This is a genomic window from Primorskyibacter flagellatus, from assembly GCF_014638275.1.
GTDB lineage: Bacteria > Pseudomonadota > Alphaproteobacteria > Rhodobacterales > Rhodobacteraceae > Pseudooceanicola > Pseudooceanicola flagellatus_A.
The window spans coordinates 1-224,037 of sequence record NZ_BMFJ01000001.1; the positions used below are offsets into that span (position 1 = coordinate 1).

Consider the following 224,037-nt stretch of genomic DNA (forward strand, 5'->3'; position numbering starts at 1 on the left):
TTTGTGACAATCTCTTCCGGCTTGTGCCGCTTCGTAGCCATTCTGATCCTCCGTTTTCCTAAACATAACGTCGGACCACTTCAGTGGGGGAGGATCAGGAAGCCAAGCAAGCGGGCGACACGGCCGATGCGGAACGCCGCTATGAGGCGGCGCGGCGTCTGGCCAAGTCCCGGGGCTTCCGGTTCCTTGCCGCTGATCGGGTGGCAGAGCTGCCCCGCGAAGAGCTTCTGGCGCGTGTCGAGGCGGTGCCCGCGCCCGCTGGCGAGCCGGATGCTATCGAGGCGGCGGCCGTGCTGGGTGGAGCGCAGGAGCCGCCCATTATCGTCACGCGGGCCTTGGAGCTGTATTGGACGCTGGCGGCGGACAAGAAGCGGGGCAAGAGCCCGGACCAGCTCCGCCGCTGGGAAAACCCGCGCAAGAAAGCGGTGAAGAATTTCGTGGAAGTCGTGGGCGACAAGGCCCTGCCGGAGATTACGCCGGACGATATGCTGGACTTCCGGGGCTGGTGGATGGAACGGCTGGAGTCCCACAACCTCACCCCGAACAGCGCCAACAAGGACTTGATCCACTTGGGCGAGGTGCTGAAAACCGTGAACCGCATGAAGCGGCTGGGGCTGGTGCTGCCTTTGACCGATCTCAGCTTCAAGGAAGACGAAGCGAAGACCCGGCCGCCCTTCTCCGAAAGCTGGATACGCGAAAAGCTCTTGGCCCCCGGTGCGCTGAACGGGCTCAACACGGATGCGCGGTGCATCCTCTTGGGCATGGTCAACACGGGCTACCGGCCCAGCGAGGGCGCGGCCCTGACGGCCGCCACGATCCGGCTGGACTCCAACGTGCCGCATATCTCGATTGAGCCGGACGGCCGCCAGCTCAAGAGCGCCTACGCCCGGCGGGTCATCCCGCTCACTGGCGTCAGCCTTGAAGCCTTCCGGGAATGCCCGCGCGGCTTCGAGCGATACCGGGAAAGCTCCGCCAGCCTGTCCGCGACGGTCAACAAATACCTGCGGGGCAACGGACTCTTGGAGACGCCCGGCCATAGCCTTTACAGCCTGCGCCATGCCTTTGAAGACAGGATGCTGGCGGCGGGCATTGATGACCGCATCCGGCGCGATCTCTTCGGGCACCGGCTTGACCGGGAACGGTATGGGAAAGGGGCCAGCTTGGAGCATCTGCACGGCCTGTTTCAGCGCGTGGCCATCTGACGGGCAATCGCCCGCGCACGCGCCAGAGCGTCGCCATGGGTGGCGGCCTCGGCCAGTGCGATCTCCTCTTCGATCCGCTGGAAGATCGGGGAATAGACGGGATCGGCCAAGACCAGTTTGGCCAGCTTGTCCCGGGCGGCGTAGAGCCGCTGAAGGTCGTCTTGGGTCGCCACCTTGCCAGCACCAGAGAGCCCCCGCCGCGTGGGCGGCGGAGGCGCTTGGCGCGTGGCATGGGTGACGGCGGGCACGATCTTACCCGTTGAGCCGCACGTTGACGGTGCCGCTGGGGTTGCCTGCGGCGGTCACGGCCAGCCCGATCTCGGGATTGCTGCCGGTGTCGTCGTCGGTCGTGACCAGCCCGACCGAGTCGTGCCAATAGACGGGTGCGCCGACGGTGAAGGCGTCGGTGCTGACCTTGGACATGGTGAAGACGCCCGTGGTGGCGATCACCAGCGTGTCGCCGGATTCAGCGTCCCCGAAGGCAATGCCGAAGAGCGAGCCGACCAGAACGCCATCCCCGGCGGCGGTGGTTGCGGCGGCCGTCACGTTGATGCGGTCGCCCGGTTGGGCACAGTTTTTCATGGGTTAAGTCCCCTTGGATGTGGTGAAGTGAAGGGTGTGCGGCCGGGCCTTCGAGGTGGCCGCGATCTCGGCATCAAGCGCGGCCAGCGCCCGGGCCATCTCGGAGTCGGAGCGGTACTCCACCTCCTCCCCCGACGAGTCCCGGAAGCGCCGGACGCCAGCAGCCCGCGCCGTCATGAGCCCGTCACGGGCTGCCGTGAGCTGATCCAGCGACAGGGCCATTAGGCGCTGCCCGGATCGTAATAGGCCGCCCGCCAGTCGAGCCAGCCCGCGCCGAAGTCGAGCCAAGCCCGGAATTTCAGCCCCAGCGTGGACCATGCTTCGGCCCGCTGAATCTGGACGCCCTGAGCGGAGCTGAGGTAGCCATACTGAAGCGCGGCGATGCGGGCCGGATCGGCGAAGACAAACCAGTCCTCCCCGGTCATGCGCGGTTCCACCAGCAGGCTCAGCTTGGAGCCGAAGACGTTCACGTCATCGGTCGTGGCCGGGTAGATCGAGGCCAGCAGACGCTCAGCGTGCGACTCCAGCTCCGGCCCCACCAACAGATACTTGGGCTGCACGTTGATGAGCGTCTTGCCGTCCAGCCCCTTGTAGCCGCGCATGGCCTTCCGTGCCGCTTCCAGCGCCGCCATGTCGGTGGATGCGCCAAGGCTGGTGCCGGTGCCCGCCACGTTGCCCCGGGCCGCATCGAAGACCGGCGTGCCGTCGCTCATGTCGGGGTTGCCCGTCACCAGCGCCAGAAGGATGTCGGCTTCGGTCTGCGCCGCCGCTTCGCCAACCCGTGTTCAATCTCGAAAAACTGGAAGCTGCCCGGCTTAGAGCCCGGGAAATGCTTGGCGAAGGCATCTCTGTTGAATTCCCGCTGTGGTATACGCACCACGCGATTTCGCTGCTCATGAAGAAGCGGGGCTTTGACGTGCCCGAAGACGTGCTGGCCTTCGCCTCTGAAGGTCGCCTGAGCGACTCATGGGTGCGCGACTGGAATGACCCCTGTGGGAATATTTCCGAAGTTCAGGTCATGGTTGGGATGATGTCCCAGACGCAAAATGCCCGGCAAAGTCGTTGAACAGAAAACCTCTCGACGTTAGCGTGGGCAGGGTCTAGTCGGAGGCATTTTATGGAATGGATTGTCGGATTTTTTGTCGGTTTCGTCGCAGACCTTTTTCGTTCAGTTTTTATGCCAGCCACCACCGAATGGCTGAACAGGCTGATACCCTCAGCTCGTCGCAGAAATAATGTAAAAGATAACGTTCTGACATTCGAAGTGATGGAGCGCCTCAAATCTCTGGGCAAAGACCCAAATTTGGCCAAATTCGCACGAGATGATGCGTCTCAGTTCATGAATGTCCTTACCAGCCAGCAGCAGGCTTTTATCGACAACGCCATCGAGATCATAGATAGCACTCACATGTCTCAGGTTGAGATGAACCTTGAGGCTCAGCGACGCGCAGATGTGGCAAGCCAACAGTTGGAACGAGCTGTTATTGCGCTAGAAAAAAGCGGATGGTTGTCAAACTCACAAATCGCAGCGTTGCACGATAGTCAAGAGAAGTGGCTGGCTTACGCGAAAGCTCATGCGGAATTTTCGGCACTTGAGTTTGAAGGTGGAACCATCAGACCGCTTGTGTATAGCAGCGAAATGGAAACTTCGGCGGTAAGTCGAACGGGTGAACTCCGCAGAGCCTACGAGGATATGCAGGGTCGCTACGATTAGTCGAGATCAAAACCCTGCGGGCATGCCAAGGTTCGCTACGTACAGTTCACTTTCAAATTCGCCGCCGGATATCGTTTCTAAGTTAATTCTGAAGGCATAGTAGTAATCTACAGGCCGCTCGAGGCTTTCAGCCGAAGAGATACTAAACGCCACAGAATAGGCGTCCGACAGCTCGCCCTTGTCGTTCAAAAAAAGTGGGTCACTCCCATCAATAACCTTGGAATCATCGCGCCATGGGTTCTGCGCATAGTCTATGCCGTAGTGCTCCAACAAATAGGCCAGAAAGCGCACTGGGTCAGCATCTGGCGCGGCTTTCCGAAATTTTGAAAGGACCAGCGCCATTTGGTCAAATGGACGAAAATTCATTGTGGCGCTTAAAACTCGCGCCTCCCCCGGTGGGATAGTTAGGGGAAAGGAATCAATGCCCCCGAAAGCGCATGAAGTGCTGTAGCTATCACCCGGGAGGTTCACGAACATTGAGCAATACGCCTCCTTGATTGTAACGCTCTTGTCGGAAAGGTTGGACACCAAATAATTTTGATCGAGAGATATTCCAAAATCGAAGCGCAAATCACCGATAGAGACCTGACTAATCTTTATATTCTCCCTTTGAGCTTTCCAGCTCCCATATGAGTTGAAAGCCGAAATCCCGAGGCTAAACAGAGATATCAGCAAGGGGATGGCGAATTTATAATCTTTAAACATGTTAGGCGTCATCTACCGTTCCAACCAAGCAGACTTAATCACTCTCGGGGCCGGTTTGGGAAGGGTCTTTGCCTTCACTTCCTCCTCCCGCCGTTCCACCTTGGCCCCCACCAGATTGCGCACGGCAACGGCGTAGACCACGCAGTCGAGGCTTTCCGCCCGCCGCCCGGGGATGCGTTCCCACTGGCGCACGGGGGCTCCCTTCGCGTAGCGCATGACCAGCCGTTCACTGGCCAGCTCCTCATAGAAGCGCCCTTCCAGCCCGTCGCTGAAGCGGACAGAGCGGCCCCGGGTCAGGCGGCTTGCGAGCTGGCCCTTGAACATCGCGGAGCACGCTGGCAAATTAATCCACAATTCGATTCTTGATGGGAAGAGACAGGGCGTTCAAACGGCATCCGGAATCCTGTACCAAGTCACACTTGCCGGACGGGAACACGGGATCAGCGGCGCGCGGGACAAAGACACGGTCCGCAAAAGTTGGGGTGCATACCGCGGCATAGTCCATCTCGGGATGGCTATGAATTTCTTTGAAGATTTCTTTGAAGATAAGCCGTTTCAACCTGGAGAGGTCCTTTTCGCGGCAGAACGTATACGTCGTGTCCTCTCAGAAACCTGTCCGAAAGGTACCTCTGAGCCCTATGTCCCGCCAGAGGAGCAAATTTCTTTTGTTTATCAATCAGACACTTGGGGTCCCCGATTTCGAGATCGGGGACTGCCGTTCTCCGTAGGAGATTGAGCATCTTCCGCTGCAATTCAATTCAGCGGAAGGTATCCAATGTTGCCCCAACTCTTCGAAAACGATCGCAACTACCTGCTCGGCGATCCCGAGCTCGAGATCATTGGCGATCGCGAGAAACTCGCCCAGTGGCGTCATAAGATGAAAGGCCCGGCGTTCTACCGGCTGGGCCGCAAGATCATCTATCGCGGTTCCGACCTGAACGACTGGGTTGCGGCGAACCGTGTCGATCCGTCGAAGAATGCGTAGGGTCGAACGATGTCGAAAAAGGCGCGCGAGCCCCACGAGGCCCTCGACCTGTTCTCAGTGGCGGAACTGCCAGAGCACACCCTGCCCGAGGTCGGCAACCTGAAACATGCGAGGTCGGCAGTGAGACCCGCCCCCACACCCCAGAAGGTAACCAATCCTACAACCCTTGCGGAGGGGGCGTCGAACGAACGCTGCCTGCGGGACACGGCGGTGGCTCAGCGCTACGGTGTGTGCCGCCAGACGGTGTGGCGCTGGGTGGCGCAGGAGAGCCTGCCGGAGCCAATCAGGCTCTCGGAAGGTGTCACTCGCTGGCGCTTGTCCGACCTGCTCGCCCACGAGGCTTCACTGCCGAAGGGCGCGAAGGCAAAGGTGGTTCGCTCACGCCCTATTCAGACCGCCAAGGCAGGGGGGCTGCAGTGAGCCGATCCTACCGTAATGTCCGGACGCACGACACGATGGTCTATTCGGTCGACGACGTTCAGGCGCTTTTCGGCGTTCATCGCAATACTGTCTCGAACTGGGTAGTCTCCGGCCTGAAGCCCTCGGATGACTCTCTGCCGCAGCGCTTCCGGGGGGCCGAGCTCAAGCGCTTCCATGCTGATCGGGCGGAGCGCGCCCGTCGCAACCTGCGGCTGGGCGAGTTCAAATGCATTGCGTGCGGCAACGCCGTGTTCCCTGAACTCGGCACGCTCTCGCTCACGCGCAAGGAAGGTCATGTTTCGCTGGCTAGTGCGACGTGTTGCGACTGCGGCGCAAGCCTGTTCAAGCTACTAGGCGCGACTGAGTGCGACTACCTTCAGGAATGCCTTGATACAAACACGTCAAGCGTTCCTCGGAGGTGAACAGACACAGCCCGATCTTCGGCTCTTTCAGAGGGCGTTGATAAAAGATCTTCTCAAAAACCAGATCGCGCAGATCGTCAGTCAGGTCCGGGTAAAACCTGGCCTGCGCGGCCCAGAGAGTGTGAAATTCCTGCTCCAGATGCCGCCGTTCGGGGTAGAAATCGTACCCCGCTTCCTCCTTGGCATCCGGCCCCCCGCGTGAGGCCACCGACAGCCGGGTTCGCACGGTTGGGACATGCCTCGGATCGGTGGCCGTTTGACGTCGCACATGCAGGAATTCGCCATAGGTCCGCGCCTTGGCGTGGTGCATTGCCCAATCGAGCCGCTGGGTTGCATCCTTGATCTTACCGCTCTCATTGTCGCCACGATCCGCCTTGCGGTTTGACTTGAAACCGCGGCGCTGGTTGAGATGCAACAGCGCACGTCCGAAATGCGTCAGCGGTAAGCTTTCATCCAAACCTTTGGCGCGCAATTTGTAGGGATCGAGCACTTCCAAAGCCTTGGCCTCCCTCGGATCGGACGGCATTAGCCCCGTTTTCGCCAGTACCTTCATCAGTGTCGCGCGCCGCCGCAAATAGCGGTCCCGGCGCCGCCGCATTGCGCGCGCGGCACGGCGATCTACCGCCAGAGAAGCCTTGGATTTCGGATCGCGACCGTCCGAGAAAATCCGAACCCCACCATCAATGACACCGATAATGCGCGATGAAGTGCCATCTCCGTCCGTCTCATAGAGCCACCATCCAATCGACGTGGATCCAATATCCAAACCAAGTCTCATCATCCTGTCCCAATACACCAATCAACGCCGGACTATTTTTAGACTAAACTCTGGTTTTGCAACTTGCTTTTTGCTTTGTCACGTGAAACGATCAATACGTTCAGAATTCGCGGTCGAGCCGTTAACAAGCTCGAAGTAGCACCACATTGAAGCGCGTCCCACGGGGCGCGTTTTCCCTTTCTAGGGGCGGTGTGATGGGCAACGCCTTCTGTTTTGTGGTGAGGTTTCCCGGATGCGGACACTGAGAGCTGCGTTTGGCAAGGACCGCTAAGGGCCGGAAGTCACGTGGCCTTTCAGCTTCTGAAGTAGCCGGCCTACGATACCGTATGCCGTCACCGGCTCCTGGACACGCACTTTCACTTCGGTAGCAGATGCGAATTCGGCGCCCGGAAAGCTCCGCTACAAACGACGTAACCAGATCGAGATAATGTTCGGTTTGCTCGAGGACTGGCGTCGCGTTGTCAGCCGATATGACGGGTGTCCAAAAGTCTTTCTTTCGGTTGTCGCCCTCGCTGCGACCGCCATGTTCTGGCCATGCCGCGACAACGAGTCTTGCCCCAAGGCAAGGATCGCCGACCACCTGGCCCGGATTTCGTGTCTCAGCATTGGCGCATCCGATGCTAACCATTGATGCTTCATGTGCTGATCCGTCGGCAAGGACCTGCATATTCGGAGAAGAGGTAAGCAAAAAGCTGACCTTCGTCCCGCGCCAATCGTCGGGCCAAGCCGTTACGAGGCCCACACCCGTCATCGGGAAATCGGGGCCCAAGGTCATATTTTCCTAGCAGCCGAGGACACCGGTTATGCCAGAGCCGTCTCCCGCCTTTGATTTCGACGCAGACTGGAACCGCATCGCCAAGCTGATCGTGCAACAGTCCCTGAAGACCGAACCGGGCGAGCGGGTGATCCTGCATGCCGACCCGACCTACTTCCCTGAGCTGACGGAACAGGTGCGGATCGAAATTCTGCGGGCCGGTGCAGTCGAGGTCGCCTGTGCCATGCGCGACAGTCCCGGTTTGCACGCCGCCCGCACAGCACTTCGCCGTCAGGAGGAGCCGGAGCTGCGCGAGATGGAGGATGCCGCGGTCCGGGGCCTGTTCGATGCCGCCGACATCTACATCTGGCTGCCGACGTCGTGGCAGATGGCCTATCACCAGACGGAGCGGATCCTGACGACATGGCCCGGCCGGTCCGTGCATTTTCACTGGATCACGGATGTCTGGGACCCCCATGTCTTTCGCGTCTTTTCAGAGGCCTGCTACCGCGCGCTCTGGATCGACCATGCCGCGCTGGACGCCCGGCAGCGGCGGATCATGGATGCGCTGCGCGGTGCCGAGGTGCATGTCACCTGCCCGCGTGGCACCGATTTCCGGCTGAATGTCCGCCCGGATGCGCATTTCCACCACGGCAATGGCGATGCCTCGCGCGCCTTCATCGCCGATAACGCCCGCCCCGGCAGCGCCCGGGATCGCGAGGTTGAACTGCCCTGCGGTCTTGTCCGCACGGTGGATTTCGAGGGCGCTGAGGGGCGTGTAGTCGCCCCTGCAACCCATTACGCGGGGCGGTTCGTCGGCGATATGGCGCTCGATTTTGCAGAGGGTCGGATGACCCGCTTTTCGACCGAACGCCATGACGACTGGGCGCAACGGCGATGGGAGGAGGAGACCGGCGACAAGGACCTGATTTCTGAACTCAACATCGGCACCAACCCCGAACTGAAGCCGATCCCCGGCGTGGACGGCTTTCCATATTACGGCTACGGCGAGGGCATCCTACGCCTCGACATGGGCGAGAACTGGGAGTCGGGGGGCTGCCTGCATTCCTCGGTGCATCGCTGGATGAGCTTTGCCGATGCTTCCCTGACCGCAAACGGCGTGCCGGTGCTGGACGCCGGGCGCCTCGTTCTGGAGTGATCCCATGTCTGCCGAAGCCACTATCGCCCGTCTCGGGCTGGTCCTGCCTGCCTCTGCCAAGCCGATCGCGAATTACGTCGGCGCTGTGCTGATGGGGCGGACACTGATGATCTCCGGGCATATTCCGCTTGGACCCGACGGGGTGCTGATGCGGTCGGGCATCGTCGGGGCAGATGTCGGCATCGCAGAAGGGCAGGCCCTGGCCCGGCAATGCGGCATCAACCTTCTGGGGACGGCACGGTCGGTCATCGGTGATCTGGATCGGGTGGCACGGGTGGTCAAGGCGGTCGGCTTCATCCGTTCGGCCCCCGGGTTTTCTGATCAGCCGAAGGTTCTGAACGGGTTTTCCGACCTGATGGTCGAGGTCTTCGGGCCGGACATCGGCGCGCACGCCCGGTCTGCCGTGGGCGTATCGGAACTGCCGCTTGGCGCGCCGGTGGAAGTGGAGCTGGTTCTGGACATCGCAGGATGACCCGAGGGGCGGAGATCGCGGCGCGGAACCTCGGTTTCGACATGCTCTCCCTAAGTTATGCGCTGGAAGAGCCGTGGTGCGACCGGGTGAAGGCCGCCGGGATCGACGCAATGAACGTGACGTTCGGCGGAGAGGAAAGCTGGGACGCATTCCGCCGCAGCGTTGATCAGAAGATGGAGATCATCGCGAGGAGCCATCTTCTGACGCTTGCCCTGACCTCGGAGGATATCGAGGAGGCCCGGGTCGCCGGCAAGCTGGCAGTCATCATGGGGACCCAGGGCGCGCATATTCTTGATGACCGTCCTGAACGGGTGGCCGAACTGGCTGGAATGGGTCTGCGGGTCCTGGGGATCGTCGGCAGCTTTTCCAATCTCCTTTGTGATGGCAGCGCAGAGCCGCGAAATGCCGGGCTGACGCTGTTAGGGCGGGAGGTCATCAATGCGGTGAACAAGACGCCGGTTTTGATCGACATTGCCCATTGCGGACACCGGGCAAGTGCCGAGATCATCGAGGCAGGACGCGCTGTCATCTGTTCCCACGCCAACGCCTTCGCGGTTGAACCGACGGACCGGAACCGCCATGACCGTGATGTGCAGGCGATGGTAGCGAAGGGTGGGATGATCGGGCTTTGTGCCCTGCCGCGCGCGATTGCGGCAGAGGGGCCGTCGCTGGCGCATCTGCTGGATCATGCCGACCACTGGAAGCGGCTGGTCGGCGCAGAGCATGTCGGTCTCGGGCTCGATCTGATGGAGGGGTTTCGCGCGGCAAAACAGGCGAACCCGGCGCTCATTCGGCGCCGGACGCTGCGCCCGGACATCTTCGGCACGATGGAGGATTTCTGGAACGACGACCTGGCCCACGGAATCAATTCCATCGCCCAGCTGCCCGATCTTCTGGACGGGCTGTTGGCGCGTGGCTGGTCGGAGGTGGAGGTCAGGGGTGTGCTGGGCGGGAACTGGCTGCGGGTCTTCCGTGCGCTGTCAGGTTAGCCCGGCTGCTGAACCGGCGCGGTCGCGGCGAACCACGCTTCAGCTGCGAGGCGGTCGAACCATGCGGCAACCGCCGGCCGCCCCTCCCGCCAAGCCATTTCCGGGAAGCGGATGTCGAGATATCCAAGCGCGCAGGCGATGGAGATCGTTCCGAGCGTAAGCCCCTCGGGCTGCGCGGCATCCAGCGCGGTGACGGCCGAGAGTATATTGCGCGCCTGCCGGTCGATCCAGTCGGGGTCCTGCTGTGCAGGCGGGCGGTGATGTTCCACGAACTTTTCGACGGCAGCATCCATGATCCCGTCACCAAGCGCAGCCTCGCGAAAAATCTTCCAGCGGTCAGGTCCCGCGGGCGCGAGGGCCGTGCCCTCGGCCAGATATTCGCAGATGACCCGGCTGTCGTAGAGCGCGGTTCCGTCGTCCAGCTCCAGACAGGGGATCTTTCCGAGCGGGTTTGCCTGATACAGCCTGTCCGGGACGGACCAGGTATCCGACGTCACCAATTCCAGGTCGCGACCCGTCAGCGTAGCGACGCAACGGACCTTGCGGGCATAGGGCGAGGTTTCGGAATAGTGCAGTTTCACTTGCGGCTCTCCCTTGCGATCAGGCGCAGGCTGATGACGGTGATGGCCAGCGACAGGGCGGCCAGAAGGGTCGCGACGGCCAGGATCGTGGGGTCGAGGTTTTCGCGCACGCCCGCCCACATCTGCCGGGGCAGGGTGCGCAGCTCGGTCGAGCCGACGAAGAGCGTCACCACCAGATCGTCGAAGGAGGCGACAAAGGCGAAAATTGCTCCGTTGAGGATGCCGGGGCGGATCAGCGGCAGCCGTACGCGCCAGAATGTCCGCCAAGGCCCCGCGCCAAGGCTCGCTGCCGCGCGGATGAGCGTTTCGTCGAACCGGGCGAGGCTGGCACCGACGGCGATGATGACAAAGGGCGTGGCGATGATGGTGTGGGACAGGACCATGCCGGCAAAGGTTCCCGTCAGGCCGATCCGCGTGAAGGCGAAGTAGACCGAGATGGCAGTAACGATCAGCGGCAGGGCCATGGGCAGCGCCATGAAGGCTGTCAGTGCCCGCGATGCAACTGGAGGCAGGCGATGCAGGCCCAAGGCGGCGAGGGTGCCGAGCAGGACGGACACCGCCATCACCGTCAGCCCGATCACCGTCGAATTCCAGAGCGCGAGCCGCCAGTTGTCGAGCGTGAAGAAGGCCCGATACCATTGCAGCGACAGGCCAGGCATGGGGAAGGTGAAATAGGGTTCGGAGTTGAAGGACAGCGGCACGATGGCCAGCAGCGGACCGACAAGGAAGATCACGACCCAGCCACACCAGACCAGAAAGGCGATCCGGGCGGGGCGCGCGCCGTGGAAGAGAAGGTCCAGCATCAGCGCCCCCTGAGCAGCGCGCGGTAAAGCGCATAGAGCAGGCCAACCGCGACAAGCAGCAGCACCGCAAGGGCTGAGGCGAGGCCCCAGTTCAGCGCAACGCTCGTGTTGAAGGCGATGAACCAAGCGAGCATCTGATCACCGGGCCCTCCGACCAGCGCGGGCGTGATGTAATAGCCAAGCGACATGACCCCGACCAGAACCAGACCGGCCATGATGCCGGGCGCGGCCAGCGGCAGGTATATGCGGCGGAAGACGGTTATCGGTGTTCCGCCAAGTGAGAGTCCGGCGCGCACCATCTCGATCGGGATGGTCCGCAGGGCGGCATAGAGCGGAAGGATCATGTAGGGCAGCATGACGTGGGTCATGGCGATCAGCACGCCGGTCCGGTTGAACATCAGCGACAGCGGCTCTGTGATCAGGCCGAGGGAGATCAGCGCCTTGTTGACCACGCCCTGACCCTGCAAGAGCACGACCCATGCTGCGGTGCGGGCCAGCAGCGACATCCAGAAGGGCAGCAGGACGACCCCCATGAGGATCATGGTCAGCCGGGGGGAGGCTGCGGCCATCAGGAAAGCCAGCGGAAAGCCGAGGATCAGGCAGGCCGCGCAGACGGATGCACTGATGAGAAAGGTCCGGACAAGCGCGTCTAGGTGGACGCGGTAGACCGGCTCGACCCGTTCGATCCCCTCCGCCCCGACACGCCGGTCGAGGGTTGCGAGCAGGTAGTCGGGTGTGACCGGCGAAGAGAGGCGCTTGATCTCCTGCCAGATGCGCGGGTCGGCCCATTTCTGGTCGAGCGCAGGCAGGCTTTCGGCAAAGGGCGGCTCCAGCCTGTCCGCCCGCGCCCCGGTCTTGCGGATCAGGCCCAGCCAGCCGGGTTCGACAAGGTTCAGGCGACGGCCGATGAGCCCGGTGGTCCTCTCCGCATCGGCGGCGCGGAATTCGGCGATGGCGGCGGCCATTGTGGCCTCGTCCGGTAGGCCCTCGCCATCCCACTCGGCAAGGGCGGCTGCGGTGCGGGGCATCATTCCGGCGATTTCCGGGTTGTCGACGCTGCGCCAGAGCATCAGCACAACCGGCAGCACCCAGGTCAGCAGCAGAAAAACCAGCAGCGGCGCAACCAACAGGATCGCAACGCCGTGCCCGCGCAGACGCAGGGTGAGAGCGGGCCGGAAGGGTCCGGCCCGCGTCATGTTCGGGGTCTGGGTCAGGTCGCTCACTGTGTCAGCCAGGCCTGGAAACGGGCCTGAAGCGTGTCGAGGTTGTCGGCCCAGAAGGCGCTGTCGTTCTTGATCCCCTTGGCAAGGTTATCGGGGTAGTTCGGCAGCTGTTCCGCCAGCCCCTCGGGCAGCATCGCGCCCGCATCCACATGGGTCGGACCGTAGGAGATGTACTCCATCTGCTTCGCCTGTCGCTTCGGATCGGTGGCGAAGGCGATGAACTTCATCGCATCGTCCTTGTGCGGAGCGCCACGGATGACCGCGAAGAAGTCGACATCGTAGTTCTGGCCGTCCCAGATGATCTCGAAATTCTTGCCGTCCATCCGGTTGGCGGTGGTCACGCGGCCGCTCCACGAGGTGGTCATGGCGACCTCACCGTCCGAGAGCAGCTGCATGGGCTGGGAAGACGCCTCCCACCAGATCACCTGATCCTTGATGCTGTCGAGCTTGGCAAAGGCGCGGTCCAGACCTTCGGGTGTCGACAGAACCTGATAGACATCCTCCTTCGCCACGCCATCGCCGATCAGGGCGAATTCCAGCGTGGTGGCGGGCGATTTGCGCATGGCGCGCTTGCCGGGATATTTCGTGAGATCGAAGAAGTCGGCGGCGGTGGTCGGGGCGTCGCCGGTGATCTTGTCAGCATCATAGGCCATGACAGAGGACTGGACGATCGTGCCGACGCCACATTCCTGGATGGCGTCCGGGATCAGCTTGGTCTGGTCGATCAGCGACCAGTCGATCGGTTCCAGCAGGCCGGTGTCGCAGCCGAGGATGATGGTCGAGGTTTCGCCGGTGACCACGTCCCAGGTGACATTGCCAGCGTCGATCTGCGCCTTCACGGTCGGCCAGACTTCGGATGCGACCTCTTCCTGAACGGGGATGCCCATCTCGGACTCGAAGGGCTTGTAGTAGGCCTCCCGCTGGCTCTCGGTATAGCTGCCGCCATAGGTGGTCACGGTCAGCTTTCCCTCGGCCAGCGCGGGCGTTGCCGCCAGAAGGGCGGCGGCCACAATGGGGGTGACGTGTTTCTTCATTTTCTTTCCTCACTGTTGATTTTGTTTGATGAATTGCGCCGGGCCAGAGACCGCCCCGGCGGTGGTCTCAGGCATTCGTTAACCCGGCTTTGCGCATGGCGAGCCCTGCGCAGAGATACATGATGACGTAGACCAGCACCCGATAGATGGCCGGAGAGCCGGGCGGGATGCAGATGAAGCTGAGCGCGGCGATGCCGCGCTTGCCACATTCATGGGCGAGGCGGATCACCTCGTAATCCGACATGCCAAAGGGTTCGGCCAGTTCGCCGAGGATGTCGCCCGGCGCAGGACCGGCACCGCCGAGCACATCCATGTCCCAGTGGCAATAGACATTCTCGGTGCCGTCCCAGGCGTGATGCAGCTGATCCACCAGCCCCTCGATCCCGAGGCCGGAGCGGATCTTCCACATCGGAAAAAAATGCGTGCCGAGGTCGAGGAAGCGCTGGACCTGTTCGCGGTCTTCCAGCATGCCGCGTTCGCCGATCTCCACCAGGTTCTTCTGATGGAAATTGTCGAGGAATTCGTAGGTCTTGTATTTCCACGCATCCGATCCGGCGATCCGCGGGTCCATCGTCAGCTTGTCGAGGGGCGCGATGTCCCAATGCGTATCCAGCGACACGCAGCCGACATTGCCCTTGGTCCGTTCGCTGACCACCTTGGCGATGGCGAAGCTGCCGCAGGGGGAGTTCTGGCCGATCACGATAGGCACTGCCCCGGCGGCCATGGCGTCGTTCACCTTCGCCTCCACCGCCGCCTGCGCGCGCAGGACATTCTCGGCTGTTGGGGCTGTCTGGCATTCGGGCGGGATGTCGGCGTCGCCATAGTCGACCACCTTCAGATGTTCGAAGACGTCGAGGTTGAAGTCCTGGATATAGCCCGAGCCATAGCGGATCGACTGCTGCCGGATGCGTTTCGGCGCCGCGCGCCATTCGTCAGCCCCGACACCCATGTATTCGCCCCATCCGGCGACGTATGGTGCGCCGATGATGACGACATCCGCGCCCACAAGATCGGCGGGGGTCGTGGCATGGGGGCGGCCCATGTAGGTCGGTTCGTCCGGGCCGATCATGGGGAAATACCACGGTGCCATGTGGCTGTAGGTATTGGTGATGGATCCCTGACGGATCTCTTCCCAGCTTGGATAAGTCATGTCTTGCCTCTCAGTGCGGTGTGTGGCCCAGCCGGTCGAGCGCGGCGATGACCCGTTCGGGGGTCATCGGCAGGTCGACCCAGCAGCCGATGGCGTTGAAGACGGCCTGGCAGATGGCCGGAACGGGGGCGGCAATCGGCGCTTCCCCCGCGCCCCGTGCGCCGTATGGCCCGACGGAGTCGTGGGAATTGCCGAAGATCACCTGCGTGCGCGCCGGGAAATCGGCGCTGCGCAGGACCTTGTAGTCGAGGAAGCCGTCATTCATCACGGCCCCGGTTTCGGGGTGGAAATGCAGCTCTTCATGCAGCGCGAAGCCCGCGCCGCAGATTGCCCCGCCGATCACCTGATTCATCAGCACATGCGGGTTCACCACGGTGCCGCTGTCCTGACAGGCGAGGTAGTCCAGCAGGCGGATTTCGCCGGTGCCGACATCCGCTTCCACCTCCACGAAATGCGCGGCGAAATGGCGGGCGAAGGTGGTGGAGGGTGGCATGGCCTCGGTCGGTCGGCCGATTACGGTAGAGAACTGGCCAAGTGCGTCGCTGCGCACGGCGTTCAGCACCTCGGCAATAGTGTAGCGCTCGTTGTCGGGGCGCGTGCGGCGGTGGACGAGGTTCTGACGGATATCCAGATCGTCCGGATCGCAGTTGAAGAGGTTCCGCGCCGCGACCTCCAGTATTTGCCGCTTGGCGTCCTTCGCCGCCGAGACAGTGGCGAAGCCCGTGCGATACATGGTGTTGGACGCGATGGAGCCATGGCTCCAGGGGCAGCTGTCGGTATCCCCCGTCTCCATCTCGATCATGTCCCAGGTGACGCCAAGCGCTTCCGCGGCGACCTGAACCTGCGTTGTCTCGGCCCCCGACCCGTGCCGCCCGACGGAGGCATGCAGCTTGACGCTGCCATCGGGGTTCACGCGGACGGTTGCCGCCGTCCCACCTTCGAGTTCTACGCCGCAGCAATGGATTCCTGTGCCGACGCCAACGGCGCGGCGGATCTCTCCGTCGCAATGATTCGGCTTGCCCCAGCCGACAAAGCGCTGGTCCCAACCAAAGGCGGCGGCACCTTCGCGCAGGATCTCCGCGGTTGAGCCGGAGGACAGCACAAACGGCTCTGGCCAGTCTGCGGGCACCTTGGCCCGGAAGGCCTTGCTGTCGGATCGGGCCTGCGCCACCTCGGGCACGTCATGGCCCATGATGTGGCGCAAGGGTTCGCCCGTGCGCAGCTGATGGGACAGGCGGAATTCGACCGGGTCGAGGCCCAGCCGTTCCGCCGCCATATCGCAGAGCCGTTCGACGCAATTGCCGAGCGTCACGTCGCCCACGCCGCGCATGCAGCCCGCGGTGACAAGGTTGGTCGAGGCCGCGCGCACCGTGCAGCGCCCGCTTTCGGCCCGGCCCCAGTTGTCGACGCAGAAGAAACCGACGTCGTTCTTGAAGCCGTAGCCGCCGTTGTCCATCACGTGGTCGATTTCGAGGAAGGTGATCCGCCCGTCTTCGGTCACGCCGATGCGGCCGGTGGACAGCTCCTTGTGGCGGCGCTTGACGGTGGCGAAACACTCGGCGTTGGAGAGTTCGATCTTCACCGGGCGGCCGATCTTGCGGGCCAGAAGCGCGGTGATCATCATGAAGTTGTTGGACCACCACTGGCCAAAGCTCGATCCGGTCGGCAAGGCCTGAACCCGGACCTTGGATTGCGGAATGTCCAGCGCCATGGCGAGGCCCGTCTTCAGTTCGGATGGTGTCTGGGACCCGGTCCAGACCGTGACCCGGTCGCCCTCCCAGTCCGCCAGGCAGGCATTGCGGCCGATGGTGGCCATCTGCTGGCTGGGATGGTCGATGACGGCGTGGAGGATGTGATCAGCCTCCGCCTCACCCGCAGCGAGGTCGCCCCATTCGGCAACGTAGGGCTCTCGCAGATTGCCTTCGTCGCGGACTGGCTCTGCGCCCGTTGCACCGGCGGCCTCGGCGGTCAGAACGGCGGGAAGCACCTCGTATTCGACGCGGATCAGGGCGGCGGCGGCGCGGGCGATCTCCGGTGTGGTGGCGGCGACGGCGGCGACCTCGTCCCCGGCAAAGCGGGCATGACCATCGAGCGCCGGGCCGCGATAGTTGAACCAGCAACCATCCCAGACGGTGCGCGGCGTATCCTCATGGGTCAGTACGCCGACCACGCCGGGCAGCGCCAGCGCCTCTGTCGCATCGACGCGCAGCACCTTCGCATGGGCATGGGGCGAGCGGACGAGCGCGCCATGCACCATCCCGGCCAGCGCCAGATCATTGGCATAGCGCAGGCGGCCCGAGACCTTCTCCCGCGCGTCGCGCACGGGCAGCGGTTTGCCGACGTGATCGTGTTCCGTTGGATCGAAGGAGATGGTCATGCCGCACCTCGCAGGCTGGCGGCGGCCTTGAGGACCGCCCGCGTAATGAAGGGATAGGCACCGCAGCGACAGATGGAGCCGGAGAGCGCTTCGCGCACCTCGTCCTCGGACGGGTCGGGGGTGCGGGCGAGGAAGGCGCGGGCTGTCAGGATGAAACCGGCGGTGCAGAAGCCGCATTGAAAGCCCTGCTCTTCGATAAACGCCTGTTGCAGGGCCGCCGTGGCCGGATCGTCGCATTCGATCGTCTCGACCGATGTGCCCTCGGCCTGTGCGGCCAGCATCAGGCAGGAGGTCACGGGCCGTCCGTCGATGAGCACGGTGCAGGACCCACATTCGCCCTCGGAGCACGAGACGCGCACGCCGGTCAGGCCCTGCGCCCGCAGCGTATCGGACAGGCGTTCAAGCGGGGCGGGGGTGAGCTCGGTCTCCCGCCGGTTCAAGGTCAGGCGCATGGCATCCTCCTGAGGTGATCGGCTGCGGTGGTGAGGGCGCGGCGGGTCAGGACCCCGGCCATCCGGCGGCGGTAGTCTGCGCTGGCCCGCAGATCGGTGATTGGCGCGCAGGCCTCTTCGGCCATCTTGGCGCAACCGGCGAAATCGAGGCCGTCGTAGGCGCGGCCTTTCAGGGCCTCGGCAATGCCCGGCACCAGCAGCGGAACCGGGGCGACGGCACAGAGGGCGACGCGGGCGTCGAGGACATGGCACTCCTCATCGAGCGTCAGAGAGGCCGCCGCACCAACCAGAGCGATATCAACGACCGTGCGGGCGATGCGGGTGTAGGCGGCAGTCTGCCGTTGGGGTGTCGGGACATGAACGGCGGTCAGGATTTCCTCTGCGCTGAGCACGGTGCGCCCCGGACCGGTGAAGAAGCCGTCGAGCGGTATCCGGCGGGTGCCGGCTGGTCCAGCAATCGAAACCTCTGCGCCAAGAGCCAGCAGCACCGGAGCGAGGTCGGCAGAGGGGGCCGCATGACAGAGGTTGCCGCCCAGAGTCGCCAGTGTCCGTGTCTGTACGGTGCACATGCTCCGGACGGTGTCGGCTACAGCGGGCAGGGGGCTGGCCTCCAGTTCCGCCAGGGTCAGAGCGGCACCGAGGGTCGTTTCGGCCCCGGTCGTCTGGATCGCCCGCAACTCTGCGATATGCGTGAGGTCGATCAGCGCCTCGGGGCGCAGCCCCTTGCGGTCGATCATCAGCCAGAGGTCGGTGCCTCCGGCCCACCAGACCGACCCGGGGCCAGAGAGCGCCAGCGCTTCGGTCAGCGTGGCCGGCCGTTGCAGCACCGGCTCAGTAGAGCGTGCGATAATCGTCATCCACGACCTCCTGCATTTCATCGAGGGTCATTCCGGTCTCCTGCTGGGCGATCATCAGGCCGGCGAGCGAGATCCATTCCTTGCGGTCGCGCCGCGCCGCATCGGTCCAGAGGCCGGAGCGGAGCATGCAGCGGGCGCAATGCACGAAGACCTCTTCAATCTCGACCGCGATCCCGACTTTTGGAACGCGTCCATTGAAAGCCATCCGCTCCATCAGCTCGGGATCAGCGATCACCTGCGCCCGGCCGTTGATCCGCATGGATTCCCCGAACCCCGGCACGAGGAAAAGCATGCCGATCTGCCCGGTCTTCATGATGTTGCGCAGGCTGTCGGCCAGCCTGTTGCCCAGCCGTTCCGGGATCACGAGACGCCGGTCATCCAGCACGAGCGCAAAGCCCGGAGCATCGCCGCGCGGCGAGACGTCGGCGCGCCCGTCCGCCCCATGGGTCGAGATCAGGCAGAAGGGCGACAGCGCCAGGAAAGCGCGTGCATGGGTGTCGAGCGCAGGCTGCTTGACGGCCTCGATCATCGGATCGGGCGGGCCGCCAAGCGCATCCTGCAACTGGGCGGGGTCTGTGATGACGTGCGACCAGCTCATGCCGCCGCCCCCGCGCCTGTGCGCGCCAGGTCCCCAAGGTGCGACTGCCGGCGCAGGCAGAAGGTCATCAGCTCTTCGGCATAGCTGGGCAGGACGGCATTCCTGACAGCCGGGCGCGCCATGACAGCACGCCGGTAGGCCGCGACCTTGGGCATTCCCTCGGTCAGGCCGAAGTCGCCGATCCGCTCGAATGTCTCGAAATAACGGAAGACCGTGGGCCAGACCGCATCCACCATGTGAAACCGATCGCCTGCGAAGTAGGGACCGTCGCCAAGCGCGGTTTCCAGCCGGGCCAGATGCCCCTGGAGAGCCTGCCGCTTTTCCTCGAACGTCGCTTCGGGTGCGGAATAGAACCCGCCGATGGCCGAGAGTGTGGCCGATCCGACCTCGATCCAGGACCGGTGCCGCGCCTTCTCCAGCGGGTCGGCGGGGTGCAGGCTGTCCTCTGTGACTTCGTCGAGATATTCGCAGATTACAGCACTTTCGAAGAGCGCCGTGCCGTCGACCTTCAGCACCGGGACCTTACCGAGGGGCGAGATCGCGGTGAACCAGTCGGGTTTATTCGCAAGGTCGATATAGGTGCGGTCGTGTTTCACGCCCTTTTCGGACAGCACGATAATGGCGCGCTGCACATAGGGGCAGAGGTTGTAGGAAACGAGCTGATAGGTCATGCCTGTGCCCCCTCTCCTGAAAGCCGGCGGGGCAGGGCGACGGAGGGCATGAGGGCGAAGCGGCCGTCGCCAAGTGCCCATTGGACGAGTGCCAGCAACGTCAGATAGGCGGGATATTCCCAGCCTCCGTTTTCATACCCAAACATCCAGCCGTTACCGGCGTGGGCCCAGGTGGCGCCTGCAAGTACGGGGGCCAGTGCAAGCGCCGTCCAGCGGGCCTGAATGCCGAGGACAAGGAGGATGCCGCCAAGGGCTTCTGCCGCGAAGATCACGTAGGCAAACCAGCCAGGCAGGCCAATCGAGATGAAGAACTGTGCGGTGCCGGGCAGCGTGAAAACGAAGAGCTTCAGGATCAGGCTGTGGGCTAGGAACATCAGACCAAGCGCAACGCGCAGGGCAGTGATGGCGTAGGGGGCGAGAGTAGACTGGGTCATGGACCGACTCCTGGTGTGAAAGAACAGAGACGGTTGTACAATCCGTATTTGCCGACTAATATTGGCTTTATCGGCTTCTTCTATTGCGAGAATGCAATGGACTGGGATGACATTAAGTTTGTGCGGGCACTGGCGGACAAGGGGTCGCTCGACCTTGCTGCGGCGGAACTGCGGGTTGCAGCATCGACGGTGTTCCGACGCCTGAAAAAGATCGAGGAAGGGCTTGGAACGTCCCTGTTCGACCGGGACCGGAACGGCTATCGCCCGACGCAGGCCGGGGAGGAGGTCGTCGCGGCGGCGGACAGCGTGGCGGAACGGATCGCGACGCTGGAGATGCGCCTGATCGGGGCGGAAACGGACCTGAGCGGTGTCGTCCGGCTGACGACCCCGGAAACCATGTGGTCCTCTCTGCTGCCGATCCTCGCCGAAGTCCGGCAGGAACATCCCCGCATCCTGGTGGAACTGGTCGTCAATGCGACCTTTCTCAACTTGTCGCGCAGGGATGCCGATCTGGCGCTGCGGCCGGTGAACGGTCCGCCGGATCAGCTTTTCGGGCGCAAGATCGGGCGCATCGGATTTTCGGTCTACGGTCCGGCCCAGGGCGCTGCCGAGGGCTGGATCGCGCTGGACGATACGCTGGCCCATCTCAACCAGCACCGCTGGTTCCGGCAGCGCGACCCTAAGGAAGACGTGGTGATGCGCTGTGACAGCTTCCTTGCGGCGCAGGCGGCGGTTGCGCAGGGCATGGGACGCGCGGTGCTGCCGGATTTCCTTGCCGTGGCCGACCCGGGGCTGGAACGGCTGGAGGCGCTGCCGGATCAATGGGGCACCGACCTCTGGCTGCTGACCCATCCGGAGCTTCGGCATTCGGAACGCATCAAGCTGCTGATGCGCCGGATCGCCGCCGGGATGCGGCAGCGGCTGAATGCCGTGGACCGAATCGACTGATGGTCGGCGGCAATTTCGGAAGAGTGGATTGCGTTTATGCAATGAAACGGGGGGGTGTCCCGTCCGGCTCGGAAACCGTGTGCTTGAATTGAAGGCGGCTGCCCGTCCAGGGGCGGGATTGAGAGGCGTTTGTGCAATATGATGGTTAATGTCCGGGCGGATCTGCCGGGTCGGGGTCCCGAAGGTCATAGACTTGTCACAGAGATACACGGAGCCCCCGCCATGACCCGTTCTGCCAGCCGACCGAGTGTTGCCCCCGACCGCCGATTCATCCGCAACCTCGACTGGAACCTGATCAAAGTTTTCCACGAGATCGCCCATAACGGCGGTGTCACAAACGCGGCCTCGGCTATCGCACGGCAGCAGCCCGCTGTGTCGAGCGCGCTGAAACGGTTCGAGGACTACGTGGGTCGGGCGCTCTGTCAGCGGGGTCCTGGCGGCTTCCTGCTGTCCGATCACGGCAGCCGGGTGGCCGAGATCGCGGGCCAGATCGACCGGCTTGTCGGCCTGATGGAGGCGGAACTTGAAGCTGTCGAGAAGGACCTGACCCTGCCTTTGCATCTGGCAACAGTGGGCGATGTCGTCTCGCCGCGGCTTGACGAAACCATCGGGCGTTTTGCACGGCGCTTTCCAAAGGCGGAACTGTTCATCCACGTTCTGCCCTATCCGGAGATCGAAGAGGCGATCCATTCCGGTGTCGCGGATGTCGGCATCTGTCCCGAACCGCGCATGTTGGCGGACCTCGATTACACCTTCCTGTGCAGTGAAACGCATCGCGTCGTCTGCGGCCGGTCGCATTCCCTGGCGGGCAAACATGTCACCGACTGGTCTCGTCTCGCCGGGGAGGCCTTTGTCGTACCCGGAACGGATGAAGCCGCCATCGTCCGGGAGTTCCGACAGCGCAATGGCTGGGGTCGGACGACGGCGGGCCAGTCTCTCGACATCGGTGAGGTGAAGCGGCTGTTGCGTGCCGGTATCGGTATCGCCCTCCTCCCGTCCGAGATGGTCGCGCGGGAAATCGAGGACGGAGAGTTCCACGCCCTGACCGATCCAATTGAAGGTCTGTCCGACGACATCTTTCTCGTCACCAATCCCGCCGGGCAGCGCCATTTCGCGGCCGAACGGTTCCTGTCCATGCTGCCCGAGGACTCGCCGGAACCCGACTGCCGCGCCGTCGCCTGAGGGGCGGTATGGTGCGCGATCAGCCACGGTAGCGCGTCAGCCGGAAGCCGATGAGGGTTGCCGCGATCGACAGCCCCATGATCGTCACCGCCACCACATTGACCGAAGGGTCGATGCCCTTGCGCAGCATGCCCCACATCAGGGTCGGCAGCGTCATTCCGCCGCCGATGGTGAAGAAGGTCACCAGGAAATCGTCCAGCGACAGCGCCATGGCGATCAGTGTGCCGCCGGTGATCGACGGGCCGATCATGGGAAGGGTGACGTGAAAGAATGACTGGATCGGAGAGGCGCCGAGATCCCGTGCGGCCTCGACCGCCGCGTGGTCGAAGCTGGCCATCCGGGCCGAGATCATCAGCATCACCAGCGGTTGCGTGAAGACGAGATGCGACAGGATCACCGCCGGAAGGCCAAGTGGCAGGCCGATCCATGTGGAATAGAAGGTCAGCAGCGCGACGCCCAGCAGCAGCGGCGGCACCATGACCGGCAGGCTCAGCGCCGCGGCGGTGGCGGTGGCCAGGCGCGGCGGCAGCTTGGCCAGAGCCAGTGCTGCCAAAGTTCCCGTCAGGGTCGATGTGACGCCGACTGCGCCGGTCACGATCATCGAGTTTCGGAACGCGTTGGTGAACTGGGGATCAGAGAACGCCTTGTCGAACCAGCGCAGGGACCAGCCTTCGATTGGAAAGGCCAGCAGCGGGCTTTCGGAGAAGCAGAAGATCACGAGGATCACCAGCGGGGACAGCATGAAGATCGCCGTCAGGGCCGCGCCGATATGAGCCATACTGCGCATCAGGTCCGGGGCCTCGTCAGGGCGCGAAGCGTCAGCGACAGCGTCAGCACAATCAGCCCGCAGCAGGCGATGGTGACAAAGGCCATGGCGGAGCCGAGGGGAGAGTTCAGACGGTTGCCGAACTGGCTCTGGATGAACAGGCCGATCATGTTTGACGACGGACCGCCGACCATGAGCGGTGTGACGTAATCCGCCGCGGTGATGACAAGGGTCAGGGCGAAGGCGGCCGTCAGCCCTCCGCGTGCCTGTGCCAGGATCAGGTCGCGGAAGATGCGGGGGCCGGATGCGCCGAGATCCCGCGCCGCCTCGATCGCAGTGTCGTCGAGCCCGCGCAACGCGCCATAAACCGGAAGGATCGCCAGCGGCAGGCAATAATGCGTCAGCGTAACGATCACTGCGAAAGGTGAGAAGAGCAGTGCCGGGATCGGCCCGGACGTCAGGCCAAGCGCCATCAATGCGGAATTGAGCGCCCCGGTGCCGCCGAGGATCGTCTTCCACATGTAGATCTTGGCGAGGTAGCCGCCGAAGAGGGTCACCAGCGACAGGAAGATCAGCCCATCCCCGAAACGCCCGGCGCGGAAGCGGCAGTAATGGGCGTAGGCAAAGGCGATGGCCGCCGTGACCGTTGCGATCAGCGTGGCGATGGCGAGTGTCCAGGCCAGCGTGCTGCCATATTCGGTGAAGACGCGGGCATATTGTTCAAGGGTCGCATCCGGGCGCAGGCGGAAGGTGCGGACCTGCCAGAAGGAGACGACGAAGAAATAGGAGAGCGGCAGCAGGAACAGCCCCGCAAGGATCGCCAGACCCGGCAGAAGCTGGAACGATGCTGTGCGCAAAGCCTGCCTCATGCCGCAATGACCTGCTGATCTGCGGTAGCCCAGCCCATGGTCACCCGGTCGCCCGGTCTCAGCGGGCCAGCTGTGCGGGAGAGGGCCAGCGCCTGTGCTCCGCTGTCAGTGCGCAGGGTTGTGCGGACTTCGGGGCCGAGGAATACGACATCCTCTACCGTGGCGAACAGGCGGGCATCACATTGGTCCGGCAGGGCAGCCGGGTCTGCCGCCAACGTCACGGCCTCGGGCCGGACGACGCAGACGATCGGACCTTCGGCGCCTGCGCCGGGGATGACCGTGCCGCAGGACAGGCGGACGCGTTCGTCTGACCCGACGCCCTCAAAGAGGTTGGCCTCTCCGATGAAACCAGCGACGAAGCGGCTGGCAGGGCGGCGGTATATGTCTTCAGGCGTGCCGTCCTGAACGATCCGTCCCGCTTCCATAACGCAGATGCGCGAGGCGAGCGACATGGCCTCGGCCTGATCATGGGTGACAAAGATGAATGTGCCGCCGACCTGGGCATGGATGCGGCGGAACTCCTCCTGCATCGCAAGCCGCAGCTTCAGATCGAGCGCCGAGAGCGGCTCGTCCAGCAGAAGCACGCGGGGCCGCATGACCAGCGCGCGGGCGAGCGCCACGCGCTGCCGTTGACCGCCGGAGAGCGCCGACACCGCCCGGTCGCCAAGATCGGCCAGACGGATAAGATCGAGGGCTTCGGCGACCCGGCGGGCCCGTTCCGTCCGCGCGACCCGCGCGATGCGCAGGCCGTAAGCGACGTTCTGGGCAACCGTCATGTGCGGGAACAGGCCATAGCCCTGAAACACCATGTTGGTCGCGCGTTTTTCAGGCGGCTTGCGGGTCACGTCCCGGCCGTCGATCAGGATCGATCCCTCGTCAGGTGTCACGAAGCCGCCGATCATCCGCAGCAGCGTGGTCTTGCCACAGCCGGAAGGGCCGAGGATGGAAACGAACTCTCCCTCACCTATCCTGAGCGACAGGGGATGAACGGCAGTCGCGCTGCCGTATCCCTTGCCCACGCCCACAAGTTCGACCAGCGGAGCCATCGCTCAGGCCGCCATGAACCGGTCCCAGGCGTCCAGCACGTCGTCAAGCGTGGCCAGATCGCCGTCCGCCTCCAGCGGCCACAGAGGCAGGGGCTGTCCGCCGGTCGCTTTTTCATAGAAGGCGGCGATGTCATCATGTGGCTGGATCTCCAGCACCTCTTCCGACAGCATCGCCACGGCGGCGGCATTGGTCACTCCGGTGGCGTTGATGTTGGCCGCGTGGGCCTGACCCTCGGGCGAGATCGCGGCGTCGAGCAGGGTGTAGGTGTCGTCCATGTTGGGCGAGCCCTTGACCATGGCCATGCAGTCGATCGGACAGAAGGCGCCTTCCTTCGGGATGGTCCAGCGGACGTCGGCGCCTTTCTCCTTGGCCCAGAGCTGCACCGGCACCCAGCCCTGCGCGATCCAGACCTCACCCGAAGCCAACAGGTCGGTGAGTTCGCCGTAGGAGGCCGCGACGGTGCGTGCCTGGGTCTTCTTCAGCTCGGTCATGAAGGCAAAGACCTCGGCCAGTTCGGCCTTGGAGATGATCGTCGCCTGTTTCTTGCCTGTCACCGCGATGGTGAAATTCGCCACCATCGAGATCATGTCGTTGGTCAGCCCGACCTTGCCTTTATATTCGGGCTTCATGACATCCATCCACGAGGTCGGCGCCTCGGGGATCGTGGCGGGCGTGTACATCAGGGGGATGATCGTCCAGGCATAGGGCACCGCGTAGGGTTTGCCGTCCATGACGATATTGTCGATTGACTTGAAATAGGGGTCGAGGCCGTCCCAGTTCGGGATGCGCGAGATGTCGAGCGGCTCAAGCATGTCAAGCTCGGCCATGACGCGGGTGTAGCCGGTATCAGGGGTCACGATATCCATTGAGCCGACGCCGCCGTTGGCGATGGCGGTCATCGCCTGTCCGTTGTCTGCTTGATAGGTGGGGGCAATAGTGATGTCCTTGGAGGCGGCAAAGCCATTGGCCGCAAAGGCTTCCTCATAACCTTGCCAGCCCATGAACTTGACCTCACCGCCCTGCGCCCGGCCCGCGCCAAGAGCGGCCGCGCCGGCCGCTCCGGCGGCAAGAGCGCCGAACTGACGGCGGGTGAGGGAGGGCCCGAAGGTGCGCAGGCGGACCATCCCGCCCTCTTCGCGCAGTAGTCCGGCCCTTTTTATCTTCTCGTAGAGCGTGGGCATAGGAGTCATCCTTTCGGCTGGCCCGGCATGGTCCGGGCGAATTCGGGAATTGGGGAAATGTCGTAAGGCAGCAGGTCGCGGCGCGGCGCCCACGACCCGTCGGCGATGCAGGCGCGGACATGATCGTTGATCGCGCCCATGGTTGTGATCCAGACGTCACCCTTAGCCTGCATATGTTCGATGAGGGCAATCATGACCTTGGCGCGCGCGGTGCGGGCCGAGAGGAAAGGATGCCAGGTCGACAGCCAGAGGCCGCCGTTCTCGTATTGCGCCTCGAACTCCTCGGTCCAGAGTTGCAGCGCCTTTGACGGCGGCTGGATCGGCATCTCGATCCCGAAATCCCAGGAGTGCATGTATTGCGGGTAGTCGTCACAGGCCATGTTCTGCGGGATTTCCAGCACCTCGCCGGGACGGGCGCGCGATGTCAGCAGATAGGGCACGTCGTCGCCCATGAGCGAGCTGTCGTATTCGATCCCGGCACCGATCAGGTGATCCAGCGTGTGGCGGGAGAATTCGTTGAGCGGAGCGCGGAACCCCTTTGGACGGAAACCGATCCGGTCATAAGTCGCCAGTGCCCGTTCGAACCAGTAAAGCTCGTCGTCTTTGGTTTGCTGGTTGTAGCTTTCGTGCAGATAGCCGTGGTGGCCGATCTCGTGTCCGGCGGCAAGGATCGCCTCAATCTGCGCCGGATAGCGTTCGACGATCCAGCCGGGGACAAAGAAGGTCTGCGTCAGCCCGTAATGCGCGTAGATCTTCAGGATGCGCGGAAGCGAGACCTCGGGTCCGTAGCGAAGATAGGAGGTGGTCGAGACATAGGTGTCCCCGTCGCGCGGACGCGCGATATGGATCAAGCTGTCGCCATCCAGATCCCAAGTGAAAGCGGCGGCACATCGCGCGCCGTTCGGCCAGGGGACAGGATTGTCGATCAGGGTGAGCATCAGGGCCTCGGTCCGGTTTCGGAGATGCTGACCCGAAGGGGGAGTGTGAAAAACGTGCGCAGCGATGATCCGGTGCATTGAGCGGGACAATGTTTCGAAGAGGGTTGGGCTGAAGCCCGACATCGCGGGCCGTCAATCCTGATATTCGCCCCGATCCACATGCAGGGTCTGTCCGGTCACGTCGCGCGCCAGATCGGAGGCCAGGAACAGATAGCCGCCGACCATATCCCTCGGCTCAAGCAGGCCGGGCAGGGATTGCAGCCGAAGCACGTCGTCGCCGACGTCGTCGAAACTGCGCCCGGTTTCCGCGGCGACCTGCCGGACGGACCGGTTGGAGAATTCGGTATTCACCCAGCCCGGACAGATCGCGTTCACCGTGATCCCCCGCGGTCCGAGGTCATGCGCGAAGCTGCGCATTAGTCCCAGAAGACCGTGCTTCGATCCGGCATATGCGGAATTTCGGGCAATCGCGTATTTGGAGTAGGTCGAGGCCGTGTAGATGATCCGTCCGCCACGGGGCATTTTGGGGGCGATCAGCCGGGTGACGGCCCAGGCTCCGGTCAGGTTCACGGCGACGATCCGGGCGAATTCCGCGTCGGCCTCGGGCCCGGCCAGCAATGGGGTCAGTCGTTCATAGCCCGCGTTCTGAACGAGGATATCGAAGGGATCGAGCGGGGTAAGCGCGTCGGTCAATTCTTCGGTGTCGGTAATATCGCAACGGATTGCCGTTACAGGGCGGCCGTCGAGCGCTTGCAGGGAGTCTCCGGCAGTGGCGATCTGCGCGGTCTCGGACAGGATCGTGACCTCGGCCCCCTGAAGGTGGAACTCGCGCGCTACTTCATAACCGATGCCTGATGACGCACCGACGATCAGGGCGCGACGGCTATCCAGCCGGAGCGAGGAAAACAAAGGATCAGGCAAGGAATTCTCCGCGGTCGATACCAATGGCCTGCCCGGTGATCGAAGCGGCGTAGGGCGAGGCGAGATAGAGGTAGAGCCCGGCGATGTCTTCGGGCTTCTGGAAGCCGGGCAGGCACTGGCTTGCCGAGACGGCGGTGAGGATGTCGGCTTCGCTCCGGTCCTGACGGGCGGCCATCTCTGTGAGCGAGCGCAGCGAGGCGGGCGTTTCGACCCATCCGGGGCAGACGGCGTTGACCCGGATTTCGCGCGGCCCCAGCTCTCGTGCCAGCGTTCGGGCAAGGCCGATCACGCCGTGTTTGGAGGCAACATAGGCTGCGAACCCCGGTTCGCCGGTCCGGCCCCAGACCGAGGCGGTCATCAGGATCACGCCGCCCGGGTTCATCTGCGGGAGCGCGGCCTGAGCCGTGTTCCATGTGCCGGTGACATTTACAGCCAGCACCTTCGAGAAGGTGTCCGAAGCTTCGTCCGAGCGATCGTCGACCGGCGTCAGGCGTTCGAGACCTGCGTTGGCGATCAACACGTCGATGTCGCCGACCTTACTCATCGCAGCGGCGATCGCGTCACGATCGGTGATGTCGCAAGCCAGGATGCTCGCCTTGTCGCCGATGCCGTCCAAGGCTTCGATCCCATCAGGCAAGGCCAGAACAGTCAGTCGCGCGCCGGTCTCGGCGAAGGCCTTTGCGAGGCCCAGTCCGATCCCGCTCGACCCGCCGGTCAGAACCACGCGGCGACCGGAAAGGCCGAACGGGTCCGTCACGTCAGGCTCGCATCAGCCAGACAAGCCCGGCACAGGCGATCACAATGACCCCGAGGACAAGCCCGGCGTCGGAGGTATGAACATGCGGTCCCGCGACATGCGCGGCGGCAGGCGTCGTGGCGAGGGGGGCAAAAAACACTGCGGCAAAAACGGATGGGCGCATCGGGGTCTCCTCTTAGAAAGCGGTCATGTCGCGGTGACCCAGCTTTCCGGCCGCGACCATGGCGGAGGTCACGTCGAGGATCACCCGGCAGGCGAGCTGTGCGGTGTTATCGTTGACGTCATAGGGGGGCGAGACCTCGACGACCTCCATCCCGCAAAGGCCTTCACCGGCGATGATGCGGATCATTTCAAAGGCCTCTCGCGGCATGAACCCGCCCGGTTCAGGGGTGCCGGTGCCGGGGGCGAAGGCCGGGTCGATGCTGTCGATGTCGAAGGACAGATAGACGGCCTTGGCATCCTTCCACGCAAGATCCAGTGCCATTTCGGCGATCTTCGCGGTCCCGTAGCGTTCCACATCCGCCATGGTCAGCACCGACGATCCGCGCTCATGCGCGACCGCCGTGCCGGGGCGGGACCCGTACCAGCCGCCTATGCCGATCTGAACCAGATTCTTCGGCGGGCAGTTGGCCAGTCCCACGTCATGCATGTGGCTGTGATCGTGATGCGGCGAATGGGTATGCGGACGTCCTGCGGCATGTGCCGCGGCATGGGCATCGGGGTGATCCGCGCCGGTCCAGTACCAGGGCGTCGTATGCATCCTTTCGTCCATATCCATCGCCTGCATGTCGATATGGCGGTCGAAATGGATGATGCCGACGTTGCCGTCGATATGCGGCGCGATGCCCCGGACGTTGGGATAGCCGAGGGAATGGTCGCCGCCGCAGATGATCGGGAAGGTGCCCGAGGTGTAGATATGTCCGATCGCGGCCGAAACCTGATCGAAGGTCTTTTCGATATTGCCGGGGATGACAAAGACGTCGCCCGCGTCGCAGAGATCGAGTTCCTCCAGCAGATCGACGCCGTAGTCGAGCGAGTAGCCGTCGTAGAGCGCCGAAATCCGGCGCAACGCCTGCGGGCCGAAACGGGTGCCGGGACGATAGGTCGTGCCGGTGTCGAAGGGCACGCCGACAAAGGCGGCCTCATAGCCGCCGACCTTGCGGATATCCTCGCAATAAGGAGCCCGCAGGAAGGTATTGATCCCGGCAAAGGCGGGTTGCGACCCGCGCGCGAAGAGGGAGATCGACCGGTCATTGATGGAGGGGGCCGCCTCAAGCCCCATCTCCAGCCCGTGGGCGATCTCTGCCTCGGCGCGTTTGCGGGGCATCCGGCCAAGATGAGCGGTCTTGCGGGTGCCGTCGAATTCAGCCGGGTCTGTCATGAGATGTGCCTTCAGGGTCGTTTGGGGCGATCCTGCTGCGGGGCGGTGCGGGGAAAAACCTCCGGGTCGCTGATGAAGCGGATTGATGGGGTCGATGTTGGGGGCGCTGCCCCCGTCGCCCTTGCGGGCGACTCCCCCGGAGTATTTCAGGCAAGATGAAGGTCAGAGGTGGAGTTTCGGGCGGGGGCGTTCGAAGCTCTGACGGCCGGATTTGAAGGCCATGAGCGGGGGTGCGATCCGCGCAATGGCGTCTTGCGGAGAGCTGGCGTCGAGAACCACCAGATCGGCCGGGTTGCCGGGGACAAGCCCGTAATCGGGAAGGCGCAGGATTTTCGCAGAGCTGCGCGTGATCATGTCCAGGCAGTCGGCCAGGGCCTGCGGATCACCGAGGTGATGGACATTGGCATAGAGGTTGGCAATGCGGGTGAGCGAGCCGTCGCCATAGGGGGTGAACGGGTTCAACATGTTATTCGTGGACAGACAGCAGGCGACTCCGTGCGCGGCCAGATGGTGAGCGGGTGCCACGCCACGCGGACACAGGTGGCTGTGATCGCGGCCGGTCAGGAATAGGTCAGTTGCCGGCAGGATCGTGGCGGCCACGCCGGACTCTGCCATCAGCCCAGCCATTTTGTCCAGTGCATCAGGCGGCAGGGCCGACAGCTTGGTGACAGGGCCCGCGGTGACACGCCCCTCCATCCCATGTTCCGTTGTCGGCCGACACACGAGCGGCAGAGCGGCATTCCCGGGATCGAGGTCGAAGTCGAGATGGAAGTCGAGATCGACGTCATGATCCCGCGCGATCTCGAACAGGCGTCTGACGTGACCTTCAGGATCGGTGTCCACATAGGGGCAACCGCCAAGGACTTTTGCCCCGCTCTCCAGAGTTTCGATGAGCAGGGCTTCCGTGCCGGGCCGGTTAAAAAGCCCTTCCTGCGGGAAGGTGCAGATTTCGACATCAATCAGATGCGCATGGGCTGCGGCAAGATCGCGAATGGCTTGGAAACCTCGCAGGCCGATGGCCGGGTCGACCTCGACATGCGTGCGCATCCGGGTTGTGCCTTGCGTGATGCAGGTGTGCAGGGCCGGCACCGGGAACGGACAGGCAGGATTTGTCGAGGTGGATATGCGTTTCCACCAGTCCCGCAGTGACCAGTGCACCGTCCAGCGCGATCCGGCGGGTATCCGCGTGGATCTCCGGCGCGATTTCCGCGATGCGGCCTTCCTTGATGGCGATATCCAAAGGGACATCGCCATGGCCGTGTAAAATACCGCCCGAGAGGATCAGATCTGCGGTCATTTGCTCTCTCCGTTCAGGCGCCGCGCGAGTCCTTGCGGGTTTGGCGCAAGGCCGAGGCAGAAGCATCCGGCCAGATCGCCCAGAGCCTCGGCGGCCTTCATGCCCGGCGCGTTGACGCTGTTCAGCCGCGCGGCCGCCGCTTCGGCTTCTGCCCGCAGTTTCGCTTCGTCCAGCGTGGTCAGGCGCCCTTCGTCCAACACCAGTCGGCCGGCGATCATCACGGAGGTCACGGCGGCACCGTTTTCGGCGAAGACAAGTTGCCTAAGCGGATGAACGAATGGCACGTAATGTGTTGTCGCGAGGTCGAGAAACACGAGATCGGCGGCCCAGCCTTCTTCGATCCGGCCTGTCTTCTCAAGTCCCAGCAATTGGGCACTGCCGGTGGTCGCGGCGGTGAACGCCTCTTCGGCAGAGAGCCACGCGGACGGGTCCCGCGCGGCCACGCGGGAGAGCGTGGCGCCAAGGCGGGCCGCTTCGAACATGTTCTGTCCGTCGGAGGTGTTGGTCGCATCGGTCCCGATGCCAAGCGTGACGCCAGCCTCCAGCATCGCGCGCACCGGGGCAACGCCGGAGCCGATGCGCAGGTTGCTCATCGGGTTATGCGAAATACCCGTGCCATACTCGGCAAGTAGAGAGAGATCATTCTCGGATAGCCAGATGCCATGCGCGGCCGAAACATTCGGTCCGAGGATTCCGAGTGCAGCGAGATGAGCGGTCAGGCTTTTACCATATTGAGCGAAAGCCAGTGTCGCCTGTGCCTCCGTCTCTGCAAGGTGTGTCTGGAAAGGCGCGTCATGATCCGCAGCCAAGCGGGCGGCGTTCTGCAAGAATGAGTCAGAGCAATGCAGCGGTATCGTCGGGGCGACACCCGGGCGCGCAATGCCTTCGGGCCATTGGGCAAAAGCGGTCTGCAATGTGTCCAGAGCGGCTGTTTCCGGAGCAGCCGACAGGTCCTGGACGCGGGCGCGCACCTCGGGCGAGAGAGCGTCCATCAGGCCGGGCAAGGCCTGCCAAAGCGTCTTCGTGGCGATCATCGGTGCGACGATGGCGCGAAGGCCGGTTTCGGAATAGGCGGCGGCAACGGCGTGAATGGCCTCGACCGACGGCACGGGGACCTCGGTGAACAGGTCGAAGCAAGCGGTGCAGCCCTTCCGGATCAGCTCGACCGCCGAGAGGCGGGCAGACAGCGCCTTGTCCTCAACCGTCCGCCCTGCGAGCACGGCGGGGGCGGATGCGAGGAAGACCTCAAGCGCGACGCGGTCGCCGACCAGACCTTTTGCCAGGGCGCCATGGGAATGTGTGTGACCATTCACCAGGCCGGGCACGATCAGGCGGTCCGGGGCGGGCCGGTGCGGACGGGTAGCGGGGTCGATCTCGCCCGGTGCCGTGAGCGCGGCGATACGGTCGTCGCGGATCAGGATGTCGCGCAGCGGCGCATCCGAGAGATTGGCAGCCAGCACGCGTGCGCCAGTTATCAGAAGTTCATTAACCATCAACCTCTCCCATCATGTTCTTGCCGATACTGGCATGGTCGGCCGTGGCGCGGGTTGCGTGATGGGTGATGGTCAAGGCGTTGCTTCACCGCTGCCGACCCGGGTTCAATGCGTCGCGCAATCCGTCGCCCAGCAAGTTGAACCCGGTCACCAGCAGGAAGATGGCTGCGCCGGGCACGGTGGCGACGTGTGGGGCCCTGTTCAGAACCGTGCGCCCTTCGCCGGTCATCAGGCCCCAATCTGGTGTCGGAGGTTGAATGCCGAGACCCAGGAAAGACAGCCCTGCGGCGGTTATGATGATCGTGCCGATGATCGTCATCGAATAGACGATGGTGGCGGCCAGCACATGTGGCAGCACCTCGCGCAGGAGGATGCGGGGCACGGGCGTGCCCAGAGCGCGGGCGGCCTCGACCCACGGGGCCTCGCGATGTGACAGCGCTTCGGTATAGGCGACGCGGGTGTTGAAGGGCAGCAGCACGAGAACCATCGCGATGATCAGGTTCGGCAGGCCGGGCCCCAGAATTGCCGCCAGCAGAATGGCGAGCAGCACCATGGGAAAGGCGAAGAGCACATCCATCATCCGCATCACCAGTGCGCCCGCCCGGTCGAACCAGGCTGCCGCCAGGCCGAGCGGCACCGCGATCGCGGCTGAGATCGCGACAGGCATGGTGCCGGTGATCAGCGAGGCCCGCGCGCCGTGAATGGTCCGCGACAGAACATCCCGTCCCTGCGTGTCGATGCCCAGCCAGTGGCCTTCGGTTCCGGGCGGCTTCAGGCGCAGCTTGATGTTGGAGGCGTTCGGATCGAACGGGGCGATGTGGTCGGCAAAGATCGCCATCAGGACAAAGCTGCCGACAAGTGCGCCACCGACCCAGGCTTGTGGGGGCAGGGCGCGGGCGAAGTGGCCGAACCTGGCGGCAAGAGGCGGGCGCAGCGCTTCAGTCACGGTGCACGTCCAGCCAGCGGATCAGGATATCCGCGAGAAGATTGCCGAGAACGAACACCAATGCGACGGCAAGCACGCATCCCTGAACCATCGGGCCGTCCCTTGCGATGATGGACGTGTAAAGTTGCTGGCCGATCCCGGGCCAGGAAAAGATCACCTCCGTGAAGATCGAGGAACCGAAGAGGTAGCCGATCTGAAGGCCGCAGATGTTCACGAAAGTCGGCAGGATCGCGCGGACGCCGTGTCCGTAAAGCAAACGGAACCCCCGGACGCCGCGCGACCGGGCGGCGGTGACATGCGATCTGGCCAGCGCCTCGACCATGGCCGCTCGGGTGACGCGGGTGACGATGGCCAGTGACGTGGCCGCCGTTGTCAGCGCGGGCAGGAACAGATGCGCAGTGAGGTCGGGCAGGCCGCCGGGGGTAATGAAATCATACATGCCCGACGCGGGCAGCCAGGGCAGGGTGATGGAGAATGCGACGATCAGCACGAGGCCGAGCCAGTAGGCCGGCATCGAGGCCAGCAGGAAGGTCAGCGTCTTGACCGTGTGATCCGTGGCCCGATCCTTTCGGACGGCGGAAAGCGGCCCGAGTAGGGCGGCGCCCACTACGGTGATCGCAAGGCCCGCGCCCATCAGGATCAGAGAGTTGCCGGTCTTCTCCAGCACAACCGCAGTCACCGGCGTCCGCATGACGTGGCTCACACCGAGGTCACCCTGAAGCGCCCGGCCAAGCCAGATGCCAAACTGTACCGAGAACGGACGATCAAGGCCCAGTTCGGCCCTCAACCGCGCGATGCTGTCTTCATTCGCGGCCAACCCCAGCAGGTTCAGCGTCACGTCGCCTGGCAGCAGGTAAAGCGACAGGAAGACAAGGAAGGTCACGCCCAGAAGCACGGGCAGGACCTGAAAGGATCGCATCAGGATGTATTTCGTCATGTTGGCCCCCTCGGGCGGCCCGGGGAGAGACCGGGCCGCCTGTCGGTTCAGTCCTTGGTCACGATGGCCATGTCGGGCCAGTGTTGCGGCGCAAGGACGAAATTGCCGATGGCGGCGGATGTCGCCACCACCCCAAGCGGCGAATGGGTGGGAATGAATGTTGCTTCCTCGCAGATAATGTCCCGGATCTCGTGGAGGTTGCCGACCATTTCCTCCTTGGTGGCCGAGGTGCGAGCCTTGACCAGCAGGTCATCCACCACAGGGTTCTCGTAGTAGCCGGAGTTGTAGCCGTTCGGCGGCAGTGCCGACGTGGCCAGCACGGCGTCCAGCCAGTTGAATGTGTTCTCGCCCCAGGAGATTTCCAGCAGGCTCGATCCCGGCTGCATCCCCTGGTTCATCATGGTGAAGAAACTGCCGATATCCATGACCTCGATCGACGCGGTGATCCCCACCTCGGCCAGGTTGCGCTGGAACCATTCGGCATCGGCAACCATGTTCACGTCGCCCGCACCGCCCGGCGTCCAGATCATCTTGATCTCAAGCCCGTCGGCATAGCCGGCCTCGGCCAGCAGCGCTCTTGCACCCTCGGGGTCGTAACCGTTGCAGGTGTAGCCTTCGTCGTACCCCGGACCGCCGACGTTCAGGATGCCATAGGCCGGGATCGCCTGCCCAAGGCGGAGGTCTTCCGCCAGCCCCTCGCGGTCGAGCGCCATGGAGATCGCCTTGCGCACCCGCGCATCCTTCATGGCCTCTTCGCGCAGGTTCAGCCAGATCACGTAGACCGTCGGCAACTGCCCGGTGACAATCTTGAACCCCTGGCTTTCCAGATAGTCGGTATTGTCGGGGGTCGGTGTGGCGGCAATGTCGATCGCGCCGGTTTCCAGCGCCTGCTCGCGGGAGGAGACGTCGACCATGGGCCGATAGATCAGCCGGTCATACTGAGGTGTCCGGGCGGGGTTCCAGTAGTCCTTGTTGGCGGCAAGCTCGATCTTTTCGCCAAACACACGCTCCACAAACTTGAACGGACCCGTGCCGACAGGGGTTGTCGCGAAATCATCGTTCGGGACGGCGGCTAGCGCCTTGGGGCTGGCCATCCAGGTCGACCCGATGCCGCCCTGTCCCATGCGCAGCAGAAATTCGGCGTTGGTGGTGTTCAGCACGATCTCGAAGGTCATGTCGTCGACGGCGCGATAGGAGGCGACGTCCTGCCGCCACCAGGTGTTCTGCTGGAACGCCTTCTCGTAGAATTGCGGCGCCTCGCGGTTCATGATCCGGTCGAAGTTGAAGACGGCGGCTGCGGCGTTCCATGGCTCTCCGTCATGGAAGGTCACGCCGCCCCGCAGCTTGAACGTGTAGGTGAGCCCGTCGTCGGAAATCGTCCAGCTTTCGGCCAGGGCCGGCACGACGTCCGGCGCCTTGGTGCCAGGTTTCGTCAGGTCCTGCATGACCAGGCCTTCATACATATTCGACACCACCCGCGCAGTGAGCCAAAGGGCCTGGGTATGGGGATCAAGGGCAAGCGGTTCGCCCTCGATTCCCATCACGATCGTCTTGTCTTGGGCAAGCGCGGGAAGCGCCGTCGATGCCGCCAGAGCGGCGGCGAGCGTGAGAGCCTTGAAAATCGGTTTCATGTGTTTTCCCTGTTGTTGTTTGTTTAGTCGGTCAGTGCATGGCATGCGGTGGTGTGGTCCGGGCCCACAGGTCGTTCGGGCGGGCGTTCGATCAGGCAAATCGGGCGCACCTTTGGGCAGCGCGCGGCAAAGCGGCATCCCCCCGGGGCGGCATCGGAGCCGGGTGTTTCCGGCACCAATTCCGGAAGGCCCCCGCCATTCAGCACACTGGCGCGGAGCGCACGCGTGTAGGGATGGCGCGGGGCGTCATAGAGCTCGTCTGCGGGGCCGGTTTCCATCAGCTGGCCGCGATAAAGAACCGCCGTCCTGTCGCAGAAGTGCCGCACCACTTCGAGGTCATGTGATACGAAGAGGAAGGTGAGGCCCGCTTCAGCCTGCACGCGGGCCAGCAGGTTCAGGATTTGCGCCTGAACGGAGACGTCGAGCGCCGAAACCGGTTCATCCAGAAACAGGAACCGAGGGCCGAGGGCGAGGGCGCGGGCAATGACGATCCGCTGGCATTGACCACCGGAGAACTGATGCGGGTAACGCGCGGCATCCGAGGGGGACAGCCCGACAGATTGCAGAAGCTCTGAAATCCGATCTGCCCGACGCTCCCGGGACCAGCCGGCATTGACCAGCGGCAGCGCGATGCTTTGTCCGATCGTGCGGCGCGGATTCAAAGCACCGAGGGCATCCTGAAAAACGATCTGCGCTTCGGTCGGGCGCAGAGGGGGCATCGGCATGTCGTCGAACGTCACGCTGCCCTCAGACGCGGCGATCAGGCCAAGAAGGATGCGCCCTAGGGTGGATTTCCCCGATCCGGATTCGCCAACCAGCCCCAGAATTTCGCCTTGCCGGATATCGAGTGTCACCGCGTCGAGCGCTGGCAGACCTGGGCCAAAGCGACGTGTAATCCCGCGCGCGCGGATCAGGACCGGGTCGGCCAATTCGCTCTTTCGCGGTGGCATATCGACGGCCGCCTCAGACATGCGCTGCCTCAGCCGGGTTGTGACAACGCAGGCGGTGCGCATTTCCGGTCTCTGCCAACTCCGTCTGGCAAATGGGCGAGGCATTGGCACAGCGCGGTGCAAAGCTGCATCCCGGCGGCCGGTCCCAGGGCGCGGGCGGTGTGCCGTCGATCTGCGGCAGCCTTCCCCGTCGATGCGCTGCCGACGGGCCGGAGGCCGTCAGGGCGACCGTGTAGGGATGGCGCGGACGTTGCAGAACACTAGAAACCGGCCCGTATTCACGCATTTCTCCCGCATAGAGGACCAGCACCTTGTCTGCCACGGCCTCCACCACCGCCAGGTCATGGGTGACAAGGATCATCGGTATCCGTTCTTCAGCCACGGTTTCGGCGAGAAGGCGAAGCACCTCGACCTGAACCGCGGCGTCGAGTGCGGTGGTCGGCTCATCGGCCAGAAGCAGGCGCGGCCGACCGGCCAACGCCATGGCGAGGGCAATTCGCTGGCACATGCCGCCCGACAACTGGTGCGGGACCCGAAGCATCAGGTTTTGCGGATCGGGCAGGCCAAGTCGGGTCAGCAGCTTCACCGCTTCGGCACGGGCCTCAACACGGCGTGTCCGGCGGTGCAGGCGCAGCACCTCGATCAACTGGCGCCCGACCGGCAGCATCGGGTGCAGCGAACCGCGCGGGTTCTGAAAGATCATGGCGACCTCGCGCCCCCGGAGATCGCGCCATTTCCGTTCCGAGAGCGTTGTCAGTTCCCGCCCGCCAAGGCGAACCGATCCAGTGACATGCGCGCCCTCCGGCAGCAGACCGGATATGGCCAGAGAGGTCAGACTTTTGCCCGACCCACTTTCCCCGACGATGGCCAACACCTCGCCCGGCGCGCAGGAGAGGGAGAGATCCCGCACGATGGCAGAGCGGCCACGAGGTCCCGGGAGGGAAATATTCAGACCCGTGACCTCGACCCCCGCCGCCGGGGCGGGGCTCTTCGTTTGAGGAGAGGGCAGGGACCGGAGAGCGCACATCGCAAAAGTCTCCGGCCGGACCGTGATCCGGGAAACCGGCGCATGCTCAATGGAAAACATTGAGAAAGCCGATGCACCGTTGCGACGGCGTGTATGCGAGGTGTTGCCAGACGTCGCTTTGGCCGAGGGCGCGTGCGGCAGAGGGAGCTTGATGGCACACGAACAAGAAACCGGCGGGTTTCAACACCAGCCCGTGACCCTGTTCCAAGGCGCGACCGTGATCGCATGGGACGGCGATCGACACTGTCGGCTCGACGATGGAGAGGTTGCGATTGCCGGCGACACCATTTGTTTCGTGGGGCGCGTGTATGACGGTCCGGTCGCCACCCGGGTCGATGCGACTGGCACCATCCTGTCACCGGGCCTTGTCAGTGCCCATTCCCATGTGGGTGTGCAATCCGCCTCACGTCTGATCCTCGATGGCGGGCGGCCGGAGTTCTCGCGGGCGCTGTTCCTGAACTATCTGCCGCCCCCGCTTGGCGCTCCCGGGTATCTCGACCGGCCGGACCATCCGGACTCGCTGCGCTACGGGATGGCCTCCCTGCTCCGGCACGGGGTTACCTGCACCGCCAATTATGCGCCGGGCGGGCCTGACGGCGGCGCAGTCATGGCGCGCAAGGCCGAGGAGTTGGGGCTGCGGCTTGTCTATGCGCCAGTCACTACGGGCGGCGCCTATCATTTCGACCCGGCCGGTCAATTGGTGACCGTGATGGACGAAGCCCGGGGCCTTGAGGAAGTTGCGACGGCCGATGAGTTCCTTGCTGGCCTGGCACCGGGCGGTTTGGTGTCGGGCATGGTCTTTCTGGACGAGCTGCTGCTCAGCACCGACCGCCTGACAGAAGCTTGTCTGGCGCTGGCGGCAAAGCACGATACCGGCGTGACGCTGCACGCTGCGGAACAGGCCTGGGAATTCCAGTATTTTCTGCGCCACTACGGGCTGACCCCCGTCGGCTATATGGACCGGGCGGGTCTTCTTGGCCCGAGGACATTGATTGCCCACGGCCTGATGACGGCCGGACATTCCGCGACCGGGCATCCGCAGGGGGACGACCTTGAAATCCTTGCGGCCAGTGGCACCCATATCGCCCACTGTCCGATGGTTCAGGCCCGGCGTGGATACGGGATGGAGAGCTTCCAGCGTTACCTAGACGCCGGTATCCGCCTTGCCATCGGCGCGGATACCTGGCCGCTGGATATGCTGGGCGAGATGCGGACAGCGGCGATCGTGGGCAAACTGGCGGACGGCCGCTTCGACGCCGCGCGCGCCGTTGATATTTTTCACGCCGCGACGGTTGGCAGTGCCGATGCTCTGGGCCGTCCGGACCTTGGACGGATTGCCGTCGGGGCCCGCGCGGACCTTGTGCTGTTCGAGACCGAGCGGTTCTCTGTCGGACCGATGCGGGATCCGGCTCAGACGCTTGTGCATCTTGCGACGCCGGGTGACATCCGTGAAGTCTGGTCGGCCGGGCTCCGACGCTTTGCGGGCGAGCCCGACTGGGAAGCCGAGACGTATCGCGCCGGAGTCAGGCAGGCCAGGGCCGAAGTGACCGCGTTCGAGGCCGATCACTGGTCCGGACAGCGGGTCGACGACATCTTTCCCGACCTTCTGCCTGTCTGGACTGCTACCCCAGTCGAGGGGGGCGATCCGCGATGATCTGCTCCATCACGAAATGACCGGTCACGCGTTCCAGATCGAAGCTGCAGATGCGAGATTGATAAATGCGGTCATATCCCTGAACGCCCCGGCAGACCGTGGCGATCAGGCAATCCCATTCCCGCCAACTCGCCAGAATTGAGTGACTTCCGGTAGCGCCTCGACATGGGTTCGGAACGCGCGGGACCAGTCATCCGCGTGATGACGGGTCCGCATCGTCAGCAGAACGTTCACGTCTAGGTCAAGCGCTGCGAGATCAATTCGGGCACAGGAGCCGTACAGAATGCCTTACGCTTGAAGCCGCGACAGCCGTCTTTCCACGACAGGCCGACAGTCTCGACATCGAAGCTCGGATTGCCGCCGGAGACGAACTTGCCCGTCCGGGGTTCATGCGGTTCAACCTCAGCGCTCTTCTGACCGAAAACGAGACTTGCCGCATTCTTGACGCGACCTGTGATCAGCCTCGATTGGCCAAAACCGAAGCCTCGGCATTTCGGGGGACGTCGCCAATGCGGTCTTACTGCCTGTCACCCCTGTCCGAAACATCATCGAGACGGCCAGTTCAGCATTGATCCAATAGCGGGACGTCTCGTCGCCGGACCAGACTAAGCTGCGCCGGAGAAGCGCCGTGCGAGACAGGGTGCGCGGCGGACAGACGGAGACTGACAATGAAGACGACCTTGATCCGAGGCTGCGATGTGATCGCAGAAGACGGGCAGGGCAGCGCCCTGCTGCGGGGCGGTGAGGTGGTGATCGAGGGTGATCGCATTGCCTTTGTTGGACGCGCGTGGTCGGGCGTGGCTAACGAAACCATTGAGGCAGCAGGCAAAGTTCTGATGCCCGGGCTGGTGTCGACCCACGCACACATCTCGGCGCAGGAGTTGCAGCGCTCTCTGGTCGACACGGGCGAACGGCAGTTCCTGAGGTCCGGTTTCCTTCACTTCACCCCGGCCCGTCGCGACGGGCGCAGCACCCCGGGCGACGCGGCGGGCAGCCGTGCCTCGATGGATTGGGCCTTTGCAGCGCTCCTGTCCCACGGGGTGACAACAGTTCTGGCATTTGGCCCGGCAGAGCCAGACGGTGGCGAGGCATTTCTTGAGTCCGCCGAACAGGCAGGTATCCGTCTGGCATGGTCTCCGACCATTTCCGGCGGCGGATACTGGCTTGAGGAAGACGGCCGCGTGACGCCCGAGATCAACGAGGCCGAGGGTCTGCGCCAGCTTGAGGCGACGGTGGAGTTCGCGGCGCGTCAAGAGGGGTCGCTGAGCGGTCGCCTGTCGCCGGTGATATCGCTCGACGAATATTATGCCTCCACACCGGAGCTAAGACGGGCCTGCAAGCAGGCCGCCCATGAGATCGGGGCGCCCTTCACGCTGCACTTTCTGGAACAGCATCGCGAGTTCTTCGAGACGATGGCGCGCACGGGACGAACGCCGGTGGAACTGCTGGCCGAGGAGGGGGTGCTTGATCCAACGACGATCCTTGGCCACTGCATCTACGTGGCCTCGCACAAGGCCATCAATTTTCCACTGGTGGATGACATCGCGATCATGGGCGCGTCCGGAGTGTCCGTCGCGCATTCTCCCGTCGCCTTTGCCCGGCGGGGTATCTGTCTGGAAAGCTTCGACCGATATCGGGATGCTGGCGTGAATATGACCATGGGCACCGACACCTATCCCTTCGACGGCTTCGCCGAGATGCGGATGACGGCCATCGGCGGCAAGACTGCCGATTTCAACTATGAAGCTGCCGGCTCACGTGCGGTTTTTGATGCCGCAACCAAGGGGGGAGCTCGAGCGCTCGGGCGGAATGATCTGGGGCGGATCGAAGTCGGTGCCAAGGCGGATCTCGTCCTCGTCGATCCGCACCAGATCGGCTTTGGTCCGAACCTCGATATTCTCAAAGGCCTTGTGCATTTGGGCGGTCAGGCTGTGGTCGAGAACGTCTGGGTCGATGGTCGCCTGCGGGTGTCGGGTGGCCGCTACCTTGGTGCGGACATCCGGTCGCTTGCTGATCGATTGGACCGTGCGGCGCGTGATCTGGATGTCCAACATGCGTCCTATGATGTCCAGGGGCGGACATTCTCGGAACGCTTCCCGAGTGCGCTGCCGGAGTGGACAGGCTAAGTACTGAAGTCATTTTATTTGACATCCCGTAGGTGACAATTGTGGCGAGACCAATGAAAGAAAAGGACTCGTTGGGACATCTGTCGTATCTGGTTGCCACACGCCTTCAGTCCTTGAACCTGCCAAACAAGATCTTGATACGGCTGCACCTTTTGTCGCGGCGCTTGTCGTACCAGACTGGCGCTTTGCGTTGCTTCTGGCCTTGGAACCAGGCGCGCATCCACTTGTCGTTCAATCCTGCTTCTCATGGGTTTGATCCGCCGATCGGAGCAAAGCTATATTTGCAAGATGACGGTGTGGTATGGAGCGTGGTATATCAGGAAAGACAAGAAGAAATATTTATGTAATTTAGGTATATAACAGATTAATAAGGCGGACTTCGTCTCCGCCACTCAGCCTACATTTCTGTTATTCCGGGTCGCTCGCGGCTGATCTGGCCACAGTTTCGCAATGTCGTCTCCACGTCAGAATGCGAGGAGCCGGGGCATCGCGACTGGTCCTTTCCCGTCTGAAGTGGTCCGCCGACATTCCTGGATCATCGCGGTGTCAGGATGGCTAAGACATGGCGCGAGCCAAAGAGGATCGCGGTAGGGACGGGTCAGGGGACGTGTCGATCAAAGCGTTTCGAAGACCGCGTTGATGAGGAGGATGGCGGCCTGGGGGAGTTGTCCGAACCGGTTCCGGATGATGAAACAGGGCGGCACCATGATCGGGTCGGCCAGTTCCAGCGCGACCACGTTCGTGCCAAGCGGACCGTGGGCGAGCATCTTGGCGACCTCTTCGGACTGCGGCGCGATCGTATCCGTCGACTCGAGCAGCGAGAGGACCACCAGCAGGGACGACGAGTTGGTGATCCGGGTCGGCGTGGCGATCCTCTTTTCGTGAAAGGCGGCTTCGACGGCCTGTCGGATCGGGGAGCCGATCTCCTGCACCACCCATTCGAACTGATTGAGATCGTTCAGATCGATCCGCTTCTCCGCCGCAAGCGGGTGCTCCGGCCGGACGAGGAGCGACACGATTTCGCTGCGTGCGGGCTGAAGCCTGAAATCCCGCGAGTCGTATTCGGGCGGAATGCGGGCGATCACGAAGTCGAAGCGGCCTTCGACAAGGCCTCGCACCAGTTCGGTCGAGGGGCCCACATCGATCGTCATCTCGATGTCCGGCGCGGATGCCTTGACGGACCGTATCGCGGGCATCAGCAGTCCGACCGCCGGTCCGGTCACGGCGCCGACCCTGACACGGCCGGATTGCCCTGACGTGATCCGGCGGGCGTCTTCGTCGAGAGCGCCGTATTCTTCAAGGATAACCTTGGCGTGCCGGATGCAGAGGTCACCGAGGGCCGTGGCCTGCATCCCCTTGGGATGACGTTCGAAGAGAGGGCCGCCCATCCTCTTTTCCATATCGGCCAGAACCCGGGAGGCAGCCGGTTGAGACATGCCCGCCATCTGGGCCGCCCGCTGGAGCTGTCCGGATTCTGCGACCTTGATCAACAGGTTGAGGTGCGTCGGTTTGAGTCGTGTAGCGAAGTCCATACCAAGGCATACCCTTTTTGATATGCAGATTGTCGAAAATTCGAATTGAGAGTTATGATCGGCACCTGTTACCGATCGTCAAGGTTCGGGAGGACCTGAATGGGAGATGAAGTGCAGGCCCGAAATGCCGGCTTCAAGTTGGAGGAACACCATGAAGTTCACGAAATTCCTGGCCTCGGCCAGTGCATTTGCCATGCTTGCGACTGCAGCTCTGGCAGACGGTACCGTAGGGATCGCCATGCCGACCAAGTCTTCGGCGCGCTGGATCTCGGACGGCAATTCGATGGTCGAACAGTTCAAGGCGGCGGGTTACGAGACCGATCTGCAGTATGCCGAGGACGATATTCCCAACCAGCTGGCCCAGATCGAGAACATGATCACCAAGGGCGTCGACGTGCTGGTGATCGCGGCGATTGACGGGACGACCCTGTCGAACGCGCTGGAAAACGCCGCTGCATCGGGCATCAAGGTCATCGCCTATGACCGCCTGATCCGTGACAGCGGAAACGTCGACTACTACGCCACCTTCGACAACTTCAAGGTCGGTGTGCAGCAGGCTACGACGCTGGTCGACGGTCTCAAGGAACGTTTCCCGGATGTGAAGCCATGGAACGTGGAGCTGTTCGGCGGGTCGCCCGACGACAACAACGCCTACTTCTTCTATGACGGCGGCATGAGTGTGCTGCAGCCGCTGATCGACGATGGTTCGATCGAAATCGTGTCGGGCCAGATGGGCATGGACACGGTCGGCACCCTGCGTTGGGACGGTGCGGTCGCACAGGCACGCATGGATAACCTGCTGTCTGCCAACTACACCGACAAGGAAGTACACGGCGTTCTGTCGCCCTATGACGGCCTGTCCATCGGGATCCTGTCGTCGCTCAAGGGCGTCGGTTATGGCTCCGGCGACATGAAGATGCCGATCGTCACCGGTCAGGACGCCGAAGTGCCGTCGGTGAAATCCATCCTCGCGGGCGAGCAGTATTCGACCATCTTCAAGGATACCCGTGCGCTGGCCGGCGTGACCGTGGGCATGGTGGATGCGTTGCTGAAGGGCAGCGAGCCGGAAATCAACGATACCTCGACCTACGACAACGGCGTGAAAGTCGTACCGTCCTATCTGCTCGAACCGCTGCCGGTTACGGAGGCGAACTGGGAAGAGCTGCTGATCGGGTCCGGCTACTACACCATGGACCAGATCAAGTAAGATCGAAGGGATCCTCCCTGACCTGTCCGGGCGCATGTCCGGGCAGGTCGATCTAAGGACGAGAGGGTGTCATGTCCGCACTTCTTGAAATGCGCTCGATCACGAAGACCTTTCCGGGCGTCAAGGCGCTGGACGAAGTCAACCTGACGGTTCGCGAAGGCGAAATCCACGCACTGGTCGGAGAAAACGGGGCCGGCAAATCCACGCTGATGAAGGTCCTTTCGGGGGTCTATCCGGCGGGGAGCTACGACGGCGAAATCCACTACGCGGGTGGTCTGGCCGAATTCCGTGACATCGCGGACAGCGAAAAACGCGGCATCATCATCATTCATCAGGAACTGGCGCTCGTGCCGCTTCTGTCGATCGCCGAGAACCTGTTCCTGGGCAATGAACAGGCCAGCCGCGGGGTCATCGACTGGCGGGGCACCTTCCGGCGGACCGAGGATCTGCTGCGCAAGGTGGGTCTGCGCGAGGCGCCGACGACGCTGGTCGACAAGCTGGGCGTCGGCAAGCAGCAGCTGGTCGAGATCGCCAAGGCCCTGTCGAAAGAGGTGCGCCTGCTGATCCTGGACGAGCCGACCGCGGCCCTGTCGGAAAGCGACAGCCAGGCGCTGCTCGATCTGCTGCTGGAACTGAAGGCGCAGGGCGTCACCAGCATCATCATCAGCCACAAGCTGAACGAGGTGCGCCGCGTGGCCGACACCGTGACCGTCATCCGGGACGGTTCGACCGTGTCGACCATGGATGCGCGAACGCAGGAGATCACAGAGGATGCCATCGTGCGGGACATGGTGGGCCGGGACATGGCGCATCGCTATCCGGCGCGGGACCGCCGGGCGGGCGACGTGCTGTTCGCGGTGAAGGACTGGAACGTCTGGCATCCCGAACATGCGGACCGGCAGGTGATCAAGTCGGCCAACTTCGAGGTCCGCGCGGGCGAGGTCGTCGGGATCGCGGGGCTCATGGGATCGGGCCGGACGGAGCTGGCGATGAGCATCTTCGGACGCTCCTACGGCCAGAACATCTCGGGCCGGGTCAGCATCAAGGGGCAGGAGGTCGACGTCAGCCGCGTGGACCGCGCCATCGACGCCGGGCTGGCCTATGTTACCGAGGACCGAAAGAGCCTTGGCCTGATCCTCGAGGAACCGATCAACCGCAACGTCTCGCTCGCGCATCTGCAGGGCGTGTCGAAGAACGGCATCCTGAACGACAATCTAGAAACCGAGGTCGCGGAGCGCTACCGCAAGGCAATGAACATCCGCACGCCCTCGGTCTTCCAGAAGGTCATGAACCTGTCGGGCGGCAACCAGCAGAAGGTCGTGCTGTCCAAATGGCTTTTTGCGGAGCCCGAGGTTCTGATCCTCGACGAGCCGACGCGCGGGATCGACGTCGGCGCGAAGTTCGAAATCTACGGGATCATCAACGAGCTGTCCGCCATGGGGAAGGGCGTGCTGATGATCTCTTCCGAAATGCCCGAACTCTTGGGCATGTGTGACCGCATCTACGTCATGAACGAAGGCGCCTTGGTCGGCGAACTGACCGCCGAAGAGGCCAGCCAGGAGCGGATCATGTCGCTCATCGTGACCGAATAAGGGGGGACAGGGCATGTCGATTGCAGAAACCACGGGGACCGAGGCCGAACCCATGGGGATTCGTGAATACCTTCTGGGCCACCTGCGCACCTACGGGCTGCTATTTGCGCTGATCGCAATCATGGTGTTCTTCCAGATCACGACCTCGGGCACGCTGCTGCGCCCGGTGAACATCACCAACCTGCTGCTGCAGAACAGTTATATCATCATCATGGCGCTCGGGATGCTGATCGTCATCGTGTCGGGCAATATCGACCTGTCGGTCGGGTCCGTCATGGGGTTCATCGGCGCGCTCGCGGCCGTGATGATCGTGCAGATGGACGTGCCCTACCTGCTGGCCATTGTCATCTGTCTGGTCGCCGGAGGCCTGATCGGGGCGGCGCAGGGCTATTGGGTCGCCTACTGGAAGATCCCCTCCTTCATCGTGACGCTGGCCGGGATGCTGGTCTTCCGCGGCCTGTCCCTGCTGCTGCTGGAAGGCCAGTCCGTGGGCCCGTTCCCGCGTGAATTCCAGGCGCTGGCGAACGGCTTCGTCTCGGACATTTTCCCGGCCGGGATCGGGCAGACCCTCGCCGCGATTTTCGGCGCGCGTCAGGTGAACGTGCTGGCCCTGGGCGTCGGCATCATCGCGGCTTTTGCCATCGTCTACAGCGGGCTGCGAGCCCGGGCGCGCAACCGCGCCTATGGCGTGGTGGACGAACCGCGCGCCTTCTTCGTCGCCCGCAACGTGATCGTCGTCGGGGCCATCGTGTTCATCATGTACAAGCTGTCGACCTTCCGGGGTCTGCCGAACGTGCTGATCACCATGGGTGTGCTGACCCTGATCTACGCCTTCCTGACCGAACGCACCGTGCTGGGCCGCCGGGTCTATGCGCTTGGCGGCAACCAGAAGGCGGCGAAGCTTTCGGGGATCAAGACCGAACGGCTGACCTTCCTCGCCTTCGTCAACATGGGTGTGCTGGCGGCTGCGGCAGGTCTCGTCTTCGCCGCCCGTCTGAACACCGCGACGCCCAAGGCCGGTTTCGCGCTGGAACTTGACGTGATCGCGGCGGTCTTCATCGGCGGGGCATCCATGTCCGGCGGCGTGGGGACCATCGTCGGAGCGGTGGTCGGGGCGTTCCTCATGGGCGTGCTGAACAACGGCATGTCAATCATGGGGATCGGCATCGACTACCAGCAGATGATCAAGGGTCTCGTGCTGCTCGCCGCCGTCATCTTCGACGTTTACAACAAATCCAAGCAGGGGTGAGCCATGACCTTCAAATCCGCACCCTGGCCGCGCAGGCTCCGCTCGCAGGAGTGGTATGCCGGGAATGGCCGCGACACGATCTACCATCGTGGCTGGATGAAGAACCAGGGCTATCCGCATGACCTGTTCGACGGGCGGCCGATCATCGGCATCCTCAACACCTGGTCAGACCTGACGCCCTGCAACGGCCACCTCCGCGAACTGGCCGAAAAGGTGAAGGCGGGAATCTGGGAGGCCGGCGGCTTTCCGGTCGAGGTCCCGGTCTTCTCGGCGTCCGAGAACACCTTCCGCCCGACTGCGATGATGTTCCGCAACCTCGCCGCCATGTCGATCGAGGAGCAGATGCGCGGCCAGCCGATCGACGGTGCGGTGCTGCTGGTCGGCTGCGACAAGACCACGCCGTCCCTGCTGATGGCGGCTGCGTCGACCGACCTGCCATCCATCGTGGTGACCGGCGGGCCGATGCTGAACGGGTATTTCCGGGGCGAACGTGTCGGGTCGGGCACGCACCTATGGAAATTCTCCGAAGCGGTGAAGGCCGGGGAGATGACGCAGGAGGAATTTCTGGAGGCCGAGGAATCGATGAGCCGGTCGTCCGGCACCTGCAACACCATGGGCACGGCGTCGACGATGGCCAGCATGGCCGAGGCACTTGGCATGGCATTGTCGGGCAATGCCGCGATCCCGGCGGTCGACTCGCGCCGCCGTGTCATGGCGCAGCTGTCCGGGCGGCGGATCGTGCAGATGGTCAAGGACGATCTGAAGCCGTCGGACATCATGACCAAGCAGGCCTTCGAAAATGCGATCCGCACCAACGGGGCCATCGGCGGGTCCACGAACGCGGTGATCCACATGCTCGCCGTCGCGGGCCGGGTCGGCGTGGATCTGACGCTCGACGACTGGGACCGCTGCGGGAGGGATGTCGCGACCATCGTGAACCTCATGCCCTCGGGCAAGTACTTGATGGAAGAATTCTTCTATGCCGGCGGTCTTCCCGTCGTGCTGAAGCGTCTCGGCGAAGGAGGGCAGCTGCACAGGGACGCGCTGACCGTGTCGGGACAGACGATCTGGGACGAGGTGAAAGATGTCCGCAACTGGAACGAGGACGTCATCCTGCCGCTTGAGAAAGCCTTGACGAAGCAGGGCGGGATTGCGGTGGTGAAGGGCAACCTCGCGCCGCAGGGGGCGGTGCTGAAACCCTCCGCCGCGACGCCGCATCTTCTCAGACACCGGGGCAGGGCGGTCGTGTTCGAGGACATCGACGACTACAAGGCGCGGATCAACGACGACGCGCTGGATATCGACGAAACCTGCGTGATGGTTCTGAAGAACTGCGGTCCCAAGGGCTATCCCGGAATGGCCGAGGTCGGTAACATGGGGCTGCCGCCCAAGGTCCTGAAGAAGGGCATCACCGACATGGTCCGTATCTCGGATGCTCGGATGTCCGGCACGGCCTACGGCACAGTCGTCCTGCATACCTCTCCCGAGGCGGCGGCGGGGGGACCGCTGGCGGTGGTGAAATCCGGCGACATGATCGAGCTGGACGTTGAGGCGCGGCGGCTGCATCTGGATATTTCCGACGAGGAACTGGCGGCCCGACTGAAGGCCTGGGCGCCAAGTCACGAGCAAGTCGACAGCGGCTACCTATGGCTGCACCAGCAGCATGTGGAGGGGGCGGATACCGGGGCCGATCTGGGGTTCCTCAAGGGATGTCGCGGGTCGCCTGTCGGGAAGGATTCGCATTGATGGAAATCGCGCTCGTCGGCATCGGAAAGATCGCAATTGACCAGCACGTGCCCGCGATCAAGGACAGTCCGGACTGGGACCTGTCGGCAACCGTGTCGCGTCATGGTTCTGTCGAGGGCGTTCCGGCCTACGACGACTTCGCGCAGATGCTGGCGGAGCGGTCGGACATCCGGGTAGTGTCGCTTTGCCTGCCACCCGTGCCGCGGTTCACCTATGCCGAGGCGGCCATCCGTACGGGCCGTCACGTGATGCTGGAAAAGCCACCGGGGGCGACCCTGTCGGAGTGCCACGCGCTCGAGGCAATGGCGCGGGCGCATCGGGTGTCTCTCTATGCGACATGGCATTCGCGGCAGGCGGACAAGGTGCCTGCGGCCAAGTCATGGCTGGCGGGGAAGACGTTGCGCAGGCTGACCGTCAGTTGGCGCGAAAACGTGCGGCAATGGCATCCGGGGCAGGACTGGATTTTCGAGGCCGGTGGTCTCGGTGTCTTCGATCCGGGCATCAACGCCCTGTCGATCCTGACGGAAATCCTGCCCGATCCGATCCACCTGACCGGGGCGGAGCTGAGCTTTCCGGAAAACCGCGACACCCCGATTGCGGCCGAATGCCGGTTCCACCATCCGGCAGGGGCGGAGGTTTCGATGGCGCTCGACTTCCTCGAACCCGGAGAGCCGACCTGGACCATCCGCGCCGAAACGGATCAGGGCGTCATGGTGCTGGAAAACGGCGGCGGCAAGCTGACCATCGACGGCCGCGCGGATGACAGCGTGCCGGGGCTTTCGGGGGAATATCCCCGCCTCTACGCGCAGATGGCCAGACTGGTTGCGAAAGGCGGGATCGACATGGACCTCGCGCCGATGCGCCATGTGGCCGATGCCTTCACGCTTGGCCACCGCGTCACGGTCGCCCCCTTCGACTGGTGATGACCGTGCTTGAGGATACCGACCGGTTTGGACTTGCTCCGGACGGCAGCGCGGTGCGTGCGGTGGAGATCTCCGGCGGGCCGGTGACGGCGCGGGTGATGACGTGGGGCGCAAGCCTCATCGACCTGCGGATGGACGGGGTGGCGCATCCACTGGTCCTCGGGTCGCGCGACTTCGCCGCCTACCTCGGACCGATGCGCCATTTCGGCGCCATCGTCGGGCCGGTGGCGAACCGGATTGCCGGGGGGCGGATGAGCGTCGAGGGGCGCGAATTCGCGCTCGACCGGAACGAACTCAAACGCACAACTCTGCACGGCGGATCGGCGGCGTTCTCCCGCCGGAACTGGACGCTCAGGGCGGCGGACATCTCATCGATCACGTTCGGACTGCACCACACTCACGGAACCGGCGGCTTTCCGGGCGAACTCGACGTCGCGGCACGCTACAGCCTTGATGTCACGGGTGCCCTGACCATCGAGATCACAGGCCGCACCGATCGCCCGGCGATGCTGGGCCCTGCCTTCCACGGATACTGGTCGCTTGACGGCGGCTCTGACCTGTCCGGTCACAGGCTCACCATCGACGCGGATGACTACCTTACCGTCGATGATGAGAAGACCCCCTCGGGCAGTCCTGTCGCCGTGGCGGGTTCCGGCTTCGACTACCGGCACCCGCGCAGACCGGACGCGGCGCTGGATCACAACTTCTGCCTGGCCCGGACGCAGGGGCAGATGCGCCGGGCCGCGACGCTAGACGCGGGCGGGCTACGGCTGACGATCGAGACGACAGAGGTCGGGCTACAGGTCTATTCCGGCGGCGGTCTGGCAACCGCACCGGCGACGGGACTGGGTGGCCGGCCCTACGGGGCGAATGCGGGTATCGCCTTTGAACCGCAGTTCTGGCCCGACAGTCCGAACCGCCCCGATTTCCCCTCCCCGGTGCTGAGGCCGGGAGACACATACAGACAGGTGTCGCGCTTTGCCGTGACCCGAAGCTGAGAGGCCAAGATGAAAACCCCACTTACCGGAATCCTCCCGGTCGCCCCGACCCCGTTTCATGCCGATGGCTCTATCGACCCGGATGGCATGCGCCGTGTGCTTGACTGCATGATCGACCAGGGCGTCGATGCGATCTGCATCCTCGCCAACTATTCCGAACAGTTTCTGCTGTCGGACGATGAACGCGCGATCCTCACCAAGGTCAGTCTGGAGCATGTCGCGGGTCGTGTGCCGGTTATCGTGACGATCAGCCATTTCGCCACGGACATCGTCGTCTATCGTGCGAAACAGGCTCAGACCCTCGGGGCGTCCATGCTGATGATGATGCCGCCGTACCATGGCGTCGGGCTGGCTCCTGCCGAACAGGGGGTCTTTGAACATTTCGCCGCCGTGTCGGATGCGGTGACGATTCCGATCATGGTGCAGGATGCGCCTCTGTCGGGTGTGGCCCTGTCGGTGCCGCTGCTGGTTCGCATGGCGAAGGAGATCGAGAATGTCTCCTACTTCAAGATGGAGACGCCCTTCGCCGCCGACAAGCTGGCCGCGCTGATCGAGATGGGCGGAGAGCACATCACCGGCCCGTTCGACGGAGAAGAGGCGGTGACGCTGCTGGCCGACCTTGACGCGGGCTGTACCGGCACGATGACCTCGGCGCTCCAGCCCGAGAAGATCCGCCCGATCGTCACAGAATATCGCGCGGGCAACACGGATGCCGCGCTTGAACAGTGGAAGCTCTGCCTGCCACTCATCAACCACGAGAACCGCCAATGCGGCCTGCGCGCCGCCAAGACGGTGATGATGGAAGGCGGCGTGATCGGATCGGACTATGTCCGCCATCCGCTGAAACCCCTGTCCCCCCGGACCAAGGACCGGCTCCTGTCGCTGTCGCGCGAACTGGACCTGATCGCGCTGAGCTGGGGCAAATAGAGAGAAATCGCATGACGTATCAACCGCACGGAAAACATCTGATCGCCGGCGAATGGGTCGGCTCGTCCTCGACATTCGCGTCTCAGCCGGTCGACGGTCTGTCGCATGACACGGCGAACGGCGGGGCAGAGGAGGTCGACCGCGCGGTGCGCGCGGCGGAGGAGGCCTTCTGGACCTATGGCTACACCACCCGGGCCGCGCGCGCGGCCTTCCTGCGCGCCATTGCCGAGGAGATAGAGGCGCGCGCCGACCAGATCACCGAGATCGGCACCCGTGAATCCGGCCTGCCCGAGGGACGGCTGCAGGGGGAACGGGGGCGCACGACCGGCCAGCTGCGGCTCTTCGCCGATCACATCGAGGCGGGTGATTACCTGGATCGACGCCATGACCCCGCGCTGCCCGACCGCCAACCCCTGCCGCGTCCCGATCTGAAGATGGTGCAGCGCCCGATCGGACCGGTCGCCGTCTTCGGGGCGTCCAACTTCCCGCTCGCCTTCTCGACCGCCGGAGGGGACACCGCCTCGGCCCTGGCCGCAGGGTGTCCCGTCGTGGTCAAGGGCCATCCGGCGCATCCTGGCACCGGAGAGATCGTGGCCGAGGCGATCCATGCCGCCATCGCCAGATGCGGCATGCCCGCCGGCACCTTCAGCCTCGTGCAGGGAAATACCAACGATCTGGGCGCCGCGCTGGTGCAGCACCCGCTGATCACCGCCGTCGGCTTTACCGGATCGCTTGGCGCCGGTCGTGCGCTTTACGACCTCTGTGCCGCGCGACCGGTGCCGATCCCGTTTTTCGGAGAGCTGGGCAGCGTGAATCCGATGTTCCTTCTGCCCGTGGCGCTATCGTCGCGCGGCGCGGATCTGGCCAAGGGCTGGGCCGGATCGCTGACCATGGGGGCGGGACAGTTCTGCACCAACCCCGGTGTGATCGTGCTGATCGACGGGCCCGATGCGGACAGCTTTACCGAAGCGGCACGATCGGCCCTGTCGGGTATCGGCGCGCAGACCATGCTGACCGAGGGGATCGCAAAGGCCTATCGCGCAGGCCGCGACCGGGTGGCCGGGACCAAGGGTGTGCAGGAAGTGCTGACGTCGGTCTGCGATCTGCGGAACGCCACACCCTACCTCTTCGCCACGACAGGGGAGGAATGGCTGGCGAACGCGGCGCTCGGGCACGAGGTGTTCGGTCCGCTCGGCGTGATCGTGCGTGTCAGCGACGCCGACCAGATGCGGGCGGTGGCCCGGTCGCTGGAGGGTCAGCTGACCTGCACGCTGATGATGGACGAGGGCGATACGGATATGGCACGGAGCCTGATGCCCATCCTCGACCGCAAGGCGGGTCGCATTCTGACCAACGGCTATCCGACCGGCGTCGAGGTCTGCGACAGCATGGTGCACGGCGGGCCTTACCCTGCCTCTACCAACTTCGGCGCGACCAGCGTCGGCACGTTGGCGATCCGCCGATTCCTGCGGCCGGTCTGCTACCAGAACATGCCGGACGCGCTGCTGCCCGACGACCTGCGCGACGCATGACCGCGCCGGACTGGATCGCGGTCGACTGGGGCACGTCCAACCTGCGGGTCTGGGCGATGACCTCGGATGGCGCGGTCCTGGCGGAGCGGGCGTCGGACAGGGGTATGGGCACTCTTGCCCCGGACCAGTTCGAAGCGGCGTTTCTGGACCTTGCGGAAGATTTCCTGCGGGCCGGCCGGATGACGGTGGTGGTCTGCGGCATGGCAGGCGCACGCGGAGGCTGGTGCGAGGCGGGTTATGTCGCGGTCCCGGCGATGCCCGGGCGGGGGGCGACGACGCGTGTCACCGCACAGGATCCCCGGCTCGACGTGACGATCCTGCCGGGGCTCTCGCAGGCAGACCCGCCGGATGTCATGCGCGGGGAAGAGACGCAGATCGCAGGGGTTCTTTCCCGGTTTCCCGATTTCGACGGCGTGATCTGCCTGCCCGGTACCCATACAAAGTGGGTGCGGGTCGCCGGGGGCAGCGTCCGGGAGTTCCGGACCTTCATGACCGGAGAGCTGTACGCCCTGCTGTCGCGGCATTCGATCCTGAGGCTGGGGATGGACGACGACTGGAACGCCGTGGCATTTGCCGGCGGCGTGACGGACGGCCTGGCGGATCCCGGCGGTCTGAGCGGGGCGCTCTTCGGTCTGCGCGCGCGCGGCTTGCTGCAGTCCCCGCGAGCCGGAGAGACGCGGGCCCGGCTGTCGGGGCTTCTCGTCGGGCTCGAACTTGCCGGGGCACGGTCGTTCTGGGACAGGGCCGGTGTGGTCGTGGTCGGCGACGAACGAACGCGCGAGCTCTATGGAAGTCTGACCGAACTCGCCGCAGATGTCCGTTTTGTCGATGCGAGAGAGATGACGCTGGCGGGGCTGACAAGCGCGCATGCCGATCTCACAGGAGGCACCGAATGACCCGAAACATCATGGCGATCCTGCGCGGCGTCGAACCGGACCACGCTGTCGCGATTGCCGCAGCACTGATCGACGCCGGGATCACGATCATCGAGGTGCCGCTGAACTCGCCCGAGCCGCTTGTCTCCATCCGGCGGATGGCTGCGACACATGGTGAACAGGCGCGGATCGGGGCGGGCACCGTGCTGACGCCCGACCAGGTGTCGGAGGTCGCCGCGGCTGGCGGGACATTCGTCGTCTCGCCCAACATGGAGCCGGAGGTGATCCGCGCGACCGGGCGACATGGGCTGACATCATATCCCGGCGTCATGACGCCAACCGAATGCTTTTCGGCACTGGCTGCCGGAGCCGACGCGCTGAAGCTCTTTCCCGGTGAGATCATCGGGCCGGCCGGGCTGAAGGCGATGCGGGCGGTCCTGCCCGGGGATGTGCCGGTCTGGGCCGTCGGCGGCGTATCCGACGGGACGCTTTCCGACTGGTTCGCAGCGGGTGCGCGTGGAGTCGGTGTCGGTAGCGCGCTTTTCAAACCCGGCGACACGGCTGAAACGGTGGCTGCGAAAGCACGGCTGTTTGTAGCGCGCTACGACGAGGTGACCGCGTGACCCCGGGGGCCAGACCATACGACGACCGCCGCTGCGAACTGGGGGAAGGGCCGCTCTGGCATCCCGAGCGCGGGCAGCTTTTCTGGTTCGATATCCTGGGGCGGCGGCTCTTGTCCCGTGTCGGCGACGTGCCGCTTGAGTGGAGGTTTGACGAATACCATTCCGCCGCCGGGTGGATCGACCGCGATACCCTGCTGATCGCGTCGGAAACCGGTCTCTGGCGGTTTGATGTCGAGACAGGTCAGCGGGAACCGGTCGCCGCGCTCGAAGCCGATGACCCGACGACGCGGTCCAATGACGGTCGGGCGGATCCGTATGGCGGGTTCTGGATCGGGACAATGGGCAAGAAGGCCGAAGCCGGGCGCGGCGCGATCTATCGGTTCTACCGGGGAGAGCTGCGGCGTCTCTTTTCCGGCATGACAATCCCGAACAGCATCTGCTTCGCGACCGACGGCACATCGGCCTATTACGCGGATACGCGTGGGGGCCGGATCATGCGGCAACCCCTGGGGAAAGACGGGTGGCCGGATGGCGCTCCGGTCCTGTTCGCGGACCCGGGCGCGGAAGGTTTCCATCCCGACGGTTCGGTGGTCGATTCGGCAGGCGCTCTCTGGAATGCGCAGTGGGGTGCGGGCCGGGTCGTTCGGTATCTTGCGGACGGAACGGTCGACCGCGTCGTTGCGTTCGACGCGGCGCAGACCTCCTGCCCGGCATTCGGCGGACCGGAGATGCAGACACTTTTCGTGACAAGTGCGTGGGAAGGAATTGCACACCCGGATCAATGGCAGGGACGGGTGTTCCAGGCGGACGCGGGCGTGCGGGGCATGGCCGAACGAGCCGTGCGGTTCTGAAGGCACCTTGGCTAATTCAGCGCACCGAGTTTCCACCCCGATACGGAATTCGCCGATGTCTCAGGCTGTGTTCAGCCGGGCGTACCGTCCCGCTGTCCGACGAAGTTCGGCATCGGTTCCCATCTCCACAATCCGGCCCCCGTCCATCACGGCAATGCGGTCGGCGTCGCGGATGGTTGCCAGGCGGTGCGCGATCACCAGCGTCGTGCGATTGCGCGACAGGTCGGTCAGGGAAGACTGGATCAGCCGTTCGGTTTCCGTATCAAGCGCCGATGTCGCCTCGTCCAGGATCAGGATCGGCGGGTTCTTGAGGAAGGCGCGTGCAATCGCCACCCGCTGTTTCTGCCCGCCCGACAACATCACGCCGCGTTCGCCCACCACGGTATCCAGACCCGCGGGCAGGTCAGCGATCATTCCGGACAGCTGGGCCCGGTCCGCGGCCTGACGGATCTCGTCCTCGGTCGCGTCAAGACGACCGTAGGCTATGTTCTCGCGCAGGGTGCCGCCGAACAGGAACACGTCCTGGCTGACGATCCCGATCTGACGGCGGAGCGACTTCAGGGTCATCGTCCGGATATCCTGCCCGTCGATCAGGATACGCCCCGCGGTCGGCTGATAGAACCGCGGCACCAGCGAAATCAGCGTCGTCTTTCCCGCGCCGGACGGGCCGACGAAGGCCATCGTCTCTCCGGGGCGGACGGTGAGCGAGACATCGTGAAGCACAGGGCGGTCGTCGCCGTAGTCGAAGCTGACCGCGTCGAATGCAACCTCTCCGCGCAGGGAGGGTGCCGGTCTGGCGTCGGGGCTGTCCGCCACGTCCGGCGCTGTCTCCATCAGTTCGAGATAGCGGCGGAAGCCCGCGATGCCGCGCGGGTAGACTTCGATCACCGCGGCGATCTTGTCGAGCGGACGGAAGAACACACCGACCAGCAGCAGGAAGGCGACAAACCCCCCGGTGCTGAGCGACCCGTTCAGCACGAAGATCGCGCCTGCGACCATCACGATCACCTGGATCAGGCGCATCCCCATGTAATTGAGTGCGGATGACGCCGCCATCACCCTGTAGGCCGCCAGTTTGGTGCTGCGGTAGGCGGCGTTGTCCTTGGCGAACAGCGCTTTTTCGTGGTCCTCATTGGCGAAGGCCTGAACCACGCGCATGCCGCCGACGTTTTCCTCGAGCCGGATGTTGAACGACGCGACGCGGGAATAGATCTCGCGCCAGGTGCGGGTCATCCGGCCGCCGTAGAACACGACGATGGCAACGCAGGCGGGCACGATGGCGGCGGTGATCAGCGCCAGTTCGACGTCGATGGTGAGCATCAGCAGGAAGGCCCCGACAAAGGTCATCACCGCGATGAACAGGTCCTCGGGCCCGTGGTGCGCGACCTCTCCGATCTCCTCGAGATCCCGGGTGACGCGGGCGACCAGCTTTCCGGTGCGGACCTTGTCGAAATAGCTGAACGACAGCCGCTGCAGGTGGTCGAAGGCGCGGCGGCGCATCTCGGTCTCTATGTTGATGCCAAGCATGTGGCCCCAGTAGATCACCACCGCCATGAGCCCCGCATTGACGAGGTAGATCACCAGCAGCCCGACCGCAGCGAGAACGGTCAGGGGCAGATCGCCCGACGGCAGCAGCCGGTCGATGAAGGCCTGCACGGCCAGCGGAAACGCCAGTTCCAGCAGGCCGGAAAGCACAGCACAGCCGAAATCCAGCCAGAACAGGGCTTTCCACGGGCGGTAGTAGTCGAAGAACTGGCGAAGCATGGCGGTCTGTTCCGTGGCGGGCTGGGGCAGAGGTCTTGTGTATCCTCCACCGGGGGCGAGCGGGCAAGGGCCGTCAGGCTTCCCAGTAATAGGCGAAATAACCTCCCTTCGGACCGACGCCGAGCGTGTCGCGGAAACGGGCCTTGGCCTTGCGGACCAGTTCCTTTTCGGCGGCGATCCAGACGTAGCTGTCCGCGCCCCCGGGCAGCGGGGCGGTCGCCAGCACATCCCAGAGCGTTTCGTTCCGGCTGCGCAGCCGCCACGTCACCTCCATTCCGGCGGGGTGGTGCAGATCACAGATGTCCTCCTCCGTGCCGACCTCCAGCACCACGCGGCCGCGCCGGTCGGCGGCAGAGCGTTCGAGGATGCGGCGGATGGCGGGCAGCGCTGTTTCGTCCCCGGCGATCAGCAGGTCCTGTCCCGGCGGGAAATCCCCGCTGCCGGGGCCCGTGATGCCGACAACCTCACCGCCCTGCACAGACCGGGCCCAGGTGGTGGTGCGCCCGCCCTCATGTTCGAACACGTCGAAGGAAAAGCGCCCCTTGCCCGGATCGAGGTCGACAAAGGTGTAGACAGCGCGGTGCAGCTGATCCGCGCCGGAGGGCATGACGGTCCGGCCGTTGTCGTCCAGCCGCGGCCAGACCGGGGCGCGCCCCTCCGGCGGCAGGAGGAGGGAGAAGTGCATCCCGCGCCCTTCGTCCAGCCGCTTCGTGTCGGCGCAGTCCAGTTCGATCCGCAGGAAGCGTGGCGCCACGCGCCAGACCCGCCGGACGCTGGCGGTCGCGAAGTTCAGCGGTGCACGGTTGCGGAGGAAATCGCCTTGCCATTCCCCCGAAAGCCCCGGCGCGACATGGTCTAGGATATGCAGCAGGTAATCCCGTATGTTCTGAAGCGACACCGCGTCGATGGCATCGACCTGCACGTTCAGGCGCGCCGCGTTGCGCTCCATCGCCACACGGGCCAGCGGCACGGTGACGGTCATGGCGGTCGCGCTTTCTTCGACCTGAAGCTCCGCCTCCCGCGCATGGGCGGCGATATGCGGGATCAGGTCGTCGGGGAGGGGGCCGCCGAAGATCGCGCTGGCATGTGCGATGTAGGTCACTCGGACGCTTCCTTCATAGCGGTTTCGTTGGCTGGGACAGGCACGAGGTGGCGGCCAAGCGGCAGCATCATCGGCTTGCCCGAGGTCGGATCGGTCATCACGTGGCAGGGCACGCCAAAGACCTGTTCGACCATGTCTTCGGTCAGGACGTCCCCGGGCGCCCCGGCGGTGTGGACCTGCCCCTGCCGGATCGCGACGAGGTGATCGGCGTATCGCGCGGCAAGGTTGAGGTCGTGCAGCACCATGACGATGGTGGTCCCCCGGCGGCGGTTGAGATCGACCAGCAGATCGAGCACCTCGATCTGGTGCGCGATGTCGAGGAAGGTCGTCGGTTCGTCGAGCAGCAGGATGTCGGTCTCCTGCGCCAGCGCCATGGCGATCCAGACCCGCTGGCGCTGCCCGCCCGAAAGCTCGTCGACCTCCCGGTCGGCCAGGTCGGCGGTCCGCGTCGCGTCCAGCGCGGCTCCAACGGCGCGGTCGTCGGCCTCGGTCCAGCGGGCGAACAGGCCCTGATGCGGGTGGCGGCCGTGGCTGACCAGATCGGCGACCGTGATCCCGTCGGGCGGAATGGGCGACTGCGGCAGCAGCCCGAGGGTGCGCGCGAGGTCGCGGGTTGGGATGTCGCGGACCGCGCGGCCGTCCAGCACGACCTGTCCCCCGCTCGGTTTCAGCAGGCGGGACAGACAGCGCAGCAGCGTGGACTTGCCGCAGGCATTCGCGCCGACAATGGCAGTGATCGCGCCCGGCGGGATGCTGAGGTCCAGCGTCGTCAGGATGGTGCGGGTGCCGTAACCGGCGCTGAGCCTTTCGGCGGTGAGTGTGGTCATGTCTCTCCCCCGGTGCGGTTGGACCGGACGATCAGGTAAATCAGGTAGGGCGCGCCGAGGGCGCCGGTCACGACGCCGACCGGGTAGCGGCCGGTCAGCAGATGCTGGCCGATGTAGTCTCCGACCAGCACCAGCAGGGCGCCGACCAGTGCCGCCGGGATCAGCGGCGACCGCCCCGGGCCGGCGATACGCGTGGCAATCGGTCCGGACAGGAAGGCGACAAAGGCGATCGGGCCGGACACGGCGGTTGCGACTGCGATCAGCCCGACGGCCGCCATGATGGCAAGCACCTTGTCCAGCGCCAGCGGAACGCCAAGCGCGGCGGCGGTATCGTCGCCCAGTCTCATTGCCTCCAGGTTGCTGCGCCGGGCCAGCAGCAGGCCGCCGAGAATGGTCAGGGAGAGCAGGACGGGCAGCGCCTCGGCCAGGGTCGCGCCGTTGACGCTGCCGGTCAGCCAGCGCATCGCCTCCTGCATTGTCCAGGCCGGGGCGCGGGAGACGACATAGGCGATCATGCTGTCCAGCATCGCGGAGAGGCCGATCCCGATCAGGATCAGCCGCGCGCCCGACACGCCGTCGCGCCAGGCCAGCAGGTAGATCAGCAGCGCGACGCCAAGGCCGGCGATGACAGCGATGACCGACACGGCCGGACCACTCCACCCGAGCACGACGATGGCAAAGACCGCGGCGGCGCTGGCCCCGGCGCTGATGCCGATGATGTCGGGACTGGCGAGGGGATTCCGCAGCAGCGTCTGGAAGATCACCCCGCCGAGGCCAAAGCTCATCCCCGTCAGGATCGACAGGGTCGCGCGCGGCAGGCGCAGGTCGAGAATGGCGAAACTGGCGCCGGGCACGGTCTCTCCGGTCAGGACACGCAGCAGGTCGGCGGGCGGGGCCATGGTCGGGCCGGTGACGAGGGTCGCGTAGACGCCGAGCGTCAGGAGCGCGATCATCCCGGCGGCCAGCCGCAGACGGCCGTTGCGCCGCGCGCGGCGCAGCGCCCCGATCCGCGCGGTCGTGGCGGTATGGTCCAGCACGCTCACAGGTCGCGGACCCGGCGCTGGCGGACGATCCAGATGAAGACCGGCGCGCCGATGAAGGCGGTGACGATGCCCACGTCCATCTCGGACGGGCGGGCGACGATGCGGCCGATCACGTCAGCGACGATCAGCAGGGTGCCCCCGGACAGCGCGGAAAACGGCAGCAGCCAGCGATGATCCACCCCGACGAGCAGGCGGCAGACATGCGGCACGACCAGTCCGACAAAGCCGATCGGCCCGCAGATCGCCGTCACCGCACCGCAGAGCAGCACCGCACCAAGCGCCGCCCCCGCCCGTGCCCAGGCGACCTTTGCGCCCAACCCCGCCGCGGCATCGTCGCCCAGGGCCAGCAGGTTCAGGCTGCGCGCGGAAAGAAGGCTCAGGACAAGCCCCGCGACAAGGAACGGCAGGCAGGGCAGGATGGCGTCATAGGTGGCCCCGCCGACACCGCCGATCTGCCATGACAGGACGCCCCCCGCGATGTCGTTGCGCGGCAGGACCACGGCGCGGGTCAGGGACATGGCGGCAATTGCCGTCGCCGCCCCCGCCAGTGCCAGCTTCAGCGGTGTAGCCCCGCCGCGTCCTAGCGACCCGATAGCATAGACGAAACAGGCCGCGACCCCCGCGCCGAGGATCGCGGTCCACAGGAAAGCGCCAAGCGTCTGCATCCCGAACCAGGCCATGCCGATGACCACGGCCATGGATGCGCCGGCATTCACCCCGAGGATCCCGGGATCGGCGAGCGGATTGCGCGTCACGCCCTGCATCACCGCACCGGCAAGGCCAAGCGCCGCCCCGGCCAGCGCCGCCAGCAGGGTGCGGGGGACTCGGACGGCGACAACGGCCTGTGACATGGTGTCGGTCCGGCCCGAGAGTCCGGCAAGGATTTCGGACAGGCTCACCTCCCGCGTGCCGAGGCTGACCGACAGCGCACAGGCGCCGGCCAGCGCCAGCAGCACGACGAGCAGCCATGCGCTGCGCCCCTGCCGGGACCGGCGGAGACCCCGCAGCGTTGCGTCACTGACGTTCGTCATCTGACCCGGCGTGCGGCGTCGGCCAGGCGGCTGACGTAGTCGTCCAGCACCCAGGGGATCGACAGCGGGGTCGGGTTGGCCGCCGTGCCGACCGGATCGTTGCCCAGAAGCACGACCGCGCCGTCTTCGACGGTTTTCATGCGCGATGTCAGCAGGTTCGACTTCACCCGGTCGAACAATGCCCGCCCGCCGTAGCTGACGACGATGTCGACGTCGGCGAAGGCGTCGATCTTCTCCGCGCTCATCTCGCCGCTGTACTTTCCGGGAACCGTCGCCTCGATCACCGCCTGAGGAGAGCGCAGGCCGAGATCCTCGAGGAACCGGACGCGCGGGTCGTTGGCGGAATAGAACCGGATGACGCTGAGGTCGCGGATATCCAGATGGGTGACGAACATCGCGCTTTTTCCGGCGACCTCGGGGTGGTTTGAGACGACTTCAGCGATCTGGCCCTCGATGCGGGCGATCAGCGCCTCTCCCTCCTCCGTCATGCCGAGACCGGCGGAATTCAGGCGGATCATCTCACGCCAGCCGGTCGACCACGGACCATCGGTATAGGGAATGACCGGGGCGATCCGGCTGAGCGTGTCGTAGTCGGACCGGGACAGTCCGGAATAGGCGGCGAGGATGATGTCGGGCTGCGCGGCGGCCACCGCCTCGAAGTCGATGCCGTCGCCTTCGTCGAACAGCGGCGGGACCTCGGCGCCCAGTTCTTCCAGCCGCTTGCCGACCCAGGGCAGCAGACCGTCGCCGTCATCGTCCCCGAAATTCGCCCGCGCGAACCCGACCGGCACGATACCAAGCGCCAGCGGGACCTCGTGATTGGCCCAGGCCACGGTCGCCACGCGCTCCGGCCTGGCCTGCACGGTCGTCTCGCCGAAGGCGTGCCGGACGGTCACAGGGAAATCGTCGGCCACGGCAACCTGCGGTGTGCCCACGCACAGCCAAGCAACGAGGACGATGAGCGTCGATTTGATGTTCGAGGGCATATGACGCAGGCCTCCAGACCGGCTCGGTTCGGGCGAAATTCCAGCCGGGCAAGCGCCCGTCAAGCCGAGCAATCACAGATGGCGCACAATTCCGAGTCTTTTTGACGGGTTTTCCGGAGAATCTGACAAAAACAGTCAAATTATTCAATACATATCGGCGGTCTGCCGCGTTAGGTGCCCTCACAAGGACCCGTCCGGCCGAATCCCGGCAGGGCGGGGCCGGCATTCGACGCCGAAGGATCGACGGGTTCCGCCCCTGGTCCCGAGGCTGCAAGCCATCCGTTCGACCGGGACGGTCAGCCAGCACGGCAGACACATCAAAGCTTGGAACACGTCATGGGGTCACCCTCTTCTCATCATACTCCCTCACACGGTCGCCCGTCCCGCCGACTGTCCCTGCTTCTGGGATGCACCGCGCTGGTCGCCATTCCGCTGACCGCCGTCGCCCAGGATACCGACGAAGCAGGGGCCTACCGCCTGTCGCCGATCATCGTGAACCTGAGCTTCGATGCGGATGACGACGCGGAATCGACCGTCGCGAAAGAGCTGTGGACCGGCGGCAAGGTGGCAACCAGCATCCTGGACACGCCCGCCTCGGTCGCGGTGGTGACCCAGAAGGAGATCACGCAGCGCGACGCGGACAAGGTCGAGGACGTGCTGGAATACACCCCCGGCATCGTCACTGACTATTACGGCACCGACGACCGGAACGATTATTACCTCGTGCGCGGGTTCCAGGCCTCCACCTACCGCGACGGCCTGACGCTTGGCTCAATGCGTGGCGTGCGTGAGGAACCCTTCGCCTTCGAGCGGCTCGAGGTGATGAAGGGCGGCAACTCCACCCTCTTCGGCACCTCCGATCCGGGCGGCACCGTCAACTTCGTCACCAAGACACCGAAGTTCTACCGGTTCGGAGAGGTCTACGGGTCTTACGGATCGCACGATCATGCGGAGATCGGGTTCGACGTCGGCGACGTCATGAACGAGGAAGGGACGGTGGCCTACCGCTTCGTCGGCAAGGTGCAAGACGCCAGCCTGGAATATCCGAATTCGCGCGACGACGAGAAGTTCCTTCTCGGCTCTGTCGCCTACCGGCCGACCGATGTGACGGAGCTGACCTTCTCCGTCGACTACCTCAAGCGCGACGGCACGCCGAACAGCGGCGGCTACCCGCTTGACCGGATCTACGACCGCGACCAGTTCTTCGGCGAGCCGTCGTTCAACTATCACGACGTGGAGCGGCTGACCGTATCCGCCGGTCTGCGCCACGAATTCGAAAACGGGCTGAAGCTGAACGCAAACCTGCGCTACAGCGACCTGACCGACAACTTCGGTTATGTCTATGTCAACGACAGCCCGACCCGCACCGGGACGATGGTGCCGCGCGACTACTTCGGGTCCGACAGCACCGCGGAAGAGCTGATCGGCAATGTCATCCTGCAGTACGACACCACCGTCGGGGCCGCCGACAGCAGCACCCTCGCGGGGTTCGAATTCCGCGATGCATCGACCACCAGCTCATCCTTCTACGGCAACCACACGCCGATCGACACGACCAACCCGGTCTACACCGGCGCGCCGACCGGCTACGCGCCCTACAGCGTGCAGGCGAACAGTTTCACCACCAAATCCGTCTTCCTGCAGCAGAACCTGTCGTTCTCGGACCGCGTGATCGTGACGGTCGGGGCGCGGCATGACTGGCTGGACATCACAAATACGGACAGGCTGGCGGGCACCACGACACAGGCGAGCTTCTCGGAAAACTCCTACCGGGCCGCGCTGACCTACAAGGTCACCGACGAAATCTCGGCCTATGCCAGCTATGTGCAGTCGGTCGCGCCGCCCTCCATCGGCACGCAGCCCGAGCGCGGGGCGCAGTACGAGGCCGGGATCAAGTACCAGCCCGAGGCCTACAACGCGCTGTTCACGGCCTCCGTCTACGACCTGACCAAGTCGAACGTGGTGGTGCCGGTGAACGTGCCGGGGGTCGGCATCGTGCGCCAGACCATCGGTGAATCCCGCGTCCGGGGGATCGAATTCGAGGCCCGCGCAGAACTGGCGGACGGCCTGACCCTGTCGGGGGGCTACAGCTACCAGGACTCCAAATATGTCCGGGGTGTCGTGCGTGGCGTGACGGTTGACGGCAACCAGTTTGCGACGGTGCCGAACCACCTCGCCTCGATCTGGCTGACCTATGACCTGCCCGACACCGGATCCTTCGGGGACGTGACCGTGGGGATCGGTGCGCGCTATATCGGGCCGTACTACTACAACGTCTACAACAACACGGGGAAGAGTCCGGCGCAGACCTATATCGACGCCTCCTTCTCCTATTCCTTCGCCGAGAACACGGAACTCACGATCAACGTGAACAACATCTTCGACCGGCAGTATGTCGTCGGTCGCGGCACGGCGGATTATTACAACAACGGTCGCACGATCACCGCCGCCCTTCGGCGCACCTGGTGAAACGGCCCGTCCCGCCCGGTCCCCTCGGCCGGGCGGGACGTCAGGTCCGTCTCATGGACGGCGCTGGCAGCGGCGCCAGCTGGCCGGGGTCTCTCCGACGATCCGGCGGAAGGCCCGGGTCAGATGCGCCTGATCCGAAAAACCAAGCCGGTCGGCGATGTCGGCCACGCTCAGATCCGACCCGGACAGAAGATCCTGCGCCTGATCGACCCGCTTGCTCAGCTGCCACTGGTGCGGCGTCATCCCGGTGGTGTTGCGGAAGACGAGGGAAAACCAGCTGACGGAGAGGTTCACCGCCTCTGCCATCTGCGCCGTGCTCAGCCGCCGCCCGCGTGATGTGTCGAGCAGCCGCAGCACCTTGCGCATCTGGGCCCCGGTCAGGCGGGCATTGGCGTCCTCCGTCGTGGCGACATTCAGGTCGAGGACGGCAGCCAGGAGGGCGTTGATGATGTTCTCCGCATAGAGGTCATGATGCCGCTTCGCGCGCAGTTCGCTGACCAGCAGGTGCGCCAGCGGTTCGATGTCCGCGATGTCGTCGCGTTCCGAAGGGGTTTCCAGCGCGCGGGTCGCGACCGTCCTCGGCAGGGTGGTCGAGAGGAACTGCACCGCCCAGGAATGGTCGATGTGAATATCGACATGCGCAAAGCTGAGCGGCTTCGAGAAGCTGGTCCGCAGCTGCATCCCGGCGGGGATGAAGATCGCCCGCGCAAGGTGCCGCGTCCTGTCTCCGGTCGTCGCGGAGATGGAGCTCATGTCGTCGAAGAAGATGCTGATGCGCGGGTTGGCGGAGATGTAGTCTCCGGTCGCCCCCCGATCGCCGACGGCCTGCCAATGGGCGACAAGGGCGTTGCCGAACTGCCGCCACTCCACCGGGGAGACGCTGCGCAGGCTGTTGGTATGTCCAGTGAAGTCGTGACTATAGCCCATGGATGACCTTCCGGATTGGCCCGAGGCGATCTGGCTGTCCGCAACGGGGAACTTCCGTGCGGCTGGCTACCGGAGCAACCTACAGGTTCTTGCCTGTCTTCTCAAGCGGATGGCCGGTCTCTGCCGCAGGTGCAGTTATGCGGTGACGCGAGGGGATATGCGCCGCGTCCTGCCGCAGTCTCAGGTTGCGGCCCCCGCGAGGATTTCCTCCGCGAAATGGCAGGCCGCGAACCGATCGGCAGTCAGAGGCTTCAGTGGCGGCTTCTCCGTGCGGCAGATGTCTTTCGCAAACGGGCAGCGCGGGTTGAAGTGACAGCCCGGCGGCGGGGCGTGGGGGGAGGGGACTTCGCCTTCGATCGGAACGAACTGCACCAGGTCGTCCGCATCCAGAACCAGCTCCGGCACGGAGGCGAGCAGGGACCGCGTGTAGGGATGCGCCGGGTCGTTGAAGACGGTTTCGGTGGCTCCTTCCTCAACGATGCGGCCAAGGTACATCACGGCCATGCGGTCGCAGACATGCCGGACCACCGACAGGTCATGCGAGATGAACACGCAGGTCAGGCCAAGGTCCCGGCGAAGGTCGAGGAAAAGGTTGATGATCTGGGCCTGGATCGACACGTCGAGAGAGGCGACGGGTTCGTCGCAGATGAGCAGGTCGGGCTGCATGGCGAGCGCGCGGGCGATGGCAATCCGCTGGCGCTGCCCGCCGGAAAACTGGTGCGGGTAGCGATCCGCCAGCGCGGGGTCCAGCCCGACACGGGCAAACCAGCCGGCAACGTAGTCGCGGGCCTTCGCGCGGGTGGTCAGTCCGTGGGCGACGGGACCCTCGGCCACCGCCTCACCGACCTTCATGCGGGGGTCGAGGCTGGCGAAGGGGTCCTGAAACACCATCTGCACGCGGGTTGTCGTCTTGTTGCCGCCGGTCATCACCGGTTTTCCGTCCAGCAGGACGGTGCCGGTCGACGGCGGAAGGATGCCCGAGATGACGCGCCCGAGGGTGGACTTACCGCAGCCGGACTCCCCGACAAGACCCAGGGTCCGCCCCCTGGGCACGGTGACGGAAACGTCGGTGACGGCCTGCACCGCACGGGTTTCCACATCGGCCCCGAGACGGGCGGCGATCTTTTCACCCAGTGTCAGATGCGGGGCGAAGTGGCGGCTGACGTGGTCGATCGTGAGATAGGTCATGCAGGCTCCGCCGGGTGGAAGCAGGCGACCGCGCGGGTTCCGTCGCGGGTCAGCACGGGTTCTGCCGCGCAGGCCGCCGTCGCGCGGGGGCAGCGGGGGGCGAAAGGACAGCCCGGCGGCAGCGACAAGAGCGAGGGCGTGGTGCCGGGGATCTGCGTCAGCGGCGCGCCGGGTTCGGCCATGGCGGGAAGCGAGGCGATCAGCCCCTGCGTGTAGGGGTGGCGCGGACGGCGCAGGATGTCGGCGGTTGGTCCCTCCTCGACCACGCGGCCCGCGTACATCACGGCGAGGCGTGTCGCGAGGGAGGACACCACGGCGAGGTCGTGGGAGATCCAGATGAGCGACGTCCCGGTCTCGGTCGCCAGCGTCCGCATGGTGGCGAGGATCTGCGCCTGGATCGACACGTCGAGCGCGGTTGTCGGTTCGTCCGCCACGATGACGGAGGGGCGGTGCAGCAGCGCGATGGCAATCGCCACCCGCTGACGCATCCCGCCCGAGAATTCGTGCGGATAGGCGCGCAGGCGCGCGCGGGGGGAGGGGATGCCGACCATGGTCAGCAGTTCCTCCGACCGGGCGGCGGCGGCCCTGCCCGAGATGGACCCGTGCGACTCGAGCGCCATCCTCATCTGCTGGCCCACGGTGAACATCGGGTTGAGCGTGGCGATCGGGTCCTGAAAGACCATGGAGATCTCGCGGCCCCGGCGCCTGCGCAGGTCCCGCTCGGACATGCCGACCAGTTCCGTCCCGTTCAGCCTGACGGAGCCTTCCACGATGCGTCCCGGCGGATCGACCAGCCCGAGCAGAGAGAAGCCGGTCACGGTCTTGCCCGACCCGGACTCTCCGACCAGGCCCATGATCTCGCCCTGCTCCAGCTTGAAGGACACGCCGTCGACAGCTTTCACCACCCCGGCGCGGGTGTGAAAATGGGTCCTCAGCCCCGTGACCTCCAGCACCGGGCTCATTTGCGGAGCCTCGGGTTGAACTGGTCGCGGATCTGGTCGCCGACGATGTTGATCGCCACGATCAGGATGATGAGCGCGATGCCGGGATAGACGGAGATCCAGTACCGCCCCGACATCATGTAGGGAAAGCCGTTGGAGATGAGCATGCCAAGCGACGGCTCCGTCACCGGCAGGCCGAGGCCGAGAAAGGACAGCGTCGCCTCGAGAGAGATGGAGTTGGCGATCTGCACCGTCGCCACGACGATCAGCGGCGGGGTGCAGTTCGGCAGCAGGTGGCGCAGGATCACCCGGCGGGTGGAGAGCGGGGTGGCCCGCGCGGCCTCGATGTAATCCTTGCGGCGTTCCGACTTGGCCGCGCCATAGGCGGTGCGGGCGAAATAGGCGTATTGCGCCGCGACAAGCGCGCCGATCAGCTGCCCCTTGCCCTGGCCGAGAAGCGCGACCAGCACCAGCGCCAGCAGGATCGCGGGGAAGGACAGCTGCAGGTCGACGATCCGCATGATCAGCGTCTCGATCCGTCCGCCCGCATAGGCCGCGAGGATGCCGAGCGCCGCGCCGATGGTCAGCGCGACGCCCCCCGCCGCCAGCCCGATCTGGATCGAGATGCGCAGCCCGTAGAGGATCGCCGACAGCAGATCCCGGCCCTGCGGATCGGTGCCAAGGACATGGGCATAGCCGCCAGAGCCGACGAACCCGGGCGGGCGGCGGGCGTCCATCAGCGACAGGCCGGTCATGTCATAGGGATCCTGCGGCGTGATCAGCGGCGCGAAGATCGCCAGCAGCACGACGAGGACGACAACGACCAGCGCGACCAGCGCGATGCGGTTCTCGCGGAATTCGGACCAGAAACGGGCGAGGGGGGTCATTCGGTTGCTCCTGCCCGGATGCGCGGGTCGATCAGGGCGAAGACGAGGTCCACCGTGAAGTTGATCAGCACGAAGAGGAAGGCGACGAGGATCAGGTAGGCGACCATCACGGGCCGGTCGAGCACACCGATGGAATCGATGATCAGCTTGCCGACGCCGGGCCAGGAAAAGATCGTCTCCGTCACCACGGCGAAGGCGAGGGTCGAGCCGAGTTCCAGTCCGAAGACGGTGATGATCGGGATGGAGATCAGCTTGAGCAGGTGACGCCGCAGGATCACCGCTTCGGAGATCCCGGCGGCGCGGGCGAACTTGATCGTGTCGGTCAGCATGATCTCGCGCGTTCCGGCGCGGGCGAGGCGGATCATCATCGCCAGCTTGAACAGCGCGAGGTTGATCGCGGGCAGGACGATATGGCTCAGCCCGTCGAGCGTGAGGAAGGAAAAGGGCACGCCCCAGACCAGCACCGTGTCGCCGCGCCCGCCCGCGGGCAGCCAGCCGAGGTTGACCGCGAAGGTGAGGATCAGGATCAGGCCGACCCAGAAGCTCGGTACCGAAAAACCCAGGACCGAAACCGCCATGATTGTCTTGGACAGCCAGCTGTCAGGCCGGTATCCGGCGTAGACGCCAAGCGAAACGCCCAGAACCGTCGCGGACAGGACGGAGATCAGGACAAGCTCCAGCGTGGCGGGAAGGCGTCCGCCGATCAGTTCCAGAACAGGGATGTTGTAGACAAAGCTGCGGCCGAAATCGCCCTGCATCAGGTTGCCGGCAAAGGTCAGGTACTGCTTCCAGAGCGGCTGGTCGAGACCGAGGCGGCGGATCGCCTCTTCCCGCAGGTCCTGCGTCGCGTCGGGCGGGATCACGATGTCGATCGGGTTGCCGATCGCATAGACGCCGCAGAACACGATCACCGACATGACGGCCATCACCATGATGGCCTGCAGCAGGCGCTGTATGACGAAGCCAAGCATGGGGGGACCTTCGGATCGGCTCCGGGCGGAGAGGGGCCGCCCGGAGCCTCAGGGCATCAGGATGCGGGCTTCATGAAGAAGGCCAGCGTGTCCTCGTCGAAGCGCGGGGTGAAGGTCAGCGCCCCCGCCTTCGCCGCCCAGACCGTCTGCAGCTGCACGATGGAGATGTAGGCCTTGTCGGCCATCGTTTTTGCCATTGCTTCCTCGTACATGCCGCGACGGGCGTCCGCGTCGAGCGTCGTCGCGCCCTCCTGCAGCAGCTTGTCCACCTCGGGGTTGGAATAGGCGATGCGGTTGAACGCGCCCATTTTCACGTCGGGGTTGTTGGTGTGCGCCAGACCGCCAAGCGTGTAGGACGCCTCGCCGGTCAGGGTGCCCCATCCGTTCATGAACATGGAATATTCCAGCCGTCCCTGCGCCGGGAAATAGACTGTCTTGGAGACCGCATTGACGTTGGTCTTGATCCCCACTGCAGAGAGCATCTGGCCCAGACCCTGGCAGATCGCGCCATCGCCCGGCAGCCGGTCTGAGGTGCAGTAGAGGTCGACCTCGAATCCGTCGGCATATCCGGCCTCTGCCAGCAGGTCCTTGGCTTTCTGCGGATCGTACTCCGGCATCGGGATGTCGTCGTTCGACCCGAAGAAGCCCGCGGGCATCATCTGGTTGGCGGGCTTGCCCAGGCCTTCCAGCACGATCTCGACCATGGTCTCGCGGTCGATGGCGGCGTCGATCGCCTCGCGCACCTTCATGTCGCGGAACGGGTTCGCGTCCAGCTTTGACCCGTCCTTGGCCCGGACCATCGGCGTGTCTTCACGCTGATCGAGCTGGAGGTTCATGATGTAGACGGAGTCGCCCTTGATCGTGTCGACCGCGCTGTCGCTTTCCAGCGCGAGGTAGTCGACGGAGGAGACGTAGTTGATGACATCGACCTGCCCGGCCTTCAGCGCGGCCAGTCGGGAGCTGTCGTTCGGCATCTCCTTGCGGGTCACCTTTTCCCAGGCACCCTCGCCGCGCCAGTAGTCGTCGAAGCGCTCGAGCACGAGGTCGCCCTTCGGTTCCCAGGACACGTACTTGTAGGGGCCGGTGCCAATGGTCGCCTTGCCGGAGTTGAACCCTTCGGCGGCGGTTTCGGGCGTGGAATAGTCCTTCGCCGCGTCGGAGGAGACGATGAACAGGCGGACGAAGTCATAGGGCAGGGTCGCCGCCGGGCCGTCGGTATGGATCAGCAGGGTAAGGGGATCGACGATCTCGACCTCCTTCACGCGGCGGACGTAGATCGTGGTGGTCGTGGGGCCCGAGACGACCGGGATGCGCTCGATGGAGAACTTGACGTCCTCGGCGTCGAAATCGCTGCCGTCGTGGAATTTCACGCCTTCGCGCAGCTTGAATTCCCAGGTGTCGTCATCGACCGGCGTCCACTCGGTCGCGAGGCCCGGCTCGATCTGCAGGTCGTCGCCGGACCAGACCAGCGTGTCGAAGATGTGCTTCGCCGCTTCGGCATGGGACCCGAGCGCGGAGAAGTGCGGATCGAGCGACTCGGGCCCGCCGCGCACGCCCATCACCAGTTCCTGAGAAAAGACCTGCGCAGGGGCGACAGCGCCCGCCATCAGACCGATCGCGACCGCAGCGGGCCGCAGAAGTGCCATATGTTTCATCTCATAACCATCCTGTTGGTTTGCGTTCCCTTATCCGGACCCGTTCAGGTTCCAATTGGAACTTGCACTCTTACGATGCGGGCGCTTAATCTCCACGTCAAGTTCAATATGGAACTTAGTTGGACCGAGCAGGAGGCCGGGGCAGGCGTGGCAAAGGATCGTGACGAAAATTCAGGCAGGACGGGCGACGCGGCCGCTCCGGGGGCGGAGATGCTGGACGCGAAGCTCGACCGCAATCCTTGCCCCTTCGCGTTCCGCATGAACTACATGGCCCTGCTCTACAACGTTCCGCTTTATGGCTGGATCAAGTCGGACTACGAACTGTCGCGCCCCGAATATGTCGTGCTCTATTCGCTGGCGATCACGCGGGGCGGGTCGTCGCGCGATATCTCCCTGACCTCGGGCTTCCCGAAGAACACCCTGTCCCGCGCGATCGCCCGGCTGGAAAAGCTTCACCTGATCGAACGCGGCGATCCGGAGCCGGGCAGCGGTCGTCTGCAACCTCTCGTCCTGACGAAAGAGGGCTGGGCCCTTTACAACGAAACGCTGCCGGCCTTCGAGGCCCATGAACGGCGCATGCTCTCCGTCCTGACGGCGGAAGAGCAGGACACGCTGTTCGGGCTGATGTCCAAAGTCGTGCGCGGATCGACCGACTGGGTCGACGCGCCGCTGCCGGAAATAGAGGCGGCAAAGGCCGCAAGACCCGCAAAAGCCGTCCGCAGGAAAGGGAAGCTCCAGACATGAAGATAGCCGATATGAACTGGCGCGACGTGGAGGCCGCCGCGGCCCGCGATCCCCGCTGCATCCTGCCGCTCGGATCGACGGAACAGCACGCGCAGCTGTCGCTCTGCGTCGACGCCATTCTGGCCGAGCGGGTGGCGGTCGAGGCGGCGGAGCCCCTGGGCGTGCCGGTCTTCCCGGTGATGCCCTTCGGCCTGGCGCCCTATTTCGCGGCCTATCCGGGGACCATGACGCTGCGGGTCGAAACGCTGCTTGCCGTCTTCCGCGACCTCGTCGCATCCGCCCGCCGGTCCGGATTCAGGCGCATCCTGATCGTCAACGGGCACGGCGGGAACAACCCGGTCGGCGCGCTGGCGCAGGAGCTGATGACGGAATACGGCGACATCTCCGTCAAGTTCCACAACTGGTGGAATGCACCCAAGACATGGGCGGTCGGTCAATCCATCGACAAGACCGGTCTGCATGCCAACTGGATGGAGAACTTCCCCTGGACGCGGCTGGATCACGCCCCCGCGCCCGAGGGCGAGAAGCCGATGGTCGATCTCGGTCTGATGAAGGCCATGCCCCCGGCCGAGGTGAAGGAACTGCTCGGCGACGGGTCCTTCGGCGCGCTCTGGCAGCGTCCGGACGAGGACATGTTGAAGATCTGGGCGACGGGGGTCGAGGAAACCCGGGCCGCGCTGGACGGTCCCTGGCCGGAGCTGCGCCCGTGACCGACGAGATCCTGATCTGGGGGGCCGGGGCCATCGGCGGCATCCTCGGCGCCTACTGGGCCCGCGCCGGCATTCCGGTAAAGATGGTCGACATCGTGGAGGAGCACGCCCGTGCCTGCTCCTCCACCGGCCTTCGCATCGAGGGCCCGGTCGAGGAATTCACCCAGGTCGTGCCCTGCGTCACGCCGGCCGAGGTCACCGGCACCTACCGCACCATCGTGCTCGCCGTGAAGGCCCACGCAACCCGCCCCGCGCTTGACGCCCTGCTGCCGCACCTGGCCCAGGACGGGGTGATCCTCTCGGCGCAGAACGGGCTGAACGAACGCACCATAGCAGAGGTCGCCGGGGCCGAACGGACCATGGGCGCCTTCGTCAACTACGGCGCGGACTGGCTTGAACCGGGGCGCATCCTTTTCGGCAACCGCGGGGCCGTGGTGGTCGGAGAGATCGACGGCACGATCCGCGACCGCACGCGTGAGATGCACCGCCTGCTCTCCGTCTTCGAACCCGACGCGGTGCTGACGACCGAGATCTGGGCCTATCTCTGGGGCAAGCTCGGCTATGGCGCACAGCTGTTCGCCACGGCCCTGACGACCGATTCCATGACCGCCAACTTCGCCCATCCCGACCGCGCGCCCGTCCTGATCGACCTCGCGCGGGAAGTCATGTCTGTCGCGGTCGCCGAGGGGATTAACCCAAAGCCGTTCAACGGCTTCGACCCGGCGGCATACCTCCCCGGCGCGCCCGAGGGTGCGGCGGAGAAAAGCATCGCCGACCTGGCGGAGTTCAACTTCAGAACCGCGAAGACCCACTCCGGCATCTACCGCGACCTGGCCGTGCGCAAGCGAAGGACAGAGGTCGATCCGCAGATCGGCGTGATCTCGGAAATCGCGGCGACGCATGGCATGACGACGCCCCTGATCGACCGCCTCGTCACCCTGATCCACGAGATCGAGGATGGCAAACGCCCGATGTCGGCCGAAACCTTCGGCGCGCTGGCAGAGGCCCGGCCATGACCCGCACGGCGCTTGTCACCGGCGTCGTGGGTGGCATCGGTGCGGCCATTGCCCGGCGGCTGGCCGATGGCGGTGCGTCCGTGGTCGTGACCGACCTGCCTGGGCCCGCGCTGGAAGACGCCGCGGACAGGCTGGGGCTTCCGGCCGTTGCCGCGGACCTTGGCGTGAAGGACCAGGTGTCGGCCATGGCGGACCGGATTCGCGCCGACCATGGTGCGCCCGGCATCCTCGTCAGTGCGGCCGGCGGCGTGCGCGGTCAGGTCGGCGGCCCGCTGGACCAGGTGACGGAGGAGGGCTGGCGCGCGATTTTCTCCGCCAATCTCGACTCTGTGCTGTTCCTGGCCCAGGCCTTCGCGCCGGGGATGCGTGATGCGGGGTGGGGCCGGATCGTGACGATCTCTTCCGGCGCGGGGCTGCGGCCCAGCCTGACGGGGATACAGGCCTACACGGCGGCGAAACACGCGCTGGTCGGGCTGACCAAGCAGCTCTCGCTCGAATTCGGGCCGCACGGGGTCACGGTAAATTCCATCGCACCGGGCTTCGTCCGTTCCAACCCCGCGACAGAACGGCAGTGGGAGGCCATGGGGCCGGACGGACAGGCGGCGCTTCTGGCCCGCATTCACACCCGCCGCCTTGGCAGCCCCGAAGATATCGCCGCCGCCGCCGCCTTCCTGACCTCGGAAGAGGCCGGTTGGATCTCTGCGCAGATCCTCTCCGTCGACGGGGGCGTGGCGTGACCGACACCGTGCTTGCCCATGCCCTCGCGAACAGGGACCGGCTGCTTGCCGACCTCGCGGACCTGGTCGCGGCGGACTCCGTCGGTGCCGATCCGGCGCGCGCATCGGGCATGGAGGCCGCCCGGTCGCTGCTGGAGACCCGGCTCAGGGATGCGGGTTGGAACAACCTGCAACGGCTTCTCCCTGATGACGGCACGGGCCAGCCCGCGCTTTACGCCGACCGGCTGGACCGTCCCGGCGCGCCGACCCTGCTGGTCTATGCCCATTACGACGTGCAGCCGCCCGAACCGCATGACAGCTGGCACTCCCCCCCGTTCGAACTGACCGCCCGCGAGGGGCGGCTTTATGGGCGGGGCGCGTCGGACGACAAGGGGCCGATGCTGATCGCGCTCGCGGCGCTGGATGCCTTCCTTGCCGTCGACGGACAGCTGCCGGTGAACGTCAAGCTGCTGCTGGAGGGGGAGGAGGAGACCGGGTCCCCGTCGCTCCCCGGCATCCTCGAAGCGCACCGCGACCTGCTGTCGGCGGATGCGGCGCTGTCGGCGGACGGGGCGCGGTGGCGAGCGGACCTCGTGTCGGTCAACACCGGGTCACGCGGGTCGGCGGGGTTCGAGATAACGGTGCGCACCGCCGGGAAGGACCTGCATTCGGGCCGCTACGGCGGCGTGGTGCCGAACGCCCTGCACGTTATGGCACAGCTGGTCGCCAGCCTGCACAATCCCGACGGCGGGATCGCGGTGCCTGCGGTGCTCGCCCCCGTAACGGAGATGACAGAGGCGGAACGCGCCGAGATGGCCGAGATTCCGTTCAACGAAGCGGCCTTCCTCGCCCCGACCGGCGCCATGGGTTTCGGAGAGCCGGGCATGGGCCTTCTGGAGCGGCTCTGGTATCGTCCGACGATCGAGCTCAACGGCATGTGGGGCGGCCATACCGGCGCCGGATCCAAGACCGTCATCCCGCACGAGGCGCATGCGAAGCTGACCCTGCGCCTTGTCCCCGGACAGGACCCGAAGGCGACGATGCTGGCGGTGCAGGACCACCTGCGCGCCCGCATTCCCGACGGCGTTGCGCTTGAATTCCACGGGGTGCGCGGCCTGTCCGCCGCCTCCGCGCTGCCCGGCGATCACCCGCTGCTTCTCGCGTCCGAAGCCGCGCTTGAGGCCACGACCGGCGTCCGCCCGGTCCGGGTGAGGATCGGCGCCACGCTGCCCCTGACCGAGATCATCCGGCGCATTCTCGGCATCGACACGGTGATGTTCTCCTTCTCCACCGCGGACGAGGATTACCACGCCCCAAACGAATTCCTGCGCGAAAGCGCCATCGACGAGGGTCTCGCGGCCTGGGTCGACATCCTGGCGCGGGTCGGCCGGCAGAGCGCGGAGGATTACCGCAGGACCGGCGGACCGGAATGACCGTCGCCGTGAACGCGGAGGTGGACAACCGGCGGGGGGCGCTGCTGCTCGTCCTCGCCGCCGTCGCCTTTACCGGAGAGGTGGTCGCCGTGCGCCTGCTCGACGACGGGGCGACCAGCGGCCAGATCGTCTTTGCCCGCGGTTTCGTGCAGCTCCTGGTCGTCGGCGCGTGGATTGCCCTGCGCCAGCCCGGTCTCGTGCGGACGTCCCGTCCCGGCCTCCACCTCGCGCGGGGGCTGACGAGCCTTGTCTGCTGGCTGCTCTACTACAGATCGTTCCAGGCGCTCGACCTCGCGCTTGCCACAACGCTGACCTTCACCAGTTCGCTCTTCGCCGTCGCGCTCGCCCCGCTGATCCTGTCCGAACGGGTCGGTCCGGCGCGGTGGCTGCTGACGCTCCTCGGCTTCGTCGGCGTCGCGCTGGCCAGCGGGCCGACCGCGGTCAGCGTCGATCCGGCGGTGCTTCTGGGGCTGGGTGCAGCCTTCGCTTCCGCCGTGCTGATCTTAATGAACCGTATCCTCGCGCGGACAGAGCAGACGGCCACCATCATGTTCTGGATCGCTGTGGTCGCCTGTATCGGCACCGCGCCGGTCGCGGCGCTGGACTGGCAGCCGCTCGACGCCGGGGCGCTGATCCTGCTGGCGCTCTCGGGTTGTGGCGGAACGCTCGGCATGATGCTGACGATCGAGGCCTACCGCGTCGGGGAGGTCTCTGCCCTCGCGCCGTTTCCCTACGTCCGGATCGTGTTCGCCATCGTCGCGGGTGTCGCCCTGTTCGGCGAAACGCTCAGCCTTGCGGGCATTGCCGGGGCGGCGATCATCGTCGGATGTGCGCTGGCGGTGCGGGTGCTGAAATAGCCGCCCCCGCGCTCACCCCCTGAAGATCCGCGATGCGCCGATCATGTTCTCCAGCGCCGCGATCCGTTCGGCGGAGGAGTCGGAGCGGCGGCTCTGGACCTCGGCCACCAGCGTTTCCACGATGAAGTTGATCGCCAGCGTGCTGTCCCAGCTCGACGGGACCTCGACCATGGCGCGGAAGACGTGGGTGGCGCATTTCTCGATCGGGGATCCCCAGGCGTCGGTGAACAGCACAATGTTGGCCCCCTGATCCACGGCGAGCCGGGCGAGCTTCTCAAGCTCCCTCTCGTAGCGCCGGATGTCGAAGACGATGAGGGTGGAGGCCGGCCCCATGTCCAGCAGCGACTGCGGCCAGACGCTTGGCGAACTGTCCATCAGCGTGACCTGCGGACGGATGATCTGGAGGTGGTTGAAGAAGTAATGCGCGTTGGACCGGGTGATGCGGCCGCCCAGAAGGTGCAGGTTGCGGTCGGGGTCCGAAAGCAGCTCTGCCACGCGGTCGAATTCGGCGAGGTCCAGCCGGTCCAGCGTGCGGTTGATGTTCTCCGACACGGCAGAGGCAAAGCGGGACACGACATGGTCGCGCGGGTCGGCGCGGGCGGTGTCCAGCTTGGCAAGGGGGCGCTTCATCCGGGCGGCGATTTCCTCCCGGATGGCGGCCTGCAGGTCCGGAAAGCCGTCAAAGCCCAGTTTGCGGGCAAGGCGAATGACCGTGGGCGTCGACACCTCGGCCAGTTCGGCAAGGCGGGTGATCGACTGGAGCCCGGCGACGAGGGAATCCTCCAGCAGCGCGGCGCTGAGCTTGCGCTCCGAGGCCGTCAGCTCTCCCTGCTTTTCCTTCAGCAGGTCGCGGACCAGTGGTGTCGTGGGCAAGAAACGATCCCTTTCGTGCGTCCCTCCGGCGGATGAGGAAAAGTCTATCGACAAAATCTTGACAGACCAGAACTTCTTGTAGTGATCATTACAGGGCGACGGACAGGGGATAAATTTCGTGCAGCAGGACTGGTCAGCGGTGAAGGTGGTGCGCCCGGAGGGGCGCGGCCCCTTCGTGCTGGTCTGCGAACATGCCGCGCGCGAGATCCCCGAGGAATTCGCGGGGCTCGGCCTGTCGGCAGAGGCGCGGGACTCGCATGCCGCCTGGGACATCGGCGCAATGGACGTGGCGGTTGCACTGTCGGACCTGCTGGATGCCCCACTGGTCGCGGGGGGCGTGTCGCGGCTGGTCTACGACCTGAACCGCCCTCTCGACGCGGTTTCGGCGATTCCGGAAAAAAGCGAAATCCATGAGGTGCCGGGGAACCGGGGGCTCGACGCGGCGGCGCGACAGGACAGGTTCGACCGGGTTCATGAACCCTTCCATGACGCCTTGTCAGGCGTGCTGGACGCGCGGACGGGGTCGGTTTCGCTGGTCACGGTCCACAGCTTCACGCCGGTCTACAACGGGGTCCGGCGCGCCGTTGAGCTTGGCTTCCTGCATCACGACGACGCCCGTCTGGCGCGGGCCTGCCTGGCGCGGGAACAGGCCGCCGGACCCTATCGTGCGGCGCTGAACGATCCTTATGGCAAGGCCGACGGCGTGACCTACACGCTGGCCAGGCATGGGGAGGCACGCGGCCTCGCCCCGCTGATGATCGAAATCCGCAACGACCTGATCGCCACCACCGACACGGCGCAGGCCATGGCGGCGCATCTGGCCGGAACCCTCACCGCCGCGCAGGCCGCGCTGGACACGGCGGAGGCGGCACGATGAGCTTCCTGCGCCGCTACGTCGCCCTTGTGGACGGCTTCAACTACCGGCTTGGCCGGGTGATGATGTACGGCATCTTCGCGCTGATGGCGGTACTGGGCTATTCGACCTTTTCCAAGGTGGCGGGGACGCCGTCGCTCTGGACGCTGGAAATGGCGCAGTTCTTCATGGTCGGCTACTACATCCTCGGCGGTCCCTATGCGATGCAGATGGGATCGAACGTCCGGATGGACCTGTTCTACGGCGACTTCACTCCGCGCCGTAAGGCGTGGTTCGACGCGATCACCGTCTTCTTCCTGCTGGTCTACCTCGGCATCCTGCTCTGGGGCGGGATCGAATCCACCATCTACGCCTTCCAGTACGGCGGAGAGCGCAGCCCCTCCGCCTGGCGTCCCTACATGTGGCCGATCAAGGTGGTGATGTGTGTCGGGATTGCGCTGATGCTGCTGCAGGCGCTGTCCGAACTGGCCAAGGACATCCTCTATCTGAAAACCGGGGAACCCGCGCGCGCGGATACCCAGGCGGAGCCCGGCGATGCCCTATGAACTGATCGCCCTGCTGATGTTCTCGACCATGATGGTCATGCTCTTCACCGGGCAGCGGGTCTTCGGCGCCATCGGCTTTGTCGCGGTGGTGGCGGCGGTGCTGCTCTGGGGCGACCGGGGCGGGTATGACATCGGGTTTTCGGCGGCGATCAAGCTGATGCGGTGGTATCCGCTGCTCACCCTGCCGATGTTCATCTTCATGGGCTACGTGATGTCGGAGTCCAAGATCGCCGACGACCTCTACCGCATGTTCCACGTCTGGATGGGCGGGCTGCCGGGCGGGCTGGCGATCGGGACGATCGGGCTGATGGTGCTGATCTCCGCGATGAACGGGCTGTCGGTGGCGGGCATGGCCATCGGGGCGACCATCGCGCTGCCGGAGCTTTTGAAACGCAACTACGACAAGCTCATGGTGACGGGGGTCATACAGGCCGGATCGTCTCTTGGCATCCTCGTGCCGCCGTCGGTGGTGCTGGTGCTCTACGCGATGATCGCGCGCCAGCCGGTCGGGCAACTCTGGCTCGCCGGGGCGGTGCCGGGGCTGATGATGGCGGCGATGTTCATCGTCTACATCATGATCCGGTGCCGCCTGAACCCCGACCTCGGCCCCGTCCTCCCGAAAGAGGAGCGCGACGCCGTGCCGCTGCGCGAGAAGCTGGCGCTGCTGCGGGCGGGCATCCTGCCGCTGGTGATCTTCGCCGTCATGATGGTGCCCTTCGTGAACGGCTGGACCTCGCTCGTCGAAAGCTCCGCCGTCGGGGCGCTCGCGGCCTTCCTCGCGGCGGTGCTCAAGGGGCGGATGACGCGGGCGGTGTTCGAAACCTGCATCCGCCAGACGCTCGGCATCACCTGCATGTTCATGTGGATCATCCTCGCCGCGCTGGCCTTCGGGGCTGTGTTCGACGGGCTCGGCGCGGTGAAAGCGATCGAGGACCTGTTCACCGAACGGCTTGGCCTGAACCCCTGGGTGATCCTGATCCTGATGCAGCTCTCGTTCCTCGTCATGGGCACGTTCCTTGACGACACCGCGATGCTGGTGATCGTCGCGCCGCTCTACGTGCCGCTGGTCGGGGAGCTCGGGTTCAACCTGATCTGGTACGGCGTGCTCTACACGATCACCTGCCAGATCGCCTACATGACCCCGCCCTTCGGCTACAACCTGTTCCTGATGCGCGCGATGGCGCCGCCGGAAATCACGCTGAAGGACATCTACCGGTCGATCATCCCCTTCGTCGGAGTCATGATCGTCGCGCTGGCCACCGTGATGCTGTTCCCGCAGATCGCGCTCTGGCTGCCGGACCTCGTCTACAACAACTGAACCAGTGCCGGGACAACCGGCCGGACCTTTCGAAACCAACAGGAGTAAGTGAAATGACCCAATCCAGACGCAGTTTCCTCAGGGGGGCCGCCATCGCGGCGCCTGCGGCGCTGGCCACCCCTGCCATCGTCAAGGCGCAGACCGCGATCAAGTGGCGCTTCCAGACCTATGCCGGCGCGGCGCTTGGCGAACACGTGACCAAGCCGATCATCGACTACATCAACACCGCGGCCAACGGCGAGCTCGAGATCGAGCTGTTCTACGCCGACCAGATCGTCCCGACCGGAGAGCTGTTCCAGGCGCTTCAGCGCGGCACCATCGACGGGGTGCATTCGGACGATGACTCCATGGCCTCGCCGACGCCCCTGCGCCAGTTCGGCGGCTATTTCCCCTTTGCGACCAAGCACATCCTGGACGTTCCGGTGCTGTTCAACCAGTACGGACTGAAGGAGATCTGGGAAGAGGAATACGCCAAGGTCGGGGTCAAGTGGCTCTCCTCCGCCGGGCAGGATCCGTGTAACTTCAACACCAAGAAAGAGATCACCTCGGTTGCCGATCTCGACGGGCTGAAGCTCTACACCTTCCCGACCGCCGGGCGCTTCCTCGCGCAATTCGGCGTCGTGCCGATGAACATTCCGTACGAGGATGCAGAGGTCGCCGTGCAGACCGGTGAGCTTGACGGCATGGCCTGGTCGGGGATCACGGAAGACTACACCGTGGGCTGGGCCAACGTGACCGACTACTTCCTGACCAACAACATCTCCGGTGCCTGGATCGGGTCTTTCTTTGCCAACGAACAGAAATGGGCGGAGCTTCCGGACCATCTGAAATCCCTGGTCATGGCCGGGATCGAGGCCGGTCACACCTACCGCAACCAGTGGTACTGGGGAGGCGAGGCAAAGCTGCGCGCCACCGGCGACAAGCTGGAACTGCGCACCGTGCCGGCCGCCGAATGGGCCGAGGTGGAAAATGCGGCGAAAGCCTTCTGGGAGGAGATTGCCCAGGAAGGTGAAATCCAGCAGAAGATCGTGAACATCTTCAAGGAATACAACTCCGTCATCAACGAAGCAGGCCCGCCGTACAACTTCGGCTGACACTTCGGAAATCTTTGCAGGGTGGCCCTTTCGGGGGCCGCCCTGACACGTGAAGGGAAGGATAGGAACATGCCCGGCAACCTGACATTCGACGCTCTCAAGGACCTCGCCGCGAAGGGAGAGGTCGACACCGTGCTCGTCGCGCTGGTGGATATGCAGGGGCGGCTCATGGGCAAGCGGTTCCACGTGTCGAACTTCCTCGACCATTCCTTCGTGGAAACCCATTGCTGCAACTATCTGCTGGCGACCGACCTCGTCATGTCGACGCCGGACGGCTACAAGTCGACCTCGTGGGAGGCCGGTTACGGCGACTACACGCTGAAGCCCGACCTTTCGACGCTGCGCCGCGTGCCCTGGCTCGAAGGCACCGTGCTGGTCATCGGCGATCTCGAGGACCACCATACCCACGCCCCGGTGCCGCACGCGCCCCGGCAGATGCTCAAGACCCAGATCGACCGCCTCTCGACCCTCGGCTACGAGGCGATGATGGCGACGGAACTTGAGTTCTTTCTGTTCGAAAAGGACTATCGGACGCTTCAGAAGGAAGGCTACCGGGAGCTTGTGCCGCTCTCGGGTCACAACGAGGATTACAATCTCTTCCAGACCACCAAGGAAGAGTCGATCATGCGCCCCCTGCGCAACCATCTGGTCGGTGCCGGCATCCCGATCGAGAATACGAAGGGCGAGGCGGAACTGGGCCAGCAGGAGCTGAACATCCGCTACGCCGGGGCCATGGACTGCGCCGACAACCACACGATCGCCAAGCATGCGACGAAGGAAATCGCCTGGATGAACGGGCGCTCGGCCTCTTTCCTGCCGAAATGGGCGGCGGACAAGGTCGGGTCGTCATCGCATGTTCACATGTCGCTGTGGAAGGGGGGCGAGGCCGCGTTTCTCGACCAGGACGCGGACTACGGCATGTCCGAAACGATGGGCCAGTTCACCGCCGGGCTCATCAAGTATGCGCGGGATTACACCTTCTTCCTTGCTCCTTATGTCAACAGTTACAAACGCTTCGCCAAGGGCACCTTCGCCCCGACCAAGACGGTCTGGTCGGTCGACAACCGCACGGCGGCCTTCCGTCTCTGCGGCGAGGGGACCAAGGGGATCCGGATGGAATGCCGCATCGGAGGGTCGGACCTGAACCCCTATCTTGCCCAGGCCGCGATGCTGGCGGCGGGCATGAAGGGGATCGAGGAGGGGCTGGAGCTTGCCGGTCCAACCAAGGGCGATGTGTACGAAAATGCAGACGTTCCAGAAATCCCTGCAACGCTGCGCGAGGCGACGGAAACGCTCAACAGTTCGGCGATGCTGCGCGCGGCCTTCGGCGATTTCGTCATCGACCATTACGTGCGCAACGCGACATGGGAGCAGGAGGAATACGACCGTGTCGTGACCGACTGGGAAATCTCGCGCGGGTTCGAACGGGCGTAACGGAACGGTTCGCCCGACGCTTCGGAATGGCCATTTCCGACGGCCTTCCGACGCGGTAGGTGAGCCGGATCAGATTCACGGAGACCGCCCTCGCCGGGCGGTCAGACTCTCGGAAACAGGACATGACCAAGACCCTGAAATGTATCTCTCCGATCGACGGATCGGTCTTTGCCGAACGCCCCGTACTGTCGCTGGATGACGCGCAGGCCGTCGCCGCCTCGGCCCGCGCCGCGCAGGCGGACTGGGCCGCGCGACCCCTGAAGGACCGCATCGACCTCGTCATGGCAGGCGTTGCCGCCGTCGGCGCGATGAACGACGAAATCGTGCCGGAACTGGCCCGCATGATGGGCCGGCCGGTGAAATTCGGCGGTGAGTTCAAGGGCTTCAACGAACGCGCCTCCTACATGGCGGGGATTGCGGAAGAGGCCCTGAAGGACATCAAGGTGGGCGAGGATGCGACCTTCACGCGCTATATCCGCCGCATTCCCTGGGGTGTCGTCCTTGTCGTCGCGCCCTGGAACTACCCCTACATGACTGCGATCAACACGGTCGCGCCCGCCCTGATCGCGGGCAACGCGGTGGTCCTGAAACACGCCACCCAGACCCTGCTGGTCGGCGAACGGATGGCGGCAGCCTTCCACTCTGCCGGGGTGCCGGAGGCGGTTTTCCAGAACGTCTTCGTCGACCACGACACGACCGATGCACTGCTGAAGGCGCGGGCGTTCGACTTCGTGAATTTCACCGGTTCGGTCGGCGGCGGTCAGGCGATGGAGCGGGCGGCGGCAGGGACCTTCGTCCCGGTCTCCACCGAACTCGGCGGCAAGGATCCGGGCTACGTGATGGAGGATGCGGATCTCGACGCGGCGGTGGACACGCTGATGGACGGGGCGATGTTCAACTCCGGCCAGTGCTGCTGCGGGATCGAACGGATCTATGTGCACGAGGCGCTGTATGACGCCTTCGTCGAAAAGGCCGTGGCATGGGCCAAGTCGTTGAAACTTGGCGATCCCATGGACCCGGCGACGACGCTCGGACCGATGGCGAACGTGCGTTTCGCGGCCGAGGTGCGCCGCCAGATCGACGCGGCGGTCGCGGCCGGTGCCGTGGCGCATCTGGCCACGGACCCGGCGGATGACGGCGGCGCCTACCTCACGCCGCAGGTGCTGACGGGCGTGACGCATGACATGGAGGTCATGCGCGAGGAAAGCTTCGGCCCCGTGGTCGGGATCATGAAGGTCAGCGGCGATGACGAGGCCGTGGCGCTCATGAACGACAGCCGCTACGGGCTGACCGCCTCGCTCTGGACTGCGGACGTCGAGAGGGCCGCGCGCATCGGTGACCGGATCGAGACGGGCACTGTGTTCATGAACCGCGCCGACTACCTCGACCCCGGTCTGTGCTGGACCGGCTGCAAGGACACGGGGCGCGGCGGCGGGCTGTCGGTTATCGGCTACCAGAACCTGACCCGTCCGAAATCCTATCATTTGAAGAAGGTGACATCATGAGTCCCAAGGCCAACTGGTCCTATCCCACGGCGATCCGCTTCGGTGCGGGGCGCATTTCAGAACTTCCTGAAGCCTGTGTCGCCGCCGGTATCTCCAATCCACTGCTGGTGACCGACAAGGGGCTGAAGTCGATGGAGATCACCACCCGCGCGCTCGACATCCTCGACGCCGCGGGCCTCGGGCGCGGGCTGTTCGCGGAGGTCGATCCGAACCCCTCCGAACTGAACCTTGAAGCGGGGCTGAAGGTCTATCGCGAGGGCGGGCATGACGGAGTCATCGCCTTTGGCGGCGGCTCGGGGCTGGACCTCGGCAAGATGGTCGCCTTCATGGCCGGGCAGTCGCGGCCCGTATGGGACTTCGAGGATGTCGGCGACTGGTGGACCCGCGCCGACCCGGCCGGGATCGCGCCGATCATCGCCGTTCCGACGACCGCCGGAACGGGGTCGGAGGTGGGACGCGCCTCTGTGATCACAAACTCCGTCACCCATGTGAAGAAGATCATCTTCCACCCGAAGGTGCTGCCGACCGTGGTGATCTCGGACCCGGAACTGACCGTCGGCATGCCGAAACACATCACCGCCGGAACCGGGCTCGACGCCTTTGCGCATTGCGTGGAGGCCTTCAGCAGCCCCTTCTACCACCCCATGTCCCAGGGCATCGCGCTTGAGGGGATGCGGCTGGTGATCGAGAACCTGCCGAAGGCCTACGAGAACGGCTCCGACCTCGAGGCGCGGGCGAACATGATGTCGGCGGCGGCCATGGGGGCGGTGGCGTTCCAGAAGGGGCTCGGCGCGATTCACGCGATGAGCCATCCGGTCGGCGCGGTCTTCAACACCCATCACGGCACGACAAACGCGGTCTGCATGCCGGCTGTGCTGGACCTGAACGCGCCGAAGATCGCGGACCGGTTCGACCGGGCGGCGGGCTACCTCGGGATCGAAGGCGGTTTCAAGGGTTTCAGAAGTTTCGTGAACGACTTCAACGACAGCTTCGCAATCCCGAAGGGGCTGGGCGCCATGGGCGTGACGGCGGACCGGATCGGCGACCTCGTCGCCATGGCGCTGGAGGATCCGTCCTGTGGCGGCAACCCGGTCGAGCTGACGACGGAGAACCTGACGGCGCTGTTCGAAAAGGCGATGTGAGGGGCCCGCCAGCTCCGCGCCCCTTCCTCCCCCTCAGGGGGGAGGGAAACGTCCGGTACGACGTCGTCCGCCAAACACCCCGCGATACGCCATCCCCTCCCCCTGCCAGGGGGAGGACCAGGCAGGCGGCCGCGCCTCTTACTTCGGCGCCATCCGGATGGATCCGTCCAGGCGGATGACCTCGCCGTTCATGTACTGGTTGCCGATCAGGAACCGCACCGCATCGGCAAATTCCGCCGGGTCGCCAAGGCGCGAGGGGTAGGGGACCTGGTGGCCGAGGCTTTCCTGCGCCTCTTCCGGCAATGAGGCCAGCAGCGGTGTCTTGAAGATCCCCGGCGCAATCGTGTTCACCCGGATGCCCGACCGCGCCAGTTCGCGCGCGACCGGCAGGGTCATGCCGACGATGCCGCCCTTGGACGCGGAATAGGCCGCCTGGCCGATCTGCCCGTCATAGGCCGCGACCGAGGCGGTGTTGACGATGGCGCCGCGGGCGTTGTCCTCAACCGGGTCATGGGCGGCGATACGGGCGGCGGCGAGCCGCATGACATTGAAGGTCCCGATCAGGTTGACGCGGATCACGGTTTCGAAGTTCGCCAGAGGCATCGGGCCATTGCGTCCGACCATCTTCTCCGGCGGTCCGATACCGGCGCAGTTGACCACGATGCGCAGCGGCTGGCCGTCGTCGGCGATGTCCACCGCCTTCTGCACGTCCGCTTCCGAGGTCACGTCGCCGGACGCCGCCCGGCCCCCCAGTTCCTGCGCCATTGCCTCTGCGGCCTTCGCGTTGCGGTCCAGCACGGTGACGATCGCACCCTCGGCGGCCAGCACCCGCGCCACGGCCTGTCCAAGGCCCGAACCCCCGCCGGTCACAATCGCGCCGCATCCTGCTATCTTCATGATCTTTCCTCCCTTTCCGGCCGGATCACATCCGGGTCGTCTCCGGCATACAGCCGGTCCACAAGTGCCGCGCGGTGCCGGAGCACGGCGCGCTGATTGAGCGAACCCTTATCCGTTACCTCGCCCTTGTCGAGGTCCAAAGGGTCATCAAGCAGCATCACCGCGGCAATCCGGTTCGAGGATCCGCCCGCCGTGCGCCCGTGCTCGGCCAGTTTGGCGGCCACCGCGGCGCGCACCTTCGGGTCGCGCAGCAGGTCGCGCGGCGGGGTGTCCGGCGCGGCCAGCTTGGCCAGACGGGCGCGGTCGGGCACCAGCAGCGCGGTGAGGAATTCGCGGTTCTCCCCGGCGATGACGGCATCGCTCGCCAGCCCCGCCATCTGGTCGACGATTCTCGCCCGCAGCGCGCCGACGGCGACCCAGGTGCCGGTCTGCAGCTTGAAATTCTCCGCGATCCGGCCGTCGAAGAAGAAGCCTTTCCAGGGATTGCCCGGTTCGGCATAGCGCAGGGCATCGCCAAGCTTGTAGAACCCCTCCTCGTCAAAGGCTTCGGCGGTCAGGCCGGGGTTGCGCCAGTAGCCGGGGGTGACGTTCGGACCCTTGATGCGGACTTCCAGCTTGTCTTCCACCGGGACCAGTTTCATCACGACGCCCTGGCTCGGAATGCCGACGTTTCCGGGGCTGCTCTGCGGGTCGGTGCAGTAAAGCGAAAAGGGCGCGGTTTCGGTCGATCCCAGCCCTGTCGACATCAGCACCTTGCAGCCGATGGTCTGCTGCGCCAGTTCCTCGATCCGGGTCCAGGTGTGCTGCGCAAGGCCGGCGCCCGCATACATCATGTGCTTGAGATTGCCGAAGAACGCCTCTCGCAGGTCGTCGTCGGTTTCCATCGCGCGCACCAGCGCGTCATAGCCGGCGGGCACGGTAAGGTGCCAGTTCGGCTTCACCTCGCGAATGTTGCGGATGGTTTCCTCCATCCCTGCGGGAGAAGGCTTTCCGCCGTCGATATAGTAGGTGCCGCCGTTGTAGAGCACCATGTTGAACACCTTGTTGCCGGCGGCGGTATGGCTCCACGGCAGCCAGTTGACCACGACGGGGGGCTCCTCCCGCAGGAAGGCGTAGCAATCGGCGACGATCTCCTGGTTGGAGGCGAGCATCCGGTTGGTCTGCGTCACCGCCTTGGGCGTGCCGGTGGTGCCGGAGGTGAAGAGGAACTTGACCACCGTATCGGGGCCCGAGGCCTCGTGCGCCCTGGCCACGGCCTCGGTCGGGTCGCGGCCGAGGGTGGCGAAGGGCAGGGTGGTGCGATCGGGGATTTCCCCGTCGGCCGCGATGACGGGGGTGTCGTCGGGCAGGGTGGCGGCGATGGCGGCAGCAAAGGGCGCGGCGGACTGGACGAAGACCGCGCCGGGGGTGATCTGGCCGACGATGCTTCGCAGTTTTCCGAAATCCGTGGAAACCAATGAATAGGCAGGGGAAATTGCTGCCGAAGGAATGCCGACATATTGCGCGGCGAGGGCGATCTGCGCGTGCTCCAGCGTATTCTCGGACAGGATCATCAGCGGGCGGTCTGTCGTGAGGTTCAGGTCCAGCAGGGCCTGCCCGATGCGCCGGACCTGCCGCGCCAGTTCAGCATAGCTGACCCGCCGCCAGCCGTCGCCGTCCCGCTCTGCCATCCAGGTGGTGTCGGGAGTCCGCCCTGCCCAGTGGTCGATGCAGTCGGTCATGCGGTCGGGATAGGGGCCGATCGCATCGCCGCGCCAGATCAGCGTGGTGCCGTCGTCGCGGATGTCCCAGTGCAGGTCGGGCGACCAGAGCCGCGCGGCGCGATAGTCGGAGGACGAAGCCGTCATGATCTGCTTGGCCTTACTCTTGCCCAGAAATTAGTTTACAAGGAAACAGTATTCTGGGAAACAATCAATCCGAAATATGAGGGCCGCATGACCGACGCCGACATTGTACAGTACGACCTTGAAGGACCCGTTGCGATCCTCACCCTCAACCGGCCGGAGAAGCGGAACGCCGTCAGCGACCGTCTGATCTCCGTGCTGGCCGAACAGGTGGCGCGGGCGCAGGCAGAGGCGAAGGCGGCGGTCATTTGCGGAAACGGCAAGCATTTCTGCGCCGGCCTGGACCTGGCGGAGCATGTGAAGCGGACGCCGATCGAGGGAGTGCATCACTCCCGTCTCTGGCACCGGGTGTTCGATCAGATCGAGGGCGGGACCATCCCCTTCTTCAGCGCGCTGCACGGCGCGGTGGTGGGCGGCGGGCTGGAGCTGGCGGCGGCGACTCACATCCGGGTGGCGGATGCGACGACCTTCTTTGCGCTGCCCGAAGGGACGCGCGGGATTTTTGTCGGCGGCGGGGCGTCGGTCCGGGTCGGGCGGCTGGCGGGCGTTGCGCGGATGACCGACATGATGCTGACCGGGCGGACCGTATCGGCGGAACAGGGGGAGGCGTGGAACCTCTGCCAGTACGTCGTGGCGGAGGGAGAGGCGCGGCAGTTTGCCATCGACCTCGCGACCAAGGCGGCGCAGAATGCGGAAATGTCGAACTACGCCATCCTCCACGCGCTGCCCCGGATCGCCGACATGGCGCGCGGGGACGGGCTGTTCATGGAAAGCTTCGTTGCCTCCATGACCCAGACCTCTCCGGAAGCGGAGGAGCGGCTGAACGCCTTTCTCAACAAGACCGCGGCGCGGCTGTCGCATCCTTCCTCATGAGCCGGATGTCGCGTGAGGACCAGCCGGTGGCGGAGGTCGTGGACCTTGGTCCGCTGGCGTCCTCGCTCGGCTTCCTGTTCCGCATGGGGCAGATCGAGGTCTTCGACATGTTCTACGACACGGTCGGGCGGCTTGGCCTGAAACCGGGGGAATTTTCGGTGCTCTGGGCGGTGCATCTGAACCCCGGCGTGCGGCAGGGCGCGGTGGCGGAGACGCTGCGCATCAAGCCCGCGCACATGACCAAGCTGATCCGCAGTTTCGAGAGCCAGGGGCTGATCGCGCGGCACATTCCGGCCGAGGACCGGCGCGGGATCGAACTGCGGCTCACCGACCTGGGAGAGGCCTTCGTGAACGACAACGCGCAGGCCTTCTTCAGCTATGCCCGGCAGGAGGCCAACCGGCTTACGCCCGAGGAGGCGGCGCAGCTGATCGCCCTGCTGCAGAAATTCACCCGTCTGGGAGGGACGCCATGAACTTTGACGATCTGATCGCCATCGACATCCACACCCATGCCGAGGAGCCCTGCTGCACGCATCGCGACGACGGCTACAACGAATTCCAGGCCGGGATGGCGAAGTATTTCAGGAACCCCGCCGGGGCGGAGGGGATGCTGCCGACGGTGCCGCAGACCGCCGAATACTTCCGCGAACGCAAGATCGGCGCGGTGATCTTTCCGGTGGATGCGGAGCGGGAGACCGGGTTCCGGCGCTACAGGAACGAAGAGGTGGCCGAGATCGCGGCGGAAAACTCCGACATCCTGATCCCGTTTGCCTCCATCGACCCGTGGAAGGGCAAGATCGGCGTGCGCGAGGCGCGGCGGCTGATCGAGGATTTCGGCATCCGCGGGTTCAAGTTCCACCCGACCATGCAGGGGTTCTATCCGAACGACCGCATGGCCTATCCCCTGTACGAGGTGATTCAGGAGGCGGGCTGCATCGCGCTGTTCCACACCGGACAGACCGGGGTCGGGTCGGGGATGCGCGGCGGCATGGGCATGCGGCTGAAGTATTCGCATCCGATGTATCTTGATGACGTGGCGGTGGATTTCCCGGACCTGAAGATCATCCTCGCGCATCCCTCCTTCCCCTGGCAGGAAGAGGCGCTGTCGGTCGCGACGCACAAGCCGAACGTCTATATCGACATGTCCGGCTGGTCGCCGAAGTATTTCCCGCCGATTCTCGTGCAGTACGCGAATTCGATCCTGAAGAAGAAGATGCTGTTCGGGTCGGACTGGCCCGCGATCACGCCCGACCGCTGGCTGGCGGATTTCGAGAAGATCGACATCAAGGACGAGGTTCGGCCGCTGATCCTGAAGGAAAACGCCATGCGGATCCTCGGCGCGGCCTGAGGGGGCGTTTCGGACGGCATGAGCGGCGGGAGATCCTCGGGTCGAGCCCGAGGATGACGGGGTGCCGTAGTTTGCGGTCATTGCGGTGATTGGTGCGGCCGCGTGGTGATCGGGAAGGTGTTCCGTTGCGTTTGGACGGGCGCTGCGCTCTCTTCGGGCGTTGGCGCTTTGGGGTGGGAGATCCTCGGATCAAGTCCGAGGATGACGGTGCGCTATTGGCGGGGGCATCGCTGACCCAAGTGGCCGGAGTGCGACGCGGCTCCCGCTCCCCCGTGGGGGAGAGGGGTGGGGTGAGGGGGCTCCGCGGTCGACCTTCGAAGGGTCAACCTGCTTTGTAAGTTGAGTCACGCAGGCTAATGTGTCATGACCTTATCCGCGGATAAGGTCATGTTAATATTCGTTAATTTCAGTACGGACAGGAGCGTCTGGAACCTCTGTCCTGTCAGTCCACGGCAAAGACAAGGCGGCCGCGCACCTTGCCGGCGATGAGGTCGGGCGCGATCTCGGCGACCTTGCGGATGTCGCCTTCGGTGGTGATCTCGGCCAGCTTGGCGCGGTCGAGGTGCTGGTCCAGCAGGTTCCAGGCCGCTTCGCGCCGCGCCTTCGGGGCCATCACCGAATCCACCCCGGCGAGGGTCACGCCGCGCAGGATGAAGGGCATCACGGTCGCGGGCAGGTCGAAGCCCTGGGCAAGACCGCAGGCCGCGACGGTACCGTCGTATTTCATTTTCGACAGAACGTTCGCCAATGTGGTCGAGCCGACGGAATCCACCGCCCCGGCATAGAGTTCCTTGTCCAGCGGGCGGCCCTTTTCGGAGAGCGTGTTGCGGTCGACGATTTCGGTCGCGCCGAGGGATTTGAGGTAGGGTTCCTCGTCCGTCCGGCCGGTGGAGGCGGCGACGGTGTAGCCGAGCGAGGCGAGAAGCGAGATCGCGAAGGAGCCGACGCCGCCGGAGGCGCCGGTGACCAGGACGGTGCCGCTGTCCGGGGTCACGCCGGCCTGTTGCAGGCGCAGGACGCAGAGCGCGGCGGTGTAGCCCGCGGTGCCGATGGCCATGCATTCGGCCCCGGTCAGCCCGTCGGGCTTCTTCAGCAGCCAGTCGGATTTCATGCGGGCATACTGCGCGTAGCCGCCCCAGTGAACTTCCCCCACGCCCCAGCCGTTCATGATGACCTCGTCCCCGACGGCGAAGTCGGGGGAGGAGGAGGCGGTGACCTCTCCGGCGATGTCGATGCCGGGGACCATGGGAAAGCGGCGGACGACGGGGCTTTTGCCGGTGATGGCGAGCGCGTCCTTGTAGTTCATCGTGGTGTGGCGGACGCGGAGGGTGACGTCGCCTTCGGGCAGGTCGTCTGCCGAGACGGTGGTCCAGCTTCCGCCCTGTTCCTTCGTGTCCTCGTTCCGGGTGATGAGATAGGCGTCGAATGTGTCGGCCATGGGGTCCTCCTGATGCTTTGGGTCTGGTTACCCCGAGGGCGGGGCCGGGTCGAGTCCGGGCGGGTGCGCTCCTATTTAACTCATGTGTGAAATAATTGCTTTGTGGCTGGCGGAGGCGGGCGTAGCCTTCCCCCCGAGTCGGGAGGGTGCCGTGATGCGGGATATCAGGTTACTGGTCGGAACCACCAAGGGGGCGTTCCTGATCGACGGGGATGCGGGCCGGTCGGGCTGGCGTGTCCGGGGGCCGTTCTGCGACGGCTGGACGATCAACCACATGGCCGGGGATGCGGAGAGCGGGACGATCTGGGCGGCGGGCGGCGGCGACTGGACCGGGGCGGGCGTCTGGCGGTCGGAGGATGACGGGGCAAGCTGGGTGCTGGCCAAGCTGTCAAGGGGGCAGATGGACGAGTGGGCGGCGCAGGACCCTGGGTTTGCCGAGATGATCGGCTGGACGGACGGGCCGGTGCCGTTCGACGACATTTCGCAGGTCTGGTCGGTGTGTGCGGCGCCGGGGGTGGTTTATGCCGGGACGAAGCCCGCGAGCCTGCTGGAGAGCCGGGACGGGGGCGTGAGCTGGGCGCGGGTGGAGGGGCTGACGGATCACCCCTCGCGCGAGAGCTGGGAGCCGGGGGGGGCGGGGCTGGTGCTGCACACCATCGTGCGGAGCCCGGAGGATCCGGGGAAGCTGTGGGTCGGGATTTCGGCGGCCGGGGTTTTCGCGACGGAGGATGGTGGCGCGACCTGGGAACGGAGAAACCGTGTTGGCAACGCCGGGGCCTGTGCGGATCACCACCACCCGGCGGGGCCGGAGGGGGGCGAGATCGGGCATTGCGTGCACAACATGGTGCGGGCTCCGGGCGGGGGCGATGTGATGTATCAGCAGAACCATCACGGGGTCTGGCGGTCCAACGACGGCGGGCGGTCGTGGGATGACGTGACGGCGGGGCTGCCGTCGACCTTCGGGTTTCCGCTGCAGGTGCATCCGCGCGATCCGCAGGTGCTCTGGACCCTGCCGCTGAACGGGGACATGGCGGGACGGTTCCCGCCGGATGCGAAGGCGGCGGTCTGGCGGTCGCGGGACGGCGGGCAGAGCTGGGAGGACCTGCGGGAGGGGCTGCCGCAGGTATCGTGCTATTTCACCGTGCTCCGGCAGGCGATGACCGGGGACCGGCAGGACCCGGCGGGGGTCTATTTCGGCACCAACAGTGGGTCGGTCTTTGCCAGCCGGGACGAGGGCGACACATGGGAGGAGATCGCGCGCCACCTGCCGACCGTGCTGTCGGTGGAGGTGCTGGAGCGGGCGTGACGCTCTGACCGCTGGCGGGAGGCGCGCCGGGATTGCTAAGCTGCGGCGGGACGATCGGAGGAGGCCCCGCCATGCAGTATCATCAGGACGGGTTCCGGCCCGGCAATCCGGACGACCATCCCGCGGCAGAGGGGCGGTCGGTCGGTGCGCCGCTGCCCGATGAGGTCGACGTGCTGATCGTGGGGTCAGGGCCGGCGGGGCTGACGCTGGCGGCCTATCTCTCGGGCTTTCCCGACATCGTGACGCGGGTGGTCGAGCGGCGCGAGGGGCCGCTGGAGAAGGGACAGGCGGACGGGATTTCCTGCCGGTCGATGGAGATGTTCGAGGCCTTCGGGTTCGCCGACACGGTGATGCGGCAGGGTTACTGGGTGAACGAGACGGTGTTCTGGCGGCCCGACCCGGCGGATCCGTCGCACATCGCGCGCAACGGACGGGTGCAGGACGTGGAGGACGGGCTGTCCGAGATGCCGCACATGATCCTGAATCAGGCGCGGGTGCATGATCTGTATCTTGACGTGATGCGGCGGTCCCCGTCCCGGCTGGTGCCGGATTACGGGCTGACGATGACGGGGCTTTCAGTGGGAGAGGGGGAGCATCCGGTCGAGGTGACGCTGGAGCGGGCGGACGGGTCCCCGGGCACGGTGCGGGCGAAGTATGTCGTCGGCTGCGACGGGGCGCGCAGCTCGGTGCGGCAGGCGATCGGGCGGAAGCTGGTCGGCGAGGCCGCGAACCATGCCTGGGGCGTGATGGACGTGCTCGCCGTCACCGATTTCCCGGACGTGCGCTTCAAGGCGCTGATCCAGTCGGCGGGGGAGGGGAATATCCTCATCATCCCGCGCGAGGGCGGGTATCTGATCCGGCTTTACATCGAGATCGACAAGCTGAAGGAGGGCGAGCGGGTCGCCGCGCGGGGCATCGACGTGTCGGACCTGATCGCGGCGGCGGGTCGGATCCTGAAGCCCTACAGCTTTGACGTCAGGCACGTGGTCTGGTGGTCGGTCTACGAGATCGGGCAGCGGCTGACGGACAAGTTCGACGATGTGACGGAGGCGGGACAGGTGCCGCGCGTCTTCATCGCCGGGGACGCCTGCCACACCCACAGTCCGAAGGCGGGGCAGGGGATGAATGTTTCCATGGGGGATGCGTTCAACCTCGGCTGGAAGCTGGTGTCCGTGCTGGGCGGGCGGATGGGCCCGGAGGTGCTGCATTCCTATTCGGAGGAACGGCGGGCGGTGGCGCAGGACCTGATCGATTTCGACCGGGAGTGGGCGCGGATCATGAGCGAGCGTCCGGCCAATGCCTCGGCGTCGGGTGACCCGGAGATGCAGCGGCATTTCATAGAACACGGGCGCTATACCGCCGGGATGTCGGTGACCTATGCGCCTTCGGTCCTGATCGCGGGGGCGGAGGGGCAGGCGCTGGCGCCGGGGTTCGACGTGGGCACGCGCTTCCATTCGGCACCGGTCGTGCGGCTGGCGGATGCGAAGCGGATGGAACTGGGGCATGTGCTCCGGGCAGATGCGCGCTGGCGGCTGTTTGCCTTTGCGCCCGAAGGGGAGGCCGGTCTGCGCCGCATCGTGGACCTGTGCCGGGCGCTGGAGGCTCCGGGCGGGCTGATCCGGCGGTATCCGGGGCCGGAGGTGGATTCGGTCTTCGATCTGCGGGCGGTTTTTCCTGCGGACCCGCATACGATGTCGCCGTCGGCGCTGCCCGGGTTGCTGCTGCCGGAGAAGGGGCGGTTCGGGCTGGTGGACTACGAGAAGGTATTCTGCGCGTTGCCGGAGCCCGAGGCCGATATCTATGCGCTGCGAGGGGTCAGCCGAATGGAGGGGGCGCTGGTTGTGGTGCGGCCGGATCAGTATGTCGCCGGGGTGATGGCGCTGGAGGACGTGGCGCGGCTGGAGGGGTTCTTTGACAAGGTGATGATCGGGGGCACTTAGTTGCCTGTGCGATCATGGGTGCCCGGTGGCCGGCCGGGCTGCGCCGACCTGCCACTTGAGGCGGCGCAGCCCTCGCTGAAGAGTATTTCAGACAGGCCCGTACAACTTTCGTCGACTTAGGGCGCGTTCGGGCTTCAGACCCGGACCCTGGCCGTTTCCTGCATCGACACCGGCATGGGCGCCCGAGACCCTTCGCGTGCCGTGGCCTTCGCGCGGCGCTTGCCGTCCTCGGCGATCCAGGCGGCGAGGCACATCAGGGCGATGCCGACCGGAGTGGGCAGCCAGAGCGGCCATGTGGCCTCGGGGAAACCGAGCATCAGGACCTGGCCGGTGAGGGCCAGCACCGTGCCGGAGGCGAAGACCAGCAGGCCCTGACGGCCGAGCAGGCGGAGCGGCTCACCCCATTTGTGCGCCGACAGGCTGCGGACGGAGGGCAGACAGGAGATCACGTAGAACAGCGCCAGAACGTGCAGCACGCGGGGCAGCCCGAGGTCGGTCTTGTTCTGGGTGAAGAAGATCGACGGCAGGCCGTGGTTGTCGAGCCACCACATCCCGTAGTTCATCATCTGCCCGAAGGGCGGGATCAGGCGCCAGGCGGCGGCAAGGACCAGCCAGCCCAGGGCGACGAAGAACAGCGTGCGGTTGACCGGGACCAGCCGTTCCCCGCGCCGCATGGCAAGGCCGCAGAGCAGGCCGATGACGAAGATCAGCTGCCAGGAGAGGGGGTTGAAGAACCAGACGCCTCCGTTCGGCCAGTTGGGCAGGTTCAGCGCGAAGGTCCCGGCGCAGAACCAGAGCGTGACGGAGCCGGCGAGCAGGACCATGGGCCTCCACAGGGCGATCAGCACGGCGGCGGGGGCGATGAGCAGCAGCAGCGAGTAGACCGGCAGGATGTTCACGTAACCGATCTGGTGGCCGAGGGTGGCGATGCCGAAGATCACCTCTTCCGGGTTGTCGTAGACGGCGCGCAGGTTGTGCATGTTCAGCAGTTCGGGATTGCCGAGCCAGTCCGCGCCGCCGGCAAAGATCGCCACGGCCCAGAGGGTGAGGAACAGGTGCACGAGGTAGAGTGTCCAGGCGCGTTTCCAGACCGGCGCGACGGCAGGCCAGAGGCCGTTCTTCGCGCGCTGTTCGGGCAGGAAGCGCCCGGCATAGGCGAGGCCGACGGCGACGCCGGAGAGGATGTAGAAGGCTTCGGCCGCGTCGGAGAAACCGAAGTTGCGGTAGGTGATCGCCTCGTAGGGATTGCCCGGCATGTGGTCGATCAGGATCATCACCAAGGCGAGGCCGCGCAGCAGGTCGATGCGCGGATCGCGGACCTTGGGCTTCGACTCGGGCTTGGCCGGGAAGGGCAGAAGTCTGGGTTCAGGCCGCGACATGGGCAGGGCTTTCGGTGCGGGAGGGCTGGTCCTCGGTCCAGCCGTCGATGACGTCGAGATACTTCCCGTAAACCTCTGGCGTGTCGTTTCGTTCCGGCACCTGGAACAGTCCGCCCCGCAATGGGCGGGAGGTCGCCGCTATCAGCAACGGGGCCGCGACCATGGGCAGGCTGACCGGCAGGATCCAGAGCACCAGTTCCGGCGAGAGCCACCAGACGGAGGTGGTGACGACGACGCCGAGCACCGTGACCCAGCCCGCCGCGCGGGCGGCGGCGGCGACGGAAAGCTGTCCTTCGCCGCGTGCGTTCGCGGGCCAGCCGCCGTCCTGGCCCGAGACGATCTGCAGGATCGCGCGGGTCTGGTAGGCCATCATCACCGGGGCGAGGAGAGAGGTGAACAGGATCTCTGTCAGCACCGACCCGGCGGCGCGCAGGGTTCCCCCGAAGGAGCGGGCGCGGCGGGTGATCGCGGCTTCCGCGATGATGGCGAATTTCGGCAGGATCAGCAGGCCGACGATGCCGAGGGCAAGGGCCGTGATTTCCCGCGTGCGGTCGTTCGGGAAGACCGGGAACAGCTGGTAGGTGTCGGGGAAGTAGTCCGGCGCGGGCGCGAAGGCGGCCGACAGGACGGAGGCGACGAGGAACACCGCCCAGAAGGCCGAGACGATGTAGGCGAGGATGCCCTGAAGGAAGACGAAGCGGCTCCACCCGCGCAGGCCGGGAGCGGTGAGCAGACGGGCGTGCTGAAGGTTGCCCTGGCACCAGCGGCGGTCGCGCTTGGCGTAGGAGAGCACGTTCTCCGGCGCTTCCTCGTAAGAGCCGCCGAGGGTCGCGTCGACCTCGACAACCCAGCCCGCGCGGGCAAGCAGGGCGGCTTCGACGTAATCGTGGCTGAGGATATGGCCACCGAAGGGCGGACGTCCGGAAAGCGCGGGCAGGCCACAGCTTTCGGCGAAGGCGCGGACGCGCACGATGGCGTTGTGGCCCCAGAAGGGGCCGGTGACGCCCTGCATCCGGGCGAGGCCGCGGGTGAAGACGGGAGAGTGGAACGCGGCGGAGAACTGCAGTGCGCGGCCGAAGAAGGAGCGGGCCGCGAGGATCTTGGGCAGGGTCTGAAGCAGGCCGAGTTCCGGGTCCGCCTGCATCCGCGCGATCATGGCGCGGATCGTCGCGCCCTCCATCAGGCTGTCGGCGTCGAGGATGACCGCGTAGTCGTAGGCGGCGCCGGAGCGGCGGATGAATTCCTCGATATTGCCGGCCTTGCGCCCGGTGTTCTGGTCGCGGCGGCGGTAGAAGATGCGGCCCTGTCCGCCGGTGGTGGACAGCAGGCGGGCAAAGGCGTCGCGTTCGCGCTGCGCGGCCATGTCGTCGCGGGTGTCGGAGAGGATGGCGATGTCCGCCTTCACCCCTGCATCGGCCATGGAGCGGTCGATGGCGGCGACACGGGCGAACGTGGTCAGCGGATCTTCGTTGCAGATCGGCATGAGCACGATGCTGCGGCCCTGTTCCGGGTCATATGCGGGGGCGGCGGTGCGCGGCAGGGGGGCGAGGCCGATGATCGCCAGCAATGCACCCCATGCGAGCCAGCCGGTGGTGACGAACATCAGCAGACCGCGCAGCAGGTCAAGCGCCTGCACACCGTCCTGCAACGTCGCCTCTATCGTCAGGCCGGCGGCGACGAAGGCGAGGGACAGGGCGGTGCAAAGGGCGACGGTCCGGGTCAGCCGGGTCTCGTATCCGGCCAGGCGCTGCTGCATCGGCGTCAGACCCGGCGGGCGGGGAAGATCAGGCGCAGCAGGGTCGAGAGCAGCGCATGGTCCGCATCCGCCTCCAGCACCTGACGGGGCATGGCCAGCGGCGCCTCGGGCGGGAGCCAGTTGGTCAAAGCGACGGCCTCGGCCAGCGCAGGATCGAAGTCGGTATTCGAAAGGTCGTTCATTCTTTTACCCACTGATATAGCCACGTCTCACTCAGCACCTGGTCGAAGCCGGTCAGGCTGGCGCGGATTTCAACGGCCGTCTTCGCTTCGGCCTCAACCTCGATCACCAGCCGCCAGATGTCGGTTCCATCGACGCGGGACAGGATGCTTTGGGTAATCCTGCCACGCACGGCGCTGACATCGGGTACAACCGGGGCGTCCTCGGGAAGTTCCGACATCCGGCCACCCTGGAAATCAATGACGAATTTCCGCCGACTGGCGTCGCCTTCCACCCCCGCAACGCCACCTTTTCCGGCGCGCGTGCGCAGAATCCGGGCACGTTGCGAAGACCCGTCGCCCGGAGGGGACATGCCCCAGTGCAGCCGGTATGCGATTTCCAGCTGGCCGCCGGCCTTCACCTCGGCCTCGGGCGTCCAGAAGGCGGCGATGTTGTCGTTGCCCTCAAGGTCCGTGGGCAGTTCCATCAGCCGGACGGAGCCCTTGCCCCAGTCGCCGAGCGGTTCGACCATAAGGCTGGGGCGGCGTTCGTAATGCGCCTGCGCGTCGAGATATTCGTCGAAGGCGCGGGTGCGCTGGACAAGGCCGAAGCTTCGCGGGCTTTCCGCGCCAAGGTAGGACCAGGCGATGCGCGCCGGGTTCTTGAGCGGGCGATAGAGCGTTTCGCCGGATCCGAAGTTCATCACCAGCGCCTCGCTGTCGTGCACGGCGGGGCGGTAGTCGTCAAAGCCGAGCCGGTCGCCACCGCCGAAGAGGAACATGGAGGTCAGCGGAGCGATGCCGAGCTGGGCGATGTCGCGGCGGAAGAACAGGCGGGCGGTGACGTCCATCACGGTGTCGACGCCGGGGGTCACGACAAAGCGGTAGGCCCCGGTGACGGAGGCGCTGTTGAGCGCGGCATAGATCGTGACGCTGTTCGCGCCCGGCGCGGGGCGTTCGAGCCAGAATTCCGAAAAGCGGGGGAATTCCTCACCATCCGGGTGGCCGGTGTTCACGGCGAGGCCGCGGGCGGAGAGGCCATAGCGGGTGTCCTTCCCGAGCACGCGGAAATAGCTGGCCCCGAGGAAGGCGAGCAGTTCGTCGTACTTGTCGGCGCGGTTGAGCGGGTTGAGCAGGCGGAACCCGGCGACGCCGGGCAGTTCGAACCCGGCGGGCACCTCGGTCTTGAGGTCGAGGTATTCGAAATCCTCGGTACTGAAGTGCATCCGTTCCGCGCGGCCGTCGCGGACCTCGTTGATCTGAACCGATTCGCGGAACAGCCATCCGGGGTGGAAGGCGTTGAGGCGGAAGGCGCCGCCATCGCTCCACCGGGCGCGGTCGCGGTTGAACCGGATGCGCTGGTAGTCGTCGTAGTCGAGTTCGGTCAGGAAGCCGCCAAGCATCTCGGCCTCGACCGGGTCGCCAAGCGCGGCGAGCCGCATCCGGTCGGAGAGGGCGTCGAAGGAGAAGGCCTCCGCCTCCTGCGCGATGAGCCGGAACGGGTGCAGGGCGGGCAGGGCGGCGGCACCTGCGGCACCGGCCAGGAAACGGCGGCGGGACGGGGTCAGCGGTGCGGGTTTGGAAGCGGGGCGGGGCAAGGTCGTGGCTCTCGGGTATCTCGGGGGGTATCTGGTAACCGGATTAGCTGTTTTCTGCGACGCAGAATTCAAGGGGCAGGCGACACGGGACGCGGGATGCCGCCGGTTGCGGCGCTGCATCGGCGGCGTCCTGCGGGCCGCGGGGAGACCCTTGTTGACATGTAGTTCGGGCCTTGCCGGGCAGCGGTGTCATCCGTGCCGGACCAGCGGGAGAGGAGGGGGCTGCGCGCCGGAAAGCGTGCGGTGGTGAGGGCGTCCAATCGGGACCTGCAAGGCATCGGGCGGGTGAGGCGATTCTGCGCCCGCGAAATGAGCTATTCTTCCATAACCTGCTTTCCTGCAAGAGAAATATCTGGCGGGCGGCAGGAGTGTTGCGAAGAAGTGATAGTTGACGTCGGGTGTGACTGCATCCGCAGCATCCGTCGTGGCCGGGGGTGCGTCCGGCGGTGCTTTGCAACGGCGCGGCAACGTCCTAGATTACCCGTCATGTCCGTGCATACGCCGCCCAAGATGTCCGAGGACTCCGCCCGGGACCTCGACTCCCTGATCGCCTGTCCCGCCTGCGACGCGCTGCTGCGCGACCGGGACGTCGCGGCGGGGGAGACCGCGACCTGTCCGCGCTGCCACAGCGTGATCGAGGCGCCTCGGCGGCTGGCGATGACGCGGATCCTGATGCTGGCGATGGCGGGACTGATCCTGATGGTCGCGGCGGTGTTCTTCCCGTTTCTCGAGGTCAGCGCCGCCGGGCTGTCGCAGCGCAGCACACTGGTGGACACGGTGCGGGCGTTCTCGGGCGGGCTGACGGTGCCGCTGACATACGCGATGGCGGCGCTGATCGTGGTGCTGCCGACGGTGCGGTTCCTGGCGCTGATCTACGTGCTGGGGCCGATGGCGCTTGGCTGGTATCCGCGCCGGTTCGCCGTGCCTGCCTTCCGCGTGGCCGAGGCGCTGCGGCCCTGGGCCATGGCCGAGGTCTTCATCGTCGGCGTGGCCGTGGCGCTGGTCAAGGTGGCGGGGCTGGCGCATGTCGCCATCGGACCGGCTTTCTGGGCCTTTGTCGGACTGGTCGTGGTGACGGTGCTGAAGGACAATTTCATGAGCAGGGTGACGGTGTGGAAGACGCTGGAAGCGAGACGTCCGGCATGAGCGCACCCGTGGTCACGGCGCGGCAGGCCGGTCTGATCGGCTGTGCGCAATGCGGCAAGGTGCATCGCGACGGCGCGGTGACCTGCCTGCGCTGCGGATCGGACCTGCGCCCGCGCTCCGCCGCGCGGCTGCAGGCGGTCTGGGCCTGGCTGGTTGCGGGGCTTGTGGTCTACGTGCCGGCGAATGTCTATCCGATGCTCAAGACCTCATCCCTTGGCCGGACGACGGAAAGCACGATCCTTGGCGGGGTGGTGGAACTGATGCATCACGGGTCCTACGGAATCGCCGGTATCGTGTTCTTCGCGTCGATCATCATCCCGATTGCCAAATTCCTGGCGATCATCTTCCTTGCGCTGTCGGTGACGCGGCAGGTGAGGATGAGCCACCACTACCGCCACAAACTGTTCCACGTCGTCGAATTCATCGGACGCTGGTCGATGATCGACGTTTTTGTGGTGGCGATCCTCGCCTCGCTGGTGCAACTCAACTTCGCGGCGAGCATCGCGCCGGGCATTGCCGCGGTCAGCTTTGCACTATCTGTCGCGTTCACTATGGTGTCGGCCCTGAGCTTCGACGAAAGACTGATATGGGACGCCGATCCGGTGCCCGCGGAATGAGGACGGCAGATGAGTGAACCGAAGGCCTCGGACATGGTGATCGAGGGACCGCGCCGGTCGTTCTGGCGCAACCTGTCCGTGGTGTGGCTGGTGCCCCTTCTGGCGCTGGCGGTCAGCCTGTTCGTGGCCTGGCGCAGCTTTGCCGAACGCGGGCAGCTCATCACCATCCGGTTCGAGAACGCTGCCGGGATCGTGGCGGAGGATACCACTCTGCGCTATCGCGACGTGGTTGTGGGCGTGGTGGAGAGCGTGGCCTTCGCGCCGGACCTGACCTCGGTGCTGGTACGGGCGCGGGTGGACCGGAACGTGACGGATTCCCTGCCGCAGGAGGCCGCCTTCTGGGTGGTACGGCCCGAGGTGTCGGCGACGCGGATCACGGGGCTGTCGACGGTGCTTTCGGGGGTCTACATCCAGATGGCGTTCGAACCGCAGCCGGGGTCTTCGGCGACGGTGTTCACCGGGCTCGACAAGACCCCGCTGGTTGAACCGGGTGAGGCCGGGACGGAGATCACCCTGCGCGCATCGACCGGCAGTTCGCTGACCGCGGGCGCGCCGATCTTTCACAAGGGGATCGAGGTCGGCCGGATCGAGGAGCCGCGGCTGCTGGCCTCCGGCGACGGGGTGATCGTGGACGCCTTTATCGACGCGCCGCATGACAAGCTGCTGACCTCTGCCACCCGGTTCTGGCAGACCTCCGGCATTTCGGTGAACATCGGCACCGGGGGCGTCAACCTGTCCATCGGGTCGCTTGCCAGCCTTGTGCGCGGCGGGCTGACCTTCGACACGGTGTTTCAGGGCGGCGCGCCGATCCGGCCCGAGGACGTGTTCGACCTGTACAAGGACGAGGATTCCGCGCGCGAGAGCGTCTTCAGCGACACCGTGGACAACGCGGTCGATCTGGCGGTGGAGTTCGAGGAGTCGGTGAACGGCCTCTCCTCCGGTGCGCAGGTGATGTACAAGGGCGTCCGGGTCGGCACCGTCTCCTCCCTCGGCGCGATCATCGAGGAAACGCCGGAGGGGCCGACGGTGAAGCTGCGGGCAACCGTGTCCATCGATCCGCAGCGGCTTGGCCTGCCGGAGGATACGGAACCCGAGGGCGTGATCGAATTTGTCGAGACCGCGGTCGAAGGCGGACTGCGCGCGCGGCTGGCCTCGCAGAGCATCTTCAGCCAGTCGCTTGTGGTCGAGCTGGCGGAGGTGCCGGACGCGGAACCGGCGGCGCTGCTGCGGCGGGGCGAGGATCTGCCGCTGATCCCGGCGGTGCCGTCCGATCTGCCGGATGTCGCCGCGCGGGCGGAAGGTTTGCTGAACCGGGTCGACAATCTGCCGATCGAAGAACTGCTGGAGCAGGGCATCGCGACGCTGGCCTCCATCGAGAACCTTGCGGGGGACGAGAAGCTGCGCGCCGCGCCAGACGCCTTCGTGTCGCTGATGGATGACGCGCGCGGGCTGATCGGCGGGGAGGAGACCCAGAAGCTGCCCGGAGAGATCAACGCGGCCATCGCCGACCTGCGGTCTGTCGTGGAACGGCTGGTGACGGCGGATGCCGTGGGCAAGCTGACGGCGGCGCTGGACGCGGCCGGAGAGGCGGCGGAGTCGGTGACCGGCGTGGCCGGGGACGTGGGCGACGCGACGGCGCAGTTGCCGCAGCTGGTCGACGATCTGCGCGCCCTGACCGCCAAGGCGAATTCGCTGGAGGTCGAGGATTTCCTGGCCGCCGCCAGTGCCTTCCTGGAAGGCGCGGACCGGCTGATCGACACGCCTGCCGCACGCGCCCTGCCGGGCAGCCTGACCGGCGCGCTGGACGAGGCCCGCAATGCCCTGGCCGAACTGCGCGCTGGCGGGGTGGTGGAGAACACCAACCAGACGCTTGCCTCGGCCCGCGACGCGGCGGCGGCGGTGCAGGAGGCGGCGGAGAGCCTGCCGGACCTGTCAGCCCGCATCCAGCGCCTTGTCGGCGAGGCGGAGCGCGTGGTCACAAGTTATGACAGCCAGTCGACCTTCAACCGCGAAACCGTGTCGGCGCTGCGCGAGGTGCGCGCGGCGGCGGAGGCGCTGTCCAAGCTGGCCCGCGCCATCGAACGCAATCCCAATTCCCTGCTATTCGGACGATAGATACATGCTGCGCTTTGCCTTTCCCGCCCTTCTGTTCCTGGCTGCCTGCGGCGGCGACGGCCCGCGCTACGCGATGGACCCGGCGCCCCTGACGGATGGGGCGGTGAAGCGGCTGCGGGTGTCGACGCTGGAGGTGCGGGACGTGTCCCTGCCGGCCTATGCGGAGGATTCGCAGATCCTGCTGGAGGGCAAGGGCGGTGCCCTGACCCCGGTGAAGAACGCGGTCTGGGCGGACGAACCCGTGCGGTCGACCACGATCCTGCTGGCGGACCGTCTGGGGCGGGCGAGCACGGCGACGGTCGCGGCGGAACCCTGGCCGCTGGAAACTCCGGCGCAGGCGGCGGTGCATGTCCGGGTGTCCGAGATGGTTGCGCGGGAGACCGGGCAGTTTTCCCTGCGCGGACAGTTTGCGGTGTCCTCCTACGACCGGGTGATCCCGGAGCGGATCCGTCGGTTCGACATCCTCGTACCGCTGGCCGATACCTCCCCCGCCGGGATTGCACGGGCATCCGGCGTGGCGCTTGGCGAACTGGCGGACACGATCCTGGCGGAGCTTGCGCGCTAGGGATCAGTCGCGGGCGGAGACGGCGAACAGCAGGGAGTCGACCCGGCGGGCCCCGCGCAGGCGCATCAGCAGCGGGCGGATCGCCTCAAGCCGCGCGCCGAGGCGGCCCTTGATCTGGCCGCGGACCCAGGAGCGGAGCGGCGGACGGGCGGTGCGCGCGGCTTCGACCCGCTGTCGGATGTGCAGGGGCTCGCGGCTAAGCGCTTCGGTCACCTTGGCCTCCATCGCGTCGATGTCGGCACGGGACAGGATGCGGGCGCGGCGTTTCATGGCGATCTCTGCGAAGCACTTGGAATAGTAGACCGCGCGATCGATCCGGTCGGCGAGGTCGGGGCGGTTGTTGCGGTCGGCGCTGAGCAGGAAGTCCTGGAAGATCGCGTTCTCGACGATGGAGGCGTCGCAGGGCACGTGGCTGAACAGGTCGGTGCTGTCGAACAGGGACAGGTAACCGCGCAGGTCGCCCATCCGGGCCTGGGTTCCGGTGCTGCCCGCAAGGCCCTGAGATACCGCGAGGCTGTCGTTGATGAACACGAACTCCGGCCGCCGCATCATGCAGTTGTAAGCAAAGATGAAGTCGGGGGTGATGACGCCAAAGACCTCTCCGTTCTGGGCGCGTATTTCGTCGATCAGGCGGCGGTCGACGCAGGAGTTGAGGCCGCGCGGGATGGTCTGCGGATAGCTCTGGGCATGGATCTGGTCGATCATCAGCTTGTCGGAGTCGATGATCGTGGTCTTGGGCCCGGTGTTGCGGCGCTTCTGCAGAAGCTGGGCGTCGCTGTGGAAGATGTCCCAGGCCCAGGCGACGATTTCGGCGCGCGCGGGGTCGGCGTCGTGCTGGGCGCGGATCTGTTCCAGAGCGTCGGAATAGAGGACGGAGCGGTCGGGCAGGACGGTCACGTAGCGCCCGGTGCATTTCAGCGACAGGGTTTCCCAGTGGCGCGGCATCGGCAGGGCCTCGGGGAACTCCAGATAGGTCACGCGCGGGTCCGAGATCAGGTCGGCGATGGCGTCGCGCACCTCGGGCTCTGCGCCGTTGTTGGAGACGATGACCTCGAAATCCGTGAAGCTCTGCGCCAGCACGCTGCCCAGGGCATCGCGGGCGAGGGCGGGGCGCTTGTACATCGGCAGGATAACGGAGAAATATGGTTCGGACATGTAAAGACCCCGGTCGTACCAACGTGCGGATCCGTTTACGGCAGGTCGGCGGAAATGAAAAGCGGGCAGGGGCAGACGGAGGCGCAGGGCATGAAGGTAGCGGTGACCGGGGCAAGCGGGGCCATGGGGCGCGCGGTGGTGTCGGACCTCGTCGGGCGTGGGGTTCCGGTGGTCGCGGTGGCGCGATCTCCGGGGGGGGCTGCAGCGGGTGTCACACCGCTGGCGCATGATCTGCTGGGCGTCGGGGACCTTACGGCGACGTTCCGGGAACAGGGCGTCACGCATCTGATCCATGCCGCCTGGATCACCGATCATGGCACCTACTGGCACGCGGCGGAAAACCGCGACTGGCAGGCGGCGACGCTACGGCTGGCCGAACAGTTCGACGCAGCCGGGGGGGAAAGCTTCTGCTTTGTCGGCAGTTGCGCGGAATATTCCTGGGACACCGGGCTGCTGGTGGAGGACGTGACGCCGGAGGAACCGGCAACGCTCTACGGTCAGTGCAAGGCGGCGACCTCGCGCGGGCTGCTGGCGGCGGGGCTGTCCTGCCGGGTCAGCGTGGGGCGGGTGTTCCATCCCTTCGGGCCTGACGAGACGGCGCACCGGGTGACCAGCCTTGTCGTCAACGCGCTGCTGGCGGGGGAGGCGTTTCACCTGCGCTCGGCGGATGTGTATCGCGATCTCTGTTCGACGCGGTCGGTGGCGCGGTGTCTGGTCGACCTGTGCCTGAGTGCGAAGGCGGAGGGCGTGGTCAACATCGGGTCGGGACGGCCCGTGCATCTGGGTCGGTTCCTGGCGCGGGAGCTTGGCGCGGAACTGGGGGGCGAGCGGCTGGTGACCTGGGATCGGCAGGATGTCGACGATCCGGCGAACCCGCGCGTGCTGATCCCGATGGTGCGGCGGCTGGAGGCGATCTGTCCGGCGGCGGAGTATACGGCAGAGGATGTCGCCGGATTCGTGGCGGCGCTGAGCGCGCGTCGTCAGGGCTGAGAGGCGGTGCTGCGCCCGATCGCCTCGATATGGGCGGCGAAGTCGGGATAGATGCGTTCGGGGTCGAACATCTCCCGGTACAGGGCCTTGGCGGTTTCGGCGCGGGCGGTGGCCTTTCCGGACTGATCGGGCAGGGTCGTGAGGGTCGCGGCGAGGCTTTCGGGATTGCCGACCTCATAGGGCAGCTGCAGGTCGTTCGGCTTGAGCAGGGCCTCGGTCAGCCCGTCCAGCCCGGTGACGATCGGCAGGCCGTAGTTCAGGTATTCGCCGATCTTGTTGACGTAGTGGTTCGAGAAATCGAAGGCCGGGGGATAGGGCAGCAGCCCGGCGGTGGATCGCTTCATCAGCGCGTCCAGTTCCACCGCGTTGCGCCATCCGGCGAAGGTGACGTGGGGGACATCGCGGGCGGTCGCCTCGAACTCCTCCAGCAGGTCGCCGCGGCCGCAGAGCACGATCTTCAGCCGGTCGGGATCGGCGCGGCCCGGCAGCAGGCGGCAGGCGGCGAGAAGCGTGTGCAGGTCAAGCCGGCGGCTGAGGGTGCCGCCGAAGCAGGCAACGGTGACATCGGGGGAGGGCGGGCCGATCAGGTCGGTCCAGTAGGCTTCGGCCTTCGCGGTCTCCTCCGGCGCGTGTTGCTTAGGCGCGGGGATGGCGAGGTGGAAGACGCAGTCGGTGTCGCGGCGGGGCCGGCCCGCGCCTTTCAGCGCCCAGTCTAGAAAGCGGTCGGTGACACCGACGATGGAGGCCGCGCCGCGCAGGGCCCGGTCCCGCTGGCGGCGGTAGCGCAGCGCGACGAGGGAGGCGGGAAGGCGCAGCGCGCCGGTCAACTGTTCAGTGATGACATCGGGCCACATGTCGCGGCAGTCGAGGATATAGGGGATCCCGCGTGGCTGCGCATAGGCCATGGCTGCGTGACAAAGCTCGATCGTCGGGAGGGCCGCGACGATGACGTCGGGCGGGGTCTCGCCGGGGGCCACGCGGGCGAATTCGCGGGCGACTTCCTCCTGATGTACGAACCGGGCGAGGGAGATGTTCTTCCGGTAGGCGCGGCCCTTCAGGTAGATCGTATCATAGCCCGCGACCGACCGGATGCGGGTGGTGTCCGCGTAGCGCGGTTCCTTGCGGTGGTGGTTGAAGGCGGCGTTCCAGAAGGTGACCTGATGACCCGCGGCGACCAGATGGTCGGCCAGCACCGCCATCCGCACGAGCCTTGGCCCGTGCGGGTCGTCGGGCATCTCCTCCCCGGTCTTGATCAGCCAGATGCGCATGTCCGGTCCCCCGCAGGGGTCACTTCGTGCGGCGCAGGTAGCCTTCCGGCGCGACGGAGATCAGCAGCTTGTTGTCGACCGCGGTGACGGTTTCGAAGCGGTCGTCTTCGGCCAGGTAGGCCTTGACGGCGGTTTTCGGGTTGTCGCCCGTGCCCCAGTTGCGGTCGGTGTGCAGGTCGTCGGGGATGTCCTCGACGATGGTGTCGAAGACAACGCAGTAGTTGCCGACGGAGGTCAGGGGGGCGTAGGCCTTCAGTTCCTCGTACACGTGCTCGTGCGTGTGGTTGGAATCGAGGATGACCATGATATTCTTGTATTTCGCGGCGGCCTCTTTCACCTGGCCGACGATGCCGGCGTCGATGCTTGATCCCTGGATCATGTCGATGCGGCGGGCGAGCGGGTGCTTTTCGATCTCGGCCCGGTTATGGGCGCGGATGTCGATGTCGATGCCGAGGATGCGGGCGTCCTTCGGGCCTCCGCAGGCGGCATTGACCTCGAGCAGGCCAGCGTACCAGATCAGCGAGCCGCCGTGCGCGATGCCGGTTTCGATGATGAAGTCGGGCTGCGTGTCCCAGATCAATTCCTGCATCGCGACCATGTCCTGCGGGTACTGGATGATCGGACGGCCGAAGGCGCGGAAGTTGTAGGAATATTTCCTGCCGAAGGACTTGGCCATCCACTGGTTGGACAGCGCGGCGAAGTCCTTGTCCCGGCCATTGTCGTCCAGGCGGTCGCGAACCTCGGCTTTGAAGTCTTCGATAGGGTCTGACATCTGATCCTCGCAAGTATGGGCGTCGCTGTCGTTTATCGGGAAACGATGCCGCCGGAAACCGCAAATGTCGGCATCGCGCGGGGGTGGCAGAACGCAGGCGGGGCCCGCCGCTGTGGCGGGCCCCGTCCGGGTTGTCCGATGGCGGTTCAGAACCGGACGCGGCGGCGGAGCAGCGCGGCCCCGGCGAGCGTCAGGCCAAGCAGCGGCAAGGTGGCCGGCAGCGGCACGGCGGGGGTGTCGGCATAGATCCTGGCGTTGACCCAGTCATAGTAGCCCGCGTCCTCGTCTTCGATGAAGAAGGTGAAGACCACCTGCGCCTGCGTTCCGAACAGCGCGGCGGCTGCGCCGGTCAGCCCGTCGAAGATCACGGTGAAAGTGTCGGCGTTCGGCGTGCCGTCAAGTTCGGGCGCGTTGTCGATCAGGGCGTAGCTGACGACGGAGGTGCTTTCCAGCAGCACGGTCGAGGGCGTTTCGCTGATGCTCAGGCTGGCGGTCAGGACGCCGCCGGAGATCATGCCCTCGGCCCAGATGTAGGGGTCGGAGGCAGGGTCGGCGTAGAAGGTCAGATAGGCGTCGTCCGGGCCGAGGGTTTCGACAAAGGCGGTGCCGTCGTTTTCGTAGATCAGCACGGGGGCGGCCAGTGCGATCCCCGGAACGAGGATCAGCAGGCTGGCGAGCAGGGTTCTGATGGTTTTCATGATGAATGTCCCTTGTTTTCAGTTGTTTCAGGAAAGGTAAAGCTGGTCCTGGATGATGTGAACGGCGTCGATGTCGGTCACGCCATAGAGGAAGATGCTGTCGCGATCCTCGGCCAGGTTGATCTGGAGGTTCGGCCCCAGCACCCGGACGGAGGCGATGGTGGCCGCGCCGATGTCCAGCGTGTCCTCCGCCGTGTCGAAGTCGAGGATGCGCAGGCTGTCGCGGCTGCCCGAAAGGTCGGTGAAGACAAAGCAGTCCGCCCCCGCGCCGCCGCTGACCAGGTCCATCGCGCCGCCGCCGCTGACGATGATCTCGTTCGCGTCGGTACCGTCGATACGGTCGTTCCCTCCGGTCCCGGAGAGCAGGATCTTGCGGTCGTCGTTCAGGTTCAGCCCGACGATCACCGGATCGTGGTCCGAGGAGCGGAGGGGGTTGGACCCGTCGAACAGGCCCTGATCTGTCGGGCGCATGGTGTTCGGGTTGGTGAAGGTGTCGTCGAGGTTGTAATCGTTCCACACCGGCGTGTCGGAGTTGATCGTCCAGGTCGTCGCGCCGGTGACCTGCGAAGTCAGGCTGGCGTTGGACAGGGCGTAGTCGAGCGTGCCGACCTGACCGCTGAAGCGGTAGGAATAGACGTCATCGCCCTCGAACGCCTGGGCGAGGTTGGTGTAGCCCGCCGCCTCGAGCGTGGTGATCGGGGTTTCCCGCGCATAGGCGTTGAGGTCGCCGAGGATCATCACGTCGCTGTCGCCAGATCCGGTCGGATCGGTGGCCAGCCATTCGGAGAGAACCCGCGCCGCTTCGGTCCGGGTGGCGTTGTTCGCCCCCGCTCCGTCGCCCTGGTCCTGATCCTCGGGCGCGCCGGAGAGCGAGCCCTTGGACTTGAAGTGGTTGACGGAGGCGGTGAAGATCCCGCCGCCCTGGATGTCCTGGAAGGACTGGGCAAGCGCCGCGCGGTTGAAGGTGTCGCCGCCGGACCCGGCACCAAGCGGGTTCTGGAATTCCTGGGTGTCGAGGATGGCGGCATTGCCGACAAGCGACGTGGTTTCCAGGTTGTAGATGAAGGCGACGGCGATGGCGTCGTCACCGACGAACTCGCGGCCCGGATCGACATAGCCCCAGGTGTTGGTGCCAAGTTCGGCGTTCATCGCTTCTACCAGCGACTTCAGGGCGAAGCTGGTGCCGGCGAAGTCGTTCTCGATCTCGATCAGGCCGACCACGTCCGCGTCGAGCCCGAGGATGCCCTGCACCAGTTTCTCGGTCTGGCGGTCCAGTTCGGTCTGGTTTTCGGCACCGCGCGGGGCGTGGCCGTTGTCGGTCAGGCCGACGGTGGTGGTGAAGTAGTTCAGCACGTTGAACGAGGCGACCTTGTAGCCGCTGCCCACGTCCGCCGGGGTGGTCGGCACCGGGTTGGTGGCTTCGTCGAGGTCGAAGTCCACATCCTGCGGCAGGCGCAGGCGGTAGGCGCCGAAGTCATAATCGAAGATCGCCGTCAGGTCGGTGATCGACTGACCCATGCGCAGACCGTCAAGCGGACCACCGGCAAGGCTGCCGTCCGGCAGTTCGATCGGATCGAAGTCGCCGCGCGCGCCGCCGTGGCCGTCCTCGATCAGGATCATGCGGTCGGCGACCATCTCCTGATACGCCGCATTGCCGGCGGCGTCAGGGGTGTTGAGCTGGGTGTACTGGTAGACCGGCCCGCCGGAGGAGAGGGTGGCTTCCTGGAAATCCTCGTAGTCGAAGCTTTCGGAGAAGGTCAGCGGCTCCTCGATGGTGACGAGCATGCTTTCCAGCGCCTCGCGGTCGTCGATGCCCGGCAGGGTCGTGGTGACGGCGAGGGTGAGGGGATCGACGGCATTGGCTTCCTCGATCCGGATCTCGGTGACCTCGATGGTGGTCTTGCCGAAGCGTTCGACCACGGTGCCAAGCACGCGGACCTTGTCGCCCGCGTTGACATCCGTCCTGAACATGCCGGAGCCTTCGTAGGCGAAGATGCCTTCGGAGGTCAGGGCGTTGCCGTCGCGGTCGGTCAGTTCCTCCATCAGGTAGAAGCCGCCGAGGTTGCGGAAGGTGTCTGCGTCGCCGTTCTGGAAGTCGCCGGTGACGATGGCCTCGACCACGACGGTCTGGCCGACCATGGCGGCGACGTCGGCGGTGCCCTGGATGGTCGAGATCAGGGTCGGTTCGTCATCGATGTCGCCGGTGCCGCCGATGGGATCGCCCAGTCCGGTGCCCGCGGTCGGCGTGTTGACGGCGGTCGAGTTGTTGAAGTTCAGGATCTTGAGGTCGGCGGCGGTGTCGGTGTCGACCCCGTCGGTGATCCGGCCCACGCCAGCGGGCAGGAAGGAGCCGTCCGGCCCGACCGCGGGTGCACCCAGCACAGGGGTGTCGCCGGAGGCGTCGAGGCTGGCGATGGCGTCGACCACCACCTCGGACCCGGTCACGGAGGTGCCGGAAAGGCTGGCGGTTTCGACCAGCGCATAGGTGGCCGAGAAGTTCTCCAGCGAGTCGTCCGCGAAGGTGATGTTGGCGGTGACGCCGTACTGCTGCTGCGCCTTGCCGTTGGCCAGCAGCAGGAAGCCGTTTTCACCCAGGACCGCGTCGTCGGCAAAGTCGAAGCGGAAGTCGATAACGCCCTTGTTCGGGCCGGTGTCGCTGTTCACGGAGATGAAGCTGAGACCCGCGAGCGAGGCGCCCGGTGTACCGTAGAGTTCGACGTATTCGCTGTCGGGGTAGCCGGTGGTGGAGGCGAGGACCTCGTTTATGACAACGGTGTCCGGGGTCGCGTCGCCGAACACGGTGTCGGTGCGGAAGTTCAGGTTCTGGATGCGGGTGTCGCCGCCGGGGCCGGTGTCGGCCTTATCGTAGGGCGTGGTGAGGTCGAGCAGGTATTCCGCAAGCGCGTCCTGTTCGGTGCCGTCCATGGCGAAGGTCGCGTCGCCGGTCGTGGTGCCGCCTGCGTACAGGTCGACGCGGTTTGCCTCGGGGCCCTGCGGGAAGGGATAGCCGTCACCCCCGGTCGCCATGAAGTTGAGCGTCACGACGCGGAAGGTCTGCGCCGGGTCGCCGGAGATCTCTCCGTCCCGCACCAGTTCGGCGATCTGGGTGCCATCCTCGGAAACGATCTCTGCGTTCAGGATACGGCTGCCCGCGGGCAGGTCGGGGTCGAAGGAGAATTCCACGCCGGAGACCTGCGGGAAGCGGCCGGCGGCATCGGGAAGACCGCCGACGCCGTGTTCCAGTACCGCCACCAGTTCGGCCCTGGTCAGGGTCAGCAGCGACAGGCCGTTGTTGAAGGCCAGCGCGGTCTGGATGTCGGTCTGGCTGATTCCGCCCTCGGGCTTGACGATGTTGCCCTCGCCGTCGACGACCTCTGCCGTTGGGACGCGGGAGGCGGTGGTGTCGCCCGGCAGCACGACGGTCTGGCCGATGGAGGCGCGGATGCCGCCGCCGTTCTTGATCGACACGACCACGGTGTCGTCCACCTCCTGCGCGGCGGCGAGGTTGGCGTCGGCGGTCAGGTTGCCGAGGTTGGTTTCCTGCGTGCGTACCCCGTCCGGATCACCGGCGGTGCCCGAGCGGTTGCCGTTGAGGAAAACGTCGGAGATGCCGAAGACGTTGCCCTCGGTCGCGATGATCTGGGCCTCGATCGCGTCGGCGATGGCCTGGATTTCGGGGTCGATCAGGCTTTCGGCGCCGAGGTCCGCCACGCCCTGCGCGTCGGTGGCATAGGCACCGGAGACGTCGGAGTCATAGCTCTCCGGGACGATATTGCCCTCGGCGTCGAAGCCGATGACAAGGCGACCGACGTATTTGTAGCTGCCGTCGGTGTTCACCACGGCGGTCTGCGTGCCGCCGGCGTTTTCGATGAAGATCGGGTATTCGCCCTGCACGCTGTCACCGGCACGGGGGCGGTCGTTTTCGTCGAACAGACGGGTGTTGGAGCCACCGGCGACGATGATGTCGACGTCTTCGAGCCGCGCGGCGAGTTCCTGTTCGATGCTGATCCGCTGCATGTGGGAGAGCAGGATGATCTTGTTCAGGCTCGGGTCGGCGGCGAGCAGGGCGTCGACTTCAAGCTGGATCTGCGCGGCGAGGGCGTCCAGCTGCGCGGGCGTCGGGGTGTCGTCGAAGTCGCCCGGCAGGATGCCGAGGCTGCCGGGGCTGGAGATTCGGTCCAGCGTCGGGGTGGTCGCGCCGACGACGCCGATCTTCTCACCGTTGGTTTCCAGCACGACGGAGGAGGTCACGGTATTGGCGAGGGGGGAGGCTCCGCCGACGACTTCCAGCGGGGCGAGGGCGGCGTCGGTGGAGAAATCGAGGTTGGTGGAAAGGTAGGGGAAGGCGGTGCCAAGGAAGTCCGCACCGAAGATGCTGCCGGGTGCGGCGCCCGAGATCAGGTCGGCGATGGTCTGGGTTCCGAAGTCGAATTCGTGGTTGCCGAAGGCGATGGCCTGGATGCCCAGTTCGTTCTGGATCTGGATGTCGGCAATCCCGGCGGTCCCGAAGACAGCGGCGGAGGCATCGTAGAAGATGCCCGGAATGATCGCGTCGCCGGAGGACAGCGTCAGCGTGTTGTCGGCCAGCCCGTCGTTGAAGAGGTCCTGCATGCGCAGCGCGTTCAGAACCGCGGACAGGTTGGGCGCGTCGATGACGGAGGCGGAACCGGCCTCCTGATCGGCGATGTGCAGCAGTTCGAGCGTGAAGACGACGGGCGCGCCGGTGCCGGGCTCCGTCCCCTCGACCACGAGGTTGTCGATGCCGAATTCGTCGCGGGAACCGGAACCGGAAACGTCATCGCCGCTCCACCGAAGGGTGAAATCGGTGCCTGCGGGCAGATCGGGCAGGGAGACGGTGACAAGCTGGGACACCACGCCGTTGGCATCGGCGGCGGCGGGGCTGACATAGGCGTCAAGTTCGATGAAGGTCACGCCGTCGAGCGAATAGGAAAGCGAGAAGGAATTGGCGCGGGCCTGATCGTTGTTCACAAGCCGGTCGAAGCGGACCTCAACACCGGTCAGGTCGGTGTCGCCGGAGTTCAGCCGAAGGTCGAGTTCGCCGGGTGTGAAATCCGACCCGCCGGGCTGGAGGTAAAGCGCGGTGCCGTTCGCATCGGCCCGGTCAAAGGCATAGACACCGCCGGTGGTGACGGAGGTGGAGGTCGTGCCGCGCGCAAGGTCGGCGGCGTCACTGAAGCCCGTCACAAGCCAGTAATCGGAATCAAGCTGGCCGGTCAGCGGGTCCGCTGCAAATCCATTGCCGAGAAAATCGTTAAAATCATTGGCGTAAATGACGTGTTTCATCGCGATGCCGATCCATTTTGTTTTCAAGCAAGACGGCAGACGGCACCGGCGGCAGGGACATGCCGCGGGTCCTCCCCACCATGTGAGGGGCACGGTAATTCGGGCGAGGTCACAGTTTGACGAAACCGGTGTTAAAGTTTCTTTAAGGTCTTGGGTCTGCGCAGCAAGTCTTTGAGAATTGACCGGAAAGTACTTCTGGCTCATGCGTCGTGCAGGTCGAATGCGGGTGTCACCGGGGTCGTCAGACCCTGTACGCGGTGCTATCTGCGCTCCGGACCACCCCATGATCCGGCCCGACCGGCGCGGCGGAGAGATGACAGAGACGGCAGAGAACGGAGCCTCCGACATCCGGCAAAGGGCCAACCGGCGGATCATCGCGCCGGTCCGGCCGCGGCTTGTGCGGGCGGGGGCGCTGATGGTGGTGTCCGGTGCGCTCTGGCCGGTGCAGGCGGCGCTGGTGGCCTGGGCGATCGCGGGCTGGGTATCGGGGGATGCGGCCATGACGCCGGGTTTGGCGGCGGCGGCAGGATTCGCCCTCCTCGGCTTCCTGCGCGCTTTGCTTGAGCGCCGGGCCGGGGGGCTGCTGTTCGACGCCGCCGACGCCACCATCGCGCGGGAACGCCGGGTGCTGATCGAGCGGGAGGCGCGGGCGGAGTCGGGGGTCGGCTCTGCCGCGCTGGCGGCGTTGACGGTGCAGAAGATTCCACTGCTGCAGCCATGGATCACCCGCTACCACGTCGCGATGATCCGCGTTGCGGTGCTGCCCGCGCTGCTGTTCGCGGTGGCGTTCTCGGTGTCCTGGGTGGTGGGGCTGATCCTTCTGGTCGCGGGGCCGCTGATCCCGGTCTTCATGGCGCTGGTCGGGCTGGCGGCAGAGCAGGTCTCGCGCCGGCAGATGCAGGAGATCGGCACGATGAACGACATGCTGATGGACCGCCTCTCGGCCATGACCGACATCCGGCTGCTTGGCGCGGCGGGCCGGGCGGCAGAGGAATTCGCGGTGAGGGCAGAGACGTTGCGGGACCGGACGATGGCGGTTCTCAGGGTCGCTTTCCTGTCCTCGGCGGTGCTGGAACTGTTCGCCGCGCTTGGCGTCGCTTTGGTGGCGGTCTTTGTCGGCTTCTCGCTGCTTGGCGAAATCCGCTTCGGGTCCTGGGCGCGCCCGCTCACGGTCGGGGAGGGGGTCTTCCTGCTGCTGATCGCGCCGGAGTTCTTCCAGCCGCTGCGCGACCTCGCCGCCGCCTGGCACGACCGCGCTGCCGGGCTTGCTGTGGTCGAGGAGCTTGAGGCGCTGGACGCCCGTCCGCGCCGCCCCATTGTGGGGAAGGGGGATCCTTCCGCACCGCTGCCGGGTGCTCTGAACCTTTGTCTTTCGGGTGCGGTCGCCGTGCTGCCAGCCGCGAAGGTGAGGTTGCCTGACTTGACGGTTGGCGCAGGGCAGTCGGTTGCGATCACCGGGCCGAGCGGGGCTGGGAAATCGACGACGCTGGCGGCAATCGCCGGGCTTGTGCCGCTGGCGGACGGGCGGATCGAGGTCTGCGGCCGGGTGCTGGCGGATGACACGGCCGATGCCTGGCGCGCGCGGCTGGCACTGGTGCCGCAGCATCCTCATTTCTCCGACGTGGCGCTTGGCGACTGGCTCGACCCTGGGGGGTGCGGCTCTGACCCCTGGGCGGCATTGCGCGCGGCGGATGCGGAGGACGTGGTCCGGCGCCTGCCCGGCGGCCTGTCGGCGAGGCTGGGCGAGACGGGCGGCGGTCTGTCGGGGGGTGAGGCGCGGCGGCTAATGCTGGCGCGGGCCGTGTTGTCGGGGGCGGAGCTGATCCTGGCGGACGAGCCGACGGCGGATCTGGACGCCGACACTGCCCGCCGGATCATCGCGGCGCTCCTTGGGCTGACAGGGGAGGGGCGCACTGTCGTGGTCGCGACCCACGACCCGGTGCTGGCCGACGCGATGGCCATGCGCGTGGAGGTCCCGGCATGAGGCCCCTGCTGCGCGTCCTCCGGCTGCTGCTGTCCGCCGCGCCGGGCGCGATGGCGCGCGGTGCGCTTCTTTCGGCGCTTGTGCTGATGATGGGCGCGGCGCTTCTGGGCTTGTCGGGATGGTTCATCACCGCAACGGGGATGGCCGGGCTGGCGGGGATCGGGATCGCCTTCGACGTGTTCCGCCCCTCGGCCGGGGTGCGGTTCCTGGCGCTTGGCCGGACCGTGGCGCGCTATGGCGAGAGGGTGTTGACGCATGATGCGACGCTGCGGGCGCTGGCGGCGCTTCGGGTGCAGCTTCTGCGGGACCACGCGCGGCGCGACGGGCAGTCTCTGGCGCGGCTGCGGGGCGAGGGGCAGCTGACGCGGATCGTCGCGGATGTGGACGCGCTGGACGGGCTGGTGCTGCGACTGATGCTGCCGCTGCTAGCGGGTGTTGCGACGCATGCGGTGGTCTTCGCGGGGCTGGCCTGGCTGGTGGACTGGCGCGTCGCACTGGCGATCCTGATGATCCATCTGGTCGGCGGGGGCGTGATCCTTACCCGGCTGACGCGGCGCAGCATGGCCCCGTCGGTTCAGGCGGAGGAGACGGCGCAGGCGCTGCGGCGCGGTCAGATCGACATGCTGCGCGACCGGGAGGCGCTGATCATGTCGGGGCGGCTTGGCGCGCAGGAGGCTCGGCTGATCGCGCTCGACGTGACCGCGCGGGAGGCGGGAGGCGCACTGGACCGGGCCGAACGCAACGCGGGCGCGCTGCTCTCCGGCGTGGTGACACTGGGCGCGGCGGTGGCGCTGGCGGGCGGGGGATGGCTGGTGGTCCGGGGCGGGGTCGATCCGGCGCGGGCGGCCATTGCGCTGCTGGTCGCGCTGGCGCTGGCCGAAGCGCTGTTGCCCCTGCGGCGGGGCGTGGCGGAGCTTGGCCGGATGCGCGTGGCCGCCGGTCGGGTGGTGCCGGAGGAGGTCGTGCCGGAACGGGGTGGGGGCGGCTTCAGCCCGGGCGGGCCGGTATTGGCGGTGGCGCGGGACGGGCTGCGGTTCGAGGTCGCGGCAGGCGAGACTGTGGCGCTGACCGGCCCTTCCGGCGCGGGCAAGAGCCGGCTGCTGATGCAGATCGCGGGGCTTGAGCCCGGCGAGGGACTCGCGGTGCTGGGCCTGCCGCCACAGGCCTGTGACGAGGACGCGCTGCGCGGGGTGGTGTCCATGCTGCCGCAGCGCTCGGCCCTGATGGCGGGTACCGTCCGTGAGGCGCTGCTGCTGTCCGGTCCGGCGGAGGATGCAGCGTTGCAGGAAGTGCTGCGCGTGGTGCGGCTGGATGGGGAGATCGCGGCGCGCGGCGGGCTCGACATGAGGCTGGGAGAGGGCGGGCGCGGGCTTTCGGGCGGGCAGGCGCGGAGGCTTTGCCTGGCGCGTGTGCTGCTGCGGCGACCGCGGCTGCTTCTGCTGGATGAACCGACGGAGGGGCTGGACCCGGAGATGGCGGCCGAGGTGCTTGCCTCTGTCCGCCGCTATCTGCCCGAGGCGGCAATCGTTGCCGCCGTCCACCGCGAGGCCGGCCATCCCGTTTTTACGCAGCGTCGACGCATTCCGATGTGACGATATGGCATGTGCGGGCTTCTTGCCTAAGTTGCCCTGCTGACCCACCTTGCCGGTGGAGGCCGTCGACTCGCCCGGACCGGCCCCGCGAGACCTGGGAGATACCGCAATGGATCTTGATATCGTCGAACTGTCCCGTTTCCAGTTTGCGATGACGGCGATGTATCACTTCCTCTTCGTGCCGCTGACGCTTGGCCTGTCGATCCTCGTCGCGATCATGGAGACGGTCTACGTCATGACCGGACGTCCGATCTGGCGGCAGATGACGAAATTCTGGGGCAACCTCTTCGGCATCAACTTCGTGCTGGGCGTGGCCACCGGGATCACCATGGAGTTCCAGTTCGGGATGAACTGGTCCTACTATTCCCACTACGTCGGCGACGTCTTCGGCGCCCCGCTGGCGATCGAGGGGCTGATGGCCTTCTTCCTGGAGGCGACCTTCGTCGGGCTGTTCTTCTTCGGCTGGGACAAGCTGTCAAAGGTCGGGCACCTGACGGCGACCTGGCTGGTGGCGATCGGGTCGAACTTTTCCGCGCTGTGGATCCTGATTGCAAACGGCTGGATGCAGAATCCGGTCGGTGCCTCTTTCAACCCCGAGACGATGCGGATGGAGCTGGACAGCTTCTTCGAGGTCCTGTTCAACGAGGTCGCGCAGGCCAAGTTCGTTCATACGGTGTCGGCCGGCTATGTCACGGCCTCCGTCTTCGTGCTGGGGGTGTCGGCCTGGTACCTGCTGAAGGACCGGCACACGGCGCTGGCCCGGCGGTCGATCACGGTGGCGGCGTCCTTCGGTCTGGCGTCGGCCCTGTCGGTGGTCGTGCTGGGTGACGAATCGGGCTATTCGGCGAGCCATACGCAGAAGATGAAGCTGGCCGCGATCGAGGGCATGTGGGAAACCCATGACGCGCCCGCGCCCTTCACTGCCATCGGCTTCCCGAGCCTCGCGGACCGCGAAACCCATTACGCCATCGAAATCCCCTGGGTCATGGGGCTGATCGGGACGCGGTCTCTGAACACGGAAATTCCCGGCATCAACGATCTGGTCGACGAGGCGGAAGAGCGCATCAAGAGCGGCATCGTCGCCTATGACGCGCTGATGACCATCCGCGAGCAGCGCGGCGACACGGCCCCCGAGGTCCGCGACACGTTCGAGGCGAATTCGGACAACCTCGGTTTCGCCTTCCTGCTGTTGCGCTACGTGGAGGACCCGCGCGACGCCACGCCGGAACAGATCGCCACCACCGCCGCGGATACCATTCCCGGCGTGCTGCCGCTGTTCTGGGCCTTCCGGGGAATGGTGGGGCTTGGCTTCCTGTTCATCGGGGTGATGGTCTATTTCTTCTGGCGTTCGTCCTTCCGGCAGCAGAGCTATCCGAGATGGGCGCTGAAAATGGCCGTGGCGATCATCCCCGCGCCCTGGATCGCCGCCGAACTCGGCTGGTTCGTCGCGGAATACGGTCGCCAGCCCTGGACCGTCGACGGGGTGCTGCCGACCGCACTCTCGGTCAGCCACCTGAGCGTGCAGGACCTGCTGCTGACCATCACCGGCTTCCTGATCTTCTATACCGTGCTCTTCGTGGTCGAGATGGGGCTGATGCTGAAGTACATCCGCAAGGGCCCATTCCAGGATGTCGAGGAGACGGAGGCCTGGGAGGCGCGGCATGAACACCGGCTGCGCACCCATGACGGCAAGGGGCCCTTTGCGCCCGCCGGTGCCAGCGCGCGTTCGTCGGCGGACGAGGCCTTTTCCGGCACCAGCCCTGCGGAGTGAGTGAGATGATCCTGTTCGAACTGGTCGAATACGATGTGCTGCGGGTGATCTGGTGGCTGCTGCTTGGCGTGCTGCTGATCGGCTTCGCGATGACCGACGGCTTCGACATGGGGGTCGGCGCGCTGCTGCCCTTCGTCGGACGCACGGATGTCGAACGGCGCGTGGTCATCAATACCGTCGGGCCGGTCTGGGAGGGCAACCAGGTCTGGTTCATCCTTGGCGGCGGCGCGATCTTTGCCGCCTGGCCGCCGCTTTACGCGGTCAGCTTCTCGGGCTTCTACCTCGCGATGTTTGCGATCCTTGCGGCGCTGATCCTGCGTCCGGTCGCGTTCAAGTACCGCTCCAAACGGGAGTCGGCGACCTGGCGGTCGGTCTGGGACTGGGCGCTGTTCGCGGGCGGGGCCGTTCCCGCGCTGATTTTCGGGGTCGCGGTCGGCAACGTCCTTCAGGGTGTGCCGTTCGAACTGACGCCGGACCTGTTTTCCCGCTACGAGGGCAGCTTTCACGCGAAGTTCCTCGGGCTGCTGAACCCCTTCGCCCTGCTGACCGGCCTGGTGTCGCTTTCCATGCTGGTCACCCATGGTGCCGCATGGCTTTCGCTGAAGACCGGGGGCTGGGTGCAGACGCGGGCGCAACGGATCGGCACGGTGACGGGGCTCGTGACCATCGCGGGCTATCTCGGAGCCGGGCTGTGGCTCGCCTACGGGATCGAAGGCTACGGGCTTGTGGCGGAAAAGGTGGCCAACGGGCCGTCCAACCCGCTCTATTCCGAGGTGGCACGCACGGCGACCTGGCTCACAGTCTATGCGGAGCGCCCCTGGATCGCGGTTGCACCGCTGCTCGGGCTGGCGGGCATGACGATGGCGGTGCGCGGGCTGCGCGGGGGGCGGGAGGTGACGACGCTGCTGTGGTCCAAGCTGGGGATCTTCGGCGCGATTTCCTCGGTCGGACTGACGATGTTCCCGTTCATCCTGCCGTCTTCGCTGGACCCGCGGTCGTCGCTGACGGTTTGGGATGCGTCCTCCTCTCACCGGACGCTGTTCACCATGCTGGTGGCGACGGTGATCTTCATGCCGCTGATCCTGGCCTACACGGCCTGGGTCTACCGGGTGCTCTGGGGCAAGGTGACCGAGGACGAGGTCGCCGAAAAATCCCACTCTCTCTACTGACAGGAGCGCGTTGACATGTGGTACTTTGCCTGGCTGCTCGGCCTTCCCCTCGCCGCGATCTTCGCGGTCATGAACGCGATGTGGCTGGAGCTTCAGCGCGACCGGGTGCTGGCCGACGAACATGACGCCCGCCCGCCGGCGGTGAAGGACTGATCCAACGTCCCGCTCGACGGGGCGGCGCGGAGCGGTGTTGCCGCCGCCGTCGCTTCCCGGCACTGTGGCGCGGGGTTCGGCGCGACCGGTCCCGCAGGCGCCGCACGGGAACGGACCTTGGACGAGATGACCGCCCTCAGGATTTTCTGCCGGGTCGTGGAGGAGGGCAGCTTTTCCGCGGCGGCCCGTGCTTTGCGGGTGTCCAATGCCTCTGTCAGCAAGAACATTGCTGAGCTTGAGGCCGCGCTTGGCACGCAGCTCATCATCCGCACCACGCGCAGCCTGCAGCTGACGGATGCGGGGGCAGAGTTCCACGCGCGGGTCGGGCATGTTCTGGATGGTCTGGAGCAGGCGAAATCCATTGCCACGGGCCGGTCCGACCATGTTTCGGGCGTGCTGCGCGTGGCGCTGCCGATGTCCTTCGGGATCGAGGCGATTGTCCCTTTGCTCGGCCCGTTCCGGGCCGCGCATCCGGACCTGAGGCTGAAGCTGACATTTGACGACGCGAAGGCGGATATCATCGGCGGGCGTTTCGACGTGGCGATCCGGGGGGCAGGCCATCTGCCCGACAGCACGCTCAGGGCGCGCCGCCTGCTGGAATTCGACCGGGTCCTCTGCGCCGCGCCGGGCTACCTTGCGGCGCGGGGCGCACCGCGGTCGGCCGGAGAGATCCGGGAACACGACTGCATCGCCTATGCCATGGGTGAGGAGACCGACGCATGGCTGGCCGAGGGGCCGGACGGGGCCGTGCCGATCGCGTTCGAGCCGGCAGTCGAGATGAACAATTCGCTCGCCATCCGCCGGGCGGTTCTGGACGGGCTGGGTATCGCGGCGCTGCCGGTCCCCTATGTCCACGAACCGCTGCATTCCGGTGCGCTGGTCCGGGTGCTGCCCGATTACCGGCTGAGGCCGCAGTCCCTGTCGGCGATCTATCCCGCCGCCCGACACCTGCCGCCCAAGACGCGGCTGTTCATCGACTACCTGGCCGGCGCGCTGGCCGGGACCGGTGCGCTCGGCAGTATCTCCAACCCAGAGTGAAAACACCTGTCACCGGGTGACGGCTAGCGGGTGGCGTCCATCGCGGGAACAGTCGCCGGATACGTCCGTTTCGGGGTCTTGCCGGGCCCTGCGGCAGGCGTGTCACCGCGATTTCAGATGTTTCAGAACAGGGAACCCGACGATGAAGACCATCCTTACCCACGCGCTCCTGCCGCTCCTCGCCCTTGCGGTCCCCGCGCTGGCCGTAGCCGAAACGATCGCCGAACCCGCACCCGGCCTTGCCACGCTCGCCTTTTCGGACAACCGCGCCCCGGTTTCGGGGCTTGAGGACATCAATGCCGTGCTGTCCCGGATCGGCGTCAGGCTGACCCGGATCGAGCCGCCCGCCGGCGCGCTGGACCTGACGAAGGCCGCGATGGCGGGCCCGCTGAGCGCGGAGCAGTCGGCAGAGTTGCTGCGGCTTTTCACGCTCGACCGAGAGACGGTGCTTGCCGCCGCGACCGGGGCGGGGCGGGTGCCGGTCATCGACGGCGGCGGCGCGCTGTCGACCGCTGAAACCGGCGTGCCGCCCTATCCCAAGGTCTACGACCTTGCCTCCATGGGGCCGGCGGATCATCTTGCCGCGAAGAACAAGTTCGGCCGCCTGCACGTGAACGCAACCGATGACATGACAGGCGTGGACGAGGTCATGACCCTGACCGCGGGCGGCCCCTGGGTCTGGTACTTCCAGCTTGAGGAGGGCGTCGCGGTCGAACTGCGCATGGGCACGGTCCTGCCGGGCGAACAGGCCTGGCGGATCAGCTATCCGGGGCTGGTCCCGCACGGCGCGGATTTCTACGCCGAGACGGGGATCTGCGTCGCCTACATCACGGGACCCGAGACGTGGCAGATGCGATACGAAGCGCCGGTGCCGCAGGGCGACTTGATGGGAACGAACCCGTTCATCCGGTTCGACGGCTGACCCTCCGGGTCCCGGCCCGAGACCCGCCCTCCGCCGATGCGGTGCGGGATTTCGGCCGGGACTCTTCCGCGCGGCTGCGCAAGACTGCCGGGGCCGGAGCCTGTGCCCCGGCCACGTTGCCCCTCACCCCGCCTGATCCGGAGTTCTCATGACAGAGACCACCAAAGCGACCGCCGATTCCCGTCTGAACGCCGAATCCGGTCGGCGCGTGCTGAAACGCGATCCCGAACCGATGCTGTTCCGGCCCGTCACCTTCCGGTCCGTCACCGGGCGGAACAGGATCATGCTGTCGCCGATGTGCCAGTATTCCGCGACCGACGGCCTGCCGAACGACTGGCATTTCGCGCATCTGGCCGCGCGGGCGACCGGCGGGACCGGATGGGTCTTCACCGAGGCGGTGCATGTGGCACCGGAGGGACGGATCACGCCGCACTGCCTTGGCCTGTGGTCCGACGCGCAGCGGGACGCGCTGGCGCGGATCGCGGGATTTGTCGGTGATCAGGGCGCGGTGCCAGGGATCCAGCTGGGACATGCGGGGCGCAAGGCCTCCGTTGGGCGGCCCTGGGACGGCACCGCGCCGATCCTGGCCGGGCAGGGCGGATGGCAGACCGTCGCGCCGTCAGCCCGTGCCTACGCGGAGGGCTGGCCGGTTCCGCAGGCACTGGACACGGACGGCATCGCCCGCCAGATCGACGCGCTGGCCGCCGCGACCCGCCGCGCGCGGGAGGCGGAGTTTCAGGCACTGGAGCTTCATGCGGCCCACGGATATCTGGTGCACGAATTTCTCTCGCCGCTCAGCAACCTGCGGGAGGACAAGTATGGCGGCGATTTCGACGGGCGGATCCGGTTCCTGCTGGAGTGCCTCGATGCGGTGCGCAGCGAGTGGCCCTCGGACCTGCCGCTGTTTCTGCGGATTTCCGCAACCGACTGGGTCGAGGGCGGGTGGAGCCTTTCCGACAGCATCGCGCTGGCGCACCGGCTGAAGGCGGGCGGTCTGGTGGACCTGATCGACTGTTCTTCGGGCGGGAACGACCCGCGTCAGCAGATCCCGATCCATCCCGGTTATCAGGTGCCATTCTCAGCACAGGTGCGCGCGGAAACCGGGATGGCCACCGGTGCGGTCGGGCTGATCCACGCGCCCGACTTCGCGGAATCGATCCTGGCGAACGGGCAGGCCGATCTGGTGATCCTCGGGCGGACGCTGCTGGCCGATCCGGCCTGGCCACTGAAGGCGGCGAAGGTGCTGCGCGCCACCCGCGCGCCCTGGCCGGTGCAGTACGAACGGTCGGACATCTTCTGATTGCCGCGAATGTGCAGGGCGCATGGCGTCGGCCGCGTGTCTGCGCGCAATGGGTGGGCGGCTGGTGCGTATTGCTCTGGTTGGGATACATTTATGCCACCGTTGTGACGAAGTGGATGCAATCTTGTCTTTCTCCGGCGGCGCCAATATCCTTGGACCAGAGGCAATCGGAGTCGGGCATGACATCCTCGAACGGCGGCGAAAAGCGGGGTGCGGGCGTTGCGCGCAGCCTCAGGACATCGCTTCTTGACGGGGTGTGGGAGCCGGGTGCGCGGCTGAACGAGGTGCAGCTTGCCGGGCAGCTTGGCGTGTCGCGCACGCCGGTGCGCACGGCGCTGCAGCAGCTCGCCGGTGAGGGGCTGGTCGAATACAAGGACAACCGGGGCTTCTTTGTCCGCCAGTTCGACGTGGCCGACATTATCGACGCCTTCGAGATGCGTGCGCTGGCCGAAGGTCTGGCGGCACGGCTGGCGGCCGAGCGCGGGCTGACGCCCGAGGACGAGATCGAGATCGAGTCGTCCCTGGCGCAGGGGGACGCGGCGCTGCTGCTTGAGGACGTGACAGAGGCGCGGCGCGGCTATTCGCAATCCAACGACCGGTTCCACCTGACGATCCACCGGGCCGCGCGGTCCCGTCTCGTGGCCGACGTGATCGGGCTGTGCAACAACATTCCGCAGACGCTGACCCAGAACGTAATGAGTTTCTCGCTCGACTCCGTGCGGTCGCGCGCGCACCAACATCACGAGATCTATGCCGCCATCCTGTCCCGCAAACCGCGCGAGGCAGAGGATCTGATGCGGGCGCATGTGCTGGACGTCCGGCGTGCAGTGGCGCGGGATTTCGCGCGCGCCCGCGGGTAGGGCAACTCACCGATTTTCACCGCGTCGGGTGACCGGGCAAGGGTACGCGTCGTCGGGGTTCGCAGCGACCCGACGGCTGGTTGTCCGCGGTGTATCCCGATCGGGCATGGTTGCGATGCCTGAAGTCTGGGCGTTCCCCCTGTCATCGGGAGCGAACGAATACACTGATTGTTGTTTTGGGCATAATTGTATGCAATTCTGATTCCGATGAGACTTTTGCTCTTTACGAGCGTGCATCCGGAAAAGAGTGCGCACCAAGGTCGTGAGGACGGCGGATATGTATTCAGCAACGGGACGCAGCGGCGCCATTGCCGCCCCACATGCCGCGGCGGCGCGCACCGGGCTTTCCGTGCTTCAGGACGGCGGGTCGGCTATCGAGGCGATGGTGGCTGCCGCCGCGACCATCGCCGTCACCTATCCGCATATGAACGGCATCGGCGGCGACGGGTTCTGGCTGGTGTCGCGCGCGGACGGGACGGTCACGGGTATCTCGGCGGCCGGCCGTGCGGCCGCGCTGGCCACCGCCGCGCGCTATGCAGAGGGCATCCCGGCGCGCGGACCGCAGGCGGCGCTGACCGTGCCGACGGCCATTGCCGGCTGGCAGGCCGCGCTGGACCTCATGCCGACCCGGATGCCGTTGTCCCGCTTGCTGCGTGACGCGATCACCTGGGCCGGAGAGGGCAGCCCTGTCACGGAGAGCCAGTCGCGGCATACCTCGGCCAAGTTGCCGGATCTGATCGGGCAGCCGGGGTTCGCGGAGATCTTCGCGCCCTCGGGCACCGCCCCGGAGGCGGGAGTGATCCTGGCCAACCCGGCGCTGGCGCAGACGCTGGACCGGATGGCGCGTCTTGGGCTGCGCGATTTCTACGACGGGGAGACGGCGGCGCAGCACGGGGCATGGCTGGCAGAGGTGGGCTCTCCGCTCCGTGCCGGTGACCTCGCCGCCGCCCGGGCCGAGGTGGTCATGCCACTGTCTGCGCAGATCCGTTCGGGGACGCTGTGGAACATGCCGCCGCCGACGCAGGGGGCGGCGTCGCTGATGATCCTCGGGGTGCTGGACCGCCTCGGCGGTGTGGTCAGCGATGGTACGGACCTGGTGCATCGGGTGGTCGAGGCGACGAAACCCGCCTTTCGCCTGCGCAACGATCTTATCGGCGACCCCGACCACATGACGGTGCGTCCCGGGGATTGGCTGACCGACGCCGCGCTTGCGGCGATGGCCGGAGGGATCGACCTGACCCGCGCCGCGCCCTGGCCGGATCCGCCGCGCGACGGGGGCACAATCTGGATGGGGGCCAGCGACCGAGACGGCACGATGGTCAGTTACATCCAGTCTGTGTTCTGGGAGTTCGGGTCGGGGATCGTCTGCCCGGCCACCGGTGTGCTGTTCCAGAACCGCGGCGCCGCGTTTTCCCTGGCAGAGGGACCCAACGTGCTGCGGCCCGGCGCGCGGCCCTTCCACACGCTGAACCCGGCGATGGCACGGCTGTCCGACGGGCGCCGGATCGCCTACGGCACCATGGGCGGGGAGGGGCAGCCGCAGACGCAGGCGGCGATCTTCGCGCGTCACGTCATGCTGGGGCAACCGCTCGGGCAGGCGATTGACGCCCCGCGCTGGCTGCTTGGCCGGACATGGGGAGAGGACAGCACAACGCTCAAGCTCGAGGCGCGGTTCGGCGGGGTGATCGACGACCTTGCCGCGCTTGGCCACGAGACGGAGGCGATTGCCGATTACTCCGATCTCACCGGACATGCGGGTGCGGTGGTCCTGCATCCGGACGGCACGGTCGAGGCGGCGCATGACCCGCGCGCGGACGGCGGCGGGATGGCGTGGTGACGGGATGGAGCTGAGCGCGCTCACCCTTCTTGGCCTGGCGTCCGGCCTGCTGGTGACCGGGGCCGTGGCCGGCACGCTGGCCGGGTTGCTTGGCGTCGGCGGGGGCATCGTCATCGTGCCGGTCCTGTCCTGGGTTCTGGCGCTGATCGCGTTCCCGCCCGACATTTCGCAGCACATGGCGGTGGCGACCTCGCTGGCCACGATCATCCCGACGGCGATCTCTTCCACCCGCGCGCATAGGGCGCGGGGGGCGGTGGACGATGCGCTTGTGCGAAGATGGGGCCCTGCCATGGTGGCCGGAGCCCTGATCGGAGGGCTTGCGGCGCGCTATGTCAGCGGCGACGTGCTGCGGCTGATCTTCGGGGCGGTGGCGCTGATCGTCGCGGTCAACATGGCCATACCGCGGACATTGGTGGTCGGGACCTCCCTGCCGGGGGGAGCGGCGGGTCAGCCGGTGCCGCTGGTGATCGGGCTGTTCTCCGCTCTCATGGGGATCGGCGGCGGCACGCTGGCGGTTCCGGTTCAGTCCGCCTTTTCGGTGCCGGTGCATCGCGCGGTCGGAACCGCCGCCGCTTTCGGGCTGCTGATCGCCATCCCCGGCACGCTCGGCTTCGTCTGGGCGGGATGGGGCCGGGCGGACCTGCCGCCGGGGTCGCTTGGCTATGTCAGCCTGCCCGCAGCCGCCGCCATCATACCGACGACCTGGGCCTTCGCGCCGCTTGGCGCGCGGCTGGCGCACGCCATCGACCAGTCGGCGCTGAAGCGCGCCTTCGCCCTGTTCCTTGCCATCACCGCCCTGCGGATGCTGGCCACCGCCTTGACCTGACGACCCTTCAGAAGACCCGGAGAGCACATGACAAAGACCCATTTCCAGACCGGACCGGTGACCATCCCGATCCACGGCAGCGATGAAACCGTCGCCGTGCGCCGCATCTACTGCGTCGGGCGCAACTATGTGGCGCATATCCGGGAAATGGCCGAGGGCGACGAAAAGGATCCGCCGTTCTTCTTCCAGAAGCCGACCGATTCCATCGTCACGGGCGGTGAGATGCCCTATCCCGCCGCCACGGCCGACCTGCAGTTCGAGGTGGAGCTTGCCGTCATCATCGGGACCGAAGGCGCGGACATCTCTCCGGGCGCGGCGTTCGACCATGTGTTCGGCTATGCCGTAGCGCTGGACATGACCCGCCGCGATCTCCAGTTCCTGGCACGGGACATGCGCCGGCCGTGGGAGATGGGCAAGAGCTTCGACCACTCGGCCCCGATCGGTGCAGTGCTGCCGCGTGCCGAGGCCGGCGACCTGACGGAGGGGACAATCCGCATCTCCGTCAACGGCGAGGTGAAGCAGGACAGCGACATCTCTCTCATGATCTGGGGGGTGGCCGATACGATTGCCCACCTTTCCGCCCAGTATCGGCTCATGCCCGGAGACGTGATCCTGACCGGCACCCCCGCCGGGGTCGGTCCGGTTGTGCCCGGAGACGTGCTGGACGCAAGCTGTGCCGGATTGCCCGGCCTGACGCTGACCGTCACGCCAGCCCTGACTGCCAAGGAGAAAGCCCATGCTGCCGACTGAACGTATCTCCTATTCCGCGATCCCGGACCGGCCGAAGCTGTCGCTGCCGGACGGCAAGCGCATGGGTGTCTGGATCATCGTGAACATCGAGGAGTGGGACCCGAGGGCGACCATGCCGCGCACGGTTCTCACCCCTCCGGCGGGCGGATCGCCGTCGCCGGACATCCCGAACTGGGCCTGGCACGAATACGGCAACCGGGTCGGGTTCTGGCGGCTGCTGAAATCGATCGATGAGATCGGCGTGAAGGCGGTCCTGGCGATCAACGGCACCGCCGTGCAGAGCTATGCGCCGATCTCCCGGGCCGCACTGGATCGGGGGTGGGAGTTCATGGGTCACGGCTTCACCCAGAAGAACATGCAGAAGGTGGAGGACGAGCGCGCCGATATCGTCGCAACCACGAAGGCCATTCAGGATTTCACCGGCAAACGCCCGCGCGGCTGGCTTGGCCCCGGTCTTACCGAGACGTGGGAGACCCCGGATATCCTTGTCGAGGAGGGGTACGAATATGTCTGCGACTGGGTTCTGGACGATCAGCCGGTGCGGCTGAAGACCCGGACCTCTCCGATCGTCAACGTGCCCTACACCCAGGAATGCAACGACGTCGCCATGATGCTGATCCAGCACCATCAGGCGGGTGAGTATTTCCAGCGGGGCTGGGACCAGTTCCAGCAGATCTACGAGGATGCGGAGGATCAGGCGCGGATCATGGCGCTCGTCGTGCATCCTTACATCATGGGCGCCCCGCACCGGGCCCGCTATTTCCGGGACCTCATCCGCCGGATCGCCGCCTTCGAGGACGTGGCCTTCATGACCGGAGAGGAGATTTTCGACTGGTACGCGGACGTCTGTCCGCTCTGACCCACCACAAAAGGGCCGGGTCGGAGGAGGACCGGCCGGACCAAAATCAACCAACAGGGAACTTCAAAAATGAAAAAACTGCTGCTGACCACCGCCCTCCTGATCCCGTCTCTCGCCCAGGCAGAGATCATCATGAAGGCGGGCTTCCTGACCCCGATCCAGTCCCCGCGCGGGCAGGGGGCGGAACTGATGGCCCAGATGATCCATGACAGCGCGAACTGCGACATTGCCGTGCAGCTGTACCCGTCCTCGCAGCTTGGCGGGACGACGGACCTGATCGAGGGGATGCAGATCGGATCGGTCGAGATGTCGATCCTGCCGGCCGCCTTCATGGTCGGGTTCCAGCCGCTGGTCGGGATCCTCGACTTCCCGTTCTATTTCCCGACGGACAAGGAGTCGTTGCTGGCCTTTTACGACAGTGCCGCGATGCGCACCCTGCTGGACACGACCGAGGAGAAGGGCGTGAAGTCGCTGGCGATGTGGCACACGGGCTACAAGACCTGGACCGCGAACAAGCCGGTTGTGACGCTGGCGGATTACAAGGGTCTCGCCGCACGAGTGATGCCGTCGGAAATCATCAAGGAACAGGACCGTCTCCTGGGCATGCAGGCCGTCGACATGCCGTTTTCCGAGACCTACACGGCGCTGGCCAACGGGGCGATCGACACGCAGGAGAACCCGATCGACACCAACTTCTTCATGAAGTTCCACGAGGTGCAGGACTATGTGACGCTGTCCTATCACGGCACGCTGGACCAGATCGTGTCGGTGTCCTCGATCTTCTGGAGCCAGCTTTCGCCCGAATGCCAGGCCGATGTGCAGGCGGCGGTCGATGCGGGCGGCAGGCTGACCGCGGAAAAGACCGATGCGGTCATCGCCAATCTCGCCCTCCCCGCGTTCAAGGCCAGCGGAACCGAGGTGGTCGAGGTGCCCGATACGGCGCGGGCCGAGATCGCGGCGGCCCTGCTGCCCGAGATCAAGGCCTATTACGTCAAGCAGAACGGAGAGGCGGGGCAGACGGTTCTGGACGCCTTCGACGCAGAAATCGCCAAGTGACGCAGCTGTCCGTGACACCGGGGGCCGGGCGGCGGGTCACGGCTGCGACGGGCCGGCTTCTGGGCCATCTCGACCGTCTTGTCGCCCTGCTCGCCGGGGCGGTCCTGATCGGGGTCACGGTGCTGCTGACGGTCAACGCCGCGGCGCGCAGCCTCGGCGTGGTGCTGTTCTCGGGCGGGCCGACACTGGCGGGGTTGCTGGTGCTCTGGCTGACCTTCGTCGGGGCCTATATCCCGGCCCGGCGTGGCGGTCACATCACCGTTGACATGATCGGTGACAGGTTGCCCGCCCCGGCGTTCCGCGCCCTCCGCGTCGCCGTTGCCCTGGTCGCGGCGGGGCTCTGCGCTGTTTCGGCCCGGATCGGGTGGGAATTCGCGGCGTTCCGCTTCGCCTCGGGCCAGATCGACCAGATGCTGTTCATCCCGACCGGCTGGTTCTACGCGCCGCTGCCCGCGGGCTTCGCGCTCTGCGCGCTGGCGTGGCTGCATGCGGCGGCTGCCGCGATCTGGGGGGACGGCTGATGCCCGTTCTCGCCCTCGCCTCCACCGCCGCGCTGCTCCTCCTGCTGACCGTCCCGGTGTTCCTTGCGCTGATCGGGGGCACGTATCTCAGCCACGCGGTCTATGGCCCGCCAGTGCCCGCGATGGTGTTTGCGCAGCAGATGGTGCAGGGGGTCAACAAGTTCGCCCTGCTGGCCGTGCCACTGTTCATCTACGCCTCTGCCATCATCTCGCGCGGGGAGATCGGCAAGCGGCTGCTGGCGCTGGTGGAAAGCTTCGTCGGCCACATCCGGGGTGGCATGGCGCTGGCGACCGTCGTCACCTGCGCGCTGTTCGGGGCTTTGTCGGGGGTGGGGCAGGCGGCCATCGTGTCGCTTGGTCCGCTGGTCTTCCCGGTGCTGCTCGCCCAGGGATATTCACGCGGGTTCGCTATGGGGCTGATCCTCACGGCCTCGACGCTCGCGATGCTGATCCCGCCGTCGGTGGCGATGATCCTGTATGCGCTTCAGGCGACATCGTCAGTCGAAAGCGGGTTCCTCGCCGGCCTTGGCGCGGGGCTGGTGCTGCTGGTCTGCCTGACGGTCTATGCCGTGGGATACGCCCGCAGGCATCGTATTCCCGGCTCCCCCCGGCAGGCATGGCGCGCGCGTCTCGGGGCATTGCGCGGGGCGGGGCTGGCGCTTGGCCTGCCGCTTATCATCTTCGGGGGCATCTACACCGGCACCTTCACCCCGACCGAGGCGGCGGCGGGCGGGTGTCTTTACGCGATCCTGGTGGAGGTGCTGATCTTCCGTTCGCTGAGCCTTCGCGATCTCTGGACCCTCACACAGGAAACGGCGGGCACGATTTCCGCCCTTCTCATCATTCTCGCGGCGGGGGCGGCGATGTCCTATCTGCTGACGCTGCAACAGGTGCCACAGCAGGTGGCGGGGCTGCTGAACGACCGATCGCGGTTCGAGATTCTGCTGATCGTAAACCTGACCTTCCTGCTGGCGGGCATGGTGCTGGACCCGAATTCGGCCATCATCGTGCTGACACCGATCGTGCTGCCGGCCGCGGTGGCCGCCGGGGTCGACCCGGTGCATTTCGGGGCCATCGTCGTGCTGAACATCGCGATCGGGATGATCACGCCGCCCTTCGGGATCAACATCTTCACCGCCATGGTGACGTTCAGGGCAAGCTACGGCGAGATCGTGGGCGCGCTGCGTCCCTTCATCCTCGTCGCGCTGACGGCACTGGCGCTGGTGACATGGGGCGAGGCGCTGGTCATGGCGCTGCCACGTCTGCTGGCGGGCTGACGGGCAGGTAGAGCGTGACGGTCCAGGCCCGCGCCTCCCCTTCCGGGCGGAGGACGGTGTAGCGCCAGGTCTCGCTCCGGTCGCCGCGCCGCAGGACCTTGGTCCAGTCCGGCGGGGGCGCAAGTTCCGACGCCTGCCAGACGGTGTTGAAGGCGGGGGCGTCTTTGCGCAACCGGCTGACGAGGCCGGTCACATCGGCGTCCCGCGCGAAGGGGGCGGTGGCGGCGCGGAACTGGGCGACGGCGCTGCGGGCGATAGCGGGCCAGTCGACGAAGAGCCGTTTCCATTCGGGGTCGAGGAACAGCCGGGCCAGGACGTTGCCCAGGACCGGGTCGCCCGGTTTGAATAGGCCGAACAGGTTCGTCGCCGGGGCGTTGCAGGCGACCACGTCGCAGACCCGGTCCATGGCATATGCCGGGTGCGGTGCCAGCCCGGCGACCAGTTGCAACAGGCTGTCGGGCATGTCGCCCGTGGCGGGCGCGCTGACGGCGCAGGGGCGGGCGAGGCTGGCGAGGTAATGCGCCTCCGTCTCGTTCAGGTCGAGCGCGCGGGTCAGGCCGCGCAGGGTCTGGTCCGAGACGCTGACATCGCGCCGCTGTTCCAGCCAGGTGTACCAGGTGACGGAGATGCCTGCGGCCGCCGCGACCTCCTCGCGCCGCAGTCCCTGCGTGCGGCGGCGCGGAGCGGGGGTCTGCGGGCGCAGGCTTTCTCGCCTGCCACGAAGGAATTGGGCGAGCGCGTCGCGCCGCGCGTCCTCTGCGGCAAGGGGGGTAGTCTGGATACCCGCATGATCCTTCATCTGGTCCGGCTCCGCAGCTGTGGCAGGTAGGAACCGTCAAGGATCAACGGGGTCACTCATGCCGAAACTCACCGGACGCGACAGCCTGACACTGGGCGGAATGGCCGCCGCCAGCCTGATCGCGTCCTCAAAATTGTATGCAGAAAGCGGAGAAAATGCAATGAATGCACTCAGCAACATCAGGGCCATCGACTACACGATCATCTTCGCCCGCGACATGGTGGCGATGCGCGCCTTCTACCAGGACGTGATGGGTTTTCCGGTCCGGGCCGAGCTTGGACCGCAGTGGGTCGAGTACACCGTCGGGTCGCAGATCCTCGCCCTGACCGAGCGCGGGATGATGTGGAACGACAGGCCCACGCCCGAGGGTCAGCTGTCCCTCCAACTGGCCTTCCGCGTCACTCCGGATCAGGTCGCGGCCTGTGCGGCAGAGCTTGAAGCGAAGGGCATCGCGCTTGCCGCACCCGTCACGGACCAGCCCTGGGGGCACCGGACGCTGTTCTTCCGCGATCCCGACGGCAACCTGCTGGAGATCTACGCGGACATCTGAACCGGGAAGGGCGTGGTCACGCCGCCGGTTTCGTCAGGCGGCGATCCGGCAACCGGAGGTGTCGAACAGGTGCAGGCGTGCGGGTGAAACGGTCAGGGCCATGTCGGTGCGCAGGACCTGACCGGCAGGGAAGGCGGCGACCACCCGTTCGCCCGCGATGTCGAAATAGCCAAGCCGCTGAGACCCCAGCTCCTCGACCGTCAGAAGCTGGGCCGCCATCGCGCCCTCCGCGTCGGGGCGGGCGATGGTCAGGTCTTCCGCCCGGATGCCGACTGTGACCGGGCCGGCCGCTCCGGTCCCGGCAAAGCGCGCGCCGCCAAGGCGCAGCGTGCCGCCGTCGATCACGCCCGGCAACAGGTTCATGGAGGGCGAGCCGATGAACTGCGCCACGAAGGTGGAGACGGGATTGCGGTAAACGTCGAGCGGCGTGCCGACCTGTTCGATGCGCCCGCCGCGCAGCACGACGAGCCGGTCGGCCATGGTCATCGCCTCGAGCTGGTCATGGGTGACGTAGACGGAGGTCGTGCCGAGCCGACGCTGCAGCGCGCGGATCTCTCCGCGCATGGTAACCCGCAGCTTGGCGTCGAGGTTGGAGAGCGGTTCGTCGAAAAGGAACGCCGCAGGTTCGCGCACGATGGCCCGCCCCATGGCGACGCGCTGGCGCTGGCCGCCGGAAAGGGCGCGCGGCCTGCGGTCGAGGTACTGGCCGATCTCGAGAATGCGGGCGGCCTCGTCGACGCGGCGGGTGATCTCAGCCCGCGCCATACGGCGGTTCTTCAGTCCGTAGGACAGGTTCTGGCGCACTGTCATGTGGGGGTAGAGCGCGTAGTTCTGGAAGACCATGGCAATGTCACGTTCGGCCGGTTCCAGCCGGTTGACCTCGCGGCCGCCGATGCGGACCGTGCCTTCGGTGATCTCCTCCAGCCCGGCGATCATCCGCAGGAGCGTGGACTTGCCGCAGCCGGATGGACCGACGAGCACGACGAATTCCCCGTCGCGGATGTCGAGGTCGATTCCGGTGACGGCGGTTGCGCCGCCCGCATAGGTCTTGCCCAGGTTCTCGATGGTGATCGCGGCCATCTATTTCTCCGTCTCCACAAGGCCCTTCACGAAGAGCCGCTGCATGGCGATCACGACCAGCACCGGCGGCATCATGGCCAGCACGGCGGTGGCCATGATGTAATTCCACAGAGGTTCGCTGTCGACGACATCGGCCATGCGCTTGATGCCCGCGACAATGGTGGTGAAGCCTTCGTCCGTCGTGACCAGGATCGGCCAGAGGTACTGGTTCCAGCCGTAGATGAAGAGGATCACGAAGAGCGCGGCGATATTGGTGCGCGACAATGGCAGCAGCACGTCGCGGAAGAAGCGGAACGGCCCGGCGCCGTCGATCCGGGCCGCCTCCATCAGTTCGTCCGGGATGGTCAGAAAGACCTGCCGGAACAGGAAGGTGGCGGTGGCGGAAGCGATCAGAGGCACCGACAGCCCGGCATAGCTGTTGAGCAGGCCAAGGTCCGCGACCACCTTGAAGGTCGGCACGATCCGCACCTCCACCGGCAGCATGAGGGTGATGAAGATCATCCAGAACGCCAGCTGGCGGAAGGGGAAGCGGAAGTAGACGATGGCATAGGCCGACAGGATCGAGATGACGATCTTTCCGAAGGCGATCAGCAGCGCGACGATCAGGCTGTTCTTCAGCATCAGCAGGATCGGCACCGACATCTGGGACTTGACCCCGCCTTCCAGCACTGCGGCGTAGGTTTCGCCCATGGCGTCGCCCGGCAGCAGCGGAATCAGGCCGGACACGAAGGCCGACGGATCGTGGGTCGAGGCGACGAAGGCCAGGTAGACGGGCAGGGCCACCACCGCCACGCCGAGGATCAGGGTGAGGTGGGCGAGTACGTCGAGCCAGCGCTGATTTTCGACCATCGGGTACCTCAGTAGGTCACGCGCCGCTCGACATAGCGGAACTGGATGACGGTGAGCACGATCACGATCCCCATGAGGATCACCGACTGCGCGGCGGAGGAACCGAGGTTCAGCCCGATGAACCCGTCGTCATAGACCTTGTAGACCAGGATGGTCGTACCCTGGGCCGGGCCGCCTCCGGTCGTGGCGTCGATGACGGGAAAGGTGTCGAACATGGTGTAGACCACGGTAACGACCAGCAGGAAGAACGTGGTCGGAGAGAGCAGTGGCAGCGTGATGGTGAAGAACCGTTTCACCGGACCCGCGCCGTCGATCGCCGCGGCCTCGCGCAGGGAGGCGGGGATGGACTGCAGCCCGGCGACGAAGAACAGGAAGTTGTAGCTGATCTGCTTCCAGCTGGCGGCGATGATGACCAGCGCCATGGCGTCGCCCTTGTTCAGCGCGTGGTTCCAGTCGTATCCCAGGCCCTCCAGCAGGTAGGGCAGGATGCCGATGGTCGGGTTGAACATGAACCACCAGAGCACGCCCGCCACCGCAGGGGCAACCGCGTAGGGCCAGACCAGCAGCGTGGTATAGAGGCGCGTGGTGCGGATCGTGCGGTCCAGGGCCAGCGCAAGCAGCAAGGCGGACAGCAGGGCCAGTGCGGCGGTGGAGACGGAGAAGACCAGCGTCACCCGCAGGGCGTTCAGGTATTCGGGGCTGTCGAACAGCCGGGTGTAGTTCGCAAGGCCGACGAAGGTGGTCTTCAGCCCGAAGGCATCCTCGCGCAGGAAGGACTGCCAGACCGCCTGACCGGCGGGCCAGAGGAAGAAGACCAGCGTCACCGCCAGCTGCGGGGCAAGCAGCAGGTAGGGCAGCCAGCGGTTGCGGAAGATCGTGCGTTTCGTCTGCATCTTGTTTGTGGCAAAGGCCCGCACCCCGGCGGGATGCGGGCCGTCTGCACTGTCAGCGGATCAGCCGTTGGCGCCCTGGAAGTCGCGGATCATGTCGTTCCCGCGCTTCACGAGGCTGTCCAGCGCGCCCTGTGCGTCGACCTCGCCCGAGAGCAGGCGCTGAAATTCCTCGTCGATGATCGCGCGGATCTGGACGTAGTTGCCAAAGCGCAGACCCTTGGAATTCGCCGTCGGTGCGTTCAGCGTGATCTGCTTGATTGCCACGTCCGACCCGGGGTTGGCCTCGTAATAGCCCTGTTCCTTGCCAAGTTCATAGGCGGCCTCGGTGATCGGCAGGTAGCCGGAGAACTGGTGCCAGTCGGCCTGCACTTCGGCGGAGGAGAGGTAGGTGAAGAAATCCGCCACGCCCTTGTAGTCTTCTTCCGGCTTGCCCTGCAGCACCCAGAGCGTCGCGCCGCCGATGATGGAGTTCTGGGGGGCGCCCTCGACATCGTCGTAGTAGGGCAGCATGCCATAGCCGACCTCGAAGTCCTTGGCATTGGCGATCACGCCCGCGCGGGAGGCGGAGGAGTTCATGTACATCGCACATTCCTGTGCGTAGAACTTCGGCGCAGAGTCGGCGCCGCCGCCGGGTCCGCCGTACTGGAAGGTGCCGTCCTTCTGCCACTTGGCCAGGTTTTCCCAGTGCTTGACCTGCGCGGGGCCGTTCACCGTGAGTTCGGTGTCCAGACCGCCGAAGCCGTTCTCCAGCGTGCCGATCGGCTGGTTGTGCCAGGCCGAAAAGTTTTCAAGCTGCACCCAGGAGATCCAGCCGGTGGTGAAACCGCAGGGCGCGGCGCCCGTTTCCATGATCTTTCTGGAGAAGGCTTCCACGTCGCCCCAGGTCTTCGGCGCGGTTTCGGCGTCGAGCCCGGCCTTCGCGAAGACGTCCTTGTTGTAGTAGAGGATCGGGGTCGAGGAGTTGAACGGCATCGACAGCATGTTGCCGTCGGTGTCGGTGTAGTATCCGACGACGGCGGGCAGGAAGCCCTCGGGATCGAAATCCTCGCCCATGTCCGCCATCAGCTGGTAGACCGGGTAGACCGCGCCCTTGGCGGCCATCATGGTGCCGGTGCCGACCTCGAACACCTGCACGATGTCCGGCTGCTCACCGGCGCGGAAGGCGGCGATCGCGGCGGTCATGGTTTCGGCGTAGGAGCCCTTGTAGGTCGGAATGACCCGGTAGTCGGACTGGCTGGCGTTGTAGGCGGCGACGATTTCGTCGAGTTTCGCGCCAAGCTCGCCACCCATGGCGTGCCACCAGTTGATGTCGGTCTGGGCCTGTGCCGCACCAAGCGTGGCGCAAAGGGCAAGAACGGAAGTGGAAAGCGTCTTGATCATCTGGGTCCCCCATGTGGTCGATCACACGCTCTTCCGGCGGGAGTGTAACAGTGGTTTGGCGGTTTCTTGAAACTTTGTGACGTTACGTCCCTCTGACCGGAAATCGGTCAGGACCGGCCGCTCAGACCGCCAGCCCGAGGTCCCGGAGATGGGCAAACCCGGCGGGAATGCGGGTGTGGTCCTTCAGTTCAAGCACCAGATGCGGGGCGGAGGGACAGTCCGCAAGAGCGGCGAAGGCTGCGGGCCATTCGATCTCTCCCTCTCCCGGCGGCCAGTGGCGGTCGGCATAGCCGTCAAGGTCCTGAATATGGACATGGGCCAGCTGCGCCCCCGCGTCCCGCAGGACATAGTCGACCGGCGGCGCTCCGGACATGCGGCGGGCCAGATGCGCGTGGCCGGTGTCGACCGACAGCGCGATGGCAGGGGAACCAAAGCTGTCCACCATCGCCCGGCGCGTCTCGGGGCGGGTGTCGTGGATGTTCTCGATCACCAGCACGATGCCCATGCCTTCGGCCGCACGCACGACCGGGCCGAGGATGTGGTGGATGCGGTCCAGCTTGGCTTCGGCGTAACCGGGGCCGGCGAGAAGGTTGTTCTGGTACCAGAGCGTGTAGGGTGAATGCAGCACCATCTGGCGTGCGCCTACGGCATCCGCCGCTTCAAGCGCGGCGAGGAAGCGGGCGGTGATGAGCGGCTGAAGTTCCGGGTCCTTGTTGTCGATGTCGAGCCCCTCGAACGGGCCGTGGATGCCGACGCGGCCGTCGTGGCCGTCCAGGGCGGCACGCACGGCGGCGATGCGGTCGTCCCGGTCGGTGGTCAGGGCGGCGTGGCTCATGAAATCCTGAATCTCGATGTCACGGGCGTCGCCGAACAGCCAGTCGCGATGCGCGGCGATCTCCCCGGCCAGCAGGCAGGCTCCGATGCGAAGCGGCGTCATGCGGGGAGCCTGACCTTCGGGGTCACGGCGGGCGCGCCATGCGGGGTGCCGCGATAGGCCATGCGCCCCGCGACCCATGTGCCGAGGATGGCGGGGGACTGTCCCGCGGGCCAGTCGACAAGCACCAGATCGGCGCGCGCGCCGACAGCGATCCGGCCCCGGTCGGGCAGGTTCATCGCCCGCGCAGGCCCGTCCGAAACCAGCGACCAGAGCCGCAGCCGGTCGGCCCGCCGTTCCGCGTCCAGCCGCGCGACCGCCGCCAGCATCGACGGGTAGAAATAGTCCGAGGCCAGCACGTCGCAGAGCCCTGCTTCCACCATGTCCCCGGCGGCGAGCGATCCGATATGGCTGCCCCCCCGCGCCGCATTGGGTGCGCCGAAGATGATCGGATCCCCGTGGTCCTTCGCCGCCTGCGCAGCTTCCATCACCATCGGGAATTCCGCCACCGTCGCGCCGATGCCGCGGAACCAGGCGCGGGTCTCGGCGCGGGTGTCATCGTGGCTGAGCATCGGCGCGCCAAGCCTCTGGCCCATCCCGGCAACCCTGCCGATGACCGCCGGAACCTCGGACCGGCGCTCCCAGATGCGGCTGAGCAGCGCGACGTAATCCTCGTCGCTCAGCCCCGAGCGCTGCGCGTGCTTGGCGGTGCGCGCCTTCATCCGGTCATCCCTGAGTGAGGCGACGGAGAAGTCGGGGGACAGTTCGAACCCCCGGTCCTGAATGGCCACGTCAAAGGCGCGCATCGTCATGGAAGTGTGGTCGTTGAAGGCGATGGAGGGGAGGAGCGGGCCGTTCAGCGCCTCCTCGATGACCGGGACGGCGTCGAAGGCGAAGGTCTCCCATCTCAGCTGCACCCGGTTCTCGACCGTCAGGCGCGGGGCGAGGCTCTGCAGCGCGCGGATCAGGTCGCGGCCCCGGTTCATGTCGCGCAGCCCCGGTTCCCAGCCCAGTGTCACGGCATGATAGGCGGTGGCGATCCCGTTCGCGGCAAGCTGGCGGTCGGTGTCGATCACCGCGGCCTCCATCGGGAAGTAGACGCCGGGGCGGGGCATCAACTGGCGTTCGAAGGCGTCGCCATGCACGTCGATCAGCGCGGGGGCGAGGATCAGGCCGCGGGCGTCGATCTCCTCTCCCTGCACGGGGCCGCCGATCTCAGCGATCCGCCCGTCATGGATGGTGACGCAGGTTTCCGCGACCTGATCGGGCAGGTAGACCGTGGCGCCGGTGAATGTCGTCTGCATCTTGTCGTTCCTTCCTGTCGGCCTTCAGCGCGTTTCGCCGATGATGCGCCTGCGCACCTGGCCGCTGACCTGTTCGATCCCGACGACCACGACCGCGATCATCAGGATCACCGTCATCGCGGTCGGATAGTCGAATAGGTCGAAGCCGACTTTCAGTTCGATCCCGATTCCCCCCGCGCCGACAAGCCCCAGTATGGTCGAGGAGCGCACCGCCTTTTCCAGAGCGTAGAGCGAGGTCGAGGTGAATGCAGGCATGGCGGCGGGCACGGTCGTGCAGGCGACCACGTCGATGCTGCGCGCCCCGGCGGCGGTCAGGCTTTCCGCCGGCCCCCGGTCCGTCGCCTCCATGTCGTCGGCAAAGAAGCGGCCGCAGAAGCCTATGGTGTCCACCACGATCGCCAGCATCCCGGCAAAGGGGCCGAGCCCGACCGCAACCACGAAGACCAGCGCCCAGGCGATGTCCGGCACCGCGCGCACGAAGCCAAGCGCCATGCGGGTGGTCTGGTTGACCCGCGGGCCGAAGATCAGCCCGCGCGCGGCCAGCAGTGCGACCGGGACCGACAGGAGTACGCCGATCACACCTCCGGCGATGGCGATCTGCAGGGTCTCCACCATCTTCCAGCCGAGGCGGGCCAGCACCTTCGGATCGAGGTTCGGCGGCAGCGCGCGGGCGGCGAAGTCCGCGAAGCGGGGCGGCGCGCTGACCATCTTTTCGAACGAGAACCCGGCACCGGCGAGGCACCAGAAGATCAGGGTCAGACCGGCTGCATAGCCGAGGAAGGCGAAGGCCGAGGGGCGTTCGAACCGGGCCGGGGCCGCGGGGGCAGGGCTGTCAGTCATAGAGTCCCCTCAGGTCGGTATCCGTCAGCGATGCGGCGGTGGCGTCCAGCCGCATCCGACCCTCGGCCAGCCCCAGCACCCGGTCGCCGTAGCGCAGGGTGTGGTCGAGGTTGTGCGAGGTGAAGACCACCGTCACGCCGTCCTGCCGGGCCAGCGACATGAACAGGTGCATCACGTCCTCACCGGCCGCGGGATCGAGAGAGGCGCAGGGTTCGTCGGCGAACAGGATCTCGGGTGCGCCGACGATGGCGCGGGCGATGGCGACCCTCTGGGACTGGCCTCCGGACAGGCGGTCGGCGCGGCGCAGGGCAAAATCGGCAAGCCCGACCTTTTCAAGTGCGGCCATGGCGGCGTCGCGCGATGCGGCGGGGGCAAGGTGATGGCTCCAGTGCCGCAGGCCGGGGTGATGGCCAAGCAGGCCGTGGATCACGTTGGACAGGACCGACAGGCGCGGCACGAGGTTGTGCTTCTGCGAGACAAGCCCGATGCGTGCCCGCAAACGTCTCAGCTCCGCGCCGGTGGTGCCGGTGGCGTCCCGGCCAAGCAGGGAGACGGTGCCGCCGGACACAGGGATCAGCCCCATGAGGCAGCGAAGCAGCGTCGATTTGCCCGCCCCGTTCGCACCGACGAGGGCGATCGCCTCTCCGCGCGCGAGGCGGAAGCTGACGCCGGAAAAGACCGGCGTGTCGCCGAAGCGCTTGGTGACATCGCGCGCCTCTATGTCGACGGCGGGGCCGGAGAGGGGGGCGGGGCCGGCAGAGGAAACCGGGGCGCGCTGCGCCCCGGCACGGTCCGGCTGCGCGGGCCGCGCGACCGGCGGTTCGAGGGTCGGATCACTCACCGATGAACGTGTCGAACTGCGGGTAACCCGCGTTGCTGTACATGGAGCGGACGTAGTCATAGGCCTTGTCGTCGATGGCGACGAGGTCCATGCCGACGTACTTGTCGTTCTCTTCATGCGCGGTGATCCCGGCGATGATGTCGGCCTTGTGGGACAGGATCGCGTCGCGCACGGTCGCGGCGGCTTCGGCGGGCACATGGGCGCCGACCATGATCATGTCGTTCGGCAGGTCGCCGGAGCGGGCGATCATCCGGAACGCGCCGTAGGGCAGGTCGGTCTGCTTGTTGCGCACGCCCATGAAGGTGCCCGCGTTCATTCCGATGGCCTGCACGTCGCCGTTCCGCAGCGCCTCGTAGGCGATGTTCTTAGAGGTGTGGGTCTTTTCGATGTCATTCACCGGATCGACGCCATAGTCCGCCAGCACCTGCATCGGGCAGAGCATGTTGGAGGTCGAGCCAATGTCGCCGAAGGCCACCTTCTTGCCCTTCAGATCGGCGGGGGCGTTCAGGCCGCTGTCGGCGCGCACGACGATGGTGCAGTGATAGTCCGGACGACCGAGCCCGATGAGCGGTGTGGCCTGTGTCAGCTTGTTGATGACGACATATTCGGCCGGGCCGGAGACGACGAAGTCGACCGTCTTGCCGCGCAGCGCCTCGGCGGCGGCGGTGCGGGAGTTCACGGGGAAGAATTCGAAGGTCTCGCCCGTGGCGGACTCGAGCGCGTCCTTGAACGGGCCCCATTCGGTCTGCAGCCGCTCCATCCCCTCGACGTCGGTGACGGCCAGTTTCCAGGTGTCGGCAGAGGCGGCAAATGCGGTCGTCGCAGCCAGTCCCAGCCCAAGCAGTGCGGTTTTGAATCTCATGTCAGCCTCCGGTGAAATACATCCGGATGAATCGCGCGGGTTCGTGACGTGCGCGCAACCGGGTCGTGAACCCTTTGTGACATTGCGCAGGGGCGGGGTTAGCGCCCGGGGCTTCCGGATCCGGCAAAGGGCTGGCACACCATGCGGGCAGAGGCGCGATTCATCCGGACGACCAAGGCCATGACACGAGACCGCTGGCGCGACATCCGCGCCCTGATCGAACAGAGCATTCAGGACGGCACGACCAAGCCGGGGGAAAAGCTGCCTACGGAACAGGAACTTGCGCGAATTTACGGCGCGGGCCGCCATTCGGTGCGGCGGGCCGTCGCGGACCTCGCGGCCTCCGGCCATCTGAGCGTGGAGCAGGGGCGGGGCACTTTCGTGCTGCCCCGGCCAATGATCGAATATACCATCAGCCGCCGCACCCGGCTCCGCCGCAACCTCGTCCCGCAGGGCATGGCGATTACCGGGGAGATCCTCTCCGCCGACCGGATCGGCGCCCCCGCGCGGGTCGCGAAGGCGCTTGGCCTGCCCGAGGGGGCGCCGGTGGTCGCCAGCGTGCGCCGGTCGCTGGCGGACGGGCTGCCGGTCTCCTGCGGGACGCTGTATCACGATGCGACCCGGTTTGGCGATTTCCCGGAACGGCGGCGCGAGGCGGAATCGACCACCGCCGTCTACCAGTCTTACGGGATTCAAGACTACCTGCGGGGGGAGACCCGGATCCGCGCCCGGCCCGCGACGGAGGAGGAGGCGCGGCTGCTGCACCAGCATCCCGACATGCCCGTCCTTGTCGTGCGGGCCACGGACCGGACACCGGACGGCACACCGATCGCGCATTCGGAGTCCGTCTGGTCGGCGGCGCGCGTCACGTTCTCGATGCGGGCGGACGAGGAGGACTGAGGCCTTCAATCAGTCAGGGTGTCGGAAGCGCTCCGTCCGGGTCGAAGGCCATGGGGCTCAGCCCGGTCTTCTGGGCCAGATGCCGGGCCTTCCGGGCATGGTCCACTGCCTCCGCATCACGCCCGGCCTTGGCGCAGAGCGCGGCGGCGATGGCGTGGATGCGCGGGACGAACCAGCTGTCGCCGTAGCTTTCGGCCTTCCGCAGGCCGTGCATCGCCGCCTCCAGCCCCGCGTCGATTTCGCCGGCGGCGAGGCATGTCTCGGCCCGGATGCCAAGCCAGTTGGCAGTCTGGATGCCTGATCCGGTGGCGTCGAAAATTCCGATCCCCTCGTCGATCAGTTCCAGCCCGCGGATCGGATCTCCTGCGCGCCCCTCGGCCCAGCCCTGCAGCACCAGCCCGGTGCCAAGCCAGAAGGGATAGCGCTGTGACCGGCTCAGTTCGACCGCGCGGTCGGCGAAGGTGCGGCAGGGCCCGACCTCTCCCACGGACATCAGGATATTTGCGCAGAGCGACAGGTGGATCGCGGTGGCAAACGGGTTGGCGAGCGCCGTGCCGAGGTCTTCGCTGCGGGCGATGTTCGCGCGCATCGCCGGAGTGTCTCCGCGAAGCGCCGCAACCCAAGCGGCGTAGGCGGCGCAATTCACGGCGGCGTTTTGCAGCGTGATCGTGTCGGGCGGGTTGGTGCCGATCAGGGCCAGCCCGGCGTCGAGATGACGACGCGCGCCGTCAAGGTCGCTCATGTGCGTCAGGACGGCGCCAATCCCGCCATGCCCCTGCAGGCGCAGTGCGTTGTCCTGCGTGCGTTCGGCGATTTCCAGCAGGGCGCGGCTGTGGAGCAGCGACTCGCCAAGCCGTCCGGCCACCCAGGTGTGAACCCAAAGGCCGAGCAGGGCGCGCATCCGCGCCTTATCCGACCCGGTCCGTTCGCTGAGATGGTGGGCGCGTCGATAGGCGCGGCCGACCTCCTCCGCGCCATAGCCGGACTGGGCCATCAGCGCCGGGGCGAGGGAGAGCTGAAGCCGCATTTCCTGTGCGGCGCTTTCGGGGCGATCGGGGTCGATCAGCGCCAGCCCCTGTCGCGCAAAGGCGATCGCGGCCCGCCCTGCGGCGCGGTAGATGGCGGCGTTGCTGGCGCGGATCCAGTAGTCCAGCGCACGCCCGGTGTCCCCTGCCTCCTGCGCGTGCAGGGCAAGGGTCTCGGGCAGCGGTTCCGGCCGGGACGGGTCGGCGCCGGTTTCAAGCAGCCGCACCACCTCTCCGTGCAGGCGCGCGCGGTCCGGCGGGGCGATCATGGCATAGGCGGTGTCGTGAAGCAGCATGTGCCGGAAGGCGACGCCGGTGTCGCCTTCGGTCAGGAACCCGGCCGCGACGAGATGTGCGATGTGGGTGCGCAGGGTCGCAGGGTCGAGCCCGAGCAGACCGGCGACCAGTGCCTGGGAAGCTGGCGGGCCGATCACCGCAATGGCGTAAAGCACCGCGCGATGTGCCGGTTCCAGCGTGGCCACCCGCGCCTCCATCACGGCCTGCACGGTGTCGGGCAGGTCCTGTCCCGGCGTCTCTCCGGCAGGGGACGCGAGGGCGAGTTCCTCAAGGAAGAACGGGTTGCCGCCGGCGCGACGGACCAGCGCCTCCGCCGCCGGATCGCTCAGTCGGGCGGTTTCGGGAAAGGAGGAGAGCAGCCTCAGGCAGTCATCCCGGCCAAGCGGCGAGAGGGTCAGGACCCGTTCGGCCAGCGGCGTGTCCCCGGTCGGGCGTGTTGTGACGATGACCAGAAGGGAGAGGCGGTCGCAGTCCCGGATCAGGTCCGAGAGGTGGGCACGGGAGTCGGGGTCGATCCAGTGTGCATCCTCAACGACGATCACCAGCGGGTCCGCTGTGCAGGCGGCGCCGACGACCTGCGTGAAAAGGGCGCTGCTGCGGTCGCGTATGGCGTGGTCGGAGAGGCCCGCCAGCACCTCTGCCGGGGGGGCGGCGGGGTCGAGCAGGCGGCGCAGAAGGGCCCGGTCGGCGGGGTCGAGCGTCTGCGGATCGGGCGCATGCTGCGCCAGTGCGGTGCAGAGGTCACTGACCGGGGCCAGCGGCGTGCTGGCAAGGCGCGGCAGGCATTGGGCTGTGGCGATGGCCATGCCCTCCGCGCCGGTGCGGGCGAGGAATTCGCGGACCAGCCGGGATTTTCCGATCCCGGCGGAGCCCGAGAGCAGCACCGCCTGACCCGCGCCCGCACGCGCCCCGCTGGCCCCGGCGGCCAGGAAGGCCAGTTCCGCCTCTCTGCCGACGAACCCGCCGGTTCCGCGCGGCGCGCGTGCGACGATGCCGGCCCGTCCGCTTGGCTCTGCCCGCAGGACATGTCCGGCCGGGGTGCATTCGACGGCTACCTCTCCCTCCAGGATGCGCCGTGTCGTGTCGCCCAGCACGATGGTTCCGGACAGGCCGGTGCGGGCCAGATCGGCGGCCTGACGTTCGATGTCGCCCGGGGGGGTCCAGTCCTCCGCCTCCGGCGTACCGCCAATGACGACCGCGCCGGTTTCGACGCCGCAGACGACTGCCCCGCCGAGCTCCGCGACAGGGGCGCTGGCCATCACGTCCCAGGCGCAGGCGACGGCGCGGCGGGCGCTGTCCTCGCCATCCTCGCCAAGGCCGAAGACGGCAGTGAACCCGTCGAGCATCATGTGCAGAAGCCGGCCGTGATCCGCGCCGATCCGGGCGCGGGCGACGTCTAGCGTCGCGCGAACCGTCTGGTCCTGTCCCGGCGCGGCACGGATCTGGATCGACAGTACCGACACCAGCCGCTGTTCAGACAGCGCCACCGGATCGCGGGTGGCGGCGGGGCCGGGGGCGTCCAGTGCGTCCAGCGAGGCGACAAAGCGGAAGCCCTGGCCGTGATACGTCTTGATTGCCGCCGCGCCGACCTCCTTGCCAAGTGCCTTGCGGATGACCCGGATCGTCGTCTGCAGCGCGGCTTCCGACACCTCCGCCGCCCAGAACGCGTCGAGCAGTTCCGCCTTCGGAACCATCCGGTCGCGGCGTTCGATCAGGTATCCCAGCACGGAGAACGGTTTCGGCGGCAGGGGAACGGCCCGGCCATCTTGGCGCAGTTCATGACGGTCTGCGTCGAACTCGAAACCCGAGAACCTGTGGATCATGCTCTGTACCAGCGGCCTTGTCCGCATGCGGGCCGACGCGTTCCGGGCCCGGTCGCGGCGGACTGCGGGGCGGCCTCAGAATTCGCTCAGCAGTTGCTCAGGATTCCCTTGCGTCAAGCTTATAACCTTCGGCGGCATAAGCACATGCATGAGAGGAGAATACCATGCCCAAGGTCAAGGAAGCCGGTCTCAGATCGGACGGAGAGCTGGTTCAGGCGGTGTCGGACGCCTTTGTTTTCACGGCGCGCGAGGCACCTGTGTCGCTGATCCTGCCCGCCGTCAGCGCGGCGCGGGAATCCGCCGGGGATCAAAAGCACGACGACTGGATCGACATCCTGACCATCAACACCGGCGAGGTCGCGGACGACACGGGGCACGGCGGCGGGTCATGGGACCTGTTCGGTTTCTGAGACCCGTCACGGGGAGGCCGGGGTCCGGCATCCGCAGACGGTATTCCTTCAAGGACTTATAGCTATGGCATTCAGATTTTTATCATTTTCCACCCTTTCCGTCATCGCCGCCGCTCCAGCGCTGTCCGCCCCGGTCAGCGCCACCAGCACGGTGGACTACTATCACAGTTTCATTCTGAATTCGGGTGCCGGGCCAGCAGGGCTGGAGTTTTCGCTCCTCGGTCTCGACGTTGACACCGGTGCCGAAGCGGAGGTCCAGACGACCCCGATCGTTCCGGACGATGTTCGGTCGACGCAGGTCTCCCACCCCTACACGGACCCGCCGCTTCCCTATTTCGACCGGCGCGTCGTCGCGGAGAGGACACAGGACCTCAGCCAGGTCGCCCGCGCAGCCCACAACGTCACCATCACGAACGAGAACGGGACCGAAAACGCCCTGAGCAACATGATCACCCGGCGTGAGGTCGACAACGACGGCAGCGCCGTTTTCATGTCCGCCGATGGTCTGGTCAGCGGCAGCGCGCGGTCGAACTATCTGATCGACCGGTTCTTCCGTTATACCAACGAGAGCGCGTCCACCGTGTCGTTCAACATCCTCGGCGAATTCTCGGCGTCCGTCGGGGCGGGGTTCAGCGGGGGCGACGGGCTTGCCCGCGCGTCGCTGTCCTACGAATTCGAAGTCGACCCGACGGCGGGCGTGTCGGTGACCTACCTGCCGCTCGCCCCCTACCTGCGGACGATCGACGATGACGATGCGGGTGTCTTCGTGTCCGAGACGCTCGTCACGGGCCCGGACGGCTTCACCTTCAGCGCCGGCGCCTCGTCTTCGGGGCCGGAGGGCGGGGACGGGTTGTTCGAAGGCGGCTTCCGTTATGCCCTGCTGTTCACGATGGAGGCGGGGTCCAGCTTTGTGCTGAACGACCGCTTCGTCCAGAACAACTCGGTGATGTACACGGCCCCCGCCACCCCGCAGGTGCCACTTCCCGCGACCCTGCCGGTGTTGCTGCTGGCCTGCGGCGGGCTGGGTGTCCTGCGGCGCAGGCGGCGGATCGAGGCGCGCTGAGCACCTCACAACTCTGTCCGCTGGACAAGCAGCGGGGCCGGACGGAGACTGGGTGCATGAGCGATGACACGTCTCCCAGGCTGCTGTACGGCGGCAACCCGCAGATCCCGAAGGGATACGGCGATGCGCCGGTTCGGGCCTATATCGCCGCGCTTCCGGGCTGGAAACAGGATGTCGCCGCGCGGATCGACGACATCGTCCCGCGTGAGGTGCCGTGCGTCGTGAGGGCGGTGAAATGGAACTCTCCGCTCTACGGGGTGGAGAAGGACCTCTGGTTCCTGAACCTGCACGCCTTCACGGCCTACATGAAGGTCACCTTCTTCCGCGGCGCGCTGCTGGACCCCGAACCGCCACAGCGGCTGAAAGCCGAAGGCGTGAGGGCCCTGCATATCCTCGAAGGCGATGACTTCGAAACGCAGCTGGCGGTGTGGGTGCGGCAGGCCAGCCAGCTGCCGGGCGAACGGCTCTGACCCGGTCCGCCTCATTTCCCGGCATGTCTTGGTTGTCAATTTTCCCATACGATCCAGACCATTCGCGGGTACTTGACTAAAATACTAAGAATCTATATCCGCCATCGGAGAGCCAGCAACGATCCCCGTGCCAGCAAGATAATCTGATGGACCGAGATCATGACACGCTCCCAGCTTCTGGCGGGCACCAGCCTTCTGGTGCCGCTTGCCCTTCCCCTTCCCGCGCTTGCCCAGGAGACCGTGCTCGACACGATCCGCGTGCAGAGCATGCGCGGCGTCTCCACCAACACCGCAACCGCCGAAACCACGCTTGACCAGGAAGAACTGGACCAGCGCCAAGCCTCGACGCTTGCCGAACTGATGGGGACCGTGCCGGGGGTGACGCTGTCGAACGCGGCCACGCCGCAGGGCTCGTCGATCAACATCCGGGGGCTGGGGGCGGACGCAGGGGTCTACGGGTCCAACACCAAGGTCAACGTGGTGATCGACGGTGTCGCCAAGGGGCAGGAGGAGATCTACCGGCAGGGCAGCCTGCTGACGTTCGAACCGGACCTCTTCAAGCAGGTCAAGGTGATCCGTGGCCCGTCCGAAGGCTTCCGCTTCTCCTCGGGCGCGATCGGCGGCACGGTTGAGGCGGTGACGAAGGATGCCGCCGACTTCCTGCAGGGCGACGACACCTTCGCGTTCCGGCAGCGGCTGGCCTATGAAAGCAACGGCACCGGGCTGCTCAGTTCGTCGATCATCGCCTGGCGGCCGGATGAGCGGCTGGACGTTCTGGCCTTCTACGGACGCCGGGAGTCCGAGGATTACAAGGACGGCAACGGGGTCGTGCAGGCGGATACCGGGTTCGAGCTTCCCGCCTATCTGGTAAAGGTCAAATACCACGCGACGCCGGACCTCAGCTTCTCGGCCTCTTATTCCAGGAACTCCATTGCGCTGCGGGATGTCAGCTATGACTTCATCGGATCGGCCTTCGCAGCGCGGGTCGATGCGGATATCACCGATGAAACCGCCTACCTGGCGGTGGAATACAATCCGCCCAACCCGCTCATCAATCTGACCGCAAAACTGGTCTATACCGACGAACTGATCGAAAACGTCTCGTCCACGACCTCCTCCACGATCTACAACGCGGACAACCGGACAGAGAAGTTGGCCTTCGTTCTGGAGAACAAGGCGGAGTTCATGACCGGCGCGGCGAACCATTCGCTGCTGACCGGGATCGAGGTCGGCAAGCGGGAGCGGAGTTCGATCAGCCACACCGGCGGCAGCGCGGACGGCACGCCGGGCGGGACCGATGAATATGTCGCAGTCTACGTGACCGACGAGATCGACATCGGCGCGCTCACGATCACGCCGCAGCTCCGCTGGGAAAAGCAGAAGATCACCTCGATCGGGAACGCCAATCCGCTCAGCCCGCGCTACGTGCCGGTCGCCGACGGGCAAAGCTGGTCCGATGCGGACGGGGCGGCGGCGGTGTCGGCGCGCTATGCGTTCACACCGCAATTCGCGGCCTTCGGGACGCTGGCCTACAATACCAGCATGCCGCTGATCGACGACATCCCGACCGCCGCGCCGGGCACCTCGACAGAGATCGTGACAACCGAAAAGGCGATCACCTACGAACTCGGCCTGTCCTATGACGCCGCTTCGGTCTTTGCCGCCGAAGACCGGCTCGCGATGAAACTGACCGGGTTCAAGACAGAGGTCTGGAACAACACGACCTATACCAACTACAACTCTGCCGCCGAGGACCGGGTGGACCTGCAGGGGGTGGAGCTTGAACTGTCCTACGCGCATCCCGCGGTCTACGTCGACCTGAACGCCTCGCGCATGCGGGCCAAGTGGGGCGATGGCAGCTGGTTCAACAACGCGCCCGCCGACTCCGTCCAGCTGACGGTCGGCAAGCGGTTCATGGACGACCAGCTCGACCTGTCGGTAGAGATGCGGCACGACTGGGCGACCAACCGGAACGTGCAGTTCGGCGGCACCGTCAACTCAAGCCCCGCCTTCACCACCTGGGCGCTGTCGGCGGCCTACAAGCCCAACTCCGGCCCGCTGGACGGGGTGGAATTCCGCGGCGGCGTCGAGAACCTCTTCGACACGCGGTACACGCCCTACCTGTCCAGCCGACCCGCGCCGGGCCGGACCTTCAAGTTCTCCGTGGTCAAGGTTTTCTGACCACCAAAGCCCGAACCGGGCGGACCGATGCGTCCGCCCGGCCAGATGCCCCGCAACCTGCCACAGGAGGGATAAGATGTCCCCGAGCCCCCAGGAAATCCGCGCAGCCAAGGCCGAGGCCACCCTGCGCGATCGTGACCTTGCCGCGAGCCTGAAAATCAGCGAGGCCCAGCTTGTCGCCGCGCATGTCAGCGTCTCCGGTCCGTTCCGCGCCACCCGGATCCGGTTCCACCCCGACGACGTCATGCCGGTGATGCCCCGCCTCGGTGAGGTCATGTCGCTGACCCGGAATGAATCCATCGTTCTGGAACGGGTGGGAACCTTCGGCGAATACCGGTCCGGCCCGCATGCGGCGATGGTGCTGGGCAAGGATATCGACACGCGCATCTTCCCGAAACACTGGGCCTACGGCTTCGCGGTCGAGGCGGACGGCGATCACGGCACCCGCCGGTCGCTGCAGTTCTTCGACACGACGGGAGAGGCTCTGCAGAAAGTCTACCTGCGCGAGACCTCGGATGCCGCCGCCTGGGCGCCGCTGGTGGAGGAACTGACGCTCGACGACCAGTCCGACGCGATCACGCCTGAGCCCGCGATGCCGACCGAAGGCCCGAAGGCGGATGCCGAAAAGCGCGACGTGCTGGTCGCGGAGTGGCAGAAGATGACCGACACGCATCAGTTCAACCGGATCTCCAGCAGGCTCGGAATGAACCGGCTTGGCGCCTACCGGCTGGCGGGGTCGCCCTATGTGCGGGCCGTCGATCCGGGCTGTGTCGAAGGCTGGATGACCGCACTCAGCGAGACCCGGCAGAAGGTCGTTTTCTTCGTCGGAAACCGCGGCCACATCCAGATCCACTGGGGCACCTTCGACGCGATCAAGGTGATGGGCCCGTGGCTGAACGTGCTGGACCCGATGCTCAACGTGCACCTGCGTGCCGACCGCGTTGCGGAGGCCTATGTCGTGGACAAGCCGACAAAGCGCGGACCGGCGATCTCACTTGAATGCTTTGATGCGGAGGGCGGGCTGATCTTCCAGTGCTATGGCCAGCGCGAAAGCGAGGAAGACACGCTGGACCAGTGGCATGGCATCCTCGACCGGCTTCCGGCGGTGCGCGAGGCCGCGGAATGACCCGTCTTCTTCTGACCCTCGTGGCGGTGCTGATGCCGCTGGCCGCGGCGGCGCAGCCCTACCCGGACGCGCAGCGCATCGTCTCCATCGGCGGCCCGGTGACCGAGCTGATCTTCCTGCTCGGCGCCGCGGACCGGGTGATTGCCCGCGATACGACCTCCTCCTATCCGGAGGAGGTCAACGACCTGCCCGACGTGGGCTACATGCGTCAGCTTTCGGCGGAGGGCGTGCTGTCGGTCGGCCCCGACCTGATCGTGACCCGCGACACGGCCGGCCCGGTCGAGGCGATGGACCAGCTGCGTGCCGCCGCCATTCCGATGGTCGAAGTGCATGACGGCTATTCCGCAGACTCGGTTGTGGCCGCCATGCGGACCGTGGGCGTGGCGCTTGGCCTGCCGGAGAGGGGCGAAGCGCTTGCCCGGCAGGCGGAGGCGGATTTCGCGGCGCTGAAGGCGAAGGCCGCGGCCGGTCCGGCGGTACGGGTCATGTTCGTCCTGTCGAACCAGGGCGGGCGCCTGAACGTTGCGGGCGCGGGCACCGGCGCGGACGGTATCCTGTCGCTGTCGGGGGCGGAAAACGTCATGGCGGCCGAGTTCCAGGGCTACAAGATCGTCTCGGACGAGGCGATCATCGCGGCCGCGCCGCAGGTCATCCTGATGATGGAGCCGACCGGCAACCCGGAGACCGACGACCTGCGCGCGGGCGTGATGGACCTGCCGGCGGTGAAACAGACCCCGGCGGGGGCGGCGGAGGCGCTGGTCCGGGTGCCTCCGGCGGCGCTTGGGTTCGGGCCGCGCACGGCGGCACTTGCCGGGGCGCTGCACGACACGCTGGCCAACGCGGTCAAGTAGGTGGTCGCGATGCCTTCCTCCGCTACCGCGGCGGCGCCGCTTGCGGGCGACCGGCGCGGGCGTGCGGCGGCGCTCCGGGTCCTGCTGCTCGCGGTGCTCGGGGTCATGGCGCTGCTGGCCCTGGGATGGGGCGCGGCGGGCGATACGCGGGTGCTGGCGGCGCTGACGGCCCGGTTCGGGGTGGGCGAGGCCTCCGTCCGCGACATGACCATCGTCTGGGACATCCGCATGCCGCGGGTGCTGACCGCGATGCTCGTCGGGGCCGGGCTGGCGGTGTCCGGCGCCGTCATGCAGGGGCTGTTCCGCAATCCGCTGGCCGATCCCGGCCTCGTCGGCGTTTCGGCGGGGGCGGGGTTCGGCGCGGTGGCGGCCATCGTTCTGGGCGGCTTCCTTCCCGCCGCCGTGCTGGGCTGGGTCGGCGGTTACCTTGTGCCGTTCGCCGCATTCCTCGGGGGCTGGGCCTCGACCCTGATCCTCTATGCAATCGCGACGCGCGGGGGGCGGACCTCGGTCGCAACGATGCTGCTGGCGGGGATCGCGCTTGGCGCGCTGACCGGGGCGCTGACCGGCTTCATCGTGTACCGCGCCACGGACGACCAGCTGCGCGACCTGACGTTCTGGGGCATGGGGTCGGTGGCCGGCGCGACATGGGCCAAGCTGCTGACCGCCGGTCCGATCATCGCCGTCGGCCTGATCGCCATGCCGGTCCTGTCGCGCCCGCTGGACGCGCTGGCGCTTGGCGAATCCGTGGCCGCGCATCTGGGGATCGACACGCAGGCGATGAAGCGCATCGCGATCCTGTCGGTGGCACTGTCGGTCGGGGCCTCGGTCGCGATCACCGGCGGAATCGGTTTCGTCGGCATCGTGGTGCCGCATATCCTGCGGCTGGTGCAGGGACCGGAACATCGCAACCTGCTGCCGAACTGTGCCGTGCTCGGCGCGATCGTGCTGCTGGCGGCGGATATGGTCAGCCGGACGGTGGTCGCCCCGGCAGAGCTTCCGATCGGTATCGTCACGGCCACCATGGGCGGGCCGTTCTTCCTTTGGATCCTGCTGAAGAACCGGCGCATTCTGGATATCTGACATGTTGTACGAAGGCCGTGGCATCACCGTCTCATACGGGACCCGCACCGTTCTGGACCGCGTCGACTTTGCCGCGAGGGCGGGGGAAGTCACGGCGATCGTCGGGCCGAACGGATCGGGCAAGACGACCCTGCTCCGGTCCCTGTCGGGCGAGGCCGCGCATGCCGGACAGGTGCACATCAACGGGCAGGACGCGGAGGCGATGTCGGCCCGCGAGAGGGCCCTGCACCGGGCGGTCCTGCCGCAGTCGGGCAGCATCGCCTTTCCGTTCAACGTGCTGGAACTGGTGCGCCTTGGCCTTGTCGCCGGCCTGGCCTCTGCCGATCCGGGAGAGGGCGACCGGATCGTGCTGGCGGCCATCGCGCGGGTCGGGCTGAAAGGCTGCGAGGCGCGGATGGTGCAGGAGCTGTCGGGTGGAGAGCGGCAGCGCGCGCAACTGGCCCGCGTGCTGGTGCAGATCTGGCAGCCGGTGCTGGCGGGGCAGCCGCGCTGGCTGATGCTGGACGAGCCGGTCTCCGCGCTCGACATCCGCCATCAGCTGACGATCATGCGGCTGTCGCAGGACTACGCGCGGGCCGGTGGCGGGGTGATTGCGGTGATGCACGACCTGAACCTGACCGCCATGTTCGCCGACCGTGTCAGCCTGCTCTACGCAGGAAAACTGCAGCGCAGCGGTGCACCGTCCGAGGTGTTCAACGACCGCGATCTCAGCGCCTGCTACAACTGCCCCGTCCGGGTCAACACACCGCCTGACAACGGCGGGCCATGGGTCCTGCCACAGTCGATGGTGTGACGCGCGCGGGGCGCAGCCCGCACCGGCGGGGACTGCGGTTGTCCTTTCGATGCGCGCGCGACGAGATGCAAAGCCGGCTGGCGGATGCGTGTCCTGCGGCGGTGCGATCACATATCTTACGGAACCTGAATTTCTTCGGGAACCAAAACCGTCCGAAGTCGTTGTGCACGAAAAGCCGCGCTCGGACGGTCGGGATTGCATGAATACTGAAAACGACAACCGCGCGACGACCGGCATCGGGGGCCTCGATGCGGTCCTGCGCGGCGGACTGACGCCGAACCGTCTGTATCTGGTCGAAGGCACCCCGGGCGCGGGGAAGACGACGATCGGGCTGCAATTCCTCCTGTCGGGGGTCGCAGCGGGGCAATCCGGCCTCTATGTCACTCTGTCCGAGACGGAGAATGAGCTCCGCTCCGTCGCCGCATCGCACGGGTGGTCCCTAGACGGGCTCGACATCTTCGAAATGGCGGACGAAGCCGATTTCGGTCTGGAACAGGAACAGTCCCTGTTGCATTCCTCCGACGTCGAACTGGGCGAAACGATCCGCGGTATTCTCGACCGTGTGGAGCAAACCGACCCGCGGCTCATCGTGCTGGACAGCCTGTCGGAGCTTCGCCTTCTGTCGCAGAGCGCGCTGCGCTATCGCAGGCAGATCATGGCGCTGAAGCACCATTTCGCCAGACGCAACTGCACGGTTCTCATGCTCGACGACCGAACCGCGGACCCCGGCGATCTGCAGCTGCATTCGCTGGCGCATGGCGTCATCAGCCTGGAACAGCTCGCCAGCGAATTCGGGGCGGAACGGCGACGGCTGCGGATCGTGAAGATGCGCGGGCTGAAGTACCATGGCGGCTACCACGATTTCACGATCGAACGCGGCGGGCTGCAGGTGTATCCGCGATTGATAGCGGCCGATCACGAGGCAAAGTTTTCCAGCGACCCCATCTCCACCGGTCTCGCCGGGCTCGACGCCCTACTGGGCGACGGTCTGGTTCCCGGGACGAACGCCCTGCTGTCTGGCCCTGCCGGTGTCGGCAAGACGACGACGGCCGTGCGGTGCATGCTCTCTGCCCTGGAGCGCGGAGAGAAGGCGGCCTATTTCCTGTTCGACGAACGGCTGCCGACGCTGATGCAGCGGTGTCGCGCGCTGGACATGGACCTGACGCCCTATGTCGACAACGGTCAGCTCATCATCCGCCAGATCGACCCTGCCGAGCTGACGCCGGGCCAGTTCGCGAACGAGGTCAGGGCGAGCGTCGAACAGCATGAGGCGACCGTGGTGGGCATCGACAGCCTGAACGCCTATCTGCACGCCATGCCAAGCGACACCTACCTGATGTTGCAGATGCACGAACTGCTCAGCTATCTCGCGCAGCGCGGCGTCGTCTCCCTGCTGATCGTGGGGCATCACGGGATTGCCGGCGAACTCAGGACGGACATCGACATCAGTTACCTTGCAGATACGGTCATGCTGCTGCGGTTCTTCGAGGCGGAGGGTCATCTGCGCAAATCCATAGCGGTCATCAAGACGAGGACATCCGACCATGAGCGGTCCATCCGCGAATTCCGCATCGACAAGAGCGGGCTGAGTGTCGGAGTACCCATCACCAATTTCAGCGGCATCCTGACCGGCAGCCCGGTCTACGGACGGCCGCGGGATGACCTCATGGACCTCCGGCCGGACGAGGCGCAATCGTGAACGTCGCGATATCGGCCGACCCCGGGGCAAAGCTTCAGACAGGCGGACCGGCCGTCGCCATCTTCGCCCCGCATGGGCGGGACGCGCAGATGGCCGCACGGCTGTTTTCGGAGCAGGGCATTCCATCGTCGATCGCCGGGGACCTCGACAGTCTTCTCAGGCAGATGACAACGGATCTTGGCGCGGTCCTGCTGACCGAGGAAACTCTGGACAGCCACAATGCCGATAGCCTGCACGAGGCACTGGCGCAGCAGCCCGCATGGTCCGACCTGCCGTTCATCGTGCTGGCCGTCGGAACGGAACGGACCCGGTCGGACACCGCGCGCAAACGCATCGACGCGCTTGGCAACGTCGTGCTCCTGACGCGGCCCATGCATGCCGAGGAACTGCTGCGCGCGGTCAAGTCGGCGCTGAAGGCGCGGCGGCGGCAATTCGAGGCCCGCGACCGGATGGAGGAACTGCTGCTGCGCGAGAAGCAGCTGCGCGAGAGCGAGGCGAAGTTCCACACCATCGCCAACTCTGTCGACCAGATGATCTGGTCGACCCTGCCGGACGGGTTCCACGACTATTACAACGCGCGATGGTACGAATACACCGGCGTGCCCGAAGGCTCCACGGATGGAGAGGCGTGGAACGGCATGTTCCACCCCGAGGATCAGGAGCGCGCCTGGTCGGTCTGGCGCCACTCCCTTGCCACTGGCGAACCCTACGAGATCGAATACCGGCTGCGTCACAGGTCGGGAGAGTATCGATGGGTTCTGGGCCGGGCGAAGGCCGTGCGCGACGACGCGGGCCGGATCATCCGCTGGTACGGGTCCTGTACCGACATCCATGACGATGTGATGGCGCGGGAAGCCGCCGTCGACGACCTGACCCGGCAGCGTGACCAGGCGTGGAATCTCAGCCTCGACCTGATGGCGGTCACATCGCGGTCGGGCTCGATGGAAATTCTCAACCAATCGTGGAACAGCCTGCTTGACTGGGATGTCGATGAGCTCAGAGGCAGGCGGTTTGCCCGGCTGGTGCATCCGGAGGACCTGCCGACAGCCAAGGCGGCCTTCCGTCATGTCATGGAGGCGCCGGTCACCGAACCGGTCGAATTCCGCATCAGGCACAGTGACGGAAGCTACCGCTGGTTCGCCTGGACGGCCTCCGGTCACGAGGACCGCATCTTCGCAACCGGGCGCGACGTGACCGAACGGCGCGAAAAGGACGCCGCGCTGGCCAATGCCGAGGCCGCGCTGCGGCAGAGCCAGAAGCTCGACATGATCGGGCAGCTGACCGGCGGCGTGGCGCACGACTTCAACAACCTGCTCGCCGCGATCCGTTCCAGCCTGGAGCTCGCCCGGCGCCGGATTCCGCCGGGTGCGGAGGTGTCGCGCTATCTCGGCAACGCCATCGCCGCCGCGGATCGTGGGGCGGGCCTGACGCAGCGGATGCTGGCCTTCGCGCGGAAACAGGAACTGCACTTCGACGCGGTCGAGATACAGCACCTGCTGCCCGATCTCCGGGACCTGCTGCAACGCTCGCTTGGTCCGCAGATAGACATGATCTTCGACATTCCCGACGATCTGCCCAGTGTTCTGGTCGATACCAACCAACTCGAGATGGCGATCCTGAACCTTTCGGTGAACGGTCGCGATGCGATGGACGGGTCCGGGCGGCTGACGTTCTCGGCCCGGCAGGTCGCGGATTCCGGCGGCTCCGATCTCGAGGCCGGGGACTACGTGGTTCTCTCGATCGCGGATACCGGGTGCGGGATGGATGCCAACACCCTCGAGCGCGCCTTCGAGCCGTTCTTCACGACCAAGGGCGTGGGCAAGGGAACCGGCCTCGGCCTGTCGATGGTGCATGGTCTCGCGGCGCAGTCCGGCGGCGCATTCCGGATGGAGAGCACGCTCGGCAAGGGAACGACGGCTCACCTCTACCTCCCCATCATCGAGCAGAGCGCCGACACAGCCGCGCCCGATGCCCGCAACCCGGGTCCGGCCCATGCGCGCGGCAACGACCGGAAACTGACGATACTTACCGTCGACGACGATCTCCTCGTCTCTATGGGGACGGTCGGGATGCTGGAGGATATGGGCCATGACGTTCTGGAGGCGAGCTCCGGCGCGCAGGCGCTGGACATCTTCGCACAGCGGGACGACATCGACCTCGTTATCACCGACCAGGCCATGCCCCGGATGACGGGGGTCGAACTGGCCCGGACGCTGCGCGAGAAACGGCCCGACCTGCCGATCATTCTGGCGACCGGTTATGCTGATCTGCCGGAGGGTGCGTCCGGTGAGGTCACGGCCAAGCTGGACAAGCCGTTCTCGGAAGACGGTCTGAAATCCGTCATCCGTTCGGTCACCGAGACCCTGGCAGTCCCGGGCGCCTGACCACTTTCCGAAGGGTATCCAAGGCTGGTACCCTGTCTGGGCGTCCGTATCGGAGAATTGGTCCCCCGGGGGACTCGCGTGGACCGGTTCGGGGGTACCAATACCCGTGGGTGTAACAGTTGGGTCCCATGATCGGACAGCCGGCTGCGCACGACGCGTGGCGAAAAACGCCGCGGCCGGGCGGTCCGCAAGACCCGCGTCGGATGGTCTGACATCACACATATCGTGGAAAGTGGCTGGGGTGGTAGGATTCGAACCTACGGTACACGGTACCAAAAACCGCTGCCTTACCGCTTGGCTACACCCCAACAGTGACGCGCTGATTACTCTGACCCTTACCGGGGTTCAAGCCCTTTCGCGGGAAAAATGGCCGCTTCCCCTGCGGCGGCCCAGGCGGAGGGGCGGGTCATTCCGTCGGGGCATCGTGGGTGAGGAGATCTTCGCTCCGCTTGTCGCGGCGTTCTTCCTCCACGATGGCCTCCAGCGCGTGTTCGGCATGGGCCTGCACGTCCAGCGCCGGCGTGGCGACGGGGGGCACGGGGCGGGTGGCGGCTGGCGCGGGTTCGGGCGGTGTGTCCTCTGCCGATGCGAGGACGGGCAGGCCGGTCAGGCGATAGGTCGGTTCCGGCATGTCGATCCCGGCATCGGTCAGGGCGGCCATGGCGATGCGTATGGCCTCTCCGCGGGCCGCGTTGAGGGAGGTGGTGCGCTGGTCGATCCAGCCGATCAGCCGCAGCGTCACCGTGCTGTCGCCGATGCCGTCGATCCAGGCGTCGGGGGCGGGGGTCTGCAGCGTAAAGGGCAGGGCGGCCAACGTGTCCTTCGCGATCTGCACGGCGCGGGCCATGTCGGCATCCGGGGCGATGCCGATATCGAAGAGGAACCGGCGTTCGTCGTTCATGGAATAGTTCACGATCCGGCTCTTGAACACGGTCGCATTGGGGATGCGGACATGGTTGCCGTCCCAGCTGAGCAGGATCGTCGCGCGGGAGGTCAGGCGGATCACCTTGCCCTCGTCGCCGTTGATCTCGACCGCGTCGTTGGGGCGGAAGGGCTGGCGGATCGACAGCATGATGGAGGCGATGAAATTCTCGACCGTGTCGCGCACCGCGAAACCGATGGCGAGGCCGATGATCCCGGCGGCACCGAGGATGGTCGACAGCAGCGCGGTGGCGTTCAGGATGTCGAGCGCGACGACGATCCCGGCGATCACGAAGGCCAGCCGGATAATCTGGCGGTAGATGTCGGCGATGAAGGCATTCGGGGCCAGCCGGTCCCAGGGCTGGCGCATCCGGGCCAGCAGCAGGCCGAGGCCGAGTACGATCAGGAAGGCGGCCAGCGCGATGGCGAGCAGCGGCAGCCAGGCGACGATGTCGCGCATCCGCTTCTCGAACCTCTCCAGCGCCGGGTTCAGGCGGCGGGCGACATCGGTGGTCTCGGCCACCTGGTTGCGGATGGCGACGACGCCCTCGACCCGGCCGGCAAGATCGTTCAGCGCCCCGGCCTCGGCGGCGGAGAGCGTGGTGCCGCGCAGGGTGACGATGCCGGAGGAAACCGTGACGGTGACGTCCTCGTAACCCTCCAGTTCGTGCAGGATGTTGCGGATGCGGGTGGCGATGGCGGCGTCCTGCTGTGCGCTGTCGCTCACCGTGATGGTGCCGGTCGGCTGGTCAGCGGTCTGGGACAGGGCGGGCAGGGCGGACAGACAGAGAAAGGCGGTCAGAAGGATCCGGAACATGCGCGGCCTGAATTTGCGTCGGGACAATGCGCCGATCCTAGCGGCAGGGGCCCCGCGATCAATCCCGGATTTCGGCCGCGTCCACGCCCCAGAGCGCATCCTTCGGCGCCCAGCCCCGGTAGCCCGCGACCGACAGGCGGCACCAGTCCGGGGTGCACTGGTCCAGCCGGGCGACCACGCCCAGTTCCAGCTGCGCGTTCACCGGGCTCCGGTCGTTCGGGCGGGAGTGGAGGTCCAGCATGTCCCGCTGGACCAGAACCGTGCGCACGCCGGAGATCAGGGAATGGTGGATCCAGCCGCCCACGCCCTCCTGGTCGACCACGCGGCGCCAGTGGCCGAATTCGGCGGTGACCTGCAGCGGCATGTTGCGGCGCATGAAGACCCAGTCGATGCGGTGCGTGACGCTCGGCCCGCGGCGGACGTTGGCCTTGGACGCCTTCATGGAGACATAACGCGGCATCGGCAGGCGCGTCACCGGGCCAAGCGCGGCGGGTTCGGGCGCGGGCTGCGCGGCGGCGGCGGGCACGATCTCTGCCGCGGGCAGAAGCGCAGCCGACTCGTCGCGGGCAAGCACAGGAACCACCCCGGCCAGGAGTGTGAGCGCCAGCGCGCCGAACCAGATATGCCTCATGGTATGCCCCAAACTGCCCGTCTCTTGCGTGGCGGTTCTTGTGCCGCCCGTCGCTTTGGGCCACTTTGCCCCTGAACCGACCACCTGGGAAGCCGGAGGATCTTCTGAATGCCAACTCAGCGTCTGAGTGTTGTCGTTACGCGACGGTTGCCCGAACGGGTCGAGGCGCGGATGGCAGAACTTTTCGACGTCACCCTCGGGCCGCGCGACCGCGCGATGACCCGCGGAGAGCTGGTGGAGGCGATGCGCACGGCCGACGTGCTGGTGCCGAACCTGCGTGACCGGATCGACAACACGCTCGTCGCCCAGGCCGGTCCGAACCTGCGGCTGATCGCGAACTACGGGGCGGGGGTGGACCATATCGACGTCGCGACCTGCCGCCAGCGGGGGATCCTCGTGTCCAACACGCCCGACGTGGTGACGGAGGATACGGCGGACATGACCATGGCGCTGATCCTCGCCGTGACCCGGCGCATCCCCGAGGGGCTGGCGCGGATGCAGAGCGCGGACTGGGAGGGGTGGAGCCCGAACGCGCTGCTCGGCGGGCGGATCGCGGGGCGGCGGCTCGGCATCCTGGGCATGGGGCGGATCGGGCAGGCAGTGGCCCGGCGGGCCAATGCCTTCGGGATGCAGGTGCACTACCACAACCGCAAGCGCCTGCGGGAGGAGACCGAGAGCGCGCTGGCGGCGACCTACTGGGACAGCATCGACCAGATGGTGTCCCGCGTCGACGTGCTGTCCATCAACTGCCCGCACACGCCCTCGACCTTCCACCTGCTGAACGCGCGACGGCTGAAGCTGATGAAACCCGAGGCGGTGATCGTCAACACCTCACGCGGGGAGGTGATCGACGAACCCGCGCTGGCGCGGATGCTGAAGGCCGGGGAACTGGCCGGGGCGGGGCTGGATGTGTTCGATTACACGGCGGATTCGACCGACGCGCTGCGGGCGCTGGAAAACGTGGTCCTGCTGCCGCACATGGGGTCCGCCACGCGCGAGGGGCGGGCCGAGATGGGCGAGAAAGTCATCATCAATATCAAGACCTTCGCCGACGGTCATCGACCGCCCGACCAGGTCTTTCCGGGGATGTTCTGACTTTTCCCGCAATTGCGTTCGCTTTTTAACCTTTGGTTCGGACTTTGCTGCGACGCTTGCGGCAGGACCGGACCTGTCGTGACTGCCACGGCAGGCCGTCGGTCCCCGGATCGGGGGAAAGATGGGCCAGTCGGACGACATCGGCAAACTTGCGGCACCGGACAACGGGATTGACCGGGAAAACTTCCTGAATTCGATGGTCGGCGCGCTCTGCGAAACGATCGAGGACGTCGTCGGGATAGAGGAGGCGGAGGCGTTCATCGGTCTTGTCGGACGACGCATCGGCAACAGCGACGTCGCCCAGATCCTCGATCGCGACGATGCCGACCCAAGGGCGGTGGCCGAACATCTGAAGGCCTTCAAGGCGCGCATCGGCGGGGATTTCCGGGTCGAGTCGGTCGACGGGTCCCGCATCGAATTCTCCAACTGCCGCTGTCCCTTCGGCGCGCAGGCGGAAGGGCGGCCGTCGCTCTGCATGATGACCACCAACGTCTTCGGGCGTATCGCGGCGAATGCCACGGGTTATGCGCGCGTCTCCGTACGGGAATCGATTTCGCGCGGGCAGGGGCGCTGCCTGGTCTCCGTTCAACTGGCACATACGGACGACGAGGATGGTCAGGAATTCTTCGGCTGACGTCGCCGCCTTCGTGGACGGCATCCGGGCTGTCATCAGCACGGTGTCCGGTGTGGCGATGCTTCTGGACCGCGACGGGCACGTGCTGTGCGGAAATTCGGCCTACCGGGCGCTGACAGAAGACGGCACGCGGCTGGATCGCACGACCGACTGTTTCAGGCAGACCCTCGAAGATGCCTTCGGAACCGGCCAGCCCAGCTTTCATACGCTGGATTTCGGGTCGGGGCGTCGGATCGGTTTCGCCTGCCGCAGGATCGGCGGTGGCGAGACAGCCGGCCCATTTGTGCTGCTGCATGAATCCGGGCGGCAGAACGTGGCCCGCAAGTTCATCAATGCGAACCGCGGCATGGCCCGCAGCATCCGGGCAGAGGAACGGGCGCGGGCGGCTGAATTCCAGCTGAGGAAAGAGGCGAACCACTGGCGGTCGGTGTCGATGACCGATCAGCTGACCGGGCTGCTCAACGCCACCGGTTTCCGCGATCAGGGCGCGGCCCTGCTCAGGCGCTGCGAGGTCTGCGCCGTGATCTACCTCGACCTCAACGGATTCAAGACGATCAACGACTCCCTTGGCCACGAAGCGGGCGACCGTCTGCTGGCCGACATAGCCACCTCGCTCAGGGAGGCGATCCGCGCCAGCGATCTGGCGGCGCGGCTTGGCGGGGACGAATTCGCGCTGATGCTGCCCGGCTGCCCCGAGGAGGAGACGGAGAAGGTGACGCAACGAATCCGCGACGCGGTGCGGCGGCGTTTCCCGCAGGACCGCGGGCCCGACCTGCCGACGCTGATCCTGCAGGTGGACAGTGCCGTTGGCTGCGCCCGCTTTCCGGAAGACGGCAGGACGCTGGATCAGCTGATCGCACTGGCGGACGGGCGCATGTATGCGGACAAGTCGGCCTCCCGCCTGCGCCGTGCGGGGGGTTAGCGGCTGGCCCCCGGCACCCAGAGCACGTCGGCCTTGCCGCCGCCATTGGCGATCCGGCTCGCGACGAAGAACCAGTCCGAAAGGCGGTTCAGGTATTTGACAGCCACCGGGTTACAGCCCTCCTCCGTCATCAGCGCGACCGACAGACGTTCGGCCCGGCGCGACACGGTACGGCACAGGTGCAGGTGCGCGGCGAGGGCAGAGCCGCCGGGAAGGACGAAGCTGCGCAGCGGCTGCAGGTCAGCGTTCATTGCGTCGATCTCCTGCTCCAGCCGGTCGACCTGGGTGGCGATGATGCGCAGCGGCGGGTATTCCGCCTGTGCATCGCCGTCCATGTCCGGACGGCAGAGATCCGCGCCAAGGTCGAAAAGGTCGTTCTGGATCCGGGCGAGGGCCGCGTCCATGTCGCCCTCCGCATGCAGACGGGCCAGGCCGATGGTGGCGTTGGTTTCGTCGACCGTCCCATAGGCATCGACCCGGAGGGAGGGTTTGGGCACGCGGCTGCCGTCGCCAAGCGCGGTTTCCCCCGCGTCGCCGGTGCGGGTGTATATCTTGGACAGGACAACCATGTTCAGCCTCCGCGACGGATGTAGACGTAGCCCAGGATCAGCACCACGGCGACAAGCTGGGCCAGAATGCGCAGTTGCATGACCTTGTTGGCCTTTTTCCCGTCGACTCCGGCGGCGAATCCGCCGATCCCGTACAACAGGATCCCGGCGACCGCGGCAACGGCCAGGGCGACGATGATGAAGAGCGGATCGTTGAGCATGGTTCGGGCCCCCTTCCTTTGGTCTGATGTAGCGGGCTTTGGCGCAAAAGCGAACAGGCCAATTCCGCGCAGCGTCAGCCGAGCGACAGGACCCGGTCCAGCAGGGCGGTCGGCAACAGCCGTCGCGCGAGCATCATCGCGGTCGTCGGGACGGTCACGCGATAGCGGGCGCGGGGGCGCGGGGATTCGAGCGCATGGATCAAAGCCCGCGTCGTCGCCTCGGGTCCCAGTTCAAAGCGGTCGCGGCCGGGAGACCGGTAGAGCCGTTTCAGCAGGGTGTCGCGATACTGGTCGGCGCGCGGAGATTTTTCCCAGTCGACATGCCGTTCGAACAGAGGAACGGAATTGGCGCGGATGCGGCTGGTGATCGGCCCCGGTTCCAGCAGGATGACGTGAATGGGCGTGTCGCGCATTTCGATCCGCAGGGTATCGGTCAGCCCCTCCAACGCGAATTTCGACGCGACATAGGGCGCACGCCAGGGGGCGGCGACAAGGCCCAGAACGGAGGAGCAATTGACGATCCGCCCGTGCCCCTGTGACCGCATGACCGGAATCGTCAATCTGGTCATTTCGTGCGGCCCGAAGAGGTTGGTTTCGAAGACCTTCTTCAGGCCGGCGCGGGGGATGTCTTCACACGCGCCGGGCAGGGCGATGGCGCCGTTGTTGTAAAGTGCGTCGAGCGTGCCGCCGGTTGCCTCGAGCACCGTGTCGAGTGCGGCGCGGAGGGACCTGCTGTCGGTGTAGTCCAGGTGCAGGCTCTCAAGCCCCTCCGCGCGCAGGCGGGCGACGTCCTCCGGCTTGCGGCATGTGGCGAAGACGCGCCAGCCGCGCGCCTTCAGGCCGTGCGCGGCATGGTATCCGATGCCGGAAGACGAGCCGGTGATGAGGACAGATCTGGGGGGCATGCGGCCCGCTGGCCGCAGCTCAGTTGGCGGCGGAGACGAGGAAATCCGCCATCCAGCCGACATTGCCGGTTTCGGCGACGCGCAGCTTCAGCCAGCCGTTGCCGGGGTCGGACAGCACTTCGACCTCCTCGCCGCGGGTCAGGCGGCCGACCACCGAATAGCTGGTGCCGGGGCCGTTCCGCATGTTGACGTTGTTGCCGGAGACGAGGCGCAGGTCGACCGGGGTGTCGGAGGCGGGAACGACGCCGTCGGTGGTCTCTTCACCGTTCAGCACGCGCCCGAAGGAGGCGATGACGGCGGGGTCCACGGCGGCGAGCTCATCTTCGTCCGGCTTGCGGATGTCGAAGCTCGGCTCGGCCGAATAGGCGGCGCGGGTCACTTCCGCCGCGGGTTCGGGTTCGATGCGGGTGACGACGGGCACCTCTGCCGGGGCGGTTGCGGCCTGGGCTGCGCCAGCCTGGGTTGCGGACGATTCAGGCTGTTCAACCTGCGCGGACATCGGGACAAAATCGTTTCCACCGCTCATCTCGTAGAAAGCCCAGCCGAGGAAGAGGAAGGTGAGGATAATGAACTTGTACATAGTCGATCCGTTTTGCCGCCGTGTGAGTGGTCGTTTCGGGGAGGTAACGCGCAGGTAACATATTGGTTTCATTATATGGCGATTCGGTTGACGGGGTGAGTACGGAAAACCCGTAATGACGCAGGGTTGTCATTGCGGTCACGCTTTACCGGCAGGCCGCGGCGCGTTACACATCATCTATGAGCGATCTCGTAGATGACCCCAACATGGGCGGGTCCGAAATATCGGAGCCCCTGTCCCGCGCCATCGGCGACCGGTACCTGACCTATGCGCTGTCGACAATCATGCATCGGGCGCTGCCGGATGCCCGCGACGGGCTGAAGCCGGTGCACCGCCGCATTCTCTACGCGATGCGTGAACTGCGGCTGACGGCGGGGGGGCGGTTCCGGAAGTCGTCCAAGATTTCCGGCGACGTCATGGGGAACTTTCACCCGCACGGCGATCAGGCGATCTATGACGCGATGGCGCGGCTGGCGCAGGATTTCAACGTCCGCTATCCGCTGGTCGACGGGCAGGGGAACTTCGGCAATATCGACGGGGACAACCCCGCCGCCTCCCGCTACACCGAAGCGCGCCTGACCGCCATCGCCGAGGCGATGATGGAGGGGCTGGCCGAGGATGCGGTCGACTTCCGCGACAATTACGACGGCACTCTGACCGAGCCGGTGGTGCTGCCCGCGGCGATCCCGAACCTTCTGGCCAACGGGTCCTCGGGCATCGCGGTCGGCATGGCGACCAACATCCCGCCGCACAATATCGAGGAGTTGTGCAACGCCGCGCTGCATCTGATCAAGACGCCGGATGCGCGGGACGAGACGCTGCTGAACTACGTTCCGGGGCCGGATTTTCCGACCGGCGGCATCATGGTGGAGCCGCGCGATACGGTGGCAGAGGCCTATCGCACGGGGCGCGGGTCTTTCCGGCTGCGCGCGAAGTGGGAGGTCGAGGACCTTGGCCGGGGCACCTGGCAGATCGTCGTCACCGAGATCCCCTATCAGGTGCAGAAGTCCAAGCTGATCGAGCGCATCGCGGAACTGATCCAGACCAAGAAGATCCCGATCCTCGCCGATATCCGGGACGAGAGCGCCGACGACATTCGCATGGTGCTGGAGCCGCGCTCCAAGTCGGTGCAGCCGGATGTGCTGATGAACATGCTGTTCCGGAACTCGGACCTGGAGGTCCGGTTTTCGATGAACATGAACGTGCTGATCGACGGGGTGACGCCGAAGGTCTGTTCGCTGAAGGAGGTGCTGCGCGCCTTCCTCGACCATCGCCGCGACGTGCTGCTGCGGCGGTCGACGCACCGGATGGAGAAGATCGACCACCGGCTCGAGGTTCTCGAAGGGTTCATCATCGCGTTCCTCAACCTGGACCGCGTGATCGACATCATCCGCTACGACGACGATCCCAAGGCCGCGCTGATGGCCGAGGACTGGAACCTCAAGCGGGGCCGTGCCGCGACGGAGGCCGCCTATGTCAGCCCGGTCGGACTGGACGAAGAGGGCGAGCTGACAGAGGTGCAGGTCGAGGCGATCCTCAACATGCGGCTGCGCAGCTTGCGGCGGCTGGAGGAGATGGAGCTTATCCGCGAACGCGACGCCCTGATGGAGGAACGCGCCGGGCTGGAGGACCTTCTGGAAAGCGAGACCCTGCAGTGGGACAAGGTCGCCGAGCAGGTGCGCGAGGTCCGCAAGACCTTCGGCGCCAAGTCCGAAGGCGGGGCGCGGCGCACCCTGATCGAGGAGGCCGGGGAAGTCGAGGAGGTCCCTCTCGAGGCGATGATCGAGCGGGAGCCGATCACCGTCGTCTGTTCGAAGATGGGCTGGGTCCGGGGCATGAAGGGTCATCTGGACCTCGCCCAGGGCGACAAGCTGAAATTCAAGGATGGCGACGAGGGGCGGTTTGCCTTCCACGCCGAAACCACCGACAAGCTGCTGATCTTCGCCACCAACGGGCGGTTCTACACCGTCACGGCGGCGAACCTGCCCGGCGGGCGCGGCATGGGCGAACCGCTGCGGCTGATGGTCGACCTGCCGAACGAGGCCGAGATCATCGACATCCTGATCCACAAGCCGGGCCGCAGGTTGGTCGTGGCGTCCTCGGCCGGGGACGGGTTCCTGGTGCCGGAGGAGGAGGTCGTCGCACAGACGCGGTCGGGCAAGCAGGTGCTGAACGTCAAGGACGGCGTCACCGCGCTGGTCTGCAAACCGGTCGAAGGCGATGCGGTCGCGGTGGTCGGAGAAAATCGCAAGATGCTGGTTTTCCCGCTGGACGAATTGCCGGAAATGAACCGCGGCAAGGGCGTCAGGTTGCAGAAGTACAAGGATGGGGGCCTGTCCGACGTGACGACCTTTACCCTGTCCGAGGGGCTGAGCTGGCTCGACCCCGCCGGGCGGCGGCGGCATGAGCCCGATCTTGCGGAATGGGTGGCGCGCAGGGCCGGGACCGGCCGGATGGCGCCGCGCGGTTTCCCGCGCGACAACAAGTTCACCTGACAAGCGGTTGAAAGCAGGGGCTTCGTCTAGTCGAAGCCCTTGAAGATCAGCACGGCGCCGCGGACCTGGTCCGTTTCCTCCGCGGGTTCGATCGGATGGCATTCGACCGTGAACTGCCTGCCGTCGTAGGGCCCGTGTTCCGCGAAGGTCTGGCCGGTGCGGAGCGTTTCCTCGACCAGCCTGCGCAGGTCCGTGAAGTCGAACCTCGGGCCGACGACATCCAGCGTGCGGTCCACGTCGTGGTCCTGCATCTGGAATCTCTGGCCGACCAGCTGGCTGAAGCGCCGGATCTTTCCCTTGCTGTCGAGCACGATGACGCCGACCTTCAGCAGGCGCAGCACGAGGTCCATGTTCGCGTTGAGATCGGAAAGCTCCTCGATCTTCAGCTCGTGTTCTGTGCTGACCGTGACCAGTTCCTCGTTGACCGCGTGGAGTTCCTCGTTCGAGCTCTGAAGTTCCTCGTTGGAGGCCTGAAGCTCTTCGTTTGACGCCTGGAGTTCCTCGTTCGACGCCTGCAGCTCTTCGCCGCTGGCCTCAAGCCGTTCGGTGACCTGCTGCAGGGTTTCCTCTGTCAGGCGGAGGTCGCGTTCCAGTTCCGTGATGCGGCGCGACAGGATCGCGGCGTCCTCGTTGGCGGCCAGTGCCGGGGTCGCCTCGTCACCCTCGCGGGCGGGTGTCTCCTCCTCCAGCTTGATCGAGACGAGCAGGAACCGGGCGTTGGCCTGCTGTTCCAGCGGTTCGATGGTGAGCCGGCAATGCTGCGTCTGGTTGTTGTCGAATTCGACTTTTACCCGGCGCACGTAGGTTTCCATGTCGTTGCGGCGCAGCTTTTCCATCCCGACGTTGATCGGGAAGTGGAGCGAGGGATGGACGATGTCCTCGATCGTCCAGTCGGCAAGGTTGTTCATCGTATCGATGAAGGCGCTGGCCGCGCCGAACCAGCTTAGCACGCGACCGTCCGAGGAGATCAGGATCGAGGACGGCGCATAGCGCTTGAGCAGGGCGTTGTAGCTCTTGATCAGCGTGTCGCGGTTGCGGAGTTCCTGGGAGTCTCCGGGCGGGAAATGGCTGTGGTTGCGGGCGACGGGAAACTGTTGCGCGGCCATGTCCGTGCGCCGCCCCTTGGGGCGGCCGGACAGCAGCGACCGGTCGATCCCGGCGCGCGTCGTGTCCTTCCGGTACAGCCGCCAGCGCTGGTTGACCGCGGTGAACTCCTCACTGTGCGCCCCGAGCGTTTCCGACGGGCCGAGGAACAGGAACCCGTTGCGCCGGAGGCCGAACATGAACATCGAGATGATGCGCGAACGGGGTTCGGAATTGAGGTAGATCAGCAGGTTGCGACAGGAGATCAGGTCAAGATGCATGAACGGCGGATCGCTCAGCGCATCGTGAACCGAGAAGATCAGCTTCTGGCGCAGTACCGGCTCCACGATGAACTGGTCGCGGTGGCGGACGAAATACCGGTCGCGAAGGTCCGGCGCCATCTTGGTCAGCGACTCCTCTCCGTAGATGCCGGTGGAGGCGCGGTCGATGGACCGCCGGTGCACGTCGGTGGCGATGACGCGGAACTTGCGGTCGGTGCCGGATTCGCGGATCGCCTCGTTCAGTTCGATGGCGATGGTATAGGCCTCTTCGCCACTGGCGCAGGCCGGCACCCAGACCCGGATCGGATCGTCATCCTCCTTTTCCCGGATCAGCTGATCGATTGCGCCCTTGCGCAGGGCCTCGATCGCCTCAGGGTTGCGGTAGAATTGGGTGACCCCGATCAGCAGGTCCTGGTAGAGTTCGTCCAGCGCCATCGGATTGGCGAGCAGCAGCTGGCGGTATTCGTCGACGTCGCGGAACCCGTGCAATTGCTGGCGCCGTTCGATGCGGCGCTGCACCAGGTCGGGCTTGTAGGCGCTGAAGTCTATATTGGTCTGCTGTTTCAGAAGGTCCTGGATTTCCCGCGACATGCGCGAGGCCTGCGCGGAAACGGCGGTCAGATGATCCTTTCCGTGTTCCAGATAGTCAGAGATCGCGGACGGCATTTCCGAGGGCGACAGGATGCGATCCACCGCGCCGCTTTTCAGCACCGACTGTGGCATCGACCCGAAATCGGCCTCCTGCGGGGTCTGAACGATCATCGCGGCGCCCTTGGCATGAAGCGCCAGCGCGCCGCGTGTCCCGTCAGAGCCCGAGCCGGAGAGAACAACGCCGATGGTCCGGGACGGATCGCGATTGCAAAGCGAACTCAGAAAATAATCGATCGGCAAATGCGGAAGGCCGTCGCCTTCGTCATATGCGCGGGTCCGGAATTTCTCACCCTCTAGTTTAACAAATTCGCTCGGCTTGTTGAGATATACCGTGTTGGGTTCAATTTTAAGCCCGTCCTCGACGTGCTGAATGCGGTGATGAAACTGTCGCTCCAGCAAAGTCTTCATCATGGAGCGGTAATCCGGCGACAGATGCTGGATGACGACATAGCTCCAGCCCCGGTCGTGGGGCGCGGTCTGGAAGAACGCTTCGAGGGGTTCCAGGCCGCCGGCCGATGCGCCTAGCGCGATCAGCGGTATCACGCCGCGAGAGGGCTCCGCGGTCTGACCGGATTGGACGCTCACACTCGTGCTCCATACTCAATTTTTGACCCTGTGGTCATTAGACCATATAGAGTCTGGCGTGGAAACAGGAGGTTTGAGTCGTGGCGCGGATTCTCATTGCGGATGACGACGTTGCGTACCGCAAGGCATTCTGCGACGGGCTGACCGTGATGGGCCATCAGGCTGATGGCGTGCCGGACGGGGCCTCAGCCCTCGAGGCGCTGAAGGCGGCGGATTACGACGTCGTCTTCCTGGATGTGATCATGCGGGGGGGCGGGGCGATCACGCTTGTCCATGACGTGAAGGTCGCATTTCCGGACGTCAAGATCGTGGTCATCAGCGGGCAGCCGCACATTTACGATACTCCGCTGTTTCGCGATGGATTCCGGTTTGCCGATGCGCGGCTGAAAAAGGACGCGTCGCTTCAGCAAATTCATGATACCGTGCAGACGTGCCTGCAATGAATTGCGCGCCCGGTCCGTCCGGGCCCGTATTGCCGGATACGGCAGCCGCATATTCACCGGTCGGTACCGGTGTCTAGAACAGGGGGCAATGTGCCGGGTCCGCGCAGGATCTCCGGATGGATGGCAGGCGGCGCGCTAGGTGTCGCGCTGCTTTGCCTGACGCTTGGCTGGGGCGCCGGTTTCGACGTGTTCGTCCGGGTTGCGCCGAGCCTTCCGGCCATGGTTCCCGCAAGCGCGCTGTGCCTGGCCCTTCTGGCGGTCGCGCAGCTGACCTCGCTGACGGAGCATCGGGTCGCACGGCTGGCGGGGGCGGCCATACTGGCGGCGACCGTCCCTTTGATCGTCGTACTGTCGCAGGTCGGACCGGACTGGCTGCATCCGACGTCGACGGATCTGGTCTCCGTTTCGACGGTCTTCGGTGTGTCGGTCGTCGCGCTGGCACAGGTGGTGGCCCGCATGCCCGAAGGAAGGCGCCACGGGCTGCACTCTACGGTTGCACTGGTTGGCGTGTTCCTGTCGGGCTCAGGGCTCAGCGGTTTCCTGATCGACCGGGAGGCGCTGAACGTGCAGGCGCCGTTCATCGGGCTGTCTGTCCTGACCGCCCTCTGCCTGTTCCTGCTGAGCCTGTCGATCATCTTCGGGCGTCCCGAGGGAACCTTCGTGCGGCTGCTGTTCGATGAGAGGCCGGGCGGTCGGACAGTCCGGCGGTTCCTGCCCTGGGCCGTTGCGATCCCCTTGTGGCTGGGCATTTTTTCTGCACTGGCGACAGATGCCCGGCTGCTAGAGGAAGGGGTCCGCCTGAACTTATTTGCGGTTGCCATGGTCGCAGTCGCGTCGGTGCTGGTTGTCGGCACGGGGTGGGCACAGGTGCAGCAGCAGGAACGTGACCGGATCGCGCAGAGCCGGCTGCGCGGCCTGATGGCGGGGCTCGAAACGGCGATTTTCCTGGGTCGGGGCGAGGGTGACATGGTCGCCATGAACCCGCGTGCACAGGCGATGCTTGCGGACGGTCCGGGATCGGCTCTCTCACGGGTTCCGTTTCATTCGCTGCAGGATCGTGGACCGCTGGAGGGCCGGGATCATCCGTTGTCGCGGGCGCTGGACGGCAGCGGGCCCGCCTTCGTCGGATGGGTCGACGGGGCGGGGGCGGAACGGGTGCTGCAGTTCACGACCTATCCGCTTGGCGATCCCGACCAGACGGAAACCGTCGTGGCGGTGCTGGACGTGACGGAGCCGTGGCTGCTGCGCGAGAACCTGTCGCTGGCAGAGCGGCGCGAGGCGATTGCCAGTATCGCGCAGGGCTATGCACACGAACTGACCAACATCTTCGGCATCATCAAGCTGGCGGCAGGGAGCGCACAGTTGAATGCGCCGGATTTCGCGGCAGAGTCGCTCGGTTCGATCCAGACCGCCTGCCGGAGGGGCGGTTACCTCGTCGACCGGATGCAGGCGCTGACGCGGGAAGGGCAGGATGGCGCGCAGCCGACGGATGCGGCCGAAGTGCTGTCGGATGCCGTCGTGTCCGCGCGTGAGGCGCTGTCGCCGGGCGTGTCGCTGGTGGCCGACATCCCCGAGGTCGCGCTGCCCGTCGCCTGCGATCCGGTGGACCTTGAGGTCGCGTTGAAGAACCTCGTCGTCAATGCGGAGGATGCGATCCGCGAAGGCGGCGTGGCCGATGGCCGAATCGTCGTCCGGCTGGTGCCGGGAGACGGCGCGCTGGCGCTGCACGTGCGCGACACCGGCCCCGGCATTGCGCCCGAGGTCGCGGCGCATGCGACGGAACCCTTCTGGACCACTCGCCGCAGCCGGGGCGGTGTCGGTCTCGGCCTGTCCATCGTTCAGACGCTGGCGAACCGGCTTGGCGGCTCCTTCGTCATCGGCCCGGCGAAGGGTCAGGGGGCTGAGGCCGTGCTGACCCTGCCGCTTTCGAATGGCGCGGGTGGTGAAGATGACGGCGCGGTGCGTCCGCCGGTGTCGAGGCTTGACGGAATATCCGTTCTGGTGGTCGAGGACGATCGGGAATTCCAGGGAATGCTGGCGGAAACGCTGCGAACGCTTGGTGCCGCGGTGACCCATTGTGCGACGGGGGATGAGGCGCTGGCGTATCTGCTCGCGCATTCCGAAACGGACGTTCTGGTCGCCGACTACCTGCTTGAGGGCGAGATGACGGGGCATGAACTGGCCGTCGCGGCACGTGCCGCCGGGAGCGCGGCGCGCGTGGTCTATCTGTCGGGGTATCTGGAACGCGGCCGCAAGCCCTTGCCCGATGCGCCGGGGCTGATGCTGAGGAAGCCGGTGAGCCTCGGGCTGCTGTCGAATTCCATCCGTCTGGCGGCGCGATCCAGGTCGAGTGGTCAGCCGAGGTCGTAACGGGTCCGGTAGGACGCCAGCGCTTCACCGGCGAGGGGCTGGTCGAACAGGTAGCCCTGACCGTAGTGGCAGCCGATGTTGCGCAGGACGGTGACCTGCTGCGCGGTCTCGATACCCTCCGCGATGACGGCGTGGCCAAGGTTCCGGCACATGGCGACAATCGATTCCAGCACGGCGAGGTCCCGGTTGCCGGTGGTCAGGTTGTCGACGAAGTACTTGTCGATCTTGATGAGGTCGATCGGCCAGTGGGCGAGGTGGCGCAGCCCGCCGTAGCCGGTTCCGAAATCGTCCAGCGCGACGCTGGCCCCGCGCGCCCTGAGTTCGTCGAGGGAGCGGAAGATCTGGCCGCTCTGTTCGCCGAGCATGGTCTGTTCGGTGACTTCGATCGTCAGCCGGCTCCAGTCGAACCCGGTGTCGGCCACGGCGGACTGCACCTCGAATGCGAATTCGGGATTCATCAGGTCGAAGAAGGTCACGTTCAGCGCCAGCCGCATCGGCGCGCCCGTCGGGGCGATGGTGGCGGCATAGTCGCGGAAGGCGCGGTGCATGATGGTGCGGGTCATCTTCTCGGCCATGGAATGATCCCGGAAGATGGCGGAGAATTCGGAGGGCGGCAGGTTGCGGCCGCGGCTGTCGCGCCAGCGGGCGAGCACCTCGAACCCCGTGCAGGTGCCGTCCGACAGGTCCACGACCGGCTGGAAATGGGGCAGGATGTCGTCGCGCTTGACCGCCGAGAGGAACTGCTTGCCGAGTTCGGAATTGTTGTAGCGGTCGTGGCGGCGTGGGTGGAAGACGGTACTGATGCTGCGGCCCGAGTCCTTGGCAGCGTAAAGCGCGGCGTCCGCCATCTCGAACAGCTGGGAATAGGTGGTGCCATGGTCCGGGTACTGGCTGGCGCCGATACTGACATGGCCGAGGTCGGGTTTTCCAAGCAGGGCGGTGGCGCGCTGGATGCCGCTGCGGCAGCGCGACAGCAGCCCGTCAAGATAGGCGCGTCCGCCCGGCGGCAGCGGGGTCAGCACGCCGAATTCGTCCCCGCCGAGCCGTCCGACGACGCTGATGTCGGGCAGGTTGGTGCGCAGGGCCTTGGCGATGGTCTTGAGGTACATGTCGCCGAACTGGTGGCCGTAGAGGTCGTTCACCAGCTTGAAATGGTCGATGTCGATCACCACGAAGGCCGCGCCCTGGAGCCCGCTGTCGAGCAGCGCGCTGGCCTTGTTTTCGAAGGAGGCGGGGTTTTCCAGCTGGGTCAATACGTCGATTTCGGCGATGCGCTGCAGCCGGGCCGTGCGGTTGGTGAGCGATACGACCTCGTAGGTCAGATCGGCCACGCTTTCATGACCGGACCAGAGCAGTTCGGCGACATGGGCCAGCCTGCGGCAGATGTCGATGGTCTGGTCACCCTGCCAGTCGTCGGCCCGGAAGGCAAAGCACAGGACCCCGCCCGACACGCTGTCCTGTGCGGTCAGCGGCAGGCCGAGCAGCCGGTAGTCGGTGCCGTGCAATTGCAGCTGCCTGATCCGGTAGGGCGTGCCGAGCCGGGTCCGCGGCGTGTCGGCGGTTCCGGTGCCGCCGGAATCCTGGGTGGCGAAGTCGCGAAGGGCACGGCCGAGCGGCCCCTCGGGGACAATGGAGACGCCGGGTTTCAGCCCCCCGGTCAGGTCGGAGTTCACGAGGACAGCAGAAGCCGCCGCGCCGGTGGCCATCTCCGCCGCCTCGCGGATGACGTCGAGCAGCTGTTCCAGCTCCGGCTCCGTCAGGTCCGGCGAAAAGTGCGGGTCGTCTGGTGCATGCAACGTCATGACAGGTTCGGGCAGGTACACGGTACTGGCTCCATCGTAAACGAACCCGGAGACGGTTTCATCTTTTGATTATGCGTTCATCATTTGATTACGAAGCTTAATATCCCGTTAACACGCCGTGCGCTGCGGTGCGATTGCCCTTTATTTGCGCGGTTCGGCGGTCAGCCAGACACCACCCTCGGGGCGCAGCGTGATGATCATCACCGGCTTTGGCTGGCGGCCGGGTACGGCGCGGAACCGGAACCGGGCCAGCAGGGTGGCGAGGATGATGACCGCCTCCTGCACGGCAAATCCTGCGCCGATGCAGATGCGGGGGCCGTCGCCGAAGGGCAGATAGGCATAACGGTCGACCGGGGAGCCGTCGCTGAACCGTGCGGGATCGAAGCTGTCGGGCGCATCCCAGAGCAGGCGGTTCCGGTGCAGCGCATAGATCGGCAGCATGACCGTGTCTCCGGCCCGGATTTCGCGCCCGCAGAGCGTGTCTGCGGTCTGCGCGGTGCGGGAGATCAGGCCGGCCGGGGGGTAGAGTCGCAGCGTCTCGTCCACGATGGCGCGGATGGCAGGTAAGGCGGCGATGTCGTCGGCTGTGGCGGCGCGCGCGCCCAGAACGCGGCGGGCCTCTTCCCCGGCGGCCTCCTGAACGTCGGGATCGAAGGCGCAGAGATAGAGCGCCCAGGCCAGGGTGAGCGCGGTGGTTTCGTGGCCGGCGACGATGAAGGTCAGCAGGTTGTCGCGGATTTCCGGCGTGCGCATGCGGCGCTGCGTGTCCGGGTCCTCTCCGGCGATGAGCAGGTCCAGAAGGTCGGGCGGGTTGCCCGCGCCGTCGCTGCGTCGCGCTATGATCGCCTCGTCCGCGGCCTGTTTCATGCGCCGCACCGCGTCGCCCGACATCACGCGGCCGGGGCGTGGGACCCAGCCCGGCAGGCCAAGCAGGTCGAAGAGCGATACGCGCCCGGCCACGTCGATATAGCTGTCGATGGCGCGGTGCATCGCCTCCCGGTCGAACTGCGCCTTGCCGGACAGGGTGACGTCCGAGATGACCTCGAAGGTGGCGCGCACCATCTCCGCGTACATGTCCAGCGCCCGCGGGCCGGAGGCGGTGACCCGGGTGGCGGTGGCCTCGGCCGCGCGGGTCATCATGGGGGCGAGGTTGGCGATGTTGCGGCGCGAGAAGGCGGGCGCGGCGGCGCGGCGCTGCCAGCGCCAGTGCGCGCCCTCGGCGATGAACAGGCTTTCGCCGATGGCCGGGCGGAGCAGGTTCTTGGTGACCACGGACTTCGGGTAATCGTCGACCCTCTCAAGCAGCACCCGCCGGATCGCGGGCGGGTCCATCAGCATGTGCCAGCGCGCCCCGGTCCTGCCGGATACGATCGGCTGGCGCACGGCGAGATCGGGCAGGATGTCGAGCAGGTTGGAGCGCGCGGCCCGCAGGCTGCCGAACAGGCCAAGCGGGGTGGTGACAAGCGGGGCCTTGACCGGCTCTGCCATGCGGATGGTGCTGTCGGGCATCGCGTCGCTCCGTTCTGGCGTGCGGGCGGGGGCTTGGCAGGAAGATAGGGGCGCGCGGGCCGTCCGGCAATGCGGGGTGGCGGTGGAGGGGCGTGCGACACCGGGAAGGTTTGCATGACCTGCCGGGTTCGGCTATCCGGGTTCCGCCGCGCATCCAGCGCCCTGGAGGACCCCGAATGATCCGTCTGATCATTGCCCTGTTCACGCTTGCCACGCTGATCGGCTGTACCAGCAGCGCCGATCTCAAGGAACCGCCCGCCGATCTGGGGAACTTCCGGCTTGGCCACAACGTCGTGGTTGCCTCCAAGATGCGGAAGGCGGGTCTGTCGCGCGATGCGACGCAGGAGGAATGGGTGGCGTCGCTGACCGGCGCGATCGACGAACGGTTCGGGCGGTACGAGGGCGACCGGCTGTATCACATCGGCGTGTCGGTGGAGGGCTTCTCCATCGCGCCGGCGGGGGTGCCGCTGCTGGTGTCGCCCAAGAGCATCCTGCTGATCCGCGCGACGGTCTGGGACGACCAGCTGGGCCGCAAGCTGAACGAGGAGGCCAAGCAGTTCACGGTCTTCGAGTCGCTGTCGGAGGAGACGGTGGTGGGGTCCGGCCTGACCCAGACCAAGGAAGAGCAGATGCAGAACCTGTCGCGCAACGCCGCCAAGATGATCCAGACCTGGATGCTGGAACATCCGGAGTGGTTCCCCGGAATCGGCAGCGGCAAGACCCCGATGGCCCCGGCGACCGCGAAGGCGGCCGAGGCCGCGGCGGTTTCCGCGCCGGCGGTCGAAGGGTGAGGCGCTGTTCGGCGCTTGAATCTCCTTCCGGATCCCCTTAAATCGCCGCCGGAGTAGAACCGGGCTATTTGGCGGCCCCCCAAATCACGAGGCGCCTGAGGAAGATGGGAAAAGCAAAGTTTGAGCGCGGCAAGCCGCACTGCAACATCGGGACGATCGGTCACGTCGACCACGGGAAGACGACGCTGACGGCGGCGATCACGAAGTATTTCGGCGAATTCAAGGCCTACGACCAGATCGACGGCGCTCCGGAAGAAAAGGCGCGCGGGATCACGATCTCGACCGCGCACGTGGAATACGAGACCGAGGCACGCCACTACGCCCACGTCGACTGCCCCGGCCACGCCGACTACGTGAAGAACATGATCACCGGTGCGGCGCAGATGGACGGCGCGATCCTGGTGGTGAACGCCGCCGACGGCCCGATGCCCCAGACGCGCGAGCACATCCTGCTCGGCCGTCAGGTCGGCATCCCGGCGATGGTCGTGTTCATGAACAAGGTCGACCAGGTCGACGACGAGGAGCTGCTCGAGCTCGTCGAGATGGAAATCCGTGAGCTGCTGTCGGCCTACGACTTCCCGGGCGACGACATTCCGATCATTGCGGGCTCGGCGCTGGCCGCTCTCGAAGGTCGTGACGACGCGATCGGCGAAGCCAAGATCCGCGAGCTGATGGCCGCCGTGGACGAGTACATCCCGCAGCCGGCCCGTGCCGTGGACCAGCCGTTCCTGATGCCGATCGAAGACGTGTTCTCGATCTCGGGCCGTGGCACCGTGGTCACGGGGCGTGTCGAGCGTGGCGTCGTGAACGTCGGCGACGAACTGGAAATCGTCGGCATCAAGGCGACGCAGAAGACGACCTGCACCGGCGTGGAAATGTTCCGCAAGCTGCTGGACCGCGGGGAAGCCGGCGACAACATCGGCGCCCTGCTGCGCGGGATCGACCGTGAAGCTGTCGAGCGTGGCCAGGTTCTCTGCAAGCCGGGTTCGGTGAAGCCGCACACGAAGTTCGAGGCCGAGGCCTACATCCTGACCAAGGACGAAGGCGGCCGTCACACGCCGTTCTTCGCGAACTACCGCCCGCAGTTCTACTTCCGCACGACGGACGTGACCGGCACGGTTGTGCTTCCCGAGGGCACCGAGATGGTGATGCCGGGCGACAACCTGAAGTTCACGGTCGAGCTGATCGCCCCGATCGCGATGGAAGAGTCCCTGCGCTTCGCCATCCGCGAAGGCGGCCGCACGGTTGGTTCCGGCGTCGTTTCGAAGATCCTCGAGTAAGCGGCAAGCCAACGGCTTGTCGTCCGTGTGCGGCAGAGGTTGCAGCGACGGGGTGAGACCCCGCCCTACGGATCGGGGAACTGCGACGCCGCGCATGAAATAGCGGAGCGCCGGAAACGGCGCTCCTTTTTCTTTTCGGCGCCTCTGCGCGCCAATCCGCCTCTTTCCCTTGCTGCGCGATCCGCTACCATCCGTGGTGACACACAGACCGGACGCCACAAGATGACCCATGCGGATAGCCCCGTCCTGTTCTCCTACGCCCTGACCGGCCCCAGGGCCGGGCAACAGCTGCACGGTGAGGACATCGTGACCTGCCTGGAGGAGGAAACCCTGGGCTGGGTGCATCTGGATGCGGAGCATCCGGAGGCCGACGACTGGATCATCCGGCACATGCCCTATCTCGACGACACCGTTCCGCAGGCGCTGACCCAGCCCTGGACCCGGTCGCGCGCGGCGCGGATCGGCAACGGGGCGCTGGCGATCCTGCGCGGCGTGAACCTGAACGAGGGGAAGGACCCGGAGGACATGGTCGCCATCCGGATCTGGGCGGAGGCGGAACGGATCGTCACCATGTCGCGCCAGCGGGTCCGGTCGCTGGAGGATATCGCGGAGTCGATCACGCGGGGGGAGGGGCCGACCGGAACCGGCGAATTCCTTGCCGTGCTGGCAGAGCGGCTGAACGCGCGGATGGAGCCGCTGATCTCGGAGCTCGATACAGAGACGGATGCCCTGGAAACCCAGGTGATCGGCGACCCGGACCAGACCCTGCGCCATCGTATCGTGGCGATGCGGCTGCAGGTGATCGAACTGCGGCGCCACGCAGCCCCGCAGCGCGAGGCGCTGCTGCGGCTTGAACTGGACGACTATGCCTTCATGGACGACAACGACCGCCGCCATATCCACGAGGCGCGGGAAAAACTGACGCGGCTGGTCGAAAACCTGGACGAGATGAAGGACAGCCTCGCGGTCCTGCGAGAGGAACTTTCGGGCCATCTCTCGGACCGGCTGAACCGGCACATGTACATCCTGTCGATCCTGTCGGCGATCTTCCTGCCGCTCGGCTTCCTGACAGGGTTGCTGGGGATCAACGTGGGCGGCATGCCGGGGGCGGACGATCCGTCGGCCTTCTGGTATGTCGTCGGCGGGCTGGTTGTCGTGGTGCTGCTGCAGCTGTTGGTGTTGCGGCGCGCGCGCTGGTTATGACGGGGTGAGCGCGGTGGCGCTGTCGTCGTCCAGCGGCACGAACAGCTCGATCTCGTAGCCTTCGACCAGCGGGTCCTGAACCGTCATCAGCTGTCCGACCATGGAGGTCAGGCGCGCGCCGGTTCCGTCCGGGAACCGGAGGTCAACCGGCGTGAAGATCGGTGCCGCTCCGGGAATGGACCTGGGCAGGACGTCGAAGAGCCCCGCGGCCTTCAGACCGGCAAAGACCTCTTTCGCCTCGTCGTGGCGGGTCGCGGCCCATTGCAGGCGATAATAGAAATGTTCGGCGATATCGGGCCAGTTCACCACCATCGAGCGGTAGTCCGGCCGCATCATGATTTCTGCGAGATTGGCGGGGCGATTGCCGGTCTCGGGCAGGAAGGGCGCGAAGAGCGTCCGGAACGGCCGATTTGACCGCAGGATCGTCCAGGCCGGGTTCATGACGATTGCCGGAAAGGGCCAGTGGCGCAGGACGCAGCGCTCCATGGTGTCGAGCGCGGCGGTGATCTCGGGCGAGGCGGGGTCGCGGGCGGGATAGGCCTGGGGCAATCCGGCGGCGGCGAAGAGGTTGGAGCGCTGCGCGAGCGAGACGTTCAGTTCACGGCAGAGTCGGGTCACGAAATACGCAGTCGGCGCGGAGCGGCCGGTTTCCACGAAGGACAGGTGGCGCTGCGTCGTGCCAATCTGCAGGGCCATCTCTGCCTGGCTGAGGCCAAGCGCGCCGCGCATGTCCCGCAGTACCTGTCCGAAAGCCGTCATCATTCCTCCTGAGGGAATTGGTCCGATACCCTCGGCAGGATAGGTCGGGGGCGTCGCATCATGAAAGGAAAAATGATGGTATTCTGGATAATTGCTGGTGTTGCGGTGCACTACATCGCGGTCTTTCTTCCGGCTCTGTTCGTGCTGGCGGGGCTTGGTCTGGGCGGCTACCTCGGCAGCCGGGACGCGGAGCCCGCGCCGGGCCCGCATCACGGCCGGGCACAGCGGGCGCTTCGCAACGCGCAGGAGAACTTTGCCCCCTTTGTCGCGCTGGCCCTTCTGACGCTGGTGGTGCCAGGGGCGGATGCTGGCCTCGCGACAACCGGGGCGGCGGTTTACGTCCTGGCGCGGCTGGCCTACCTGCCGCTCTACCTGCTTGCCGTGCCGGTGCTGCGCTCCATCGCGTGGACGGCCGGGTTCGCCGGGCTGATCCTGATCGCGGCGGCGCTGGTCTGAGGGGCAGGGGAAGAGGAACATGACGACGGCCGGGAAAATCGACGGGCGCAGAAATCCCGCTTGATCTTGGCCCTCTGCTGCCCTATCCCACGGCACGGCCTAGGGGTATAGCTCAGTTGGTAGAGCATCGGTCTCCAAAACCGAGGGTCGCGGGTTCGAGTCCTGCTGCCCCTGCCAGTCCTCCATACAATCAGCGCGGCCTGTCGTGACGGGCGTTTGCGGCGACACGGCGTGAGCCTGCCCAATCGTATGGCGGTCATTGGCGTTCGGGGTTGCCGTATGCGACTGATTGTCGTGCTTGTGGCGACATTCCCGGTTTCCCGATGGATTGCGGATCACGGTGAAACGATTGGACGCGTTTTGCGCAATGACAGGGTTGTTTGGTTTATTTGGTTGTGCATAGCGTTCTGATAACAAGTCGTTTTTGGTATTCTTGAGAAAGCGTTCAGCATGCCCGTTTCGTCCGGCCCCGTTGCGTCGATCACCTGGGGCACCGCCCTTCCGGACCCGCATGTGACCGTCTATTTCGTCCCCTCGGGCGACACGCTTGGCGGCTACTCCTCTGAGGGGATCTCGGCCTATGAGATCGCGCAGTTCGAGGCGCTGTTCGACGTGGTTTCGGCCGTCACCAACGTGACCTTCGAGATCGTCGCTGACCCGGATGCGGTGTTCCGTATCCTTGTGGATGACGACGAGGTGCTGGGCGAATTCGACGGCATGATGGGCCGCCGGGAGAAGCGAACGCCGGGGAGGGCATCTTCAACCGGGAAGGCGTGATCCGGGCGCCGGGCGGCGCGCTGGACCAGGGCGGCTATGACTTCATGGTTTTCACGCACGAGTTCATGCACGCCATGGGGCTGTCGCATCCGCATGACGACGGGGGCGGGTCGCCGATCATGAACGGGGTCGACGATGCCTTTGACGATTATGGCGATCACGATCTGAACCAGGGCACCTACACGGTGATGACATACAACAACGGCTTCTTCACCGGCACGCCGGGGAGCGGGCCGGACCCGGATCACCTTTATGGCTACGAGGCCGGTCCGATGGCACTGGACATCGCCGTGCTGCAAAGCCTGTACGGCGCGAACATGACCACCGCGACCGGGGACAACGTCTATCTTCTGCCCGACGCCAATGTGGCGGGCACGAAATGGGTGGCCATCTGGGATTCGGGCGGCGCGGACGAGATCCGGTACGATGGCGGGCGGGATGCGGTGATCGACCTGCGGTCGGCAACGCTGCTGTACGAACCGGGCGGCGGTGGCTGGGTGTCCTCCGCCGACGGTATTGCGGGCGGGTATACAATCGCCAACGGCGTGGTGGTGGAGGCCGCGACCGGCGGATCCGGTGACGACATTCTCACTGGGAACGACGCCGGGAACGTGCTTTCGGGACGCGGTGGAGCGGACTGGATCAGGGGCAACGGCGGGGAGGACACCGTGCTCGGCGGGGCGGGGAACGACACGCTCTTCGGTGGCGCGGGGGCGGATGAGGTGTCGGGCGGGTCGGGGGACGACCTGTTCCTGCATGACCTGCGCACCGACGCTTTCGGCGATGAGGTCCGCGGCGGCGACGGCGCGGATGATCACGATGTGCTGGACCTGCGGGGGCATGGTCCGTTCCGGATCACCAGGCTGAAGGACGACCCGCAAGACGAGGGAGCGCAGCGCGGGACGGTCGAATTCCTTGACGGCGCGGGCGACGTCGAGGGAACGCTGGATTTCAGCGGGATCGAGACGATCCAGCTGTGCTTTGCGCCCGGAATCGCTTTGTTGACCCCGTCGGGAGAAAAGCCGGTGGAGGAGATCGCCGCCGGCGACCGGGTCGTCACGCGGGACAATGGCACCCAGACTGTCCGGTGGCTCGGGCGGGACGTGGTATCTGCGCACGCCATGCGCGCCGGTGCGCGACATGGTGGTATCGGCCAACCACCGGATCCTGCTGTCGGGCAGCCGGCCCGAACTGCTGTTTTCGGAAAGCGAGGTTCTGGTCGCGGCCAAGCATCTGGTCGGCCAGCCCGGGATCGAGCGGATCCTGCCGGAGGGGGAGGGCGCGCTGATCCACGTCGTGTTCGACCGGCACGAGATCGTGCTGGGCGACGGCTGCTGGAGCGAGAGCTTCCTGCCCGACCCGTGGTCGATCGCCGGTATGGGCCGGGCGGCGCGGGGCGAGATCATCGGGATGTTCCCCGAACTGGCGTCGCGTCCGGGGGCGGAGTTGTTCCGCGCGGCGCGGCGCGACCTGCGCCGGGCGGAGGCGGGGCTGGTTCTGGCCTGACGGACCTTCGCCGAGGGGCGGCGGGCGGTCCGGGGGCCTTGCCCCCCCGCCCTCCGGGCGTCCCCCAGGATATTTTGGAAACCAAAGAGCCGCTGCGGTGCTGCTTGAAATCGCCGGGAGCTGCGGTTATGTGACCGGACGGTTGCACGGGTCCCTGTCAGGTCCGGGCCAAGACGAGACGGAGACCCGACGTGGCTAATCCCATCCAGTTCATCAACCAGACCCGGTCGGAAATTGCCAAGATCAGCTGGCCGACCCGGCGCGAGGTGCTGCTGACCACCGTGATGGTCTTCATCATGGCGGCGCTGACGGCGCTGTTCTTCGCGCTGGTCGATCTGCTGATCCGCAGCGGTCTGCAGGGCCTGCTGAGCATCTTCGGCTGAGCCTGTGCGGCGGGGCGGGCGGTGAAAGCCTTGCCTTGGCCGGGACAAATGGGTAGGTGACGCCCTATTCCCCCGACATGACGCGCGTCGATTCGAGCCCGCGCGTCGCTTTGTCTTTGGGGCAGGGCCTTCGGGCCCCTGACGGAACTCTCCGGCGTGGCCGGAACGGACAAGGATGTACGCGAGATGGCGAAGCGGTGGTACTCGGTCAGTGTTCTCTCGAACTTCGAGAAGAAGATTGCCGAGCAGATCCGGACCTCGGTCGCCGAGAACGGCCTTGAGGACGAGATCGAGGAAGTGCTGGTCCCGACCGAAGAGGTCATCGAGATCCGCCGCGGCAAGAAGGTCACGACCGAACGCCGCTTCATGCCCGGCTACGTGCTGGTACGGATGGAGATGTCGGACCGCGGCTATCACCTGATCAACTCGATCAACCGGGTGACCGGGTTCCTCGGTCCGCAGGGCCGTCCGATGCCGATGCGCGATGCGGAGGTGTCCGCGATCCTGGGCCGCGTGGCCGAGGGCGAGGAAGCGCCGCGCACGCTGATCCATTTCGAGGTCGGCGAGAAGGTGAAGGTCAACGACGGCCCGTTCGAGGACTTCACCGGCATGATCGAGGAAGTGGACGACGACAACCAGCGCCTGAAGGTGTCGGTGTCGATCTTCGGCCGGGAGACTCCGGTGGAGCTGGAATATACCCAGGTCACCAAGCAGGCCTGAGGCTTTCCAACATCGCAACGGATCGGGGCGGGTCGCAGGACCCGCCTTTTTTGTCGCGTGACGATTGGCTAACAAAGGGGTTGTAGAATCAACCTAACGATAGGTAGTCTGAATTTGCCGAATGGTCGGCATTTCAGGAGTACCCATGATCACACGTTTTCTTTCCCCGATCCTTGCCGCCGCGCTGCTGGTCCAGCCGGCCCTTGCCGACATGACGACCGCGCGTACGCCCGCGTCCGACGTGACCTGGCTGGACACACCCTTCGGCGTGCATGCCGCCCCGGTGCACGGCGATTTCACCAAGGGCGCGCATGTCACCTTCGTGAGGTTCAAGGCCGGGCAGGCGACTCCGGTGCATATCCACAGCCACGAATATACCGGCATCATCGTATCGGGTGTCGGTCGGCACTACGAACCCGACAAGCCGGAAACCGAGGTGGACCTGCCTGCCGGGTCGACCTGGTACATCGGGGCGAATGTGCCGCATATCTCGGCCTGCAACGCGCGCTCCGACTGCGTGTTCGCGCTGATCCAGGACGAACCTTTCGACTACGTGGAAGGCATGTGATGCTGCGCGGCGCATTTGTCGCCGCGCTGCTGGCGGGGGCTCCGGCCCTTGCCGGCGATGCGGAGCTGTTTGCGGCCTACGACCGGGCGAACAGCATGGATATCGAGACGGCGGAGCTTGGCGCGGTGCGCGGGCATGACCCCCGGGTCCGCGCGCTGGCGGTCATGGTGCTGCGGGACCATGCCGGGGTGCGGCAACTGGCACGGGATCTCGCTTCCGGGGCCGGTATAAGCTTTGACGCCGGCGCCCTGCCTGACGATCATGGTGCCACGCTTGCCCGGCTGGAGGCGCTCTCCGGCCCCGCCTTCGACATGGCCTACCTCAGGCATGAGGCGCGGTTCCACGCCAGGGCCATCGCCGCGGTAAAGGGAGAGATCCTGCCAGCGGCCGCGCTTCCTGCGCTGCGGGATCATCTCGCGGCGGTGCTGCCCCACTTCGAGCATCACCTGGCTGAGACGCTTGCCACCGCAAAGGCGCTTGGCTACGAGGTCGAATGATCTTTCGTTCGGGGGGCTCCGGTCCCCCGGACCTGACCGACGGGCACCGCATGGACACTGCAGACCGCATCCTGACCACGGCCGAGGAGCTGATGCAGACCCGCGGGTACAACGGGTTTTCCTATCAGGACCTCGCAGACGCGATCGGGATCCGGAAGCCATCGCTCTATCATCATTTTCCCAGCAAGGCCGATCTGGGTCGTGCGGTTATCGGCGCGTATCGGGACCGGATGCGGCGGGTGGCGGATCAGCTGGACGCGGTGGAGGGGATCGATCCCGTGTCCGCACTGACGCTTTATCTCGAGCCGATGCTTGAGATCGGGCGGCGGCCCGGGGCGGCCTGTCTATGCGGGGTGCTGGGGAGCGAGTTCTCGGCCATGCCGGAGGAGATGCAGGCCGAGGTGACGGCGTTCTTCGAGGAACATCTGGATTTCCTCGAGCGGCTGCTGGCCCGGGGCCGGGCCGAGGCGGCCTTCCGGTTCGAGGCGGAACCGCGGGCGGTGGCCCGGCTGGCCCTGTCGCTGATTGAGGGGGCGATGATCCTCAAACGCTCCATCGACGACAGGACGCTGGTCGGTGAGACGGTCGGGACGCTGACGGGCCTGCTCAGGGGGTGAGACCGGATTGGCTGTTGCCTTGCGGGGCTGTTGGGGCTATGTGCCACGTCTCATGCCGGGTCTCCGATTCCGGCATGTTCATTCGTGGGAGGCAAAGGCACGCGCGCCGGAGCCGGACCACGCAGACATATCCCGAAGGGCGCGCCCGGAGGGAGAGGCGCAGGGCGGGCGATGACCCCGTAGCTGGCGCGATGACAAAGGAGATGGCCGATGGCCAAGAAACTGATCGGCAGCCTCAAGCTGCAGGTGCCTGCCGGGCAGGCAAACCCGTCCCCGCCGGTTGGCCCCGCCCTGGGTCAGCGCGGGATCAACATCATGGAATTCTGCAAGGCGTTCAACGCCAAGACGCAGGAGATGGAGGCCGGTGCGCCGTGCCCGACTGTGATTTCCTATTATCAGGACAAGTCCTTCACGATGGAAATCAAGACGCCGCCGGCGTCCTATTACCTGAAGAAGGCCGCCAAACTGAAATCCGGCGCCAAAAACCCGGGCAAGGAAACCGCCGGTACGGTCTCCATCGCTCAGGTCAAAGAGATCGCCGAGGCGAAGATGCGCGACCTGAACGCGAACTCGGTCGAGGCCGCGATGCAGATCATCCTGGGCTCCGCCCGTTCCATGGGCATCGAGGTTAAGTAAGATGGCAAAGCTTGGAAAACGTACCGCCGCCGCGCGCGAAGCCTTTGCCGGCAAGGAAGAGATCTCGGTCGAGGAAGCCGTTGCCCTGATCAAGGCCAACGCCAAGGCGAAGTTCGACGAGACCGTCGAGATCTCCATGAACCTGGGCGTCGACCCGCGTCACGCCGACCAGATGGTCCGTGGCGTCGTCGGCCTGCCGAACGGCACCGGCAAAGATGTGCGCGTCGCCGTCTTCGCCCGTGGCCCCAAGGCTGACGAGGCGCAGGCCGCAGGGGCCGACATCGTCGGTGCCGAAGACTTGATGGAGACCATCCAGTCCGGCAAGATCGAGTTCGACCGCTGCATCGCGACGCCGGACATGATGCCGATCGTCGGCCGCCTGGGCAAAATCCTCGGCCCGCGCAACCTGATGCCGAACCCGAAGGTCGGGACCGTGACCATGGATGTCGCCGACGCCGTCAAGGCGGCGAAGGGCGGCGAGGTCCAGTTCAAGGCCGAGAAGGCCGGTGTGGTGCATGCCGGTGTCGGCAAGGCGTCGTTCGACGACGCCAAGCTGGCCGAGAACATCCGCGCCTTCGTGGACGCGGTTTCCAAGGCGAAACCGGCGGGCGCCAAGGGCACCTACATGAAGAAGGTGTCGCTGTCCTCCACCATGGGGCCGGGCGTGTCGGTGTCGATCGAAAGCGCCACCGGGAACTGATCCCGGGCCACGGATTACTGTCGGAAGGGGCGGGCCTGCGGGTCCGCCCTTTTCTTTGTGACAGGGGAATGACGTTTCGCGTGCGATATGCGCAGGTCCGGGTGGATCGCGAATGTCACATTCACGACTCCTGTTTTCCCGACCCTTCCACCGGTTGCAAACGGGGGTTGTCACATGGTGGATACCAATCAGGCGCAGGACAGCGCCGAAATCCGGGGCGCGCGCGGCGGCTGGATTCAGTGGGTCATGGTGGCGGGGCTGATCTATCTGCTGATCTGCGCCGTCGGTCTGATCGGGTCGGGGTTCAAGCTGGCGACAGGGGATCAGGCGAAGGAGCTGTTCGCCTTCGCCACCAATCCCTTCGCCGGGCTGGTGGTGGGGACGGTGGCGACGGCGCTGATCCAGTCGTCCTCGACAGTCACGTCGATCATCGTGGGGCTGGTCGCGGGCGGCCTGCCGGTGGAGGTCGCGGTGCCGATGGTGATGGGGGCCAATATCGGCACCTCGATCACCAATACCATCGTTTCGCTTGGCCATGTGCGCGAGAAGAAGGAGTTCGCCCGGGCGTTTTCCGCTGCCACGGTGCACGACTTCTTCAACCTGCTCTCGGTCGTCATCTTCCTGCCGCTGGAGATCGCCTTCGGCCTGCTGGAGAAGATGGGCGCGGCGCTGGCCGGGGTCTTCACCGTATCGGATGCGGACATGGGCGGCGTGAACTTCGTCAAGGCCGCAACGGCTCCGGTTACCAAGACGATCGAAGGCGTCCTGACGCCCATGGGGTCGACCGCCGGGGGGATCGCGCTGATCGTCGTCGGGATCGTGATGATCTTCCTGTCGATCCATTATGTCGGCAAGCTGCTCAAGGCGCTGATGGTCGGCAAGGCCAAGGACATCATGCATACGGCCATTGGCAAGGGTCCGATCTCGGGCATCTTCTCGGGCACCTTGGTGACGGTTCTGGTGCAGTCGTCGTCGACAACCACATCGCTGATGGTGCCCCTGGCAGGGTCTGGGGCCTTCGGGCTGAAGCAGATCTACCCCTTCACACTCGGGGCCAACATTGGCACCTGCATCACCGCGCTTCTGGCGGCGACGGCGGTGTCGGGCAATGCGGAGGCGGCGCTGCAGATCGCCTTCATCCATCTGACCTACAACGTGCTCGGCGTGCTGTTCATCTTCGGCCTGCCGTTCCTGCGCTACCTGCCGGTGAAGTCTGCCGAGTGGCTGGGCGCGACGGCGTCAGAGAACAAGATGGTCGCGCTGGTGTATGTCCTGGGTGTGTTCTTCGTCGTGCCGGGGCTCTGCCTTGGCGTTACCAGCCTGGTCTGAGGAGGTCTCCATGTCTGACATCAAAATCATGCCCAAGGACAAGCTGCGGGCGCTGATCGGGGATACCGAGGAAACGCTGGCCGAGCTGAAGGCCGAGATGGAGCGGCGGGACGAGGCCGACCAGGCGCGGGAGATCGAGAACCTTGAAGAGCATATGAAGAACGCGGAGCTGAGCCTCCAGACCATCCGCGACTTCTTCCGGCACCTGGTCGAGGACATGAAGTCGCGCGGCTGACCTGACGACTGGTCCCGGGAAGGTTTGGGGGGCGGTTCCCTGGTGTCGCCCCCCGGCGCGTTATGGCAGCCAGATCCTGAGAAGTTGGGGGAGTTGTCAGGCCCGGCTGGCCGTCTGGCAGGGAGGTATCTGCCGTCCACCGACGCTGTGCAGCGCCTTGTTAAATAATTTCGTGCGCATTGCGGAATTTTGCGTTATACTTGGCGAAGTTGCCGCGTGCTGCCGGTGCCTCCCGAAGGTGCCGTTCCGCGCATCACGGATTGTGAACCGTTTTGGTCTTCACAATCCCTTTCGGATTCTCTAAGACGCGCACTTGTCGATTTGCTCCGGATTCGGAGTGTTCGGCGATTCGTCCGAGACGGCGGGTTGGAGCGATCCTGTAATTCCTGCCTGAGACGGGTAAGACCCAGATTTCTTCGGCCGCTCTCAGTCGAGCGTTCCGGGGCGAAATTGGACGGACCCGTAAGGACCCGCATAGTCGGGGCTTTGTTGTCCCGGCTTAACTGAGCCGGAGGGTCTGACCCTCCACTACTTGGAGTGAAACTGTGGATAGAGCCCAGAAAGAGAAAGTGGTCGAGGAACTCGGCCAGATCTTCGAAAGCTCTGGCGTTGTGGTGGTTGCCCACTACACCGGTCTCACGGTTGCAGAGATGCAGACACTGCGCGCAAAGGCTCGTGAAGCCGATGCAAGCGTCCGCGTCGCCAAGAACAGGCTCGCCAAGATCGCCCTGGACGGAAAGCCCTGCGAAAGCATCGGCTCGCTCCTGACGGGGATGACCGTACTTACCTTTTCCGAGGACCCCGTCGCAGCAGCGAAGGTGGCCGAGGACTTCGCCAAGGACAACAAGAAGTTTGAAATCCTTGGCGGGGCTATGGGTGAGACGGCCCTGGACCGCGCCGGCGTCGAAGCCGTGTCGAAGATGCCGTCCCGCGAGGAGCTTATCGCCTCCATCGTCGGCTGCATCGGCGCACCCGCTTCGAATATCGCCGGGGCCATTGGCGCACCTGCTTCGAACATCGCCTCCATCCTGTCCACGATCGAGGACAAGGCGGCGTAAGCAACCCGAGATACGGCGTAGGGTTGAACACCCATGCGTTGGAACACATCTAAAGATACGGAAACAGTAAAATGGCTGATCTGAAGAAACTGGCTGAAGAGATCGTCAACCTGACGCTGCTCGAAGCACAAGAACTGAAAACCATCCTGAAAGACGAGTACGGCATCGAGCCCGCAGCTGGCGGCGCTGTCATGATGGCGGGCCCGGCAGCTGGCGGCGACGCCGGCGCAGCCGAGGAAGAAAAGACCGAGTTCGACGTCATCCTGAAGTCGGCCGGCGCGTCCAAGATCAACGTGATCAAGGAAGTCCGCGGCATCACCGGTCTGGGCCTGAAAGAAGCCAAGGACCTGGTCGAAGCCGGTGGCAAGGCCGTCAAGGAAGGCGTGTCGAAAGCCGAAGCCGACGACATCAAGGCGAAGCTGGAAGCAGCCGGCGCCGAAGTCGAAGTCAAGTAATTGCAACCGGGCGCATCCGCCCGGTGGTAATTTCAAGGCTGGATCCGGGAAATCCGGGTCCAGCCGAACCTGTCTCAGAGAGGGCTTTTGCGTGAAGCCCTGCCTAAGGCGAGGTTCGGATCGGGAGGCCGCCGTTCGGGAAGGTGGCCAGGCATGGATCCGAAACCCCCTGTTTCTAAGGGCGCAGTACCGGGGCCCGACGGTACCTGCACCCCGACGTGAAACGAAAGGTGACTTACGTCATGGCTCAGACCTTCCTTGGTCAGAAACGTCTGCGGAAATACTATGGTAAAATCCGCGAAGTCCTTGAAATGCCGAACCTCATCGAGGTTCAGAAAGCCTCCTACGATCTTTTCCTGAAATCCGGTGACCAGCTGCAGCCGACCGACGGCGAAGGCATCATGGGCGTGTTCCAGTCCGTGTTCCCGATCAAGGATTTCAACGAGACCTCAATTCTCGAATTCGTGCGCTACGAGCTCGAGAAGCCGAAATACGATGTCGAGGAATGCCAGCAGCGCGACATGACCTATTCGGCACCGCTGAAGGTCACGCTGCGCCTGATCGTGTTCGATGTCGACGAGGATACCGGCGCGAAGTCGGTCAAGGACATCAAGGAACAGGACGTCTTCATGGGCGACATGCCCCTGATGACCCCGAACGGCACGTTCATCGTGAACGGGACCGAACGCGTCATCGTGAGCCAGATGCACCGCTCCCCGGGCGTGTTCTTCGATCATGACAAGGGCAAGACGCACAGCTCGGGCAAGCTGCTGTTCGCCTGCCGCATCATTCCGTACCGCGGGTCCTGGCTGGATTTCGAATTCGACGCCAAGGACATCGTCTTCGCACGGATCGACCGCCGCCGGAAGCTTCCGGTGACGACGCTGCTCTACGCGCTTGGCATGGATCAGGAAGGCATCATGGATGCCTATTACAACACGGTCGACTACACGCTTCGCAAGGGGCAGGGCTGGGTCACGAAGTTCTTCCCGGAGCGCGTGCGCGGCACCCGACCGACCTATGACCTCGTGGACGCGGACAGCGGCGAGGTCATCGCGGAGGCGACCAAGAAGATCACCCCGCGCGCGGTGAAGAAGCTGATCGACGAAGGCAACGTCAAGAACCTGCTGGTGCCCTTCGACCGCATCGTCGGCAAGTTCGTCGCCAAGGACATCATCAACGAGGAAACCGGCGCGATCTATGTCGAGGCCGGGGACGAGCTGACCCTGGAATACGACAAGGACGGCGAAGTCACGGGCGGCACCATTCAGGACCTGCTGGATGCCGGCGTGACGGAGATCCCGGTGCTCGACATCGATAACGTCTCGGTCGGGCCGTACATCCGCAACACCATGGCCGCGGACAAGAACATGAACCGCAACTCCGCGCTCATGGACATCTACCGCGTCATGCGCCCGGGTGAACCGCCGACCGTCGAGGCGGCCTCGGCCCTGTTCGACACGCTGTTCTTCGACAGCGAGCGGTATGATCTCTCGGCCGTGGGCCGGGTGAAGATGAACATGCGTCTGGCACTGGATGCCGAGGACACCGTGCGCACGCTGCGCAAGGAAGACATCGTTGCCTGCGTCAAGGCGCTGGTCGACCTGCGCGACGGCAAGGGCGAAGTGGACGACATCGACCACCTCGGCAACCGTCGCGTGCGGTCTGTCGGCGAGCTGATGGAGAACCAGTACCGTGTCGGCCTGCTCCGGATGGAGCGGGCGATCAAGGAACGCATGTCCTCGGTCGAAATCGACACGGTGATGCCGCAGGACCTGATCAACGCCAAGCCGGCGGCGGCTGCGGTGCGCGAATTCTTCGGCTCCTCGCAGCTGTCGCAGTTCATGGACCAGACTAACCCGCTGTCGGAAGTATCGCACAAGCGGCGCCTGTCGGCCCTCGGGCCGGGCGGTCTGACCCGCGAACGCGCCGGTTTCGAGGTGCGCGACGTTCACGCCACGCACTACGGCCGGATGTGCCCGATCGAAACGCCGGAAGGCCCGAACATCGGCCTGATCAACAACCTCGCGACCTTCGCGCGGGTGAACAAGTACGGCTTCATCGAAACCCCGTACCGCAAGGTCAAGGACGGGCAGGTGACGGACGAAGTCCGCTACATGTCCGCCACGGAAGAGATGCGCCATACGGTGGCACAGGCGAACGCCAATCTCGACGAGAACGGGCGCTTCGTGAATGAACTGGTCAACACGCGCCAGTCCGGCGAATACACGCTTGCGCCGAACGAGACGGTCGACCTGATCGACGTTTCGCCCAAGCAGCTGGTGTCGGTCGCGGCCTCGCTCATCCCGTTCCTCGAGAACGACGACGCGAACCGCGCGCTCATGGGATCGAACATGCAGAAGCAGGCGGTGCCGCTTCTCCAGGCCGAGGCTCCGCTGGTCGGGACCGGGATCGAGGGCATCGTCGCCCGCGACTCCGGCGCGGCCATCGTGGCGCGGCGCGGCGGGATCATCGACCAGGTCGATGCCAGCCGTATCGTGATCCGGGCGACCGAGGATCTGGAACTGGGCGACGCCGGTGTGGACATCTACCGGATGCGCAAGTTCCAGCGGTCCAACCAGAACACCTGCATCAACCAGCGTCCGCAGGTGAAGGTCGGTCAGACCGTCGCCAAGGGCGAGGTTATCGCGGACGGTCCGTCGACGGACATGGGGGAACTGGCGCTCGGCAAGAACGTCGTCGTCGCCTTCATGCCGTGGAATGGTTACAACTATGAAGACTCCATCCTGATCTCCGAGCGGATTGCCCGTGACGACGTCTTCACCTCGGTCCATATCGAGGAATTCGAAGTCGCCGCGCGTGACACGAAGCTCGGGCCGGAAGAGATCACCCGCGACATCCCGAACGTCGGTGAGGAAGCCCTGCGCAACCTCGACGAAGCCGGGATCGTCTACATCGGTGCCGATGTGGAGCCGGGCGACATCCTTGTCGGCAAGATCACTCCGAAGGGCGAAAGCCCGATGACGCCGGAGGAGAAACTGCTCCGCGCGATCTTTGGTGAAAAGGCTTCGGACGTGCGTGACACCTCGCTGCGGGTGAAGCCAGGCGACTACGGTACCGTCGTGGAAGTGCGGGTCTTCAACCGTCACGGCGTCGAAAAGGACGAACGTGCGCTGCAGATCGAGCGTGAGGAAATCCAGCGTCTCGGCCGTGACCGGGACGACGAGCTGGCGATCCTCGACCGCAACATCTACGCCCGTCTCCGCGATCTCATCATCGGCAAGGTGGCCGTGAAGGGGCCGAAGGGGATCAAGGCGAATTCGACCATCGATGAAGAGCTTCTGGCCTCTCTGCCGCGCTCGCACTGGTGGCAGCTGGCCCTCGCCGAGGATCAGGACGCCCAGATCGTCGAGGCCCTGAACGAGCAGTACGAGGTGCAGAAACGCGCGCTCGACGCCCGCTTCGAGGACAAGGTCGAAAAGGTCCGCCGCGGCGACGACCTGCCGCCGGGCGTGATGAAGATGGTGAAGGTCTTCATCGCCGTGAAGCGCAAGCTTCAGCCGGGCGACAAGATGGCCGGCCGTCACGGGAACAAGGGCGTGATTTCGCGCGTGGTGCCGATGGAGGACATGCCGTTCCTCGCCGACGGTACCCCGGTCGACTTCTGCCTCAACCCGCTTGGCGTGCCGTCGCGCATGAACGTCGGCCAGATCCTCGAAACCCACATGGGCTGGGCCTCCCGCGGGCTTGGCATCCAGGTGGACGAGGCGCTTGAGCAGTACCGCCGCTCGGGCGACATGACCCCGGTGCGCGATGCGCTCAAGATCGTCTATGGCGATGACGTCTACGACGAGGGCTTCGCGTCCATGGAAGACGACCTCGTGATCGAGGCGGCGGGCAACGTGACCCGCGGCGTTCCGATCGCGACGCCGGTCTTCGACGGCGCGAAGGAGAGCGACGTGAACGAGGCGCTCGGCAAGGCCGGGTTCGACACCTCGGGCCAGTCGATCCTTTACGATGGCCGCACGGGCGAACAGTTCGCGCGTCCGGTCACCGTGGGCGTGAAGTACCTGCTCAAGCTGCACCACCTCGTGGACGACAAGATCCACGCGCGCTCGACCGGGCCTTACAGCCTTGTCACGCAGCAGCCGCTTGGTGGTAAGGCGCAGTTCGGCGGTCAGCGTTTCGGGGAAATGGAGGTCTGGGCCCTGGAAGCCTATGGTGCCGCCTACACCCTGCAGGAAATGCTGACGGTGAAGTCGGACGACGTCGCGGGCCGGACCAAGGTCTATGAATCGATCGTCAAGGGCGAGGACAACTTCGAGGCGGGCGTTCCCGAGAGCTTCAACGTGCTCGTCAAGGAAGTCCGCGGCCTCGGCCTGAACATGGAACTCCTGGACGCGGAGGGTGAGGAATAAGCCTCATGGTCTCGCAGGTCCACGCGCTGCTCATTCCCTTCGTCCTCGCCGGGTGTTGCGACAACGGCGAGGGCGGAACGGGTCTCTGCCATGCGACTGTCGAAGAACAGCGCATCGACGGATGGCACGTCATGACATCGTCCTACGGTCCCACGGGCCGGAAGATGTCTGAGAGACTAGCGCTGAAGACCTGCGGGCTTCCCCCCAATGCCGATCCATCGCTCGTCAAGTTCCGTGACGAGCTTACCTACATAGATACCGACGGGACGAAGCAGCAGTACGTGATCATGGACATCGATCAGCACTTCTTCAAATGCCCGGAGCCTGGAAAGGACGCCCAATGAACCAGGAACTGACCAACAACCCGTTCAACCCGCTGACCCCGCAGAAGACCTTTGACGAGATCAAGGTCTCTCTCGCGTCGCCCGAGCGGATCCTCTCTTGGTCCTACGGTGAGATCAAGAAGCCCGAAACCATCAACTACCGCACCTACAAGCCCGAGCGCGACGGCCTGTTCTGCGCCCGTATCTTCGGGCCGATCAAGGACTACGAGTGCCTCTGCGGCAAGTACAAGCGGATGAAATATCGCGGCGTCGTCTGCGAGAAATGCGGCGTGGAAGTCACGCTGCAGAAGGTCCGCCGCGAGCGCATGGGCCACATCGAACTGGCCGCCCCCGTCGCGCATATCTGGTTCCTCAAGTCGCTTCCGTCCCGGATCGGCCTGCTGCTGGACATGACGCTGCGTGACCTCGAGCGGGTGCTCTACTTCGAGAACTACGTCGTGATCGACCCGGGTCTCACCGATCTCACCGAAGGTCAGATGATGACCGAGGAAGAGTTCATGGACGCCCAGGACGCCTTTGGCGGCGACGCCTTCCAGGCGAACATCGGTGCTGAAGCGATCCGCGAGATGCTGGCGAAGATCGACCTCGAGTCCGAGGCCGAGCACCTGCGCGCGGAACTGGCCGAAGCGACCGGTGAACTGAAGCCCAAGAAGATCATCAAGCGGCTCAAGGTCGTGGAATCCTTCCTGGAATCCGGCAACCGTCCGGAGTGGATGATCCTGACCGTGATCCCGGTCATCCCGCCGGAACTGCGCCCGCTGGTTCCGCTGGACGGCGGCCGCTTTGCGACCTCCGACCTGAACGACCTGTATCGCCGCGTCATCAACCGGAACAACCGCCTCAAGCGGCTGATCGAACTGCGCGCGCCCGACATCATCGTCCGCAACGAAAAGCGGATGCTTCAGGAATCCGTCGACGCGCTGTTCGACAACGGCCGGCGCGGCCGCGTCATCACGGGCCAGAACAAGCGGCCGCTGAAGTCGCTGTCGGACATGCTCAAGGGCAAGCACGGCCGCTTCCGCCAGAACCTTCTGGGCAAGCGCGTCGACTTCTCGGGCCGTTCGGTCATCGTGACCGGTCCGGAGCTGAAGCTGCACCAGTGCGGCCTGCCGAAGAAGATGGCGCTCGAACTGTTCAAGCCGTTCATCTACTCGCGGCTCGAGGCCAAAGGTCTGTCCTCCACCGTGAAGCAGGCGAAGAAGCTGGTCGAAAAAGAGCGTCCGGAGGTCTGGGACATCCTCGACGAGGTCATCCGAGAGCACCCGGTTCTGCTGAACCGCGCTCCCACGCTGCACCGTCTCGGGATCCAGGCGTTCGAACCCACGCTGATCGAAGGCAAGGCGATCCAGCTGCACCCGCTCGTCTGCTCGGCTTTCAACGCCGACTTCGACGGGGACCAGATGGCCGTTCACGTGCCGCTTTCGCTGGAAGCCCAGCTTGAAGCCCGCGTGCTGATGATGTCGACGAACAACGTTCTGTCGCCCGCCAACGGCGCGCCGATCATCGTTCCGTCGCAGGACATGATCCTTGGCCTTTACTACACGACCATCGAACGGGCCGGCATGAAGGGCGAAGGCATGACCTTCGCCTCGATCGAAGAAGTCCAGTACGCGCTGGATTCCGGTGCCGTGCACCTGCACTCGAAGATCACCGCGCGGATTCCGCAGATCGACGAAGAGGGCAACGAGGTCATGATGCGGTTCGAAACGACTCCGGGCCGCGTGCGGCTTGGCGCGCTTCTGCCGATGAACGCGAAGGCTCCGTTCTCCCTGGTCAACCGTCTGCTGCGCAAGCGCGAAGTCCAGCAGGTCATCGACACCGTCTATCGCTACTGCGGCCAGAAAGAGTCGGTGATCTTCTGCGACCAGATCATGTCCATGGGCTTCAAGGAGGCCTTCAAGGCCGGCATCTCCTTCGGCAAGGACGACATGGTCATCCCCGACAACAAGTGGGACCTGGTCGAAGAGACGCGCGAGCAGGTGAAGGACTTTGAACAGCAGTACATGGACGGCCTGATCACCCAGGGCGAAAAGTACAACAAGGTCGTGGATGCCTGGTCGAAGTGTAACGACAAGGTCACGGAGGCGATGATGTCGACCATCTCCGCCGCCAAGACCGACGAGGGCGGGGCCGAACAGGAACCGAACTCCGTCTACATGATGGCCCACTCCGGGGCACGGGGTTCCGTGACCCAGATGAAACAACTGGGCGGGATGCGCGGCCTGATGGCGAAGCCGAACGGCGACATCATCGAGACGCCGATCATCTCGAACTTCAAGGAAGGCCTGACCGTGCTGGAGTACTTCAACTCCACCCACGGGGCCCGGAAGGGTCTGTCGGACACGGCACTGAAGACGGCGAACTCGGGTTACCTGACCCGTCGTCTGGTGGACGTGGCGCAGGACTGCATCATCCGTGAGGTTGATTGCGGCACCGACCGTGCCGTGACCGCCGAAGCGGCGGTGAACGACGGCGAGGTCGTGGCGACCATCGGCGAGCGTGTGCTGGGCCGTGTCGCGGCCGAGGACGTGCTGCGCCCCGGGACCGACGAAATCCTCGTCTCCCGCGGGACGCTGATCGACGAGCGGCTGGCCGACATGATCGAGGACGCGCATGTGCAGTCAATGCGCATCCGGTCGCCGCTGACCTGCGAGGCCGAGGACGGCGTCTGCGCGGCCTGCTACGGTCGTGACCTGGCACGCGGCACGATGGTGAACCAAGGCGAGGCCGTGGGCATCATCGCGGCGCAGTCCATCGGTGAACCCGGCACGCAGCTGACGATGCGGACCTTCCACATCGGCGGCGTGGCGCAGGGTGGCCAGCAGTCGTTCCTTGAGGCTTCGGTCGACGGGACGGTGGCGTTCGAATACCCGCAGCTGCTCGAGAATGCCTCGGGCGAGATGCTGGTGATGGGACGCAACATGAAGCTGCGTATCCTCGACGAGGCCGGTGCCGAACGGGCGAGCCACAAGCTCGGCTACGGCACCAAGGTCTTCGTCAAGGAAGGCCAGAAGATCACCCGCGGCACCAAGCTGTTCGAATGGGACCCGTACACCCTGCCGATCATCGCCGAGAAGGGCGGTCAGGTGCGCTATGTCGACCTCGTCTCCGGTATCGCCGTGCGCGAAGATACCGACGAGGCGACCGGCATGACGCAGCGGATCGTCGCGGACTGGCGCGGGTCGCCCAAGGGCAACGAGCTGAAGCCGGAGATCCTGATCCTCGACGCGGACGGCGAACCCGTGCGCAACGAGGCGGGCAACCCGGTGACCTACCCGATGTCGGTGGACGCGATCCTGTCGGTCGAGGACGGGCAGGACATCAAGGCCGGCGACGTCGTCGCGCGTATCCCGCGCGAAGGTGCCAAGACCAAGGACATCACCGGGGGTCTTCCCCGCGTGGCGGAACTGTTCGAGGCGCGTCGTCCCAAGGACCACGCCATCATCGCGGAGATCGACGGCTACGTCCGCTTCGGGCGCGACTACAAGAACAAGCGCCGTATTGCGATCCAGCCGGCGGACGAAAGCCTCGAGCCCGTGGAATACATGGTGCCTAAGGGCAAGCACATCCCGGTGCAGGAAGGCGACTTCGTGCAGAAGGGCGACTACATCATGGACGGCAACCCGGCGCCGCATGACATCCTGGCCATCATGGGTGTCGAGGCGCTGGCTGACTACATGATCAACGAGGTGCAGGACGTCTATCGCCTTCAGGGCGTGAAGATCAACGACAAGCACATCGAGGTCATCGTGCGCCAGATGCTCCAGAAGTGGGAGATCTCGGAATCCGGCGATACCGTTCTGCTCAAGGGCGAAACGGTCGACAAGATCGAGTTCGACGAGGCGAATGCCAAGGCGCTGGCCCGCAACGGTCGTCCGGCGGAGGGTCAGCCGATCCTTCTCGGCATCACCAAGGCATCGCTGCAGACCCGGTCCTTCATCTCGGCCGCGTCGTTCCAGGAAACCACGCGCGTGCTGACCGAGGCTTCGGTTCAGGGCAAGCGGGACAAGCTGGTTGGCCTGAAGGAAAACGTCATCGTCGGGCGCCTGATCCCGGCGGGGACGGGCGGGGCGACGCAGCGCGTGCGCCGGATCGCCTCGGACCGCGACAACGTCGTGCTGGAAGCGCGCCGCGAGGAGGCCGAACAGGTCGCCGCCCTGGCCGCGCCGATTGTCGACGACGTGGTCGGCGGGGACGAGTTCGACACGCTGATCGAGACGCCGGAAAGCCGGGATTGATCCTGTCCTGACGGACTTATGGGGCCTCCGGGAAACCGGGGGCCCTTTTTGTTTGTCGTGCGGGGGGCGCTGCCCCCGGCGCGTGCCGCGCCTCCCCCGGGATATTTCGGGCAAGATGAAAGTGCGGCCTCCGGTTTCTTTGGGCTTGCAAATATCGATCGACACCGGTCCGTCGCGGACGGGTCGGGTGTGACGTGGAGGGCTTTCCATTACCCCTCGGGCGTGCCATGGCAGGGCAGGGCGACGGGGGCGGGCATGGTCAACGACAATACGCGGGCGGCGGGGATCATGGTAATCTCCATGGCGCTGTTCACGCTGAACGACACCTTCATGAAACTGCTGGCGGGCGAGGTGTCCCTGTTCCAGATCCTGACGCTCAGGAACGCGCTGGTGACGACGATCCTGCTGGTGCTGGCCTGGCGGACGGGCGCGTTCCGGGTCGGGCTGTCGCGCCGCGATCTGCGGCTTGCCGTGACGCGGGGACTGGCGGAATGCGTCACTGCCTATTTCTTCCTGACCGCGCTGTTCAACATGCCGCTGGCGAATGTGACCGCCGTTCTGCAGTCCGCCCCGCTGGCGGTCGTGCTCGCCGCCGCGCTTTTCATGGGAGAACCGGTCGGGATCCGGCGCATCTCGGCCGTGGTCATCGGGTTCTGCGGGGTGCTGCTGATCCTGCGACCGGGGCCGGAAGGGTTCAACATCTACGCGCTGTACTGCCTGATCGCCGTCGGCTGCATCACCGTGCGCGACCTGGTCACCCGAAAGCTGTCGCATGAGGCGCCGGTGTTCCTGGTCACGGCGATCACCTCGGGCATGGTCTGTTTCTTCTTCGGTGTGATGAGCCTTGGCGTGGAGTGGGTGGCGCTGACGGCGCGCAGCGGGGGGCTGATCGGAGGCGCCGTGGTTGTGGTCGTCGGGGCCTATATCGCGTCGGTCCAGGCGATGCGGATCGGCGAGGTCAGCTTTGTCTCTCCGTTCCGCTACAGTTCGCTCCTCTGGGCGCTGTTGCTGGGGTTCGTCGCGTTCGGCGAATGGCCCGAGCCCGCGACGCTGGCCGGTGCGGCGATTGTCGTGGGGTCCGGTGTCTATTCGTTCTGGCGGGAATCCCGGCTGGCGCGGCGCAGGGCGCACTCCGCCTAGAGCGGTGCGGAGAAGACGCGGCGGATCGCGTCGGCATCCACGGCAAAGCGGGTGCGGAACTCTTCTTCCTCGGGCTTCGTCAGGGGCGTGACCTCGAAGGACTTCACCGGTTTCTGGCGGCTGTCGTTCCAACCGTTGTGGGTGCGCACCCACATGTGCGGGTCGGTGAAGGTGACGGCGGGAGTAAACTGGGGCAGGCGTTCGTGCATGAAGTTCATGATGGTCAGCGTATCCCCGGCGCGGACATGCATCCCCATGGCCGCCGGGTAGAACGGCCGGTAGAGCGAACCGGCGGCGATGCCGCTGGCCGACATCTCGGCGATGTAGCCGCGGTTCCAGTCGAAGGTCACGGCGCGGTGGCGGGCGCAGACCGGGTAGGTTTCCTCGGCCACGCGGCGGAGCTGTTCGATGAAGTCGAGAGAGAAGGCGTCGTCGTCGTCGTGGCGGAACTGCAGGCAGGGTTCGTTGCGGGAAGCGCGGGTGTCGTTCAGCAGCTCCTTCATCACCTCACGGTGGTTGCGCGGCGGCTGCGCCTCGATCCGGACCTGGGGGATGTCGGCGGTCAGCGCCTCGAGCCGGCGCCGGTGCCGGGAGGGGAGCTGGTCGCCGATGACGATGATGAGCTCGAAATCCGGGTCGGTCTGGTAGCGGATGCAGGGCAGGGCCACGGTTTCCATCAGGCGGAACCTTTCCTCCAGCCGGTGTTCGGCATAGAGGAAGGCGATGCGGTCCTCGACGGTGTCGTGTTCGACCTGGAAACCGCCAAGCGCAGGGTAGGAAAAGCGGCACAACCCGATGACCTGCATGGCGTTAACCCACCTCTCCGCTCTGCCCGACCCGTCGCGTCACGATGTCAGGACAGGGTGGGCAAGGCAAGGCCGGGAAGGGGAGGGGGCTTGTTGACAACCCTGGCGACTCTGCGTATACGCGCGCCAATCGGCTGAGGGGATAGCCCCGCCGCCTATCGAATCGAAGTGGTCAAGATCCGGGTTGCAACGCCCCGATCCTCTGGAAAACCCGCCGCGTCGTTCCCCGCGAACGAGGGGACGCATGCGGTTTTTGTGCGTTGCGTGGACGCGCGCAGCGTGAAGAGAGAAACAGCACCTTGAAGGTGCGCACATATGTGAGAGATGGGGAATATCGCCCGATGCCTACGATCCAGCAGCTGATCCGGAAACCCCGGCAGCCCAAAGTCAAACGCTCCAAATCCCAGCACCTGGAACAGTGCCCGCAGAAACGCGGCGTCTGCACCCGGGTCTACACGACCACGCCGAAGAAGCCGAACTCGGCCATGCGGAAGGTTGCGAAGGTGCGCCTGACCAACGGTTTCGAAGTCATCAGCTACATCCCCGGTGAGAGCCACAACCTTCAGGAACACTCCGTCGTCCTGATCCGTGGCGGCCGGGTGAAGGACCTTCCGGGCGTCCGTTACCACATTCTCCGCGGCGTTCTGGACACCCAGGGCGTCAAAGATCGTAAGCAGCGTCGTTCGAAGTACGGCGCGAAGCGTCCGAAATAAGAGGAATCTGAGAGATGTCCCGCCGTCACGCCGCCGAAAAACGCGAAGTCCTGCCCGATGCCAAATATGGCGACCGGGTTCTGACGAAATTCATGAACAACCTGATGATCGACGGCAAGAAGTCGGTCGCAGAGCGCATCGTCTACAACGCCCTCGACCGCGTCGAAGGCAAGGTGAAGCGCGCGCCGGTGGAGATCTTCCACGAAGCGCTCGACAACATCAAACCGTCGGTCGAAGTCCGCTCCCGCCGGGTTGGCGGTGCGACCTACCAGGTGCCCGTCGAGGTTCGTCCGGAGCGTCGCGAGGCGCTGGCGATCCGCTGGCTGATCAACGCCAGCCGCGCACGTAACGAAAACACCATGGAAGAGCGTCTTGCGGGCGAGCTTCTGGATGCCGTGAACTCCCGCGGGTCCGCCGTCAAGAAGCGTGAAGACACGCACAAGATGGCCGATGCGAACAAGGCATTCAGCCACTATCGCTGGTAATCCTTCCCTAAATTTCCGACCAAAGGCTGCACATCATGGCACGCGAATATCCCCTCCAGCGGTACCGCAACTTCGGTATCATGGCGCATATCGACGCCGGCAAGACCACTTGCACCGAGCGGATCCTCTACTACACCGGCAAGTCGCACAACATCGGCGAAGTGCATGACGGTGCCGCCACGATGGACTGGATGGAACAGGAGCAGGAGCGTGGCATCACGATCACCTCCGCTGCGACCACGACCTTCTGGCAGTGGCAGGAAGACCCGACGAAAGAAGGGACCTCCGACACCAAGATCCGGATGAACATCATCGACACGCCCGGACACGTCGACTTCACCATCGAAGTCGAACGCTCGCTGGCCGTTCTCGACGGTGCCGTCTGCGTTCTGGACGCCAACGCCGGTGTCGAGCCGCAGACCGAAACCGTCTGGCGCCAGGCCGACCGGTACAAGGTGCCGCGGATCGTCTTCGTCAACAAGATGGACAAGATCGGCGCGGACTTCTTCAACTGCGTGCGCATGATCGAAAACCGCACTGGCGCGACCGCCGCCCCGATCCAGATCCCGATCGGTGCCGAGTCCGAGCTGGAAGGCATGATCGATCTGATCACCATGGAAGAGTGGACCTGGAAGGGTGAGGACCTCGGTGCCTCCTGGACCCGCCAGCCGATCCGCGACAGCCTGAAGGACGTCGCCGACGAGTGGCGCGCCAAGCTCATCGAGAACGCCGTCGAAATGGACGACGACGCGATGATGGCCTACCTCGAAGGCGAAGAGCCCGATGTTCCGACCCTGCGCAAGCTGATCCGGAAGGGCACGCTGTCGCTGAAGTTCGTCCCGGTGCTCTGTGGCTCCGCGTTCAAGAACAAGGGTGTGCAGCCGCTGCTGAACGCCGTCGTGGACTTCCTGCCGAGCCCGCTCGACGTGGTCGACTACATGGGCTTCAAACCGGGCGACGAAACGGAAACCCGGAACATCGCGCGTCGCGCGGATGACGGGATGGCCTTCGCCGGTCTCGCGTTCAAGATCATGAACGACCCCTTCGTGGGCTCCCTGACCTTCACGCGGATCTATTCCGGCGTGCTGAAGAAGGGCGACTCCATCCTGAACTCGACCAAGGGCAAGAAAGAGCGCATCGGCCGTATGATGATGATGCACTCCAACAACCGGGAAGAGATCGAAGAGGCGTTCGCCGGCGACATCATCGCGCTGGCCGGTCTCAAGGACACCACCACCGGGGACACCCTCTGCTCTGAAAAGGAGCCGGTGGTTCTGGAAACCATGACCTTCCCCGAGCCGGTGATCGAGATCGCCGTCGAGCCGAAGACCAAGGGCGACCAGGAAAAGATGTCCCAGGCGCTGGCGCGTCTGGCCGCCGAAGACCCGTCCTTCCGCGTGGAGACCGATCTCGAATCCGGTCAGACCATCATGAAGGGCATGGGCGAACTTCACCTCGACATTCTCGTCGACCGCATGCGTCGCGAGTTCAAGGTCGAGGCGAACATCGGCGCGCCGCAGGTGGCCTATCGTGAAACCATCTCCCGCGAGATGGAGCATACCTACACCCACAAGAAGCAGTCGGGTGGGTCGGGCCAGTTCGCAGAGGTCAAGCTGATCATCACCCCGACCGAGCCGGGCGAAGGCTATTCCTTCGAATCCCGCATCGTCGGCGGTACGGTTCCGAAGGAATACATCCCGGGTGTCGAAAAGGGCATCAAGTCGGTCATGGACTCCGGTCCGCTGGCGGGCTTCCCGGTGATCGACTTCAAAGTCGCGCTGGTGGACGGCAAGTTCCACGACGTCGACTCCTCGGTCCTGGCCTTTGAAATCGCCTCGCGGATGTGCATGCGCGAAGGTCTGAAGAAGGCCGGCGCCAAACTGCTGGAACCGATCATGAAGGTCGAGGTCATCACCCCGGAAGAATATACCGGCGGTATCATCGGCGACCTCACCTCCCGCCGGGGCCAGGTGTCGGGTCAGGAGAACCGCGGCAACGCGATCGCCATCGACGCCTTCGTTCCGCTGGCCAACATGTTCGGCTACATCAACACGCTGCGTTCGATGTCCTCGGGCCGCGCGCAGTTCACGATGCAGTTCGACCACTACGATCCGGTCCCGCAGAACATCTCGGACGAGATCCAGTCGAAGTACGCCTAACCGGGTGGCGGGGTGAACCCCGCCCTGCCCACCACCGTAGGGTGGGGTTCACCCCACCATCCGAATGACAAAGGAGCCCACTATGGGAAAAGCAAAGTTTGAGCGCGGCAAGCCGCACTGCAACATCGGGACGATCGGTCACGTCGACCACGGGAAGACGACGCTGACGGCGGCGATCACGAAGTATTTCGGCGAATTCAAGGCCTACGACCAGATCGACGGCGCTCCGGAAGAAAAGGCGCGCGGGATCACGATCTCGACCGCGCACGTGGAATACGAGACCGAGGCACGCCACTACGCCCACGTCGACTGCCCCGGCCACGCCGACTACGTGAAGAACATGATCACCGGTGCCGCGCAGATGGACGGCGCGATCCTGGTGGTGAACGCCGCCGACGGCCCGATGCCGCAGACGCGCGAGCACATCCTGCTCGGCCGTCAGGTCGGCATCCCGGCGATGGTCGTGTTCATGAACAAGGTCGACCAGGTCGACGACGAGGAACTGCTCGAGCTCGTCGAAATGGAAATCCGTGAGCTGCTGTCGGCCTACGACTTCCCGGGCGACGACATTCCGATCATTGCGGGCTCGGCGCTGGCCGCTCTCGAAGGTCGTGACGACGCCATCGGCGAAGCCAAGATCCGCGAACTGATGGCCGCCGTGGACGAGTACATCCCGCAGCCCGCACGTGCCGTGGACCAGCCGTTCCTGATGCCGATCGAAGACGTGTTCTCGATCTCGGGCCGCGGCACCGTGGTCACGGGGCGTGTCGAGCGTGGCGTCGTGAACGTCGGCGACGAACTGGAAATCGTCGGCATCAAGGCGACCCAGAAGACGACCTGCACCGGTGTCGAGATGTTCCGCAAGCTGCTGGACCGCGGGGAAGCCGGCGACAACATCGGCGCCCTGCTGCGCGGGATCGACCGTGAAGCTGTCGAGCGTGGCCAGGTTCTCTGCAAGCCGGGTTCGGTGAAGCCGCACACGAAGTTCGAGGCCGAGGCCTACATCCTGACCAAGGACGAAGGTGGCCGTCACACGCCGTTCTTCGCGAACTACCGCCCGCAGTTCTACTTCCGCACCACGGACGTGACCGGCACGGTTGTTCTTCCCGAGGGCACCGAGATGGTGATGCCGGGCGACAACCTGAAGTTCACGGTCGAGCTGATCGCCCCGATCGCGATGGAAGAGTCCCTGCGCTTCGCCATCCGCGAAGGCGGCCGCACGGTTGGTTCCGGCGTCGTTTCGAAGATCCTCGAGTGATCGGGTGACGGGTGCCCAGCACCCGTCGTAGGCAAACGGGTGACGACACCCGGTCAGATATCGGGAGCGCCGGAAACGGCGCTCCTCCCAATAAGGGGTTCGACGAGGGGGCCGGGTGGTCCGGCTTCCTCCTCTCAACTCAAACGCCGAAGAAGGCTGAATTGACATGTCAGGTCAAACCATTCGCATCCGGCTGAAGGCATTCGACTTCCGCGTCCTGGATTCCAGCACGCAGGAAATCGTCAACACGGCGAAGCGCACCGGCGCAACCGTCCGTGGCCCGATCCCGCTGCCCAACAAGATCGAGAAGTTCACGGTTCTCCGTGGGCCGCACGTCGACAAGAAATCCCGCGATCAGTTCGAGATCCGGACGCACAAGCGTCTGCTCGACATCGTCGATCCGACCCCGCAGACGGTGGACGCGCTGATGAAGCTCGACCTCGCCGCCGGCGTGGATGTCGAGATCAAGGTGTAAGGGAGGGACATCAGATGCTCCGTTCCGGTATCATCGCAAAGAAAATCGGCATGACCCGTCTCTTCATGGAAGACGGCAAGCAGGTTCCCGTGACCGTTCTTCAGCTGGACAAGCTGCAGGTCGTCGCGCAGCGGACCGCCGATGCCCATGGCTACACCGCCGTCCAGCTGGGCGCGGGCACGGCCAAGGCCAAGCGCACGTCCAAGGCGATGCGCGGCGTGTTTTCCGCCGCCTCCGTCGAGCCGAAGCGCAAGATCGCGGAATTCCGCGTCGACCCCGAGAACCTGATCGGCGTGGGCGAGGAAATCACCGCCGACCACTATTTCGAAGGTCAGTTCGTGGACGTCTGCGGCACCTCGATCGGTAAGGGTTTCGCCGGTGCCATGAAGCGGCACAACTTCGGCGGTCTGCGCGCCTCTCACGGCGTCTCGATCTCGCACCGCTCGCACGGTTCCACCGGCCAGTGTCAGGACCCCGGCAAGGTGTTCAAGGGCAAGAAGATGGCGGGCCACATGGGCGCCGTCCGCGTCACCACGCAGAACCTGCAGGTCGTCAAGACCGACAGCGAACGCGGCCTGATCATGATCAAGGGCGCGGTTCCGGGTTCCAAGGGTGGCTGGGTCACCGTCAAGGACGCGGTCAAGAAGCCGTTCCCCGACAACGCGATCCTGCCCGCCGCGCTGAAGTCCGCCGCCGAGGAAGCCCGCAAGGCTGCCGAAGCCGCTGCCGAAGCCGCCGCAGCCGAGGCGGAAGCCGAAGCCAAGCGTCTGGCCGAAGAGCAGGCTGCACAGGAAGCCGCCGCTCTGGCGGATGCCGAGCAGTCGATCGACGCCGACAGGACCGACGGCGATCAGACCGACGCAGACACCGAGAAGAAGGAAGGCGAGGAATGAAACTCGACGTGATCAATCTGGACGGCTCCGCGGCCGGTTCCGTCGATCTCGGCGACGAGATCTTCGGCCTGGAGCCCCGCGCCGACATCCTGCACCGCGTTGTCCGCTGGCAGCGTGCGCGGATGCAGCAGGGCACCCATGCCACGCTCGGCCGGTCCGACGTGTCCTACTCGACCAAGAAGATCTATCGCCAGAAGGGCACCGGCGGCGCACGTCACGGCTCCCGCAAGGCACCGATCTTCCGCAAGGGTGGTATCTACAAGGGTCCGGTCCCGCGGTCGCATGAACACGACCTGCCGAAGAAATTCCGGAAACTCGGCCTGCGCCATGCGCTGTCGGCCAAGATGAAGGAAGGCGCGCTGGTCATCATCGACTCCGCCGCGTCGGATGGGAAGACCAACGCCCTGGCCAAGCAGATCAAGGCGCTTGGCTGGAAGCGGGCCCTGATCATCGACGGCTCCGTCAACGAAGGCTTCGCCAAGGCTGCCGCGAACATCGCGGGGCTGGACGTGCTGCCCTCGATCGGTGCCAACGTCTATGACATCCTGAAGCGTGACACGCTCGTGCTCACCAAGGCGGGTGTCGAAGCACTGGAGGCTCGACTGAAATGAGCGCGAAGGCAGAACATTACGACGTGATCCGCAAGCCGATCATCACCGAAAAGGCAACCATGGCCTCCGAAGCCAATGCCGTTGTCTTCGAGGTGGCACCGGATGCCAACAAGCCGCAGATCAAGGAAGCCGTCGAGGCGCTTTTCGGTGTCAAGGTGAAGGCCGTGAACACGACCATCACCAAGGGCAAAGTCAAGCGCTTCAAGGGCAAGCTCGGAACGCGCAACGACGTGAAGAAGGCTTACGTGACGCTCGAAGAGGGCAACACGATCGACGTGTCGACCGGCCTCTGAGCTGTCGGGCGGGGCAGCACCCGCCGCAGGAAACAGGAAAGGCCCCCGTTGCGGCGGGGGCCTTTTTCTTTGCGCGTTCCGTTTGGTGCGGTGCTACAGGCTTTCGGCATGGGCCCGGAAATTGTTCAGGATCGCCTGCCAGCCCTCGCGCTGCATCTCGACGGGGTTCTCCGACTCCGCATCGAAGGTGGTCGTGACACGGGTGACATCGCCATCCGGTGTGAAGGTGGTTGTCACCTTGCGGCCATCCTCCATCGTGTAGGTGAAGCTGCGGCCGGGGTCGATTGCGTCGTAGACGGCGGTGAATTCAAAGCCGAAGCTGCCGTCCTTCGCCTCCATCCGCGCGGCGTAGGTGCCGCCGACGGTCATGTCGTTCCTGGCCCAGGGGCATTGCCAGTCCGGGGACGCGAAGTTCCATTGAACGATGTGTTCCGGTGCGGTGTAGGCCTGCCAGGCGGTTGCGGCGGGGGCCGCGACGTCTGCAGAGATCGTGATCTGTTCCGTGGTCATGGTTGGGGTCCTTTCAGGCGGTCAGCCGGGCAAGCAGTTCGTCGAGCTTTTCAAGGGTGGCGGTCATTCCCTCCTCCATGCCCATGTCGATGACTGTCCGGAGATCTTCCGGACTTGCATAGGCGATCAGGGTGGACACGCGGGTCCCGGTTTCCGTGTCCTCGAAACGCACGTCCCAGGTGGAAGAGGGCAGGGCGGTGTTGCGTGCTCCCCCTGCGTCCGAGAAGAAATCGGTGGTCGTGTAGCCGTCGATGGGATTGATCGTGTCGAACCGGACGATCCCCCAGTATTCTGTCCCGTCGGGGGCGACCATCGCGTGATGCCATTGCCCGCCTTCGCGGAAATCCATCGCGGCGGTCTTCGTCGTCAGCGGTTTCGGGGCGAACCACTGGTCCAGCAGGTCGGCACGGGTGTGGCAGTCCCAGACCATCTGGCGCGGTGCGGCAAAGCTGCGCCGGATGCGTATGGTTCCGCTCTGCGCATCGGCCAGGAACCGATAGGCGGGGTCATGTCTCATCTGTCTCTCCCTTGAGCGAGGCCAGCAGGCCGTCGAGTTGATCGTAGCGCCCCTGCCAGAAGGCGCGCTGTTCTTCGAACCACCGTTCGGCGGCGTTCAGCCTGTCGGGGTTCAGCGTACAGGTCCGGACCCGCCCCGCCTTGGCGGAGCCGAGCAGCCCGGCGTTTTCCAATACGCCGAGGTGCTTCATGAAGGACGGCAGGCCCATGTCGAAGGGCGCGTGCAACTCGCTGACCGTGGCCTCGCCCTGCGTGAGCCGCTGCACCACCGCCCGGCGGGTCGGATCGGAGAGGGCGTGAAAGACGGCGTCGAGTTCGGGCTGATTGTTTTCCATGTGGCGAACCATTGCGCGATTCCGATAGTTTCGTCAATGGCAAAGTATTCATCGCTCGATCCCCGGCTTCATCTTGCCGGAAGTATCCCGGGGTAAGGCCCGGCAGGGCCGAGGGGCAGAGCCCCTGAGCAGCGGCGGCGATATTCCTGCCGCAGGGGCTGGACGGAGCGGGGTGGGTCTGATACGTGACCGCATCCGCAAGGCCCCGGATTCGTCCGGGGCTCTGCTTTTGTTCGAAAGAACATCGTCACCGGGGACCTTCGGGGCCCTATAACCATGATGGGTGAACTCACCCATCCTACATAGCGGCCCCCGGGGGTCGCACTGCTAAACGGAAGACAGAAAGCATGGCACTCAAGTCGTATAAGCCGACGACGCCGGGCCAGCGCGGGCTGGTGCTGATCGACCGTTCGGAGCTCTGGAAAGGACGCCCCGTCAAAGCCCTCACCGAGGGTCTGACGAAGAACGGCGGCCGGAACAACACCGGACGGATCACGATGCGCCGCAAGGGCGGCGGGGCGAAACGCCTCTATCGGATCGTCGATTTCAAGCGCACCAAGTTCGACACCACGGCAACCGTCGAGCGGATCGAGTACGATCCGAACCGGACCGCGTTCATCGCGCTCATCAAGTACGAAGACGGGGAGCAGGCCTATATCCTCGCGCCTCAGCGTCTCGGCGTCGGCGATAGCGTCGTCGCGGGCACCAAGGTCGACATCAAGCCGGGCAACGCGATGCCGTTCTCGGGCATGCCGATCGGCACGATCGTCCACAACATCGAACTGAAGCCCGGCAAGGGTGGCCAGATCGCACGCGCCGCGGGCACCTATGCCCAGTTCGTCGGCCGTGACGGCGGCTACGCCCAGATCCGGCTGTCCTCGGGCGAACTGCGCCTGGTCCGCCAGGAATGCATGGCGACCGTGGGTGCCGTGTCCAACCCGGACAACTCGAACCAGAACTACGGCAAGGCCGGCCGCATGCGTCACAAGGGCATCCGCCCGAGCGTCCGCGGCGTCGTCATGAACCCGATCGACCACCCGCATGGTGGTGGTGAGGGCCGGACCTCCGGTGGCCGCCACCCGGTCACCCCCTGGGGCAAGCCGACCAAGGGTGCGCGCACCCGCGACCGCAACAAGGCGTCCAGCAAGCTCATCGTGCGCTCGCGTCACGCCAAGAAGAAGGGACGCTGATAGATGTCTCGCTCTGTATGGAAAGGTCCGTTCGTCGACGCTTACGTGCTGAAGAAAGCCGAAGCTGCGCGCGACTCCGGACGTAACGAAGTCATCAAGATCTGGTCCCGCCGCTCGACCATCCTGCCGCAATTCGTCGGCCTGACGTTCGGCGTCTACAACGGCCAGAAGCACGTTCCGGTGAACGTGACCGAGGACATGATCGGTCAGAAGTTCGGTGAATATTCGCCGACCCGTACCTACTACGGGCATGCTGCCGACAAAAAAGCGAAGCGGAAGTAAGTCATGGGCAAGGAAAAGAACCCCCGCCGCGTGGCCGACAACGAAGCAATGGCGAAACTGCGCATGCTTCGCACCAGCCCGCAGAAACTGAACCTCGTGGCCGCGATGATCCGTGGCAAGAAGGTGGAAAAGGCCCTGACGGACCTGACCTTCTCCAAGAAGCGGATCGCGGAGGACGTGAAGAAATGCCTTCAGTCCGCCATCGCCAACGCCGAGAACAACCACAACCTGGACGTCGATGACCTGATCGTCGCAGAGGCCTATGTGGGCAAGAACCTGATCATGAAGCGTGGCCGTCCGCGTGCCCGTGGCCGTTATGGCAAGATCATGAAGCCGTTCTCGGAAATCACCATCAAGGTGCGTCAGATCGAGGAGCAAGCCTAATGGGTAACAAAGTCAATCCGATCGGCATGCGCCTTCAGGTGAACCGCACCTGGGACAGCCGCTGGTACGCCGACACGAAGGACTACGGTGATCTTCTGCTGGAAGACATCAAGATCCGCGAATTCGTGAAGGAAGAGTGCAAGCAGGCCGGCGTGGCCCGCATCATCATCGAACGTCCGCACAAGAAGTGCCGTGTGACCATTCACACCGCGCGTCCGGGCGTCATCATCGGCAAGAAGGGCGCGGACATCGAGACGCTTCGCAAGAAGATCGCCAAGATGACCGACAGCGAACTGCACCTGAACATCGTCGAGGTCCGCAAGCCGGAGCTGGACGCGGCTCTGGTCGGCGAGTCCATCGCGCAGCAGCTGGAGCGTCGTGTCTCCTTCCGCCGGGCGATGAAGCGCGCCGTGCAGAACGCGATGCGCATGGGTGCCCTCGGCATCCGCGTGAACGTCGCAGGCCGTCTTGGCGGTGCGGAAATCGCTCGGACCGAATGGTACCGCGAAGGCCGCGTGCCGCTGCACACCCTGCGTGCCGACATCGACTACGCCCTGTCCGAAGCGATGACCCCCTACGGGATCATCGGGATCAAGGTGTGGATCTTCAAAGGTGAGATCATGGAGCACGATCCCCAGGCCCGCGACCGCAAGGCCCAGGAGCTCCAGGATGGTCCCGCGCCCCGTGGCGCCGGTGGCGGCAATCGCCGCGACCGCGACCGGTAAGGAGTAAGAGAGATGCTTCAACCGAAACGCACAAAGTTCCGCAAGCAATTCAAGGGCCGGATCAAGGGCGAAGCCAAGGGTGGCTCCGACCTGAACTTCGGCACCTTCGGCCTGAAGGCGACCCAGCCCGAGCGGGTCACCGCCCGGCAGATCGAAGCCGCACGCCGTGCCATGACGCGCCACATGAAGCGTCAGGGCCGCGTCTGGATCCGGATTTTCCCGGACGTGCCCGTGACCTCCAAGCCGACCGAGGTTCGGATGGGTAAAGGCAAAGGCTCCGTCGATTACTGGGCCTGCAAGGTGAAACCGGGCCGCGTCATGTTCGAACTGGACGGCGTGGACGAGGACACCGCCCGCGAGGCCCTGCGCCTGGCTGCGATGAAGCTGCCGATCAAGACCCGCGTGGTGGTCCGCGAGGACTGGTAACTTCGTCTCAGGCGAAGTCACCCGACAGAACGACAGACCCCCGCCGTCACCGGCGGGGGTTTTCCTTTTGCCCGCCGCCCGGGTCTTGACGGATCGTGCCTGACACCGCCCAATGTCAAAGATCGGTCTGCCTGCAAGGGAACACGTCATGGCAAAGATGCCCCGCGGCTGGAACAGGGCGTTTTTCTTCGGGCTGGTGGACGCTCTTGAGCCGCAGCTCTTCGCCGCCGGTTACCGCGCGCATCCCGCCTATGGCCCGCCAATCTGGGAGGCTACGATGCAGGCCTACCGGGCGGAGTGGCTGCATGGCGATGTTTCGGACCAGATGCAGCAGATCGGGCTCAGCCTTCACGCCGGTTTCGTGCGTGTCCAGAAGCTGGTCTGGCCGTCCTGCGTCGCGCGGTTCGAGGACCTTCCGACCGATCCCTTCGCCTTTACCGATCAGTTCCAGCGTGTGGAGCGCCGGGACTATCATATCCGGGATTATCCGACGTGGTGGCGGTGGCGGTCCACCAGTCTGCGCGTACCGCGGCCGGGGCGGGACGACCCGGCGGACGTGGCGCGGATCATGGCAGGGCGGATCACGCCCCTGCTGCCGCACCTATTCGACGCGATGCCCGGGAAGGTGCCGCACCGGGTCATTCGGGTGATGGTCTATCCGCCGGTTGTTCTGGAACCCGGGGCAGGGTCGCGCGGGACGGCAGACGGAGCGATTTCCACCGGTGCGGAAACAGGGTAGGGGTCTCGCAGACCAGCCCCGGAGGATTCATGGCCGACATCAGGACGCTTTTCGTCACCCCTCTTTACCGCGCACGGCTGAACGACCACGGGCCGGGCGTCGATGCCGACGAGCTGGAGGGGTCCTGCTATTCCATCGCCGAGGATGACGAGGCCGGTCAGGACTGGTGCGAGGCGAATGGCTATCCGGGCTATACCTCCTACGCCTCTCTCACCGATCTGCCATGGCGCTTTCCGATTTTCGCCAACGTGGTCAAGGCGCTCGACGCCCATGTCGCGGCCTTTGCGGAGCACTGCCAGTTCGACCTCGGCGGGCGCGGACTGGTGCTCGAGGACCTGTGGATCAACATCCTGCCGGAAGGCGGGACTCACTCATCTCACATCCATCCGCATTCGGTGGTGTCCGGGACGACCTATGTGGCAATGCCCGACGGTGCCTCTGCCCTGAAGCTTGAGGACCCGCGTTTGCCGATGATGATGGCCGCGCCGACCCGGGTGAAGGGGGCGCGGGAGGAATTGAAGCCGTTCATCTACGTCGCGCCCGAGGTGGGGGACGTGCTACTCTGGGAAAGCTGGCTCAGGCACGAAGTGCCGATGAACCAGTCGGAGGAGGACCGGATCTCGGTCAGCTTCAACTACAGGTGGGAGTAGGCTCGGATGATACGGACGCAACCGCTTTTTGACCTGACGCTTGAGGTCGGGCCAGGGCATGACCTACGCCGGCCGGACGGCACGGGGCGGCTGATCTACCATGTCACCGGCGGGCAATTCTCCGGCGACAGGCTGCGCGGCCGGGTGCTGCCAGTCAGCGGCGACTGGGTCCGGACGGAACCGGGGTTCGGGCGGCTGGACGTGCGGCTGATGCTGGAGGCCGAGGACGGGGCGGAGATCTACATGCGCTACGAGGGGATCAACACGCTTGGCCCTGCACACCGGGAGAAGCTGGCGAGGGGCGAGGCGCTGGACCCTGAGAGCTATTACTTCCGGACGGCGGCATTCTTTGAAACCGTCGCCCCGGGGTACGACTGGCTGAACCGGATCGTGGCGGTTGGTGTCGGGACGCGAACGGCGGCAGGAGTCGCGTATGCGGTGCACGAGGTTTTGTGAGGGGGTGGTGGGCTGAAAGCCCACGCTGCGCCTTGGGAGGGACCCGCACAGGCCGGGCTTCGGTCCGGCATGGCGGGTATGGGAATTTCCCGGTTCTCCCCCTTGCCACAGAGGCGAATCCCGCCTATACGGCCCGCTCATCATGACTCCACCGGAATCAGGGTGACCCGGCGCATGCGCGCTATGGGGCCCTCCGGTGATGTTGAAAGGAAAGTATCATGAGCGCGCAAGAGCTCCGCGACAAGACCCCCGACCAGCTGCGCGAGCAGCTTGTCGAACTGAAGAAAGAGCAGTTCAACCTGCGCTTTCAGCAGGCCACCGGCCAACTGGAGAACCCCGCACGGATGCGTGCCGCACGTCGCGAAGCCGCGCGTGTGAAGACCATCCTGAACCAAAAAGCCGCTGCGGCAGCCGAATAAGGGAATATCCAGATGCCCAAACGTATCCTTGCCGGTGTCGTGACTTCCGACGCCAACGCCCAGACCGTCACCGTGTCGGTGGAACGCCGCTTCACGCACCCGGTTCTGAAAAAGACCATCCGTAAGTCCAAGAAGTACCGGGCTCACGATGAGAACAACACCTTCAAGAAAGGTGACGAGGTCCGCATTCAGGAATGCGCGCCGAAATCCAAGACCAAACGTTGGGAAGTCATCACCGCGTAAGCGGGACGACCCGATACAATCGAAACCCTGGGGATGAAGGGCGCTGCAGCCCTCCCCAAAGGTCGGGAGAAACCAAATGATCCAGATGCAGACCAATCTGGATGTTGCTGACAACTCCGGCGCACGCCGGGTGCAGTGCATCAAGGTCCTCGGCGGTTCGCACCGCCGGTATGCGTCGGTCGGCGACATCATCGTTGTTTCGGTGAAGGAAGCCATTCCGCGCGGCCGTGTGAAGAAGGGTGACGTCCGCAAGGCCGTCGTCGTGCGCACCGCCAAGGAAGTCCGTCGCGAAGACGGCACCTCCATCCGCTTCGACCGCAACGCGGCCGTCATCCTGAACAACGCGGGCGAGCCTGTCGGCACCCGTATCTTCGGGCCGGTCGTGCGTGAACTGCGGGCGAAGAACTTCATGAAGATCATCTCGCTCGCTCCGGAGGTGCTGTGATGGCTGCCAAACTCCGCAAGGGCGACAAGGTCGTCGTGATCGCCGGCCGCGACAAGGGCAAGACGGGTGAGATCACCCAGGTCCTGCCGAAGGACGGCAAGGCCGTCGTCGAAGGCATCAACATGGCGATCCGCCACACCCGCCAGACCCAGACGTCGCAGGGCGGCCGCCTGCCCAAGGCACTGCCGATCGACATCTCCAACCTCGCGCTGGTCGATGCCAACGGCAAACCGACCCGTGTCGGCTTCCGCATGGAAGGCGACAAGAAGGTGCGCTTCGCCAAGACCACGGGGGACGTGATCGATGCTTGATACCGCGAACTACACCCCGCGCCTGAAGGCGGCCTACGCGGAAACCATCCGCGCGTCGCTGAAGGAAGAATTCGGCTACAAGAACGACATGCAGATCCCGCGTCTGGACAAGATTGTCCTGAACATCGGCTGCGGTTCCGAAGCCGTGCGTGACAGCAAGAAAGCCAAGTCGGCCCAGGAAGACCTGAGCACGATCGCCGGCCAGAAAGCCGTCATCACCACCGCGAAGAAGTCCATTGCAGGTTTCCGCGTCCGCGAGGAAATGCCGCTTGGTGCGAAAGTCACCCTGCGGGCCGACCGGATGTACGAATTCCTCGACCGCCTGATCACGATCGCAATGCCCCGTATCCGCGACTTCCGCGGCGTTCCGGGCAAATCCTTCGACGGACGCGGCAACTACGCCATGGGCCTGAAGGAGCACATCGTGTTCCCCGAGATCAACTTCGACAAGGTCGACGAGGTCTGGGGCATGGACATCATCATCTGCACCACCGCGAAAACCGACGCGGAAGCCAAGGCGCTGTTGAAAGCTTTCAACATGCCCTTCAACAGCTGATCGCGGGAGAGAACGTTATGGCTAAGAAATCCATGATCGAGCGCGAGAAGAAGCGCGAGCGTCTGGTCAAGCGGTATGCAGCAAAGCGTGCCGCCCTGAAGGAAATCATCAACGACGAGTCCAAGCCGATGGAAGAGCGCTTCCGCGCGACCCTGAAGCTGGCGGAACTGCCGCGCAATTCCTCCGCGACCCGTCTTCACAACCGCTGCCAGCTGACGGGGCGTCCGCACGCCTACTACCGCAAGCTGAAAGTGTCGCGGATCATGCTGCGGGAGCTCGGCTCCAACGGCCAGATCCCCGGCCTCGTGAAATCCAGCTGGTAAGGAGGGCTGAGATATGAACGATCCTATCGGCGATATGCTCACCCGTATCCGTAACAGCCAGCTGCGCGGCAAGTCGGTGGTGTCCACCCCGGCCTCCAAGCTGCGGGCCTGGGTTCTCGACGTGCTGGCGGACGAAGGCTATATCCGCGGCTACGAGAAGGGCACCGATGTCAACGGTCACCCGACCCTCGAAATCAGCCTGAAATACTACGAAGGCGCCCCTGTCATTCGCGAAATCAAGCGGGTCTCCAAGCCCGGCCGTCGCGTCTACATGAGCGTCAAGGACGTCCCGCAGGTCCGTCAGGGTCTCGGTGTGTCGATTGTCTCCACGTCCAAGGGCGTGATGTCGGATGCAAGCGCGCGCAGCCAGAACGTCGGCGGCGAAGTGCTCTGCACCGTCTTCTGAGGAGGTCACAATGTCTCGTATTGGGAAAAAGCCGGTCGATCTGCCTTCGGGCGTGACCGCGACGATCTCGGGTCAGACCGTGGAAGTGAAGGGGCCGAAGGGCACCCACAAGTTCCGCGCGACCGACGACGTGACCATCATGCAGGAAGACAACGCCATCACCGTGATGCCGCGTGGGTCCTCCAAGCGGGCGCGCCAGCAGTGGGGCATGTCCCGCACGATGGTCGCCAACATGGTCAAGGGCGCAACCGAAGGCTTCAAGAAAGAGCTGGAGATCACCGGTGTGGGTTACCGCGCCGCGGTCCAGGGCAACGTCCTGAAGCTGAACCTCGGTTATTCGCATGACGTCGATTTCGCCATTCCGGACGGGGTCACCGTTACCGCGCCGAAACCGACCGAAATCGTTGTCGAAGGTTCCGACCCGCAGCTTGTGGGCCAGGTCGCCGCGAACATCCGCGACTGGCGCCGTCCCGAGCCCTACAAAGGCAAGGGGATCAAGTACAAGGGCGAATTCATCTTCCGCAAGGAAGGCAAGAAGAAGTAAGGACCAGGCAAATGGCAACCACCAAACGTTCCCTGTTCCTGAAGCGCCGCATGCGCGTCCGGAGCAAACTGCGGAAGGTCAACGCGGGTCGCGTTCGCCTTTCCGTCCACCGCTCGAACAAGAACATCAGTGTCCAGCTGATCGACGATGTGAACGGCGTCACCCTGGCGTCCGCGTCCTCGCTCGAAAAGGATCTGGGCGTCGTCGGCAAGAACAACATCGACGCGGCGTCCAAGGTCGGCGCGGCGATCGCCGAGCGGGCGAAGAAAGCCGGTGTGGAAGAAGCTTACTTCGACCGCGGCGGGTTCCTGTTCCACGGCAAGGTGAAGGCCCTGGCCGACGCCGCGCGCGAGGGCGGGCTGAAGATCTGAGGCGGTGCCGGGCTGATGCCCGGCCTGCCCGAAATTCGTAGGCCGGGCATCAGCCCGGCTTGCACTTCCTGAGGGCGGCGACGCCCCGATGATCCGGGAAGCGCAGGCTTCACCAAGGATCGACATAACCGGGTCGCCCGTACTGGCAGGACCCACGATGATAAAGGAGAGCCCATGGCTCGTGAAGACAACCGGGGCGGCAACCGTCGCGACCGCGAGGAAGCCCCCGAATTTGCAGATCGCCTTGTCGCGATCAACCGTGTGTCCAAGACCGTCAAGGGTGGTAAGCGCTTTGGCTTCGCCGCGCTCGTCGTCGTGGGCGACCAGAAAGGCCGCGTTGGCTTTGGCAAGGGCAAGGCGAAAGAGGTCCCCGAGGCCATCCGCAAGGCCACCGAGCAGGCGAAGCGCCAGATGATCCGCGTTCCGCTGCGCGAAGGCCGCACGCTGCACCACGACATGGAAGGCCGTCATGGCGCCGGTCGTGTCGTCATGCGCACCGCACCGCACGGCACCGGGATCATCGCCGGTGGTCCGATGCGCGCCGTGTTCGAGATGCTGGGCATCCACGACGTGGTCGCCAAGTCGATCGGGTCGCAGAACCCCTACAACATGATCCGCGCCACGCTGAACGGGCTCCAGAAAGAGTCCTCGCCCCGTCAGGTGGCGCAGCGCCGTGGCAAGAAGGTCGCCGACATCCTGCCGAAGCGCGATGACGCTCCGGCCGAGTCCAGCCAAGTGGCCGAGGAGGCTTGATCCAAATGGCAACCATCGTCGTCAAACAGATCGGTTCCCCGATCCGCCGCCCCGCCAAGCAGCGCGCCACGCTGGTCGGCCTGGGCCTGAACAAGATGCACCGCACCCGTGAACTGGAGGATACGCCCTCTGTCCGCGGCATGGTGAATTCGATCCCGCACCTGGTCGAGATCATCGAAGAAAAGAAGTAAGCGACCGGTATCGCTGCTTTCAGACCCCCGGACCCGTCCGGGGGTCTTGTTATTTGCATCGACCGTTTGGTGAAGTGGCCCGGGAGTGGTACCCTGCGGCATTCCTTTCAGTGAGTGCTTGCCATGTTCCATCGCCTTTGCCTGCTTCCCTTTGTCATGCTCGCCCCTTGCGCCGGGCTTGCGGCCACGGTCCATACCGACCTCGCCTCCTTTCTGACGGCCGCGCCCGGCGCCGCTGTCGAAACCTTCGAATCCCTGTGCGTCGGCGAGGCCGTGACGAGCCTGCCAACGCCGCACTACGACTTCGGATTGCTGGGCAACGGCCAGGACCCGGTCGGATATGCCCAGAGCAATGGCGGCACGGTCTCCTCGGGGGTGCGGACCATCGTGAACAGCGGCAACGCGCTGTTTCCCGGGGCGGGTCCGATCGTCGTGGCCGCCGACGCAGGCTACGAGATCACCGGCTTCGGCTACTGGAACACCGGCGGTGACGACACGACCCGTCTGACGGCTTTTGTAGGCGGGGCTTCCGTGTTGTCGGAGGTGTCGGCATTCGGGGCCGTCTTCCTCGGGTTCGCGGGGATGTCGGGGGTCAGTTCGCTGTCCATCTCGGGCGAGACGGGCAATGGCTGGTTCAGCATCGACGACATGTGGGTCGAAACGGCGGCGATGCCCGCCGTGCCGCTTCCTGCGACTTCGGTGCTTCTGCTTGCAGCGCTCGGGGCCGTCGGTGCGGCTGCGCACCGAAAGCGGCCATCGAAGTAGCCAGTTTCGGGTTTTGCCGGGCGCAGGTTCGTTTCACACTTGTGCCGACACAAACCGGAGACCCGAGTGCCCATCCCCGAGTCCGCCTTTCGCACGCACCCCGAGCTTCGCGCCCTGATCCGCGATCCAGAGAAGAGCTTCTTCCGCGATTTTGACGTAGAGGAGGTGGACCGCCGCATGGCCGAGCGTGGCGTGCCGATGCCCTGGCGCTGGCCCGATGCGGAGCGGGAGGCCAACCGCCATGCGTTCTTCGCCGGTCACGAAGGGCCGGTGTGGGTCTTTGCCTACGGCTCACTCATGTGGGACCCTGCGATCCTGTTCGACGATGTGCGCCCGGCGCTGCTGGAGGGGTATTCCCGCGCCATGTGCCTCGTGGATCGGCGGGGCGCACGCGGGGATGCGCAGGCGCCGGGTCTGATGGCCGGTCTGGCGGAGGGCGGGTCCTGTCACGGCATCGTCTTCCGGGTGCCCGAGGCGCTGGTGGAGGACGAGACGGAGCGGCTCTGGCGGCGGGAGATGATCGCGCAGGCCTATCGTCCGGTGCTGGCTCCGGCCATGACGCCGGAGGGGCCGGTGATGGCGGTGGCCTTTGCCGCCGACCGGGAGGCGGACAATATCGACATCGGCCTGTCCCGCGCGCTGCAGGTGCAGTACATCGCTACCGGGCGCGGGTTTCTTGGCACCAGCCTTGAATACCTGGAAAACACGCTGGCGCAGTTCGACCGCATGGGGATCGACGACCCGGACCTGTCCGCCCTGCTGGCAGATGCGCGCCGGGCGGCGGCAGAGGCCGGGGTCAGCCCGGCAGCCGGGGTCGCAGGGGGCGGGTCCGCAGGTCGCTGAACAGGGCGCAGCCAAGCGTGTCGGTCAGGGCCTTGACGAGGTCCTCAATCGTGTCGGCGCGGATGTACTGGCCCCTGTTCAGATCGGCGAGGCAACGCGCGACCGTATCGTCATGGCCGAGCGCCTTCTGTTCCGGGTTGTTCCAGGCCCAGTAGTCCACGTTCACGCGAAAGCCGATGACATGGATCGTCAGGTCGTCGGAGGTGGCCGAAAGGACCTGCCCGGTCTCGCAGGGGCGGCCGCCGCAGGTTTCGTTGCCGTCGGTAACGACCACGATGATGCCGGGCTTGGTGCGATGCTCAAGCACTTCCGCCGCGCGCAGAACGGAGGAGGAGAGGGGCGTCAGCCCGCCGGGGCGCAGGGAATCGACAGCCGAGATGATCGGCTCGGCCGCGTCCTGACGGGGCGGGAAGCGCAGGGTGATGCCGGAGCAGCCGTCCGCGCCTCCGGGACCGTAGACGAGCAGGCCGATGCGGCGCAGGGGGGCGATTTCGGGGATGGCCTCTGCCATGGCGAGGCGGGCTTCGGCAATGCGGGTGCCGCGGCCGGGTTCGTAGACGAATTCGACCATGGAGGCAGAGCCGTCGAAGACCAGCATGGCGTCCTTGTTGCAGTCGGCAAGTGCGGGGACCGTCGCATGGGCCAGTGCGGCAGTCAGGGTCAGAATACGGAGGCCGGTGCGCCGGAACATCCGCCCATGACACATGAAAATGCGATTCTGTTCAACAAATCCGTGGTTCCGGGAGTTTTGCGGCGTCGCGGCGTTCCGTTTTGGAGGCATTCGTGATATAAGCAGATTAATTAATTTTCTGAATCCCATTGGAGGCGTTCATGTTTCTGAAAACGCTCGCGATTGCGGGACTGGCAACTTTTGCGGCGGCTGGCGCGGCTTCGGCATCCACCCTGATCCATTACTACGGCTTCGACGATGACAGCGTTACGGATACCGTCGGCTCCGTCGATGGTGCGCTTTTTGGCGACGCTGTGGTTGAGGACGGGTTTCTAAAGCTTGACGGGCAGGGGGACTACGCACAGCTGTCCGACCATGCCGTGCCGCTCGGGTCGCAGACCGTCATCCTCAGCTTCCAGCGGCTGAGCAAGCCGCACACCTACGGAGAGATCATCTCTCAGGGGAGTTCGGGCAACGGGTATTACATCGGCTATCAGGGCTCCGACACTTTCCGCTTCGGCGACAATCATTTGTCCACGTCGGTTGCCTATCCGGCGGACGGAGAATTCCATCAGTTTGCGATGGTGACCGGCCCGGGTCTGTCGTTCTACATCGACGGGGTGCTGGTCTATACCTCCGGCTCGGTGGCCGCGAACACGCATTCGGGGACGCCCACGCGGTTCGGGGTTCAGTTCAACACCGGCGGCGGGTCGCCCTATGTGGAATACGTGCACGGCAATCTCGACTA

Annotated in this window: 218 protein-coding genes, 2 tRNA genes and 3 pseudogenes (1 of these 223 only partly in view); 135 read left to right on the plus strand and 88 right to left on the minus strand. The window is 65.6% G+C overall.

Going from position 1 to position 224,037, the window contains the following annotated elements; genetic code table 11:
• Nucleotides 1–83: 83 nt before the first annotated feature.
• Nucleotides 84–1,202: a tyrosine-type recombinase/integrase gene (locus IEV87_RS00005; RefSeq protein ID WP_188475597.1), complete on the plus strand. Its 1,119-nt coding sequence runs from the start codon at nt 84–86 to the stop codon at nt 1,200–1,202.
• On the opposite strand, the gene IEV87_RS00010 is transcribed toward IEV87_RS00005, so the two are convergent.
• The 4 genes from IEV87_RS00010 to IEV87_RS00025 form a co-directional block, all read right to left on the minus strand.
• Entirely contained in the window at nt 1,184–1,375 is a 192-nt protein-coding gene (locus IEV87_RS00010) for a hypothetical protein (RefSeq protein WP_188475598.1), read from the minus strand. The genes IEV87_RS00005 and IEV87_RS00010 overlap by 19 nt on opposite strands.
• Nucleotides 1,376–1,454: 79 nt before the next feature.
• The gene (locus tag IEV87_RS00015) at nt 1,455–1,784 is read right to left on the minus strand and encodes a DUF2190 family protein (protein ID WP_188475599.1); all 330 of its coding nucleotides are present in this window, start codon (nt 1,782–1,784) and stop codon (nt 1,455–1,457) included.
• 3 nt (nt 1,785–1,787) lie between these two features.
• Entirely contained in the window at nt 1,788–2,006 is a 219-nt protein-coding gene (locus IEV87_RS00020; RefSeq protein ID WP_188475600.1) for a phage head-tail joining protein, read from the minus strand.
• On the minus strand, nt 2,006–2,515 hold the full coding sequence (locus IEV87_RS00025) for a phage major capsid protein (protein WP_444544308.1): 510 nt from the start codon (nt 2,513–2,515) through the stop codon (nt 2,006–2,008). Before IEV87_RS00025 ends, IEV87_RS00020 begins: the two co-directional genes overlap by 1 nt.
• A gap of 50 nt (nt 2,516–2,565) precedes the next feature.
• Here IEV87_RS00025 and IEV87_RS00030 point away from each other — a divergent pair, with 50 nt between their 5' ends.
• Together IEV87_RS00030 and IEV87_RS00035 are read left to right on the plus strand one after the other, a co-directional pair.
• Nucleotides 2,566–2,850, plus strand: coding sequence for a hypothetical protein (locus tag IEV87_RS00030; RefSeq protein WP_188475602.1), 285 nt, complete (start codon nt 2,566–2,568; stop codon nt 2,848–2,850).
• Between the two features lie 51 nt (nt 2,851–2,901).
• The gene (locus IEV87_RS00035) at nt 2,902–3,498 is read left to right on the plus strand and encodes a lysozyme inhibitor LprI family protein (RefSeq protein WP_188475603.1); all 597 of its coding nucleotides are present in this window, start codon (nt 2,902–2,904) and stop codon (nt 3,496–3,498) included.
• A 6-nt stretch (nt 3,499–3,504) separates the two neighbouring features.
• Here the strand turns inward: IEV87_RS00035 and IEV87_RS00040 are convergent, their stop codons facing one another.
• The gene (locus IEV87_RS00040; RefSeq protein WP_188475604.1) at nt 3,505–4,203 is read right to left on the minus strand and encodes a hypothetical protein; all 699 of its coding nucleotides are present in this window, start codon (nt 4,201–4,203) and stop codon (nt 3,505–3,507) included.
• Nucleotides 4,204–4,215: 12 nt separating this feature from the next.
• Complete coding sequence (locus tag IEV87_RS00045) at nt 4,216–4,527, minus strand: terminase gpA endonuclease subunit (protein ID WP_229737374.1); 312 nt, start codon at nt 4,525–4,527, stop codon at nt 4,216–4,218.
• Nucleotides 4,528–4,978: 451 nt separating this feature from the next.
• Between IEV87_RS00045 and IEV87_RS00050 the strand changes: the two genes are divergently transcribed.
• A complete protein-coding gene (locus IEV87_RS00050; RefSeq protein WP_229737375.1) occupies nt 4,979–5,188 on the plus strand; it encodes a helix-turn-helix domain-containing protein in 210 nt (69 codons plus the stop codon).
• 9 nt (nt 5,189–5,197) lie between these two features.
• Nucleotides 5,198–5,608 carry a helix-turn-helix transcriptional regulator gene (locus IEV87_RS00055; protein WP_188475605.1) on the plus strand — a complete coding sequence of 137 codons (411 nt, stop codon included), beginning with the start codon at nt 5,198–5,200 and terminating at the stop codon, nt 5,606–5,608.
• A 342-nt stretch (nt 5,609–5,950) separates the two neighbouring features.
• Here IEV87_RS00055 and cas9 read toward each other — a convergent pair whose 3' ends face one another.
• Entirely contained in the window at nt 5,951–6,808 is an 858-nt protein-coding gene (gene cas9 / locus IEV87_RS00060; protein WP_229737377.1) for a type II CRISPR RNA-guided endonuclease Cas9, read from the minus strand.
• Nucleotides 6,809–7,199: 391 nt separating this feature from the next.
• On the opposite strand from cas9, the pseudogene IEV87_RS00065 reads away from it, so the two are divergent.
• From IEV87_RS00065 to IEV87_RS00080, 4 genes and pseudogenes are all read left to right on the plus strand, one after another.
• Nucleotides 7,200–7,340 (plus strand): annotated as a pseudogene (locus tag IEV87_RS00065) (IS5/IS1182 family transposase); the annotation flags it as partial.
• A gap of 271 nt (nt 7,341–7,611) precedes the next feature.
• Complete coding sequence (locus IEV87_RS00070; protein WP_188475606.1) at nt 7,612–8,721, plus strand: hypothetical protein; 1,110 nt, start codon at nt 7,612–7,614, stop codon at nt 8,719–8,721.
• A 4-nt stretch (nt 8,722–8,725) separates the two neighbouring features.
• On the plus strand, nt 8,726–9,193 hold the full coding sequence (locus IEV87_RS00075; RefSeq protein ID WP_188475607.1) for a RidA family protein: 468 nt from the start codon (nt 8,726–8,728) through the stop codon (nt 9,191–9,193).
• Complete coding sequence (locus IEV87_RS00080; RefSeq protein ID WP_188475608.1) at nt 9,190–10,182, plus strand: dipeptidase; 993 nt, start codon at nt 9,190–9,192, stop codon at nt 10,180–10,182. Before IEV87_RS00075 ends, IEV87_RS00080 begins: the two co-directional genes overlap by 4 nt.
• On the opposite strand, the gene IEV87_RS00085 is transcribed toward IEV87_RS00080, so the two are convergent.
• The 11 genes from IEV87_RS00085 to IEV87_RS00135 form a co-directional block, all read right to left on the minus strand.
• On the minus strand, nt 10,179–10,763 hold the full coding sequence (locus IEV87_RS00085; protein WP_188475609.1) for a glutathione S-transferase N-terminal domain-containing protein: 585 nt from the start codon (nt 10,761–10,763) through the stop codon (nt 10,179–10,181). The genes IEV87_RS00080 and IEV87_RS00085 overlap by 4 nt on opposite strands.
• Nucleotides 10,760–11,566: an ABC transporter permease gene (locus IEV87_RS00090; protein ID WP_188475610.1), complete on the minus strand. Its 807-nt coding sequence runs from the start codon at nt 11,564–11,566 to the stop codon at nt 10,760–10,762. The genes IEV87_RS00085 and IEV87_RS00090 overlap by 4 nt, the downstream gene beginning before the upstream one ends.
• Nucleotides 11,566–12,789, minus strand: a complete 1,224-nt coding sequence (locus IEV87_RS00095) for an ABC transporter permease (protein WP_188475611.1) — start codon at nt 12,787–12,789, stop codon at nt 11,566–11,568. Before IEV87_RS00095 ends, IEV87_RS00090 begins: the two co-directional genes overlap by 1 nt.
• Nucleotides 12,786–13,823 (minus strand): ABC transporter substrate-binding protein, encoded by a 1,038-nt coding sequence (locus IEV87_RS00100; protein WP_188475612.1) that lies wholly within the window; start codon nt 13,821–13,823, stop codon nt 12,786–12,788. The genes IEV87_RS00095 and IEV87_RS00100 overlap by 4 nt, the downstream gene beginning before the upstream one ends.
• Nucleotides 13,824–13,890: 67 nt before the next feature.
• Complete coding sequence (locus tag IEV87_RS00105; RefSeq protein WP_229737378.1) at nt 13,891–14,973, minus strand: arginase family protein; 1,083 nt, start codon at nt 14,971–14,973, stop codon at nt 13,891–13,893.
• A 10-nt stretch (nt 14,974–14,983) separates the two neighbouring features.
• Nucleotides 14,984–17,350 carry a xanthine dehydrogenase family protein molybdopterin-binding subunit gene (locus IEV87_RS00110; protein ID WP_188475613.1) on the minus strand — a complete coding sequence of 789 codons (2,367 nt, stop codon included), beginning with the start codon at nt 17,348–17,350 and terminating at the stop codon, nt 14,984–14,986.
• Nucleotides 17,347–17,802 carry a (2Fe-2S)-binding protein gene (locus tag IEV87_RS00115; protein ID WP_188475614.1) on the minus strand — a complete coding sequence of 152 codons (456 nt, stop codon included), beginning with the start codon at nt 17,800–17,802 and terminating at the stop codon, nt 17,347–17,349. The genes IEV87_RS00110 and IEV87_RS00115 overlap by 4 nt, the downstream gene beginning before the upstream one ends.
• Entirely contained in the window at nt 17,793–18,659 is an 867-nt protein-coding gene (locus IEV87_RS00120) for an FAD binding domain-containing protein (RefSeq protein ID WP_188475615.1), read from the minus strand. Before IEV87_RS00120 ends, IEV87_RS00115 begins: the two co-directional genes overlap by 10 nt.
• Nucleotides 18,634–19,257: an MSMEG_1061 family FMN-dependent PPOX-type flavoprotein gene (locus tag IEV87_RS00125; protein WP_188475616.1), complete on the minus strand. Its 624-nt coding sequence runs from the start codon at nt 19,255–19,257 to the stop codon at nt 18,634–18,636. The genes IEV87_RS00120 and IEV87_RS00125 overlap by 26 nt, the downstream gene beginning before the upstream one ends.
• Nucleotides 19,254–19,928 carry a glutathione S-transferase family protein gene (locus IEV87_RS00130; RefSeq protein ID WP_188475617.1) on the minus strand — a complete coding sequence of 225 codons (675 nt, stop codon included), beginning with the start codon at nt 19,926–19,928 and terminating at the stop codon, nt 19,254–19,256. Before IEV87_RS00130 ends, IEV87_RS00125 begins: the two co-directional genes overlap by 4 nt.
• Nucleotides 19,925–20,362 carry a DoxX family protein gene (locus tag IEV87_RS00135; RefSeq protein ID WP_188475618.1) on the minus strand — a complete coding sequence of 146 codons (438 nt, stop codon included), beginning with the start codon at nt 20,360–20,362 and terminating at the stop codon, nt 19,925–19,927. The genes IEV87_RS00130 and IEV87_RS00135 overlap by 4 nt, the downstream gene beginning before the upstream one ends.
• A 96-nt stretch (nt 20,363–20,458) precedes the next feature.
• Here IEV87_RS00135 and IEV87_RS00140 point away from each other — a divergent pair, with 96 nt between their 5' ends.
• Nucleotides 20,459–21,310: a LysR family transcriptional regulator gene (locus IEV87_RS00140; RefSeq protein ID WP_188475619.1), complete on the plus strand. Its 852-nt coding sequence runs from the start codon at nt 20,459–20,461 to the stop codon at nt 21,308–21,310.
• A gap of 222 nt (nt 21,311–21,532) precedes the next feature.
• Nucleotides 21,533–22,492 carry a LysR family transcriptional regulator gene (locus IEV87_RS00145; RefSeq protein ID WP_188475620.1) on the plus strand — a complete coding sequence of 320 codons (960 nt, stop codon included), beginning with the start codon at nt 21,533–21,535 and terminating at the stop codon, nt 22,490–22,492.
• Nucleotides 22,493–22,511: 19 nt separating this feature from the next.
• On the opposite strand, the gene IEV87_RS00150 is transcribed toward IEV87_RS00145, so the two are convergent.
• From IEV87_RS00150 to IEV87_RS00195, 10 genes are all read right to left on the minus strand, one after another.
• On the minus strand, nt 22,512–23,270 hold the full coding sequence (locus IEV87_RS00150) for an ABC transporter permease (RefSeq protein WP_188475621.1): 759 nt from the start codon (nt 23,268–23,270) through the stop codon (nt 22,512–22,514).
• Between the two features lie 8 nt (nt 23,271–23,278).
• A complete protein-coding gene (locus tag IEV87_RS00155) occupies nt 23,279–24,115 on the minus strand; it encodes an ABC transporter permease (RefSeq protein ID WP_188475622.1) in 837 nt (278 codons plus the stop codon).
• 8 nt (nt 24,116–24,123) lie between these two features.
• Entirely contained in the window at nt 24,124–25,173 is a 1,050-nt protein-coding gene (locus tag IEV87_RS00160; RefSeq protein ID WP_188475623.1) for an ABC transporter ATP-binding protein, read from the minus strand.
• Between the two features lie 3 nt (nt 25,174–25,176).
• Nucleotides 25,177–26,355, minus strand: coding sequence for an ABC transporter substrate-binding protein (locus IEV87_RS00165; protein ID WP_188475624.1), 1,179 nt, complete (start codon nt 26,353–26,355; stop codon nt 25,177–25,179).
• A gap of 5 nt (nt 26,356–26,360) precedes the next feature.
• On the minus strand, nt 26,361–27,293 hold the full coding sequence (locus IEV87_RS00170) for a polysaccharide deacetylase family protein (protein ID WP_229737379.1): 933 nt from the start codon (nt 27,291–27,293) through the stop codon (nt 26,361–26,363).
• A gap of 132 nt (nt 27,294–27,425) precedes the next feature.
• Nucleotides 27,426–28,214: an SDR family NAD(P)-dependent oxidoreductase gene (locus tag IEV87_RS00175; RefSeq protein ID WP_188475625.1), complete on the minus strand. Its 789-nt coding sequence runs from the start codon at nt 28,212–28,214 to the stop codon at nt 27,426–27,428.
• Complete coding sequence (locus tag IEV87_RS00180) at nt 28,207–28,971, minus strand: SDR family NAD(P)-dependent oxidoreductase (RefSeq protein WP_188475626.1); 765 nt, start codon at nt 28,969–28,971, stop codon at nt 28,207–28,209. The genes IEV87_RS00175 and IEV87_RS00180 overlap by 8 nt, the downstream gene beginning before the upstream one ends.
• 1 nt (nt 28,972) lies before the next feature.
• On the minus strand, nt 28,973–29,134 hold the full coding sequence (locus tag IEV87_RS00185) for a hypothetical protein (RefSeq protein ID WP_188475627.1): 162 nt from the start codon (nt 29,132–29,134) through the stop codon (nt 28,973–28,975).
• A gap of 12 nt (nt 29,135–29,146) precedes the next feature.
• Nucleotides 29,147–30,352 (minus strand): agmatinase family protein, encoded by a 1,206-nt coding sequence (locus tag IEV87_RS00190; protein ID WP_229737380.1) that lies wholly within the window; start codon nt 30,350–30,352, stop codon nt 29,147–29,149.
• 162 nt (nt 30,353–30,514) lie between these two features.
• A complete protein-coding gene (locus IEV87_RS00195) occupies nt 30,515–31,399 on the minus strand; it encodes an amidohydrolase family protein (RefSeq protein ID WP_229737381.1) in 885 nt (294 codons plus the stop codon).
• A 70-nt stretch (nt 31,400–31,469) separates the two neighbouring features.
• On the opposite strand from IEV87_RS00195, the gene IEV87_RS22720 reads away from it, so the two are divergent.
• On the plus strand, nt 31,470–31,616 hold the full coding sequence (locus IEV87_RS22720) for a hypothetical protein (protein WP_229737382.1): 147 nt from the start codon (nt 31,470–31,472) through the stop codon (nt 31,614–31,616).
• A 29-nt stretch (nt 31,617–31,645) separates the two neighbouring features.
• Here IEV87_RS22720 and IEV87_RS00200 read toward each other — a convergent pair whose 3' ends face one another.
• The 6 genes from IEV87_RS00200 to IEV87_RS00225 form a co-directional block, all read right to left on the minus strand.
• Entirely contained in the window at nt 31,646–33,142 is a 1,497-nt protein-coding gene (locus tag IEV87_RS00200) for an amidohydrolase family protein (protein WP_188475628.1), read from the minus strand.
• Between the two features lie 85 nt (nt 33,143–33,227).
• The gene (locus tag IEV87_RS00205; protein ID WP_188475629.1) at nt 33,228–34,088 is read right to left on the minus strand and encodes an ABC transporter permease; all 861 of its coding nucleotides are present in this window, start codon (nt 34,086–34,088) and stop codon (nt 33,228–33,230) included.
• Nucleotides 34,081–35,025: an ABC transporter permease gene (locus IEV87_RS00210; protein WP_188475630.1), complete on the minus strand. Its 945-nt coding sequence runs from the start codon at nt 35,023–35,025 to the stop codon at nt 34,081–34,083. The genes IEV87_RS00205 and IEV87_RS00210 overlap by 8 nt, the downstream gene beginning before the upstream one ends.
• A gap of 47 nt (nt 35,026–35,072) precedes the next feature.
• The gene (locus IEV87_RS00215) at nt 35,073–36,656 is read right to left on the minus strand and encodes an ABC transporter substrate-binding protein (protein WP_188475631.1); all 1,584 of its coding nucleotides are present in this window, start codon (nt 36,654–36,656) and stop codon (nt 35,073–35,075) included.
• Nucleotides 36,657–36,679: 23 nt separating this feature from the next.
• A complete protein-coding gene (locus tag IEV87_RS00220; RefSeq protein ID WP_229737383.1) occupies nt 36,680–37,627 on the minus strand; it encodes an oligopeptide/dipeptide ABC transporter ATP-binding protein in 948 nt (315 codons plus the stop codon).
• On the minus strand, nt 37,620–38,633 hold the full coding sequence (locus IEV87_RS00225; RefSeq protein ID WP_188475632.1) for an ABC transporter ATP-binding protein: 1,014 nt from the start codon (nt 38,631–38,633) through the stop codon (nt 37,620–37,622). The genes IEV87_RS00220 and IEV87_RS00225 overlap by 8 nt, the downstream gene beginning before the upstream one ends.
• 49 nt (nt 38,634–38,682) lie before the next feature.
• Between IEV87_RS00225 and IEV87_RS00230 the strand changes: the two genes are divergently transcribed.
• Nucleotides 38,683–40,287, plus strand: coding sequence for an amidohydrolase family protein (locus tag IEV87_RS00230; RefSeq protein WP_188475633.1), 1,605 nt, complete (start codon nt 38,683–38,685; stop codon nt 40,285–40,287).
• A gap of 668 nt (nt 40,288–40,955) precedes the next feature.
• Nucleotides 40,956–42,413: an amidohydrolase family protein gene (locus IEV87_RS00235; RefSeq protein ID WP_188475634.1), complete on the plus strand. Its 1,458-nt coding sequence runs from the start codon at nt 40,956–40,958 to the stop codon at nt 42,411–42,413.
• A gap of 28 nt (nt 42,414–42,441) precedes the next feature.
• On the opposite strand, the pseudogene IEV87_RS23050 reads toward IEV87_RS00235, so the two are convergent.
• Together IEV87_RS23050 and IEV87_RS00240 are read right to left on the minus strand one after the other, a co-directional pair.
• Nucleotides 42,442–42,648, minus strand: a pseudogene (locus IEV87_RS23050) (IS5/IS1182 family transposase); the annotation flags it as partial.
• 379 nt (nt 42,649–43,027) lie between these two features.
• The gene (locus tag IEV87_RS00240; protein WP_188475635.1) at nt 43,028–43,945 is read right to left on the minus strand and encodes a LysR family transcriptional regulator; all 918 of its coding nucleotides are present in this window, start codon (nt 43,943–43,945) and stop codon (nt 43,028–43,030) included.
• A 151-nt stretch (nt 43,946–44,096) separates the two neighbouring features.
• Here IEV87_RS00240 and chvE point away from each other — a divergent pair, with 151 nt between their 5' ends.
• The 11 genes from chvE to IEV87_RS00295 all read left to right on the plus strand — a co-directional run bounded on the left by chvE (nt 44,097) and on the right by IEV87_RS00295 (nt 56,468).
• On the plus strand, nt 44,097–45,152 hold the full coding sequence (chvE, locus tag IEV87_RS00245; protein WP_188475636.1) for a multiple monosaccharide ABC transporter substrate-binding protein: 1,056 nt from the start codon (nt 44,097–44,099) through the stop codon (nt 45,150–45,152).
• Nucleotides 45,153–45,223: 71 nt separating this feature from the next.
• Complete coding sequence (gene mmsA, locus IEV87_RS00250) at nt 45,224–46,744, plus strand: multiple monosaccharide ABC transporter ATP-binding protein (RefSeq protein ID WP_188475637.1); 1,521 nt, start codon at nt 45,224–45,226, stop codon at nt 46,742–46,744.
• A gap of 13 nt (nt 46,745–46,757) precedes the next feature.
• Nucleotides 46,758–47,993, plus strand: coding sequence for a multiple monosaccharide ABC transporter permease (gene mmsB / locus IEV87_RS00255; RefSeq protein WP_188475638.1), 1,236 nt, complete (start codon nt 46,758–46,760; stop codon nt 47,991–47,993).
• 3 nt (nt 47,994–47,996) lie between these two features.
• Nucleotides 47,997–49,739, plus strand: a complete 1,743-nt coding sequence (gene araD, locus IEV87_RS00260) for an L-arabinonate dehydratase (protein ID WP_188475639.1) — start codon at nt 47,997–47,999, stop codon at nt 49,737–49,739.
• A complete protein-coding gene (locus IEV87_RS00265; RefSeq protein WP_188475640.1) occupies nt 49,739–50,662 on the plus strand; it encodes a Gfo/Idh/MocA family protein in 924 nt (307 codons plus the stop codon). Before araD ends, IEV87_RS00265 begins: the two co-directional genes overlap by 1 nt.
• Nucleotides 50,662–51,660 (plus strand): aldose epimerase family protein, encoded by a 999-nt coding sequence (locus IEV87_RS00270; protein WP_188475641.1) that lies wholly within the window; start codon nt 50,662–50,664, stop codon nt 51,658–51,660. The genes IEV87_RS00265 and IEV87_RS00270 overlap by 1 nt, the downstream gene beginning before the upstream one ends.
• Nucleotides 51,661–51,669: 9 nt before the next feature.
• Nucleotides 51,670–52,587 carry a dihydrodipicolinate synthase family protein gene (locus IEV87_RS00275; protein ID WP_188475642.1) on the plus strand — a complete coding sequence of 306 codons (918 nt, stop codon included), beginning with the start codon at nt 51,670–51,672 and terminating at the stop codon, nt 52,585–52,587.
• Nucleotides 52,588–52,598: 11 nt separating this feature from the next.
• Nucleotides 52,599–54,119, plus strand: a complete 1,521-nt coding sequence (locus tag IEV87_RS00280) for an aldehyde dehydrogenase (NADP(+)) (protein ID WP_188475643.1) — start codon at nt 52,599–52,601, stop codon at nt 54,117–54,119.
• Nucleotides 54,116–55,015: a 2-dehydro-3-deoxygalactonokinase gene (locus IEV87_RS00285; protein WP_188475644.1), complete on the plus strand. Its 900-nt coding sequence runs from the start codon at nt 54,116–54,118 to the stop codon at nt 55,013–55,015. The genes IEV87_RS00280 and IEV87_RS00285 overlap by 4 nt, the downstream gene beginning before the upstream one ends.
• Nucleotides 55,012–55,617, plus strand: a complete 606-nt coding sequence (locus tag IEV87_RS00290) for a 2-dehydro-3-deoxy-6-phosphogalactonate aldolase (RefSeq protein ID WP_188475645.1) — start codon at nt 55,012–55,014, stop codon at nt 55,615–55,617. The genes IEV87_RS00285 and IEV87_RS00290 overlap by 4 nt, the downstream gene beginning before the upstream one ends.
• Nucleotides 55,614–56,468: an SMP-30/gluconolactonase/LRE family protein gene (locus IEV87_RS00295; RefSeq protein WP_188475646.1), complete on the plus strand. Its 855-nt coding sequence runs from the start codon at nt 55,614–55,616 to the stop codon at nt 56,466–56,468. The genes IEV87_RS00290 and IEV87_RS00295 overlap by 4 nt, the downstream gene beginning before the upstream one ends.
• Nucleotides 56,469–56,528: 60 nt before the next feature.
• On the opposite strand, the gene IEV87_RS00300 is transcribed toward IEV87_RS00295, so the two are convergent.
• From IEV87_RS00300 to IEV87_RS00325, 6 genes are all read right to left on the minus strand, one after another.
• Complete coding sequence (locus IEV87_RS00300; RefSeq protein ID WP_188475647.1) at nt 56,529–58,232, minus strand: ABC transporter ATP-binding protein; 1,704 nt, start codon at nt 58,230–58,232, stop codon at nt 56,529–56,531.
• Nucleotides 58,233–58,305: 73 nt separating this feature from the next.
• Complete coding sequence (locus IEV87_RS00305; protein ID WP_188475648.1) at nt 58,306–59,334, minus strand: siderophore-interacting protein; 1,029 nt, start codon at nt 59,332–59,334, stop codon at nt 58,306–58,308.
• Nucleotides 59,331–60,161 carry an ABC transporter ATP-binding protein gene (locus IEV87_RS00310; RefSeq protein WP_188475649.1) on the minus strand — a complete coding sequence of 277 codons (831 nt, stop codon included), beginning with the start codon at nt 60,159–60,161 and terminating at the stop codon, nt 59,331–59,333. Before IEV87_RS00310 ends, IEV87_RS00305 begins: the two co-directional genes overlap by 4 nt.
• Nucleotides 60,158–61,198: a FecCD family ABC transporter permease gene (locus IEV87_RS00315; protein WP_373284019.1), complete on the minus strand. Its 1,041-nt coding sequence runs from the start codon at nt 61,196–61,198 to the stop codon at nt 60,158–60,160. The genes IEV87_RS00310 and IEV87_RS00315 overlap by 4 nt, the downstream gene beginning before the upstream one ends.
• A gap of 2 nt (nt 61,199–61,200) precedes the next feature.
• Nucleotides 61,201–62,235, minus strand: coding sequence for a FecCD family ABC transporter permease (locus IEV87_RS00320; RefSeq protein ID WP_188475650.1), 1,035 nt, complete (start codon nt 62,233–62,235; stop codon nt 61,201–61,203).
• Complete coding sequence (locus IEV87_RS00325) at nt 62,232–63,221, minus strand: iron-siderophore ABC transporter substrate-binding protein (protein WP_188475651.1); 990 nt, start codon at nt 63,219–63,221, stop codon at nt 62,232–62,234. Before IEV87_RS00325 ends, IEV87_RS00320 begins: the two co-directional genes overlap by 4 nt.
• 336 nt (nt 63,222–63,557) lie before the next feature.
• Between IEV87_RS00325 and IEV87_RS00330 the strand changes: the two genes are divergently transcribed.
• The gene (locus IEV87_RS00330) at nt 63,558–65,690 is read left to right on the plus strand and encodes a TonB-dependent siderophore receptor (RefSeq protein WP_188475652.1); all 2,133 of its coding nucleotides are present in this window, start codon (nt 63,558–63,560) and stop codon (nt 65,688–65,690) included.
• A 51-nt stretch (nt 65,691–65,741) separates the two neighbouring features.
• Here the strand turns inward: IEV87_RS00330 and IEV87_RS00335 are convergent, their stop codons facing one another.
• The 6 genes from IEV87_RS00335 to IEV87_RS00360 all read right to left on the minus strand — a co-directional run bounded on the left by IEV87_RS00335 (nt 65,742) and on the right by IEV87_RS00360 (nt 72,259).
• On the minus strand, nt 65,742–66,617 hold the full coding sequence (locus IEV87_RS00335; RefSeq protein WP_188475653.1) for a helix-turn-helix domain-containing protein: 876 nt from the start codon (nt 66,615–66,617) through the stop codon (nt 65,742–65,744).
• Between the two features lie 180 nt (nt 66,618–66,797).
• Complete coding sequence (locus tag IEV87_RS00340) at nt 66,798–67,805, minus strand: ABC transporter ATP-binding protein (RefSeq protein WP_188475654.1); 1,008 nt, start codon at nt 67,803–67,805, stop codon at nt 66,798–66,800.
• A complete protein-coding gene (locus IEV87_RS00345) occupies nt 67,802–68,767 on the minus strand; it encodes an ABC transporter ATP-binding protein (protein ID WP_188475655.1) in 966 nt (321 codons plus the stop codon). Before IEV87_RS00345 ends, IEV87_RS00340 begins: the two co-directional genes overlap by 4 nt.
• Nucleotides 68,764–69,633: an ABC transporter permease gene (locus tag IEV87_RS00350; RefSeq protein ID WP_188475656.1), complete on the minus strand. Its 870-nt coding sequence runs from the start codon at nt 69,631–69,633 to the stop codon at nt 68,764–68,766. The genes IEV87_RS00345 and IEV87_RS00350 overlap by 4 nt, the downstream gene beginning before the upstream one ends.
• Complete coding sequence (locus tag IEV87_RS00355; RefSeq protein ID WP_188475657.1) at nt 69,630–70,604, minus strand: ABC transporter permease; 975 nt, start codon at nt 70,602–70,604, stop codon at nt 69,630–69,632. Before IEV87_RS00355 ends, IEV87_RS00350 begins: the two co-directional genes overlap by 4 nt.
• Before the next feature lie 56 nt (nt 70,605–70,660).
• Nucleotides 70,661–72,259 carry an ABC transporter substrate-binding protein gene (locus IEV87_RS00360; protein ID WP_188475658.1) on the minus strand — a complete coding sequence of 533 codons (1,599 nt, stop codon included), beginning with the start codon at nt 72,257–72,259 and terminating at the stop codon, nt 70,661–70,663.
• Between the two features lie 147 nt (nt 72,260–72,406).
• Between IEV87_RS00360 and IEV87_RS00365 the strand changes: the two genes are divergently transcribed.
• From IEV87_RS00365 to IEV87_RS00385, 6 genes are read left to right on the plus strand one after another with little or no spacing between them, the layout of a single operon-like run.
• A complete protein-coding gene (locus IEV87_RS00365) occupies nt 72,407–73,003 on the plus strand; it encodes a MarR family winged helix-turn-helix transcriptional regulator (protein ID WP_188475659.1) in 597 nt (198 codons plus the stop codon).
• On the plus strand, nt 73,000–73,713 hold the full coding sequence (locus IEV87_RS22730) for a creatininase family protein (RefSeq protein ID WP_229737385.1): 714 nt from the start codon (nt 73,000–73,002) through the stop codon (nt 73,711–73,713). Before IEV87_RS00365 ends, IEV87_RS22730 begins: the two co-directional genes overlap by 4 nt.
• Entirely contained in the window at nt 73,710–74,729 is a 1,020-nt protein-coding gene (locus tag IEV87_RS00370) for a ketopantoate reductase family protein (RefSeq protein ID WP_229737386.1), read from the plus strand. The genes IEV87_RS22730 and IEV87_RS00370 overlap by 4 nt, the downstream gene beginning before the upstream one ends.
• A complete protein-coding gene (locus IEV87_RS00375; RefSeq protein WP_188475661.1) occupies nt 74,726–75,466 on the plus strand; it encodes an SDR family NAD(P)-dependent oxidoreductase in 741 nt (246 codons plus the stop codon). The genes IEV87_RS00370 and IEV87_RS00375 overlap by 4 nt, the downstream gene beginning before the upstream one ends.
• Nucleotides 75,463–76,878: a M20/M25/M40 family metallo-hydrolase gene (locus IEV87_RS00380; RefSeq protein ID WP_188475662.1), complete on the plus strand. Its 1,416-nt coding sequence runs from the start codon at nt 75,463–75,465 to the stop codon at nt 76,876–76,878. Before IEV87_RS00375 ends, IEV87_RS00380 begins: the two co-directional genes overlap by 4 nt.
• Nucleotides 76,875–77,735 carry a DMT family transporter gene (locus IEV87_RS00385; protein WP_188475663.1) on the plus strand — a complete coding sequence of 287 codons (861 nt, stop codon included), beginning with the start codon at nt 76,875–76,877 and terminating at the stop codon, nt 77,733–77,735. Before IEV87_RS00380 ends, IEV87_RS00385 begins: the two co-directional genes overlap by 4 nt.
• Nucleotides 77,736–77,747: 12 nt before the next feature.
• On the opposite strand, the gene IEV87_RS00390 is transcribed toward IEV87_RS00385, so the two are convergent.
• Nucleotides 77,748–78,608: a MurR/RpiR family transcriptional regulator gene (locus tag IEV87_RS00390; protein WP_188475664.1), complete on the minus strand. Its 861-nt coding sequence runs from the start codon at nt 78,606–78,608 to the stop codon at nt 77,748–77,750.
• Between the two features lie 118 nt (nt 78,609–78,726).
• Between IEV87_RS00390 and IEV87_RS00395 the strand changes: the two genes are divergently transcribed.
• From IEV87_RS00395 to IEV87_RS00425, 7 genes are all read left to right on the plus strand, one after another.
• Nucleotides 78,727–79,485 (plus strand): N-formylglutamate amidohydrolase, encoded by a 759-nt coding sequence (locus IEV87_RS00395; protein ID WP_188475665.1) that lies wholly within the window; start codon nt 78,727–78,729, stop codon nt 79,483–79,485.
• A complete protein-coding gene (locus IEV87_RS00400) occupies nt 79,482–80,027 on the plus strand; it encodes a TRAP transporter small permease subunit (RefSeq protein WP_188475666.1) in 546 nt (181 codons plus the stop codon). The genes IEV87_RS00395 and IEV87_RS00400 overlap by 4 nt, the downstream gene beginning before the upstream one ends.
• Entirely contained in the window at nt 80,017–81,345 is a 1,329-nt protein-coding gene (locus IEV87_RS00405; RefSeq protein WP_188475667.1) for a TRAP transporter large permease, read from the plus strand. Before IEV87_RS00400 ends, IEV87_RS00405 begins: the two co-directional genes overlap by 11 nt.
• Before the next feature lie 53 nt (nt 81,346–81,398).
• Nucleotides 81,399–82,439 (plus strand): TRAP transporter substrate-binding protein, encoded by a 1,041-nt coding sequence (locus IEV87_RS00410; RefSeq protein WP_188475668.1) that lies wholly within the window; start codon nt 81,399–81,401, stop codon nt 82,437–82,439.
• A gap of 69 nt (nt 82,440–82,508) precedes the next feature.
• Nucleotides 82,509–83,873, plus strand: coding sequence for a glutamine synthetase family protein (locus IEV87_RS00415; RefSeq protein ID WP_188475669.1), 1,365 nt, complete (start codon nt 82,509–82,511; stop codon nt 83,871–83,873).
• A 122-nt stretch (nt 83,874–83,995) separates the two neighbouring features.
• The gene (locus IEV87_RS00420) at nt 83,996–85,378 is read left to right on the plus strand and encodes an aldehyde dehydrogenase family protein (protein WP_188475670.1); all 1,383 of its coding nucleotides are present in this window, start codon (nt 83,996–83,998) and stop codon (nt 85,376–85,378) included.
• Complete coding sequence (locus tag IEV87_RS00425; RefSeq protein ID WP_188475671.1) at nt 85,375–86,520, plus strand: iron-containing alcohol dehydrogenase; 1,146 nt, start codon at nt 85,375–85,377, stop codon at nt 86,518–86,520. Before IEV87_RS00420 ends, IEV87_RS00425 begins: the two co-directional genes overlap by 4 nt.
• A 138-nt stretch (nt 86,521–86,658) precedes the next feature.
• Here the strand turns inward: IEV87_RS00425 and IEV87_RS00430 are convergent, their stop codons facing one another.
• Nucleotides 86,659–87,417 (minus strand): SDR family NAD(P)-dependent oxidoreductase, encoded by a 759-nt coding sequence (locus tag IEV87_RS00430; protein WP_188475672.1) that lies wholly within the window; start codon nt 87,415–87,417, stop codon nt 86,659–86,661.
• Nucleotides 87,414–89,264: a feruloyl-CoA synthase gene (locus tag IEV87_RS00435; protein WP_188475673.1), complete on the minus strand. Its 1,851-nt coding sequence runs from the start codon at nt 89,262–89,264 to the stop codon at nt 87,414–87,416. The genes IEV87_RS00430 and IEV87_RS00435 overlap by 4 nt, the downstream gene beginning before the upstream one ends.
• Before the next feature lie 87 nt (nt 89,265–89,351).
• On the opposite strand from IEV87_RS00435, the gene IEV87_RS00440 reads away from it, so the two are divergent.
• The 3 genes from IEV87_RS00440 to IEV87_RS00450 are packed head-to-tail and all read left to right on the plus strand — an operon-like array spanning nt 89,352 to nt 91,482.
• On the plus strand, nt 89,352–90,134 hold the full coding sequence (locus tag IEV87_RS00440) for a crotonase/enoyl-CoA hydratase family protein (protein ID WP_188475674.1): 783 nt from the start codon (nt 89,352–89,354) through the stop codon (nt 90,132–90,134).
• On the plus strand, nt 90,131–90,607 hold the full coding sequence (locus tag IEV87_RS00445) for a MarR family winged helix-turn-helix transcriptional regulator (protein WP_229737387.1): 477 nt from the start codon (nt 90,131–90,133) through the stop codon (nt 90,605–90,607). The genes IEV87_RS00440 and IEV87_RS00445 overlap by 4 nt, the downstream gene beginning before the upstream one ends.
• A complete protein-coding gene (locus IEV87_RS00450; RefSeq protein ID WP_188475675.1) occupies nt 90,604–91,482 on the plus strand; it encodes an amidohydrolase family protein in 879 nt (292 codons plus the stop codon). Before IEV87_RS00445 ends, IEV87_RS00450 begins: the two co-directional genes overlap by 4 nt.
• 442 nt (nt 91,483–91,924) lie before the next feature.
• Here the strand turns inward: IEV87_RS00450 and acuI are convergent, their stop codons facing one another.
• On the minus strand, nt 91,925–92,920 hold the full coding sequence (gene acuI / locus IEV87_RS00455; protein ID WP_188475676.1) for an acrylyl-CoA reductase (NADPH): 996 nt from the start codon (nt 92,918–92,920) through the stop codon (nt 91,925–91,927).
• Between the two features lie 154 nt (nt 92,921–93,074).
• On the opposite strand from acuI, the gene IEV87_RS00460 reads away from it, so the two are divergent.
• Nucleotides 93,075–94,226, plus strand: a complete 1,152-nt coding sequence (locus IEV87_RS00460; RefSeq protein ID WP_188478303.1) for a WD40/YVTN/BNR-like repeat-containing protein — start codon at nt 93,075–93,077, stop codon at nt 94,224–94,226.
• Between the two features lie 71 nt (nt 94,227–94,297).
• Entirely contained in the window at nt 94,298–96,166 is a 1,869-nt protein-coding gene (locus IEV87_RS00465) for an FAD-dependent monooxygenase (protein WP_188475677.1), read from the plus strand.
• Nucleotides 96,167–96,300: 134 nt separating this feature from the next.
• Here the strand turns inward: IEV87_RS00465 and IEV87_RS00470 are convergent, their stop codons facing one another.
• From IEV87_RS00470 to IEV87_RS00485, 4 genes are read right to left on the minus strand one after another with little or no spacing between them, the layout of a single operon-like run.
• Nucleotides 96,301–97,545 carry an OpgC family protein gene (locus IEV87_RS00470; protein ID WP_188475678.1) on the minus strand — a complete coding sequence of 415 codons (1,245 nt, stop codon included), beginning with the start codon at nt 97,543–97,545 and terminating at the stop codon, nt 96,301–96,303.
• Nucleotides 97,532–99,301: a glucans biosynthesis glucosyltransferase MdoH gene (gene mdoH, locus IEV87_RS00475; RefSeq protein WP_188475679.1), complete on the minus strand. Its 1,770-nt coding sequence runs from the start codon at nt 99,299–99,301 to the stop codon at nt 97,532–97,534. The genes IEV87_RS00470 and mdoH overlap by 14 nt, the downstream gene beginning before the upstream one ends.
• Nucleotides 99,302–99,306: 5 nt before the next feature.
• The gene (locus IEV87_RS00480; protein WP_188475680.1) at nt 99,307–99,483 is read right to left on the minus strand and encodes a hypothetical protein; all 177 of its coding nucleotides are present in this window, start codon (nt 99,481–99,483) and stop codon (nt 99,307–99,309) included.
• On the minus strand, nt 99,480–101,057 hold the full coding sequence (locus tag IEV87_RS00485) for a glucan biosynthesis protein (RefSeq protein ID WP_229737388.1): 1,578 nt from the start codon (nt 101,055–101,057) through the stop codon (nt 99,480–99,482). Before IEV87_RS00485 ends, IEV87_RS00480 begins: the two co-directional genes overlap by 4 nt.
• A gap of 486 nt (nt 101,058–101,543) precedes the next feature.
• On the opposite strand from IEV87_RS00485, the gene IEV87_RS00490 reads away from it, so the two are divergent.
• The 4 genes from IEV87_RS00490 to IEV87_RS00505 are packed head-to-tail and all read left to right on the plus strand — an operon-like array spanning nt 101,544 to nt 105,500.
• Nucleotides 101,544–102,203, plus strand: coding sequence for a paraquat-inducible protein A (locus tag IEV87_RS00490; protein WP_229737389.1), 660 nt, complete (start codon nt 101,544–101,546; stop codon nt 102,201–102,203).
• Nucleotides 102,200–102,820: a paraquat-inducible protein A gene (locus IEV87_RS00495; RefSeq protein WP_188475682.1), complete on the plus strand. Its 621-nt coding sequence runs from the start codon at nt 102,200–102,202 to the stop codon at nt 102,818–102,820. Before IEV87_RS00490 ends, IEV87_RS00495 begins: the two co-directional genes overlap by 4 nt.
• A gap of 9 nt (nt 102,821–102,829) precedes the next feature.
• Nucleotides 102,830–104,935 carry a PqiB family protein gene (locus tag IEV87_RS00500; RefSeq protein WP_188475683.1) on the plus strand — a complete coding sequence of 702 codons (2,106 nt, stop codon included), beginning with the start codon at nt 102,830–102,832 and terminating at the stop codon, nt 104,933–104,935.
• Nucleotides 104,936–104,939: 4 nt separating this feature from the next.
• Nucleotides 104,940–105,500, plus strand: a complete 561-nt coding sequence (locus IEV87_RS00505) for a PqiC family protein (RefSeq protein ID WP_188475684.1) — start codon at nt 104,940–104,942, stop codon at nt 105,498–105,500.
• A 3-nt stretch (nt 105,501–105,503) separates the two neighbouring features.
• Here IEV87_RS00505 and IEV87_RS00510 read toward each other — a convergent pair whose 3' ends face one another.
• Nucleotides 105,504–106,655: a glycosyltransferase family 2 protein gene (locus IEV87_RS00510; protein WP_188475685.1), complete on the minus strand. Its 1,152-nt coding sequence runs from the start codon at nt 106,653–106,655 to the stop codon at nt 105,504–105,506.
• 54 nt (nt 106,656–106,709) lie between these two features.
• Here IEV87_RS00510 and IEV87_RS00515 point away from each other — a divergent pair, with 54 nt between their 5' ends.
• On the plus strand, nt 106,710–107,645 hold the full coding sequence (locus tag IEV87_RS00515; RefSeq protein WP_188475686.1) for an NAD-dependent epimerase/dehydratase family protein: 936 nt from the start codon (nt 106,710–106,712) through the stop codon (nt 107,643–107,645).
• On the opposite strand, the gene IEV87_RS00520 is transcribed toward IEV87_RS00515, so the two are convergent.
• From IEV87_RS00520 to IEV87_RS00535, 4 genes are all read right to left on the minus strand, one after another.
• A complete protein-coding gene (locus IEV87_RS00520) occupies nt 107,636–108,913 on the minus strand; it encodes a glycosyltransferase (protein ID WP_188475687.1) in 1,278 nt (425 codons plus the stop codon). The genes IEV87_RS00515 and IEV87_RS00520 overlap by 10 nt on opposite strands.
• 19 nt (nt 108,914–108,932) lie before the next feature.
• Entirely contained in the window at nt 108,933–109,685 is a 753-nt protein-coding gene (locus tag IEV87_RS00525) for a cephalosporin hydroxylase family protein (protein ID WP_188475688.1), read from the minus strand.
• Nucleotides 109,686–109,831: 146 nt separating this feature from the next.
• Nucleotides 109,832–110,383 carry a VPLPA-CTERM sorting domain-containing protein gene (locus IEV87_RS00530; protein WP_188475689.1) on the minus strand — a complete coding sequence of 184 codons (552 nt, stop codon included), beginning with the start codon at nt 110,381–110,383 and terminating at the stop codon, nt 109,832–109,834.
• Nucleotides 110,384–110,410: 27 nt separating this feature from the next.
• A complete protein-coding gene (locus IEV87_RS00535) occupies nt 110,411–115,687 on the minus strand; it encodes an ExeM/NucH family extracellular endonuclease (protein WP_269902637.1) in 5,277 nt (1,758 codons plus the stop codon).
• Nucleotides 115,688–115,970: 283 nt separating this feature from the next.
• Here IEV87_RS00535 and IEV87_RS00540 point away from each other — a divergent pair, with 283 nt between their 5' ends.
• From IEV87_RS00540 to IEV87_RS00615, 16 genes are all read left to right on the plus strand, one after another.
• Nucleotides 115,971–117,671 (plus strand): ABC transporter ATP-binding protein/permease, encoded by a 1,701-nt coding sequence (locus tag IEV87_RS00540; protein ID WP_229737390.1) that lies wholly within the window; start codon nt 115,971–115,973, stop codon nt 117,669–117,671.
• Nucleotides 117,668–119,263 carry an ATP-binding cassette domain-containing protein gene (locus tag IEV87_RS22945; protein ID WP_188475691.1) on the plus strand — a complete coding sequence of 532 codons (1,596 nt, stop codon included), beginning with the start codon at nt 117,668–117,670 and terminating at the stop codon, nt 119,261–119,263. The genes IEV87_RS00540 and IEV87_RS22945 overlap by 4 nt, the downstream gene beginning before the upstream one ends.
• A gap of 109 nt (nt 119,264–119,372) precedes the next feature.
• Entirely contained in the window at nt 119,373–121,034 is a 1,662-nt protein-coding gene (locus tag IEV87_RS00550; RefSeq protein WP_188475692.1) for a cytochrome ubiquinol oxidase subunit I, read from the plus strand.
• Nucleotides 121,035–121,039: 5 nt separating this feature from the next.
• Nucleotides 121,040–122,203 carry a cytochrome d ubiquinol oxidase subunit II gene (gene cydB, locus IEV87_RS00555; RefSeq protein ID WP_188475693.1) on the plus strand — a complete coding sequence of 388 codons (1,164 nt, stop codon included), beginning with the start codon at nt 121,040–121,042 and terminating at the stop codon, nt 122,201–122,203.
• Nucleotides 122,204–122,218: 15 nt separating this feature from the next.
• Nucleotides 122,219–122,356, plus strand: a complete 138-nt coding sequence (gene cydX, locus IEV87_RS00560) for a cytochrome bd-I oxidase subunit CydX (protein WP_188475694.1) — start codon at nt 122,219–122,221, stop codon at nt 122,354–122,356.
• Nucleotides 122,357–122,482: 126 nt separating this feature from the next.
• Nucleotides 122,483–123,394 (plus strand): LysR family transcriptional regulator, encoded by a 912-nt coding sequence (locus IEV87_RS00565; RefSeq protein WP_229737593.1) that lies wholly within the window; start codon nt 122,483–122,485, stop codon nt 123,392–123,394.
• Between the two features lie 142 nt (nt 123,395–123,536).
• Nucleotides 123,537–124,316, plus strand: a complete 780-nt coding sequence (locus tag IEV87_RS00570) for a hypothetical protein (protein WP_188475696.1) — start codon at nt 123,537–123,539, stop codon at nt 124,314–124,316.
• 148 nt (nt 124,317–124,464) lie between these two features.
• A complete protein-coding gene (locus IEV87_RS00575; RefSeq protein ID WP_188475697.1) occupies nt 124,465–125,616 on the plus strand; it encodes an NADH:flavin oxidoreductase/NADH oxidase in 1,152 nt (383 codons plus the stop codon).
• A 179-nt stretch (nt 125,617–125,795) separates the two neighbouring features.
• A complete protein-coding gene (locus IEV87_RS00580; protein ID WP_188475698.1) occupies nt 125,796–126,476 on the plus strand; it encodes a GntR family transcriptional regulator in 681 nt (226 codons plus the stop codon).
• 277 nt (nt 126,477–126,753) lie between these two features.
• On the plus strand, nt 126,754–128,313 hold the full coding sequence (locus IEV87_RS00585) for a gamma-glutamyltransferase family protein (RefSeq protein WP_188475699.1): 1,560 nt from the start codon (nt 126,754–126,756) through the stop codon (nt 128,311–128,313).
• The gene (locus tag IEV87_RS00590) at nt 128,276–129,139 is read left to right on the plus strand and encodes a sulfite exporter TauE/SafE family protein (protein ID WP_229737392.1); all 864 of its coding nucleotides are present in this window, start codon (nt 128,276–128,278) and stop codon (nt 129,137–129,139) included. The genes IEV87_RS00585 and IEV87_RS00590 overlap by 38 nt, the downstream gene beginning before the upstream one ends.
• A 27-nt stretch (nt 129,140–129,166) precedes the next feature.
• Nucleotides 129,167–129,889, plus strand: a complete 723-nt coding sequence (locus IEV87_RS00595) for a fumarylacetoacetate hydrolase family protein (RefSeq protein ID WP_188475700.1) — start codon at nt 129,167–129,169, stop codon at nt 129,887–129,889.
• Nucleotides 129,876–130,748, plus strand: a complete 873-nt coding sequence (locus IEV87_RS00600; RefSeq protein ID WP_188475701.1) for a polysaccharide deacetylase family protein — start codon at nt 129,876–129,878, stop codon at nt 130,746–130,748. The genes IEV87_RS00595 and IEV87_RS00600 overlap by 14 nt, the downstream gene beginning before the upstream one ends.
• Nucleotides 130,749–130,817: 69 nt before the next feature.
• Entirely contained in the window at nt 130,818–131,804 is a 987-nt protein-coding gene (locus IEV87_RS00605; RefSeq protein WP_188475702.1) for a TRAP transporter substrate-binding protein, read from the plus strand.
• Nucleotides 131,801–132,325, plus strand: a complete 525-nt coding sequence (locus tag IEV87_RS00610; RefSeq protein WP_188475703.1) for a TRAP transporter small permease — start codon at nt 131,801–131,803, stop codon at nt 132,323–132,325. Before IEV87_RS00605 ends, IEV87_RS00610 begins: the two co-directional genes overlap by 4 nt.
• Nucleotides 132,325–133,602 carry a TRAP transporter large permease gene (locus tag IEV87_RS00615; protein WP_188475704.1) on the plus strand — a complete coding sequence of 426 codons (1,278 nt, stop codon included), beginning with the start codon at nt 132,325–132,327 and terminating at the stop codon, nt 133,600–133,602. The genes IEV87_RS00610 and IEV87_RS00615 overlap by 1 nt, the downstream gene beginning before the upstream one ends.
• Here the strand turns inward: IEV87_RS00615 and IEV87_RS00620 are convergent.
• Entirely contained in the window at nt 133,571–134,401 is an 831-nt protein-coding gene (locus IEV87_RS00620) for a helix-turn-helix transcriptional regulator (protein WP_188475705.1), read from the minus strand. The two genes, IEV87_RS00615 and IEV87_RS00620, sit on opposite strands and share 32 nt — an antisense overlap.
• Nucleotides 134,402–134,561: 160 nt before the next feature.
• Between IEV87_RS00620 and IEV87_RS00625 the strand changes: the two genes are divergently transcribed.
• Nucleotides 134,562–134,951, plus strand: coding sequence for a VOC family protein (locus tag IEV87_RS00625; RefSeq protein ID WP_188475706.1), 390 nt, complete (start codon nt 134,562–134,564; stop codon nt 134,949–134,951).
• 33 nt (nt 134,952–134,984) lie between these two features.
• Here the strand turns inward: IEV87_RS00625 and IEV87_RS00630 are convergent, their stop codons facing one another.
• From IEV87_RS00630 to IEV87_RS00670, 9 genes are all read right to left on the minus strand, one after another.
• Nucleotides 134,985–136,031 (minus strand): ABC transporter ATP-binding protein, encoded by a 1,047-nt coding sequence (locus tag IEV87_RS00630; RefSeq protein WP_188475707.1) that lies wholly within the window; start codon nt 136,029–136,031, stop codon nt 134,985–134,987.
• Nucleotides 136,032–136,880: a sn-glycerol-3-phosphate ABC transporter permease UgpE gene (gene ugpE, locus IEV87_RS00635; RefSeq protein ID WP_188475708.1), complete on the minus strand. Its 849-nt coding sequence runs from the start codon at nt 136,878–136,880 to the stop codon at nt 136,032–136,034. It lies immediately after the preceding gene.
• 8 nt (nt 136,881–136,888) lie between these two features.
• Nucleotides 136,889–137,773, minus strand: a complete 885-nt coding sequence (ugpA, locus tag IEV87_RS00640; protein ID WP_188475709.1) for a sn-glycerol-3-phosphate ABC transporter permease UgpA — start codon at nt 137,771–137,773, stop codon at nt 136,889–136,891.
• Nucleotides 137,774–137,833: 60 nt separating this feature from the next.
• The gene (ugpB, locus tag IEV87_RS00645; protein WP_188475710.1) at nt 137,834–139,153 is read right to left on the minus strand and encodes a sn-glycerol-3-phosphate ABC transporter substrate-binding protein UgpB; all 1,320 of its coding nucleotides are present in this window, start codon (nt 139,151–139,153) and stop codon (nt 137,834–137,836) included.
• Between the two features lie 121 nt (nt 139,154–139,274).
• Nucleotides 139,275–140,090 (minus strand): sugar phosphate isomerase/epimerase family protein, encoded by an 816-nt coding sequence (locus IEV87_RS00650; protein WP_188475711.1) that lies wholly within the window; start codon nt 140,088–140,090, stop codon nt 139,275–139,277.
• Nucleotides 140,087–141,331, minus strand: a complete 1,245-nt coding sequence (locus IEV87_RS00655) for an alpha-D-ribose 1-methylphosphonate 5-triphosphate diphosphatase (protein WP_188475712.1) — start codon at nt 141,329–141,331, stop codon at nt 140,087–140,089. The genes IEV87_RS00650 and IEV87_RS00655 overlap by 4 nt, the downstream gene beginning before the upstream one ends.
• A gap of 24 nt (nt 141,332–141,355) precedes the next feature.
• Entirely contained in the window at nt 141,356–142,171 is an 816-nt protein-coding gene (gene phnE / locus IEV87_RS00660) for a phosphonate ABC transporter, permease protein PhnE (RefSeq protein ID WP_188475713.1), read from the minus strand.
• The gene (locus IEV87_RS00665; RefSeq protein ID WP_188475714.1) at nt 142,164–143,012 is read right to left on the minus strand and encodes a phosphonate ABC transporter ATP-binding protein; all 849 of its coding nucleotides are present in this window, start codon (nt 143,010–143,012) and stop codon (nt 142,164–142,166) included. Before IEV87_RS00665 ends, phnE begins: the two co-directional genes overlap by 8 nt.
• Nucleotides 143,005–143,874 carry a PhnD/SsuA/transferrin family substrate-binding protein gene (locus IEV87_RS00670; protein ID WP_188475715.1) on the minus strand — a complete coding sequence of 290 codons (870 nt, stop codon included), beginning with the start codon at nt 143,872–143,874 and terminating at the stop codon, nt 143,005–143,007. Before IEV87_RS00670 ends, IEV87_RS00665 begins: the two co-directional genes overlap by 8 nt.
• Before the next feature lie 180 nt (nt 143,875–144,054).
• Here IEV87_RS00670 and phnF point away from each other — a divergent pair, with 180 nt between their 5' ends.
• Nucleotides 144,055–144,774: a phosphonate metabolism transcriptional regulator PhnF gene (gene phnF, locus IEV87_RS00675; RefSeq protein WP_188475716.1), complete on the plus strand. Its 720-nt coding sequence runs from the start codon at nt 144,055–144,057 to the stop codon at nt 144,772–144,774.
• A gap of 13 nt (nt 144,775–144,787) precedes the next feature.
• Here phnF and IEV87_RS00680 read toward each other — a convergent pair whose 3' ends face one another.
• On the minus strand, nt 144,788–147,919 hold the full coding sequence (locus tag IEV87_RS00680; protein WP_188475717.1) for an ATP-binding protein: 3,132 nt from the start codon (nt 147,917–147,919) through the stop codon (nt 144,788–144,790).
• A 164-nt stretch (nt 147,920–148,083) separates the two neighbouring features.
• On the opposite strand from IEV87_RS00680, the gene IEV87_RS00685 reads away from it, so the two are divergent.
• The 10 genes from IEV87_RS00685 (at nt 148,084) to IEV87_RS00730 (ending at nt 159,979) form a co-directional block, all read left to right on the plus strand.
• On the plus strand, nt 148,084–148,329 hold the full coding sequence (locus IEV87_RS00685; RefSeq protein ID WP_188475718.1) for a hypothetical protein: 246 nt from the start codon (nt 148,084–148,086) through the stop codon (nt 148,327–148,329).
• Between the two features lie 64 nt (nt 148,330–148,393).
• Nucleotides 148,394–149,392 carry a hypothetical protein gene (locus IEV87_RS00690; protein ID WP_188475719.1) on the plus strand — a complete coding sequence of 333 codons (999 nt, stop codon included), beginning with the start codon at nt 148,394–148,396 and terminating at the stop codon, nt 149,390–149,392.
• A 56-nt stretch (nt 149,393–149,448) separates the two neighbouring features.
• Nucleotides 149,449–149,862, plus strand: coding sequence for a DUF1801 domain-containing protein (locus tag IEV87_RS00695; protein ID WP_188475720.1), 414 nt, complete (start codon nt 149,449–149,451; stop codon nt 149,860–149,862).
• Between the two features lie 159 nt (nt 149,863–150,021).
• Nucleotides 150,022–152,043: a TonB-dependent receptor domain-containing protein gene (locus IEV87_RS00700; protein WP_188475721.1), complete on the plus strand. Its 2,022-nt coding sequence runs from the start codon at nt 150,022–150,024 to the stop codon at nt 152,041–152,043.
• A 76-nt stretch (nt 152,044–152,119) separates the two neighbouring features.
• Complete coding sequence (locus IEV87_RS00705; RefSeq protein WP_188475722.1) at nt 152,120–153,169, plus strand: hemin-degrading factor; 1,050 nt, start codon at nt 152,120–152,122, stop codon at nt 153,167–153,169.
• Nucleotides 153,166–154,020 carry a heme/hemin ABC transporter substrate-binding protein gene (locus IEV87_RS00710; RefSeq protein WP_188475723.1) on the plus strand — a complete coding sequence of 285 codons (855 nt, stop codon included), beginning with the start codon at nt 153,166–153,168 and terminating at the stop codon, nt 154,018–154,020. The genes IEV87_RS00705 and IEV87_RS00710 overlap by 4 nt, the downstream gene beginning before the upstream one ends.
• A 9-nt stretch (nt 154,021–154,029) precedes the next feature.
• Nucleotides 154,030–155,103, plus strand: coding sequence for a FecCD family ABC transporter permease (locus tag IEV87_RS00715; protein WP_188475724.1), 1,074 nt, complete (start codon nt 154,030–154,032; stop codon nt 155,101–155,103).
• Nucleotide 155,104: 1 nt separating this feature from the next.
• Nucleotides 155,105–155,896: a heme ABC transporter ATP-binding protein gene (locus IEV87_RS00720; RefSeq protein ID WP_188475725.1), complete on the plus strand. Its 792-nt coding sequence runs from the start codon at nt 155,105–155,107 to the stop codon at nt 155,894–155,896.
• A gap of 199 nt (nt 155,897–156,095) precedes the next feature.
• Complete coding sequence (locus IEV87_RS00725) at nt 156,096–157,595, plus strand: ATPase domain-containing protein (RefSeq protein ID WP_188475726.1); 1,500 nt, start codon at nt 156,096–156,098, stop codon at nt 157,593–157,595.
• Nucleotides 157,592–159,979, plus strand: a complete 2,388-nt coding sequence (locus IEV87_RS00730; protein WP_229737395.1) for a hybrid sensor histidine kinase/response regulator — start codon at nt 157,592–157,594, stop codon at nt 159,977–159,979. The genes IEV87_RS00725 and IEV87_RS00730 overlap by 4 nt, the downstream gene beginning before the upstream one ends.
• 233 nt (nt 159,980–160,212) lie before the next feature.
• Here the strand turns inward: IEV87_RS00730 and IEV87_RS00735 are convergent.
• The 3 genes from IEV87_RS00735 to IEV87_RS00745 form a co-directional block, all read right to left on the minus strand.
• Nucleotides 160,213–160,287, minus strand: a tRNA-Gln gene (locus IEV87_RS00735).
• Between the two features lie 98 nt (nt 160,288–160,385).
• Nucleotides 160,386–161,717: a mechanosensitive ion channel family protein gene (locus tag IEV87_RS00740; protein WP_188475727.1), complete on the minus strand. Its 1,332-nt coding sequence runs from the start codon at nt 161,715–161,717 to the stop codon at nt 160,386–160,388.
• A 58-nt stretch (nt 161,718–161,775) separates the two neighbouring features.
• Nucleotides 161,776–162,348: an SH3 domain-containing protein gene (locus IEV87_RS00745; RefSeq protein WP_188475728.1), complete on the minus strand. Its 573-nt coding sequence runs from the start codon at nt 162,346–162,348 to the stop codon at nt 161,776–161,778.
• A gap of 108 nt (nt 162,349–162,456) precedes the next feature.
• Here IEV87_RS00745 and IEV87_RS00750 point away from each other — a divergent pair, with 108 nt between their 5' ends.
• The 3 genes from IEV87_RS00750 to IEV87_RS00760 all read left to right on the plus strand — a co-directional run bounded on the left by IEV87_RS00750 (nt 162,457) and on the right by IEV87_RS00760 (nt 164,999).
• Nucleotides 162,457–163,443 carry a 2-hydroxyacid dehydrogenase gene (locus IEV87_RS00750; RefSeq protein WP_188475729.1) on the plus strand — a complete coding sequence of 329 codons (987 nt, stop codon included), beginning with the start codon at nt 162,457–162,459 and terminating at the stop codon, nt 163,441–163,443.
• A 121-nt stretch (nt 163,444–163,564) separates the two neighbouring features.
• Nucleotides 163,565–164,077, plus strand: a complete 513-nt coding sequence (locus IEV87_RS00755; protein ID WP_188475730.1) for a methanogen output domain 1-containing protein — start codon at nt 163,565–163,567, stop codon at nt 164,075–164,077.
• Nucleotides 164,055–164,999 (plus strand): GGDEF domain-containing protein, encoded by a 945-nt coding sequence (locus IEV87_RS00760; protein ID WP_188475731.1) that lies wholly within the window; start codon nt 164,055–164,057, stop codon nt 164,997–164,999. Before IEV87_RS00755 ends, IEV87_RS00760 begins: the two co-directional genes overlap by 23 nt.
• Here the strand turns inward: IEV87_RS00760 and IEV87_RS00765 are convergent.
• From IEV87_RS00765 to IEV87_RS00780, 4 genes are all read right to left on the minus strand, one after another.
• On the minus strand, nt 164,996–165,568 hold the full coding sequence (locus IEV87_RS00765) for a cob(I)yrinic acid a,c-diamide adenosyltransferase (RefSeq protein WP_188475732.1): 573 nt from the start codon (nt 165,566–165,568) through the stop codon (nt 164,996–164,998). The genes IEV87_RS00760 and IEV87_RS00765 overlap by 4 nt on opposite strands.
• A gap of 2 nt (nt 165,569–165,570) precedes the next feature.
• A complete protein-coding gene (locus tag IEV87_RS00770; protein ID WP_188475733.1) occupies nt 165,571–165,768 on the minus strand; it encodes a twin transmembrane helix small protein in 198 nt (65 codons plus the stop codon).
• 74 nt (nt 165,769–165,842) lie between these two features.
• A complete protein-coding gene (locus tag IEV87_RS00775) occupies nt 165,843–166,673 on the minus strand; it encodes an SDR family NAD(P)-dependent oxidoreductase (protein ID WP_188475734.1) in 831 nt (276 codons plus the stop codon).
• Between the two features lie 19 nt (nt 166,674–166,692).
• Nucleotides 166,693–167,253 (minus strand): SH3 domain-containing protein, encoded by a 561-nt coding sequence (locus IEV87_RS00780; protein ID WP_188475735.1) that lies wholly within the window; start codon nt 167,251–167,253, stop codon nt 166,693–166,695.
• A 179-nt stretch (nt 167,254–167,432) separates the two neighbouring features.
• On the opposite strand from IEV87_RS00780, the gene IEV87_RS00785 reads away from it, so the two are divergent.
• Entirely contained in the window at nt 167,433–169,748 is a 2,316-nt protein-coding gene (locus tag IEV87_RS00785) for a DNA topoisomerase IV subunit A (RefSeq protein WP_188475736.1), read from the plus strand.
• A gap of 26 nt (nt 169,749–169,774) precedes the next feature.
• On the opposite strand, the gene IEV87_RS00790 is transcribed toward IEV87_RS00785, so the two are convergent.
• The gene (locus IEV87_RS00790; RefSeq protein WP_229737396.1) at nt 169,775–172,348 is read right to left on the minus strand and encodes a CheR family methyltransferase; all 2,574 of its coding nucleotides are present in this window, start codon (nt 172,346–172,348) and stop codon (nt 169,775–169,777) included.
• An 80-nt stretch (nt 172,349–172,428) separates the two neighbouring features.
• Between IEV87_RS00790 and IEV87_RS00795 the strand changes: the two genes are divergently transcribed.
• Nucleotides 172,429–172,791 (plus strand): response regulator, encoded by a 363-nt coding sequence (locus IEV87_RS00795; RefSeq protein WP_188475737.1) that lies wholly within the window; start codon nt 172,429–172,431, stop codon nt 172,789–172,791.
• A gap of 120 nt (nt 172,792–172,911) precedes the next feature.
• The gene (locus IEV87_RS00800; RefSeq protein WP_188475738.1) at nt 172,912–175,161 is read left to right on the plus strand and encodes an ATP-binding response regulator; all 2,250 of its coding nucleotides are present in this window, start codon (nt 172,912–172,914) and stop codon (nt 175,159–175,161) included.
• Here the strand turns inward: IEV87_RS00800 and IEV87_RS00805 are convergent.
• On the minus strand, nt 175,146–176,984 hold the full coding sequence (locus IEV87_RS00805; protein WP_188475739.1) for a putative bifunctional diguanylate cyclase/phosphodiesterase: 1,839 nt from the start codon (nt 176,982–176,984) through the stop codon (nt 175,146–175,148). The genes IEV87_RS00800 and IEV87_RS00805 overlap by 16 nt on opposite strands.
• Nucleotides 176,985–177,104: 120 nt before the next feature.
• Entirely contained in the window at nt 177,105–178,472 is a 1,368-nt protein-coding gene (locus tag IEV87_RS00810; RefSeq protein WP_188475740.1) for a cytochrome P450, read from the minus strand.
• A 176-nt stretch (nt 178,473–178,648) separates the two neighbouring features.
• Between IEV87_RS00810 and IEV87_RS00815 the strand changes: the two genes are divergently transcribed.
• The 3 genes from IEV87_RS00815 to IEV87_RS00825 all read left to right on the plus strand — a co-directional run bounded on the left by IEV87_RS00815 (nt 178,649) and on the right by IEV87_RS00825 (nt 181,746).
• A complete protein-coding gene (locus IEV87_RS00815) occupies nt 178,649–179,263 on the plus strand; it encodes a hypothetical protein (RefSeq protein ID WP_188475741.1) in 615 nt (204 codons plus the stop codon).
• A 104-nt stretch (nt 179,264–179,367) separates the two neighbouring features.
• On the plus strand, nt 179,368–180,543 hold the full coding sequence (gene tuf, locus IEV87_RS00820; RefSeq protein WP_188475742.1) for an elongation factor Tu: 1,176 nt from the start codon (nt 179,368–179,370) through the stop codon (nt 180,541–180,543).
• A gap of 222 nt (nt 180,544–180,765) precedes the next feature.
• Entirely contained in the window at nt 180,766–181,746 is a 981-nt protein-coding gene (locus IEV87_RS00825; protein ID WP_188475743.1) for a zinc transporter ZntB, read from the plus strand.
• On the opposite strand, the gene IEV87_RS00830 is transcribed toward IEV87_RS00825, so the two are convergent.
• Complete coding sequence (locus IEV87_RS00830; protein WP_188475744.1) at nt 181,741–182,505, minus strand: helix-turn-helix domain-containing protein; 765 nt, start codon at nt 182,503–182,505, stop codon at nt 181,741–181,743. The two genes, IEV87_RS00825 and IEV87_RS00830, sit on opposite strands and share 6 nt — an antisense overlap.
• Nucleotides 182,506–182,580: 75 nt before the next feature.
• On the opposite strand from IEV87_RS00830, the gene IEV87_RS00835 reads away from it, so the two are divergent.
• From IEV87_RS00835 to IEV87_RS00930, 19 genes and pseudogenes are all read left to right on the plus strand, one after another.
• On the plus strand, nt 182,581–182,961 hold the full coding sequence (locus IEV87_RS00835) for an MAPEG family protein (protein ID WP_188475745.1): 381 nt from the start codon (nt 182,581–182,583) through the stop codon (nt 182,959–182,961).
• 101 nt (nt 182,962–183,062) lie between these two features.
• A tRNA-Trp gene (locus IEV87_RS00840) sits at nt 183,063–183,138 on the plus strand.
• A gap of 273 nt (nt 183,139–183,411) precedes the next feature.
• Entirely contained in the window at nt 183,412–183,738 is a 327-nt protein-coding gene (locus tag IEV87_RS00845) for a hypothetical protein (protein WP_188475746.1), read from the plus strand.
• A 317-nt stretch (nt 183,739–184,055) separates the two neighbouring features.
• Nucleotides 184,056–185,244: pseudogene (locus IEV87_RS23055) on the plus strand (Hint domain-containing protein).
• 191 nt (nt 185,245–185,435) lie between these two features.
• Entirely contained in the window at nt 185,436–185,627 is a 192-nt protein-coding gene (gene secE, locus IEV87_RS00860) for a preprotein translocase subunit SecE (RefSeq protein ID WP_188475748.1), read from the plus strand.
• Between the two features lie 186 nt (nt 185,628–185,813).
• Nucleotides 185,814–186,347 (plus strand): transcription termination/antitermination protein NusG, encoded by a 534-nt coding sequence (gene nusG, locus IEV87_RS00865; RefSeq protein ID WP_188475749.1) that lies wholly within the window; start codon nt 185,814–185,816, stop codon nt 186,345–186,347.
• Between the two features lie 145 nt (nt 186,348–186,492).
• Entirely contained in the window at nt 186,493–186,915 is a 423-nt protein-coding gene (locus tag IEV87_RS00870; RefSeq protein WP_188475750.1) for a cupin domain-containing protein, read from the plus strand.
• A complete protein-coding gene (locus IEV87_RS00875; protein WP_188475751.1) occupies nt 186,915–187,412 on the plus strand; it encodes a DUF4142 domain-containing protein in 498 nt (165 codons plus the stop codon). The genes IEV87_RS00870 and IEV87_RS00875 overlap by 1 nt, the downstream gene beginning before the upstream one ends.
• A gap of 50 nt (nt 187,413–187,462) precedes the next feature.
• Complete coding sequence (locus IEV87_RS00880; RefSeq protein WP_188475752.1) at nt 187,463–188,029, plus strand: TetR/AcrR family transcriptional regulator; 567 nt, start codon at nt 187,463–187,465, stop codon at nt 188,027–188,029.
• 210 nt (nt 188,030–188,239) lie between these two features.
• Nucleotides 188,240–188,665 carry a 50S ribosomal protein L11 gene (rplK, locus tag IEV87_RS00885; RefSeq protein WP_188475753.1) on the plus strand — a complete coding sequence of 142 codons (426 nt, stop codon included), beginning with the start codon at nt 188,240–188,242 and terminating at the stop codon, nt 188,663–188,665.
• A 1-nt stretch (nt 188,666) separates the two neighbouring features.
• Nucleotides 188,667–189,365: a 50S ribosomal protein L1 gene (rplA, locus tag IEV87_RS00890; RefSeq protein WP_188475754.1), complete on the plus strand. Its 699-nt coding sequence runs from the start codon at nt 188,667–188,669 to the stop codon at nt 189,363–189,365.
• 174 nt (nt 189,366–189,539) lie between these two features.
• Entirely contained in the window at nt 189,540–190,694 is a 1,155-nt protein-coding gene (locus IEV87_RS00895) for a Na/Pi symporter (RefSeq protein ID WP_188475755.1), read from the plus strand.
• Between the two features lie 10 nt (nt 190,695–190,704).
• Nucleotides 190,705–190,929, plus strand: a complete 225-nt coding sequence (locus tag IEV87_RS00900; protein WP_188475756.1) for a hypothetical protein — start codon at nt 190,705–190,707, stop codon at nt 190,927–190,929.
• 545 nt (nt 190,930–191,474) lie between these two features.
• Nucleotides 191,475–191,987, plus strand: coding sequence for a 50S ribosomal protein L10 (rplJ, locus tag IEV87_RS00905; protein ID WP_188475757.1), 513 nt, complete (start codon nt 191,475–191,477; stop codon nt 191,985–191,987).
• Between the two features lie 71 nt (nt 191,988–192,058).
• The gene (gene rplL, locus IEV87_RS00910; RefSeq protein WP_188475758.1) at nt 192,059–192,442 is read left to right on the plus strand and encodes a 50S ribosomal protein L7/L12; all 384 of its coding nucleotides are present in this window, start codon (nt 192,059–192,061) and stop codon (nt 192,440–192,442) included.
• A 242-nt stretch (nt 192,443–192,684) separates the two neighbouring features.
• Complete coding sequence (rpoB, locus tag IEV87_RS00915; RefSeq protein ID WP_188475759.1) at nt 192,685–196,821, plus strand: DNA-directed RNA polymerase subunit beta; 4,137 nt, start codon at nt 192,685–192,687, stop codon at nt 196,819–196,821.
• A gap of 5 nt (nt 196,822–196,826) precedes the next feature.
• Nucleotides 196,827–197,165, plus strand: coding sequence for a hypothetical protein (locus tag IEV87_RS00920; RefSeq protein WP_188475760.1), 339 nt, complete (start codon nt 196,827–196,829; stop codon nt 197,163–197,165).
• Nucleotides 197,162–201,403 (plus strand): DNA-directed RNA polymerase subunit beta', encoded by a 4,242-nt coding sequence (rpoC, locus tag IEV87_RS00925; RefSeq protein ID WP_188475761.1) that lies wholly within the window; start codon nt 197,162–197,164, stop codon nt 201,401–201,403. The genes IEV87_RS00920 and rpoC overlap by 4 nt, the downstream gene beginning before the upstream one ends.
• A gap of 255 nt (nt 201,404–201,658) precedes the next feature.
• A complete protein-coding gene (locus IEV87_RS00930) occupies nt 201,659–202,543 on the plus strand; it encodes a DMT family transporter (RefSeq protein ID WP_188475762.1) in 885 nt (294 codons plus the stop codon).
• On the opposite strand, the gene IEV87_RS00935 is transcribed toward IEV87_RS00930, so the two are convergent.
• A complete protein-coding gene (locus tag IEV87_RS00935; RefSeq protein ID WP_188475763.1) occupies nt 202,540–203,349 on the minus strand; it encodes a putative rhamnosyl transferase in 810 nt (269 codons plus the stop codon). The two genes, IEV87_RS00930 and IEV87_RS00935, sit on opposite strands and share 4 nt — an antisense overlap.
• 341 nt (nt 203,350–203,690) lie before the next feature.
• On the opposite strand from IEV87_RS00935, the gene rpsL reads away from it, so the two are divergent.
• From rpsL to IEV87_RS00975, 8 genes are all read left to right on the plus strand, one after another.
• On the plus strand, nt 203,691–204,062 hold the full coding sequence (rpsL, locus tag IEV87_RS00940) for a 30S ribosomal protein S12 (RefSeq protein WP_008883423.1): 372 nt from the start codon (nt 203,691–203,693) through the stop codon (nt 204,060–204,062).
• Between the two features lie 14 nt (nt 204,063–204,076).
• Nucleotides 204,077–204,547, plus strand: a complete 471-nt coding sequence (rpsG, locus tag IEV87_RS00945; protein WP_188475764.1) for a 30S ribosomal protein S7 — start codon at nt 204,077–204,079, stop codon at nt 204,545–204,547.
• 35 nt (nt 204,548–204,582) lie between these two features.
• Nucleotides 204,583–206,706, plus strand: a complete 2,124-nt coding sequence (fusA, locus tag IEV87_RS00950; protein ID WP_188475765.1) for an elongation factor G — start codon at nt 204,583–204,585, stop codon at nt 206,704–206,706.
• Between the two features lie 82 nt (nt 206,707–206,788).
• Nucleotides 206,789–207,964 (plus strand): elongation factor Tu, encoded by a 1,176-nt coding sequence (tuf, locus tag IEV87_RS00955; protein WP_188475742.1) that lies wholly within the window; start codon nt 206,789–206,791, stop codon nt 207,962–207,964.
• Nucleotides 207,965–208,130: 166 nt separating this feature from the next.
• The gene (rpsJ, locus tag IEV87_RS00960) at nt 208,131–208,439 is read left to right on the plus strand and encodes a 30S ribosomal protein S10 (protein WP_188475766.1); all 309 of its coding nucleotides are present in this window, start codon (nt 208,131–208,133) and stop codon (nt 208,437–208,439) included.
• Nucleotides 208,440–208,453: 14 nt separating this feature from the next.
• Nucleotides 208,454–209,332: a 50S ribosomal protein L3 gene (gene rplC / locus IEV87_RS00965; protein ID WP_188475767.1), complete on the plus strand. Its 879-nt coding sequence runs from the start codon at nt 208,454–208,456 to the stop codon at nt 209,330–209,332.
• Entirely contained in the window at nt 209,329–209,943 is a 615-nt protein-coding gene (gene rplD / locus IEV87_RS00970) for a 50S ribosomal protein L4 (protein WP_188475768.1), read from the plus strand. The genes rplC and rplD overlap by 4 nt, the downstream gene beginning before the upstream one ends.
• A complete protein-coding gene (locus tag IEV87_RS00975; protein ID WP_188475769.1) occupies nt 209,940–210,236 on the plus strand; it encodes a 50S ribosomal protein L23 in 297 nt (98 codons plus the stop codon). The genes rplD and IEV87_RS00975 overlap by 4 nt, the downstream gene beginning before the upstream one ends.
• Before the next feature lie 93 nt (nt 210,237–210,329).
• Here the strand turns inward: IEV87_RS00975 and IEV87_RS00980 are convergent, their stop codons facing one another.
• The 3 genes from IEV87_RS00980 to IEV87_RS00990 are packed head-to-tail and all read right to left on the minus strand — an operon-like array spanning nt 210,330 to nt 211,597.
• Nucleotides 210,330–210,746: an SRPBCC domain-containing protein gene (locus IEV87_RS00980; protein WP_188475770.1), complete on the minus strand. Its 417-nt coding sequence runs from the start codon at nt 210,744–210,746 to the stop codon at nt 210,330–210,332.
• Nucleotides 210,747–210,759: 13 nt separating this feature from the next.
• Complete coding sequence (locus IEV87_RS00985; protein ID WP_188475771.1) at nt 210,760–211,263, minus strand: SRPBCC family protein; 504 nt, start codon at nt 211,261–211,263, stop codon at nt 210,760–210,762.
• The gene (locus IEV87_RS00990; RefSeq protein WP_188475772.1) at nt 211,253–211,597 is read right to left on the minus strand and encodes an ArsR/SmtB family transcription factor; all 345 of its coding nucleotides are present in this window, start codon (nt 211,595–211,597) and stop codon (nt 211,253–211,255) included. Before IEV87_RS00990 ends, IEV87_RS00985 begins: the two co-directional genes overlap by 11 nt.
• Nucleotides 211,598–211,944: 347 nt before the next feature.
• On the opposite strand from IEV87_RS00990, the gene rplB reads away from it, so the two are divergent.
• From rplB to IEV87_RS01095, 21 genes are all read left to right on the plus strand, one after another.
• Entirely contained in the window at nt 211,945–212,787 is an 843-nt protein-coding gene (gene rplB, locus IEV87_RS00995; RefSeq protein ID WP_188475773.1) for a 50S ribosomal protein L2, read from the plus strand.
• 3 nt (nt 212,788–212,790) lie between these two features.
• On the plus strand, nt 212,791–213,069 hold the full coding sequence (rpsS, locus tag IEV87_RS01000) for a 30S ribosomal protein S19 (protein WP_188475774.1): 279 nt from the start codon (nt 212,791–212,793) through the stop codon (nt 213,067–213,069).
• Nucleotides 213,070–213,072: 3 nt separating this feature from the next.
• A complete protein-coding gene (rplV, locus tag IEV87_RS01005; protein WP_188475775.1) occupies nt 213,073–213,453 on the plus strand; it encodes a 50S ribosomal protein L22 in 381 nt (126 codons plus the stop codon).
• Entirely contained in the window at nt 213,453–214,178 is a 726-nt protein-coding gene (gene rpsC / locus IEV87_RS01010) for a 30S ribosomal protein S3 (protein WP_188475776.1), read from the plus strand. Before rplV ends, rpsC begins: the two co-directional genes overlap by 1 nt.
• A gap of 12 nt (nt 214,179–214,190) precedes the next feature.
• Nucleotides 214,191–214,604, plus strand: coding sequence for a 50S ribosomal protein L16 (rplP, locus tag IEV87_RS01015; protein WP_188475777.1), 414 nt, complete (start codon nt 214,191–214,193; stop codon nt 214,602–214,604).
• 148 nt (nt 214,605–214,752) lie between these two features.
• Nucleotides 214,753–215,343, plus strand: coding sequence for a hypothetical protein (locus IEV87_RS01020; protein ID WP_188475778.1), 591 nt, complete (start codon nt 214,753–214,755; stop codon nt 215,341–215,343).
• 29 nt (nt 215,344–215,372) lie between these two features.
• Nucleotides 215,373–215,993 (plus strand): 2OG-Fe(II) oxygenase family protein, encoded by a 621-nt coding sequence (locus tag IEV87_RS01025; protein ID WP_188475779.1) that lies wholly within the window; start codon nt 215,373–215,375, stop codon nt 215,991–215,993.
• Nucleotides 215,994–215,999: 6 nt separating this feature from the next.
• Nucleotides 216,000–216,449, plus strand: a complete 450-nt coding sequence (locus IEV87_RS01030; protein ID WP_188475780.1) for a DUF3237 domain-containing protein — start codon at nt 216,000–216,002, stop codon at nt 216,447–216,449.
• A 218-nt stretch (nt 216,450–216,667) separates the two neighbouring features.
• On the plus strand, nt 216,668–216,868 hold the full coding sequence (rpmC, locus tag IEV87_RS01035) for a 50S ribosomal protein L29 (RefSeq protein ID WP_188475781.1): 201 nt from the start codon (nt 216,668–216,670) through the stop codon (nt 216,866–216,868).
• A gap of 12 nt (nt 216,869–216,880) precedes the next feature.
• Nucleotides 216,881–217,111, plus strand: coding sequence for a 30S ribosomal protein S17 (rpsQ, locus tag IEV87_RS01040; RefSeq protein WP_188475782.1), 231 nt, complete (start codon nt 216,881–216,883; stop codon nt 217,109–217,111).
• Nucleotides 217,112–217,187: 76 nt separating this feature from the next.
• Nucleotides 217,188–217,556 (plus strand): 50S ribosomal protein L14, encoded by a 369-nt coding sequence (gene rplN / locus IEV87_RS01045; protein WP_009805806.1) that lies wholly within the window; start codon nt 217,188–217,190, stop codon nt 217,554–217,556.
• On the plus strand, nt 217,556–217,867 hold the full coding sequence (gene rplX, locus IEV87_RS01050) for a 50S ribosomal protein L24 (protein ID WP_188475783.1): 312 nt from the start codon (nt 217,556–217,558) through the stop codon (nt 217,865–217,867). The genes rplN and rplX overlap by 1 nt, the downstream gene beginning before the upstream one ends.
• Nucleotides 217,860–218,423 (plus strand): 50S ribosomal protein L5, encoded by a 564-nt coding sequence (gene rplE, locus IEV87_RS01055; protein WP_188475784.1) that lies wholly within the window; start codon nt 217,860–217,862, stop codon nt 218,421–218,423. Before rplX ends, rplE begins: the two co-directional genes overlap by 8 nt.
• Nucleotides 218,424–218,440: 17 nt before the next feature.
• Entirely contained in the window at nt 218,441–218,746 is a 306-nt protein-coding gene (gene rpsN, locus IEV87_RS01060; RefSeq protein ID WP_188475785.1) for a 30S ribosomal protein S14, read from the plus strand.
• A gap of 13 nt (nt 218,747–218,759) precedes the next feature.
• Complete coding sequence (rpsH, locus tag IEV87_RS01065; protein ID WP_188475786.1) at nt 218,760–219,152, plus strand: 30S ribosomal protein S8; 393 nt, start codon at nt 218,760–218,762, stop codon at nt 219,150–219,152.
• Nucleotides 219,153–219,162: 10 nt separating this feature from the next.
• A complete protein-coding gene (rplF, locus tag IEV87_RS01070) occupies nt 219,163–219,696 on the plus strand; it encodes a 50S ribosomal protein L6 (RefSeq protein WP_188475787.1) in 534 nt (177 codons plus the stop codon).
• Between the two features lie 11 nt (nt 219,697–219,707).
• Nucleotides 219,708–220,067, plus strand: coding sequence for a 50S ribosomal protein L18 (gene rplR, locus IEV87_RS01075; protein ID WP_188475788.1), 360 nt, complete (start codon nt 219,708–219,710; stop codon nt 220,065–220,067).
• A gap of 174 nt (nt 220,068–220,241) precedes the next feature.
• Nucleotides 220,242–220,820 carry a 30S ribosomal protein S5 gene (gene rpsE / locus IEV87_RS01080; RefSeq protein WP_188475789.1) on the plus strand — a complete coding sequence of 193 codons (579 nt, stop codon included), beginning with the start codon at nt 220,242–220,244 and terminating at the stop codon, nt 220,818–220,820.
• A gap of 5 nt (nt 220,821–220,825) precedes the next feature.
• Nucleotides 220,826–221,011, plus strand: coding sequence for a 50S ribosomal protein L30 (gene rpmD, locus IEV87_RS01085; RefSeq protein ID WP_188475790.1), 186 nt, complete (start codon nt 220,826–220,828; stop codon nt 221,009–221,011).
• A 123-nt stretch (nt 221,012–221,134) separates the two neighbouring features.
• Nucleotides 221,135–221,776, plus strand: a complete 642-nt coding sequence (locus tag IEV87_RS01090; protein WP_188475791.1) for a PEP-CTERM sorting domain-containing protein — start codon at nt 221,135–221,137, stop codon at nt 221,774–221,776.
• Nucleotides 221,777–221,842: 66 nt separating this feature from the next.
• Nucleotides 221,843–222,619 (plus strand): gamma-glutamylcyclotransferase, encoded by a 777-nt coding sequence (locus IEV87_RS01095; RefSeq protein ID WP_188475792.1) that lies wholly within the window; start codon nt 221,843–221,845, stop codon nt 222,617–222,619.
• Here the strand turns inward: IEV87_RS01095 and IEV87_RS01100 are convergent.
• The gene (locus IEV87_RS01100) at nt 222,573–223,310 is read right to left on the minus strand and encodes a vWA domain-containing protein (RefSeq protein WP_229737397.1); all 738 of its coding nucleotides are present in this window, start codon (nt 223,308–223,310) and stop codon (nt 222,573–222,575) included. The two genes, IEV87_RS01095 and IEV87_RS01100, sit on opposite strands and share 47 nt — an antisense overlap.
• A 140-nt stretch (nt 223,311–223,450) precedes the next feature.
• Between IEV87_RS01100 and IEV87_RS01105 the strand changes: the two genes are divergently transcribed.
• Nucleotides 223,451–224,037 carry the 5' portion of a LamG-like jellyroll fold domain-containing protein gene (locus tag IEV87_RS01105; protein ID WP_188478310.1) on the plus strand. 142 nt of this gene lie beyond the right edge of the window, so only the first 587 of its 729 coding nucleotides appear in the window; the start codon lies at nt 223,451–223,453; its stop codon lies beyond the right edge, outside the window.

Bases quoted from the DNA above. Each gene is read 5' to 3' on its own strand.
- IEV87_RS00265 (WP_188475640.1), top strand. From the start codon at position 49,739: ATGGAAATCGCGCTCGTCGGCATCGGAAAGATCGCAATTGACCAGCAC.
- rplA (WP_188475754.1), top strand. From the start codon at position 188,667: ATGGCAAAGCTTGGAAAACGTACCGCCGCCGCGCGCGAAGCCTTTGCC.
- IEV87_RS00100 (WP_188475612.1), bottom strand. From the start codon at position 13,823: ATGAAGAAACACGTCACCCCCATTGTGGCCGCCGCCCTTCTGGCGGCA.
- IEV87_RS00605 (WP_188475702.1), top strand. From the start codon at position 130,818: ATGAAAAAACTGCTGCTGACCACCGCCCTCCTGATCCCGTCTCTCGCC.
- IEV87_RS00300 (WP_188475647.1), bottom strand. From the start codon at position 58,232: ATGCTTCGCCAGTTCTTCGACTACTACCGCCCGTGGAAAGCCCTGTTC.
- IEV87_RS00015 (WP_188475599.1), bottom strand. From the start codon at position 1,784: ATGAAAAACTGTGCCCAACCGGGCGACCGCATCAACGTGACGGCCGCC.
- IEV87_RS00405 (WP_188475667.1), top strand. From the start codon at position 80,017: ATGCCCTATGAACTGATCGCCCTGCTGATGTTCTCGACCATGATGGTC.
- IEV87_RS00340 (WP_188475654.1), bottom strand. From the start codon at position 67,805: ATGACCTATCTCACGATCGACCACGTCAGCCGCCACTTCGCCCCGCAT.
- IEV87_RS00525 (WP_188475688.1), bottom strand. From the start codon at position 109,685: ATGTCAGACCCTATCGAAGACTTCAAAGCCGAGGTTCGCGACCGCCTG.
- IEV87_RS00220 (WP_229737383.1), bottom strand. From the start codon at position 37,627: ATGTCTGAGGCGGCCGTCGATATGCCACCGCGAAAGAGCGAATTGGCC.
- IEV87_RS00200 (WP_188475628.1), bottom strand. From the start codon at position 33,142: ATGGTTAATGAACTTCTGATAACTGGCGCACGCGTGCTGGCTGCCAAT.
- IEV87_RS22945 (WP_188475691.1), top strand. From the start codon at position 117,668: ATGAGGCCCCTGCTGCGCGTCCTCCGGCTGCTGCTGTCCGCCGCGCCG.
- IEV87_RS00230 (WP_188475633.1), top strand. From the start codon at position 38,683: ATGGAAAACATTGAGAAAGCCGATGCACCGTTGCGACGGCGTGTATGC.
- IEV87_RS00595 (WP_188475700.1), top strand. From the start codon at position 129,167: ATGACAAAGACCCATTTCCAGACCGGACCGGTGACCATCCCGATCCAC.
- IEV87_RS00510 (WP_188475685.1), bottom strand. From the start codon at position 106,655: ATGTCCGAACCATATTTCTCCGTTATCCTGCCGATGTACAAGCGCCCC.
- IEV87_RS00470 (WP_188475678.1), bottom strand. From the start codon at position 97,545: ATGTCGCGGCCTGAACCCAGACTTCTGCCCTTCCCGGCCAAGCCCGAG.
- fusA (WP_188475765.1), top strand. From the start codon at position 204,583: ATGGCACGCGAATATCCCCTCCAGCGGTACCGCAACTTCGGTATCATG.
- IEV87_RS00670 (WP_188475715.1), bottom strand. From the start codon at position 143,874: ATGAGATTCAAAACCGCACTGCTTGGGCTGGGACTGGCTGCGACGACC.
- IEV87_RS00720 (WP_188475725.1), top strand. From the start codon at position 155,105: ATGTTGTACGAAGGCCGTGGCATCACCGTCTCATACGGGACCCGCACC.
- IEV87_RS00600 (WP_188475701.1), top strand. From the start codon at position 129,876: ATGCTGCCGACTGAACGTATCTCCTATTCCGCGATCCCGGACCGGCCG.
- IEV87_RS00830 (WP_188475744.1), bottom strand. From the start codon at position 182,505: ATGACGGCTTTCGGACAGGTACTGCGGGACATGCGCGGCGCGCTTGGC.
- IEV87_RS00185 (WP_188475627.1), bottom strand. From the start codon at position 29,134: ATGCGCCCATCCGTTTTTGCCGCAGTGTTTTTTGCCCCCCTCGCCACG.
- IEV87_RS00695 (WP_188475720.1), top strand. From the start codon at position 149,449: ATGAGCGATGACACGTCTCCCAGGCTGCTGTACGGCGGCAACCCGCAG.
- IEV87_RS00115 (WP_188475614.1), bottom strand. From the start codon at position 17,802: ATGCGCCTGACCTTGAACCGGCGGGAGACCGAGCTCACCCCCGCCCCG.
- rpsH (WP_188475786.1), top strand. From the start codon at position 218,760: ATGAACGATCCTATCGGCGATATGCTCACCCGTATCCGTAACAGCCAG.
- IEV87_RS00290 (WP_188475645.1), top strand. From the start codon at position 55,012: ATGACCCGAAACATCATGGCGATCCTGCGCGGCGTCGAACCGGACCAC.
- IEV87_RS00590 (WP_229737392.1), top strand. From the start codon at position 128,276: ATGACCCGCGCGCGGACGGCGGCGGGATGGCGTGGTGACGGGATGGAG.
- rpsS (WP_188475774.1), top strand. From the start codon at position 212,791: ATGTCTCGCTCTGTATGGAAAGGTCCGTTCGTCGACGCTTACGTGCTG.
- IEV87_RS00765 (WP_188475732.1), bottom strand. From the start codon at position 165,568: ATGGTTGTCCTGTCCAAGATATACACCCGCACCGGCGACGCGGGGGAA.
- IEV87_RS00930 (WP_188475762.1), top strand. From the start codon at position 201,659: ATGGTCAACGACAATACGCGGGCGGCGGGGATCATGGTAATCTCCATG.
- IEV87_RS00150 (WP_188475621.1), bottom strand. From the start codon at position 23,270: ATGGCTCATATCGGCGCGGCCCTGACGGCGATCTTCATGCTGTCCCCG.
- IEV87_RS00020 (WP_188475600.1), bottom strand. From the start codon at position 2,006: ATGGCCCTGTCGCTGGATCAGCTCACGGCAGCCCGTGACGGGCTCATG.
- IEV87_RS00125 (WP_188475616.1), bottom strand. From the start codon at position 19,257: ATGAGCTGGTCGCACGTCATCACAGACCCCGCCCAGTTGCAGGATGCG.
- IEV87_RS00140 (WP_188475619.1), top strand. From the start codon at position 20,459: ATGGACTGGGATGACATTAAGTTTGTGCGGGCACTGGCGGACAAGGGG.
- IEV87_RS00625 (WP_188475706.1), top strand. From the start codon at position 134,562: ATGAATGCACTCAGCAACATCAGGGCCATCGACTACACGATCATCTTC.
- IEV87_RS00520 (WP_188475687.1), bottom strand. From the start codon at position 108,913: ATGCGCATCTGGCTGATCAAGACCGGGGAGGAGATGCCCGACGACCCG.
- IEV87_RS00335 (WP_188475653.1), bottom strand. From the start codon at position 66,617: ATGGGCTATAGTCACGACTTCACTGGACATACCAACAGCCTGCGCAGC.
- rpsJ (WP_188475766.1), top strand. From the start codon at position 208,131: ATGTCAGGTCAAACCATTCGCATCCGGCTGAAGGCATTCGACTTCCGC.
- IEV87_RS00430 (WP_188475672.1), bottom strand. From the start codon at position 87,417: ATGAAGATAGCAGGATGCGGCGCGATTGTGACCGGCGGGGGTTCGGGC.
- tuf (WP_188475742.1), top strand. From the start codon at position 206,789: ATGGGAAAAGCAAAGTTTGAGCGCGGCAAGCCGCACTGCAACATCGGG.
- IEV87_RS00580 (WP_188475698.1), top strand. From the start codon at position 125,796: ATGACATCCTCGAACGGCGGCGAAAAGCGGGGTGCGGGCGTTGCGCGC.
- IEV87_RS00770 (WP_188475733.1), bottom strand. From the start codon at position 165,768: ATGCTCAACGATCCGCTCTTCATCATCGTCGCCCTGGCCGTTGCCGCG.
- IEV87_RS00040 (WP_188475604.1), bottom strand. From the start codon at position 4,203: ATGTTTAAAGATTATAAATTCGCCATCCCCTTGCTGATATCTCTGTTT.
- cas9 (WP_229737377.1), bottom strand. From the start codon at position 6,808: ATGAGACTTGGTTTGGATATTGGATCCACGTCGATTGGATGGTGGCTC.
- IEV87_RS00585 (WP_188475699.1), top strand. From the start codon at position 126,754: ATGTATTCAGCAACGGGACGCAGCGGCGCCATTGCCGCCCCACATGCC.
- IEV87_RS00690 (WP_188475719.1), top strand. From the start codon at position 148,394: ATGGCATTCAGATTTTTATCATTTTCCACCCTTTCCGTCATCGCCGCC.
- rplC (WP_188475767.1), top strand. From the start codon at position 208,454: ATGCTCCGTTCCGGTATCATCGCAAAGAAAATCGGCATGACCCGTCTC.
- IEV87_RS00495 (WP_188475682.1), top strand. From the start codon at position 102,200: ATGAGCGCACCCGTGGTCACGGCGCGGCAGGCCGGTCTGATCGGCTGT.
- rplP (WP_188475777.1), top strand. From the start codon at position 214,191: ATGCTTCAACCGAAACGCACAAAGTTCCGCAAGCAATTCAAGGGCCGG.
- IEV87_RS00310 (WP_188475649.1), bottom strand. From the start codon at position 60,161: ATGACCACACTCACCGCCGAAAGGCTCAGCGCCGGTTACGGCACCCGC.
- IEV87_RS00285 (WP_188475644.1), top strand. From the start codon at position 54,116: ATGACCGCGCCGGACTGGATCGCGGTCGACTGGGGCACGTCCAACCTG.
- phnF (WP_188475716.1), top strand. From the start codon at position 144,055: ATGACACGAGACCGCTGGCGCGACATCCGCGCCCTGATCGAACAGAGC.
- IEV87_RS00975 (WP_188475769.1), top strand. From the start codon at position 209,940: ATGAGCGCGAAGGCAGAACATTACGACGTGATCCGCAAGCCGATCATC.
- IEV87_RS00105 (WP_229737378.1), bottom strand. From the start codon at position 14,973: ATGACTTATCCAAGCTGGGAAGAGATCCGTCAGGGATCCATCACCAAT.
- ugpA (WP_188475709.1), bottom strand. From the start codon at position 137,773: ATGCAGACGAAACGCACGATCTTCCGCAACCGCTGGCTGCCCTACCTG.
- IEV87_RS00575 (WP_188475697.1), top strand. From the start codon at position 124,465: ATGACAGAGACCACCAAAGCGACCGCCGATTCCCGTCTGAACGCCGAA.
- IEV87_RS00350 (WP_188475656.1), bottom strand. From the start codon at position 69,633: ATGACCCCCCTCGCCCGTTTCTGGTCCGAATTCCGCGAGAACCGCATC.
- IEV87_RS00375 (WP_188475661.1), top strand. From the start codon at position 74,726: ATGACCCGCACGGCGCTTGTCACCGGCGTCGTGGGTGGCATCGGTGCG.
- rpoC (WP_188475761.1), top strand. From the start codon at position 197,162: ATGAACCAGGAACTGACCAACAACCCGTTCAACCCGCTGACCCCGCAG.
- IEV87_RS00835 (WP_188475745.1), top strand. From the start codon at position 182,581: ATGGTATTCTGGATAATTGCTGGTGTTGCGGTGCACTACATCGCGGTC.
- IEV87_RS00990 (WP_188475772.1), bottom strand. From the start codon at position 211,597: ATGGAAAACAATCAGCCCGAACTCGACGCCGTCTTTCACGCCCTCTCC.
- tuf (WP_188475742.1), top strand. From the start codon at position 179,368: ATGGGAAAAGCAAAGTTTGAGCGCGGCAAGCCGCACTGCAACATCGGG.
- phnE (WP_188475713.1), bottom strand. From the start codon at position 142,171: ATGACTGACAGCCCTGCCCCCGCGGCCCCGGCCCGGTTCGAACGCCCC.
- IEV87_RS00760 (WP_188475731.1), top strand. From the start codon at position 164,055: ATGGTCAGGAATTCTTCGGCTGACGTCGCCGCCTTCGTGGACGGCATC.
- IEV87_RS00145 (WP_188475620.1), top strand. From the start codon at position 21,533: ATGACCCGTTCTGCCAGCCGACCGAGTGTTGCCCCCGACCGCCGATTC.
- IEV87_RS00130 (WP_188475617.1), bottom strand. From the start codon at position 19,928: ATGACCTATCAGCTCGTTTCCTACAACCTCTGCCCCTATGTGCAGCGC.
- IEV87_RS00275 (WP_188475642.1), top strand. From the start codon at position 51,670: ATGAAAACCCCACTTACCGGAATCCTCCCGGTCGCCCCGACCCCGTTT.
- rpsE (WP_188475789.1), top strand. From the start codon at position 220,242: ATGGCTCGTGAAGACAACCGGGGCGGCAACCGTCGCGACCGCGAGGAA.
- IEV87_RS00845 (WP_188475746.1), top strand. From the start codon at position 183,412: ATGCCCGTTTCGTCCGGCCCCGTTGCGTCGATCACCTGGGGCACCGCC.
- IEV87_RS00895 (WP_188475755.1), top strand. From the start codon at position 189,540: ATGGTGGATACCAATCAGGCGCAGGACAGCGCCGAAATCCGGGGCGCG.
- IEV87_RS01025 (WP_188475779.1), top strand. From the start codon at position 215,373: ATGGCCGACATCAGGACGCTTTTCGTCACCCCTCTTTACCGCGCACGG.
- IEV87_RS00090 (WP_188475610.1), bottom strand. From the start codon at position 11,566: ATGCTGGACCTTCTCTTCCACGGCGCGCGCCCCGCCCGGATCGCCTTT.
- rpsQ (WP_188475782.1), top strand. From the start codon at position 216,881: ATGCCCAAACGTATCCTTGCCGGTGTCGTGACTTCCGACGCCAACGCC.
- rpmC (WP_188475781.1), top strand. From the start codon at position 216,668: ATGAGCGCGCAAGAGCTCCGCGACAAGACCCCCGACCAGCTGCGCGAG.
- rpmD (WP_188475790.1), top strand. From the start codon at position 220,826: ATGGCAACCATCGTCGTCAAACAGATCGGTTCCCCGATCCGCCGCCCC.
- IEV87_RS00490 (WP_229737389.1), top strand. From the start codon at position 101,544: ATGTCCGTGCATACGCCGCCCAAGATGTCCGAGGACTCCGCCCGGGAC.
- IEV87_RS00565 (WP_229737593.1), top strand. From the start codon at position 122,483: ATGACCGCCCTCAGGATTTTCTGCCGGGTCGTGGAGGAGGGCAGCTTT.
- rpsC (WP_188475776.1), top strand. From the start codon at position 213,453: ATGGGTAACAAAGTCAATCCGATCGGCATGCGCCTTCAGGTGAACCGC.
- IEV87_RS00080 (WP_188475608.1), top strand. From the start codon at position 9,190: ATGACCCGAGGGGCGGAGATCGCGGCGCGGAACCTCGGTTTCGACATG.
- IEV87_RS22730 (WP_229737385.1), top strand. From the start codon at position 73,000: ATGAAGATAGCCGATATGAACTGGCGCGACGTGGAGGCCGCCGCGGCC.
- cydB (WP_188475693.1), top strand. From the start codon at position 121,040: ATGATCCTGTTCGAACTGGTCGAATACGATGTGCTGCGGGTGATCTGG.
- IEV87_RS00480 (WP_188475680.1), bottom strand. From the start codon at position 99,483: ATGAACGACCTTTCGAATACCGACTTCGATCCTGCGCTGGCCGAGGCC.
- IEV87_RS00750 (WP_188475729.1), top strand. From the start codon at position 162,457: ATGCCAACTCAGCGTCTGAGTGTTGTCGTTACGCGACGGTTGCCCGAA.
- IEV87_RS00235 (WP_188475634.1), top strand. From the start codon at position 40,956: ATGAAGACGACCTTGATCCGAGGCTGCGATGTGATCGCAGAAGACGGG.
- IEV87_RS00715 (WP_188475724.1), top strand. From the start codon at position 154,030: ATGCCTTCCTCCGCTACCGCGGCGGCGCCGCTTGCGGGCGACCGGCGC.
- rpsG (WP_188475764.1), top strand. From the start codon at position 204,077: ATGTCCCGCCGTCACGCCGCCGAAAAACGCGAAGTCCTGCCCGATGCC.
- rplV (WP_188475775.1), top strand. From the start codon at position 213,073: ATGGGCAAGGAAAAGAACCCCCGCCGCGTGGCCGACAACGAAGCAATG.
- IEV87_RS00880 (WP_188475752.1), top strand. From the start codon at position 187,463: ATGGACACTGCAGACCGCATCCTGACCACGGCCGAGGAGCTGATGCAG.
- IEV87_RS00420 (WP_188475670.1), top strand. From the start codon at position 83,996: ATGACCAAGACCCTGAAATGTATCTCTCCGATCGACGGATCGGTCTTT.
- IEV87_RS00780 (WP_188475735.1), bottom strand. From the start codon at position 167,253: ATGTACAAGTTCATTATCCTCACCTTCCTCTTCCTCGGCTGGGCTTTC.
- IEV87_RS00980 (WP_188475770.1), bottom strand. From the start codon at position 210,746: ATGACCACGGAACAGATCACGATCTCTGCAGACGTCGCGGCCCCCGCC.
- IEV87_RS00900 (WP_188475756.1), top strand. From the start codon at position 190,705: ATGTCTGACATCAAAATCATGCCCAAGGACAAGCTGCGGGCGCTGATC.
- IEV87_RS00320 (WP_188475650.1), bottom strand. From the start codon at position 62,235: ATGACGAACGTCAGTGACGCAACGCTGCGGGGTCTCCGCCGGTCCCGG.
- IEV87_RS00050 (WP_229737375.1), top strand. From the start codon at position 4,979: ATGTTGCCCCAACTCTTCGAAAACGATCGCAACTACCTGCTCGGCGAT.
- IEV87_RS00225 (WP_188475632.1), bottom strand. From the start codon at position 38,633: ATGTGCGCTCTCCGGTCCCTGCCCTCTCCTCAAACGAAGAGCCCCGCC.
- IEV87_RS00725 (WP_188475726.1), top strand. From the start codon at position 156,096: ATGAATACTGAAAACGACAACCGCGCGACGACCGGCATCGGGGGCCTC.
- IEV87_RS00385 (WP_188475663.1), top strand. From the start codon at position 76,875: ATGACCGTCGCCGTGAACGCGGAGGTGGACAACCGGCGGGGGGCGCTG.
- IEV87_RS00160 (WP_188475623.1), bottom strand. From the start codon at position 25,173: ATGGCTCCGCTGGTCGAACTTGTGGGCGTGGGCAAGGGATACGGCAGC.
- rplN (WP_009805806.1), top strand. From the start codon at position 217,188: ATGATCCAGATGCAGACCAATCTGGATGTTGCTGACAACTCCGGCGCA.
- IEV87_RS00450 (WP_188475675.1), top strand. From the start codon at position 90,604: ATGAACTTTGACGATCTGATCGCCATCGACATCCACACCCATGCCGAG.
- IEV87_RS00685 (WP_188475718.1), top strand. From the start codon at position 148,084: ATGCCCAAGGTCAAGGAAGCCGGTCTCAGATCGGACGGAGAGCTGGTT.
- IEV87_RS00710 (WP_188475723.1), top strand. From the start codon at position 153,166: ATGACCCGTCTTCTTCTGACCCTCGTGGCGGTGCTGATGCCGCTGGCC.
- IEV87_RS00785 (WP_188475736.1), top strand. From the start codon at position 167,433: ATGAGCGATCTCGTAGATGACCCCAACATGGGCGGGTCCGAAATATCG.
- IEV87_RS00070 (WP_188475606.1), top strand. From the start codon at position 7,612: ATGCCAGAGCCGTCTCCCGCCTTTGATTTCGACGCAGACTGGAACCGC.
- IEV87_RS00415 (WP_188475669.1), top strand. From the start codon at position 82,509: ATGCCCGGCAACCTGACATTCGACGCTCTCAAGGACCTCGCCGCGAAG.
- IEV87_RS00920 (WP_188475760.1), top strand. From the start codon at position 196,827: ATGGTCTCGCAGGTCCACGCGCTGCTCATTCCCTTCGTCCTCGCCGGG.
- IEV87_RS00270 (WP_188475641.1), top strand. From the start codon at position 50,662: ATGACCGTGCTTGAGGATACCGACCGGTTTGGACTTGCTCCGGACGGC.
- IEV87_RS00445 (WP_229737387.1), top strand. From the start codon at position 90,131: ATGAGCCGGATGTCGCGTGAGGACCAGCCGGTGGCGGAGGTCGTGGAC.
- IEV87_RS00425 (WP_188475671.1), top strand. From the start codon at position 85,375: ATGAGTCCCAAGGCCAACTGGTCCTATCCCACGGCGATCCGCTTCGGT.
- IEV87_RS00170 (WP_229737379.1), bottom strand. From the start codon at position 27,293: ATGCTCACCCTGATCGACAATCCTGTCCCCTGGCCGAACGGCGCGCGA.
- IEV87_RS00190 (WP_229737380.1), bottom strand. From the start codon at position 30,352: ATGACAGACCCGGCTGAATTCGACGGCACCCGCAAGACCGCTCATCTT.
- IEV87_RS01100 (WP_229737397.1), bottom strand. From the start codon at position 223,310: ATGTTCCGGCGCACCGGCCTCCGTATTCTGACCCTGACTGCCGCACTG.
- IEV87_RS00325 (WP_188475651.1), bottom strand. From the start codon at position 63,221: ATGCCCTCGAACATCAAATCGACGCTCATCGTCCTCGTTGCTTGGCTG.
- rplR (WP_188475788.1), top strand. From the start codon at position 219,708: ATGGCAACCACCAAACGTTCCCTGTTCCTGAAGCGCCGCATGCGCGTC.
- IEV87_RS00460 (WP_188478303.1), top strand. From the start codon at position 93,075: ATGCGGGATATCAGGTTACTGGTCGGAACCACCAAGGGGGCGTTCCTG.
- rplF (WP_188475787.1), top strand. From the start codon at position 219,163: ATGTCTCGTATTGGGAAAAAGCCGGTCGATCTGCCTTCGGGCGTGACC.
- IEV87_RS00435 (WP_188475673.1), bottom strand. From the start codon at position 89,264: ATGACGGCTTCGTCCTCCGACTATCGCGCCGCGCGGCTCTGGTCGCCC.
- IEV87_RS00550 (WP_188475692.1), top strand. From the start codon at position 119,373: ATGGATCTTGATATCGTCGAACTGTCCCGTTTCCAGTTTGCGATGACG.
- IEV87_RS00745 (WP_188475728.1), bottom strand. From the start codon at position 162,348: ATGAGGCATATCTGGTTCGGCGCGCTGGCGCTCACACTCCTGGCCGGG.
- IEV87_RS00035 (WP_188475603.1), top strand. From the start codon at position 2,902: ATGGAATGGATTGTCGGATTTTTTGTCGGTTTCGTCGCAGACCTTTTT.
- IEV87_RS01090 (WP_188475791.1), top strand. From the start codon at position 221,135: ATGTTCCATCGCCTTTGCCTGCTTCCCTTTGTCATGCTCGCCCCTTGC.
- IEV87_RS00410 (WP_188475668.1), top strand. From the start codon at position 81,399: ATGACCCAATCCAGACGCAGTTTCCTCAGGGGGGCCGCCATCGCGGCG.
- IEV87_RS00740 (WP_188475727.1), bottom strand. From the start codon at position 161,717: ATGTTCCGGATCCTTCTGACCGCCTTTCTCTGTCTGTCCGCCCTGCCC.
- IEV87_RS00120 (WP_188475615.1), bottom strand. From the start codon at position 18,659: ATGACGATTATCGCACGCTCTACTGAGCCGGTGCTGCAACGGCCGGCC.
- IEV87_RS00330 (WP_188475652.1), top strand. From the start codon at position 63,558: ATGGGGTCACCCTCTTCTCATCATACTCCCTCACACGGTCGCCCGTCC.
- IEV87_RS00570 (WP_188475696.1), top strand. From the start codon at position 123,537: ATGAAGACCATCCTTACCCACGCGCTCCTGCCGCTCCTCGCCCTTGCG.
- IEV87_RS00870 (WP_188475750.1), top strand. From the start codon at position 186,493: ATGATCACACGTTTTCTTTCCCCGATCCTTGCCGCCGCGCTGCTGGTC.
- IEV87_RS00825 (WP_188475743.1), top strand. From the start codon at position 180,766: ATGACCCATGCGGATAGCCCCGTCCTGTTCTCCTACGCCCTGACCGGC.
- IEV87_RS00515 (WP_188475686.1), top strand. From the start codon at position 106,710: ATGAAAAGCGGGCAGGGGCAGACGGAGGCGCAGGGCATGAAGGTAGCG.
- IEV87_RS00215 (WP_188475631.1), bottom strand. From the start codon at position 36,656: ATGAAACCGATTTTCAAGGCTCTCACGCTCGCCGCCGCTCTGGCGGCA.
- IEV87_RS00540 (WP_229737390.1), top strand. From the start codon at position 115,971: ATGATCCGGCCCGACCGGCGCGGCGGAGAGATGACAGAGACGGCAGAG.
- acuI (WP_188475676.1), bottom strand. From the start codon at position 92,920: ATGGCCGACACATTCGACGCCTATCTCATCACCCGGAACGAGGACACG.
- IEV87_RS00700 (WP_188475721.1), top strand. From the start codon at position 150,022: ATGACACGCTCCCAGCTTCTGGCGGGCACCAGCCTTCTGGTGCCGCTT.
- IEV87_RS00210 (WP_188475630.1), bottom strand. From the start codon at position 35,025: ATGACGAAATACATCCTGATGCGATCCTTTCAGGTCCTGCCCGTGCTT.
- IEV87_RS00815 (WP_188475741.1), top strand. From the start codon at position 178,649: ATGATCCGTCTGATCATTGCCCTGTTCACGCTTGCCACGCTGATCGGC.
- IEV87_RS00705 (WP_188475722.1), top strand. From the start codon at position 152,120: ATGTCCCCGAGCCCCCAGGAAATCCGCGCAGCCAAGGCCGAGGCCACC.
- IEV87_RS00985 (WP_188475771.1), bottom strand. From the start codon at position 211,263: ATGAGACATGACCCCGCCTATCGGTTCCTGGCCGATGCGCAGAGCGGA.
- IEV87_RS00680 (WP_188475717.1), bottom strand. From the start codon at position 147,919: ATGATCCACAGGTTCTCGGGTTTCGAGTTCGACGCAGACCGTCATGAA.
- rplB (WP_188475773.1), top strand. From the start codon at position 211,945: ATGGCACTCAAGTCGTATAAGCCGACGACGCCGGGCCAGCGCGGGCTG.
- IEV87_RS00465 (WP_188475677.1), top strand. From the start codon at position 94,298: ATGCAGTATCATCAGGACGGGTTCCGGCCCGGCAATCCGGACGACCAT.
- mmsB (WP_188475638.1), top strand. From the start codon at position 46,758: ATGTCGATTGCAGAAACCACGGGGACCGAGGCCGAACCCATGGGGATT.
- IEV87_RS00400 (WP_188475666.1), top strand. From the start codon at position 79,482: ATGAGCTTCCTGCGCCGCTACGTCGCCCTTGTGGACGGCTTCAACTAC.
- ugpB (WP_188475710.1), bottom strand. From the start codon at position 139,153: ATGATCAAGACGCTTTCCACTTCCGTTCTTGCCCTTTGCGCCACGCTT.
- IEV87_RS00360 (WP_188475658.1), bottom strand. From the start codon at position 72,259: ATGAAACATATGGCACTTCTGCGGCCCGCTGCGGTCGCGATCGGTCTG.
- ugpE (WP_188475708.1), bottom strand. From the start codon at position 136,880: ATGGTCGAAAATCAGCGCTGGCTCGACGTACTCGCCCACCTCACCCTG.
- IEV87_RS00755 (WP_188475730.1), top strand. From the start codon at position 163,565: ATGGGCCAGTCGGACGACATCGGCAAACTTGCGGCACCGGACAACGGG.
- IEV87_RS00345 (WP_188475655.1), bottom strand. From the start codon at position 68,767: ATGAGCCCGGTGCTGGAGGTCACGGGGCTGAGGACCCATTTTCACACC.
- rplD (WP_188475768.1), top strand. From the start codon at position 209,329: ATGAAACTCGACGTGATCAATCTGGACGGCTCCGCGGCCGGTTCCGTC.
- IEV87_RS00620 (WP_188475705.1), bottom strand. From the start codon at position 134,401: ATGAAGGATCATGCGGGTATCCAGACTACCCCCCTTGCCGCAGAGGAC.
- IEV87_RS00440 (WP_188475674.1), top strand. From the start codon at position 89,352: ATGACCGACGCCGACATTGTACAGTACGACCTTGAAGGACCCGTTGCG.
- IEV87_RS00075 (WP_188475607.1), top strand. From the start codon at position 8,726: ATGTCTGCCGAAGCCACTATCGCCCGTCTCGGGCTGGTCCTGCCTGCC.
- IEV87_RS00500 (WP_188475683.1), top strand. From the start codon at position 102,830: ATGAGTGAACCGAAGGCCTCGGACATGGTGATCGAGGGACCGCGCCGG.
- chvE (WP_188475636.1), top strand. From the start codon at position 44,097: ATGAAGTTCACGAAATTCCTGGCCTCGGCCAGTGCATTTGCCATGCTT.
- rpsL (WP_008883423.1), top strand. From the start codon at position 203,691: ATGCCTACGATCCAGCAGCTGATCCGGAAACCCCGGCAGCCCAAAGTC.
- IEV87_RS00530 (WP_188475689.1), bottom strand. From the start codon at position 110,383: ATGAAAACCATCAGAACCCTGCTCGCCAGCCTGCTGATCCTCGTTCCG.
- araD (WP_188475639.1), top strand. From the start codon at position 47,997: ATGACCTTCAAATCCGCACCCTGGCCGCGCAGGCTCCGCTCGCAGGAG.
- rplE (WP_188475784.1), top strand. From the start codon at position 217,860: ATGCTTGATACCGCGAACTACACCCCGCGCCTGAAGGCGGCCTACGCG.
- IEV87_RS00775 (WP_188475734.1), bottom strand. From the start codon at position 166,673: ATGCCCCCCAGATCTGTCCTCATCACCGGCTCGTCTTCCGGCATCGGA.
- mmsA (WP_188475637.1), top strand. From the start codon at position 45,224: ATGTCCGCACTTCTTGAAATGCGCTCGATCACGAAGACCTTTCCGGGC.
- IEV87_RS00055 (WP_188475605.1), top strand. From the start codon at position 5,198: ATGTCGAAAAAGGCGCGCGAGCCCCACGAGGCCCTCGACCTGTTCTCA.
- IEV87_RS00240 (WP_188475635.1), bottom strand. From the start codon at position 43,945: ATGGACTTCGCTACACGACTCAAACCGACGCACCTCAACCTGTTGATC.
- IEV87_RS00280 (WP_188475643.1), top strand. From the start codon at position 52,599: ATGACGTATCAACCGCACGGAAAACATCTGATCGCCGGCGAATGGGTC.
- mdoH (WP_188475679.1), bottom strand. From the start codon at position 99,301: ATGCAGCAGCGCCTGGCCGGATACGAGACCCGGCTGACCCGGACCGTC.
- rpoB (WP_188475759.1), top strand. From the start codon at position 192,685: ATGGCTCAGACCTTCCTTGGTCAGAAACGTCTGCGGAAATACTATGGT.
- IEV87_RS00165 (WP_188475624.1), bottom strand. From the start codon at position 26,355: ATGCCCACGCTCTACGAGAAGATAAAAAGGGCCGGACTACTGCGCGAA.
- IEV87_RS00535 (WP_269902637.1), bottom strand. From the start codon at position 115,687: ATGAAACACGTCATTTACGCCAATGATTTTAACGATTTTCTCGGCAAT.
- rplX (WP_188475783.1), top strand. From the start codon at position 217,556: ATGGCTGCCAAACTCCGCAAGGGCGACAAGGTCGTCGTGATCGCCGGC.
- nusG (WP_188475749.1), top strand. From the start codon at position 185,814: ATGGCGAAGCGGTGGTACTCGGTCAGTGTTCTCTCGAACTTCGAGAAG.
- IEV87_RS01030 (WP_188475780.1), top strand. From the start codon at position 216,000: ATGATACGGACGCAACCGCTTTTTGACCTGACGCTTGAGGTCGGGCCA.
- IEV87_RS00110 (WP_188475613.1), bottom strand. From the start codon at position 17,350: ATGACCATCTCCTTCGATCCAACGGAACACGATCACGTCGGCAAACCG.
- IEV87_RS00355 (WP_188475657.1), bottom strand. From the start codon at position 70,604: ATGCTTGGCTTCGTCATACAGCGCCTGCTGCAGGCCATCATGGTGATG.
- rplL (WP_188475758.1), top strand. From the start codon at position 192,059: ATGGCTGATCTGAAGAAACTGGCTGAAGAGATCGTCAACCTGACGCTG.
- IEV87_RS01020 (WP_188475778.1), top strand. From the start codon at position 214,753: ATGGCAAAGATGCCCCGCGGCTGGAACAGGGCGTTTTTCTTCGGGCTG.
- IEV87_RS00655 (WP_188475712.1), bottom strand. From the start codon at position 141,331: ATGCAGACGACATTCACCGGCGCCACGGTCTACCTGCCCGATCAGGTC.
- IEV87_RS00630 (WP_188475707.1), bottom strand. From the start codon at position 136,031: ATGGCCGCGATCACCATCGAGAACCTGGGCAAGACCTATGCGGGCGGC.
- IEV87_RS00505 (WP_188475684.1), top strand. From the start codon at position 104,940: ATGCTGCGCTTTGCCTTTCCCGCCCTTCTGTTCCTGGCTGCCTGCGGC.
- IEV87_RS00810 (WP_188475740.1), bottom strand. From the start codon at position 178,472: ATGCCCGACAGCACCATCCGCATGGCAGAGCCGGTCAAGGCCCCGCTT.
- rpsN (WP_188475785.1), top strand. From the start codon at position 218,441: ATGGCTAAGAAATCCATGATCGAGCGCGAGAAGAAGCGCGAGCGTCTG.
- IEV87_RS00045 (WP_229737374.1), bottom strand. From the start codon at position 4,527: ATGTTCAAGGGCCAGCTCGCAAGCCGCCTGACCCGGGGCCGCTCTGTC.
- IEV87_RS00195 (WP_229737381.1), bottom strand. From the start codon at position 31,399: ATGCGCACGCATGTCGAGGTCGACCCGGCCATCGGCCTGCGAGGTTTC.
- cydX (WP_188475694.1), top strand. From the start codon at position 122,219: ATGTGGTACTTTGCCTGGCTGCTCGGCCTTCCCCTCGCCGCGATCTTC.
- IEV87_RS00935 (WP_188475763.1), bottom strand. From the start codon at position 203,349: ATGCAGGTCATCGGGTTGTGCCGCTTTTCCTACCCTGCGCTTGGCGGT.
- IEV87_RS00135 (WP_188475618.1), bottom strand. From the start codon at position 20,362: ATGACCCAGTCTACTCTCGCCCCCTACGCCATCACTGCCCTGCGCGTT.
- rplK (WP_188475753.1), top strand. From the start codon at position 188,240: ATGGCCAAGAAACTGATCGGCAGCCTCAAGCTGCAGGTGCCTGCCGGG.
- IEV87_RS00875 (WP_188475751.1), top strand. From the start codon at position 186,915: ATGCTGCGCGGCGCATTTGTCGCCGCGCTGCTGGCGGGGGCTCCGGCC.
- IEV87_RS00800 (WP_188475738.1), top strand. From the start codon at position 172,912: ATGGCAGGCGGCGCGCTAGGTGTCGCGCTGCTTTGCCTGACGCTTGGC.
- IEV87_RS00615 (WP_188475704.1), top strand. From the start codon at position 132,325: ATGCCCGTTCTCGCCCTCGCCTCCACCGCCGCGCTGCTCCTCCTGCTG.
- IEV87_RS00650 (WP_188475711.1), bottom strand. From the start codon at position 140,090: ATGACGCCGCTTCGCATCGGAGCCTGCCTGCTGGCCGGGGAGATCGCC.